The organism is Pelorhabdus sp. sgz311002 (genome assembly GCF_056134285.1).
Window position 1 is genome coordinate 115,343 of the sequence record NZ_JBWBCL010000002.1, and the last position, 230,686, is coordinate 346,028.

Consider the following 230,686-nt stretch of genomic DNA (forward strand, 5'->3'; position numbering starts at 1 on the left):
ACAAAAGTAAGATTCGGTTCTGCTAGCGACTGCAAAAAGGAAAAGGGATTGTTTTCCTCACAAGGTACAATGGCAAATTTTTTTTCGTCTAAAAATCCTGGCAACCCGCTCGGAAATGTAATCACCATTTCCTCTGGTACATCTATTTCCCCAAATCGGACTGACTGTACTTTAATCATGCAACCACCTCACCATATCTTATGCCTCTATATTAACACGATTTGTCGGATTCGAAACGCGAAAATACACTTCCGGATATTGCAACATCGTAAGACCAACCGTGCCTTTGTCAAGCTGACCAGTAGCAGTTCCTTTATTTAAATTCAAATGAAGTTTTCCTGCTTGTACCTGTGTTTTCACATCATGAGTCACCACTTTTACAGTTGGCGACGGCACATAGGCAACATTAATATCGCTTTCCTTCCCCTTGATAGCCGCTTGAGCAAGCGCTTTTAAGGGATTTCCATGATCTTCAATCTTTGCCAACATGGCTCCCTCACTAGCAATTTTACCTGCCCATGCTTGTAAAGCTTCTATCCCTTTCCGGGCATTGTCACGGTCAAAATCGACATTGTTCTTGATACCTCTGGCGTAATCGCTGGGATAATTGTCAATATAAACTTCCGCTGCCGGCGATTCCATCGTAATCTGCAAAGGTTCTGAGGAAATTTCCATAGAGGGATCTGTCGTTTTCAGCCTCATGAAGGGATCTTTAACATCAAGCTGAGCTTTCACATTTTGTGCCGTAATTTCTATTTGCACCACGAGCGATCACCTCATTTTATTAGCTCAAGAAATCGACAAGCGATTTTTGCATGATTTTAGCACCAACAGCTAAAGCACTGCGATAGACATTCTGCGCCGTGTTAAAGTCGGTAATCGCTTTGGGTACATTAAGATCTTCCGCACTAGCTACGTCACCTTGAATGACTGTATTTTGACTTTGTAATATATTTGACGCCATTTCATAAGCAGCCATTCTCGTCCCAAGTTCTGTCTGTTTTTGTAGCTGTGCACTATGAATATCATCAATTTCCTGAGTGGCGTTTGACGAAAGCCATTGTATACTAGGCCCTGAACCCTGCGGTAAAGTAAAGGTAAATGTATCACCCGCCTTATTACTGGCGATCGATCCATTGGTCGTCGTTGTAGCGGATATATGCAGTGTAATCCCATTTCCATTTGGTAAATTAAACGAGGTTTCCGACGCTGAAGTTGTTGTATCAATTTCCGGCGATGCTTTCGAGTCAATTACATAATAGTCGTTTGCTTTAATCGCACTATTGGCCGGAATTTTAACAGTCTGTCCTCCCGGGAGTGAAAATACCGAAGTATAAACCGTCTTTTGTGCATCTGTATCATAGTTTGCTTCATAAGTAACAGGAATAGCTCCTCCATTCACCTGAGTAATTCGACCTTCACTATCTACAGAATTTACTGTAATCGCATAGCCTGACAAAGTAGTCGTTCCACCACTTACTGTCGGCATAGGACCATTTGTATTACTAGTTGTCACTTTATAATTAGATAGAGTTGTCCAGGTAGAACCGCCGTCACTGGAATAAGAAGCACCGTCAACTTGACCACTGGAATTGACACTATCAACACGTAAATTGTATTTGGCCACACCAGTTCCTGTATAAGAACCAGAAATTGCTGCAGCCCCGCTAACGGTATTACTTTCTTGAATCGTAAAAGCTGCCTGCGGCTCGCGGAAGGAATAAACATTTTGTGCTGCATTGCCAGTACTTGTGCCAATATTGAAAACCGCACCATCTGGCAGCGATAGCGTAACTGCATGCACACCTGTTGATACCGACGGCGATGCCGTCCAGTTCGTACCGCCGTCTACAGAGTACTGGGCCACTGCAGTCCAAGTTTTGCCGCCATCAGAAGAATAGGATGCGCCAGTAACCTGCCCTGGATTGGTCGCTGTATCAACCGTATCAATTCTGACACTATAATTAGGGTAACCTATACCTGTATAGGTGCCGCCAACAGTACCAACACCGCCCTGACTATTCGTTTGACTGACAGCAGTTGTTTTCTTCAACTCATTTTTGATTTCCAGAAGCTGATTAAGCGCCTGCATGGTCGTCTTACCAAAAACATTTTCTGTCGGTCCAAACGCTTCTATGCCCGTAATATTAACACTATCCTGAGTTGGATTCGTCGAACCAGACTGAATAGCCATAGACAGCTTATCGAAATCACCATTGTAAAGAACTACTTCCTGTGTCAAATCAGAATTAGGATCTTTAAGTGTCGTGCGTGTAAAAGGTTGTGTTGAATCATTCTGTCCGCCAAAAAGATAACGTGTGCCAATCTTCGTATTACCAAGCTGAACGATTTGATTGATCATGCCGTCGATCTGAGCGCCAATCGTATTAAGAGCGCCCGTGTCTTTTGTATCATCGGCGCTAACAACAAGCTCCTTCGCCTTGATCATAATAGAACTTAGGTCAGACATAACACCATCGGTATTTTCCATCCACGATTGGGCAGTACTCAAATTGCTTTGAAACTGCTCGTTTTGAACTTGATTGGAAGTATAATGCAGATCGCGAACCGTATTCACAGGGTCATCTGACGGACGATGTAGAGCTTTGCCATCAGCCAACTGTTGTTGCAATGTATTTTCTTTTTCCATCGACTTATTTAAGCTACGCAAAAAATTATAACTCATCATATTACTTGCAATACGCAAATTCCTTCACCTCATTTACCGGCCAACCATACCTGTGCCGTTAATCAGTTTATCAAGCATTTCATCCATGGTGGTTAGTACGCGGGCAGCGGCACTATACCCTTTCTGGAATGTAATCATATTTGTCATTTCTTCATCCATATTCACACCTGATACGGATTGACGAGAGTTTTCCACCTGGTCGACAAGCGTCTGCTGATTTTCCATCAACCGATCAGCATTTTGCCGCTGTACACCGAGCGCTCCGATTGCTGCTGAATAGTAAGCATCTAACGATGCATTATTTAAGATATTGCTTGTATCAGTTTTGAGCCGCTTAGCTAAATTATTGGCGTTGTCACCACTACCGACATTGCCTTTCGATAAGCTGATCGAATACTGATCGGTCACTTTATTATTCAAATTTGCATCAATCGAAAACTTTAAGGCAACTCCACTAATTGACGGTAGCGTGAAAGTTCCATCTGTTGCGACAGACACAGGCGCTGAAGCCCACGTAGTCCCACCATCTATTGAATATTTAATTTTTGTAATCGCTCCTGTCGCCGCTACAATGGACGTTGAATCATAGGCTTGCACCACAACATTAGTGGCTGTATCACCGTTCGTATAAGCGCCTGCAGCAGAATAGATTTTCATATCGCCGCCAATCGAGTTGCTTTTCGTCGCTGTGAGCGTACTAGCGGCGCTATTCTTATTTAGCGTAAAAGTATAAGAATCGCCATTGGCGGCACTGGCTGCATCAAAATTCATGGTAACCGTAAGTCCTGTCGTCGTAGTGGTATTGTTGGGATCTACGTTAACAGTAAAAGTATAGGTATTCGTACCACTGGTAGGTAAGGGCGTTGAAACATTGCTCCAAGTCGTACCGCCATCTGTTGATGTACTATAAACAACATTCCCTGAAGCATCCTTGGCAATCTTAACCATGGTAGCCGTATCTCCCTGAGTATAGGAACCGCTAGCAAATACAAGCGGCATGTTTGCTGTGCCAGTATTACTGCTACTAGCAATTACACCAAGGCTGGCGCCTGCTGTCTTTGCCGCAATTTTGCTGACACCACTGGAGTAAAGTACAGGATTGACAGCTAACTTGTCAAGCCACTGTTCTTTGACATACTGACCCGATAGGGGATTTGCTTTATAGTCAAGATTAGACTGACCAAAGAAGTTATTGCCTGTCGTATTATCCGAACCATAGCCACTTCGATGCACTTCATTGAAGTCCGTAAGCAAGAATTGACTCATAGCGCTTAGATTATCAAGATACCCCTTGATTCCAGCAGGCGAGGAGTCACGTGTCGATATAAGACCATACATTTCCCCATTAGAGAAATTGACTGGCGTATAATGACCGTCATTGAGGACAACCTGATCTACTTCATAGCCGTAGTCGACGTCGGCCGTTTTTTTTGTGGAAAGCGTCTGATAGCTCGTAGTATTCACAAGCGTTGTATTACCAAACTGAACAATATAGCGGCCATTTTTATCTTCATTGACCGAAACATTGCCAAGAGAAGATAAATTATCAATCAGCAAATCGCGCTTATCACGCAAATCATTTGCATGGTCGGTGCCACTGGCCTCCACAAGACTGATCTGACGGTTTAAATCACTAATTTGGGCTGCATATTGGTTAATCGTGCCCACTCGGGCGTTAATCGTATCATTAATATCAGACACCATATTTTGCAACTGCTGAGCACTTGTCTTAATCGCAGTGACAAGCTCATTGCCGCGTTCTCTGACTGTCGTACGAGTTGCTTCATCAGAGGCATTGGTGGAAAGCGTCTGCCAGGACTGCCAAAAGTTATTTAAGACGGACTGAATACCAGTATCCGTCGGTTCACCTAAAGCATTTTCCACTTTGCCTAGCGTATTATAAGTACTATTGCTAGCGCTCAAAGTGGAATTTTCCTTCCAAAACTGCTGATCAATAAAACTATCGCGGGCTCGCGTCACCGAGGCCACATCAACACCTGTACCAAGCTGATAGCTACCACTTTGTCCATAAATCGTCTGAGGGGTTGTCGACACTAAGTTGGCTCTCTGGCGAGAGTAGCCCTCTGTGCTAGCATTCGCCACATTATGTCCTACCGTATTAATAGCCGCCTGCTGTGAGTAAAGACCGGTAGCTACTGTATTTAAACCACCGAAGGTTGATAACATCTAATCACTCCTATACTGATTGGTCGAGCAATGATTTTCCCTGTTTACCGACTGGTCCCTGCCTACTCGGTCCATAAGTAGGATCTACCGTCGTGCGGGCCATAACATTGATATTGAAATTAATCATCTGCATCGCCTGTGTCACAAGTTCCGTATTAAGTTGATTGAGCGGAACAAGTTCAGCCAAAAGCGTTTGAAATTTTGCTTCAATCATTTCCAGCTGTGCTCGTTGCTCTGGCTCAGCCAGTTCTTTTATATTACTCAATTTCGCATTGACACCAACGCGCTCGGCAATTTGTTTTACTACTTTGGCACGCTCTATTTCAAAGCGGTTAATCGCCAAAATATGTTTTTCCTCTTTTTGAATAATCACACCAAGATCTTTCACTTCATATTTGACAAGATGTTCTTTTTTTGCCTTGCCCAGAGCGAGAAGTTCTTGATATAGTGCAAGGATTTCGGTTAACAAACGAATTAGTTCATCAAATAAAAATTTCACAAAATCCCCCTCTTATCGTAAATAATCAACGACTTGACGACCTAGCATTTTTTCGGCAATTCCCCTGCCGCTCACCTGATAAGTGCCGCTATCAATTTGGGCTGAAAGCTCAGCCACTTTGTCGTCACGCACATCTGTTGCCGCTTGAATTTTTTGCAAAACACGACCAAATTCCTGGACCTGCGGCGATAAAACAACCCGGTCTGGATTCTGTGTAGTACCCGAAAAGGAAATCCACTTCGTCTTCTCTGTATTTTTTGAATTCTGATAAATCTTAAGGGCATTTTGGACCTGGCTACCAGATACAATCATTGCCAACACCTCACACTTTTCATACTCTGCTTATTTATTGTATCGAAAAAAACAGCAGGGAACTTAATCCCTGCTGTCGATTTAATTTCTTTGATTTTCGGTAAACTTTGCAGAAGCGCCTTATTTCTTTTCTTTCGAATACATGCGAATGCCTTTGGCTTTATTCTTGGCTTCCTCTTCTTTGTCTGCTGCACGTTTGACGGATTGCGTCACTTGCGATAAAATATTTTCACTACATTCTGAACACAAGCGGCCATGCGAAATCAGTTTACCGCAACCGTCGCAGTGATAGGTAATTTTATCAGCACCAACAATACGTCCTTGCTGGATCATTCGAATAATGGTCTTTGTCTTAACACCAGTAGCCTCATGAATCTCGTCCACCGAAGCATAATCTACCACATCACGCAAGTAAGCTACTACCTTGAGTTCGTCCTCTTCTTGCGCCCGAATACACTCTGGACACATATTAAAATTGTTTTCTAAATATAATTTTCCACATTGACGACAATTTGCAAGTCCCATGGTAATGCCCCCTTACATCTACTACTTGTATTATACAATATTTTTTTATAATTCGCCTAGCTATTCTAGGTGCTATTCGCAAATTAATTCTGACAATAGGCAGGAATCACAAAATTTTTGCCTAACAAGATAGGGAATCCCTTACGAAAGGCAGTTTACCGATTATGCTGACACTTATTCAATTTCCCGAAATGTATGAAGAACTCAGCGAAGAAGTCCAACAGATCGTGGGCCAGCTACTTCATCTTTTAGAAATTAAGAATCCCAAGCTTCATCTCCATAGCTATCAGGTAGCCAATTATGCTGTCAGTATTGCCGCTAAAATGCGTTTACCGAAAGAGGAAATCGAGCGAATCCGCATAGCTGCCATGCTACATGACATTGGTCACTTGACTGTTCCTAATACGATTCTGTCCAAAGCGCCTTATCTCACCCAGAGAGAGCTTGCGGCCTACAAAAACCACTGTAACGCCGGCAGTTTCATGCTGGAAAATTTGCCATCCTGCCAGGAAATCAGCCTCTATATCCGGCATCATCACGAACAGTTTGACGGCAAGGGTTATCCCAAGCGGTTAAAAGGGGTAAATATCCCGCTCGGCGCCCGAATTATCGCTGTAGCCAACCACTATGATCGTTATATCAATCCCTGCACGCAGCACTGGACTAAAACACCGGAAGACGCCGTCAAAGAATTAAATGATAAAGCCGGCACGGCCTTTGATACAGAGATTGTCAGGGCCTTCATCGAAGCGCTTGGCTAATCTTAGCTATGAGAAGTACAGCCGCCAACTTCCTATCTCGCACTGCTTGCCAACACAACAGCCGAAACAGCCTTGGCCCCAGCGGCAAGTAACGTATGGGCACAGGCATCAATCGTAGCACCTGATGTAAAAATATCATCCACTAAGAAAATAGTCTGATCCTTGACCTGACTTGGGCGCGTTACATAAAACGCGCCTTTTACATTTTCCCGCCGTTCCATTGGCTGAAAGAGATACTGCGGCGCCGTTGGCCGCAAACGCACTAACAGTTCCGTCTGCCAGTAAGCATCGCCAAACATCGCCTTTACCCATGTTGCGAAAATCACTTCAGTTTGATTATAGCCCCGCTGTCGGCGCTTTGCCTGGTGAATTGGCACAGGCATAAACAAGCAGGTAACAGCTTCTGTGAGCATTGGAAAAGCTTGCTCTAATTCGCCACGGTTTGGCAAAAAAACTTGTAAATATTGCGCCGCTCCACGTCTTTGTCCATACTTTAAGGCTTGCAGTTTTTGGCGCACCGCCCCCTGATAGTCGGCTAACAACAGAATTTGATCAACATAGAAGAGGCCTCGGTCTTCGCCTGTTAACAGTAGTTTCACCATATAGTGGTTCTGACAAGCGGCGCACCACTGTCCATAAGACGCCTGACTGCGGCCGCAGTGGGGGCAGCGCGGCGGTAAGATAATATCTAATAACGCCTGATACCAGGAATGAAACCAAGCGATCGAAAAGTTCACCAGTCTTCGCCTCGCAGCCGTTCCGCCAGTAAAGAATAACGACGCCTGGTACGATCATTGGCCACAGCTGTATTGAGAGCAGCTTTCGTCCCAAGGAGAATGACTAGTTTTTTAGCGCGCGTTACAGCCGTATACAGCAAATTCCGTTGTAGCATCCGATAATGGCCCGCCACTAATGGCAAGATCACTGCTGCATATTCACTGCCCTGACTCTTATGCACGCTCATTGCGTAGGCTAAGTGGAGTTCATCCCATTCACTTTTATGATAGACTACCGTTCCTTCAGGATAGGCGACGATAGCCGTCTCGCTGTCAAGATGGTCAATATAACCAATATCACCGTTGAAAACGCCTTTTTCATAGTTGTTGCGCATCTGCATGACCTTATCGCCCTGCCGCAGGCAGACTCCCATAGAAAGAACCTCGCTTTTTTCCGGCTGCGGCGGATTCAAAGCAGCTTGCAGTAATCTATTTAAATTTTCTACACCACATTCCAATTTGTGCATTGGTGATAAAACCTGCAGATCCTTGCCCCAATCATAGCCGATTTTCGGCAGTTGATCGCCGCAAAGACTTACAATCGCTCTAGCTGCAGCAGCTTCACTCTCCAGCTCATAGAAAATAAAATCGCCATCATCGCATTGCGGCAAAAGGCCCTGGTTAATTCGATGAGCATTGAGAACGATCGGGCTTTCGCCCGCTTGACGAAAGATTTCCGTAAGGCGTACAACAGGAACGGCTTCAGAACGAATAATATCCTTGAGCACACTTCCCGGACCCACAGCAGGCAATTGATCCACATCGCCTACGAGCACAAGACGGCAGCCTGATGGCACTGCCTGCAAAAAATCGTGCATTAACAAAATATCCATCATCGATACTTCATCTAAAATAACAGCATCCGCATCTAAGGGATGGTTCGCATTGCGGGCAAAATAAGGCGCCCCTTCCGAACCGCCTGTAGATTCAAGCAATCGATGGACCGTCATGGCTTCACGACCTGTAGCTTCACTGAGACGCTTGGCTGCTCGCCCTGTTGGCGCGCCCAGCAGAATTTTTAAACCGGCTGCGGCCAAAACCTCTAGTATCCCCTTGACGGTAGTAGTTTTGCCGGTACCAGGACCGCCGGTCAGAACGAGAATACCATGATCGAGGACGCTCACCAGCGCTTGACGCTGCGCCTCCGCCAAAGTCACTGCCGCTTTTGCCTCCCACTGCGCCACAAGCTTATATTTATCGGCACAGAGGGCCGATTTCGCTTCCGTTTGCAGCTCGCTAAGACGTGCCGCTACAGTTTTCTCAGCTTGATAGAGCGGATATAAATAAATAAGATACGTTCCTTGCCAAGATTCGGCACATAAGAAGCCGTTTTTTATAAACTGACTGATCAAGCAAGCCACTTCATACTGATCAGCCTGCAAAAGTTTGGCTGTTTCCTTGACTAGCAATTCTTCGGGCACACAGGAATGTCCCGCCTGGGTTGTCTGAAACAAAGCAAAATCAATGCCAGCTTCCAGCCGCGCTTCGTCATTTTTGCCAAAGCCTAAAGCCATAGCAATTTGATCGGCTGTACGAAACCCAATGCCTGGTACCTCTTTGGCCAAACGATAGGGATTCGCGCGCAGAACGTCTAGTGTATCGCGGCCATAAGCGCCATGAATTTTTGCCGCATAAGCGCCGGATACGCCGTGGGTCTCCAAAAACAGCATGATTTCCCGCAAATCCGATTGGGCGGCATAGGAGGCGCGAATCTGTTCCGCTTTTTTCGTACCGATCCCTTCGACCTCGGTCAAACGGTGCGGTGCGGCCGCAATCACTTCAAGCACCTGCTCGCCAAAATACGCGACAAGTCGTGACGCCATAGCCGCCCCGATCCCCTTGACAGCGCCTGACGCTAAAAACCGTTCAATACCAGCCGCTGTAGTCGGCTCGATACGCCGGCAAGAAATAGCTTGGAACTGCCTGCCGAATTTAGCATGATCCACCCACTTGCCTGTGAGAACAACCTGTTCGCCGATAAGCGGTGCAGCAATCCGGCCCGTTACGGCTGCTTGCTGCTTCTGCCCATCTGGCGTAATTTTAAAGACAGCAAATGCGCCGTCAGGGCTCTGAAAAGTAATCGCCGCAACGACGCCTGTCAATTCTTCCATACAAATCCCGCCTACTTCCATTCTCAAAACAGAACACACGTTTCACTTTGTATGATTATTTCGCAAACCCCAAGAAAAAATCCTTTTTTTCCAGTAAAAAGAGGAGGACTTTTTGTAAAAAAAGAGTATAATAAATTGTTGTATCCACTCAATAAGTGGTAGCGGCATAGAATGAATATCATGAGCCAGCACCGAATGAATCGGCTGGCTAGGAATTCATATTATGATTACAATGAATGTTATTATTATGGGAGAGGCCTGTATGCGAGAAGTTCTTATGCGAGAAGTCCCTGTGCGCGAAATTTCTATGCGCGAAGACATGTATACGTATCATTATTTTAAACGCCGTTGCCTAAACCAATCTATCCAGAAAAAAACGGTTCTCATGTCTGCTATTTTGTTATTCAGTGTTTTATATTTTGCCTCGACTTTGTTTCTACTAACCAAATAGTCCTTCATTCCAACGATGTTTTGCGTAAAAGAGGATGTTTCTCATAAAAATGCTTATGAGAAACATCCTCTTTTACTATTCCCTATTCCTGCTACTTTACCTGACCGATAAGGCCTTCGCCAAATTGTTAATGCTGTCCGATAGAGCATCAAGCCGCTTTTCGATCCGGACTAAAAGATAGACTGATACTACCATAGGAAAGCCATAGTTAGCGGCAGCTGTCAAGAGCGGCGCTACATCCACCGTACTATTCTAAGGGCGTTGTTTCATTAACCCGGATCTTAGCCCCTATGATCTGTACGAGATCGCCATTTTTCGAAGCAAAAATTCCTTTGGTCACAATATCCTGCATAACCGGCTGCGCCTGAGCTAACGTCAGTTTGTCTACAGGATCAGGCAAATTCAGCGTGACCTGTTTCCCTGATTGATCATGAAACAATAGTTGCAATGTCTTGGCCATCACATATCCTCCTTGTTAGTTTTTATAAATTATTGCTTACGAATTACTAAGTGTGCCTTCGTCAAGACGTTCCACTACGAAGGGCGTATGCTGCTGCAAAGCGCCCAGCGCGGTGCCGACAGCATAGACGTCAGCGTCAGCCGCACTTGCTTTCAGGCCGGACAGAGTCCGCTGTTTGTATACCGGTTTTCCTGCCGTATTCACGCCGGTCTGCACTTTCAAAATCAGTTTACCAAGCTGCGTTTCTTTATTGACTGCCATAATCTCTCACCTCCCCTCACTCTCTACCATTCCTTTAAGGCTCACTTTTAAACGGCGTAAGGAACGTTTTTTCAACTGCGATACAGCTTGCGGCGTTAGCGACAGACTGCGGGCAATGTCTGTAAGGCTCCAACCTAAAGCCCAAGCTTTCAGCACTAACTGTTGCCGCTCTGATAAAGATTTTAGCGCTCGCTGCACTAAGTCGAACCGCAACCGTTGTATAACTGTGTCTTCCAAATTATGCGGATCGGCGAAAAGAGCCGTATCGCTAACCTCACCGCGAATTCTGTCAGTAGACTCATCCTGATCATCCCATGCATCATAAGAAAAAACACTTTGCCACAGATGCCGCTCTTTTTTAAACAAATTCCATAAAGCGTATTTGACGCGGCTTGCCACATACGCGGCAAAAGGAATATTCTTGTCCTTATCAAAGCATTGAATGGCCTCAGCTACAGTCAGACGAGCCACTGAAAGCGCTTCCTCGCCGAGGGCTTGTAAGTGAGAAGCTCTGGTATAATGAACAACCAACGGATCAAAGTAGTGGCACAAAGCCGCAAAAGCTGCTTTGTCACCGGACTGGGCTAAACGAAGCTGTTCTGCCAAGGGTTTCTTACTTTGTCCCTGAGGTTGCACAGTACACTGCATTTTTTACTGCACCTTCTAGTGAGTAACGTTACTCTAATTTAGCGCTTGCCTTCAGCATAAACACAAATCAGCCTGCAAGCAAAATCCGGCTTAGCACTAAGTCAGACGCGACAAATATTGCTATCGTGGCTTAAACAAACAGAAAAGCCCCTCAGCAATTCGCTGAGAGACTATAAAATACAATATATAAAGTGACTGTATAAAAATTACTCTTCCTGTGCCAGCAGCCAAGTTTCATAGACTTCGTCCAGTTCGGCTTTCATGGCTTCATATTCCTCGTATAAAGCTTGACTTACGGCAAGATCCGCCTGATTTTCCGGCAAGTTAATCTCTTTTTCCTTGAATTTGAGCATAACTTCTAACTCACGAATCCGCAGCTCCAACTTCTCCATAGCGGCTGCATCGCGCCGCACAGAACGACTTGCTGTACTCTTCGTAGCGCTGCTCGTAGATTCGGCTACGTTCTCCGAAGACGCTTTATTCTGAGAAACTGGAGACGACGCCACAGCCTTCGCTAGGCCTGATGACGTCTTGCCTTGACCCGTTTTAGGAGCCGCTTCTGCTGCTAAAGCTGCTTCTTTCGCCCGCTTTTCGCAAAAATGCTTATAATCACTATAATTGCCGGGATAATCGCTAATAGCGCCATCTTTTAATTCGATCACTCGCTCAGCTACTTTGTCGAGGAAATAGCGATCATGAGACACAGTTAAAAAGGTGCCAGGGAACACGGCAAGCGCTTCTTCCACGGCTTCTTTCGCCGGAATATCTAGATGGTTCGTCGGTTCGTCAAGAATCAAAAAGTTCGCCCCGGTAAGCATGAGCTTCAGTAGAGCTAACCTTGCTTCTTCACCGCCGGACAGGCTGCCGACCTCTTTGAAAACATCATCGCCGCGAAATAAAAAAGCGCCAAGATAATGCCTTGCTCGTTCTTCACTCATGCCGAAATCGCGCACAATTTCATCAAGAACCTGCCAGTCAGGATGAAGGTTTTCATGCTGCTGAACAAAATAACCGACCTGCACGCGACTGCCCAGCTTCAACGATCCTTTACGCAGCTCTAATTCTCCCGTGATGGCCTTGAGAAGTGTCGTTTTACCAGCGCCATTCGGTCCAATTAAGGCTACGCCTTCTCCTTTACGAATGGATAAGGCGAGGTCTTGAAAAATCATAGTTTCGCCATACCCTGCCGCTGCATCTTGAATATCTAATACTCGTTGGGCTGAATCGCCAAGAGCATTAAATTCAAAGAAATCGAACTGCGCTTGGCCGCCCACCGCTTCGAGCCGTTCCAACCGACTGAGCTGCTTGGCTCGTCCTCTAGCTTGTTTTGATTTAATCCCGGCGCCGTAACGGCGAATATATTCTTCTGTTTTAGCAATCTGATCCTGCTGCTTGGCATACGCCCGTTCCGCCGCTAAGGTTAAAGCGGCCTTTTTATCTAAATAGGTACTATAATTGCCTTGATACTCTCGCAAACTGCCTGCTTCCAGCTCCCAGGTCTTGGTAGTGACTTGGTCGAGAAAGTACCTGTCATGGGAAATAATTAAGAGTCCGCCGCGAAACGCTGCCAAATAGTTCTCTAGCCACTCTACCATAACTAAATCAAGATGATTCGTCGGTTCATCGAGAAACAAGTAATCAGGATCTCGCACCAGCGCCTTTGCGAGCGCAATCCGTGTTTGCTGTCCGCCAGAAAAAGAAGTTACTGGTCGAGCTAGTTCTGCTTCAGTAAAACCAAGCCCCGTAATAATTTTTGCCAAACGCTGCTCATACTCATAGCCGCCGCCACTATCAAACGCCTGCGACAGCGTACCATAAGACTGCATCAATTTATCAAGTTCTGCACCGGATGCGTTGGCAATTAAGGCTTCCAATTCGTGAAGCTTATTTTGCAGTATTAATAGCTCAGAAAAAGCCCCAAGCAGTTCTTCCTGCAATGTTCCCGTACCAAAATCGCTTTGTTGTTCCACATAGGCCAGCGTTTCGCCCGGTGACAAAGCAACTTCACCGCCATCATATTCTTCTAGCCCCAGCAAACACCGCAACAGCGTCGTCTTGCCTGTCCCATTAGCACCGATCAACCCAATTCTATCGCCAGGACGAATTTCAGCCGAAACGCCTTCAAATACGCGCCGAATGCCAAAGAACTTGCTCAGGTCCTTAATCTGAATCAATCCCATAATACACCTCATTGCTCTCTCTTTATATCCCAGCCAGCCGAAGCTGACTTTAGCATTTACTCTAGGTCGAATGAAATTATTATACCACAAAAAGTCCTGATAAGACCGTATCATGGGCGTCACCCGATCAGCAAATAGAACTACCTGATTGAAGGTAAGGATGTTTCAGCTCTGTTTAATAAGCGGGGAATCGAATGGCCTTGCAACAAATAGACGCAAAAACCCCGGTAAGACAGGCCGAAGTCAAGTGACAACGGTGAGGCGGTCTTACCGGGGTCTTTGCATTTGTAAAACGTTTATAACGCCTTTGCAAAGCGCTTCTATATTTGTTTATTCAATGGTACAAATCGCATTTGGACGACGAATCAGTAAAGAACAGGTTTCCATCACGCGAAACATATGATTCATACTGACAGGTCCCAAGTAGGCTGTGACCATATCCTGTCCAATCGCCAAGCTCACATTTTGTGCGCCAGCAGCAACAAGCACTGCTTCATTGTCTTTCAAAACGCCTGTTGCATAAACACCGCCACCCACAAGGGTTTTGATCTGATCTAGTTCTAGAATGCCTGAAGTGCTATGTACGCGAACCATACGGCCAAAGAGTACTGGACTAACAGCCAATGCATAGGGGCCATAGTAGCCAGCGCCAGTCAGCTTACTAACGGCAGCAACAATGCTATCTAAAGCGCCGCCGTTTACATTCCAGTCAGCTGCCTTAGCAATGAGGCGACCTTTTGCATTTAAAAGACCTTCCTGTCCTAATTCTTCATTACCGCGAAATACTAGTTCATCTTCCTGTACGGACAAGACTTCTGCCGCTACAGCCGCGGCACTTACATCAAGGGGCAAGCCGAGTTTCCGGTCTGTCTCGACATCACGCCACTGAATTTTAAAATCTTTATAGATGAGCGGAAATTGCGCCATTTTACGATTTTCCGCCGCTACAACGTCGCCTTCTTTATCGCCGGTCAAATTGACCTCAGCCGCTCCGGCGTTGCCAAATACCGAATAAGGCAGTGTATAAATACCGGAACCAAGCGGTCCGAGCACATCAATCATTTTACGGCCTACTAGCTGCTGACGAGCGGCCACGATCACGGCATTGTCTAAATTCGCCCAATCTTCCTTCGTAAATGGCGCCGATTCTCTATCTAAATAATCCATAATAAATCCCTCCTTAATATCTTCGTTGGCTCCCTTAACGCATTAACGCAAATTCCCGACCGTCGGTTCACTGTCAGCAGGAGCGCTAGCTGACACGACAACTTTTTCGTCATGACCGACCGTATGATCTTCCAAAAACTTCTGTTTTTGAATCTCGTCAATCCGCGCAATAATATGCATAAGCTCAGCGACATGTTCTTTTTCATCATCGCGAATATGAGCTAAAAGATCTTTAATTTCTTCATTATCGATATTATCAATATGGAGCTGATATTGATTTATGGCCTCAAATTCACCAATCAAATCCTCTCTCAACCAAATTAGAAGCTGCTCAAACTTTGTCGCCTGGATTGATGTATCTTGTTTTCCTTGTCCATAAGCCATAATTCACTGCCTCCTTCAAAATATCTACAGTTTTTACAAAGTAACACAAATTGATACTTTTTATTAATTACTTCGTTTTATCGTTAAGAAAGTCCTGCTAATAAATTGAACACAAAAACTAATTTTAACGACAAAAAATGCAATAGTGCAACTTATGATTCCCACATTTTTGAATTTTACGTCTATTTTTGTTAAAATAGAAAGAAAATGTAGTCGGTAAGGGGGATCTCAAGGATGTCAATTGTTAAACCTGACGCTGTCATTAGCGCCTTACTGCCTTGTTACACAAACCAAGGCGATCATAGCCTGCTATGCTTCGCCACAGGAAAAACAGCAGAGTTTACTTGCAGTGTAGAAACTGTACTAAAGCAACTTGCTGTTGCCTACCAAATCAATCTAGTGAGCCTACGCCAAGAAGGACGTCGCCGCACTGGCCGCCAAGAATACATACCGTTGCCCTTTGCACCGGAGCTTTTACTCACACCGATAAAACTGCGTCAACCCCGCCTCATTGGCGATGGTTCGCTTGGCTATATAAATACTTACCTGATTCGTTCCATCCAAGATGCTCCTCCGCCTTATGAAAGTGAGATCCAGCTTTCCTGCGGTCAGCGAATTCTTGCCTACTGGAAAAAAATCAACGTAGAAAAGCAAATTCGCCGCTCCCGCATTACCACAGTCGATCCTGGTGAAAGTAATGAAGACCGGCGTCAACGCCTGCTGATCACGAATATTTTAGCTTTGCTCCGCACGTTTCCAGCTATGTAGTTAAGATCCGGTGTACCAGAGCAATGCAGACACTGGGCTTCGTGCGATGAACTAAGTCAAAAAAGTGAATGGTGTCGCCCCGACACAGCGGTAGCCAATCCTGGATGCCGCGAAAAGCGCCATGGACTAAAAGGAGCCGTTCGGCAAAACGGGTCTCACCAATTCTTAAAATAATCGGGACGGTAAGATCCTTCGAGCCGCCATCGACCACAACAAGTTCTACTTCCCGCGAAGTTTTATCAAACTCTAACAGCAGCGCGGCAAGCAGCCCTTCGATCATGCCTTCGCCGTCGCGTACAAAAAGAACGATCGTTAGACTAGGCGGCTGCAACCGCTCTGATAAAATGAGCCATTCACTTAGGTCTCGCAGCATCTGCCATAGTCCGTACAAGGCCAAGGCAAGTAAAATTACACTGACTGTATATGAAAAAAACAAACTATCCCCTCCCTGTTCTGGGATAGAATAGTTTATGAAATCTCTGATTGTGCTGCTACTTAATCAAGCAGCACAATTTTATTTTTAATAGCATATAAGACAGCCTGCGTACGATCATTCACCTTCAGTTTGCGGAAAATATTCGTTAAATGATTCTTCACAGTCTTTTCACTTAAAAATAATTTATTCGCAATTTCCTGATTGCTCATGCCTTGACAAATAAGCTGCAGCACATCAATTTCCCGATAAGTAAGACGTTCTTCCCGCCGACGCTGCTGTAACTTTGAGGCAGCATAAAGGTCTTCTTCGCGGCGGCGGTTCATTTCGCCAAAGAGCCGCTTGGCCAGAGTCGGATAAATAAAGGTATCGCCCTTACAAACCGAGCGAATGGCCTGCACAAGCATACCAGGCTCAATATCCTTTAATAAATAACCAGACGCCCCGGCTTTAATCATTTCCATCACATAAGTCTCATCATCATTAATTGTCAAAATAATAACCTTGCTTTTTGATGGCGACAACATAAGCTGTTTCGTCACTTCTAAGCCGTTCAGTTTCGGCATATTAATATCAAGCAAAAGCACATCCGGCTTATGCTCTTGTACCAGTCGAATGGCCTCTTCGCCATCCACGGCTTCGCCAACGACTCTAAGGTCCGACTCCAACTCTAATACATTTTTAATCCCCTGTCTTAGCAGCATATGATCATCTGCTATTACAATCGTATATGGCACCAAAAATCCCCCTTTATTTTGCCACAGCCTGCGAATCTTGCGCTGCTTTCCCCTCATGCATAATGCGGGCCGTCAAAAAGATGACAAGTTCTTGCCCTTCCCTGTTTTCCACTCTATGAGTAAACAAGCCGCCGATCAAAGGAATATCTCCTAAAATGGGCACCTTCGTTGTTTGTTCTGTTGCCAGCCGATTCATTAAACCGGCTATTGCAATCGTTTCACCATCAGCCATACGGACCTCCGAACTGGCAATCCGCTTCGAGAATTGATAGGTTTTAAGGTCACTCACCCAAGTGGGCGCACTGACTTCCATATCAATCTCAGCCGTAATAAAATGATCAGCTTGAATATAGGGTATATAGGTCAAAATAATGCCGGAATCGGCATAGTCATAGCTTGTTGTTGTCTCAACCTCTGTGGTTGTCGTCTTCGGAATTGGTAAGGTATCGCCAACATGGATAAAGGCGGCTTTGCCGTTTACAGCCATAATTCGCGGCTTAGCCACTAGCTTAGCACTTCCCTCAGTCAGCAGCGCCTCTAGCGTTGCTGCATAGGAAACGGCATAGCGACCGCCTTGCGGGTTGCGTCCAAATAAAAGAACGCCGCCATAATTAGAGCTATTTGTCCCAGTCCCTTGCGGAATATCAGACCAGCGCCACTCTAAGCCGAGCTTTTCAGCCGCCTGTTTATCAATACTGACGATTTGCGCCTCTACCATGACTTGCGGCGCAGCTACATCTAATTTTTCAACTAATGCCTGCAGCGCTGCCGCGGCTCTGTCGGAAGAACGAAAAACCAGGGAATTTGTTGTAGCATCAATTTTAATAGATTCATAGGCTCGATCCACCTTTAGAGCCTGTTTGGTATTCAAGCCAGTGAGCGGCGACAGTTTTTTGGTCTTAACAGCGCCTTTACGCCCACTTGGCTCGGAAACAGTAGTTTGATTGTCAAGCTCGGCTGTTGACCCAGCCGACGCTACCGTCGCCGCTTGCGAATTGCCTTTATCCCGCAACAGCAGCGCCGCCTTATCAATGATCTCTTCGGCTCGCACATGATGCAGCATGATAATATGCAGCGGCTCAATGAGCCGTTTTTCTTTCGTCTCATCAACAATGAGAACATCACTGCCGTGCTGTTCATAGCGCAATCCCTTGGCTTCTGCGATTAAGTCCAGAGCCTGCTCAAAGGGAAGATCCTGCACGGCAAGCGAGATTTTTCCCTGGACCGAATCATCAATGACCATATTGACTGAACTGAGGCGCCCTAACGCGAGCAATACATCACGAACTGATGCATCTGACGCAGTTAAAGTAACAAGGGGGCTAAGCTCGCCAAGACGGGTACTCCCAACGAGTAGCCATAGTACACAAAAAAGGAGTCGATATAATCCAAAGTGACAGTTTTGCTGTTTGCTCACTGCTCCCTACCTTCTTAGTTGCCGACAGTGAGTACTAAAGTTCCCTCCGGCCCCGTCAAAGTAACGGCTTGATCAACAATTTCAGCCAAAGTATAGCTTCCGATCGCATCTCCGAGAAAATACAACTGGCTTGCTGCGCCTGTTGCAATGACAGCAGCCTGACTGCGCCCTGTCGTTACAATCGCGGTGACTCGATACATCGCAGCGGCGGTATACTGTACGCCTTGCTCTGGCTGCTTGACTTCCGTAGTAGCTTTCTTAGCACTGCTTGCCGCTTCTGTCGGCGAAATTTCACGGCTTGTACTATTGCGATCAGACTGCAACGGTAGCGGTGGTGGTTTGGCCGACAGTTCGGCTGGTTCTGGGCGGGAAAATCCTGACGGCGGCTGAAAGGGATCACGGCCCAGCCTTTGACCGTCTGGCCCCGCAGAATTCACAAGATTGGTAGTTTTTATCGGATTTGCTAAATTTACCGAATTTCTAGCAGCGCCTTCTAACGCCGCTGTGCTTGGTTCTACCGAATCGTGCGGCAAAAAGTATGCTTCTTGCCAACCGTGATTCGCAGTAAAGATCAGACAGCTGCCGCCAACCAGAGCGGCAGCCAGTGCTTTCTTCATCCAAGCTTTCACAATGAACACCAGGATTCTTTCTAGTCTTAATTTACTATTTGTTTATCTATTATTTTATAGTATTCTGTCAAAAAGACCAATTACTTTTTCAATTTCACTATAAAAATGGGACGTCCGATTCTATTTATATTCTTTTAACTTGGGCCCTAAAATCCGCTTATAGGCCTCAACACCAGGCTGATCAAAAGCATCGACCTGAGCCAACTCGCCCTCGTAAGCAATCGATAAAGCCAGAAGATACAAGAGTTCGCCGAGATGATAGGCCGATAGTTTCGGCAACTGGAAAATACCATTTAACCGATTTTCCTTGGCAAGTGCTTCCGCGTTAGAAAGCAGCGCCGCCTGCAAGGCCTTGCTCATGGGAATCCCGGCCATAGCCGCAAGCGGGCCAATCTCAGGATATAAGTTGGGTATAACCGGATCAATCGGCCACTCCAACACTTCCACAAACTGGACGACCTTATCAAGACTGCCATCTTGATGAAGCTGTGTCTGCGAATGCATATCGGTCGTACCAACAGCTACCACAGGTGTTCTACCGTAATAAACAGTCTCACCAGCGCGATTCGTTCGTTTGCCCAAAGATTCAGCCAGAAGCTGAATATACCATTCGGCCGTAGATTTCAGATAATCGCCATAGGGCATAAATACTTCAATATGGCGACCATACTCTTTAGCAGCCACATATTTAATCGCCGCATTGAGCATCGCTGGATTTTCGGTTAATACTTCAGAGCGACAGGCTTCATCCATCGCTTTCGCTCCAGCCAGAAACGCATCAATATCAAAGCCGATGCAAGCGCCGGTTACGAGACCAACCTCAGAAAAGACGCTAAAGCGACCGCCGACGCCATCCGGTACGCTGAAGATCATCCATCCCTCAGCTTGCGCCAACTTTTTAAGCAGTGTCGCCTTATCGCCTTCTGCGGGATCGGTTACCGCCACAACCTGCAGCGAAATGGCTGGATTCTGCTTCAGTTGTTCATAAGCAACTAAAAAATTGGACATAGTGTCAAGAGTCGAGCCCGATTTAGAGATCACCACAAGGAGTAGTTCATAGACAGCACTGTCGCCCATGCCTGCCGCGAAGTGAGCCGCTTTCACTTTCGCCTCAGCTTCAATCTGACTGATAAGCTGGCTAGTCCTTAGCGGATCAATATTATTGCCGCTAAAATAGAGTTTGGGATAGCCGTCACGTTCCGCGGCGCTTTTGCTATTCCAAAACTCGCCGCAATGTACGTCAAACAGAACTTTATTACCTAAAAAGGAACCGCCAATACCGAAGGAAATAACAGCATCCGTGTGATAGCGCAGCGACGCCGAAAACTCTTTCAATCTCGCTAGCGACGAGGGACTATTCAAATGGTCTGCCATCACAAACGGCAGTTCTGTAAACAAAACTGGTTCGGGCGTACCGTCTTTTGATAAATGCCCTGTGACTTCACCAGTCTGGCGCATATGAGAAATGGCGGCATGAGCTGCTTTCAGTTTTTGGCAAAGCGCCGCAAGATCCGGTTCCGTAACCTTGCCTTCACCAACTAAATTGCCATAATCGAAGGTAAAACCAGAATCTAGAGTCAACTGCTTTGTCTGCTTTTCTATCATAAAAGTATCACTCCTTCTATTGATTTCGGGTGACTGCTTATCAGATTAGCTTTTTAAAGCCTGTAAGTCAACTTCTTCATGCCTATAAACCAAGCTTTCTTAACTTACGAATCATTCACTCGTCGCCATAGCCATCAGGATAGGCTTGATGCCATTCCCAAGCCGATGCGACGATCTCTTGAACCGAGCTGTGCTGTGGTTGCCAGCCTAGTTCGGCGCGAATTTTAGCGCTAGAAGCCACAAGCACCGCTGGATCGCCAGCGCGACGCGCCGCTTCTTTTACCGGAAAATCAACACCTGTCACTTCTTTGGCTACTGCAATAATTTCTTTAACACTAAAGCCGTGTTCACTGCCAAGATTATAAACCGCCGAAGCGCCGCCTGCCAATAAATGTCTAAGCGCCAGCACATGAGCGTCAGCTAAGTCAGTAACGTGAACATAGTCGCGAATACAAGTCCCGTCAGGCGTCGGATAGTCTGTGCCAAAAATAGAGATCGCTTCTCTTTGTCCTAAAGCCGTCTTTAAAATTAGCGGAATCAGATGCGTTTCTGTGGCATGATCTTCGCCAATAAACCCGCCTTCTAGCGCGCCGGCAGCATTAAAATAACGTAGAACAGCATACTTTAGGCCATATGCTGCTTCATAATCAGCCAGCATCCCTTCAATAACAAGCTTCGTCCGACCATACACATTCGTTGGCGCCTGTTTCGCCGTTTCCAAAATAGGTACAGCTTCCGGTTCGCCATATACAGCCGCGGTAGAAGAAAATACGATTTTCTTCACCTTAGCTGCCACAAGAGCATTGAGAAGCGACAGAGTTCCGGCCACATTATTTTGATAATAATAAGCAGGATTTTTCATGGACTCGCCCACAAGGCTCGCTGCAGCAAAATGGACGACAGCATCAATTTTTTCTTCGTGCAGAACCGACTCTAACAGCTCCGTATCGGCAATATCGCCAAGGACAAACTGGACTTTTTCCGCTTCAGCTGGTACAGCGTCTACATGACCTGTCACCAAACTATCATAAACGACGATCTTATCAGCATCGGCTAACAGCGCCTGCACTGTATGCGAGCCAATATAACCAGCTCCGCCTGTTACTAAAATATTCATCAATACCACTCCATTTTTAAACTGGCTCTGACAATTGCCAAAGTTTAATCGCAATTATTCAAGAGCGGTTTTACTGTCCGTACAAGATATTCCAAAAAGGGATCTCTGAGATCAGGCCGTTTCAAGGCGTATTCCACAGTCGCCTCTAAAAAGCCCTGTTTATCGCCAATATCATAGCGCCGCCCTTCAAACTGAAAGGCATAGACGGATCGATCAATAGCTAACTTCTGCAGTGCATCAGTCAGTTGAATCTCCCCACCGCGGCCAGGCTCCGTTGTTTCGAGCAAAGCAAAGATCTCCGGCTCAATAATATAGCGCCCCAATACAGCAAGTCGTGATGGCGCTTCGCTCACATCAGGCTTTTCTACCAAAGATTCAGCCTGCCAGAGACGGGGCTTTAAGGGCTTTGGCTTCACAATACCATAACTCGACACCTTATTTTGCGGCACTTCCTGAACACCGAGAATCGTACCGGGATTCGACTCATACACATCAATGAGCTGCTTTAAGCAGGGAACGGAAGAATCGACAATATCATCTCCTAAGAGAACGGCAAAAGGCTCGTTGCCCACAAACTGCTTGGCGCAAAGGACAGCATGGCCCAGCCCCCTGGCCTCTTTCTGACGAATATAATGAATCTCCACATTAGAGATTTCTTCAATCAAACCAAGCAAATCGTATTTACCACTGGCTTTTAATGAAAGCTCTAGTTCAATAGACCGATCAAAGTGATCTTCAATGGCCCGTTTGTTCCGTCCAGTAATAATTAAAATTTCCTCAATTCCAGAATGAATCGCCTCTTCAATAATATACTGAATCGCCGGCTTATCAATAATTGGCAGCATCTCCTTTGGCTGCGCCTTTGTCGCCGGCAAAAAACGAGTTCCCAGACCTGCTGCCGGAATGACAGCTTTACGGACTGTCTGATTTGGTTTTCTAATTACCACAGGCAACACTCCATTGTTATTAGATTAGTTTTTGTATTCGCTCATAGTAGAAGTGAATCCTGCCCTAGGCATACCTTACGCCAGTGAATAGAGGAAAAAAGTCACGGGAAAATAAAGAGGATTCTCGACAAAACCAGCGAAATTCTTTTTAATGCTGTATTTCCCTATTTTTGCTATCATTTAAGAGGAGATGAAGTTTGTGCACCGTTTTACTAAGAAAACAACTCTAGTTACACTTGCGCTCATGATCGGCTGCTTTTTGCTGACTGTAGCCACAGCTTCGGCAGCGCCGAAGCGAATTGGTATCACTAAGTTTGAAACAAATAACTACACAGTCCGTGTTCGCGGCGGTTACTACGATATTGGACTTGGCGCTTCCGATATGCTCACAACTGAACTGGCCAAAAATAGAAATTTTGAAGTCGTAGAAAGAGAACAAATTCGTTCCGTATTACAAGAGCAGGGGTTTGGCGCATCCGGCGCAGTGGATCCTAGCACGGCCCCGCAGATGGGCAAACTGCTTGGCTTAAAATACATTGTCTACGGTAAAATTCTTTCGGCTGGCGCAGAAGAAAAACATGACCAAATTATGGGCCTGCATATTGATAAATTAACAGCCAAAGTCCGCATTTCCGTACGCATGATCGATGCTACGACAGGCTCCATCGTCTGGGCGGATCAGGTCGAAGGAAAAGTCGAAAAAAGCGGCGGCGGCATTGAAGGCCTTGGCGGCACCTCAACTGAAGTATCAGCAAGCATTTATGATGATGCTCTGCATGGCGCCATTAACCAGATTGTAAGCCACATCAATCAGGGCGCTCCTACGGAAGGCGCCATCGCGAAAGTCAGTGGCCGCAAAGTATATCTCGACATCGGCGTTGATCAAGGCGTACAGCCTGGTCAAACCTATGTAGTATACCGTGAAGGCGAAGCCATTACGAATAGCGCTGGTCAAGTTATTGGCGTTGATAAAACCGATCTTTGCACGGTAAAAGTTACCCGCGTAGACGGCGGCATGGCCATCGCTGAAATTCAAGACAAAAGTATGCCAATATTGCAAGCTGGCGATAAAGTCCGTTCCAACTAAATCTACGGGATCGTTAGATTAATAAATTTTAAAACTGATCATACTCAAAAGGCGCTCTAAATTAGAGTGCCTTTTTCAGAAGGGAGTTTTTTGCATGAAAAAGAGTCTTCTGGCAAGCTTTTTTGCTCTCTTACTATTCCTAACAGCGCAGACCGTTTTTGCGCAAAGTGTGACCGTTACCGGTAGCGGCGTCTCTCGTGAGGATGCGATCCGCGATGGATTGCGTCTAGCCGTGGAACAGGCCGTCGGCACCTTGGTTGATTCACAAACCTTATCGCAAAACAACCAGATTGTAACCGACGAAGTCTATACAAAATCGTCAGGCTTTGTACAAGATTATCAGGTCATCAGCGAACAGCGAAACGGCGGTGTTTACACCGTGGATCTTTCTGTCAATGTGGATACCGATCCAAGCTCGGCCTTATACACGAAACTGCAAAAACTGCGTCTCATCGAAGTGATGCTGCGCGATCCGCGCATTGCCGTCTTTATTCCCGAACGATATCAAGCTGGCGCTTTCCCTGATCCGGCTGGTGAAACAGCCGTCATTCAAAAATTGCGTGATGCCGGCTTTAAGCATGTCCTTGACACACGTCAGACAGCCAATATTCAAGAAAATCAGATTGTCCGCGCCATCCTTGACGGTAATCTCCGTGACGCTCGTTCCATGGCTACGACCTATCAGCTAGACTTTGTCATTGTCGGTGAAGCTACGGCCCAATATGCTGGCGATCTGTATGACAGTGGCATTAAATCAAGCCGGGCTCATATTGACGCCAAGGTACTTAAAGTCGATACAGGTGAAATTATTGCCGCTCAAGGTTTTGAAGCAGGCGGCGTTGACATTACGCCGCGGATTGCCGCTAAAAAAGCCCTAGCTGCGGCGGGAGCGCAAGTCGGCGATTATATGGTCCAACAGCTTATGCAGTATGCAAGCGATCCTGATAAACCACTGACCATCTATGTCAGCCGCGCTAGTTTTAATAAGCTCAACCTTATGCAAAACGCCTTAAAGCAAGTACCTGGCGTAAAATCAGTCTTCCTCCGTTCTTATACGAATGGCGTTGCCCAAATTGACGTGACCTATACAGGTTCGCCAAAAGTACTGGCTGACGCACTGCAAAACACGGACGGCGTATCGCTTGATGTAACGTCCATCTCGAACAGCACGGTTCAGGTAACACTGCGCTAATCGCCAAACTAAAGCTCACGACCACAAACAAAGCCTCAGCCTTTCCAAAAACGGAAATGACTGAGGCTTTTACTTTTATTACTTTACACGCTACTCTGGGTTTTGTTATTTATTTCGTACCGTGATTTTCCCCTTTGCTTACAGCCGCTTGGGCTGCTGCCAGTCTAGCTACGGGAACACGGTAGGGTGAGCAGCTCACATAATCAAGACCGATCTGGTGGCAGAACTCGACGGAACTCGGTTCACCGCCATGCTCGCCGCAAATGCCAATCAGCATGCCTGGCCGCGTCTTCCGGCCCCGTTCTACGGCAATCTGCATCAATTGACCGACCCCGTCGCGATCGAGAACAATAAAGGGGCTTTCCTTAAAGATTTTCGCATCAATATAATCCGCCAGGAACTTGCCTTCGGCATCGTCACGACTAAAGCCGAGCGTCGTCTGGGTCAAGTCGTTCGTCCCAAAACTGAAGAACTCTGCTTCCTTAGCCATGCGATCTGCTAAGAGAGCCGCTCGCGGCAATTCGATCATCGAACCAATGGTATAAGCAAATTCGACGTTCATTTCCTGCATAACATCCGTAGCAATCCCTTCAATCCGTTCCTTGAAGAAGGCCATTTCTTTCGGATCAATCGGTAGCGGAATTTCCACTTCCGGCATGACCTTCACGCCTTCTTTCACAAGTCTTGCTACAGCCTGGAAAATAGCGCGGCTCTGCATATCGTAAATGGCCGGGAAGGTAATGCCAAGGCGGCAACCACGATGGCCCAGCATCGGATTAAATTCATGGAGCGCCCGAACCTTCTTTAAAATTTGCAATCGTGCTTCAAGTCGCGCTGGATCCTTGCCAGTCACCCGCAGTTCCGTCGTTTCTACAAGCAAATCTTCTAAGCTTGGCAAAAACTCATGAAGCGGCGGATCTAAGAGACGAATGGTTACGGGATAGCCAGCCATAGCCTTAAAGATGCCGTAAAAATCGCCTTCCTGCATGGGGAGCAGCTTATCAAGGGCATCTTGCCGTTCTGCTTCATCTTCCGCCAAAATCATCTTCTGGACAAAAGGCAGGCGATCTTGCGCCATAAACATATGTTCCGTCCGGGTTAAGCCAATTCCAGTTGCGCCAAATTGCCGTGCCTTCAGCGCATCTTCCGGCGTATCGGCATTGGCCCGTACTTCCAGGCGTTTGACTTCATCAGCCCACTGTAAAATCGCCAGATATTCTTCGGACAGTTTCGGCTCTAGCATCGGAACCGTACCGCCGATGACTCGTCCGGTAGCGCCATCAATGGAAATCATGGCTCCCTTGGCAAAGACCTGACCGCCGACAACAAATTCCTGCTTGTCATAATCAATCTTTACAGCATCGCAACCGCAGACACAAGGCTTGCCCATGCCACGAGCTACCACAGCGGCATGGCTCGTCATACCGCCGCGGCTTGTCAAAATCCCTTGAGCCGCTACAATTCCATGAATATCATCAGGCGTCGTTTCGTTGCGAACAAGAATCACTTTTACGCCATTTTTTCCAAGTCGCTCTGCTTCATCGGCGTCAAAAACAACTTCACCAGACGCAGCGCCAGGCGACGCTGGAAGTCCTGTTGCCAGCACATTGAGCTTCGCTGAGTCATCAATCCGCCGATGCAGTAGCTGGTCAAGTTGACCAGGATCAACTAAGAGCAAGGCGTCCCGTTTCTCCACCATACCTGATTGAACCATATCATAAGCAATCTGAATCGAAGCCGCCGCTGTCCGTTTCCCATTCCGAGTCTGGAGAATATACAGCTTACCCCGCTCAACAGTAAACTCAATATCCTGCATATTTTTATAGTGCCGCTCCAGCTGGCGAGAGATTTTATGAAATTCCTTATAAATCGTTGGCATTTCTTCCGCCAGTTTGGCAATAGGCTGTGGCGTCCGAATCCCCGCTACCACATCTTCCCCCTGCGCATTGGTCAAATACTCGCCATACAGTACATTCTCGCCCGTCGAAGGATTGCGACTAAAAGCAACACCCGTCCCAGAATCGTCACCCATATTGCCAAAAACCATCTCTTGAATATTCACAGCCGTGCCAAGGTCATGAGCAATCTTATTGATATTCCGATAGATAATGGCCCGGTTGTTATTCCAGGAACGAAATACAGCTTCCACCGCCATAAAGAGCTGCTCGACCGGATCTTCCGGGAAGGGCTTGCCGCTCCTCTGTGCCACAAGCTTCTTATAATCGGCAATGACTAGGCGCAGTGTGTCGGCAGACAGTTCCTGATCGAGTTTTACGCCCTGCTTTTCCTTATGCTCCGCTAAAATTAGCTCAAAGTCGTGCTTTGGAATTTCGAGCACCACATCACCGAACATTTGAATGAAGCGGCGATAGCAATCGCAAGCAAAGCGCGGATTTTTCGTGTTTTTGGCCACAGCCGCCATAGTCTGTTCATTCAAACCAAGATTTAAAATGGTATCCATCATGCCAGGCATGGAAAACATGGCGCCAGACCGAACCGAAACAAGCAGCGGATTATCGGCATCGCCTAGCTTTTTCCCACTCTTTTTTTCGACAGCTTTCAAACAAAAGCTCACTTCATCCTTTAAGCCGTCAGGCCATTTTTTACCGGCCTTATAGTAGTCATTGCAGGCGGCCGTCGTGATTGTCATCCCTGTCGGCACAGGCAGACCCATGCGAGTCATTTCGGCCAAATTGGCCCCCTTACCGCCTAAAAGCGCTTTCATTTCGGCCTTGCCCTCATCAAAAAAATACACATACTTTGCCACTTACTTTTCCCCCTTCCGATATATCTCCATAATCATCGCTGCCGTCTCTTCTACCGCCTTATTGGTCACATCAATAGTAGGACAGCCAATGCGGCGCATAATCGAAGCAGCGTAATCAAGCTCAGCTAAGATTCTTTCCAGGTTTGCATAGTCGCTGTTTGGCGATAATTTCATCGACCGCAACCGTTCCTTGCGAATTTCATAAAGCTGCATGGGATCAATCGTAAGCCCGAAGACTTTTCGCTTTGGCACTTCAAAGAGTTCTTCCGGTAAAGGCGTTTCCGGTACAAGCGGAACATTGGCCGCTTTTAGGCCCTTATGAGCCATATACATACATAACGGGGTCTTCGAGGTACGCGATACGCCCGTAAAAACAATATCAGCCTTTAGTAAGCCCCGCGGCTCCTTGCCGTCATCAAATTTTACGGCAAACTCAATGGCCTCTACCCGTGTAAAATAATCATGGTCAATTCGGCGTATCAGGCCAGGTTCATGCGTCGCTTCCTGCTGCACCAAACCGCCCAACATAGCGATGACAGGCCCCATAATATCGGTACAGGGAATATCAATCTCCGCTGCCTTTCGTTCTAGATACTCTTTCAGAGTAGGTGTTACGAGCGTATAGACAACAGCCGCTCCTGACGCTTCCGCCGCCTGTAAGGCTTCATTGATTTCCTCCGGTGTACTAATGTAGGGAACACGACGAAATTCAAAGCGTACCTGCCGAAATTGGCTGGCAGCAGCCTTGACCACAATCTCGCCAGTCTCGCCGATGGAATCAGACAGAACATACACTACAGTGACTTCTCTGTTACTAATACATGCCGCCTCCCTTCAGACTAGAACAAGTGTAATTTAATTTTATGAGCTGTAAATTAACTTTATTTTTGGAATATTTTCTTATTTCTATTATACCACAAAATTTGCCTATACCTTAAATTTATGAATCTCCGCCTGAAGATTATCGGCTAGTTTGGCCAAAGCCTGACTAGCCGAAGCAATTTGCGCGACTGCCGCAGCTTGTTCTTCCGTAGCAGCTGATACAGTTTGAGTCGTATCATTGACATGTTTACTTTGATTAGAAATGGAAGTAATTGATTGTACGATCTGCTGACTATTTCCCGTCATTTTGGCCACCGCTGCGGCAATCTCCGTAATTTTTTGCGAGACATTGTCAATCAAATTGCGGATCTCATGAAAAATCTCGCCAGCTGACGCCACCACTTCGTTGCCTGTGGCTACTTCTTTTCGTCCCACATTCATCGAAGCAACAGCTTGTTCCGTCTCACTTTGAATATTGCCAATTAAATCAGCAATCTGTTTCGCCGCCCCCTGCGACTGTTCTGCCAATTTACGGACTTCTTCCGCCACAACGGCAAAACCGCGCCCTTGCTCGCCAGCGCGGGCCGCTTCAATCGCTGCATTGAGGGCTAAAAGATTCGTCTGACCGGAAATATTAGCAATCGTTTCGACAATCTGACCAATTTGCTGTGACCGCTCACCCAGATTTTCGACGGTTTGCGCCGTATTGGCCACAGCCGCTTCAATTACATTCATTTGTTTTACAGCCTGCTGAATGGCCGCGCCGCCTTGACTGGCCGCATCGGTCGTTTTTGCCGCCGCCTGCGATACAGCTTGCGTCGTTACTGCCACTTGATCAATTCCTGTATTGAGCTCTTTAATCACCCTAGCGCCGCTCTCTACCGATTGAAGCTGTTGCTCGGCCCCTTGCGCCACGGTACCAATTGCAGCAGCAACTTGATCAGTAGCCTTTGAAGATCCCTCGGCACTAGCTGTCATTTCCTGAGAAGTTCCCGCCAGCTGTTCCGCCATACCAGTCATCTCTTTCATTAACGTACGCAATTTTTCCCGCGTCTTCCCTAATAATATAAACATATCGCCGATTTCATCATTCATTATGGCTTTCGCAAAATCCGATGTAAGATTCAACGCTTCCATTTGCGCAACAATATTCCGCAACCGCTCAATACGATGAATTAAAAACCGTGTATATAAGACAGCAATCGCAATACTAAAGAGTGAAACGGCAATTGCGATAATACCAATCGTCCAATTGGTGCGACCAATATCGCTATTCATCCGCTTCGTCCCTGCTGTTAACAACGTTTGCTGCGCCTCAGTCAGCTGATTAAACTCTTTTTCTATGGTATCGACAGCAGTCCGTCCCTGCATGGCCACATCCGGCGGCAAGGGCTTATTCTGTTTTTTGAAAGCAATTCCAGTGTCGCCAATCGAAAGATATCCCTGCAATTCTTTGAGCAGCTTCGCACTTTGCTCCTTTGCTGCGTTATTTTCCGATTCGTCGACAAGCTTTTGAACTTGGCTAATCGCTTGATTCATATCTTTACGATACGCCGCTTCATAGGACGCACCATCACTATAAAGAAAAAAGCCTCGCATATTGAGCAGCGCACTCGTAAAGGCAATATGCGCATCTTTAGTCTGAAGCATCAGCGGCACATTATACGAGGAAACCTGTTCAACTTCTGTCGAGACTTTACGAAAATTATAAATAGCAAAAACCGAAGAACAGCTGAACAACAACACAATAATTAAATACATGCCAATAACTTGCACCAATAAAGATAACCGTTTTTCTCTAAACATTCTCTGCTACAGCTCCTTTAGTATACAATCAGCCAAACTCATTACCTTTACATTCTTCGTCAAAAACCACCAATTACCTTCGAAACATTACATGACTTATTTCCTGTTTTATGAAAATACTACAAAAAAACAGCAAGCGCTGTCGATTTAGCACTTGCTGTTTTTATAGATTCCAAAACTATAGATTTATTATGTTAACCGTGATTATCTTTCCCGCTTACTTTGCTGACCAACTCTTGCCATCAGCCGATACTTGATACATTTTACCGCCGATATTAAAAGAATTCAGCTGATAGCCACCGCCCTTCGCCCAGTCTTGGAGCGTCAGCGTGTCACTACTGCCATCAAGCGAAATGACTAGATCATTGCCACTCAGCTGGCTGTGGATACTACTTAAAGGCGTGTTGTACAGCATAATAGAGTCTTGACTATTGTCCGCACGACTCGTAATCACATCATGATCATCGCTCGATCCCCACCAGTACTCATCCTTGCCGCTGCCGCCAGTCATGACGTCACTCCCGGCGCCACCCCACATCTTACTGCCACCGGAACCTGCTGTCAAAACGTCAGAGCCGCTACTGCCGCGAAAGGTCATTGCACCGCTATCCGCCGCTGTAACTTGATGAATCCCATTTAAAGCATAGCAGGGATCTGATAATTCTACCGTCGCTGCCTGACCGTCATTCCAAGCTACGACCTCGCTGCCAAAGACCCAGCCTTGAATTCTCTCATCCGGTTTAGCGCTATACCAGCCTTGTACTGTCAAAGTAGAGCCGTCGCCTGTTTTGATGACATAGTCATCGCCCTGCCGTTCGCCGCTGTAGCCGTTTCTTGCTACATTATAGAGATACAAGGCATCGCCGTCATTCACAGCCGCCTGACTGACCACATCCTGCCCATTGCCGCTGCCCCACCAGTAAGCCGTACTGCCGCTGCTGCCAGCCATATGGTCGTTGCCGCCAAGACCGCCCCAGAGCTGGCCCCCCATAGCGCCTTCCTCTAGTGTATCATCGCCATTTCCGCCGCGGACAATGCCTACTTGTCTGTCATCGACTACGACTTGATGAATATTTTCCTGGGCGTAAGCTGGCTGCGCCAATTCGACGGTAGCCGTTTGACCATCATTCCAGGCTACTACGGTATCGCCAAAAACCCAGCCTTGAATCCGACTCGCTGGATCTGCTGCATACCAACCTGCTACGGTCATACTTTCCCCGTCAGGTAGACTAATCACAAAATCATTGCCGCTTTGTTCGCCGCTATAGCCATTCCGATCTACATTATAAAGATACAAAGCATCGGCTCCAGCGCTGCTGGTACGTCCGCCTTCCTGCACCACATCATGACCATCGCCCTGGCCCCACCAGAAACCATTACTGCCGCTGCCGCCAATCATTTTATCATCACCAGCTGCCGCCCAGAGTTGATTATTACCGCTGCCGCCATCCAACACATTATTGCCGCTGTTGCCGCGAAACACATCATCGCCGGCGCCGCCTACTATATTGCGGTTCTCGCTGCCTGTCAGATTCTCTTCCTGCGCCGTCGTCGAACTAGAATAATTATCAGTCGGCGTAGAATCCGTCGAAGAGCCACCGGACCCGCCGCTGCCACCACTGCCGCCGGAACTTGCCGCTGCCATCGACACAATTACGTTAGCTACATTGGAAAGTTCATCCGATCCGTCTTCCATCTGTATTTTTACCGTTGCCGCACTAGTCTGCCCTGTCGCCGGCTGATAGACTAGTGAACGCAGGAGAGTCTGAGCGGCTGTAACCGTCATAGCATCCCAAGTATAGGTCGTCATCGCTGCCGCCCCAACACCGGTACTATTACTAGCACCTGCCGCTTGCGAAGCGCTTATCATGCCCTCACCCATTACAGTGACAGTAAGAGCTTCCGTCTCTTGAACGTCAGGATCAGTCAGTGTAGCCTGCGGACACAATGCTAAAGTTCCCGTATTCTGTACTGATTGCGTTGCAGTAATATTCCCTAGAACAGGCGTATCATCGACGGAAGTAATGGGTACCGTCATAATCTTGTACTGAAGTGGTGTATCACTTGAACTAAGAGTAATGGTATCAGTCGAAGTCCCAGTGACCGGCATCTGATTAGCTACAGGCGTAAATAAAATGTTTCCGATTTGCAAATCAGCTTGTATCTGGGCGCCTGTACCTTTAAGATGCAGCACACTCTGATTATCAATAGAAACCTGGGAGTGAAAAGATGCACCGCTTCTTAAGGAAAAAACGCCCTTTGAAAGATCAGGGTTAACAATAGTAAGCATGCTATTAGCCGAACCGCCGCTTAAGTGAACTCCAAAAAAGATATTGTTTTCTGGTACATTATCATATATTCTTAAAACATTTGTCATACTAGTAATCGTTAAGTCGTTCGTTGTATCGTGCGTGATAGAAAAACTTGCTACATTCGATTGCGTAACTGACTGGTTTTGTGAATCTGTAACAGTCACATCATAGGTAACAAGCCGCGAATTGGCGGAAGCTTGCGGCACAAATTCAAGATTGTTCAGAAGAGTCATTGCCTGAGCTGTCGTAAGATTACTGCAAGTATAAATTCCAGTAGTGCTGTCGTAGGTTCCAACATTTCCTGTCAACCCGCTCCCGGCAGCCAACTTCAGTTGATCGCCTGATAGAATAACGCCTTTCAACTGTACCTTAATTGTTTCACTATCGCCAGCGTCAGGGTCAGTCACAGTAGCCCCATTGGCAATCAGCCTCACCGTTTCACTATCTTTTATATCCTTTGTAATTACAAAATTCCTAAGCGTTACCTGCGGCGCGTCATCTACAGGTGTAATCTTGACTGCCTGACTGGCCGTGGCAGTTCCGGGACCACTGTTGGTTGCCGAAATGTCGAAATAATCAATTTCTCTTGTACCAATAGAAATTGTATTCTCGGGAATCGACACTTGAATTTTGCTCCCCTGCAGATATGTCGTAATATCCTGACTAGTCCCAGTTAAAGTAATCGTGTTACTACTCGTCGTCTCGGTGCAGGAATTATCCGAATCAACCGCCTGAAAGCTGAAACCATGGGGAATGGTAAGTGTAACTGTCATCGCACCAGAGCCTGTAATCACTACATTGTGAAAAGGATCAATTGTCCCTACGTTATCATTATAATCCAGTTCTGTATCCGTTCCTGAGATTCCTGGAGTGACATATGGCTCAGCAACCGAAATACTTGTTGTCACGACACTGCTTGCCAGCCCTAATGAGTCTGTAACAATTGCACTAATCGTTCGCGTGCCGAAACCAACGGCCGCTGCTGTAAAGGTTAGGTTCTCTAGTACAGTCCTAATTTGATCAGGCGTGCCTGAGTAAGTATAAGCATGCGTTGTAGAATTATAACTTCCCGCCGTACTTGCGATAACATCGCCGCTAGTAACATTACTGCCAATGGCAATAGTCAGCGTATCGTTATCCCTATCAGAGATAGTATCATCAGTAAAATTCACATTATTAAATACTGAGGTCGCAGCACCACCTAAGATAAAAGTAGACGAGCCACCTATTCCGCTAAGACTTGGCGCCTGATTATTATGAATCGTAAGCTGATTTGACGCTGATTGCCCTGCCGCATCTGTTGCCCTAAGCGTAAGGACTGTATCTTGCGTCGAATCTACACTAATCGCCAAAGCTTGTAGCTGCGCTTGCACAGCAGACGCATTAGTGCCGCTCAAAGTAAGCGGCGTCGAACTATCCTTTGTATAAGTAGTACCATGATAAGTAAAGCCGCCAGAATTCACCGCAACAGTTACAGTCATCGCATCATAATAGTTATTATCAGAAACAGCAGCCTGCCCCTGAGAAGAAAATACTTGATAAGTACTACCAGGATTTATTGCAATCTTGTTTGCCGCCAGTGTCAGAGTAGGAGCCGCCTCCGTCCACGTCGCCGTAGGCGAAATAGGTGTCTGCAGCCCTTGAGAGCCATATAAAGCACCATCGTAACTATCGCACTCGCCACCAGTTACCTGTAATGCTTGTGACAAAGATGTATTAGTATTATTCGTCCTTAGAAAGATCAATTGCTGCTGCAATAAATGATTCACAGCAGCAACCGTACCGACAAGTTGATACTCGGGAGCCCCCTGATTTGCAATGTAATATAATACAACACCAGTAGTATTTGTATCCCAAAGCGAAGTTTCATCCCCCCCATTGGCAATATCACTATATACAATTTTCCAATCCTCACTAAATCCACTATTAGCATTAGAAATAGTACAATAACTGCTAACAGGCTTCGTTGAAGTATTGAGCAGATTCCCACTAGAGTCAAGCACTGCCAAACTGCCAGCGCCATTTAACGCCCTCAGATCAATCTTAACTCCGACAAGAGCATTTGGATCGTTATCATTAATTGAAACATTTCGAAAAGGATATTGAGCTGATAAATCAATCGGACTACCATTGGTAAGGTTTGTGAAACCCTGGAACATAATTACGCCTCCCTGTGTGATTTTCTCTTCCCTAGTTAAAAACTTTAGCTATCAAGACTGATATGATAGGCCCGCTATGACCTGAATATATTACTGGAACAATCCTATTTACCATATTGTCACTACTTTTTACCATATCATATTTAAAAATCGCGCACACTATCTAAAAGTATAGGAACCGGTCCTAATTTCTCTAGGAAAAAAGTCACTTTTTTAATAAAAGAACAGCTCACCTTCAGCGGACTTGCTGATTGAGAGCTGTTCTTTTATTCTTACCCTACAAGTTTTTCGGCTGTATTTTGTCGCAATTGGAACTCGGCCAAAGGATAACCAAAAGTTTCCGTAAAAGCCGCTTCCACGCCTGCTTGAACTGACAAACGGTAAAAAGCCAAAACCTTCGCAAAACCGTAATCATCCCAAAGCTGCAATACCATAAGAGCCGCCGTCCGATAGGTCACCTGCGCGCCATAGGTCTGTAGCGCTTGCGCCCAGCCATCGCGACTAGCCATCATCGCCAGCGATGGCGAACCGGACTTAACCCCTGCTAGCATCGCCTGCCAGCGAGCTTTATATTGATCCACACTGCGCCGTCCCGTCTTTTCCGTAATATGGACAGCCACCGCATCAGCCATCCCTTCAACTAACCAGACTGCATCCTTCGGGAAACCGATTTGGTTTTGATATTGATGCACCATTTCGTGAGACACAAGAAAAATTCGGTCACTGTCACTATTGGCAGCGCCAGCATTCCGTAAAATCAAATGCCCGCCTGACACCGCGTCTGTCGTTCGCGCCCAACGCGCCGCAGCCAGCTCATCAAGATGAAACTCGCTCTGAAGCGCCTCTTTATAAGCCTCACGATCTCTCACAATTTTTACAGTAACAGGCTGAATGAGCGAAAAGCCAAAAAGCGTATTGCAGAATAGACTCGTCTCATTCAAGGCCATTTCAGTATCAGTAATCATCGTTTGCTGTACTTCTGATTGCACTTGCAAATGATAAAAAGTGCCTTCTGCAAAAGAAGTGCCTATAAACAAAAAAAGTAATAAAAGCGAACAAAAAACATACGAAAACCTATGATATCTCTTCCATCGAATCTGTCTCATTTTTTATAAATTCTAGCGGGATTCCCCACTACCGTCGTATATGGCAAAACATCTTTTGTAACTACAGCCCCCATACCAACAACAGCCCCTTCTCCAATATGCAAAGGCTTGTCTAATGATCCCTGCTTGATCACGACCCCTGTCCCTATATACGCATGATTTCCGATATGTACATTACCATTGCAACTTACACGCGGTGCAAATGTCACATAATCCCCAATTACGCAGTCATGTGCCACATAGGAATAAATATTGGAATGAAAAAATTTGCCAATTACTGTATTGGAAGTAATTGTTGAAAAATCACAAAAGATGGCACCGGCGCCAATTCTATTTTCATCATATACGATCGCATTTTGTGCCTGAAGCGCTAGAGGCTTAGCACCAGACTGCATCAGTCTCTCAGCAAGAGATTCTCGTACTTTAGAATCAGCAATTGCAATATTAAAAAATCTTTGCGTTCCATCCATCGCAGAAAATTCGTCCTCCGAAATCACCTTTAGGCCATTTACCAAAGATTTTTTCGGGTTCGTCTCTACAAAACAGACCTCATACTTCGATGGCATTGTGCAACCTGGAAGCGAGGTTATGGCTTGCCGTACAAGCGGCATAACCTCACGTGCAAACCCACCAGCACCGACCAACCCGAAGATAACCTTATCCCTTGCCATAAAGCTGCTCCCCCTACATCCTATTATAAGCGCCCATAAATATCCTCAAACCGCACAATATCATCTTCACCTAAATAATCTCCGTGCTGCACTTCTACAATTTCCAGCACTTTTTGCCCGCGATTTTCTAGTCGATGCTTGGTTAGTACGGGAATAAAAACACTTTGTGATTCCAATAGAATTTTTTCCGCTTCGCCCACCGTTACACAAGCCTGCCCTGATATAACCACCCAATGTTCACTGCGATAATGATGGAGCTGAAGACTCAGCTTTTGTCCCGGCTCGACAATAATTTTTTTCATAGTATAACCTTGACTCTCACCAATAATCTGATAACTTCCCCAAGGCCGATACATTATAGGATAACGGCTTGCATTTGGTAAAACAGCAAAAATATCTTCCCACGTACGTAAAGCGGGAAATTTATAATTCAGCGCAATCACCTTATCAGAGTTGGTCCCTGGCTCGCTTTCGCTATAACGTTGCAGCGAAAAAACAGTGATGGAATGATTTTGGCCAATTTGTGCCACCCCGCCTTCTTGGACGACGGACGATGCCTCCATTAACGCATTTTTTAGCATCTCGGGATCCAAAAACAGCAAATCTGCTGGAGAAACAACAATTATGTCTTTTGGATCCGAAGCAAACTTGTCCTTTAAGTACCGCGCAGTCCAATCCAAATTGAGATCATCGTTCTCTTCTGTTGTAAGAATAGAAATACCGGATATCAAAGCAGCCTGTAATTCTGCTTGAATTTGATCAACATACATCGCTTGCGTAACAATCAGTAAGTGATCCGACTCTACAATTTTCAAGAAGCTTTGAACTGATTGAACAAGCAAAGATACCTCTTCATTCAACCGCCAAAACTGTTTACCGCCTTTAGCAAAAATAACTACGTGCATTGCATCCTCCCTATCTAAACATCCTCTATGACCAAAAACCTTTATGCATAGACAATGAATTCTTCCATTTTGAGGGAATTATTTTTTCCAACATTCCCAAGCGATATCCTAAAAATTTTAACCCAGTTCGAATAAATGCCTCCGGAATCAAGTGAACTGCCTTTTTATCACATAAATAAGCAAACTCAGATCGAACGAAACGCATTCCTTCTCCCTCAGCCGCGCCAAAAGTTTCTCGAATCCATGCTTCATTTGCATGAAAAACACCAATATCAAAATAGCGTTGAAACTCCTGCCAAAGTGTATAATCATGAGAATGATATACCGTCGCTTCTGCCACATACGCAATTAGCTTTCCTGCTAGAAGCAATTTGGCTGCGGCATACATATCTTCACTTAAAATAGTATGTGCAGGAAAGCCGCCAAATGCAAGCAAATCACTGCGCCGATATGCAGCAAAAGAGTTGGATATAAACGGAGTTTTTAACCCATAACGCGAAGAGTCTGCCAAGCTTTTTATATTCGATTGAACTCCATAATTAAAAATTCTCGCATGCGCTCCCAGTAAACCAGCTGCTTCGTGTGGCAGCTGACGTCCATAGGCAGCACCCACCCTCTCGTTTTGAAACACTGCTAATAATTTCTGCAATGATTCTGAATCAGCTAATATAGCATCCTGTGTTACATACATAATCACATCACAAAAATCTAGCTCTTCTGCCGCTTCCTGACGCGTTTTTCCATGATTAAAATCATATCGAGCAATTTGCTTTACCCGAAAATCATATCTTTCAGCAATCTGCCTTGTCCTATCTGAAGAAGAAGAATCAATCACAAGCACACATTCAGGCTGTACTGTTTGATTCATAATTGAAGAAAAGAGTCGATCCGCACAGCCTTCGGCATTGAGCGTCGGAATTACGACTCCAAAAGATACCATTATGATTCACCGTCCCCAGTACTTATTCCTTGTTTTATAGGTTCCACTATTATACGTTTTTTAATCACGCCGACAGTTTTGATTGACGCTCACGGAATCGCCGAGCGTCATTTTGCCAGGATAACGAAACTGGCAGCCATAATCAATCAGCACATGACGTCCCATTTTACGAAATACGGCTTTATAGAAAAACCAACTCGTAAGGCAAAATATTAACAAGCAAATAAACAAGTCGAAAAACAAACGCATATGTTGTATAAGCAAAAATTTTAATTCCTGTTTATCCTTACAACCATGGTAAAAATGCCGACATAAATAACTTCTTTGTCTAATTCAAGTTACTTACAGCAATACCAATCATAATGAATAAAACGCCAAGAACTTTATAAAGTGTTAACGATTCCTGAAAAAAGAAATAACTACAGAGTAAGATCAAAATAAAGGAACAACTCACATAAGGGTAGGCTACACTGAGCGGCAACTTAGTCATCGCCGCCATCCATGATAAAGAAGCAGCAAATGCTCCGACTACGGCCGCCAAAATCCAAGGGTTTAAGAACTGCCGCAATAAAAAAACAATTTTATCAAGTGGCGGGATTGGCATAGGCCCAGCAAGACTCATCTGCCACTTGATAACAATCTGAGCAAAGACAGTACACAACACAGTAATCAAAATATATACATAACTCACGGGACACGCTCCATCGCTTCTAATTCTTTTGCCAAACGAGAAAACCGATCTTGCCAGCTTTCCTCAACATGAGTCGCCCGTAGTAGCCGCATCGTCGGATACCAAGGGGAATCCTTCCTGTCATGCAGCCACCGCCATTCGCCAAGAGCTGAAAGCACCGTAATAACGGGCTTACCTAAAGCGCCCGCCAAGTGGGCTGTCGACGTATCGATCGAAATAATTAGATCCAAATTGAGCATAATCGCCGCTGTATCCGCAAAATCAGTAATCGCCCCTGATAAGTTGATCATCGGAAGACCTGCTGGCTTCTGAGGCCACTGCTGTTCCCCCTCGCCCTTTTGCAAACTGTAAAGCTTCACATCAGGTCGATTGGCAAAAGCAGTTAAGGGTGTTAAATCCTGAATATGACAATCCTTATGGGAGTTGCCTGTCCAGATTACACCAACTTTCTTTTCCTTTATTCCACGAAACCGTGCTTGCCATTCGCCAACTAGCTCCGGCGGCGGATACATATAGGGAACCTGCGCTGGAATCGTAGCCAAAGTAGTTCCAAAGACATGGGGCAATGTCATAAGCGCTACCGACAAATCATATTCTGTCACTGTCATGGTATTCACTACGGCATCAACGCCAGGCAAGCTTTGAAAGAGTCTTACTAAGGGCTCCTGACAAGCTAGCGTCACATGACCGCCACGAACCTTCACCAGAGGCAGATAGCGAACAAACTGAAGCATATCGCCGAGACCTTCTTCACAGTAGACAAGTAGTTTTTTCCCAGAAAAAATTTCTCCCTGCCAGGCGGGAATCACGTTAAACTGCTCATAGAATTCTTTACGTTGAAACCGTTTTTTACGCCACTCCAATTCTTTGAACCCTTGCCATAGATCACCAGTATACAGTAGCGCCTCTAATAAAAAGCCATGATAATCTACATTCTCCGGTTCCAAGGCCAAGGCCTGTCGGAACAAGGAAATTGCCTCATCCATGTCCTGATAATAGCGGCGAATATTGCCGAGTTCCGCATAGGGTTCCGCCAAATCAGGTTTCAGAATGCTTAGTTGACGAAAAATGACTGTTGCTTGCTCATACTCTTTATGATCTTTGTACATTCTAGCTAAAATCAGGCCGACTTCCCAATCAGTCGAATCCTGCTGCCAAACAAATTCTAATAAAGGACGCCCTTTCGCGCCATTTTCCCGGGAAATATAATAAATTCCCAAAATCCGGCATAATCTGCTGTCCTTAGGCTGTAAATCAAGAGCCGTTTCATAAGCCTTGATAGTAGCCGCTTCATCGCCAAGCGATTGATATAGCAAGCCCAAATTGGCATAAACGGCAAAATTCTGGGGATTGCTTTGTATAATTTGTTCATAGAGCTGCAGCGCCGTCTGACTATTGCCTGCCTGTTGCTGCTGAATAGCTTTTTGATATAGCTTTTGCCAGCTCTTCATAATTCCTCCTAGTAAAGCTCTACATAACCGCGGTCGCCAGTTTCGTTTAAGGGCTGAGGTATTACTCCTTGAATAGCTTCAATCTTTTGATCGCAAATTTTCTGCTGCGCCTGCCAAATTTCCAACGTATAAGAATCCGTCTCACGCTGAAAAGGAAAATCGGCACACTTAAACAGCAGTAAAGAGTGTCGCTGTTCCGCAAGAAAAAACAGCTCAGGATTTTCTTGACCACCAATTACTTTTCCTTCATGATTACGCACTAGCAAAGTACATTGGCTTTGTTCCCTGTCACTTTCTTTCAGCCAAAAAACTACTGTAAAGTTCACTTGACAAGGAAACTGAGGCAGTCGCAATTTTTCGGTAATTCCCCAACAATCTAATTTTTCAGTAAGCGGATTATAATACGCTCTATCACAAATAACGCTATGAAAAGCCTTCACTTTTTTCTCCCCCTCTTAAGCCCGTAGCAACACACGCAAAATTTTCCCTTGCTCTTCTGGCTGCATTTCTTCGAACCCTTTATTAATCGTGTCAAAAAAATGATTGGAATGAGCAAAAGCATTGTCAAGCTCTAAAATAATGCCGAGTAACATCTCTTCATTAAGTGGTTTTCTCAGTAAAGTACTATATCCAGTTATGAAAAAATTTAGTGCGCCATAAAAGAAAGCAAGATCAAATAAAGCAAGATTCCATTTGCCAATAAAAAAAGATTTCTTCAGAACATAATTAACAAGATAATTTTCTACAATGTATTCTAGCTGTTGCCAAAACGGGTCAACATAAGCCTTCTTAGCTTCCGCATAGCTTTCTGTCGCTAACTTCAATTGATCAAACTCACGATGCGTTGTAAAAAAGGTCTGCAGCATCGTCTTATCCTTATTATTTAGTGCTATGGCTTGATATAGACTTGTCAACATTACTTTAAGCCAAGACGTTTCTCTCGCCCGCACAGCAAAACATTTTGTTAACTCCTGCAAAAAATACTCGTAATCGTGTTCAGGAATTGCACCGGACTGACACTCATTATAAACGCTATCGATCTGCCGCTGATTCTCCGCTTTCTCTGATGAAAGCTTGAGTTTTTGCAATCCTTCGAGAAAGCGACCTAAATTGAACAATCTAGCTACTAAGGGCCACTCCCTTTGTTGTAGCAAAAAAATCATCTTTTCTTCAATTTGATAATAGTAGTGATTCAAAGTTTCTGTTGATAAGCGTTCCGGCCAATAATATCCAGCCCGCTTTGGAGCCATAAACGAAAATTCAGACTTTACTGGATCTTCTACTTTAATTTCAATTTTTTGTTTCTGCCGTAAAGTATCGACTGCGGCGCGACAAGAAAAACTTAGCGCAAATTCCACTCCACGTGAAGACACAAAAATATAACGCGGATAAACTTTGCAAGTATCAGATAAAAAATCGGGTCCTAATTCTTTTTGAAAAGAGCAAAGTTTTTCCTCCGTTAACGCAGCACAATAGCCATTTTTAAAATTAGCGAAGGATTTCCCCTCTTTGTCGCGGGTAAGCTTCTGTGCAAATTCCGCTTGGCGCCCTTGGGCATTGTACACATTCTGTACTTTATCATATGTAATTGGGTCAATATCAATCTTCCACTTAGGACCACAGCAGTCCCCACATTGTTGACACTGAAATTTGGCTACATGACTTGGTACTCGCCATATACGATTTGTTAAATTCCCCTCCATGGTAAAATCCTCCCTATTCTCCTGGTCTCTAGCTCATTTTCAAACTCCATTCAAACCAAAGGCTCCAACAAAGCCCACGGCTCTGTTCCGCGTTCCTCGCGCAATGCCACAAACGTATCAATTTCACTAAAATTTTGTAAAACTTTAATATCTTCTATTGTGCGGCTTTTGGGCCAAACAAATTGGATCCGATGACTTTTCTGAAAAACTTGTAGAAAAACATTTGTCAAATTTTCCTGTTGATGCGGCGGCATTTTGCATAAAATATAAAGACCTTGCCAATCACTTTGCGGTATCGTTTGTAATAGCTGTGCCAACATCGCCGCTGTCCGAATGATTAGCACCCGCTGTCCTGTCTGGTCTGACGTAAGATGCTGTTCTGTCATCATTCCTTCTGCCACAGTAAGCCGATCAGCCACTTCATTTAGCGTCTTTAAATGATTACTTGCCCTGAGACTATTCTTATCAGATACAAAGGAAAGGACTGTCGCCTCAGGCCATAAGCGAGCCGCACCAACGGCTTCATAGCTATCGGTACTATCAGCAAAAATAAACTGATCAGCAAAGTAACACTGCTGCAGTAAATCTTGCAATTCCTGTTCATAAGTGCCGAGAATTTTCGGGCAGTAATGTTTATCCATCGGCTGTATAAAGTAAGTCATGTCTTTAAACGGACCGTGTTGTACCTTCTGCTGGCACTGCTCTAAAAGATACTGTTCAATAAACCGGCGGCGATATTCCAAGCCGATGGCAAAAAGTCCGTCAATCACCTGAGGCTGCTCAGCAGCGACCGCTAGCGGCAAATTCTTCGCTTGAGCTACTAAATCCTGCAAACTATCAATCGGTAGGGTAAAGGCAGGTTCACGCTGCTGCAGTCGTTCCCAATCGTGCTGCCATTGAGCATTATAAGGTGGTACAAGCTCTTGCAAAAGCTTTTGCAAACCTCGTACGGCTCGTTCCCACGTTAAGGTCTGAACTGCCTCATAGCCTTGCTCAGCTAGCTGTTCCTGCAGCTTCCGATCTTCTAGTAACCGGATCACCTGCTCGGCCAGTTCTTTCGGTGCATTAGGCGGCGAAACTAGGGCCGTCTGTTCATGGACCGCATATTCACGAATCCCCTTGCTATCTGTCGTAGCGAGAGCACAGCCGCAGGCCAAAGCTTCCGCGCCAGGCAGGCCAAAACCTTCATTGACACTAGAGCTGATAAAGACAGACTGCTCATTATAGAGACGAACAAGCTCCGCTTGGGGCGGATTCTGTACATATTCAACCCACTCAGGCAATCCCTGTGGTTTTTCTTCGGTACTAATCAAGGTAGCCGTTAGTTCTGGGAACCGCCGTTTGGCAATCTGCAGCGCCTGCAACCCGTCACGACCGCCTTTCCAGGGCACAGAATGAAACATCATTCCCACCGCATAGGGGTTACGATCCTGCCGCGGTTTTATGCGGCGAAAACGAGAAAAGTCAATACCATTGGGAATATAGGCTGCCACTGGGGCCGATTTTTCCTGCAACAGTTCGCCAAGCCATTTCGATACAACAATATTAGCCATCCCCATACGATACGTATCGTGAACAATTTGTGGCGGCGTACCGCCAATGGATTCCTCGCCTTGAATCAAATACGCTTTCTTTCCTTTACTGGCAGCAAGTTCGACAACTGGCTTGGCCGTAGCCCAGGCAGTTGCAATCGTCACATCAGCATCACGAACATATTTATCTTGAATTTCCGGGATGACTTCACAGCGAAAAGCTAACTTCTGGCTGAACCATTCCGGCAGAAATGGCTGCGGCCAATCCTGGCGGAGAAAAGCAAATAGAAACGAAACAAGCTGTTCATTGCTAAAATTCCAGCCTGGCAACAATACGCTGTGATATACTGTCACATCATGACCACACTTGGCCAATCTTTCGGCATATTCATAGACAATGCGATAGCCGCCTGAGGGTACAAGAAAAGGCCGCGGCAAAACAAATTGAATATTCACAACACTGTTTCCTCCTTAAGATGATATGCAAAACAAGCAGGCTCGCTGCAAAAAAGCGAAGGCCTGCTCGTCCAGTTACTTCTTGGCAGACAGTTGCGCCGCAACTGCTTCCAATAAGCCGATCTGCTCTGGCAGCAGACGGTCCAAACTATACTGCTCGACAACAAAATCCCGAGCATTTTTTCCAATCCGTTCCCGCAACGCTCGATCTGTTAAGAGTCGTTCCGCACTATCGGCAATGGCTGTCGGCGAAAACAAATCGGCTAGCAGCCCCGTTTGTTCATGAGCCATGACTTCCCGCACTGGCGCCGTATCGGAACCGACAATGGCACAGCCGCAGGCCATCGCCTCTAATATCGACCAAGACAGTACAAAGGGTTTTGTTAAATAAATATGAGCCATTGATGCCTGCAACACGTTAATATAATCGCCAAAAGGCAGCCAATCAATGAAGTGCAGGCGCGACAAATCAAGATCGAGCTGCTCCAAGCAATATTCCTTATAGGTTTTACCATCAGCTCGCTTCGGATCATACTCAATCGTATCACGTCCTACCACGATGCAGTGCAGTTTCGGCCGCCGCTTTTGCAGTAGGGCCAGCGCCTCCATAAACTGCGGAAAACCTCGCATGGGCTCCATGCCCCGCGTCGTATAAGTAAGAAGTTCAGCATCTTCCGGTAAAGCGACTGGCAGCGCTGCTCTCACCGCTGCTTTATCGTCAGTGGGGCAGCAAGTGCTTGTATCAACTCCGTCATGAATGACGCGAATTTTATAGCCATACTCGGGCGGCAACAGGTTTGCCTGCCATTTTGTCGGCGTAATGCCAAAATCACAGGAAAAAAGATCCTGCAAAAAAGCCGCATTGCCGGAACGAATTCTAAGGCGCTCTGTTTCATCGAGTTTTTCTGGTCCTTCAAAATCAAACTGCGCTCCTTCGGCGCGGTAAAACATTTCAAAATAAGACACTAACGGCACCTTAGGCAACAAATCTTTCATATATAAGGTCGCGCCAAAACCCGAATGCCCATAGATCAAATCAGGCGTGAAACCATGCTGCATAAGTTCCGCTACTTTCCGGTAAGCTGCCTGTCCTTGAAGCACTGCCGCCTCGAAGGGATATAAAAAGGGATGAGTCGCCGGATTGACCGGCCTTGCCGCCTGAAACGCAATTCGTTTCACACCAGGAATGACCAGCTCTGGTTTGACTGGCAGCGAGCCGAAGACAACTTGATGGCCCCGCGCCGTAAGAGCACGGGCGATATGAGGAAAATGGCCAGGAAAGGCATTATGAAGCAGTAAAATGTTCATGAAGAAACCCTCCCTTGATACGCTGCCACAACCGATTCTAAGAAGCGATACTGCCGATTCAACATGGTCGTGAGATCATAGCGATCTAAAATCGTCGCTCTCGCCCGAACCCCCAGAGCCTGACGTTGAAGCGGATCATTCAGCAATTCTTCTACCCGATCAGCAACTTCTTGAGGTTTGAAAAAATCGACCAAAATACCGTTCACGCCGTCATTAATCATTTCTGTAACAGGCTGAGTATTTGATGCTACTAAGGCGCAGCCAAAAGACATGGCTTCCATCATCGACCAGGACAAGACAAAGGGTCGTGTCAAATAAACATGTACAGTCGAAGCCTGCATAACTTGACGATACAGTGGATAATCAATCCGTCCCGTAAAATGCAGGCGCTTACGATCAAAATCGAAGCTTTCCAAGGCTACCTGCTTGTAGCTCTTGCCGCTCGGATGAGGTGCGCCATAGGCAATTCGCTCGGCGCCAACCACCACAATATGACAGTGCGGCCGCCGCTTTTGCAAGAGCGACGCCGTTTTCATAAATTCGAGAAACCCGCGGTAGGGGTCCATGCCCCGCCCGACATAGGTCACGATCTCCTTAGCTGCTGACAAATCCAACTTCAAATTGGGCAATACCAGTTTAGCGCCAGGCTTCGGCGTACAAACCTCCGTATCAATGCCATCATGAATCACCTGGATCTTCCGCACATAAGGATGGGGAAACTGACTTTGCTGCCAATAGGTCGGCGAAACAGCCGCATCGGCTGTATAGAGGCCCTGCGCAATCGCCATATTCTTCGTCCGCAAACGGCAAAGCTCATCAGGGTCGAGCGGCTCAGTCCGGCCAAAATCGACATCACTGCCGTGGGACTGATAGAACCATTCAAAGTAGCCCACAAAAGGTACATTAGGATATAAATCCTTCAAATACATTTCAGCGCCCCAGCCCACATGAGCATAAATAATATCAGGCGTAAAACCTTCTTGTTTCAATTGTTTCGCCGCACGGTAGGCAGCTTCGCCCTGCCGCACTGATTGGTCAAGTGATAACAGATAAGGATGCGTTGCCGGTGAAGTTTTCCCTTTGGTTTGAAACAAGACTTTCCTCACTCCAGGCAACTGCCCTTCTACCCGCTCTGTCAAATAGACAATTTCATGAGTTTCTTGCTGTGCTAACGTGTAAGCCAGCCGTCCAAACTGGGCCGGAAAGTTTTGATGAACAAATAAAATCCGCATGAAACCACTCACTTTTCTAGTAACAATCTCGCTTAAGCCTGCTGCTTATTTTGCTGCTCATAAAGCTTTGCGTATTCACCAGCTTGGGCTAAAAGCTCTGTATGACTGCCGGATTCTACAATCCGACCTTTATCCATCACAAAGATCACATCACAGCGTCTCACTGTAGATAAACGATGAGCAATCAGAATCGTGGTCCGACCGGCCGCCATCTCATCAAGATTTTCCATAATAATCCGTTCTGATTCATAGTCAAGAGCACTGGTAGCTTCATCAAAAATCAAGATCTTCGGATTGGTCAAGAGCGCTCTAGCGATAGCAATCCGCTGCCGCTGTCCGCCTGATAACAACGCACCGCGTTCACCAACTGGCGTATCATAGCCTTGCGCTAATTCCTGAATAAATTCATGAGCGCCAGCCACCGTAGCCACACGAACCACATCTTCAATCGTTGCATTGGGATCAGCTACAGCAATATTTTCCTGAATGGTGCCACCAAAGAGAAAATTCTCTTGCAACACTACACCAATCTGGCGACGCAGCCAGGCAGGCTCTACCTGCACTAGGTCAACGCCGTCAATGAGAACGCGACCCGCTTCGGGAATATAAAGCCGCTGAATGAGTTTCGTTAAAGTACTCTTACCAGAGCCGGAACGGCCGACAATCCCAACACGCATCCCTGGCTGAATCTTCATTTCTACCTGCCGCAGCGTTTCACTGCCGTCAGGTCGATACCGGAAGGTTACGCGATCCAGTACGATTTCACCAGCAATAGCTGGTAACGTCGTCCTAGCTGGGTTGAAAGCCGGTTCCGGCGTTTCATTCATTATATCGCCCAAACGATCCACCGAGACCATAGTCTGTTGAAACTGCTGCCACATATTGACGAGTCGCAACATAGGGGCGATCACTTGTCCAGCCATCATCTGAAAAGCAATCAATTCGCCAATGGATAGTTTATTTTCCATAACGGCGTGAGCGCCAACCCAGAGAATCGTAATTGTAAAGAGATTCTGCAACAACGAACCAATATTACCGGCAATATTACCGATATTGATCGCCGCAAAAGCCGTTTTTGCATAACGGGCTAAGAGACCTTCATACTTATCAATAAATTCTTTTTCTACAGCCTGGGATTTCACGGTATTAATGCCTGTGACCGCCTCAATCAAAAAAGATTGATTTTCAGCGCCCGCCAAGAATTGACGGTTTAAACGTGATCTAAGGACTGGCGTCACTAATACGCTCAATAAAATGTATAAAAAGACCGTCACAAAGGTCACAATACTTAAGATACCACTATACGAAACCATAACGCCTACATAAACCACGGCAAAAATAATATCAAGCACTAGCGTCAAGGCCGTACCGGTAATAAACTGGCGAATCGTATCAAGCTCTTTCACACGCGATACAATATCACCGACCTGCCATGAATCAAAATATTTAATCGACAAAGCGCTGATCTGGCGAAAAAGTTGACTGCCCAGCGTCACATCAATTTTATTCGTCGTATGAGTAAATAAATAGGACCGCAGTGCTGTCATCCAGGATTGAAAGAAACTGACAAAGAACATACCAAGCAGCAATACGTCGAGCGTATTAGAGCTATGATGAACTAGCACCTTGTCGATAATCACCTGCGTAAATAAGGGACTTGCCAAGCCAAAGAGTTGGAGCAAAAAAGACAGGGCAAGAACCTGAGCAAAAAAGCGCTTGTAACGCATAACGACAGGCAAGAACCAGGAAATGCCGAAGCTTCGTACCTTTTCCTTCAAGGCAAAGCGTTTGGCTAAAAGAACAATCTTGCCAGTCCAAACCGAGTAAAACTTTTCAATAGAAACAACAAATGGCTGCGGCTGACAAGGATCGGCAATAACGACCTTCTCGCCGTCAGTTTGAATCGCCACAGCATACTGCCCATTGGTCAACTCGACAATGGCGGGAAGGGGCAGTTTCGGAAAGACGGTCCGGTCTGGCTGCAATTCACGCGCTTTAAGGCTTAAATCTTTCGCCGCTCGCAGCAGCGTCACCATATCCATCCCGCTAGCTGATACGACATAAGCGCGGGCTAGCTGCTCTTTCTCTGCCGCTACACCCAGAATTTTTGCCGCAATTACCAAAGATTCGAGGGCTGTGTCAATGCGGCGCTGTGTTTGTTGCTGTTGTTGTGCCACCACGATTATCTCTCCCTCAAAGCTTCACTTTGATACTTGCGGAACGGATCCAAGAAGAACTCAATAATCCGTTTCTGGCGAATCTTAATTTCTGCTGCTACAGCCATGCCCGGTCCAAGTGGAACCTTTTCATCACTAACCAGAACTTTATCTTTGTCTAACGTCAAAAGAACACGATACTTTTGGTCTCGTTCCTTATCACGTTCGTCACTGATCGCATCAGGACTGATGTCACTGACAACGCCTTGCAGCGTGCCATATTTCTGGAAGTTAAAGGTATCTACTTTCACTTCAGCTTCTTGACCTACCTTGATGAACCCAATATCCTTATTGGCAACCCAAGCTTCTACCGCCAGTGTAGCATCATCAGGCACAATAATCATTAAAGGCTGTGCCGCTGTAACTACGCCGCCGACAGTATGTACAGCAAGCTGGCCAACGCGCCCGTCAACCGGGGCAACAATATGGGCCAGACGATTTTTTTCATCGGCTTTTTTCAGCTCCTCTGTATATTGCAGTAGCTGTTTACGATCTTCTGTTAGCTTCGTATCAGCTTCCTTATCATAAGTAGCCGACGCATTCGCCGAGCTATTACGGCTCACTTCCAAGGCTGCTTGATTTTTGGCAATTTCGCCGGTCTGCACAACAATGGACTGTTCGAGCTGCATCCGCTTCGCGCGATACTCTAAATACTGAAAATAAGAAACAGCATTTTGGCGATAGAGTGCTTCTGTTCTTACTTCCTGCTCTCTCGCAATTTGCAGTTGTTGATCATATTGATCGCGCATGGCGCGAGCTGCAGCCACGGAGGCGGCGCTTTGTTCAATATTCGACTGTGAAGCAGCTAAATGAGTCTGCCGCTCAACTAGCCAGCTCTGATACAGCGCTTGTTGCGCTGCTAAATCCTTCGGATCAAGATCAGGATTCGGCTGAACCACGAAGGGCTGACCAGTCTTTTGCGCTGTCAACCGAGCAATTTCGAGATTGAAAAAGGCAATTTGCTTACGAATATTAGCAAGATCGGCCTCGGAAATCGTACGGTCAAGATCAATGAGCACATCGCCCTTCTTAACGGTCTGTCCTTCCTTGACATGAATCTCTTTTACAACACCTTTATCTTCGGCCTGAATCGTTTTAACCTGGCCGATTGGTATAATCTTGCCATTGGCTACAGCCATTTCATCGACATGACCGAGAAACGACCATAATAACCCTACAGCTAATAACACCATAATAGAAATCATCACAACACGACCAACCGGCGACGGCGGTGTTTCCGTCACTTCCAGCACGGCCGGCAAAAACTCGGTTTCCGTGCTGCTCAATTGTTTTTCGTCGCTGGAGGTAAACCACTTTTTCATATTTTCGATCATATTATCCCTCTTGTTGTAAATATAAGTAATGGTATAATCCCTGAGCAGCCATCAACTGTTCGTGCGTTCCCGCCTCCACCATGCGACCATGATCAATCACAGCAATGGCATTGCAGCTTTGTACGGTCGATAAACGATGAGCGATCATAAAGAGTGTCCGTCCGGCACAAATCTGATCCAAGTTCTCCATAATAATCCGTTCGGACTCATAGTCAAGCGCACTTGTCGCTTCATCAAAAATCAAAATTCGAGGATTCGTAAGGAGCGCTCTGGCAATAGCTACCCGCTGGCGCTGACCGCCGGAAAGAGCTGTTCCCCGCTCACCTACTTTTGTATCATACCCTTCGGGCAATTCCAGAATAAATTCATGAGCGCCAGCGACCTTTGCGACTTGAATGACTTCAGCCATAGACGCGCTCGGGCGGCTTAAGGCAATGTTATCTCGCACACTGGAGTTAAACAGGTAATTTTCCTGCAATACTACACCGATCTGGCTACGCAGCCAATGCGGCGGCACTTGTGTAATATCATGACCGTCAATTAACACCCGGCCATTTTCTGGCGCATATAAGAACTGAATGAGCTTTGTTAAAGTACTCTTACCAGAACCAGACCGACCGACGATGCCAACCCGTGATCCCGGGGGCGCATGAAAGGAAATATCTTGCAGCACTGGCGGCAGATCAAGGCGATAGCGAAAGGACACTTTTTCAAAAGCCACATCGCCCTGCAAAGCCGGAGCATTAGGAGCAGCCGCCGCAAGAACCGGTTCGGCTCGGGTATTTAAAATATCGCCGATCCTTTCTAGCGCTAAAGCAGACTGTTGAAAATGCTGCCACATCCCAACCAGCGTCAAAATCGGTGAATTGGCCTGATTCGCCAACATTTGAAAGGCGATAAGCTGACCAAGAGTCATCGTGCCATCCATTACCATGTGACCGCCCATCCACAAAATACTAATCGAGGACAATACCTGCAGCACCGAAGCGCCGCTATTAACGCCAATACCAAGCTTGGCACTATGAAAGGTTCGTCCAACATACCGAGCGAGAAGTTGCTCCCAACGATGCACGAACTGTGGCTCTAAAGCCAAAGCTTTTACAGTTTGCATCCCAGTAACGGCTTCGACTAAAAAGGCATTGTTTTCCGCGCCAGCCTCCCAAACAGCTTCAATGCGCTTTTGAAAAATCGGCGTTGCCCATAGATTCAATAAGATATATAGGGGAATCACCGCTAGCGCCAACCATGTCAGCTTCACACTAAAGGTAAACATGACGGCAATAAAGACGACCGAGAAAAAAACATCAAGCACCACGGTAATGGCTGTACCTGTTAAAAACTCGCGGATACTAGCCAACGAGCCGACACGCATCATCGTATCGCCAACGCGGCGATGCTCAAAATACGGCAACGGTAATGCTGATAAATGACGAAATAGCCTTGACCCTAAAATTACATCAAGCTTATTCGTCGTATGGGTCAGCAGATAGGTTCGCAAGACATTTAAGATACATTGAAAACCACTAAGACCTACCAGGACAATAGCCAGTACGTCAAGCGTCGATAAACCGCCGCTGCCTAAGACCTTATCAATAATGACCTGCGTAAAGAGCGGCATCATCAAACCAAATAACTGCAGAAAAAAAGAAGCCGCTACTACTTCGATAAAGTAGCGCTTATAATGAAGAATAATCTGATAGAACCAGGCCAGATTGTATTTATGAATAATCCGTCGCCAATCAAAGGACTGCGTAAACAGAAGCAGCTTGCCTGTCCACTGAGCGCCAAACTCTTCTACCGGCATTGCATAAGGTTTTCCTACAGCCGGATCGGATAAAAATACATTTTGTTCATTATTCCAGCCGACCATGACATAACGTCCGTCCTTCATCTGGGCAATGGCCGGTACTGGCGTTTTCGGAAGATCCTCCAGTTTCACGGCAGCTACACGGCTATTAAATTTATAGCGTTTTACAAGAGGTGCCAAATTTTCCAAAGATAGTGTCCCAGAAAAACCCTGCTTAATTTCCTCTATTGTCACTGCCTGGCCCAAATGATTCAGTACCATTACCATACAGGCAAAAGCCGTTTCTTCCCGCGCTTTTGCATTCATTTCTTGTTCAGACATGCTTGTACCTCATTTTATCTTCGATTCAAACTCTTTTACTATTATGACAGAAAGCGGCAGGATGGTCAACGAATCCAACCAAAGTGTCAAAAAAAGATGGCACAGTTTTTGCTGTGCCATCTTTTAAAATAGACAGTAATTATATAGAAAAACTTATTTTTGAACCAGACTATAGGTCACGCCAGATGACGTTGCACTACTCTGCACCTTATACACATTGCCGCCAATGACAAAGCTATTCACACTTGTCGTATCATTCCAGTTCATCAGCGTCAGATTGGCGCCGCCTACATTCAAGGTTAAGTCACCAGCGGCAAAAGAAACGCCGACAGATGAAGCCGTAAGACCGCTGTCATAAAGCATAACCGAATCCGTCGCGCCTGAGAAAAAGACTTTATCATTGCCGTCATTTTTGCCGAACCAGTATACATCAGAGTTGCCTGCGGCCGTCGCCGGAGTCCCATCATTCATGCCCATTAAAGTATCATTGCCTGCTGCACCCCAAAGCTGGTCACTGGCGCCGCCTGCCTTCAGCACATTGTCGCCAGAGGTACCGCGGAGATAATCATGGCCATTGCCAATTGCATTCTGCACGCCACTAAACACCGTTGTATCATAAAGATTGATCGTCGTCGAAACAAGGACGCCAGTACCTACCGTAGAAACGGTATTGCCGCTGCCAATCAGATCGATCTTGCCAAGCTGCAAGGCATTGTCATAGCCAGTAACCGTATTATTGCCGCTAGCTTGTCCGCCAGTAACCAGAGTTCCCGCTTTTAAACCAGCAACATTTACACTGCCAGTCGCAGGATCTACAACTTTAATACTAAAGAATTGGCTGTTTTGATCTTTAAAGGTCAGGGTAGAATAATTCGTATCCTTAATATAAAGGCTGTCGGAGGCATTGCCCTTGGCAGTAATCGTCAGATAACCATTGCTATCAACGTCATACTGCAAGTCACTGGTATTCCAATTATATAGGTTGACTGTGTCTGTGGCCGCAATTCCACTAATTACATCTTGCCCATCACCAGTGCCAAACCAAAACATTTCACTAGCAAAACCGCCGCCAAGTAACGTATCATTGCCAGCAGCGCCCCATAACTGATCGCCTGCCGCTGCCGTTAGTGTATTAACAGCGCTATTGCCGCGCACATAGCCGTTCCCGCCGCCAGTAGCATTGTTTACGCCCATAAAGTGTGCCGTATCAAAGAGATTGATCGTAGCGGCGGCACTGCCAGCAACTGTGGCAGCGGCACGATCCTGAGCAATATAAATATTGCCCTCGCTGTAATTTGCACCACCGGAAGCGCCAGTAATACCATCATTGGCACTCACATGAAACTGCTTACCGTCGGCAGTGGTAAAAACAGGCCCGATACCAGAGGTACTCCAATGACTTAAAGACCCCAGATTCAAAGAATCTGTCGTATCGCCAGCGAAGGTTACCAATACATTGCCATCCTTTGTTGTGACTTGTACATCACTTCGATTGACATTATAGAGATTGATTGTATCAGCAGGATTCAAGGTAGGCGTAACCGTGCCCCAATTAGAAATCGTTGCCGTCGCCGCCGAATCCTGACCATCGCCGCGGCCAAACCAAATCCGTACAGGACCTCCCCCTGCAGTTAACGTATCATTACCGCCAATTCCGCCCCAAAGATCGGCAGGCCCCGCAGCAATAATAATATTATCCTGACTGTCGCCGCGTAGGTAATCTCTGCCTGAAACACTAGCAGTGCCAATAATATTTTGAATTCCGCTAAACTGCGTCGTATCAAAAAGATTAATCGTAACAGACTGGCCAGCGCTGTTAGCATTCACCGTATTATTGGTGCCGGAAGCGCTGATAAGACCTGTGGCGACTTTCGGATCATAAGCAATCACATTATTGCCGCCGCTACTTGGCAAAAGCGGCGACACGATAGTCCCACTAGCTAATTTAATTTGAGGTGCGCCAGTTTTACCAGTAGCGTCTGTAGCACGATTAAAATAGTTGGTAATCGTCACACTGGCTCCCGTCGCACCGAAAGTAATCATCAAGTCAGTTCCGGAAGTACCTGATCTGGTGTAGGTCACATTATCCGCCGTCGCATCATAAAGATAGACCATATCGCCGCCATTTACTTTATAGTTGATAACATCATGGCCATCGCCAGAACCGAACCAATAGGTCGTGGAACCAACAACAGCCGCTCCGCTCGCATCTAGGGTATCATTGCCAGCACCGCCCCAGAGTTGATCGCCGGAAGTAGCGCCAGTAACTTGTATCAAATTATTGCCGTTGTCGCCCCGTAAATAGTTGCCATGATGATTACTGCTATCGGTAATATTTTCAAAGCCGCTAAAGATCGATCCTGACAAATTGATGGACTGTCCATCAGCAGGCGCTTTATTAATCAACGTATTATTGTCAGAGTTAATATCACCAGCGATGACCTTCGTTGCACTGCTCGGATTGGCCAAGTCTAATAACGTATTTTGCCTGAGACCTACATTAATATAGCCATCTATTATATTCTGCAACATTCTAGCGCCATCATCATTGACGGCTACGTAACCGCTTAAAGCTGTTCCCGTCGCGTCATTAAGGGTTGACAAATTAAACGATTTAGCAGCGAGATATTCGTATCTCGCGATACCGGCAAGCGCTACGGTCTGACCCGTAGCCCCGACATGAATAATGAGGTCCTCGCCATTTGACGAATAAGTAAGATCCTCAGCCTTTACATTGATTTGAATGACATTACTTGGAATACCCCCATCTGGGGCAACAGCTATTGTACCACCTATCGTATCATTGCCATCACCGGCATTTATGATAATCTTGTCTCTGCCGGCTCGGTCAGCAACGTTCCCAGCCGCCAGTACATATAAATCATTGCCAAGACCGCCCACCAAGGTATCGCCAATCGTCTGTCCGGCAGGTGAAGGCGCCGAAACCAAGGTATCAGCGCCAGCGCCGCCATAAATAATCAACGTCGAGTAATTATCGCTGTAAAATTCTCTAAAGTAGTCATTGCCAGCACCACCGTAGACAGTGAGCGTTTGTCCCGAAAGGCCACCTGAATTGGTAACATAAAAGGTATCGCCGCCGTTGGTTAGATAAATAGACTCTTGCATGGCAACCGTAGCTCCTGCTGGTGCATTCCTAAAATTATAAGTATAAGTTCCCCCTGGCAGAGTTGCCGTATATACACTCTTCGTTACATCAATATTAGCCATTTACCAAAACACACTCCCTTATTTTCTCTTCTATTATAACTGGTTATTTATTTCTGAACCAGATTATAGGTCATACTGGAGCCTGCCCCGGAGCTTTGCACTTTGTAAGCGCTGCCGCCAATCAGGAAAGTATTGACGCTTGTCGCCGTACTGGTTCCCGCATTGGCAATATCATAGGTATAAGTTTGTCGAGGCTGCGTAGTTATATAAGTGCTTGCCGTTACATCTATAGTTGCCATGTATCAGATTCCTCCCTAGATGCTCTTCAATCCCTAAAAATACCAAAATTCGTTCTGACGTTTTTACTTTACTATATATGTCAACAATATACTAGGGGTTATCCTGCTGACTTTTTTAGGTCAAAGGGCTTTAAGCTAAAAAACAAATAGCATTGAAACTAAAAAAGCTCACTGCTACAATGCTATGATGTTTGCTTTATTTTCTTATTCCAACTATTGACATTGAGCCTTTTGTATACAAAAGAGTACCGTCTTTCGGCTGTACCTCTCGATTTGTTTGCAGTTTTGTTTTAATTATTTCTGAGCCAAGCTGTAAGAAGTGCTATCCATTTTTAATTTGTAAGTGCTACCGCTAATCTAAAAAGTATCCACGCTTGTCACATTCATAAGAATCAACTTCTTATACACAAAAAAGGTGCAATCTCGAAAGATTGCACCTTTTTATAAGTTGTCTTCACTTTAAAGCAAGGCTTATTTCTGAACCAAGCTGTAAGTCGAACCAGAAGCAGTTGTAGTCTGTTTAACAGTGTACAGGTTGCCACCGAGATTGAAGGTATTTACGCTAGTGGAAGCATTCCAACCTTGGATGCTCAACGTACCGCCACCGATTGTCAAGTTCAGAGCGCCGTTTGTATCAACAGCTACGCCAACATTGGAAGCGCTGAGACCGGAATCATAAAGCATAACCGTATCGGTAGTCTGCGAATTGAAAATCTTATCGCTGCCGTCATTAGCGCCGAACCAGTAAGTATCATTGCCTGCAGCATTACCCATCAGAGTATCATTGCCGCCTGCGCCCCACAACTGATCGCCAGCACCGCCAGCAGTCAACACGTTACTATCGGAAGTACCACGGAGGTAAGAAGTGCCAGCACCAGTTGCATTCTGTACTCCAGTGAACTTCGTTGTATCATAAAGGTTAATTGTCGTACCTGCAACACCAACTACAGTGTTACCTGTGCCGCCAAGAGCAATTGTGCCTAATTGCAAGCTGTTAGCATAACCAGTTACGGTATGGTTGCCAGTACCGCCAACAACGATAGCATTCTGTTTTGCACCAGCTACGCTAATAGCAGCTGTTGAGCTGTCGTCAGCTACATAAGCCTGGAATGCTTTACCCGTCTGATCAAGGAAGGTCAGGTTGTTGTAAGTGCCACCAGTAACAGTCAAGCTGTCAGCTGTGTTGCCAGCAATGGAAACTTTCAAATTGCCACTAGCATCAAGCGCATAGCTCAATTGGCTAGCATTTACATTGTAAAGGTTAATTGTATCAGATGTTACAGCAGTAGCTCCGGTAATTTTATCATTGCCATCGCCTGCACCGAACCAGAACGTATCGCCACCAGCAACGGAAGCAACCAAGGTATCGTTGCCGCCAACGCCACCCCAAAGCTGATCAGCCGTACCAGCAGTCAAGGTATTATTTGCACTGTTACCGCGAACATAGCCAGCACCACCGCCAGTAGCTGTGTTTACATTGACAAATTGCGTCGTATCATACAAGTTGATCGTAGCTTTAGCTGCGCCTGTTACATTTGCAGCAGCAGCAGTACCAACGACTAAGTCGCCTGCAGTATATGCGATAGCGCCTGCGCCTGTATCAATGCTGAATACTTTTCCGTCAGCTGATTTAAATTTGCCAGTGCTGGTTGCCACTGTGAGCGAATCAGTTGTATCACCTTGAGCTCCTACAACAAGACCTGCAGCAGTTGCGGTAGCCGTTACAGCACTGCGATTAATATTGTAGAGATTGATTGTATCAGTAGCACCGCTGCCTTGCAGCACATCGTTGCTATCGCCTTTACCAAACCAGAAAACATTGTTAGTGCCAGCACTTACGAGCGTATCGTTACCAGCCGCGCCGCCCCAGATATTTGCACCGCCTGTAGCACCTGCAGTGATCGTGTTGTTAGCGCTGTCGCCGCGCAGATAATCACCTGCAACGTTACTGCCGACAATTTTCTGAATACCAGTAAATTGCGTTGTATCATAAAGGTTAATCGTTACAGACTGCGTAACGCCTGCAGCGCTAATCGTATTGCCAGTACCTTGGCCAGCGATTACGCCATAATTTTTCGTAGGATCATAAGCAAAAGTATTATTTCCTGCAGCATTAGCAATCGTTGGAGTTACAACAGTACCATTAGCCAATTTAATCTGCGGTGCAGATGCTTGGCCAGTAGTAGCAGTGGAAGAGGCAAAATAGCCTTTGATTGTCAGAGTTGCACCAGTAGAACCAACTGTTACAAGAAGATCAGTTCCACTTGTACCTGTTCTCTGATAAGAAACGTTGCTTGCAGTGCCGTCATAGAGGAAAACACTATCGCCTGCGGCTGTGTTTTGTACAACGTCAGCGCCATCGTTTGCGCCGAACCAATAAGTTTCGCCGCCTTTGGTTGCACCATCTAATGTATCGTTACCAGCGCCGCCCCACAACTGATCATTAATAGCGCCTGTAATCGTATTATTCGTGCTGTCGCCACGGAGATAGTTTGCACCGCCAGTGCTGCTATCTGTAATATTATTGAAACCGCTATAAATTGAACCAGTAAGGTTGACTGATTTGCCTGTAGCAGCGCCAGTAAGGTTTAAAGTTTCTCCTACACCAGTACCAACGATTTTCGTTGTAGTCGTTGCATCAGCAGCAAGATCATAAGAAACTGTTGCATTATCAGCGTTTACCAAGTTAGTACTACCTGCTGTAGCAGTACCAGCAGCAGCAAGTCCAACAAGCGAGCCAGTCAAAGATGCACCATTCACGTCTTTGAGATTAGCTAGATCGAAAGCAGAACCAAGAACGCCAGCAAGTTTTACAACTTGTCCAGTGCTACCAACTTTGATAAGCAAATCAGTGCCGCTAGCAGTATAGGAAAGATTGCTGGAAGCTACATTAAATTGGATGGTTGCATTGTTTTTAACTGCTGCGCTATTATCAAAGCCAGTGATGGTATCATTGCCATCGCCAGAATTGATGATGATTAATTCTTTACCATTAGCTGCAAGAGTCGCAGCAATATTATAAGTATCATTACCAGCGCCGCCAACTAAAGTATCGCCGCCATTTGCACCGCTAGTGAAAGTATCAGCGCCAGCGCCGCCATAAGCAAGCATTGTAGCAGCTGCAGTTGCGGAGTTTGTGAAGGTATCATTACCAGCACCGCCATAAACAGTAACAACGTTGCCTGCTGTAGAAGCAGCATTATCAGTAAAGGTGTTGCCGCCGTCTGTCAGGTAAACTGTCTGAGCAGTTTTAGAAGTCGCTTTGTAGTCATAAGTATCGCCAGGTACTTTGGCAACATATACGCCAGTTGAATTGTCAATGTTTTGTGTAGCCATTATAAATTTCCCCCTTGATTTTGGTTTCTTTTTTTCTGCTAAAGCTTGTCCCAGTTATGAATTATAAATAAATAGCATGGTATCATACTATTATTTTTGTTTTTTCTGTAAACATTCCCCCTTGTTGGAAACAGAGGTAGATTCACTGCAAAAAAAGGCTGGAAAAATCCACTACAGATACAAGTATACTATACCTCTAATAGAAAATAAAGTAATAAATCTGCAATTTTCCCCACTTTTTGCAAAGAAATCTAAATCTGGCTCGCTACGATTCCGCATATTTGCACACTGTCAGATCCCCGGCTGAGAGTGGGCAAATCCTAGTGGCGTCGGCGTTAAGGGTAATATTTCTACGCCAAGCAGGTTTTTCCTGCCTCCTTGGTAAAATCTTCACACTTTTTTATACAAAAAATTTTTATTATACAAAAACTGTTGCATTTTCATCTCAATTTTTTTCTTCCCGCCAACCCCAAATAAAATAAGGCGCGTCAGGCCCTGTCTGAAACAACAGGTCAATAATGCTTACGTAATGATCGAAAGGCGGATAAAACTGATCATATTCGGGATAGCCTGAATAATCCTTATAAATGAGTTCTACGCCGCGTTTGTCGAATTCAGCAGGATCAATGTAATCCTGCGCCGCTGGACCGGATACATATACAGAGGCTTTTGACTTATCCATAAGATCAAGGAGTTTTTCCAGCTTCTTGCCTTGTAGGTCATAGTCGCGCACATGTTTATATTCTACGGAAATACCGAGAAACTCTTTGGCAATATGGCGGATCAGGTATTGGTCAAGCTCTGACAGATACGTCCACTTTGCTTCGCAGTAAACATATTCAAAAAAATCTTTGTAACGAGAAAAGTAGGGCGCTTTCCGATAGGCTTGACAGATTTTCGCCCAGTGATTGGCCTGCCAGCTATCGTCTTTTAGCTTGACTTCATCAATGGCTCGCGTCAAATCATAACCTACGGGCAGCGTAATCCAGGATGCTCCCCGTTCCATCTTAATTTTGTTACGGTTGCGCCAGTCATTTTTCGTATATTGCACATCGTCATAGACGACAAGAAGATCCACATCGTGGATCATATCAAAATAGCCTTTCCAAGGCAGATAATCCGATTGGAGAGCAACAAGTTTCATGAGTACGAAATGGCTCCTTTCTCTTTTGCTATGGTCCAGGCCTTCATAAGCCGCTCCAGACCGTCCTCTAAAGTAACAGTCGGCTGCCAGCCTAGCTTGGCTTTGGCCAGAGAAATATCTAAGATATTGATAGGTACATCTTGTCGCCGCCCTGGCGTAAAACGCACCTGAGCCTTCACGCCAGCGACGGTTTCTAACAGTTGCAGCAACTCACATAGGGAATAGCCAATACCACTACCAATATTAAAAATTTTCTCAGGTCCCTCATACTGCATCATCGCCAGGGCCGCTTTGGCCACATCGTCGGCATAGACAAAGTCTCTGACGACAGAGCCGTCGCCCCAAATTTCAATGGGCTGACCTGCTAACAGCCTCGCCGCAAAAGCGGCGACAGCTCCCTGGGGTTTCGCTGGATTTTGCCCTTCGCCATAGGGATTAGCCAAACGCATACACGCATAGTCAACGCCATAGAGATGATGATAGAGTTGGAGATATTTTTCAATTGCCAGCTTATGAACACCATAGGCGCAGATAGGGTTTGTCGGCGCTGTCTCGGGGATCGGCTCGTCACCGGCAAGACCATAGACCGATCCGCCTGACGATACAAAGAAGACTTTCTTTACGCCCTGTTGGCGACAAGCCTCCAGCAGTTGCATTGTCGGCAGTACATTATCTTTGATCTGCTTGACGCCATCCTCATCAGCAGGTAAAGCGGTACAGATCAAATGAAAGACCCAATCAAATCCCGCCACAAGGGAAGAAAAATCAGCTTCTACCGTAAAATCGCCCTGCAAATACTGAATCGGGCTGTTTTTCCGATAGCCGCGGCGCAGCTTGGGCAAGGTGCGCTCATATGTGACGACTTCATGACCTCTTTGCAAAAGTTCCGCTACAATGGCCGAGCCGACAAAGCCGCTACCACCTAGTACAAGACATTTCAAGCAGAGCTACCCCCTTTCCTGATAGGAAAGCACAGCAGCTGTCAATTGGGCAACACTAGCAAGAGCCGTCACTTCTTCATCACTGAATTCCATGGCAAAGGCTTCCTCGAGTCCGGCAATAATGCGTAGCTGCGCCAAAGAATCCCAAGCCGCTTCTGTATCATGACTGGCTTGCGCCGTAAGCTCTGTTACCGATTTTTGCAGCGCGGCCGCCACAATCTGACACACGGCCCCTTGTACTGCTTCCTGATTCATGGCCTTCATGGTCTTCCTCCTTCTTCTTCCCACTGCAACATAATATGGGGAATGACTTGTTCTGTCCGCTCGTGACTCGTCAGGCTGAAAATACCGTCTTTCTTGGCGCTAAAGCCTTGCTTTGGCCAAAAATCAGCAACCTGACTATTTTTCGCGGTAGGCACGTAAGCAGCCTCCCAATCGGTCACTAACCAATCGGTTTCGATCCGCTGCGCAGCGGCCTGCCACAAGGCCGTTTCCACTTGGCGTCCCAAGATACGGCAGCTTAGCAAAAAGTTTAGAATTTTCGCCTTGTTTCCGTCTCGCTCAACTAACAAAACGCCAGTCAGACCTAGATCACCAAAGCAGTCAGCCACGCGGCCATACAAAACAAAATAACGGTCAGGCTCGTTGATAAAGCCTAGAATCTCGCTTTCAGCATACCGTTTTGTCGTCAGATTAAATTGATTTGTCTTTTGCGTAAGCTGAGCAATGCGTGCCGCCTGTTCGGCTGTAGCTCGTCCCAGAGTCAGCGTCGTTTGCAGTGATAAGAGGTATTCGCTAAGATCCTGATAGCGCTGTTTTTTCGCCTGCCGCGCTTGTTCGGCTTGATAGAGCTTGGCCCGATTTTGATCTTCCTGACTTACGGCAAAGTTCGTAAACAAATGATCTTTCTGTAATAGCGCTGGGTAGGCAGCCAATTTTTTCGGCACTTGCAATGTCAGCACCTCTGGGCAAAGCTCGGCCACCAGGGAACATTCGACAGGATTATCGTCGACAAAGACACAACTAGCCAGACCAATATTGAGCTGCTCGGCTAGGCGCTTCACATTAGTCGCCTTATCCTCCCAGTTGATCTGCCATGCCGCTAGATGCTCTCGCTTAATCAGGCAGTACGGGTGATTATCCATGACCTCCCATACATCAGCCGCGTTATTTTTACTGCAAAGAGCCAGCATAACGCCCCGTTTCGCCAAAGCAAGTATTGTCTTTTGAAATTCATAATAGGCCTTACCAGGATAGGTATTACGGTCAAGTTGTATGCCACTGAGGCCCTCTTCCCCTACAACGCCGCCCCAGAGCGTATTATCGCAGTCAAGGATGAGGCATTTTTTTGCCCGTCCTGTCAGAGCCTTGATAAAGGGAGCAATCTCGCTAGCATATTCAGCTAAAAAAGCGGGACGGAGTGGCGAAGCAAACATAAGCCAGTTCCGTTCATCAATGGCCGCCTGCCAGCCCGTTCGCCGCATCAAGCGATTCCAATCAATCAAATAAAACTGGGCGCTGTGCTGGGCTACATAGTCTTTAAGAAAAGCATTAAGCCCTTCAATTTTTTCGGTTAAGGAGAGTTCTCCCTTCAGCGGAACAGACTCTTCATCAGGCGGCAGTAAAAACGTATGAATAAGGACAGGCGCGGTGGTCTGCTCACTAATCGCCGCAAGAACATTTTTCAGATAATCTTGAACGCCGCGGCTATCCCAGCCGGGAAGATTCCAGTCACTGTCAATCTGATCAAGCAGGAGCGTTAATACGACAATTTCTTTTTCGCCCGCGGGAACAGGCTCCCAGCCTGCTAAAATATCCTGGGGCAATGAATTATAGCCGCTTAGTGTAACAACAGGACGTAGTTCCGCAGAATAAAGCTGATAGGCTAAAAAATCCTCCAGACTTTCGATCGTATAATTGCGCAGTAGCCGAATATGAACAGGCGGGAAAGCCGCCGCTGCCTCCTTTTGACTGCGAAGGGTTTCTAACATTTCTTGATAAGTGGGCTGCACGCGTCTCCCTCCTTTATAAAAAGTTTTTTGCCAAGCGACTGCTAAAGGGCGCCGCCGTATTGCCAACGGCCGTATAGACGCTCCCTTTAGCGGGAGCTTCCAGCACGAGAGCGCCAGCGCCGATGAGCGCGTCATCGCCCACAGTCAGTCGATGCTTAATGGTAGAATTCATGCCTAAAAACACACGATTTCCCACAACTACATGGCCGCCGATCACAGCGTGAGACGCTATAAATATGTAGTCGCCAAGCGTAGAGTGATGACTCACATTAGCGCCAGAGCAAATAATCACGCCATTGCCAATAGTGGCAAAGGGTTGAATCACAGCCTGCTCCATAATCAGGCAGTTGTCGCCAGGGACAAACCCCTGCCAAACAACAGCGCTTGGCGCCATATAAGAGGCCAGACGATAGCCTTTTGCTCTCGCTACGGTGCATTTGGCCTCACGGCCTTTATTCAAATTTTGAAAGCCAATAGCAATAAAGAGAGCAACGGAATCTGGTGGATAGACTGTTTCAAGGTCTTCGAAAGCAATGACAGGCTTTCCCTGAAAGGAGTCTGTCGTTACATAAGCGCGGTCCACCGTAAAGGCCACGACTTCATACTCTTCACTTTGCGTGAAAAAATAGGCTGCCAATTCCGCAAAATCGTGAATGCCGAAAATAACGAGAGGTCGTTTGCCATTCATAGCTGCCGCCTCCTAAAGCTGTGCTTCCAGATACAAGCTATTTGAAAGCTCAGGATAGGCGATCCCCATCGTAAAGAACGCCTTGATAATCTCTTCCGAAAAAGCGAGTTCTTTCATTTGGCCTGTTGTAATCGGTTTTAATAAGATGCCCTCGGTCGTTTTGACCGTAAGACCGGCCGCTTCGACGAGCGAACGGATCGCTGCTAAATCGAAATAACGTCGGTGACCGAAGCCGCGGTCATAGTCACTAAGCTGATATAAGTCAGGCAACATTCCCGCTTCATGGCCAATCTGCCGATGCAGCGAAGTGGCATTTGGCACGGCAATAAACAGCGTGCCCCCTGGCGCTAAAAAGTTCACATAACGTTTCACCAAGGCCAAAGGATCTTCCACATGCTCTAAGATAAAGCCCATTTCGATGGCGTCGACCTTCTGACCGGGATCAAATTCTTCAAACCAAGCGTGTACTGTTGTCATGGTATCAGCCAACGTCACTTCCTGACGCACCTTTTCCAGCATTTGCTCCGAGCCGTCAACAATCCAATATTTCTCTAATTTCTTACCTAGCTTGGCAACAACCGATTGATTGACTGCCGTATAGCCTACGCCAAGACTCACTAGCGTCTTATAGTCTTTTGCTAAAAACCGCGCCATCATGCGCTCCGAAAACCATTGGCAAGTGCGCATGCATTCATCATAATAAGGACCAGCCGCGCCATAAGCGCCGCAGAGTGCATCAAGTTCATTCATGAGAATCACCTCGCTGATAGATTTTGCGAATCAAATACTGGGGTCTGCCTTTTGTCTCGGCAAAAACCTTGGCAAGATAGAGTCCCACAATTCCCACAAAGAGAATAATCAATCCGCCTAAAAACCATAAAGAAACCATAATCGACGCATAGCCGATCAAAATATAGTCAGGATAAAGCAGCTTGCGAACAAGCATTGCTGTCCCCATCACACCCGCAAGCGCTGATATGAGGATACCTAGTGTAAAAATAAGTTGCAGCGGATAGGCCGTAAAGGAAGTAATAGCATTAATCAGCAAACTTACTTTCTTGGTCAGTGTATAGCTTGATACCGTCCGCATCCGTTCTTTCGTAACAAAAAAAGCTTCTTGACGAAAGCCCGTCCAGGCATAATTGCCTGCCAGAAACAAATTGTTATCAGTCAGAGTGCCAAGTGCCGTCACGTAATCAGCCGTCATCAACCGAACTGTGCAAATATTGGCGGGAATTTTCACTTCTGACATTTTATTAAACAGTCGGTAAAATAGACCGCCGGAGACGCGCCGTCCTACCGTACCGGCCCGTTCTTCCTGAACGCCGTAGACCACATCGACTTGATTTTCCTGCAGGCGCTCATGAAAAGGCAGCAGCCATTCCGGCGAGTCTTCTAAGTCAACATCAATCAAGAAAATAAGACGGCCTTTCGCGGTGCGTAGCCCCGCTAAAGCAGCTGGATGATGACCGAAATTTCGCGACAATTCTACTAGCTTAACCTTGGGGTCGCGAGCTACTAGTTCTTTCGCTAAAGCGCCAGATTCATCAGGCGAGCCGTCATCGACAAAAATAAGCTCATAATTGTCCGTGAGCTGCTGTACAGCAGCAGTCATTCGTTGATAAAACTCGGGCAAGAAAGCAGTTGAGCAATATAAGGTGCTCACAATGCTAATTTCAATCTCGAAATATCTCTCGTCCAATGTATCTGCTCCTTTCTGTCCGTATGATCAAACTTATTAGGGCGTAAATGGCTTCCACACTTCAAGTGGTGTATTGATATAAGGAATCATTACGGTTCCTAAATACTCGTATTGAGTCGGAAAAGCTAGCCCTGCTCCCTGAAGTAACTCCGTTGCTTTTGCCTTATTTCCTCGCAGCAAAACAAAGGCATGTCTTGTTCTATCGACGCCGGCTCCTTGTAAAGAATGTAGATTGCGATAGGCCATTGATGGTACATCAAAATACCAGGCAATGCCTGGGGAACGTCCTCCCATGGCATACACAATCCCAGGCATGTCAAATAACCCGAGTAAATCATCACCTTGTTGATAACCGCCCTCTTGCAAGATCTGCCGCAAGTTAACCAGAAATTTCTGACGTTCTGGATCAAGCAGGAGTAAACTATCGCCCACTTTTACTGGTTCACTTTGTTTTAGCAAGGAAGGTGCTAGTCCGTTTGCAAAGTACTGATTGCCATAAGGATGTAGCACATAACCATAGAAAAATTGACTAGTTAAGACCAGACTGAGTCCAAGCATACTAAAGCGTAAAAAAGAAAGAGTCTTTTGTTTCCCGCTTACTTGCGCTGCAAGTAGTAGCAGAAAAGCAACCCAGCCGCTGCTACCAAAAACCAGGTTTAACACGAGCGGATTCGTCGTCCCAATCGCCCCTAAAAAAGGAAAACAAAATAGTAATGCAAGAATCCCTTTCTGTTTGACCCCGCTTCGGGCAAGCTGACAAATAGCTATACAAGCAAAAGCAAGAAAAAAATCGAGCGAGTGCCCAGAAAAAGCCAGCCAGATTGTATTTTTATAAGCCTGATCATACCATGCCTCACCGAGGAACACAACCCATACAAGTCGGCTAAGCCAGGTACTCGGAGCTGTCTTAGCAGGCCACTGTCTGTGGCAAAACAGCACGAGTCCCTGAAGTACAATAGCAATCCCATACTTTGTAGCAGTCGCTGCCGCTAAGCCTGCCAGATCACGCGCATAGTGATATAGGATCTGAGTCATGCCAACTGGCGAGGAGACTATACTCATATTGATTGTCATCATATGCCGCCACTCGCCAAAAGGCTGTACAAATACAAAATAAGCAACGGCAGAACCAAAAATCCAGCCACCTAAACACAGTGCCGCGATCATTTTCTGCCGCCATGAGATTCCTGGCATCACGGGCAAAAGCATTGACAGTAGCAGCAGCATCACAAAGGAAGAACCAAATTTAACAAAGAAAAGGCCTTCTACTAAACAGGCAATACATAGCCAGCCTGCCAGCCAGCTTTTTAAAGCGATCTTTTCTCCACGCCGAAAAAAATAGAATAAAATCCCATAAACAGCAAGAGATAAGAGAAAAGTCAAAAAGTTATATGACCAAGCAACCGGTGATATGGCGTAAGTTTGAAGAATACTCAAAAACAAGAGCGCTAGAACCGCCAAACGGTCTGTTCTTGACAACGAAAGATCTTTTAGTAATGGCAGTAAAGAAGCAGCCCATAGACTGGCGGCGACACCCGTAGCCAGGAGCACAGACAAGCGCATCAACGTGATTTGATGCTGCAAGATCATCAATAAAAAACTTCCCGGAAGATGATACAGTGAAATGGCATTGCGCAAATCTTCGGGATAGGCATAATGCAAGTAGTAAAAGCCTTCATCAGTAAAATCAAAGCCTCTATTTAGAAAAAAGAGTGCGGCCCCGCCTGCTACCACAGCCAAAAGAACTGTAAAGTATGTGGATGTTTTTGTAAGATCCAGTCTCATGAAGCGCCTCCTGATTGCTTGTTCTGCCAACTTTCCCATCCTAATACGACGACAGTTTTTACGAACAGATACAAAAGAAAAAGCATCTGATTCCAGAAAGAAAGATAGCTTCTCTTCCAAAGACGCCAATCATTGTAAAGGGAACAGCGTTTGGCCCAAAAGGGAACATTCTGGCGCTTAACTTGCCAGCCCCGGCAATGATACGCCTGAACTGATGGTACATAAAAAATCTGATACCCAGCTCTACGCAACCGTAAAGAGAGATCAATATCTTCTTTATACATAAAGAAGGTCTCATCAAAAACTTCCCTGCCTCGTAATAAAACAGACTGAAGAGCTGCCCGTCGACAAAACATAAAAGCGCCGCAACAAGCAGGGATTTCCTCGAGCTTTACTGGCATTTCCGTGACAGGTCGCCCTTGCAAACGATCATAAAATCTGCCATAAGCTGTGACAAAAATACCTGTTGAATCAAGCTGCTCTGACGGACGCCGGTTCCGAAAATCATAGCCGAGTAAAGCGCCGCTAACAGCGCCGCATTCAGCAGATTGCGGCGCCTCCATAAACCGGATGGCTGCTTCGAGTGTATCTTCACGACAAAATGCATCAGGATTTAAAAAAAGTACATATTCAATGTCATCCTGAAGCATAGCAAATGCTTGATTATTAGCTGCTGCATAACCGATATTTCCTTCACAAAGAAAAAGTTCTGCCAGGCAGACGCCGGCAGCAGCCAGTGACGGAACTTCTTTTGAGCCGCTGTCAGCAATAAGAATCTGCTCTGGTAAAACCGTTCCCACGGCAATTGATTGCAAACATTGATCTAAGTGGGCTTGGCTGTTATGGGTAACAATAATAACAGCCACTTTTTTATGAGTGTGAACAGAGTTGCAGGAATTGGAGTAGTTTATTTTCATCATAATGATATCCTCGGCAGTCCTCTGTCTTATATTTGCAAATCAAAGAATGGCAAGGAGCACATTCCGCCTTTGTCGCAAATATAAGAGACCGACTTTTTTTACATGCAAAGAAATGGCGTGAACTAACATCACAATCTCGCGTTGAACCATAAAAAGCAATCTGGTTGCAGTCAACAATAGCGGCGAAGTGTGATGACCAGGAATCTATGCCACATAAAGCTAGAGATTTTTCAAAAATTGGCCGCCATTGTTTGGGTGAATAGTTTTCTAAAATATGTCCATCACAAGCAGAAATAACTAGGTCACTTTTCCCACCAATTTGTACAACTGCATACCCTGCCTGATGAAGTGATTTGATCAAAGCTTCGATCAGTTCAGCTGGCAAAGATTTCAGCTTCCAGCCGCCATGGGGGTGAAGCAACACGACTGGTTTTTTGTACTTTTGTAGGTGCACTTCGGCTTGTTGATAGGCCGCTTCTTCATATACAGGCAATAGCGGCGTAATCACGGTATCAATCGGCACTTCTAAAGAACAAAACATATTTTCTACTATATTCAGGCCAATTTCATTGAAATTATTGCTAGGATGACTCCCCACGATATAGCGTGAGGCATCCTCGCGCTGTGTCACAAGATTACAGGCCTCACGATATTTAGGATAGGTCTCTGCTGCTGGTGGAACAGGTACAGCAACAGGCTCTACATCATAGTCAGTTACAAAATCTTGCACCCATGAAATTAAAGTTTCCGCCACATGAAACCGCAATTTTCGCCCCATTCTTGTTGCTTGCTGCGCAATTTGAATGCCTAAAATCACATCTCCGCGGTGGAACGGACAAACAAACTCGAACCAATTTCGCCATGGTTTTGTTGTACGCGGCGGAAATGCCAAGGTCATATTTTCGTTTTCTAGTGATAAATTGGGACTATAGAAAGGATCATGCTGTAACAATTCTCCATAACGCCGTACCATAACATTTCTTTCCCGACAGTAACGCTCTTTTTGCTCTTTTGTTACATCTTGACCACGGCTGACTGACTCTAGATGATACAGTTGGGCGAAAGGCGTATATACCACTTCATAACCGCTTTGCCTTACTTTCAGACAGAAATCTACATCATTATAACTGACTGCCAGTTCCTGTTCGTCGAGGCCGCCAACTTTTTCATAAATATCACGAGTGGTCAGTAAGCAGGCCCCGGTCACAGCGGAAACGGAACGAGCTAGTTGCAATTGGCCAAAATAGCCGACAGATTGCCGCGGCTGATGGCGGCAATTATGACTTGCTACGCCATAAATTCCTAAAACAACGCCGCCATGCTGCAGCGTATTGTTGCCATAATAAAGCTTTGCTCCGACCGCACCAACATTGTCTTTTTCAGCCTGATATACAAGCTCTTGCAGCCACGTATCATGAATGACCTCAATATCATTATTTAAGAGGCATATATATTTTCCCTTTGCCGCCTTGACCGCTTCATTATTCAGTCGAGAATAATTAAACGGGCCAGGCACAGCAAGAATCGTCACGTTGACTTCTTGTTGCAATGCTTCAAAATAGCGCTTTGTTTCTGCTTTTTGACTGTCATTATCAACAATGATAATTTCTATCGCTTCATACTGCGTGCGTTTTAATAGCCCCTCGACACAGTTCTTCAATATTTCAACCCGATCCCGCGTAGGAATAATGATCGAAACAAGTGGTAGCGGCTTAGTTATTTCGCCGCTAATATGCCAACAGCCAGGAAAGGATTCTACAGGGTCAATGGTTACTTGTTTATGTCGCCGCTCAAAAGCCTCTGTTAAGGCTTTATAAGCAGAATCATCGGAAATATGATGATTGTCCGTAGAAAAAGTATGATTTCCCTGGAAAATCCGCCAATGATACAAAACGTGAGGAATATGACTGATTCGCTCAGCATGGGTATGCTCTAAAAATCGCAAAGCAAGATCATAGTCCTGACTTCCTTCAAAACCGGCACGAAAACCACCAATTTTTTTAATAATTTCCATGCGGTAAACCCCAAGATGAGCTACAAAGTTTTGCGATTCAAACAATACTTCATTCCAGTCTGATTTGAAATAAGGATCATAGCGTTCATCATTTGCGTTAATTTTGTCTTCATCGGAATAAATCAGATCAACCTCATTGCTACGTTGATTAATTTCATGTGCAACCATAAATAAGGCATGCGATGGCAATAAATCATCATGATCCATCAATACAGCAAATTCACCTTGTGCTATAGCTAATGCCGAATTGCTGGCACGTGAAATATGACCATTCTCCTGGCGATAGACAGGGCAAATTCTCTGATCTTTCTGGGCATATTCTGCAATAATTTCTCTAATTTGCGGATTTGGTGACTGATCCTCAGCCATACAAAGCTCCCAGTACGGATAGGTCTGAGCCAAGACAGATTCGATGGCCTTACGAAAATACTTTGGCTCTGGATTATAGACAGGCATAATAATCGATAAAAGCGGCTTATATTCAAAGGTTTGAAGACACGTTTCCATCTGGGCACGATCAATTGGCGAAATTGTATCATACCAGGCGATCCAATGCAGATATCCCGAATCTGAGTTACATCCTTTAGCCAAGGCTTTTTGTATTGCACTACGGATACCAAAATGTCTAGCCGTATGAATAAATTTATAAATGAGCTGTGGGTTTTGGCGTGTTATTGCCCAAATTCGTGCTGAGCGATTTTTCAATTGAAACAATGACTCTTCCCATGAACAGACACGAATGATCTCTAAATGTCTAATCTGAAAAGAAACTTCCGAATGCTCAATGTCCAAAGACATATAGTTCACTGGTGATGAAAAACTAAGATATTGTCCGCTATACGTTCCATCGACAAAAACGGTGATTTGACCAATTCTTTCCTGGCAAGCAGCGTCCTGATAAAAACTAAGCTTTGCTCGAAGGCCCTGCTCCTTTGCCTGAATTGAAAAAATCACTTTTATATGATGCAATGCTTGGGGAAATTGCAGAATTAAGCGTGCCTGATCTGTTTTCGTATAAAAACTGCCGCTACTTTCAGCAAAAGTAATATCCCGCACATCTAACAGTTCAGGTATTATACTTTTACGTAGCACCGGGCCTTTTTGCCGATTCTTTAAAAATATTGCTTTAACGCTCTCCTTCATGTCCTCAATGTCCCTCTCAAGTAAAAAATTGTCGGCAAAGCTGCTTTACCTTGCGAATCTTCAAAATTATTTTCCAGCCCCGGGACTGGTGGATTTCCTTCAGGCGCGCTTCACATTCTTTAAGCAATCGTTCTTTTTCTTCCAGCTGATTATCTTGCTCTATTAAGAAGTGGTCAAGCGTAGTTGTCGTAGTAATTCCCCATTGCCCGCGTAGACGAATTTTCTTGACTGTATTTTTTATCGGAATCAAGACCATCGGGTCTACTGTGTAAAAGAAAATATCGCCTGACTCTCGCTTTTTCCCATTTGTCTCAAGCTGTTCCGGTAAAACACTCTTCCAGTCTCCCCCCATATCTTCATAGGCGATTGACTCCAGCTTAATATAGCAAAAATCCCCTTCCAGAGGATCCCATCTAAAATTATCTATCCATTGTTCTGTAAGACTAAATTCTAAGGCAAATGAACCTGCGATAAACTGTTCTGTCAGTACAATGCTGTTGGCTTCCGTAAACCCATCCCCAGAGTCCAGGTACAGCCTAGTATCATATTTCTTAAACAGCTTAAAAATATCAAGTTCTCCTGTCAAACAAAAAAAATCATTGTATGTAAATCCTATTGTATCTTGCAATTTTTTTGCTTTTTGCGCATCACCAAGAAGTTCATATAACACTTTTAAGGCAAAAAGCCGACTGCCTCCCTCGTTTTTTTTCAGGGCCTGGCAGGCAAGCTGATAAGGCAAAAGATCAGAGGAGATTGCTGATGCATCAACCTCAGGAAAAACAACTGAAAATTCTTCTGGTTCTAGTTTTAGATAGTTGTCTAAAACAGCAATTTGCTCAAAAGCGTCGCGAACCTGATTAGTCGGAGTCCATGCACTGGCATTGGCATTCTGACTACGAATACGAAATTGGATTAACCGCTCCGGTAAAATAAAAATTTCATACTTCAGGCAAAGGCGCACCCAAAAATCAAGATCTGGTAACTGTCGATACCTTGCATCATAAATACCAATTTCTTTATAACAATTACGCCGAATCAACATACTGGGATGACAAAGACAATTGCCCTGAAAGAAAAAATAACGAAGCCATTCATGACGATTTCTATTTGGCTGCTCAAATATATGACAATAAAAATGCTCTTTGTTGGAAAAGATTTGCCCCTCTTCATCGATGATCTCTGCATAAGAGAAGACTGCGCCAATCCCCTGATTTTTTTCTAAAAAAGCAACCTGCTTCTCCAGCTTTTCCGGTAAAAATATATCATCAGAGCTAAGCATGGCTATATACTGTCCAGTCGCTTCAGCAATACATTTTTCTGTGGCAACACAGGCTCCTTGATTCTGTTCAAAGGCAAAAAGACGAATCCGTGAATCTTTTATCTTTTTCACTGCGGCGACAGTCCCATCACTGGACCCGTCATCTACAACAATAATTTCAAAATCCTGATATGTTTGTGTTAACACACTTTGAATCGTTTCGGCAATATATTTTTCATGATTATACGCTGGAATAATCACACTGACAGTCGGCATAAAAAAACTTCTCCTTGCTAATCCAGATCGAATTATTTTCGAAACGAAAGAATTAATTGGCAAATTTTTTCTACTGTTGCTTCTGTTAACTCACCATAAAGAGGCATTGACAACACTTCTTTTACAACTTGATTGGCTACAGGTAGATTTTCTTTGGACGCAGATGGCAGCGGTTTATAACAAATATAATCACTACATAACGGATGAAAATATTTACGTGTAAAGACATTATATTGTTTTAAATTTTCATAAACAAAATCACGGGAACACCCAAATACCGCTTCATCAATTCGAATAACAAAGTATTGATAGTTACTTGTCACACCCGGCTGTTCTTGGACAAAGGAAATACCTTCGATACTTCCTAATATCTGTTGATAGATCTGAATGAGATTTTTCCGCTTCTGTCGTTCCTCTTCCACATACTTCAAAACGATTAAGCCAATTGCAGCCTGCACTTCATTCATTTTTCCGTTAATCCCCGGCATAACCACTTCTTCTTCGTTTTTTATGCCAAAGTTTTTCAGTAAATCAATGCGCTGCTTTAAATGCGGATCTCGATAACAAAGAGCCCCGCCTTCAACTGTATGAAACAGTTTCGTCGCATGAAAACTCATCATCGAAATATCGCCAAAATTTCCGATTCCTTGTCCATTGATCTCGACACCAAAGGCATGGGCCGCATCATAAATTACCCTCAAACCGTAACGGTCGGCAACATCCTGGATTTTCTGAACATCACAAGGCGTTCCAAACACATGAACGGGCATAATTCCTGTTGTCTGTGGCGTAATCATAGATTCAATTTTATTGGCATCTATATTCATTGTGTTTGGATCAATATCACAAAAAATCGGTTTTATATTATTCCAAATCAAAACATGGGGCGTAGCCGCAAAAGTAAAAGGGGTTGTAATAACCTCTCCTGAGAGACGAAGACTTTGACATGCTGTAATCAGACCAATCGTTCCATTGCTGAATAAAGACAAATAAGGAACTTTTAGCTCTTTTGTCAAAGCCATTTCCAGATCTTTATGCTGTTGCCCCATATTAGTCAACCACTTTACTTCCCATATTTCTTTGAGTTTTTCAATGACTTGCTCTAAATCGGGTAAAAGCGGACGTGTTACATAGATTGGATCTGGAAAAGGTGTATGCAAGTTCTGAATCATGTTATTCGCTTCCTTGCTCTGCGTATTTTTCAATCGTAACGGTATTAGGCCAGTGAACGCTGCCATAAAGAGGCGCCTTATAATTGCGAGTAACCTCAAATTGGACAGCGAAGGGAATATAGTCGCAAAAATCTACTTTTCCGATTGCAATATCAAGCGGTTTTGACATAACGCATACAATATTATACGCGCCCTGCATTAAAGAAAGGGTAAATTTCCAATCGACAATATAAACTTCATCTTTTTTCAAGTTCTCGAATTTTTTCGCCTCAATCACCGTATCTGAATATATAATATCCACGCCGTTACGATCACGAATGTGATAGCCCATAGCAACTTCATCCATGTCTTCCTGCAATTTAAAAACCATCCGTAAGGTAACAGACTGATCATACTCCCCAACCATAACAGGTTGCAAAGCTTCATTTAAAAGCTGTATATTAACAAACTCGGCTTTACCGTTTTGTACTCTTTCATGATTAGCTCGCTTTAAAAACTCTTCATTTTGAAACAATTTATTAGTCTTCTTGCGAACCGCTTGGCTAACTGGAGCTAACACTGTCTCTGCCTTTTTGGTAAGAGATTCTTGTTCAGACTGCATCTTAATTAAAAAATATTTTTCAACAACACGGTCTGCCTCACCTTGCTCTAATAAAACACCCTTATTAAGCAGTATCGCTTCCTGACAAAGGCTTTTGATTGTGGCAATATCATGACTTACAAATAAAAGAGTAACACCGCGTTCTGTCATTTCTTGCATTTTGGCAATACATTTTGCTTGAAAAAACATGTCTCCTACTGCCAAGGCTTCATCGACAATAAGAATTTCTGGATTTACATTTACATTTACAGCAAAGGCGAGTCTGGCAAACATGCCGCTCGAATACATTTTGACTGGCTGATAAACGAACTCACCAATATCGGCAAAAGCAAGAATATCGTCAATTCGCTCTTCCATCTCCTGACGACTGAATCCCATAATGGTTCCGTTCATAAATACATTTTCAATGCCTGTAAATTCTGGATTAAACCCAGCCCCTAATTCTAAAAGAGCCGAGACTTTTCCGTGAACTTCGACCTGGCCTGCCGTTGGAGTTAACACACCTGTAAGGATTTTAAGCAGTGTCGATTTTCCTGATCCATTTTTCCCTAAAACTCCGATCGTTGCCCCTTTTTTTATGTCAAAACTGACATCCTTCAGGGCAAAAAAATCACGATGATATGACTTTCGAAATGGATGAAGTGTTTCTTTCAGGCGATCCACTGGTTTATTATAGAGTTTGTAGCTTTTGCTTAAATTTCTTACACGAATTGCAATCTCATTTGATTCCATAAAGGCTTCTCTCCAAATCTATAAAACATCGGCAAAATGAGCCCGTAATTTCCGAAATACGAAAGCTCCGATTACAAACAAGCTTCCTGCAACAAGCCAAAAGTACAACGTAAGTAAAGGTTCTTCCCAAAACCAGTGTCCGTAAATTAAACTGGAGCGATAACCTTCTACGATATAATACGCTGGATTTAGCTTCAAAAACCAATGATATTGTTCTGGAACCATGCGAACAGACCAAAAGACAGGTGTCAGCCAAAATCCAAATTGTACGATCATGCTCAAGAGCTGACCAATATCCTTTAAAAAAACAACTAAAGCAGATGTCAACCAGGAAATCCCCATAACTAATACAATCGAAGCAAATAAATAATAAAGAATTTGGATGTTATACAAATGCGGCTGGTAGCCATACAGACTGAACAAGATGATTAAAAGCACAATAAAAAAAAGATGAATCGTCAGTGCCGATAAAACTTTTATAAGAGGCAATATACTTACTCGAAAGACTACTTTTTTCACTAGGTAGCTGTTTTCAATAATAGAGTTTGCTGCACTTAAAATACTATCAGAAATAAAGAACCACGGAAACATTCCTGCAATCAACCATAAAATAAACGGAAAATTGTCAACAGGCATGGATTTAAAGCCTACCTGAAATACAAACCAAAAGATTAGAACAGTAATAACTGGCTGAATAAACGCCCACAAAATGCCCAGGTAAGATCCGAGATAGCGCACCTGAAAATCTTTTTTCGTCAATTCAAACAAAAGATAAAAAAAATCTTTATAACTAAGGCATTTCAATTCCAGTCTCTCCTATCAAAGGCATCCTTCATGACATAAATAATCCGCCAGAGCCTCTTCCCAAGTACGCATTTTTTTTCCTGTAGCTAGGGCAAGCATTCGTCCCCCTAGCGGCGAGTACTTCGGTCTGGGAGCTGGCCGATTGAGTTCTTCCGTTGTTTGCGGTAAAACAGTGACCCTATCATTTTTGCTCAGTGCAAAAATTTTCTTGGCAAAATCATGCCAAGTAGTAATTCCCTGATTTACAGCATGATACGTTCCATAGGACTCAGTCTGAATCAGACGCAAGATAGCTTCAGCCAGATCTTCAGTATAAGTTGGGCAACCATACTGATCATTGACAATTTTCAGCTCAGAACGTTCTTTTCCCAGCTTCAGCATTGTACGAACAAAGTTATTGCCGTCGCCATAAAGCCAAGAGGTTCTGACAATATAGGACCGGTTCAAAATTTGACGAACAACCATTTCGCCAGCAAGTTTCGACTGCCCGTAAACGCCTTGCGGATTCGTTGCAGTAAATTCCAAATAAGGCTTATCTGCATCTCCATCAAATACATAATCAGTGCTGACATAAACCATTTTTGCCCCAATTTTCAGGCAGGCGGAAGCTACATTCTGACTTCCTAAAGCATTTACAGAATATGCACCTACTTCATCCTTTTCAGCCCCATCAACATTGGTATAAGCAGCGGCGTGAATCACAACATCAGGCTGATGTTGCGCAAGAAAAGCAAAGGTTGCTTCCTGATTCGTAATATCAAGCATGTCACGCGTTGCCGCAACGAAGTCTTTTCCTGCTAGTTGGCCCGTTAACGCTTTGCCAAGCTGACCACCTGCACCTGTAATTACTATTTTCATACTGTCACCTACCGGTTTTCGTACATTTTTTTATAATAATCGGCATAATCGCCTGATTTTATGTTTTCCCACCAGGAGCGATGCGAAAGATACCATTCAACAGTCTGCCTGATGCCGCTTTCAAAGGTATACTCCGGCTTCCAGCCAAGGTGGGTACGCAATTTATCGGCGTCAATTGCATAACGCCGATCATGACCTAGGCGATCTGTTACATGCTTAATTAAATCATGATTCATGCCTAGCAATTCTAGAATTGTATGAACAATATAGAGGTTTGTCCGTTCATTATTACCGCCAATATTATATACTTGCCCAATTTCACCACTATGAAGAACCAAATCGATCGCCCGGCAATGATCTGTTACATGGAGCCAGTCACGAATCTGCTGACCATCGCCATATACTGGAATTTCTTTGCCTTCCAGTGCGTTCGTAATGACAAGAGGAATCAGTTTTTCTGGAAAATGATAAGGACCATAATTATTGGAGCAGCGCGTAATATTCACAGGCAAATCAAAGGTTTCATGATACGCTCTCACTAATAAATCAGCTCCGGCTTTACTTGCCGAATAAGGACTGTTAGGAGCAAGCGGAGTTGATTCTGAAAACAAACCTTCTGCCCCAAGAGATCCATATACTTCGTCAGTCGAAACCTGCAAATATTTTTTCACTTTGTATTTTCTTGCTGCATTAAGCAGATTCTGTGTCCCCATTATATTGGTTTTCACAAACAAATTGGGATCTTCAATACTGCGGTCTACGTGAGATTCTGCGGCAAAATTGACGATTGCATCAATCCCCTGTTCCATTGTTGCTTCAATATCACCAACAGAAGTAATATCCCCTTTTATGAAGTGATACTTGGGATTATCACATATATCAGATAAGTTTTCAAGATTTCCAGCATAAGTAAGTACATCAAAATTATAAATATCATATTCAGGATATTTCTCCATCATATGTCTGACAAAGTTACTGCCAATAAAGCCTGCGCCACCTGTAACAAGAATTTTTTGCATGAGCTTCACCTATCACTTTCTCTACAAACTTATGTTCAGCGATGCGCCGTTGTCCAATCAAAACCAATCGTCGGGTCATCCCAAGCCAAACGCTTCTCATCAGGATTTTTCGGATCGTAAGATTCTGTTGTATAGTAAACTATGCAGGCTGGCTCGTTGCCAAGCACCCGATAGCCATGAGCAACGCCAATAGGAATCACTACGACAATTGGATTATCTTCGCCCATATAAAAAACATTTGTTTCGCCTTTGGTTGGCGAATCTTCCCGTAAGTCATGAAGTACAACTTGTGCGTTTCCTACGGGGAAAAACCAGATATCATCCTGCCGCTCATGATAATGGAAGGCTTTAATAACACCAGGATAGCTTTTCGACATAGACGATTGGCCAAAACGTTTCATTAAATTTTCATCGTCACGCAAAATTTCCATAAAAAAGCCTCGGTCATCGCTATGACGCACTAATTTTTTTACTTTTACATCTTTAATCATCTGAAAAAACCTCCTATAATCCTTTAGCTATTTGTAGTAAGTATTGTCCATAGTTATTCTTTTTTAAAGGTGCAGCTAATTCTTCCAGGTGCTCTGCACCAATATATCCCATTCGATAGGCAATTTCTTCTGGACAGGCTACTTTCAGCCCTTGTCTCTGCTCAATGGTTTGCACAAAATTAGAGGCCTGTAATAGGGAATCATGAGTCCCCGTATCAAGCCAAGCATATCCTCTTCCTAGTTTTTCCACTTTAAGCTGATTCTGCCTTAAATATACTTTATTGACATCCGTAATCTCTAATTCGCCTCGCGCTGACGGCTTCAGCGATGCTGCAATATCTACAACCTGATTGTCATAAAAATAAAGTCCGGTAACAGCATAATTCGATTTAGGCGTCTTGGGCTTTTCCTCCAAACTATAGGCAGCTCCTTCTTCATCAAAAGCGACCACACCATAACTCTCGGGATTTTTCACCCAATACGCAAAAACAGTTGCACCAGCTTCCTGTTGCACTGCATGCTGAACATACTGTGCGAGGCGATTGCCATAAAACACATTATCGCCGAGAATCAGTGAACAGCCGTCATTGCCGATAAAATCCTTGCCAATAATAAAAGCCTGAGCTAAACCGTCTGGACTTGGTTGCACGGCATACTTTATTTGTAAGCCCCATTGGTTCCCATCCTGTAAAAGTTGACTAAAACTTTGACTGTCCTGCGGTGTCGTAATAATTAAAATATCACGAATTCCTGACAGCATTAAGGTACTTAACGGATAGTAAATCATTGGTTTATCGTAAACGGGCATCAGCTGTTTACTGATCACCCTAGTCAAAGGGTGCAGCCTTGTTCCCGAACCGCCTGCTAAAATAATTCCCTTTTTTATCATTTAATACGCTCCTTTTCGTCCAAGTACCACGCCAATCGTTCTAACTAAAAAAACCATGTCAAGCCAGAGCGACCAGTTGCGCACGTACCATGCGTCTAAGCGGACTCTTTGTTCAAAACTAAGCTCATTGCGGCCACTGACCTGCCACAAGCCTGTAATTCCAGGCCGGGCATAATGAATGACTTGACGAAAATCTTTCATCTGATGGCGTTCTCGCGGCAGATAAGGCCGTGGCCCCACTAGACTCATATCGCCAAGAAAGACATTTAAAATCTGCGGTAGTTCATCGAGACTATAGCGACGCAGCCAAGCGCCGGCTCGTGTTACCCGAGGATCATCGCCTTTAATTTTCGCGTAAGTCTCCCATTCTTCTTTTGCTTCAGGATTTTCTTCTAAAAACTCCTGAAAGACCTTCTGATGCTCTTCATACATGGTACGGAATTTATAGCAGCAAAAAACCTTGCTGCCTCGCCCCATACGACTGGCCTTATGCAAAATCGGCCCCGGCGAATCAAAAACAATCCACAGGGAAATACACGCCATAATCGGCAGTAGCAGCGGCAACAAACAAATACTGGCCGCCAAATCAAAAAGTCGTTTTACGAATAAATTATAGCGATTTGATAAATTATTACAAACCTTTAATAAAACCATTTTTTCATGAAAAAGCGTCTCGACTTCCATACCTTGTACAGGTATGCCAAAGAGATCAGGCACAAAAGTTACGTTATCCACAAAAGGCTGCACACGATTAACCAGCGAAATGAGTTCTTCTCGACTCAGCCCTGGCGCCGTAATTAGAGCGTCCTTAGCTTTACAATGCTGCAAGATCGCCTCCGCTTCACAAAAGCCTCCTAATACGGGATATCCCTTATAGCAGGAACCGACAGGTAGACTGTCCTCAATAATACCAACAATACGGTAACCCATATTCTGTTGCTTTTCAAAAGCGGCAAGCATAAGATCTAAAGTTTTTCCGGCACCAAAGACAACAACCGGAGCTTGTAAGAAATTGCACTTAATTAACAAATTCTGCACAATACCGCGGCTGACGCTCAGATATAGAAAGGTAACGAGCCACGATAAAAACATGAACAGCCGAGAAATTTCGGCAATAGAGCCTGTAGCATAGAGTACCACAAGAATTAGCAACATCGAATAGGTGCAGGCGCGAAATAGTTTCTCGGTCTGCTGCCAAAAGGGTAACCACTTTTGATAGAGTTTATCGTAATGTAAAAACAGCAGAAAAGCGAGGGGAATTACAACATACATATACGTTGACGGAATAAAAACAAAGGGCTTCCCGTCTACCCCTACTAAGACCTCCCGCATAAAATAGACACTAAATAAAGCTGCAATAATGGCAATATAATCATTGAACAGCAAGAGCAGCGGAAAAAGCCAAGTGCGGCTCATTCGCTCCACTTGACTGCACGTTAACAAAGCTTGGTCTAGTTTCGGTAAGTTCTTTGTTTTTTCCATAAGTTAAACTCCTGTGCGCAAAATCGAGCGGAATTATACACTCGGCCTATATTTCGCCGTTTTGCCGCAGAAGTCCTCTGTCTTTTACTAGGAAAGTCTACGTTCCACTTTTTTCCGTATCGTTTCCACATCAATTTCTTTCATACATTCATGACCGCCGCAGCTATGCTGACCGCAAGCCAAACAATCACGCGCACTAACAATTACAGCGTCATGCTGGTGATAGGGCGCGTAGCGTACTGGATCGGACGGACCAAAGAGTGCAACGACAGGAACGTCTTGTGATACAGCGATATGCATCGGTCCTGAATCACCGGTGACCAAAACGCGGCACTTTTTAACTAACGCCGCCATTTCAAGGAGTGTCGTTTTTCCCGTAAAAATCGCCAGTCGCTTCGAATCAGCATGCTTCATTAAAGCTAAGACCGCCATTACATCGTCAAAATCCATGGGGCCGCCGAAGAAGGCGATGCCGTGACCCGTTTCAAGCAGCCGATCCGCCAGAGCAGCAAACCCCTCTTTCGTCCAGCGCTTCGTTGGCCAACTGCCGCCTGTATTAAGTCCCACCACGGAAAAACGCGGCAGTTCCTGCGGAAAGACCCTATGCCACATATTTTCCGCTCGTGCTATCGATGCCTCATCAAGCTGCATTTCCAAACCTTCGTTCTCTATGGGAATCCCCACAGCTTGCAGCACTTCTAAATAGGCATCGACTTGGTGAATATCGGTTCTCTCAACGATAACCTGATCAAAGAAAAAGTGAAATCCTGGCTTACTAAAGCCGATAATCTTTTTCCCGCCACTAAAAGCCGCCAATGCAGAAGATCGTTCATTGCGATGAAGATTAATCACTAGGTCGAATTTTCTCTGCCTTAGTTCCTGGATCAGTTCTATAAAGTGTGATAGCTTGGCATGGTAGCCTTTTTTATCAATCTCAATCAACTCTGATATATGAGAGTTATAGCGAACCACTGCGGCATTTTTCTTATCAGCTAAAAGAGTAATATTTGCCTCTGGAAAAGCAGCCCGTAAACTCCGCAACGTAGGCGTCGCGAAAAGCAAATCGCCGATATACATAAGGTTAATGACCAAAATATTTTGCATCACGGCAACATTCCTCTTTCTGTATTATAAAGTCCTACACCAACAATAAACCAAAAGTAACTCATTATACTTAATTGATCAAAGCCATAATCAAGCATAGCTTGGATTAGTAGCGCAATTGTCGCCAAAAAAGCAGCTAAAGCATAAAAGTTGGAATTCGTCCGATAGCGCCTATAAGTAGTTTTTAATATATAAACAAATAAACTTACTAAAGGGATCAAACCGATAATTCCTGTTTCGCATAAAGTTTTTAAAATTAAATTATGAGGATGCCGATGAATCCCGACTTCCTGCGCTAAGGGCGAAATATAATAGCTATGATAATACTCAAAGTAATTATCAACGCCGACTCCCAGTAAAGGATGATCCAAAATCATTGCTAACGCACTTTTCCACATTAAGATTCGTTCCGAATTAGAAACAAAATTAGGATCGAGCAAAGTCAAAAATCGTTGCTGCAGTTGGGAACTCATAAATACAACGAAAACAAAACCAGCAAAACTAAGACCTACTAAAGACAATAAGTAACCCTTTCGGTTACTGTGTATCATAATAAATAGAAGAATACCTGCTAATGCAGCAATCCAGGCCGCCCGAGTTCCATTAAACAACAAGGCCATAGCTGACAAAAAAATAGTAAGGCTGACCATATAACGGTGTATCTTACTCAACTGATGATTAAATAAACAACATAAGGCAAATAAAATATAAAAAACTAAATGATAAGCAAGCATAAAAGGTGCATCCGCACCGATACCATTCGCTCTGCTTAATCCCTCATGCACCCCTTGCCAAATCGCATAGCTTGCCAAAACCCCGGTAGTAACTGTCATCGCTAAAACAATTATTTTTAAAGTACGTTCCTTATAAATATAAGGAATAACCAAAAGAGGGAAAAACTGCGGGATTAGTTGCAACGTTTTATTGATGCTAAAAAGGGGATGAACCGATGCTACAGAACTAACAACAACCCAAGTGATGATCAGTAAAGCAATTTTTTTTAATAAAGGCATCTCAAAATTCGCCCTAATGCGAGAGGTGCAATACTGATAGATGGTAAGCACTAAGCTTAAAGCCACTGCAATTAACATCATATCGCGCGGACCTTTTAGCGAAAAACTCCAAAGCAAAACATAAATCACTACGAAAAATGCAATGGCCACTGCCAAACGAGTCGACCATTTTCCCGTACAACACATAAACCTCTTCTCCTTACCGCTGCTTCCCTGCCTGCTTTATCGGCACTTCCCGGCCTACTTCTTGCTTATTTTTAACTGCCTATTAACTGTTTCTTAGTTGCTGCTTAGTATTTCAGCTGCAGCAACTAAGCAGCAAAGCTTCTATTTCCTCGATTACCATCGCTGGCGTAATGCGGCGCAGACAAAGCTTATCATAGGGACAGTTGCCATCAGGTGTCGCGCAAAAATCCATGCGCGGCAAGCTTTCATCGCGACAGTCCACTGCAGCTCTTACCACGCGGCACTGTTTGTAAGCGGCCCACCGCGTTGGCGAGGTTTTTCCATAAAGCGCCAAAATTGGCGTCTGTGTTGTTGCTGCCAAATGCAGCGCAAAAGTACAGCCGCAAAGCATCAGCCGCGCTCGCGAGATTACATAGGCAGACTGCTGCGGCGATAGCCCGTGTAGATAAAGAGCCCCTGGAAAGTTAGCTGCTTTGGTTGATAGTTCATTACCGCCAATCAGGATCGTTCGATAACCAGCTCTGGCCATAGCCGCAATCACGGCATTATAAGACTCTTCCGGCCAATCTTTATAGTAATCGAGCGAATAAGGCGCCATGGTAATCAACGGTGTTTGTGCCGCTATTCCAGCTTTTGCTAAGGAGGCTTCTACAGCCTTCTGCTCACTACTAGTGCAAGAGCCTAAAAACAGTTCTGTCTTATCAACGCGATTGATTCCCATGAGTCGTGTCAAATCAAAATAACACTCTGACTGATAGCGCTGGCCATCTTCTCGTTTGGGTATATGCTGAGTCAAAAAACGTTTTCGCTTTTCGCCAAACCCCAGTCGTTCTTTCACTTGCGCCAACCACATAAGCTGTCTAGTCCGACTCGTATTGTCAAAGAGAAAGGCGGCGTCAGCGCGCCAGACGCTACGCAGTATAGGCAAAACAGAATCTCCCTTGCGATAGCCGATCACTTGGTCAGCATCAGGATTCCCCTTGAAGAGGAAAGCTGCCGCTGGCGCGACTAAAACGACAGTGCGGCTATTCGGATAAGTTTCCTTGATCGCTCTAAGTACTGGCGTCATAAGCAGCGTGTCGCCCAGACCGCCCAAATAACTGACAACAAACTTGTTCACTGTTTTATCCTTTCTCACTTGCCTGCCACTGTTTCTGACAGGCAGCAAAAACTTCTGCCACAGTAATATTGTTCATGCATTGCTGATACACTGCATGGGAACATTCAAAGCCAATCGCATCACAAGGCGTACAGGCAAGCGGATGCTCTACCAAAATCGTCCGGTTCTTTGGCGCCCAATGTTTGGAGGAGGTGGCGCCATAGAGAGCGACAATGGGCACTTTTGTTGCTGCGGCAATATGAATCGGGCCGCTACAATGGCCGATCAAGAACCGCGAGCGGCGAAAAATCTCCGCCATTTCCGTTAACTTTGTACGACCAAGCCAATTTTCGACGCCCGTTAGGCCTGCCGCCCGCTCGGCATCGCCCTTGGAGCCAAGCAGCAGAATGCGACAGTCATAAGCCGCTTTAAGTCGATCAATCAACTCTTGCAGTTTGACCAAAGGCCAGTTTTTCGCATTAGCGGAACTAAAGGGGACGATGGAAATTACGGGCATCTCTGGCGTAATTTGGCTAGCGGCAAACAATTCGTCTACTTTGGCCAAATCAGCTGGAGTCGCTGGCGAAACATCCAATTCCGTGTAATCCCCTTGCAGCGTTAAGCCGAGACTGCGTTCAATAATTCCGGCATAATTGTAAGGTTCGTACATGTCTTCCTGTTCTATGGCTCTATCTACAGGCCGATTGAGAAAGAGGCCACGCTTATGGCGCAGTCCCGCTCGAACTGGAATCATCGCTAAAAAGGCCATGAGAGCGCTTCGATAGGTAAAATCAATGCAAATAGCCAAGTCATAGCGCCAAATTTGTTTTACAATGCTCCAAGTGCTATCCTGATCTCGTTCATACGTAATAATTTCGTCAATATAGTCAAGACCTGTTAATAGATCATATACATTCGTTCCCACAAGCAGCGCAATATGGCTCTTAGGATAACGCTCTTTCAACGCTTTCAAGATGGGGGTTGATAAAACAACATCGCCGATCCCGGCTCGGTTTGTAACTAGGATTTTTTGCGGTCCAGCCATTGGCATGCTCCTTCGTAGATTTCATCCACGGAAATCCCTGTTAAACAACGTTTTTCATAAAGACAGCCATCTTCCGGCACTTGACAGGGACAGCATGGAACGTCGTTATGGTAAGTTATCACTTGATCCGATAAAGGCTTCCAGCGCGGCGGCGGATAGCAGCCGAACATGACCTGCATCGGCACCGAAGTCGTTGCCGCCACATGAGCGGCGCCAGTATCGACAGTAACAAATAAATCAGACGCATCAAGCAGCGCTGCTAAATCGATTAGACTGGTCTTGCCGCAAAAATTATGAATTGGCACAGCCGAAAGGGCAATGACCGAATCAGCATAGGCTTTGTCACCAGGAGCGCCAATAATATAAAAATTAGCATCATAACGTTCGTTTAATTTTTCTACGAGACGAGCAAAGTATTCTTTCGGCCAATTCTTCAGTTCAAAGGTTCCTTTTACACATAACGCAATCGCATGCTTTTTGGGCGGCAAAGCAGCTAATAGTTCCTTAGCCTTTTGGCGATTTGCTTCGGTAAGAGAAGCCATGACAGGTTTTTCCCAACCTTCCTGACCGGTAAAACCTTTGACAATAGCTTGAAAGGTATAAGCCTGCGGCGTTACAGCCAGATCATGGGTAATGGGAATGGTATGAGTAAAAGTCACAGTAGACCAACTGAATTTATCATCAAAGATCTTTTGACCGCCCACCCGTACCGGAATACCAGCTAGCCAAGTTAACAGACAGGAACGGGTTTTGCCGTCAAAGGCAAAACAAAGATCAAATTTTTTGCTTTTTAATTTTTTTACCTGGTCCCACAAAGATCGCAAGGATCGCTCTTTGGAACGATAGGTATATATATAGACTTCATCAATAAGGGGATTATTTTCCATAATCGGCGCTGATTCAGGCCGTACCATAGCTGTGATCCGCGCCTTGGGATAGGCTTTACGAACTAAGGCAATGGCGCTTGTCGTAAGCAATACATCACCAATATTGACCAAAGAGTAGACGAGAATATTTTGGGGAGTTTTCAATCTGCTTCGCTCCTGTCTTTCAACTTTACTTAAGTATTTCGATTGTCTTCGCCAGTACCATATCCGCCGTAATCTCGCGCATACAAGCTACTGTCGGACACTGCCGAGCCACTGCATCACTGCAGGGAGAACAAGGCATGTTTAGCGTAATGACTGAACAATGATACCGTGGCGCCCAGCGTGACGGCAAATCCTTTGAAAACATTGCAATCAGCGGCGTATGAACAGCACCGGCGATATGCATAGGCCCGCTGTCCGGTCCAATAAACAACGCTGCTCGCCGAATAAGCGCAACCATTTCTAATATAGAAGTTTTACCGACAAGGCTTTTTACATCAAGTCCGGCAGCGACCTGCGCCTTGCCTGGCGGTCCAATCAGTACCACTGGCAGCGAAGCGCCGTAACGGTCTTTTACCTTTTTAATAAAATCGCTCACATGTTCCAGCGGCCAGTTTCGCTCCTCCATCCCGGTGAAAGGGGCTAGGCAAATAAATGGAGTCATAGGCGAAAGTCCTACTTCTACGAGCAGCTTATCCACAGCAGCTTCGTCACGTTCCGTCGGCTGCGATATATCGTAGTGCGTCATATCGCCATCCAGCGTAATATCAAGCGCTTCCGAAAAAATCAGGGCATTCGTAACCGCAGCATAATCAGACGTTCCCAGGACATGGCGGCGAAGCTCCTTAGTAAAATAGCGATTCAAGGAATGGCCTGGCTTAGGAATGCCGATCCGCCGTTTGACGCCGAACAGATAGGAAGCAACAAGTAGTTGCGGCTGCCAATCCGTAAAGATCACATAGTCCTGCTGTAATAGAACAGGTAACAAACGCAAACGGCCAAAAAGCTTTTTGCGCTGAATTGTGACAACCTTATCAATATAAGACAGACCGCTCAGAACGTCTTTATGCGGCTGATTCGTCATAAAGGTAATCTGGCAGCTCGGATACATTTCCTTGATACGGCGCAGAGCTGGCGTAAACATGAGCAGATCGCCCAAACCAGCGCAACTGCTAATTAAGATTTTCTTGCCATTTAACAATCGCTTCGCCTCCTTTCGTCATTTTAGGTCAAAAAGCAGGATTCATCGTGATATATGCCTTCACAAAGTCATAGAGATTGCCGTTATGTTCGGCGGCTTTAAAGAAATATCCCGTAACTCCAGCATTCGCGGCGGCTTCCATATCGCTTTGTTTATCACCAATCATAAAAGAGTTCGCCCTATCTAGCCCCAAATCTGCGGCAGCTTGTAACAGCATACCAGGTTGAGGTTTGCGACAATTACAGTCCTCTCGATAACGAGCTACTTCTCCTTGAACGTGATGGGGGCAATAATAGAAAGCATCAATATGAGCCTTCTGCTTGGCCAGTTCTTCATTCATCCAGATGTGAAGCTTCTTAACGTCTGCTTCTTCATAATAAGCGCGGGCAATACCGCTTTGATTTGTCACAACAATTACGACATAGCCTAGTTCATTACAGCGCCGGATCGTTTCGATCGCGCCAGGCATCCACACAAATTCTTCTTGCTTATAGACATAGCCTTTATCAATATTCAATACGCCGTCGCGGTCAAAAAAAGCGGCCTTTCTTAGCATAATTCGTAGTATCCCTCATTCTGATCAAGTTGCTTCACATAGTCAGCTACAGCCGCTTCCAGTGAAGTAAAATCTTCCGTATAACCAGCAGCTCGCAAATTTGCCAAATCCGCTTGGGTATAACACTGGTATTTTCCTTTTAAGGAATCGGGGAAAGGAATATATTCGATGCGACCACGCTGTTGCGTTGCTATAACAGCTTTAGCCATGTCATTAAAGGAACGGGCGCAGCCCGTACCGCAGTTGTAAATTCCACTCGTTAATTTTTGCTCATAGAACGAAAGATTGACTTTCACAACATCTTTCACATAGACAAAATCGCGGCGCTGCTCACCATTTTCATAACCGCCGTAAGCAGAAAAGAGACGTACTGTGTCACCTTGCTTTAGTTGATTGTAGAAATGGAAAGCCGTCGAGGCCATCTTGCCTTTGTGATTTTCTTGCGGTCCAAAAACATTAAAATATTTTAAGCCAACGATCTGACTCGTCGCTGACGGCATAACCTGACGGACATAGCGATCAAAGAGCAGTTTCGAAAAAGCGTAGGTGTTAAGAGCGCCTTCGCAAACATCGCCTTCCGTAAAGCCTTTCGCACCACTACCATACGTAGAAGCTGACGACGCATAAAAGAAAGGAATATTGCGATGCATCGCATATTGCAACAGCGTCTTACTATACTCGTAATTATTGGCCATCATATAGTTGGCATTATACTCCATAGTATCAGAACAAGCGCCTTGATGAAAAATCGCCTCTACTGGTTCATCACCCCAGCGTCCCTGTTTAATTGATGCCAGAAAATCCTCTTTATGCATATAATCATGGAACCGAATTCCAATTAAATTTTTATATTTTTCACTCTGTCCGAGGTTGTCAACAATAATAATATCGTGGCAGCCTTTTTCATTCAAGCCTTTGACTAAATTGCTGCCGATAAATCCGGCACCGCCTGTTACAATAATCATTTTACTTCCTCCTTTACTTCATCTGCCTGCTGCAATGCTGCAACGAACTCTCGTTGGGAAATCGCATAAGTTCCCACTTTGCCAACAACAACGCCTGCTGCTAGATTGGCTGCATAAGCCGCTTCATAGAGAGGCAAATCGCCTGCCAAAGCAGCGCCAAATACGGCGATTACCGTATCACCTGCCCCGGAAACATCAAAGACTTCTTGCGCTAGTGTAGGAATGTGAAAGACCGTAGCTTCGCCCGCATAGCTTAAACCATGCTCAGAACGTGTCGCAATGACTGCGCCAAGGGAAAACCTTTTGCGCAAAGTCTGCGCGGCTTTCAGCACCTCGCCATCTTCATTGGCCACTTTTTTCTTCAGTGCTTCGCCCACTTCTTTCAAATTCGGCGTAATATAAGACGCCCCTTGATACTTTTGCCACTTGTCGCCTTTTGGGTCAACAATGACGGGTACGTTCCCCTCACTCGCTATGCGTATAACCTGACGGCAGAGCCGCGGCGTACACAAGCCTTTACCATAATCAGAAAGAATGATTACAGCTGCGCCTTGGTCCAGGCTTTGTTGTACTTTTTCCAATATTTTATCTTCCAAGCGCCGAGAGATCGGCGCTGTTTCTTCAAAGTCAATTCGCATCATTTGCTGATGTCCGCCAATCACACGAAGCTTTGTCGTGGTAGGACGGCTGCTTTCGACTAAGCTGTCTGTATGCATCCCGCTGGCCGCCATAAGTTCTGTCAAGGCGCCACGAGCCTCATCGGCCCCAACGAGTCCGACTAGATCGACCTGACAGCCCAAGCGACGTAGATTATGCGCTACATTGCCAGCGCCGCCTAATACGCCAGTCTGTTTTAAAACACGCGTCACTGGCACTGGCGCTTCTGGCGAAATCCTTTTTACTTCGCCAAAGTAATACCGATCCAGCATAATATCGCCGAGAACAAGAATCCGGCTCTTACGAATCGTCTGACCAAAATAGTCTAAAAGCATTTCTTTATGGGCAATCATGACACACCTCATCAATATGCTGGCAAAGAATATGGCCGATTAAAATATGAGCTTCCTGCACGCGTGCTGTTACTGGCGCTGGTACAGCCAGACATAAATCAGCACAGCCAGCCAGCTTGCCGCCACCTTGACCAGTAAGCGCCAGTGTCCGGGCGCCACGCCGCTTTGCTTCTTCCATGGCGTGCACAATACTCGGGCTGTTGCCTGAAGTAGAGATGCCTATTACAAGGTCATTCTTCTGCACAAAAGCCTGTACCTGTCGCAGAAAAATAGCGTCATAGCCGTAGTCATTACCAACGGCTGTTAAGATAGAGGTATCCGTCGTAAAAGCGACGGCAGGCAATGGGTTTCTTTCTACCTGAAATCGGCCGACAAATTCAGCGGCAATATGCTGACTGTCAGCGGCACTACCGCCATTTCCCATTAAATAAATCCGCTGACCGCTCTTAATCGTTTCGCTGCACATCCGAGCAGCTGTCGCAATATCTGACTCTAACGCTTTCAATTTTTCAATCGTCGCCAGATGTTCTTCTATCACTTCACGAATCATGTCTCATACGCTCCTTTGTCGTCTCTGTTAAAATTTGAACTAATCCTTGCACAAAATGATTCGGTGCAAAGTCAACAGCAGCCCGCTCTAATTCCTCAGTATAGGTAGGTTCTTGTTCGTCAAAGGTATTTACAAATTCCGTCAAGGCTTGTTTTAGCGCTGCGGGATCAGTCGCATCAAAGGCTAAACCAATCTCATAGCTATCAAGCACCTCTGGATTAATATCATCCGATAACAACACCGGCTTTTGAAAACCAATCGCCGTAAATAGCATGCCGCCCCAATGATAACGGTAACGCGGCGCAGCATAGGGCATAACAAGAGCGTCAATGGCCAAAATGGCTTCTTGCCACTCACGGCCGAATAAGCCTTTATGAATAAACTGAAATTCTTTATAGCTGCCATATTTAGCAATCAGTCGATCAAAATCGTCTCGGTCCGCCGGATCTACTGTAGCACCTTGAATCACGCACTTGACGGACCTGGTAAAGCGGCAGTCCAAAAAGAGCTGCAAAAAAGCTTCCAGATTCTTCTCGCGACGATACTGGCCAAAAAAGCCCAGAATCAATTCGTCTTGCCCCGTAGCGACTTTCGCCTCTTGCCGCGCCGCTGCTGCCTCAATGGCCAGATCGCGCGGCTTATAAGTCGGCGGCTTAATTGTTTGAATCTGTTTATTAGCAGCCGGAAACAGACGTCCGCCGCAGTGAATCACAGCCACTTGAATCTGGGGCTGCGCCATGAAAGCGCTGAGCGCGGCCTTGACCTTGGGCTTTTCCGTCGGATTGATGCCATGCATGACAAAGAGCACTGGCACAGGCGAATTCTTTAAGGGACTGCGCTTTAATCCTTTGAGATAGCGATATGTCGAGGTAGGAATAATGATCGCATCAAATTTGCCTGCCGCCGCTTCCCGATACAGCTGCGTAAACCACTGATAGCGACGATATTCTCTCACAAGACTGAGCCAATTCTTTTTAAGACCAGTCACACCGGCATAAGAAACGCCGCACCCCTGTAAGTAATGAATCGGAATTGTATAGTCATGCTGAAAGGGGAATTTTTCCGGTACATATAAGATTGGCTCATGACCGCAAGCAACGAGTTCTTCTATTAAAAGACGGTCAAAATCCACTTCGTGGCCGCCTGTCGTAATAATCGATTCAAACACAGCGATTCTCATAACTATTTCTCCTGCTCTTCGGCCAGACTGTCTAGCTTCACATATTTCGCCATCGTATAAGTCAGATGAAACGAAGCTAAAATAAAGCCGATCTTCCCATCACGCCAGCCGCCTTGTAAGAGATACATCTTCACAAAAGCAAATAAGGGCCGAGCCACGATATCGCGCCAAAACGAACAGCGCTTGCCCTTACCATAATTTTTTTCGGCAGCAAGCCGCGTGTAATTGTTCAGTTTGTTAAAGTACTGTTCCCAACTGCTATAGGTATAATGAATAATATGGTTCTTGAGTTTGCGTGACTGATAAGGATGGACGAATTGGGGATGAACAAAGCCTTCCACATGAAAATCTTCGCGCGGCATTAAATGAAAACCATAGTCAGGATACCAGCCGCCATGATAAAGGGGCTTGCCCATGGCATGGTTGAGCCTTGGTACGAGATAGGCATATTTTTCATTTCTGTCGACAGCGGCTCTCACTTCCTCAGCTAACGCCGCAGGAATCCGTTCATCGGCATCAAGGAAAAAAATCCAATCGGTCTTTGCTTGTTCAATCGCGTAAGTTTGCTGGGCTCCCCAGTTACCGTTCATACTATGCTGATAGATTGTCGCCCCTAGCTGTTTCGCTAGTTCTACAGTTCGATCCGCGCTGAAATCGTCGATGACAATCACCGCATCGGCAAACAAGGCGCTTTGAATACAAGCTTCAATATTTTTCTCTTCATTCTTTGCTAATATAATAACAGATACACTCATAGAGTCGCTCCATTTCGCAACTGTTCTCGGGCTGCAGCAATAACAGCCGCCGCATCATGTTTCATACACTGCTGCTCGCGGCATTCGCCCTTTCCCCAACAGGGAGAACAGTCCTCGTGTCGATAAAAAACTCGGTCTCTTGACCCGCGCGGTCCCCAGATAGCAGGGTCGGTCGGACCAAATAAAGCTAGTACGGGCGTCCCTACAGCCTGCGCTAAGTGAAGCGGTCCCGTATCGACTGTGACAAGCAGTTGGCACTGTTCTAAGAGAGCAGCCAGTTCTCCGAGCGAAAGGCTTCCCGCCAAAGCTAACGCTTTATGACCGCTTGCCGCTACTAATGCTGCCAAGGCTGGCGCTTCTTTATGGCCGCCAAGCAGTAAAACCTCATGATCTTTTGCTAAATCAGCAATGACAGACAAATAGCCTGCCTCATCCCAACTCTTTCGAGCATAACTTCCAACCGGGCATAAAGCAATGATGGGTTTTACCCGCTTAGAGGTCGCCGGAAACAGGTCAGGATATTTTTCTGCCAGACTGATCCGATCTTCAGGTCGTACGGCAAGTTTTAAGGCGGTGTCAAGTGGTGCTTTCGTCGCGCTAATTCCTAATGGTTGCAGCAAATCGAGGTAATTTTCCGTTTCATGACGCACAAACGGCCGCTGAGCGCTCACCGTCTGCGTTAAAAATAACCCAGCATGCTGCGCATCATAGCCAATACGCTGCGGAATGCGCGCCGCCCAAGCTAACATCGCGCCGCGGGCGGCAAAATTCGTCGAAATTGCCAAGTCATAGCGGCGGCTTTTTACAGTTTGAATCAGCTTCATTAGCTCACGCCACGCTTTATGTTTGCCCCGCTTATCATAGACAAGCGTTTCCGTTACATGCGGGTGGCGCGATGCAATTGGTTCGGTCAAAGGAATGACCATACAGTCAATCTGCGCGGCAGGATAGGCCTCATGCAAGGCCGTAATCAAAGGCGATGACAACAATACATCACCAATAAAAGCGAGATTTATGACCAGAATGCGCTGAGCTTGGTTCGGCATAGAAATCATGCTTTTCCCTCCCTGCCTTGCGCTAGGAGAATACGAAAGGATTCCATCACAGCCTCTGGCGATATTTGCGCCAGACAATCTAAGCGCTTGGGGCAGCTACGCTGCCAACAGCCAGCGCAATCTAAAGCGATGACATGGGTCCGATGGCCTGCGCCATAGGGACCGTTTCGGTTGGTATCAGTCGGTCCGAACAAACCGATGACTGGCGTACCAAGACCAGCGGCTAAATGCATCGGCCCGGTGTCGCCCCCTAAAAAAACACGCGCTTTTAAAATCAGCGCTGCCAATTCAATTAAAGAAGTTTTCCCTGTTATATCAAAAAACGGTCGGTTGGCGAAGCTCTTTACAGCTTCTAACAGTGGCTGATCGCCAGGCCCGCCGATATAGACAGGCGCAACGCCTTGCAGCGATAGCCAGTCACTGACTGCCGCTAAATATTTTGCTGGCCAACGTTTATTCGGCCAATTGGCTCCCAGCGTTAATAAAACATAAGGTTCATCTAGCGAAAAACCTGCTGCTATAGCAATTTGTTCGGCCCTTTCCTTCTCTTCTGTTTGAATTTCTAAGGGAAAGCGAACATTTTGCACTTTGCAGCCAATCGCTCTAGCCACATCCAGATAGCGCTCCATCACATGGCCTTGTTGATGGGCGCCGCAAACAGGACGGCTGATCAAAGAACTACCTTCGCGCATATTGCAAAACCCGAAGGCCGCTTTCGCTTTACTTAAATAAACAATCACAGCGCTTTTAAAGAGCCCCTGTAGATCTAGCGCCACATCATAGGGTCTTGCCGTCAGCTTCGCCTTTAAGGGCGGAATATTACGAATAAGGCCCGGGAGACTGCGAAAATCCTTCTTAGGAAAAGAAATAATTTCATCGACATAAGGATTATGCTCAATGAGTTCACGACAGCCTGTTTCTACAACCCAAGTTAAATGACTATTAGGAAACGTCTCTTTGATCGCATAAGCTACAGGCATCGCATGAATGACATCCCCGATAGCGCTCATTTTTACAACTAAAATGTTTTGCGGACGGCCTGATTCTGTCATACTACTTCCCCTGCTCTGCAATTTTAGCAATGACTCGCGTTGTAGATCGACCTTGAACTTCCGGCACAAGGACAGTTTTTCCACCGTAGGCAGCTACAATTGCCGCTTCCGGCAGTTTATCTAAGGAGTAATCTCCGCCTTTTACATAAATGGCTGGTTTCAGTTCCGCCACAAGCGGTTCCGCCGTTTGTTCCGAGAAAATGACGACATAATCGACGGCATAAAGACCGGCCAATACTTCTGCCCGGTCCGCTTCCTGATTAATCGGCCGCGATGGGCCTTTAAGACGTTGTACCGAAGCATCGCTATTTAATCCGACGATCAAACAATCGCCCAAAGTTCTCGCTTCATTGAGATAGCGAACATGTCCGGCATGCAAAATATCAAAACAGCCGTTAGTAAACACCACTTGTTTGCCTTGTTGTCGCAGCATTTCTCCCAGCTTCGTTAAATGATCTCGTTCAATGACTTTCATGATTTTTCGTTTCCTCCATCAGTGCTGACAATCGCCGCTTTTAATTCATCAGGTGTTGTCGTTGCAGTTCCTGATTTTCTTACTACAATTCCAGCCGCATAGTTAGCAATCCGAGCCGCAGTCGAATAGTCCGCGCCCGCAGCAATCGCCAGCATCATCGTCACAACAACGGTATCACCGGCGCCACTTACATCATAAACTTCACTTACATTCGATACAGGAATATGTGTCGAATGGCCATTAGACTCAACCAGAGTCATTCCCTGGGCCCCCTGCGTAATTAAGACACCTTTTGCCTGTAGACGGCGACACAATTCTTTAGCTGCGGCGCTAAACCCGTCAGCAGCAATCTCGGCTAGACCTAAAGCCGCCGCAGCCTCTGCTTCATTTTGTTTCACTAGCGTTACCTGCGGATAGGCGAGAATATCATAACGGGAATCGACCATACAAGGAATACTATGTCTATTACACAAATCAATGACCGCCGAACGGAGCTTTGGCGTCACAGTCTGACTGCCATAGTCACTGAGCACAACGGCTTCCATATTAGAAAGCTCTGTTTCTATATACTGTAACAAAGCAGCCTCTGTTTCTGACAGCAGCGGCTCCTTGCTTTCTCTGTCAATACGTACAACCTGCTGCCGCACTGTTGCCAAACCGCCAGCCATAATCCGCTGTTTGCTAATGGTAGGTCGGTCGCCTTCCTTTATCAGCCCCGTTGTTTCAACGCCCACGCTCTGCAGCTTAGCGGTCAGCAGATCACCAACCGTATCTTCACCAATTACACCGACAGCATAGACGTGGCCGCCAAGCGTAGCGGCATTATGCACCACATTAGCAGCGCCGCCTGGCACAACTTTCTCGCCCTTGTGTTCCAAGATGAGTACAGGCGCTTCCCGTGAAATACGCGAAATGACGCCTTCTAAATAGGAGTCGGCCACCATATCACCAATGACCATAATTTTCTTATCTTTCATCAAGTCAATCCAGCGTAATAAAGTGGATTGCTTTTCTATAGAATTCATTTGCATAACGATTCCTCTTCTTTACCAGTCACTTTTCTTACCAACGAGCTAAGGAGACATCCCATTTCCATTCATGACGTTTCGCTCGATACGTCAACGTAAGCTGCCAGCAATGCAGGTCGCGATACCAGGTATAATCCTGATCATATACGTGCTTATTTTTTAAGTCATAGCTTTGACTAAAACCAATGGCATTTTTCTTATCAAACCGATAGGTAAAGCCTGTATCAAGCTCGCGTCCCATATCAGCCCGATTGAATGCAAACAAACTGTTTTGGCTCTTCGTAAAGTGATACCCCACCCAGCTATACCATTTATCATCAAAAGTATGGCCGACAGTCGCGTCATATTTAAAGTTATGAATGATTGAATTATCAACACTTTCTTTAATAAAACCTACACCAGTTCCCATATCTAAGGTGGTTTTCGGATCCAAATGGATTTGATCCCGCGTAAAATACAAGTTATATTCTTCGTGCCAGCTTGTTCGCTTAGAATCAGTCCATTTCCCATACGTGGCGTCAAAAGTATAGGTAATCGGCAGATCGCCAATGCGATGCGATTTATAGTGGAAATCATATTCTGGCCACTTTTTCACCCAGTTGGCGTCGCTGTCGCGATAGTAACCGGCCTTGGCTTCAACCCAATAATCTTTTTGGTCCCAATTAATACCACTATTATTTTTAAAGGAAAGTTTGCCATAATAGTTTAGTTCTGTATAAGCTGTCAGATTGTCAGTAATACTGTGCGTAAACTTTTGCTTTATATGAATTCCATCACGATTACTATAACTAATGGATGGATAAGCTGTTTGTTCCGCATTCGGATCCAGGGATTGCGTATAGGTCGGCATTGTATACAGCAGGATTGACCCAATCCACACCTTGGCATTATAGGCGATCATTTTATCGCCCGGCCATATTTCAATTTTATCAGCACTCATATGGTAATCAGGTACTTTCGCAGGGCAACGCGTCATGGTACCATCATGTATAATAATTTCACCATTTAAGGTCAACGCTTCATGGCCTGTTACAATATCACGGCCCACATGACCTTTAATCTGATCGAGTGTACCTTCCTTGGTCTGATAGTTATAACGAAGGCCTTCTGTATTCAGTTTCGTATTCGTTAAGGAATCACTAAATACAGCTTGACCATTTACCCAAACTTCCTGCTGTTTCGTATTCCCATTCACAAGATCCGTGGTCATCAGCTGTGTTGCCTGCAGAATATTTACATTCCCTTTAGCATAAACATCGCCATTGGCATCGTTCACATAAAGCTCATCCGCTGTAATGGTAATGGGCTCTTTCGGTTTAGCCACAGCCGCAGTCTTCTTATGCTGGCCTTTATCAGCCTTGTCAGCTTTATCAACTTTATTGGCTTTACTGATTGTATCGCCTTTATTAGCCTTGTCAATCTTATCAGCCTTGCTAACCGTACTCGCTTCTTCCGGTTTAGCAGCAACCTTGCTATCCGCCTGTGCGCCTTCCGCCGTATCCGCAACCTGCGAATCGTCTACTGCGTTGTTTGACTGATTGGCTGTCGTTTCGTTCTGCACGCTTTCCTGATTGACCGTCAAAGGCGCTGCCTGCAACGAATCCATAGAATGAACGCCGTAACCGCCATAAACAAGACTATAAGCTACCAAAAAACGCAACAGACGCTGCGATGATTTCTTCATAATATACTCCTCTATTCTACTCTAACAATGATCTAACCAACCGGAATCTGTAGTCTAAACCAAAGGCTATTAAGAATTTTTTCATAAACATAACTATTGTATCATGTTTCTACAGGAAAAGCTCTTTTCCTGCCGTTTTTCCTGTGGCAATCTCCGGCAGACAAGAGAAAAACCGGTCTTGGTAAAGGACCGGTTTCAAGCTGTTTCTGTCGCTTCATTGTCTTAACGAATTTTCACACCATATATGCGTGTATCCGATTTTGTTTGGATGTAAATTTCTGAACCAGCAGGCATATCATTATCTTTTCCATGAACAAAAGCACCACCAAGAATACCAATCGGTCCAAGTAAGATCATCCCAGCCATAGAAGCTCCGGCAACCTTTGCAACACTGTTTGTTTTCTCCTTTGCCTTGTCACCAAGAACCGTAGCAAGCTCCGAGCCGTCTACCGCTTCAATGGAGTTGAACTCAACCTGCAATTTTCCGTCACGTCCTAAATTTCCCGCGCGATCTACGGCTTTCACCGTGCCATGACCAACGGCCCCTTTCGTCACAATCAGTACACCATTATCAAAAATATCTTCCGCTGCGATGAAACTTACCGTATCGCCAGGACGACTATCTTTACTGGTCAGTGGCGTCAACAGCTTAATTTTAACGAGCGTATCCTGTTTCACTGCCGCCTCAGCCAAATCAATTTGCCCATCCGTAAAGGCAAGTCTCATTAATTTCGTCAGCCGCGTATCAAACGCGCCAGTAGTCGGACTGCCGGAAAGAGTCGTTTCTAGGCTTTCTAACCGCGCCTTCGCCGCATTATTGGTCACGTTATGCAACAAATTCCACTCGGCTGCATTTAACCTTAAAATAAAGGAAGGACTGCCAATCGAAGATAATTTCGTGTAGGCATAAAGACGGTCAATACGCGTCATGATCGGATCTTTTTCACTAGCGCCAAAAATGTCTTTTTCTAACTTTTTCGTACGATCAATCAAGGAACCCGTCTGTTCGCTACCATAATATATATTCTCAGTAACACTAAGTTTTTCGAGCGCCGTCATATCAGAGCTTACTCCTTGAGCAAAGCCCAGAGAAGCAAAGGAAAAGCTGAGACAAATAACTAGAACCAAAGCAATAATTTTACGATTCATAAGGATATACCCTCCTAATTCCAAATGCTTACTATTTCGGGAAGCAAAAGAAAAAATCCTGCCAATGAAGGCAGGATTTTCGTCTCTATTCTAATGGTAAGATTAGAAGTTGTAGTTAACAGTTGCACGGAAGGATTTGTCTTTAATGTTGTCATTTTTAACATTTTTAGAATCTTTATAGAATACGTTTACGTTCACAGCTTTGGTGAAAGTATGAGTATAGCTGTAGTACATGCCTTTTTCACCAGTGTCAAACGTCGTGTTACCGTTCAAATCACCATTAGCTTCGACTTTGTAGTAAGTAGCGGAAGCTTTGTTTTTGTCATCAAACTGATAGCCTACGCCATATTGATAAGCTTTGTTATCATTGGAGTTGTTCGTTTTGCCATATTCAGCATAAACGTTAGCAGCACCGAAGCTATAACCAAGATTCATAGCATAAGCATTTACAGTTTGTTTATCGCCCAATTTAAAGCTGGAATCTTTATACTTGTAGTTTGCATAAGTAGCGCCAACAGTGAAGTCAGGAGTTGCAGCATAATCAACATGAGCAGCATACATTTTGTTTTTCGATGCTTGACCGTCGCCACGGCTTCTATCTTCCTGAGCAGCAACTACCTGATAGGAAAGCGCATCGGCTTTGCCAGTCCAGGTTACACCGTCAAGTAAGCTGTGACGGCCAAGTTTACCAGTGATATCATAGAACAGACCGCTACCAAGAATCAAATCTTGACGGCCAATTTTTACTGTGCTGGTATCGCCAGTATATTGGAAACCAAATTGATTTAAACCTGCAGCAAATTCTTTATCGTTCGTATAAACATCGCTCTGGAAATCCTTACCGCCATTAGCGCCTTGTGCTGCAAACTGGCTGTAAACGCTCCAGTTTCCGCCCAAGTCACCTTTTACATTTAAGAAAACTGCTGTTTTGTTAATGTGTTTGTCTGCGTTGCCGGACGTACCACTGTTGTTACGGTATTGGTAGTAAGCGTTACCGTCAACAGTAATGTCGCCAGGTGCTGCCATAGCTACCGAAGTGGAAAGTACTACGGCTGCTGCCATAGCTGATGCAAGAAGAGATTTTTTCATGTTTAAATTCCTCCCTAAATGGATTTAATTTTTGGCATTTAGTGAAGAATCTTTGTAAATTCCAAGTTAAGTGTCCACGTTTCCTTAGCTTTTTCTTTACGCCAATTCTTACTGTCTGCCAACTTTGAAATGTCTACTAATTTTATACAATTTCAAAGTTTGATTTTAGTATAATGTTAATTTTAGATTAACGCAATAGAAAAAACAAAAAAAGAAGCAAAAAGCAGTCATGTTTATGACTTTTTTTGCTTCCCTAGTGAAATTACCATTTTTGACTTAGCAGTCATAATAATTTCATTCTACTTTTCTAATACAACGGCTGATTTTTGAATAAAACCGCTTGCTGCGTTCGCTGCTAAAATGCGATCACCATCTTCATTGCTGATTACGATATTGCGATTATTATCGCGAAGTCCAACCGCTCTGATAACGAAAGGATTGGCGCCAGCACGAGACTGACCGTTCGCTGCTGCCTGCAAATCCTCTTCCGTAAAGGCATAGTCCGCTAAGCCACGGGAAACCTGCGTATTCGCATCAACATACTGATTCCCGTAAATTACGCGGCCTGATTGGTCAAATACTTTTGGCGCCATAACCGGATCTAAATCAAGACCTCTAGCGTCGACAATCAACCCCGTGTAGTTTGCTGGCACGTCATAGCGAACGCTAGGCTGCGGAATTGCTATAGGCTGCACATTCGCCGCATCAGTGACAATACTGCTCAAGCTGTTATCGCCATACAAATTGATTGCCATAATCACTTGATAACCGCCATTTTCCATGGGCTGTTCTTTCAAAATTCTAGCACCTTGAATTAAGGCAGAAACGCGAACCCGAACTGTATCATTGGCTGTTTGATAGTTCAACACAGTCGACTCTGCATCCACTTGAACACCACGAATTGTTTCTGCTAAATTACGATACGCATCAACAATCGCTGCCCTCCGCGCCATAATTTTTGCCTGCGCCATAGTAGCATATTGTGATGGCGCAACGCCAAAGCCCTTCACTTGAATTAGTCCCTGTCGCCAATCAATGGCGCCATTGCCTTCGGCCATCGATTCCACGCCAGGAGCAATATGGTCAAAGTCAGTAACCGTAATATTCACCGTTGTTGCCGCAAAAGCCAGCGATGAAACAGAAAGTACCATCATGCAAGCCAGGACAAGACTTACTATTTTTTTCTGCAAATAAAACGCCTCCTTGTAGTTATAAAATTGCACAGTCATTCTAACTTATTTGAAATTCGCCTAACAAATAGAAAAATCCTGCCGTTTCAGGCAGGATTTGGCGATAAAAAAAGAACTCGGGAAAACCCCGAGTTCTTTTGAACGTTTCTTAGAAGAATACTTCCAATTGGCCGATGTAGGCTTTTTTAGGAGTATTGAAGCTGCTGTAGTTAGCAGCAGTGGTAGTCTTGTAGTTTTCATATTTGAAGGACAAGACACCATTTTTGAATGGTACGTATTCAATGCCATATTCCTGACCTTTGAGACCAGTAGTCTGCAAAGCAGCAATTTGTTTAATGCTCATATCAGTCGTAGTGAAGTCAGAAGGATCGAAGCCAGCATCAAATTTATTGAATGCTACCCAAGTGCCCCAAGTGTTAACAGCTTTTTTGTCAGCGCCTTTGTATTTCAGCTGAACTTGGTAAGCTTTAGCAGCGGAACCGTTCTGGAGGCTTTTAGCATTTTTGGATTTATTCTGTGCATATTCGCCGCTCAGCGTGAAGTTTTCGAAGCCAGTATATTTTAAGCCAGAGCCCCAAGTTTTGTAGTATTGTTCGTTATTATCTTTCAGGTAAGATGCATCAAAAGCAAGAGTGCTAGTGATAGGTGCAGTCAAACCAGCATAATTGATGTTCAAGGTGTTAGAAGTAGTTTGCTGATAAGTACGGCCAATACCATAGAAAGCATTAACGGAACCAAAGTTTTTACCGATTACCAAAGAATCAGGTGAAGTTACACCATTGGAGCCTTTGATATCAGCGATGAAGCCCTGACCCAACCATACAGGTACACGGCCAACGGAGATCTGGTCTAAGCCAAGACCTTTACCAGTTGCATACAAAGATGCAAACTGCATGCTACCATTATCATTAGTGCCAGTACCGTTGTTTAAGAGGTTTTCTTTCGAATCCCACTGTAAACGGCCTTTAACAGTCCAGTCGTCGTTCAAAGGAGCAGTGATGTTCAAACGCAGACGAGTTCTGCCAGTGTTATCTTTTACGTTATTATTGGAGCCAGCAGGAGTCTGCTCCATGCGGAACCGTGCATAGCCGTCCCATTTAATGTTGCCCACTTTGTTTTCGAGGTTCGTTACACGAACGCCGAGGTTCTGCAGTTCAGTGGAGTATTCAGCAGCTAATTTGTCGATCATAGCTTTCTGCTGAGCGTCAGCTTTGTCAACTTTAGCCATAGCGCGAGCAACAATAGTAGCCATTTCATAACGAGTCATGGTTTTGTCGCCTTTGAAAGTGCCATCGTTGAAACCATCAACGATACCAGCTTTTGCAAGCTGTTGTACTGCATTGTAGGACCAGTGTTTGGAAGGTACATCAGAGAAAGGATTTGCAGGAGCAGCCATTGCGGTTGCGCCTACGCTAGTAGCCATAGCTACTGCAAGAGCAAGAGAAACTTTCTTTTTCATGAAGTTGTTTCCTCCTTAAGGAAATTGTTTTTTTGAGCCGCAAGGAGGATGCAAATGAGAGTTGCCACGTTTCCTCACATAATTCTCCCCATATTGACTCTAAACAATATATTCTACATGAGGAAAGTTATTCCTTCTTTCGCTAAAAAAAATTTATCTTTTTAAAAATTTTTCTGCTAAGAGCACTGCAACATAGTCGTCAACAGGCACCGGCGGTACTTGAAAGGATGTAGGCAGCAAGCGCCGCCAACCGCGAGGCGGTTTTTCCTGCCAATAGCGAACCCGAGCTGCTTCTGTCGTTTTATATTCGTCGACTATATGAAGCGTCAGATTTTTTTCTCTGCTTTGATATTTTTTGAGTTCCTCCACTCTCTCCTTGGAACTCGTTCCATTGCCAATAATTAAATCAGTAACCGAAAACTTCTCCCGCCAAGCTGCGATCACCGACAAAAAAGCAGCTGTATCAATCACTTTTTGACAAAGAACCTCACCATTTTCTCTTAGTACTGCCAGACCGCACTTTTCCCGTCCCGGATCAATCGCCAACACAACCATAATACTCCCCCGCCCCATCGTTTCTATAGCCCCATTATACCATAGAAGCTACAGCCAAATATGACCGATGACATGTCGCCATTTCTCATGCAAAGCCAGCGTTTTTCGAGGGTATTACACAAGCGCAAGCCAAGTGCTAACGTTAGAGCGTCGCACCTTTGCGCCTCAGATAAGAATTGAACCCATCATATTATATGAGCGGAAGTCAAGTGACAACGTTGACGCGTTATAATATGATGGGTTTAATTCGGTTTTCATAGGCATAGCAAAAGGCGAGGACATGTGTCCCCGCCCTTCACAAAGCGTTATTAGAATTTCACGTTCACAGCCGCACTTGTGCGATTGTTCAACTTGTTGCCGTTTTGATCTTTGAAATCTTGATATTTCACAGTCAGTGTAGCATTTTTATCAAGGTTCGTATCATATTGGTATTCCATACCTTTGAAACCGTTGAAGCCTGATGCCGGGAATTGAATGTTCGCCGGAGTTGCTTCGAGGCCCGAGAAGGAAGTAAAGGCGTTCTGGCCTACGTTACGGTAAGTGGCGCTTAAACCAATATTATTAAATTTCACGCCGAAAGCTTTTGAAGTATTGCTTTCAGAAGCTGCCGTGTTGCGATAGTATTCAGCATTAGCAGTTACGCCATCCATGATTCCAAAGGAAGTATTCACACCGTAAATGCTATTTTTTTGTGTTTGATCTTTCAAGTAATCTGCAGTGACTTTCGCACCGGCAACGTTCGTATTGTATTCAGCACCATAAACGCGATCCCAGTTAGCAATTGCCAAATTGGAGAAAGCGGTACCGCCAAAGAGTTTCAAGTCGCCGAATTTAGCCGAAGCACCATTCATTTGCGTATCAGCCAAGAAGCCGGAACCAAGTTTTAAATCTTGACGGCCAACTGTTGTATTAAGGCCTAAGAAGTTACCTGTTACGTTTGCTGTGTCGAGACGCATGTTGTTTGTGCCGCCGTCAGCATTCACGTTACCGCTGGATAAACGAGCATTGAATTTCAAATTATCGCTGATTTTGCCGTCAAAAGAAACACGGGCTCTGAAATCTGTAGCATCATGGGAACCTGACATTTCGCCGTAACGAACACGAGCATCGCCAGAGATTTTCACTTGATTATCAAGTTGTTTTTGCATACCATCAATTTTCACACCAAGCGTACCAAGTTCTACGCCAAATTCCAACGCCAGCTTGTCCACAATAGCTTTTTGGCTTGCTGTCATCGTTTTGTTCATCGCTTTGGCTACCATTTGAGCCATTTCATAACGAGTCACTGTTTTGTCGCCTTTGAAAGTACCGTCATTATAACCAGTAACAATTCCTTCTTTGGCTAATTGATTAACAGCGCCATAAGCCCAGCTGTTTGTCGGTACATCGGCAAAAGGATTCGCAAAAACCGGTACTGCGAAAGCAACAGCCAATGCGGTAGTTACAGCTACTTTTAAGAGTCTTTTGTTCACGATTTACGTCCCCCTAAGAAATTTTGTTTTGCGAGAGACTGATCAGTCACCTTTAGACATGACGCCATAGATTTTTTGAGTTGCCATGTTTCCTCAAAAACAAACTTCGTCACTTGCCCATCAGTTCTAATCGCCTTCTCTAGTTTACATAATTCTATAAACCATTCTTATCTCCTGCTTTTATCGCCACTGTAAATTTTGGCAATATCCGCACATTACATGGGTTTTGTCTGTAAAAACCCTCATGGAGATCATAACATTTTAATTTACATAATACAATTTGTATATTTAGGAAAAAGAAAAGAAAGGAAGGCGTCTGAATTCTCCGTGTCACCGCGTCAACGTTAGCACTTGACTTCCGCTTATGACACGGAGAATTCAGACGCAAAGATGGGAGGGACGGGAAAAACAGACAAAGAAAACAACCACCAAATAAAAAAAGACTGTTGTATTAAGTATCTACTTAATACAACAGCCAACAAAACTTACGCTTTAAAATAAAAAGGTTTTCAGTAAGATGAAACCGCCGAGAAGCCAACAGTAAAAGGCAAACGGCTTCATGGCGCTAATTTCGTTCGTATGGAACCATTTCATGAGCGCCCATACGCTGATAAACGCTGCTACGCCGGATAAGGCGCCGCCGATCAGTGAAATTTGAAAGAGACCTTCCGTTTGAGTATGTAACAGTTTCGGTACTTCCAACAAGGCTGCGCCGACAATGACCGGTGTTGCAAGCAACAAGGAAAAGCGCGCTGACGCTTCATGCTTTAAGCCCATCCAAAACCCAGCGGTCATACTAGCGCCACTGCGGGAAAAGCCGGGAATTAAGGCTAGTGACTGGAAAAAGCCGATAATTGCCGCTTCCCCTAGCGATAAATCTTCGATTTCCTTACGGCCCCGATTTCTTAGGCGTTCGCCCCAATAGAGCAGAAAGCCGTTGACGATCAAAAATGCCGCGGCATTGGTCACATCGCTGAACATGTGACGAATCAATTTTTCAAAGCTCAGACCAATGACTGCCGCTGGCAAGGTGCCAACAATAATTAACAACAACAGGCGACGATATTTTCGATTCCCTGTAAAGAGCGATTTAATAATGCTAAGCCACTCACTGCCGAAGAAGAGTAAGAGAGCTACGGCTGTACCTAAATGGAGCATAACGACAAAAGGCATAAAATGTTCTTTTAAAAATTCCGGGTCCATATTCCAACCGAAAATATAAGGAGTTAATACGCCATGGGCTACGCTGCTCACAGGGAAAAGTTCTGTAATCCCCTGGATCAGAGCAAAAACTATGGTTTGAAAAACAGTCACTTCTGGTCTCCACCTTTTTCATTGAATTAGGAAGGGGAATCAGGCTTAGCCTAATTCCCCCCTGGGTCTATTGTGAACCGAAACTGGGCTGTACTTTAATTTCAATCTTGAGCGGTCCAGCAGAATAAATGGGTTCCACTGTCACTGCCTTGAGCTCAACTGGACCGGTATAGCGTTTTACTTTATTCACAGCCTCAAATAGCTGTGAGCCGCTAATCGTCCCGACCGTGCCTTGCAGTGGGTCAGGTAAGATGCCTTGCTTGCGAGCTTGTTCGTTCACACGCCGCAAAAAGGCCAGCACCGTTTCTTCGGCCTGTTGGGCATTCGCAATTGGTGAAATCACCTCGCTATGAACCACCGTACCAGTACTGTAAATCAGCTTGTTCGGATAAAGTTCAAAATGACCGATGACGGGTTCCCCGTACACGGTATTATCAGCCGCTACAATCCGTACAATCGCATCCTGCTCAGATTGTAGTATGGCATCAATAATCTGATTAAATTCGCCTTGAGGAATCCACAGGACTTGAACGGATGTATCAGCAATCTGCAGCTTATCAAGCATGCTTTGATTTAAATCATAAATGTCCCCCTGCAAGCTAGCTATTGTTTCTTCGCGATTTTTGCCGCCAGCAACTACAAAATTACCAATGACCTCGCCAGACCGATAAATAACCGTTCCTTCACGCACAGTCTGCAGGCCCGCACGTAATTTAGCCGTAACGTCCTTAAGCTGCGTCACATCTTTTTCCAGATTGGTTTTATCTGCTTCGAGGGTTTTCATTGTTTTACCTAAAGAAACAAGCTTTGCTTCAAGTCCCTGTTTTGTCTGTTGCAAAGCTGCTATTTCACTGTGAGCAATTTGCAAATTGCCTTCGGCAGCAGTAAGTTCTTCATTGACTGCGGCAAGAGCCGCTAAAGTCTTATCGCGTTCTGCCGTCACTGCAGTAAGCTGTTCTGTCGCTGCGCTCAGTTTAGCAGCTACGTCAGCCACCTTATCGCTCATCGCACTATATTCGGCGGTCTTATCGGCTAAGGCCTGACGACTGCTTTCCAGCTCCTGTTTTTGCCTGGACACAGACGTTGATAAATCAGTTAACTGGGCTTTCAGTGCTTCCATGCCAAATAAGGCCGTTCGGACATTTTGCGATGTCAGAGCTAAAATCCCGAGAGTAGAGGCAGAAATCAAGATTCCCGTAATAATTGTTACAACAATCGAAGTATGCTTCGGCCTAAGGCCAAAAATCGAAAGTTTCTTTTTACCGACTTTTGTTCCTAGTTTATCCCCAATATAGGCAATTAAACCGCCCATAATGGCGATAATTAGTACAAGGGTAATCCCGAACATGGTATTCCCTCCCTAGCGCGACGCTTTGCGTACCAGGTAAATCCCGGCAAGAAGGCCAATGAAATTCGGTATCCAGGCCGCTGCAACGGGTAGAATTGCGCCACCCTGGCCAAGCGCTGTCGCTACAGTCATAATCGCATAATAGATAAAAATAATGATAATACTGATGCCAAGGCCAATAGAGGAGCTCGAACGGTGAGGCTGAAGCCCTAGCGGCGTACCAATCATGGCAAAAATAAAGCTAGCCATGGGGATTGCCAGACGCTGATGGAGTTCTACTTCATAGTTATTTGTATTAACATACTGACCTTTTAACAGCTTAATTTCCTGCTTTAACTCTTTAATCGTCATTTCTTCCATTTTCTTTTGATCGCGAGAAATGGCTTTTGGATCTTTATTTAACGGCAAAACTTGTTCCTGAAACTGCATCACCCGAATCGCTGTGGATTTCTCCTGGGGCGTTAAATCATGAATTGTACCATGATACATAATCCATTTGTCGCTAAACCATTTAGCTTTTTCAGCATTTTCCACTCGGACAAGTTCGCCATTATCAAAATCTTGTACAGTGACGCCGATCATTTCATTCGTAGCGGCTTCAAAACGTTTGGCGTAAGTTAAACGTTGCAACGCGCCGTCCTTAATATCTTTGATAATGACATGTTCCTGCGACTTGGGCGCCGTATTTTGTTCAATATCATAACGTACAATATTATTATAGGCTTCATTAGCCCGCGGTACAACTAGTTCATTAAAAGCCACCGCAAAGACACTCACACCAAAAGCCACGATAAACACCGGCAAAGTGAGCCGATAAAAGCTAAGGCCGCCAGAACGCATGGCTGTAATTTCACTTGACCCTGACAATCGTCCAAATGACAAAAGTGATGCTAGCAGCATACTCATCGGAAAAGTCAAGACGACAATGCTGGGAAGACTAAAAACAAAGAGCTTCGTCACAACCCAAAGAGACGCCCCGTATTTCGTAATATACTGAGCAATTTTAAAGAGAGTGCCTGTGCCGATAAAGACACTGGAAAAAGCGGCAATCCCAAAGATAAATGGTCCTAATAGTTCACGAACAATATATTTATCGAGAATACGCATACAAATCTCCTACAAGCTGAAATTCTCGCCAAGATAAAATTTCCTGGCCACTTCGCTTTCCGCGATTGTCGTTGAGTCGCCGGAAATGAGAATCTGCCCTTCATTTAAGATATAAGCTTTATCGACAATGCTTAAGGTTTCCCGCACATTATGATCCGTAATGAGTACGCCAATGCCGCGTTCTTTTAAATAGCTGATAATACCTTGAATATCGGCCACAGCAATGGGATCAACACCGGCAAAAGGCTCATCAAGCAGAATAAAGTAAGGATCTGTGGCCAAGCTGCGGGCGATTTCTACACGCCGCCGTTCGCCGCCTGATAATTCCGAACCAAGCCGTTTTCGCACATGAGTAACATGAAATTCTTCTAACAGCGATTCCTGCTTATCACGCCGTTCCCCTTTCGACAGCTTTGTCGTTTCTAAAATGGCCATCAAATTATCTTCTACTGTTAACTTACGAAAAATGGATGCTTCCTGAGGTAAATAGCCAATGCCAAAACGCGATCTTTGATACATGGGCATAGAAGTGACGTTTTCGCCATTCACCGAAATGGATCCCTGATTGGGTCGTTCTAAGCCGACAATCATATAAAAAGTGGTTGTTTTCCCAGCGCCATTGGGTCCCAAAAGCCCCACAATCGATCCTTGGTCAACACGCAGACTGACGCCGTTGACCACATTGCGCTGTTTATAGGTTTTTACTAACCCGCTTGTCTCAATATACATAGCTTTTTATCCTTTTCATTCCTTCGGAGTAATCACAAGCTTCGTCCGGCCCTTCGCATCAGCAGTTTGGCTATCCATATGGATGGTCAGCGTATCGCCTGTGATCAGATTGCCTTCCTGCAAAGCTCTGGCATTGCCTGTAAGCACAGCCCGCCCCTTGCCTGCTGTCTGCAAGCCATAATAGTCTAGATGATCGCCTGTCGCATCGACTTGACGACTTTCACTGACTAAATGAACAGCACCTTCGCCAACAGCCCGATCTTCTTGATAGAACGCTTCAATTTTATTCGCTGTCATCACCCCATCAGCGCTCTCTAATCTTGCCTCTGAGGGAATTAAAGCATACTGCTTTTCTGAATCATATTCAATGGTCGAACCTGTCGCTTTCGACTGTCCTTTTACGAGGATGGGCGAACCGGTGGCAACCATGCGTGTATTGTTATAAGTCTTTACTTCGCTAGCTGTCAAGGTTGCGTCATCTTTTACGGCATGAACGCCGCCCGTAATGAGCCCTTCCATGCTCTTCATATTATAATGAACTTCACTGCCAGTAATGGTCGCATTTGTCTGTTTCATTACTACATTGCCGCTAGCATGAACCTGGCCCTGCGCCGCATCATAGTCAATGACATCAGCCGATACTTCTACTGGCTGCCCTGGCGCTGCGCCAACGGGGCTTGTCCAAGCCCAAACTGCCATTGAGACAGCAAAAAATCCAATCATCCATTGTTTCTTCAAGGCTCCTGGCCTCCTTTACTTACCATATGGGCATGGCCTGTAACTTTCACTGTTTTTAAGAGTGTTTCACTTTCCATTTCGTCGCCTGTCAGAACGGTATCATCTTTGACGACACGAATACCGCCACTGGCATAAAACTTCTTCGCCTGATCCTGCCATTCACTACGTGGTGCCGTAAATTCACCGCCATCACTGGAAGTTCCTTTCACATCACCAGACAAAACAATATTTTTGGTTTTGGAATCATAGGTTCCATCTTGACTAACGATTTTCAATATCTTGCCATCCGCACTGTAAAAGGCTCCCTGCACTTTTTTCAGTGTTATATTTTGTGTATTCGGATCTACAGCAATCGCTTCTGCCGTGAGCTCCCAAATGCGTCGACCATTTTCCTCTTCGACAATCTGATTGCCGGCAAAGGTTAGCGACTCTTTGGGTGTAGCCGTTGTTGCCTGACGCGGCGGAGCTGCTGGCATCTCATCTTTCAAAAAATAATAAAGACCGCCGCCAAGTACGAGACAGATACTAGCGCCGATTACCCAAGCTTTCGGGTTCAAAGGGATTCCCCTTTCTTATTGGCAGAGTCCATTGCAACCTGGCTGTTTGTACCGATTGATCAGGCTGTCCCACTTGCTCTGCGCTTTTAAAATCATTTCAATCACTTCACGTACAGCTCCCTCGCCGCCTTGACGCTGCGTAATAAAATGAGCTGCTTCTTTGGCTTCGACCGCACCATTTGGCACAGTACAAGCCAAGCCTACACTTAATAGCAGGGGCAGATCATTAATATCATCGCCAACGTAGCAAATTTCTTCGATTGAGAGCTTAGCTTCTTCCAGTAAGTTTGTCAACGCTGTCACTTTATCGCTAACGCCCTGATATAAATGCCCAATCTTCAATTCATCGCTACGCCGCTCTACAATTTGACTGGAACGGCCCGTAATGATCGCCGTTTCGAGTCCTGCTTCCCGACTTAACGCTAAACCCATGCCGTCAAGAACATGGAACGCCTTTAAAACTTCACCGTCGGCGCTAAAGAAAAGACGACCATCAGTCAATACACCATCTACATCAAGTACAATTGCTTTAATGCGACGCGCGCGTTCTTTTAAGCTGAGAGTTTCTCCTTGTGCCATTATACCACTCCTTGCCGCAATAAGTCAGTAAGGTGAATCATACCAATCGCTTTATTTTCGCTATCGACAACAGGAAGCACTGTAATCGGACGCGGTTTATGCTTTTCCATCCGATGCAAGGCTTGCGCCGCGAGTTTCTCAGCCGTAATGACCGCAGGTTGCTTGGTCATAAATTCAGCTACAGGTGCGCTTAAAAATTCATAGCCTTTTTCCAGGCAACGGCGAATATCGCCGTCAGTAAGGAGTCCTAGTAAAACACCGTCATGATCAACAATGGATACAGCGCCAAGACCTTTATCCGTAATTAAGAAGAGAGCTTCTTTGACCGACTTATCGCCAGTAATCAGCGGATTTTCGCTGCCGCCATGCATCACGTCCGCTACCGTTAAGAGCAGACGACGTCCCAGGGACCCGCCGGGATGAAAGAGAGCAAAATCTTCAGCGGTAAATTTACGTTCGGACAACAAGGCAATTGCTAAGGCATCGCCCATAGCTAAAGCTGCTGTAGTACTAGCCGTAGGCGCCAACCCTAACGGGCAGGCTTCTCTAGCAACAGAGGCATCTAGAAAAAAATCAGCATTTCTCACTAGCGTCGAATCAGCAGCGCCGCATAAAGCAATCACTGGCGTACCAATTCGTTTAAAAACAGGTAAAATGGCTAAGATTTCGCCTGTCTCGCCACTATTAGAGAGAGCTAATACCATATCGTTTTCAGTTACCATACCAAGATCGCCGTGAATGCCTTCCGCTGGATGTAAAAAAAGCGACGGTGTTCCCGTCGAAGCCAGCGTCGCCGCAATCTTCCGGCCAATATGGCCGGATTTCCCCATACCTGTTACAATGACGCGGCCAGGGCAGGCAAGAATGGCCCGTACGGCCTGGGTAAACTCAACATTCAGGCGAGGAACTAAAGCAAGAATCGCTTCGGCTTCAATGGCTAAGGCCGCTTTGGCCTGTTCTAACATTTCCATGGACTCACCGCCTTATTTATGTCTGCGCACAATGGCGTCAATTGCCACCGCATCAGCTAAAAGGGATTCAAGTCCAGCAAAATCAAGCATATTCGGACCGTCTGACAAAGCTTCTTTCGGGTTATCATGAACTTCTAAAAACAAAGCATCCACGCCTGCCGCTACAGCCGCACGAGTCAAATAAGGAACAAATTCGCTCTTCCCGCCAGAGGAGGTACCAGCACCGCCGGGAAGCTGTACGCTATGAGTACCGTCAAATACGACAGGGTAACCGAAAGCGCGCATAATCGGTAGTGACCGCATATCAGCAACCAAGTTATGATAACCAAAGCTGGCGCCGCGTTCCGTGAGCAGCAAATTCTGATTCCCCGCTTCTTCCACCTTAGTAACTACATTTTGCATATCTTCTGGTGCTAAGAACTGGCCTTTTTTTACACTGATGGGCTTACCAGTCTTGGCTGCCGCATAGATCAGATCGGTCTGACGGCATAAAAAGGCCGGAATTTGTAGCAAATCAAGCACTTCAGCTGCTGGTTCTACCTGTTCAATGGAATGAATATCACTGACAATAGGCACCTGAAGTTCGGTTTTGATGGCACGAAGAATCGCCAAGCCTTCCGTTAATCCAGGCCCCCGAAAAGAATGAATGGACGAACGGTTCGCCTTATCAAACGAGGCTTTAAAGATATAAGGAATAGCAAATTTCTCGGCAATCGCCTTGATGGCTTTCCCAATCTTGAGACTCCGTTCATAGCCTTCAAGCACACAAGGACCGGCAATCAATACAAGGGGCTGCTCACCGCCTATTTTCACATTACTTACTTGGATGGTTCTCATCAAAAACACCTCCGGCAAATAGTTTGTTTACATAGAGGAGATCTTCCGGCGTATCGACGCCGATCAACTGCTGATCTGTCGTAAGAACTCGGATTTTATAGCCATGTTCCAAAGCGCGAAGCTGTTCTAACGATTCGCTGACTTCCAGCGGTGTTTGGGGTAGTTTCGCATATTCTAACAAAAAATCACGACGATAGGCATACATACCAATATGCTTATACACAGTTGCTTTCGGCTCGCTGCGATGAAAGGGAATCTGTGAACGAGAAAAATACAGCGCATAGCCTTTTAAATCGGTTACGACTTTTACGACGCTATCAACCTGATACTCAGTCACATCAAGCGGCGTTTTCAGTGTCGCCATGGCCAGATCAGAATCTTCGCAAAATACAGCAGCGAGATCATCAATAAGCTGCGGATCAATAAGCGGCTCATCGCCCTGCACATTGACAATCACATCGATATCGGGATACTTGGCCGCAACCTCTGCTAAGCGATCAGTCCCAGTCTTATGATCTGGTGATGTCATGATCACTTTACCGCCAAAAGCTTCTACAGCGGCAAAAACCGCTTCATGATCGGTAGCGACAAGCACTTCTTGCGGTAACTTCGCACTTGCCGCCCGCTCATAGACACGCTGAATCATCGGTTTGCCCGCAATTTGCGCCAGTGGTTTGCCCGGAAGACGCGTCGAAGCGTAGCGGGCTGGAATAATACATAATATGTTCATAAGACAAATTTCCTCTTTTCATTGGTCATCTTGGCAACAAGCTCCATAAATTCTTGTTCGCCGCTTGTCATCTGCACTTCAATGCCTAAAACGTAGAGAGGTACTGGTCTATCAGAATAAATGAACTCAGTAGGAATCTTGACCGCGTCTTTTTCTGTCGTAATAACAGCCTCGACTTCTTTCTCGACAGCCAAGTCCATGACTGACTGCATTTCAATCATTGTATAATTATAGTGGTCAGGATATCGTACGCCTTCCACAACAGCAGCACCGAGATCTTTAATGGTCTGCTCAAAAGAAGAAGGATTACCAAGGGCGCAAAATGCCAGCAGTTTCTTATTCGCAACCTCGCTCAAGGGCAGGCTTTTGCCGCGCGGCCGACGATACCATTCTTGAATTTCCATAAAGCAATGCGGCGCGTGAACACTTTCCATAATAAGCGCGTCCGTATTGTAATGACGCAATACCTCGCTAATATTATCTTTCGCGCCCTGAGCTGACTGGTCCACACGAGTTAAGAGAAATACGTCAGCGCGACGCAGATTGGCTAAAGGTTCACGTAGCGTGCCCCGCGGCAACAAAAAATGATTGCCAAACATATTGATTGCATCAATGAGCACAATATCAAGATCGCGATGCAGCGGCCAATGCTGATAACCGTCATCTAAAATAAGCACATCCGCCTTTAATTTATCAAAGGCAAACTCGCTTGTCAAACTACGATTTTTGCCGATCACCACAGCGGCTCCTGGCACATTTTTCGCCAACAGATAAGCTTCGTCGCCAGCTTCGCTGACGGTCATATAAATATTGCGGCCATCAGAAACTGTTCCGACAGGTTCCTTCCAGCCAGCGCGATAGCCGCGATTTAAAATCGCAACCTTATAACCCATATCGCGAATAATCGCCGCTAGTTTTTGCGCCGTAGGCGTTTTACCGGTACCGCCTACCGTAATATTGCCAAGACTTATAACGAGGCAAGGCAGACGAAATTTATGGAGAATGCCGATTTTATACAGAAAGAGCTTGAAAAAAACGCCAAAGCCATAAACCCAGGACAAAATCTCTAGTATATGTAAAATAATTTGATCACGCCAGCTATGGCGGTCATTATGAACCAAGGCATACAAATATTGCTGCAGCCGATCAAAAAAATGCATAATTTTCTCCTCGTCCCCTAGCCAGTTACTCCACATAGCGTTTCATATACTCCACACTTTTTTGGGCCGCCCCACGATTTTCTGTCATAATCTGCGACGCTGCTAAGCCCATCGCCTGAGCCTGTAGCGGATTTACACAAAGAGCCAGGATTTTCTCACCGAGATCTTTACCATCTTTGACCGTAGCGCAGGCATTGCGGCTAGAAAGCAGTGCATAAGAGTCCTTGAAATTAAACATATGCGGTCCGACAAAAATCGGCTTGCCATGGGCTGCAGGCTCTAGTACATTATGACCGCCGCGCGCAATAAGACTGCCGCCAACAAAAATAATATCGCCAAGACTATAAAGGCGACCCAGTTCGCCAATCGTATCGAGTAAAATCACGGCTGCACTGCATGATTTGCCCTGCATTTTACTGCGGCGACAAACAGTGAGCTGCCGCTCACGCACCAAGTCTTCGACAACTTCGGCGCGGCGGATATCACGGGGCGCCAAAATAAGCCGGGCCTTGCTATACACAGCCACAAGCGCCTGGAAGGCTGTTAAAATCATTTCTTCTTCGCCTTCATGGGTACTGCCGGCAATAATCACCGGAGCACTCAGGGAAGGTTCCCCTAGCTGAAAAAGCTCACACCATTTTTGCTTTTCGTCTTCACTGACTTCACTATAAACTTGATCAAATTTAGTATTTCCGGTAACAACGATCTTCTTAGGATCAGCACCAAGGCGTTCCACATAAATACGATCAAGGTCGGACTGCATACAAAAAAGACTGACTGTAGCCAGCATTTCCCGCAGAAGTGAACGAAGATGTTTATAGCGATTGACACTTTTATCACTGATACGTCCGTTGACCATCACTACAGGCACACTGCGGCGGGCGATAGCCTGCAAAAAGTTCGGCCATAACTCGGTTTCTACTAAGACGAATAAATCCGGTGCGACTCGATTCACCACACTAGCACTGAGCCAGGGCAGATCTAGGGGGAAATAGAGGATCGCCGCTGCATTAGGCATAATTTTTTGCGCCATTTCGTGGCCTGTTGCTGTTACTGTCGTAACAAGAATAGGCCGAGCTGGAAAGGCTTTATGCATCTCTTTCACAATCGGACTTGCCGCTACAATTTCCCCCACCGACGCGGCATGAATCCATAAACACTGCTTATGGGCGACAGCGTCTAGCTCTGCTTGCGGCAAAAAGCCAAACATTTGCTTCATTCGTTTGCCAAAACCAGCTTCGCGGCTCCATCGCCATAAAAACACCGGCATGGCCAGTACAGCAATGAGCAAAGCTGCGATGTTATATAACAAGCGCACCAAATTTACCCCTTTCGCGCTCTGACCGCTGGCAGTTTACTTTTGGGAAGAAAACTGAACTTGGTAGAGTTTATAATAAAGTCCCTGACGCTCCAACAGCTCCTGATGGGCGCCACGCTCTACAATACGGCCTCGTTCCATAACAAGAATCATATCAGCCCGTTGCACCGTAGACAAACGATGGGCAATGACAAAAGAGGTCCGACCAACCATCAATTGATCCAGAGCTTCCTGTACAAGCTGTTCGCTTTCTGTATCAAGTGCGGAAGTGGCCTCATCAAGAATTAACACTTGCGGGTTTTTCAAAATAGCTCTAGCAATGGCAATACGCTGACGTTGACCGCCAGAAAGCTTAGAGCCCCGTTCCCCAATCATCGTGTCATAACCAAGGGCCATACTTGTAATAAACTGATGTGCATTGGCTGCTTGCGCCGCCGCAATCACCTGCTCTTTGGTTGCCGTTAAATCGCCATAAAGAATATTATCATAGACAGTCCCATTAAAGAGAACCGTTTCTTGCGGTACAATGCCGATCTGCTCCCTTACACTGTTTAGCGTCACTGCACTGACATCATAATCATCAATGGTAATTTTGCCGCTAGTCGGATCATAAAAACGAGGAATTAAATTCGCAATCGTTGTTTTGCCGGCGCCGCTCGGTCCGACGATAGCAATCATCTGACCTGGTTCGGCCACGAGCGTAATATGATCTAAAGCGACTTCGCCCTCATTGTACTCAAAGGTTACGTCATGAAAAGCTACTTTGCCTGTAATCGGCGGCAAGGGCTTCGCCCCTGGCTGATCGGCAATCTCTGGCTTCGTATCAAGCACTTCAAATACGCGGTCAGCCGCTGCTAAAGCTCTTTGAATATTGCCATAAACACGACTTAATCGTTTTACCGGATTTGATAAATTGACAACATAAATCAAAAAGGCGATCAGTGAACCGGATGTCAGATCACCGTTAATAACTTCGCGCCCGCCATACCAAATAATAACCGTGACGCCGATGGCCGCAAGAAATTCAATAATTGGCGTAAGAGTAGCCATGAGCTGCGACGTTTTCATTTGCGCTCGAAAGTTAAAATAGTTTTCCCGATTAAACCGGGAAATCTCGTAGTCTTCCCGTACAAAGGATTTTACAACTCGGACAGCCGAAAGTGTTTCCTGTAGCACCGCCGTAATATCGGCCGCTCTTTCCTGCATATTCGTACTAGCTGACCGCAGTTTGCGGCCAAAAACCTCAATCGTTTTCGCTACAAGCGGCATCGTAATTAAGGTGAGCAACGATAACTGCCAGTGGATATAAAACATGGCGACAAGAGAACCAATAAGAGTGACTCCCTCCGTAACCATTTCGATTACATTTTCCACCATGGCGCTTTGCAACGCTGACACGTCATTGGTAATATAGCTCATAATCGTCCCAGTCTGGCGCTTTTCAAAATAAGACAGAGACAATCGCTGCAAATGACGATAAACAGCCTCACGAATATCAATAATTACTTTTTGACCAATATAGCTCATTAAGTAGGTCTGGCCATAAAAGAAAATGCCGCGAAAAAAATAAACAATCACAATGCCCACGGCAATATAATTGAGCATCATCATATTGCGGCTTGTAAGTACATCGTCAATGACATCTTTAATAATCCATGGCACATATAAATTAGCGCTCGAAGCAAAAACAATGCAAAGAATTGCCACGACAACGCGCTTTAAATAAGGCTTGACATAATTTAAAAGGCGAAGATAGGTGTTCATTACTTTCCTCCACTCTGTGCGGCCACTTCCAAGATGACGGCAGCCGCCCGTTTGACGGCGCCAGGCTCGCCCAGCTTATGACGTACGTCCGCTAAATCGGCTGCAATATTATCCCAAGGACTTTCCTTACGTAGTATGGCCAGACTTTCAGCCACAATAGCCGTAACCGTCACTTCATCCTGCAATAATTCTGGCACAACTTTACGACCAGCCACAATATTAGGCAGTCCAATATGAGGTATCTTAACCAAAGGCTTGCCTAAAAAGTAGGTTAACTTATTGACCCGATACATAATGACTACAGGCAGACCCATTAAGGCCGCTTCCAAGGTAGCCGTACCAGAGGTAGCAATAGCAAGATCCGTAATATTCATAATATCATAAGTATGATCCCGCGTGATCGTCACAGCTAGACCAGCTGATTGAATCATGCCTTCCAGTTCGTCTGCTGCTATGGTCGAGGCTAGCGGCAAGAAAAATTGCGTGTCTGGTATTTGCCGCTCAAGTTCCTTAGCGGCTGCTAACATGACGGGAAACAATTTATGAATTTCCTGCTGTCTGCTGCCAGGCATAAGCAATATGCGTTTTTTCTTTGGATCCGCCTGAAAGTAACGAAAAGCTTCTTCTTTGGACAAAGCAGGCTTAACGATATCTAAGAGCGGATGGCCCACAAAAGAAACATTGGCGCCCGCTTCTTCGTATACCTTGGCTTCAAAAGGGAAAATCGCCGCAACGCGATCCACTATTTTCGCCGTACTTTTCGCTCGACCTTTGCCCCAGGCCCAAGCTGACGGGCTAATATAAGAAACCACGGGAATATTCAGTTCCTTCGCTTTTTTCGCCAGCCTCATGTTAAAACCAGGGTAGTCAATCACGACTAACACATCCGGTCTTTCGCGGCGCATGGTTTCCACTAAAAAATCGCGTAGGGCAAAGAGTCGCCGCAAATTTTTCAAGATTTCAATGATGCCGATGACGCCAAGTCCCGCAATATCATAGACAATATTGACGCCCGCTTTACGCATAGCGTCGCCGCCCATACCAAGTAGGGAAACGCCCGGGCAAAGCTCTTGTAAGGCCTGCGCTACCCTAGCGCCATGCAAATCGCCTGACGCTTCACCGACTGAAATCATTATTTTCATAAAGCACCTCTTTTATCCGCAAAAAGCCACAGAAGCATAGAAGCACAGAGAAGACAAACCACCTCAGTGAATCGATGAATCTGCGGCCTCTTAATTACATGGCAACAATCACAATATGATGTTCTTCGGCCAAGGCTAGTACGGCCGCTTTATCGACTAAGAGCGTCTTTCCTGCTTCAATAACAAGTCCTGCCGCCTTCGCTTCAATCATTGACTGAAGCGTCTTTACACCAATACCAGGCATATCAAACCGAATGTCTTGCTGTGGCTTGGCCGCTTTGGCAACAATCACGCCTTGACGTCCCAACGCACCGCCGCGTAAAATCGCGGCGTCAGTACCTTCAATGGCTTCTACAGCCAGAACGGCTTGATCTTTCACAACAACAGTTTGCCCAATATCGAGCCCGCCTATTGCTTTTGCCATAGAAAAACCAAATTTCATATCGGCAAGTTGCGCTTCGGTCGGTTGCAGCTTCGTCAAAACACCAGGCTGCGGCAGAAGTTGCTGGATCAGTTTCGTCTGATCTAGTACGCCAATACCCGCGCCAGCCAATTCCTTAACAAAAGCCAGCATGAGCGTATCATCATTTTTATCAGGCAAACTCTGTAACAGCTTGATCATGCGCATATCCGGCGGAATTTGACCAGAAAAAAGAAATTCCTTCGTGACCTTGCCGAGAAAAGTAACTTGCTTGACTTGCTCCGCTTCTAATGTAGTAATGATCTTATCAAGCTGTCCTACAGGAATATCAACTACTTTATCGCAATGGGCCGAAAGTTCGCTGTCCGTGCCAGGCACTAAGGTGATAGCAAGCACGGCAAAGCCCATGCCGCGAGCGGCACGGGCAAATTCAACAGGCAATCTTCCGACACCGGCCAATAGACCGATTGTGTTCATCTGATTACTCCTCACTTTCATCTCGCCGACCGCGGCAAATACCGCGCTCTGCATTCCGTAAAAATCGTAAAAAATGTTCTACTTCTTCACAAGAATCAAGTTCCTGCTCCATAACAGCAATCGCCTGCGGCAAACTGAGATTGGAGCGGTACAAATATTTATAAGCTTTCTTCAAATTGCGTCGCGACATCGGATTCACTCCGGCGCGAGACATTCCCACATTATTAAGTCCCCTTACGCGAGCAGGATGACCGTCAACAATGACATATGGCGGAATATCCTGAACCACTTTCGTAGCACCGCCGATCATAGCATTGCGACCAATTTTCACAAATTGATGCACGCCAGCAAGGCCGCCGATGACAGCTCTGTCTTCCACTACAACGTGGCCTGCCAGAGTCGCTGCGTTCGACATAATTACATTATTGCCAACGATGCAGTTATGAGCTACATGGGTATAGGCCATCATTAGGCAGTTCGAACCAATCCGTGTTTCTTCGCCTTCCCCTGTCGCCCGATTTACTGTAGCAAATTCTCGAATCTTGGTCTGGTCGCCAATAAATACATAGCTTTTTTCACCACGAAACTTTAAGTCCTGCGGTTCCGCGCCTATAGAAGCGCTAGGATAAATCACACATTCCCGTCCGATACTCGTCCAGCCATCAATCACGACATGAGCCATAATTTTTGTTCCGTCGCCGATTACAACATTTTCACCAATTACAGCGTAGGGACCGATCTCTACATCTTTGCCGATACGAGCTGCCGGATGAATGACTGCCGTTTCATGTATCTTACGGATGGGTATGACTGCTGATTCTACTTTCATCCGCATTTCAACTCCTTTTTATTTTCAACTATTTGAACGATGTCAGAATCGTTTATTACTTTATTTTAAAATCCGACTAATGAGTCTAGTCTTCACTCGTCAAATTAGACCGTATTCGGCAAAAATAGATGAAAACAAAGATTTAAAATAATTTTTCAAGCTTGTTTCACTACTTTTCTCTTTATTTTGCATCTTTAGAGGACAAAGCAAACATAAATTCGCCTTCGGCCACAAGTTGACCGTCCACAAAAGCCTGTGTCCAAATCTTACCGATGGAACCGCGAACCTTTAAAATATCCGCTTCCATGCGCACCTGATCGCCAGGAATAACAGGTTTACGGAATTTCACTTTTTCCATACCAGCGAAAACAGCCAGCTTACCGCGGTTTTCTTCTGGATACAAAAGAGCTACGCCACCTACCTGAGCCATCGCTTCTAGGAGCAACACACCAGGCATAATCGGTTTCCCCGGAAAGTGGCCTAAAAAAAAGTTTTCATTCATGGTAACATTTTTTATACCGACAGCATGTTTCATCGGTTCTATTTCAATAATACGATCCACTAACAACATGGGATAACGGTGAGGAATAATTTTTTGAATTTCACTTGCATCTAATATCATCAAGTACGCCTCCTTATAACTTTTGTGCAGCTTTATGCCTGTTCCTCTAAGATTTTCTTTGCGAGAACAGCATTTAACGCATGGCCTGACTTTACGGCAATAATATGCCCTTTAACCCGACCGGCCAAGGCAATATCACCAAGTACGTCAAGAATTTTATGCCGCACAAGTTCATCATGAAAACGAAGCGGTGTCAAAACTTCTTTATCATCATAGACAACGACATTTTCCAAGGTACCGCCCCGCGCCAAGCCCTTGGCCTTAAGCGCCTCTACTTCATGCATAAATCCAATCGTACGGGCTGGAGCAATTTCTTTTACAAACAATTCTGGGGTTATTTCATAGTCGCCGAATTGCGTACCCAATAGAGGGTGCGGATTGAGCGAAGTAAAAGTAATGCGAAAACCATCATAGGGTATAATAGCAATAAATTTGTCTTCTACATGGACTGATTGTGCCGTCTTAACTATGGTAATATTACAAGGCGCGTCTAGTTCCTGTAATCCCGCCTGCTCGATCAAGCGGACGAAGGTCAGCGCACTGCCGTCGGCGACAGGCGGTTCCGGCGAGTCCATTTCAACAATACAATTATCAACGCCAAGTCCGGCAAAAGCCGCCATTAAATGTTCAATAGTGAACACCTTGGCTAAGCCAGCTTCCAGCGTCGTGGCGCGCAGTGTATTGGTTACTTGTCGAGCTGACGCTTGCACTGACGGAGCGCCTGGTAAATCGGTCCGAACAAAAAGAATCCCCGTATCTTGGGGAGCCGGCTTTAAAGCGAGATTTACCTCAAGACCGGAATGCAGTCCAATCCCAGTATAAGTAACTTCCTGGGCTACGGTTGTTTGGTATTGCATGATTGCCTCCTGCGAATTAACTCTTTTCATTCTACCGGAAAAATGGCCATCCTGCAAGATAAATCACGCTAAAGCTCTGGCGCTGATGCTCATTTGATACTCAATTAAGGCTTTATATTCACTCCCAATGACTGACTGGGGCTCCTGGAAAACAGTCTGAGGACTACCTGTTTCTACAATTTTCCCCTGATCCATAAGCACAATCCGATCGGCTACATGGAGCGCAAAGGGCAACTCGTGCGTAACAACTACCATCGTGCTTGCTTGGTACTTCGCTAAATCCTCCATGACCAGTAAAACTTCTCTGACAAGGATCGGATCTAGCGAAGCTGTCGGCTCATCCCAAAGCATAAGTTCCGGTTCAGCCGCCAAAGCGCGGGCAATTCCCACCCGCTGCTGCTGTCCGCCCGAAAGCTCTGTCGGCTTTTGGCTGCTATAGGCGATAAGCCCCACTTTGTCTAGCGCAAGCTTGGCCTTATCTGCCGCCAATTCTCGTTCCATGCCATCCATAACTAAGCCCAGCATAACATTTTCAATCGCTGACAATCGTCCAATTAAATTAAAATGCTGAAAAACAAAACCAACTTTTTTCCGCACCTGCCGCAGTTCTTCTAAAGGCAGACTCACAAGATTTTGACCACGAAACCAGACTTCACCCTGATCAGGCTCTACGAGGCGATTCACCATGCGAATCGTCGTCGATTTACCGCAGCCTGACGGCCCCATGAGGACAACTGTTTCGCCGCGGTTTACGGCAAGATCAATACCAGCTACTGCTTTGACTGCGCCAAAGGTTTTATAAAGATCCTTGAGCTCCAATATCACTTTCTGATTTTGCGGCAAACCACTCTCAGCCATAGCCATCCTCCTTTATTTAAATTTCAGCAACCGCCGATTGAGTTGTTGCAGTAACCCAGGCCTACCGGAAGGAATCACAATTTCCCGCATAACCTGAGCAAAAGAAAGACCTAGCGCCTCGCCTGCCAGCAACTCTTCCTGGGCAATCGGACTGATTTTCTCCGCATAAGCTGCTGATACCAAACCAAAGACCGCCCCTAATACAGGGACTCCCAGCCAAGGCAAGTATGGGATACCGCCCTGCGCCAACAAAAACATACTTGTCAGCAATACAGCACCAATCATCATGCCATATAAGCGATGATAGCCTACCTTTCCCAACAAGCCCCATTTTCCGGTAATCGTGCGCCGCTTCAAGGCACTCATCAGCGCAGTATGGTCAAGAACAAGAAAGACGACAGTAAATACACAAGCAGCAAGTCCCGCTAAAATAGCTTTGACTTCCGCTAAAATACTTAAGATCTGACCGCGCGGATCTGGTTCAATTACGCCAAGCGCCGTAGAGTAAACGGACAGATTATTGTGTCCTACCACTTTCGCCGCAATTGGCACGATCGCATCAGTACTCACTGTATTCGTCGTCAAAATTTGAATTCGTGCGCCGGGAATCACTTGTCCCGCAATGAATTTATCAAGCAAAGTAACCGTATGGGTAATTTCATCATCCTTCATATTGGGTACCGCCGCCGCCAAATACGCAAGCTGGCTTGTAATAAGAGGCGTATCAAGCTGTTGCAGTCGATTCAAGCTATTTGACGCTTGATCAAGACTACGCCGCGCTCCTGCCGTATCGTAGCGACGCAAATCGTCAAGCATGGCCTGTCCGCTTGTCGTCACCGAGTCAACCGCACTTTGAGCGGCTCTGGCCTGGCCTGCTAAATTGCCCATGGCTTGCACTGTGTTTTTGATACTTGTTAAGCCAGCCTGCGCGGTAGCCGCACTTGTGGCCGCATTACCGGCGTCAGCGCTGACAAGCTTTAATACTTGAAGTACGCTGGCAATATTCCCCATGGCCTGAGCTGAGGAATCAAGCTGCACGACTAAGGCATCTGTATTTAAATGAATCAAACCGCTTGTAGCCTGCTCGACACTGCGACCAGCACTGCGCACTGATTTCAGTGTCTGATCGAGTTTATCCAAACTGGCGTTATACTGATCAAGCGCGCCGTAGGCCGTTTGACTTAAAGCTTTCGCATCGCGAGTATAGTCGGGTATCTGTCCGACAAGCTTGCCTGTCTCAGTTAGGGCGCTGGCAAGTTGCAGCCGCGGCGACTGATATTGAGCCCCTCCCGCCGCTTCGCCAATCACATTTTGGTCAACACGATAGGCCTGCAACGATTTTAAATTGGCGCCGTCTCCTTGAGTAATTGCCGCCTCGGCACTACCGTCGCCACGAACAGCAGTTACAACAGCTAGTATATTCTCTTTACCAGCTGCCTCACCGCGGTTCGGCACTGTCGGAGCATTGCCTTGAAACAGCAGGGTATCACCTAGTTTATAGGGAAGGCCAGCCGGAGAAATTACCAGTTTTGCAGCATAAGACTGTAAAAACCGTTTCATTTCCATCATCGTACTAACCATATAGGTCATATCGTCATTTTTACCGTCAATTGATACATTTTGCGCCAAAGGCAGCTTGAGTGTCTGCTCCATAGCAGAGCCAATCTGCTCACCAGTCCGAATGGGATTGGCTGGCTCACTGCCGACAGGAAAGCTAATCTCCATGATCTGATAACGATCAAGGAGACTTTTTATTTGATTCGTCACATCAGCAGTCTTACTGGCATTGCGTAACAAAACTCCAATGGCCGCACCATCATAAAACGAGAACTGAACGCCTTCTAAGGCATCCACTTGCTCCATCACTTGATTTTTGGCGCCCTCCGGCACACCACGAATCGTAATACGCGGCTCAGTTAAGACGCCTACCCCAGCGCCACCGGGAATACTACCGAATAATTTGCCTAAACTGTTATAAGTTTGTTTGTTCTTCAAGGCTTCTGGTAAAGCTACAAAAAAGCTCGTTTTACCGGAAAGAGTCGGCCCTTCCTTAAATTTCGCACCAGGAATGCTTTCCTGTATCATTTTCGCTAAATGCTCGCTCGTATCTTCTTTCATTTCTTCCCGAGCCGTAATAATCACATCATATTCGCCGGATTCACCAACAAGATTGGCTATGGTCTTAGCAAAGTAGGCATTCGATGCCAATGAAAGAGATGCAGCTAAAGCCGATCCCACAAGAATACTAAGAACCAGTAGCAAGGCAATCTCCTTTTTCATTTGCAATTCACCTCATTTTCGACCTCTAGTATATCATGTATATCATTTTTCAGTCTATATTTATATACTATTTATCAATAATGTATATATTGGAGCATTTGCTAAAAAATCCCCTCCTCAGTATTTGCTAAAAGAGCTAATTATAACCACAGCTCCCTTTTAGCAACAGGGAGGGGAGTTGTTACAACGCTTCAACGTTAGCACTTGACTTCAGCTTTTATAACAACTCTCCTCCCTTACCAAACTTTGTGCCAAATATCTTTTAATCACACATCATAAATAAAGTTTTCAAAGCAGCTCCCTATACTATTGGCACTTCATTCTGCTGTATACCATTGCCCCATCGCAGCCAGCAAAACAATAGATATGCTATTGCATACATTGGATCAAGCGTAATAGTGACGACGTTCCTTACGCTCCTCTCACCGCCACCTAGCAAGAAGAGCATAGGGCTGCTTACATAAGCAGAGGTCAATTACCAACGGTGAGGCGTTTCATCCACCACCCAGCAGGAGGAGCATATGGCTGCTTACATAAGCAAAAGTCAAGTACCACCAGGGGAACTGTCCCATCACCGCCACCCAGCAGGAGGAGCATATGGCTGCTTACATAAGCTGAAGTCAAGTGCCAACGGTGAAGCGTTGTAACAGCCATATGCTCCTCTGTCTACAAAAAAACTGCCTCGATTTCTCAAGGCAGTTTCCTTTTATAACTTATTTATCTTCTGTTGGCGGTTTTGTTTTCCAGCGATTATGCAACCAAAACCATTCGCTTGGATACTTACGAATATGACCTTCTACAACTTTGGTGACAGCCTGGGTCGTCTTCTGAATCGCCTCTTCCCGCTCGCCCTCGGCCACGCGAATCGCCGGATAGATATCAATGCGATGCTTTCCTGGCGCTTCTTCCGTAATAAAGGCTGGGATAATAGGCGCGCCTTTCAAGCGGGCTAAAGCCGCGGCCCCTTGCGGCGTCGACGCCGCTTTCCCGAAAAAATCAACAAATACGCCAGGCGGCCCGGCATCTTGATCTGCTAACAGGCCCACGATCATGCCTTGTCCCAAAAGACGCACCATCTCACGGACACTACTTTTATACGTTACATGCATGCCCGCCAAAGTCCGGTACTCGTTAATGAACTGGTCCATCGCCGAATTTGTCTGCTTTTGCACAACAGCGACTAAGGGGAAACCGTGCATCGCTAAGGCAGCGCCCATGATTTCCCAGTTGCCACTATGAGCCGTAGCTAAAACTACGCCGTGACCTTCTGCCAAGGCTGCGTTCATGTGCTCTTCACCAGCAATCGTCACATGGGCGGCAATTGTCTCTTTCGTTACTTTCGGCAGATATAAGACTTCCATCAGCATCGGGCCAAAGCGAACAGCGCTTGCCTTCGTTAATTTTTGGGCGCTAGGCGCATCAATCCCCAAAGCCTGCTGCATATTTTCACAGGAAAGCAACCGCCTTTTTTTCGGCACAAGCAGCCAAAAGAACTGCCCAAGACCTCGTCCAAAACCATAGCGAAGCTTTGGCGGCAAAAGGCAAATCAATTTACTTAAAGCCTTTATCAGAATATACAAGTGTATCCCCTCCTATCTGGTAAAATTAATACCGTAATAAGTGTGATGCCCCCGTAGGCCCCCTTCCAACTTCAGACTGGGGGCAATCGCTAGACGCAAGCCGTAATTCATCGTTTTGCCATCATATTCGCCAATGACCGTGGTCCAAGGGTTTAACGAAGCTTCTAGGGCACCAAAAGAACCATTATAGCGGCCATCGCCAGTTCCGACATGAAGGCGAAAACCAAAAGGTAAGGTTTTACTCATTACAATATATTTAGTGCGATGATTTTGCTGAAAGGCTCCTTCAAGACCAATCGAAATTCCTGGAGTAAAAATTTCTTCGGGGATTAGGTTATATTTAGCCTGAACAAAGGTTTGCTGCGAATGACCATGATATTTGATATTCGTTAAACCGAGTTCTAAATTTCCGCCAACACCAAGAACAAAGTTTTCCATGAGTCCCTCATGTACCGAATCAACGCCGAAACTCAGTTGGCCACTCCGAAGCACATCGGCCGTTTCTGTATTAATTAAACCAGTTCCGCCTACTAAACTGGGCGCAGCGCTAGCTAGCGGCAAATAAGCCAGCCAAGCCGCCACAATCAAAAGATATTTCACAAACTTCGATCCTTTCTGTGTGTACTTATGCGCCCACGGCAAAACAAGCCTGACCCATCGGCCAGGCTTGTTCACTGTATCAGAGCTTTCAAGGCCGCTCTTCTAATTGACGGATTTTACGCTCTAATTCCTTTACTTGTTTCATCAAATCCGGCAGCTTTTGAATCGCTGCTTCGGCGCGAAGCCATTCACGATGAGGCCGCGCCGGAAAACCGGCAAAAAAGGACCCTGCCGGTACATCTTTAATAGGTGCTGAACGAGCTGCAAAGGTGCAGTTATCGCCGATATTAATGTGACCGTTACAGCCGCTTTGACCGGCAAAAGTAACATGGTTGCCAATTTTAGCGCTGCCTGCAATACCAGTAAAGGCAACAAATAAGCCGTCTTCACCAACTACTACATTATGAGCAATATGAACAAAATTATCAATTTTCGTACCGGAAGAAATAATGGTGCTACCGGTAGTAGCCCGGTCGACGGCTACATTAGAACCAATTTCCACACGGTCGCCAATTTTTACATTGCCAACCTGTGGTACTTTTTCATGCTTACCTTTTACCGTAACAAAACCAAAACCATCACTACCGATCACTGTATTGGCATGAATAATACAATCGCTGCCAATTTGACAATACTCGCGAATTGTTACACTAGGATATAAAATCGTATTCGCACCGATTACGGTCCCATGGCCGACATAGGTGTGAGGATAAATCACAGCATGATCGCCGATTTTTACATTGTCGGCAATGACCGCATAGGGCATAATCGCAACATTTTCGCCTAAAATCACATTTTTGCCCACCACAGCAGTCGGATGAACGCCAGCCTCAATTTTCACAGGTGGGAAAAAAAGTTCCAGCAATTTTGTAAAAGCTACACGGGGATTATCTACCACAATAGCCGCTTTAGGAAATGTATCTGCCGCCTCAGGCGGAATCATCACAGCTCCCGCCTGTGATAAAGCCGCTTTTTCTAAATGAGGCGCAACAGCAAAAGTAATATCCGTTTCCTTCGCATCTTCCAGGTTAGTAACACCCTGAATCTCAATCGTTCCGTCGCCTTGTAAAGTTCCCCCAACCACTTCAGCTAATTCTTGTAATGTTTTCATTAATGGAAGCCTCCAGCATCGCTCTGCGCTGTGTATTTACTGAATCCGTTTCAAAACATCGTCGGTAATATCAATCCCGCCTTGAGCAATACTGTTTTTATAAATCACAACACCAAGATCCTTTTCTTTGGCAATCTGCTCTAAGGATTGTTTAATATCCGCATCAATTTGACTTTCTAAATCTTGCTTAGTTTTCTGAAAGTCGCCATAAGCGGCCTCTTGCTTTTTATTAAATTCTTCGGGACTCAGCGAAGCTTTATCTTTATCAAGCTGATCACTCAATTCCTTGCCTTTGGTATTAAGCTGTTCTTGCATGGTCTTGATTTTCGGACTATCTGACATGATTTTGTTGACATCAATCACACCGATGGCAGACTGCTTACCACAACCGCCTAAGAATACAGCGGTGAGCAACAGTAACAATAAGGCCCCTACTGCTTTTTTCGTCATTTCGTTTCCTCCTGTCTCCTGGATAATTCAACTTTCATTCCGTTAATATCCAAGCTCTGACTGAATGAAGTTTCATTTATTATGCACAGGAAAATTATTTCTTAAACTGACGAATCACTTCATCAGTAATATCGTCGGCTTTTAAGTTAACTGCTACACTGGTAATCACAATGGAATACCCTTTCAGTTGAGCAGTTTTCCCACATAAATTTTCAATATCCTGAAAAATCAGCGCATCAAGCGCATCAATTCGCCCTTTTAATTGATCGAGCTGCGCAGCATCCTCAGCCGTAAATAGAGTTTCCGCCGAACTTTCTGTTGACTGTGGCGGCACCGCAGCTGCCAAAGCCTGTGAGGCTGACAGCGCTTCCTTAGCGACTTGCTCGTGAAGCGATAAACCATATTGATCTAACTCGGCGCTAGCCGCTTGCTTTGCTTTAGTCATCTTCTGATCAATCAGCTCGGTTAACTCTGTTTCTTTTGTTTGTAGTTTTGCTGCTTTTTCTTGATTGATTTTTTCTTCTTTGGCCTGCAAAGCCGTAAGTTCCTCTTTACTCAATTGCAGGGTTTTGCGCTTCAGTTCAATATCAAAGAGTTGACTTTGATATTCTTCATTCAGCTTCGCCACGTAATCATTATACTGCGTAGCCGCCTGCGCCCTAGCCTCACTTTGCTGCGTCGTTAAAGCGGCGTTAAGTTCCGCCTGTTTTGCGAGCATTTTTTCCTGAAACTGCGCCTGAAGCTCGGCAGTTGGCGTCACTGTCGCCCCATTTTCTAGCGCTGCTGGGTTTCCATCGGTTCCGTCAGTAGCAGCGGTCGCTTGGCTTTGTCGCCCAGCGGCAAACTGCTGCTTCGCCAACAAAACTTGAAGTTCTTTCGCCAAAGCAGTGCGCTCTGCTTGTTTCGGATGAGAAGCACTCGCTTTGTCCATATCAATGATAGCAATTTTGTCTTTTTCCGGTTCAACTGATGCTTCTTTGGGCTTTGCACCACAGCCGCCTATAAGCATCACCGCAAGCAATAGCCCGATACAGGCAGTGAATACCACCAGAAATCGATTGGATCGGTTTCGCATCGAATCACCACTTTCAACAGGCAAATTTTAGGGCAAGGAAGAACCGAGCACAGCTTACACCGGCTCGGCTGATCTTTTGCTTCTTCTTTATTTACCGGTCAGTTTTTTAACAACATCATCGGTAATATCTTGTCCGCCATATACTACAGAACCTTTTTCGAGAACAACCGTCAAGCCTTTAGCATCAGCTACGCTTTTGATTGCGCCATCAATCTGGTCGCGAACAGGAGCTACTAATTCCTGCTGTTTCAGTTGTAAACGCTGCTGCACTTGGCCGTAATAATCTTGTTTTTCTTTATCATTCATATTTGCTGTTTTACTGTCAAAATCTTTTTTTGCTTGATCTACTTCTGCTTGCATTTGCTGATCGATTTTAGCAAGATCAGGATGCTGCTGGAAAATAGAATTGCTGTTTACTACGCCAATTGTTGATGAAGAAGATGCAGCTGAAGCTACTTTTCCGCCGCTCTGCGTCACCGCAATGGCGCCGACTCCCAGTAAAAATACAACGGCTACAGCCAAAGATACAAAGCGAACTACTTTTTTGTTTTTTAACGCATTTAACATTAAATACCCCTTCTTTCCCATACAAAATCGAATACCATAGACTCTAGTTCATTATAACAAGGCCGCTCGTTACATTCAATGATTATCTTGCTACATGCCTAGAGATTTCCTACTAATCTAAGATAATGCTCATCGCTTGTAACAACATATTCAGCACTCAAAAAATCATGAATTTTATAACGCAAGGCAAATTCATTGTAATTTCTGAGCGGTACTCGTTCCAAACGAAGCATGTAGCCTTTACCTAGCTCCTGCTCTATAAACAGGCGCGTTTCATGATCATTCAGACTGTACTTAAAGCCGCCAAGTGTTTGTTTTGAAAACCGATAGGCATAGCCTGGTGAAAAATCCCAGCTCATAGAACCTGTTACAACATTGCTTTCCACAAAAAGTTCATTGCGGGGATTCACCCATTTGCCCACATGAATTCGAGCTGACGTATTATCTTGCTTCCGTCCTGTATCGAGATACCCTTCGGCAAAAAAACGATATTTTGTCGTTTCTGGCAACAGTACAAACGTTGTTACATTCGCCGCTGATAAGACAAGACGGTAAGTAAGACCATAACGCTGTGTCATTGGCAAAGCCTGCACCCTAGCCAGCATTTTCTGCTTAAAATAGTCACGCTGGCGCTGTACAAATGATATAGGGAGACCGCGAATTTCCTTCGCCATCTCTTCTAGCGGCTCTTTCGCATCATAAAGCAACAAGCTCGGCAAAGTGTGCGAACGAATAGCGACTTCTGTAAACTGTACAATTTCTCCTACAGGGCTCAGCGTCATTTTCACAGTGGTTACAGGCCCTGGTATCACCTCAAAGATAGGGCGAAACTCAGGCAGTCGGTCAGCAACGAGATCTCTAAGACTTTCTTTTACCAGGCTTGCAGCCCAATCCACGGCATCAATAGGCAGCCCCACTAAATTCTCCTGCAACCGCTCTGGCACAGAAACAAGTTCTTGACCAGCTAGCGCTGCCATTTCTGGCGATAAGCCCGTAAATTCGACATCAAGCCGAACTTCCTTCACTGTAGCGCCCCAAGGCTCTAAGTTGACTCTAATTTCGGTCTCCTGGTCGGCAAAGACGCTTACAGACTGTACGGAGTAGCCGACAAGAACCCGCTCAAAGACTTCTTTAATTACTTTCTCATAAGCGCTGTGATTTGCCGCGACTTCGGCTATCGTTCTGCCTAGTAAAATATGCTGCCCCACTGTCGAAATACTTGCTTCCATCCGCTTTAACGCTTTGGGCGGCGGTGGCGCTGTTGAATTCACATTGACGCTGAGCGTTTCAACAACAGGCTGAGCTGCGACTACGGGCGTCAAAACCAGTAAGAACAGCAGAGTCAGTAAGCTATAGCGCCAAACTGCACGAATAACAGCCACCTCCCCTCTGCAGGTTATAAGGAAAAGTCAGGCGATTTACCTGACTTTTCCTGTTGCTTAGCTTGTCTTAAAATTCATTCGTTTTAGAATTGGCCGCCAAAGCTGAAATGGGTTTTATTCCCCTGATCCCCTTTAGCAAAGTCAAAACGAATCGGACCAATCGGCGTGGTGAGACGAATGCCTACACCAACGCTCTTTTTGAGATCGCTGACTTTAAGCCCTGTATCATTCCAGGCATTACCAACATCGCCAAATACTACGCCTTGCACTTTCTTGATAATAGGAAACCGGTATTCCGCTGAAGCCAATACCATACGGTTGCCTTTAAACTGATCGTCATCATAACCGCGCAATGTGTCAGCGCCACCGACAGAAAACTGATTTGCTTCGGAAATTTTACCTGTGGCATAACCAGCAGTGAGACGAACGGCAATGACATGATCATCATTAATCTTAAAGTAACGACGACCTTCTGCCGTGTATTTGTTAAAATTGAAGTCGCCTTTCATGAAGCGTCCGGCAAATTCACCACTTAAAGAATAGCGACTGCCTTCCGTTGGATTAAAGACATTATCACGATCATCATAAACGCGCGTCAAAATAATACTGCGTGTCAACCCAAAATTATCTTTCAAGTAATTGGTAAAATGAGGATCGGTCGTATTGGAGTAATCAATATCTCCCGATACATGGCTAACCCATGTGTCTCTCCGGTTCTTAAAAGTAACATAGTTCTGCAAATATTCATTGGCAGGACGACCTAGCGTAACTTCAAAGCCCTTACGGTTTTTGTCATAGGTAGAACGAGTGGCTTTGTCGTCATAGCTGCCATCAGAACGATACATGCCATAATCAGTATACTGATTCGTCATGTTATAGATACTAAAACCGATAGAAGTTTGTTGGTCATCAAGCCATGGGTGCGTATAAGAAAATTCATAATTTCGGCTGCTGGCATTGCCGCCGAACTCCCAGTGAATCTTCGCCTTGTCACCTGTTCCGGCTAAATTATTATCACCTAGCTCAATAATACCAACAAGCCCGTCATCATGACTATAGCCGCCGCCAATAGAGAAAGTCCCTGTTTTTTGCTCAACTACATCGGCTTCCATCGATACGGCATTGGGTTCACGACCGGGGTTGAGTTTCATATTGACATCTTCAAAATAACCAAGATTATAGATCTTTTGCATGCTACGTCTTGCCAACTTAGCATTAAAAGGTTCGCCTGGCTTAATCGTCATTTCGCGGGTAATTACATAATCTTTGGTCTTTTGATTGCCCTTAACAACAATATTCTCCAGCATTCCTTCATTGATCGTAATCGTCAACGTCCCATCAGGGCTGGCGCTTACATCACTGACTTTTGCTAAAATATAGCCCTGATCATGGTAGTACTGCTCAATGGCCCGCATATTTTCGTTGAGGCTCTTCATATTGATAATACTGTTTTTAGGAGCTTGTACCATACCAAGAATGGCTTCCGTCGTAACTTTCGTATTGCCTTTTACAACCACATTCGTTAGTAAAGGATTCTCTAAAACAGTGTAGGTAACTTTAACTCCTTCTGGCACCTCGGAGAAATTCACCACAATATCATAGAAGTACCCAAGATCATAGACGGACTGCATGTCCTTACGGACTGCATCGCCTGTGAGTACATCGCCGGGCTTTAGCTGAATCGCTGCAAGAATCTTCCCTGTCTCTACGGTCTTATTACCACTTACGGCAACAGCCGCGACTGTTTTCCCCGTCATATCAGCGGCAAAAACAGAAGAAGTTGACCCTAGAAACAAAACGGTACAGAGAAAGACGGCAACTATAAACAGCCCGTAGCGTCTTGTATTCATGTATTCCCTCCTTATAGAACTTTCAACTCAACTTACTGCCCGCGCAAAGATTTTCCGGCAGCCCGAATTAGCTGCTGCATTTCTTCCGGCGCTACGACTTTTTCTGTGTCCCGCGTCGGAACTGTTTCAGGGACAGGCGCTTTGCGAACAGGTTCTGAAACTGTCTGCGGCGCTGTCGTCACCAAACTTTGCTTAGGCGGCATTACATCAGCCTGCTTTTCTGTCACAGTCGATTTTGTTTCAACTGGATCCGTTACGGCAGGCACAGTGGGATGGACAGGTAATAAGGGTTTTGTTTCAGCTATCTGTGGCAAAACTTCACTTGTCTTTTGCTGCGCCAAATAAACATAGGCGCCCCCTATCCCTACAGAAACAAGTAAAGCAGCCAAAGAGAAGGCAGCTAGCTGCTTTTTCCAAGAAAAGGTCTTCTGTTGAATCGTTTTTTCCTGGATATGCTGAAGTTCAGCCTGAGCGAGCATAAGATTCAGTTTTCCCTGCGTATCTTTCTCGCTCTCAAAAGCTTGTTCAGCCCGATGCAGCCATTTTTGCGCTGACCGGAGATGTGCACTGATTTTCCCTTTAAATTCACCCATATTGACCACCTCTATTATAACCACATTTTATAATCAAGGGAAGGGTCCAGATTCTGGTCACTTAAATTCGTCTTTTTTTCAGCTTTTTTCCAAGAAAATCGCACATTCTTTCCGTTTTTTAAGTCATAATCACTTATTTTCATAATTTATCATTGATTTTATACGAAAAGCTTACCAGTTTTGCATTAACTTAGCCATCATACCGCGAATTCGCCGGATTCCCTGTTTCTGTAGACGATACAAATGCGATACGCTCACATCAAGCGACTGAGCTAAATTCTTAGGTTCTTGCTCTTCTAAATACATGCCGCTGACAGCAATTTGTTCTTTCTGCGGTAAGCGGTCAATGGCATGCTTTAATTGACTGACTAAAAAGCTTTGTTCGGTTTGAGACGCTAGACTAGGACCTTGATCGGCTAAATAATCGCCTAATGTGGCAGTATCTGCTTCATTTACAGGTCCGTCCATATAGGCCCAATTTTGCTTGCCTTCCTTCGCCAGATAGTTCAGCATCCGCCCGCGAATCCGATGAAGAGCATACACAGCAAAGGCAACATTTCGCTGCGGCTCATAGCTTTCCGCCGCTTCAATCAGACCTACAGTTCCTTCTTGAATCAAATCAAGCATCAGCGTTTCGCCAGCGCGAAACCGGCCTGCTGTTTTAAAAACCAGGGGCTGGTAGCGTTCAATGAGTTCGCTGCGTGCTGCTAAATCATCGCCGTCTTTATAGCGAGACCAAAGTTCAGCCTCGGCCTCGGGAGTTAAAAGCTCAACTTTATTTAGTTCTATTAAATAATCCTGCAAACTCATTGCGTCCATCCTATTCTTACAAAGTGTTTCTCGCTTCAAAAAGCATAGCGAGTTAGAATATTAAATTGCGTCTTCTTCACCGAATCATAATAAAGACCACTGCTTACATGTTCATTGAATTGGTAGAGGACGCCAATCTTTTGTGATGAATTGTCGACGCCACGAGAAAGGTTTATGGAAAAACGGTCTGTTAAATATTTGCTAATTTCTACATTGTAAACATCACGAGATCCTCGTCCGACTGTCCCATCAGTTGTCAGATAATCGGTACTTTTTACAATATGAAAGTCATCCACACCAAAAAAGTCCTTTAAGGTATTTTCCACCGGACTGAAGAGCTGCGCCTCAAGACCGGAGCTTACGACACTGCCGACTTGATCGACGCCAAACGAAGTATCGGAACTCTGCCGCTCAAAATAGCGACTTCTAAGCGTCAGCAGTGAAAGAATGGCTTCCTGGGTCATCGGCGGGTTGGCTGATAATTTAAAATTCATCGCATTGGCTGGACCATTGACACCTAACGTGACGGTGGTCTGTTGCGCTAGATTAATCTGCTGAATCTGGAAATAAGAAGTTAGCTTAATGACAGGCATGAGCCCATTATAGGGTGTAAACTCAGCAGAACCGGAAACAATCTTAAAGGGCGCCGTAAAATAGGTAAGCTGACCACGACTTACAGTAAATCGGCCTGTTGGCTCAAGCTTTTGCCAAGTACCGCCAAAAGTCGTTTTTCCCTCAACATAAAAATCATACATATAAGGGTTATAAAATCGGACATTTTTACCTGCCTCTACCGTAACATCAAGCCCCATATCAAAGTTAGTAGGTTCCATGTCAGGGATCATTGGAATATCAATCTGATCGCGTTCAAATAACACCTTACCAGAAAGCAGCGGTTTTCCCGCTTTCGGCATTAACTGCAGCGAAGCACTGACAGGGCCTTTAAAGTTGCGATGATCAATTTCTAACGCGTTAAGATATAGATTAAAAGCATAGTCTGCTAAAGATCGCCCGCGAATCGCTGCTGAACCGTTGAGGGTAAACCCGCCTTTTCCCATTGTGCCTTGAAACGTGTTTACAACTATTTTATCACCTTGTAGGCTAATGGCAATAGACAAGTTTTGCAAAGGCTCTTTTAAATCAGAAAATTTGATCACGCCATCAAGAACTGTAAAATCGCCTGATACCTTAGGATTATCAAGTGTACCGTTTACATAAACGATCCCTTGAGTCTGTCCTGTCGCCCAGGCCACTCGCTTAGTAAGAAGTGGCAAAATCCCCAAATCCGCTTGGTCGAGCATGATTTTTAAATCCATTTCCCCGTCAGACACAATCTTTTTGCTTACCTGACTATAATGGGAGTTGGTAATCGGCGAAAGATTAGGCCAAATTTCACTGTCACTCAGCGATTTTAGCGGTATTTTCCCAGTAGCACTGGCGACATAACTGTTTTTCGTCAAGGTGATCTGATTAATATCGATTTGCTGCGGCGTAACAATAAAACTGCCGCTAAGCGTATCAAAACTCTGATCTTGAATACTGCCATTCGTGATACCAATAGAAACAGCAGCTTGCGGCGCTTTTGTATCGCCAGTAAGTGTCATGGCAATTAAGGCTTCACCATGGACAGGAACTTTCGCATCATACCAAGCCGAAAATAAACCGCTATCAATTTGATTTCCAAAGACATTCAAATTGATTTGCCCCTTTAAATCGGCTGATCCGGTTACGACAAGCCGACCATTGCCTTGCTGCGCCTGAAAATTATTCACTGTAACAACGTGATTTGCCAGTGACAAGTCAATATCAATATTTTCTAAGGGATAGTGTTTGATCGTCCCATGATCCAACTTAGCCCGTAAGGAGGCTGTAGGATTATCCCAAGCGCCGTAAGCCTGCATTTCACCATTGAACAGGCCAGTGACCTGATCTGGCGGCAAATCAAAGAAAGGCATCAGCGTACTGACGGAAGCATTCGAAACCTCCATCACGCCGCCCATAGTCTTGTCAATCAGATCCAAACCGCCGCGTAAGCGGAAGGTTCCGCCGCCCTGACTAAAGGTCAGATCCGGCACGGTAAGAGTTCGTTTATCAAGAATTACATGGCCTAAAACTCCGGTAATCGGCTGACCTTTCACTTTGACATTTTGCGCTGTCAATTCACCAGTAAAAACAGGATCATCTGGCGTCCCGGTCAATTGTCCGGCAAAATCGCCGCGTCCGGTGACTGGATAAGGCAGTTCGACGAATAAGCGGTTTAAACGAATATTTTTAATATCTACGGCAAAATTCATTTGTTTATTGGCATCAATGGTACCGCTCAATTCAAAATTCGCTGGTACTGCCCGTACTTTTAGATGATCGACGGTAGTAACGCCTTGATGGTGCTGGACCAGCGCTTCAGCCTGTCGAATAATATAACCACGATAGCTGCCATCGGTAAAGTTTGCAGCCATGAACGCCTCGGGCTGCTTGATTGTCCCTGTCAACCGCAAATCGGCATCAATATTGCCAGTCAGTCGTTCCCCAGGAGCTAGAACGGCCACAAGATCTTCCGCTCGCCCCTTGGTTAAGGCGGCAGTTAAGTCGATGCGCTGTTCACCGGTAAATTCTATGGAACCCGTCAAATGGTACCGTGTCACAATTTCCGGACTTAAAAGCTTCGGATCACTTTTTTCCACCTGACGATGATACTCTGTATTAACTTCATCAAGATACAGCCTATTCTGTGATACGTGAACACGCCCGCTCAGTTGGTCAAAGGGCTGACTTGCCAAACTCCCCTGTTCTCCTAGAACCTGTCCGGTAAAAGTCGGCTCATTCAAAGATCCGCCTAACTGCCCTCCCAGAGAAAAAGTCCCTTTGACGGGAATCTCGCTATAGGCCGCCGCTAAAGGAGCGGCATTAATGTCTTGGGCCCAAATAGAGCCGGTCAATTGACCTTGCCGCACCGCAGCAGAGAGAGAAATGGAGCCGCCGCTTATTTTCGCGCTAGCCGCCTGCAGTAGCAGAGAGCCGTCGCCATTTTTTTGTCCAGTGGCTGATAACGACTGAAAGTCAATTCCTTGCACCGTTCCCGCCTGCATAGAAACCTGGCCAAAAACAGTAAGCTGATCGACTGCTAAGGGTCCTGATGCCGCTAGGGAAAAATCGGCATAACCACTAAGTGGCATTTGTAGCGCTGCCTCAAGTAAACTCGTATCAATATGCCAGCCAGAAAGCTGAAAGGCCGTCTGCCCCTTGGCAAAATCCACCGTCCCGGCCCCACTGGCATTACCCCCGAAGCCTAGCAAAGAAAATTTATGTATAGCCAGCTTTTGATCGCTGTAATGAAACTGTCCATAGACATGGTCTACGGCATAATTTCCTAACTGCATTTTATTTACATTCACAGAGCCCGCCACATCAGGAGCTTTCGCTGTACCTTGTACCAGAATATTTAAATCAGCCAAACCAGAAAGCGGCTGATTTAAACCGATTTTCGCTAGAGGTAATCTAGCAAGCTCGGTTTGATGCGTAGTAAGCGCAGCAGAAAAAACTGGCTCGGCGCCGCTATAGTAGACTTCACCGCTTAAAGCAAAAGGCTGCCCATCAAATTCGGCTTTACCGCCATAGAGGTTGATTTTATCAGAAGTAAACGTAAGAAAAGCGCTTCCCTGCGAAAATTCCTCGCCTTGCCAAGAAAAAGCCGCCTGTTTTACAGCGCTCTCACCAGAAAAGAGCAGCGATCCCTTATTTTTCTTGACAACAACTGTCACATCTTCTAGCTGGCCGCCATGAATATCCAGCCCATTTTGCCCCAAAACTTCCGCAACGAGCGGTAAAAAGGGCGAAACCTCTACTTTTGGCGCAGTAAGCTCAGCTTGAAGATTTTCCTTATCTTTGATAAATCCCTCTAGTGAGAAAGTTTGGCCAGCAGCAGTCCCCTTTAGCGTCATAGCTACAGCGGGAAATTGGGCCAAGTCAGCTGTTCCATTCAAATCTGACAGGACCCATTTCCCCTGGGACAAGGTAACCGTCAATTCTCCCTGCTCTATCGTAACCGTGCTTTTTAGCGGAGATTGTCCGCTCGTCTTCGTTTGAAAAAGTTTTTCTATATTCCAAGCTCCAGCAGCGTCTTGCCATAAAAAGATTTGAGGCGATACCAAATCAATGGCCTCAATCATTGACGCAGCCGACTGACCGCCAAAGAGAAACTGACGCAATGAAAAAACCAGATTTACTTCCCTACTCTGGCCAAGCAATTCTCCATCTTGATCCTCTATCGACACATCGCTTAAAGATAATTCACGAAAAGAACGAATCCGAATCGAACCGATTTTTACGTTCTGGCCAAGAGCCTTAGTCAATTCCCCACTGATTTCCTGCGAAATCCCAACCATGACCTGCTGACTGTGGCTCAAAAAAACTGCGCTTCCCACAATTAATAGCAGAAAGGCAAGTAAAATAACTATTCCTTTTTTCGGCATAACGAGCCTCCTGCAATTCACTTACAGAGAAGTTCGACATCACTTCTAGGCCTTCCTCCATGACAAGAAATAGAAAATCGCGCCAACCGCTTAGAGGCTGGCGCGATACATAGCTTATAGAACTTCTATTTTGCTACAGCAATTCCCATGGCTTTATCTAGCTGTGCTTTGCTTGTATTGTAATCATAAAGGGCTTGTACAGCATTTGTTTTGGCTGTTGTGAGGTTTGTTTCAGCATCCATTACATCGGTATTGGTACCAACGCCAGAAGAGTAACGAACTTGAGCAATCCGGTAGTTTTCTTCCGCTTGATCAACGGCAACCTGCGTTGTAGCAATCCGTTTTTCCGCTTCCCGCAAGTTAAGGTAAGCCTGTTGCACATCAAGAATTACCGTATCACTCGTCTGACGCGCTGTATGCGTTGCTTTCTCCACACTGGCAGTCGCTTGTTTTACCTGCGCTTTGGTAATGCCGCCATCAAAAATATTCCAAGTAGCCGATACGCCTACTACCCAGTTATAATTAGACGTTCCAGCAAACTTCGTATCGTTCCAGTCGGTCATGCCGCTCGCCGTAACAGTAGGTTTGTAGCCGCTATTGGCGACAGTAACGCCTTCCTTGGCCGAAGCAATGGCAAGATCAGATTGCGCTTTATCAGGGCGGTGCGCTAAAGCGTATTTTGTCGCATCCGCTAAAGCGATCTGGTATTTCGTATATTTCAAAGTATCTTTAATTTTAAGTTCCGTATCAAGCGAAATCCCCATCACATTATTCATGTTTGATAAGGATAGCTGATAGGCATTTTCGGCTTTAATTAAATTTTGCTCAGCATTGGCTAAGTTAACTTGTGATTGCAAAACATCAGATTTAGCAACAGTACCCACGGCATATTGAGCTTCTACATTTTTAAGATGCTGCTTCAGATCGCGAACGGCTTCCTGATTCACTTTCAGCATATTCTGAGCTTCCAAAATTGCATAATAGTAGACAGTGGCGCTATAACGAATCTGCTGCCGTGTATTTTCTAAGGCCAACTGGCTAGATTGGTAGTTCAAATCCATTTGATTGACGGTACCTTCTAGTTTGCCGCCTGTATAAAGCGGTACAGACAAGCTCAATTTGTTATCATATTTATCGGTGCTGGAGCGAGGCGTAAAAGTTGTACGGGATACGGTAGAACCAATGACGTTGCCATTGGAATCAACAACCTGACTCGCTCTGCTCGTACTTTCCGACGAAGGCGAACCAACGCGCTGCGCCGAGAAGGAATAGCTAAGCTGCGGCTGATAGCCATTTTTCGCTTGATCTAATTCGGAAGCAGCTACATCGAGACTAGATTCAGAGATACGGATAGCCGGATTATTCTTTAAGGCAATAGCAATACTATCGTCCAAAGAAATTTCCAGTGCCGCCGCCGACGCCTGTGGCGTCACCAATGCAAGGGAGCCGCCGATCAGCAGCAAGGCTAAGCTTTTTCGCAAAAAAGTATATTTTTTATCTCTCATTATGTATTAAATCCTCCTTATGAATTACAAAGTGCCGCCAGAGTGACTAGCGAGTCAATTATGAATTTATTATAGGGTCCTTTCCCTCTAGTGTCAACATTAGAAGGCATGGCGCAAACCAAAATACGTATTTTGGCTAGCCTCGCGATTGATGCTATCGGTTTGACCAATCAGAGAGATACTATCGGACAGTTTGTACTCACTGCGCAGTCTTACCTTCACTGCATTAGGATCATAAACATCGACAGAAAAACGCATTTGTTCGCCCACTTGAGCATCAAGACCGACGCCGGCCTTGCCGCTAATGACTCCCATGCGTTTGCCAAAACCATTTGTTTCACTCCCTACTTGAAAATTAAGTCGACTGCCATCACCGATAGAATCCACCCCCATTAAAGCATAATTTTGTGGTGTAAACTGCACCCTTAGATCTGCATCGGTGCGATATTTGCCCCGTTTGGGATTATAAAAAGCATCAACAGAGCCGCTAGCTGAAATATTGCTGACCTTACTTAGCAGCTTGTTTGCCTTTTCACTGGCATCATGGACGTTTTGCAGTGTTTCTTTCAGATTCGCCGCTGTTTTCGGATCAGTTACAACGCCTTCGAGCGATTTCGCCATCGCCTCAATCCGATCACTTGTCAGCTTAATATTATGTACGGCTGCCGCCAGATCAGAGGCCGTCTGGCCATTATTATCGACGCGACTCAGCATGGAATCCACGCGATCGGCTACGAGCCGCAGGCTCTCTGACATAGCCCGCATATTCTGAACCATGGCATTTACATCTTGTTCATTATTTACGGCCATTCTTGCCAAACTTGCTGATAAGGCATTTAAATTATCCGTAATAACTTTGGCATTGAGCGCTGAATCTTTTAAAGCAGCCTTGACTTTTTCATCACCAAGAATATCATTTAATGATTGTACGAGTGCATGAACATCACCAAGAACTTTTTCAGCTGAGGCTATGAGAGTGGCGAGCCCCTGCGGCTCATCTCCCTGCACAATAGCGCCTGGTTCTAGCATCGAACTGTCTGTTGCCGCTGGCGGAACAATGGAAATGAACTTTTCGCCAAGCAGTCCGTCAGACCCGATCGTAAAATGCGACTGAGCCGGTATCGCTGTATCTTTTTTGATTTGCATAACGACACGAATTGCACCAGGCTCGATGGACACGGTTTCCACCCGGCCAACTTGAACGCCAGCATAACGCACAATATTGCCTGGCACGAGGCCAGCCACATCGCGAAATAAAACGGAAACAGGATAGCCTTTTTCACCAAAACTAAAGTGACTCAGACTTATAATCATTCCCGCCAAAAGCGTCAGCGCCGCTATTGTCATCGCTCCGACTTTGGCTTCTGTACTTATCACAAATCGTTCCTCCTTTTCATTAAGTCGCGCTGTTTAGCGCCATAAATAAACCGTTCAATCAGAGGGTTTTGCGAGTTTTTAAACTCTTCCGGTTTGCCAACTTGAAGAATGCGGCCTTCATGAATCATGGCCATGCGATCAGCAATAGCAAAAGCGCTATCCATATGATGCGTCACTACTAGACTGGTCACGCGCATGCGCCGCTGCGTACTAACAATCAGTCGGTCAATCGTGGAAGACATTATCGGATCCAACCCGGCGGAAGGTTCATCATAAAGCAGAATTTGCGGCTCTGTCGCAATGGCCCGGGCCAAGCTCACCCGTTTTTTCATTCCGCCGGAAAGTTCATTAGGCCAGTCGTTTTCACGGCCCCATAGTCCAACCATTCTGAGACAACGGCGCACGACTTTGGCTATGTCTGCTTCGCTTTTCTGACCATGCTCACGCAACCCAAAGGCGACATTTTCGCCTACCGTCAAAAAATCAAAGAGCGCTGAATACTGAAACACCATTCCCATTCGTAATCGTACTTGATTCAACTGCGTTTCGTTCAAAGTAGAAATTTCACAGTTATCTATATATATTTTTCCTTGTGTTGGTTTCAGAAGACCAATCATCAGGCGAAGCAATGTACTTTTACCAGACCCGCTTGGTCCGATAATGACCATTGTCTCCCCTGTCTCTACCGTTAAATTAATATCTTGTAAAATAAGGCGATTGCCTAAGGACAAGCTCACCTCTTCCAAGCGAATCATCGGCATTCCTCCTTGTTGCCGGCGCTAATAAAGTAACAAAGATAAAAAATAATTGCTAATAAAAATTAAAATAATCGAAGTAACAACAGAGCCTGTCGTGGCTTTACCGACTCCCTCCGCGCCGTTTTCTGTGGTTAAGCCTTTATGACACCCCACGAGAGCAACAATCATACCAAAAAACATGGCTTTGATGAGCCCGCCTGTCACATCATTCGGCACAGAAAAGACCTGAATGGAGTGAATAAAAGTCGACTCGGCAATACCGGCATAGCTTGTAGCCATAAAGTAGCCGCCTAAAGTACCAATTACATCACCTAATACCACAAGCGCCGGCACCATGATCAAACAGGCAAGCAGTCGCGGCGCTACTAAATAAGCAATTGGATTGACCGCCATCACTCGAAGAGCATCAATCTGCTCTGTTACTTTCATCGAACCAATTTCAGCGGTAATGGCCGCCCCAACACGGCCTGCCACAACAACACCAGTGAGCACCGGCGCCAATTCACGCCCCATAGCAATAGCAATAACGCCGCCGACTGATGATTGCGCGCCATATTTAATAAATTCATGGGCAATCTGCACTGTCATAACCATACCGGTAAATAACATGGTAAGCAAAACAATAGGCAAAGAATCTGCTCCTAAATGACCCATCTGCTGCAACACATGGCGACTATTCGCCGCAGGTAAGAGCATAAAGGCATCGCGCAGCATATAAAAACTACGGCCAGCACTTTCAAATAAACGAATGGTTGCTTTACCGATTTCACTCAATACTTTACTTAGCATAGCTTCTTTTTCCTCAGCCCCTTCAAAATCGTAGTATCTTTATTCCCTGTCAACAGAGAAATTCCCTGCTTGCGAGCGCTTTTTCGACAAAGAGATGCGAGAAAGCAGGCAATATCTTTATAAGATATTGCCTGCCTGAAAAAGCAAAATTATTTTACCATAATAGTAATTTGTGTATCGCCGTCAATGACAAAGTCAGTTGCTGCATTCACTTTTGCTTTTGCTGCATCATTAGGCGCTTTTGCGTTGGAAGCAGTTGTCGCTGCAGGAGTTTTATTTGGGGATTTATTCCCCTTAGCAAGTGCGGGCCCATCGTTTTCTTCGCCTTGATTTTCAAGAATTTCCACGACAATATCATTATTACGGTCACGCGTAGCTAATTTATTCACTACCGAAGCAAAGGTACGCTTTTTCGCATCACCGCGCAACGCATCAACATCAATTCCTTGCCGCTTTAACAGCAAGTCAGCCAAAGGCACCATACCGCCGCCGCGCACTTCCAGTAACATATTGCCGGAAGATTGGTTTTTGGGCACTTGATATTGAACTGTTTTGACGACAGGTGCGCCGCGATAGGGCTTTAAGGTCACGTCAATAGCAACGGTATCACCGGCTTTCGCTTCCCCTTTCGCCGCTTTTGCGCTAAGAATGGTCGCGGTCTTCCGCGCCGCTTCTACCTCTACGTTTACCTTCACATCAAATAAATCTACATGGGAAAAAATATTGCTTGTCAATAAATCTAATGCTTCATGAACTTCGCCTACAGCCATTTCGCTGATTTTACCAGGTGCATAAAACATATTTTCCCGCTTTAACGTTTCGCCTGGCAGATTGCGTCCCGTTATTTCGAAGGTGACCTTTGCTGTCCCGCCGCCTTGGCGGTCCATCGCTTTGTCTATGGCGTTAAAAACACCAGTAGCTCCGAGAATTGGCGCAAGTTCTTCATCTTGCACCACCTGGTAGTCTGACTCTTGTGTTCGGCCTAAATCCTTATCTTGAATTGTTACCGCGAAGGGAATTACATAAGGAAACTGATTGAGCTGCCCAGAAATTCCGGCGCCGCGGTCTTGAGTAATCGTCCCCACTAAGTCGCCAGTTGTTCCAACTTTAAAAGAACTTTCCTGACCAATTACCGTCGTGAAAATGTAGGCATTTGTAGCAAAATAATTCACTGTGCCTCGTTTAAGAAAGGGATGCCCGAAAGCTAATACTTTATTACCATCCACATAAGTTACGGTTCCCAAGGCACCGATCGACACGTCGCCACGGACCAGTTGAACGCCAATGGCGCTGCCTGGTTCAATTGGACCATAATTTGTGCCACTTGGCGCATCGCCCACGGAAAAAGGGACGAGATGAAGGGGAGCAAGATCACTTGTTAAACGATCTAACGCCGCCGCACTATAGCCAGATACCATTAATGGTGTATTTAACGGCGCAAAAAAACGAGTCTTCTTGTCAGCCGCTTTCTTAAGTACTACGCCTGGCTCAGCTTCTTCTTGGCCGTCATCGGAACCTTTTCCGGTTTGATCAGGCGCTTCAGCTGCATTTTCCGCTTCTGGCTCTTTTATCAGCTCCGGTTCCGTCGGAGTCGTCGGATTAAAATCAAACGTTTTGATCATGTCGCCAATGGGTGTAACCATTCCCACGCGATGATCCGCATTGGGCCAACCATAAGCAATGGCTCCCACTAATTTCCCTTGGATATAGACAGGACTGCCGCTCATTCCTTCAGCAATACCGCCAGTCCGATCAATTACCGAGCCCGATGTCTTAACAAGAATTAAATCGCCACTCGGGCCTTTTCCTTTCATGACACCGAGAACTTCAACATTAAATTCCTCAATTTTCGTACCAGAGACAACTGTCTTGGCAATGCCTGTCATGCCTGGCTGAATCTGATCCACAGGCAAAAAATCAGGCGCTGCCATAGCTATCGGCAGACAACCCATCAGGACTGTCAGCAAAGTTATGAACAGCACCCGCAAAAATTTCCCCAAAAAGCTCATCCTCTCTATCGTCTCTGCACTGCTTCCAAGCGGACCAGCACATCTCCTGTATTTACTGTGTCGCCTGGTTGCACAAGGACCTGACGAACAACACCGTTCACATTCGCTCTAGTAGCCGGAACGAGACCGACTGGCGTTGCTACCATAACCAGAGGCGTCCCCACCGAAACATGCATTCCCTCAGTAACGAGACTCTGCGCCGCAACTTTTCCCGGCACAACGCCTTTTTGATCAACTAGCCCAGCAGCTGATGAATAGGCTGCAACGAGCGCCACCAATAGAATGGTTATACAAACAATTTTCATTTTGGTGCCCATAATAAACACCCCTTTTACCTCTTTACTCAAAGTAACTTCCTACCTTCATTATAGCTGATTATCAAACGAAAGCAACATAAATCATTTCTTCGGTACAAGAATCAAGGCATCGCCCACTAGCCGCTCTTGACCATCGGAAGGTTTATTTTTTACTTCGTCCTTTACTACGATATCGCTGGAGCCGCCGCCGTCAAAATTCATAGCATCAACCGCACCCAGTTCTTTCATAAAATTCGCTAATTCTCCTAGCGTATAGCCTTTGCTAGCATGACGACCATCAACAACGACAAGCAGCACATGATTGTCGTTCGTCACACCTAATGCCGTGCGCGGCGCTCGACCGATTGCAATATCATCAGGAAATTCTTCCGCTGTTGTCGTTAAAAAAACTTTACCGTCCCGTACGAGTGTTGGCCCAGCACCAATGGCAAAAGGAGCTTTATTAAATACGTCGCCAAGAGACTGTTCGATCGTAACTACATCGCCCACCTTCAAGCTTTCCATAGCCTTTGCGGCAGTACCATGAGCCGATAAAACGACGCTTCCGCTAGCAAGGTTGGTATCTTGTGGTGAAATAGCCGTGATCTTGCCATTTGTAACAACATATTCGCGGCCAAACTCATTCGTCTTTGTAGATGAACCATAATAAGAATTATAAAGGGTCACAGCATCTTCACCGCGTTCACAGTTAATGCCGTTTATAGCTAACGTGCGCTTATCAGGCAAGCGAATACTCCCTTGATAGTCTACTTGATCAAAAACGAGTTTATTATCTGTTGTAATTGCCAAAGCCGTCCGCGTAATATAGGGGATACTCACAATCGTGTCATTCAGTTTCAATAGCCCGATAATTTCGCCGTTAGGGGCAAAGTAAGAACCGTTTATAGCAGCAATCGCCTGATTCCGTTCCGCCATATCACTTACGGCTTCCAACCCAGGTACGATCGTGTTTGATAACACAGGGCGCAGATTATATTTCGCCAAATCGGCTTCGACAACATAGGTTTCTACCGGTCCGAAGGCTTCATTACGCAGCCAGTGGGTATAAGTGAGCCCAGGCGCTACCGTTGTAACGGTTTTATCGCCACTTTTCAGTAAATCGATGACCAGACGATTGGGATTTGCTAACGAAAAAACTTTCGCCGTCACCTTATCTGTAAAAGAAATCGTAAGCTTAAGATGATTTCCCGCTGCTTTATCCCAACGAATTGCCGTAATATCCTTATCTTTTATCGCGGGAAGAGCAGCCCCTGCCGTGAGTATCGTACTAGGCAAATCAATCGTAATTTCGCCCGCCGTACTCGCATCGACAGTATAATCAGGCAAAGCCCCTATTTCCAAAACAAGACGTACTTTATCAGATGCTTGGCTAAACCGGATTTTCTGAACTTGACTCGCCGCAGCCGCAAACGCAAAGCTTTGCAGCACCAAAACTAAAAATAAGGCAAACACTATAGACTGACGTACGATTTTTTTCATAATTCTCCTTCTTTATCTTGGTTTTGCAGAAGGCAAAACCTGACACTTTCGTGTCAGGTCCTGTATCCTAGGGGGATTATTCCTTTGCTTTATAAGCAGCCTTCGCATTAAGCGGCGCTAGCTGCTTGTAGATCACATCAGACAAACCAATGCCACCCGCCTGAGAAAGATTTTTCGCCATTTCGCTGTCAAGCATGGATTTTAAAATATCATCTTCGTTACTGTCGCCCAAAAGCGAATCTTTGGGCACAGTAGAACGCATAGTACTTAGCATCATGTTAATAAACACCGATTCCATGTCCTGACAAACCTTTTTCAGTTTTTTATCTTCCTGCCCTACCGTTGCGCCCTTTTGCATAGCTTGGTCAAATTGACTGCGAAACTCGCTGCCGTCCGACTTTGGCAAAGTCGCAGCCGTGGCAGGACCAGAAGCAGGCAAGTTCGTTATTGTCGTATCTACATTCATAAGCGAATGCCTCCTGCTCAAAGTTTAAATAATTTGCAGCTCAGCATGAAGCGCACCAGAAGCTTTAATTGCCTGAATAATTGATATGATATCAAGCGGCGTCGCCCCTACAGCATTGAGTGCATTTACCACATCGCCCACACTGGAGGAAGGCGGTAATACGACCAAATGTCCCGGTTTTTCTTGTACATCTACTGTCGTATTGTTCGTTACAACAGTAGAACCGTTCGAAAAAGGTGCTGGTTGTGAAACATCTGTTGTCTTACCAATTTTCACCGTCAAACCACCTTGCGCCACAGCCACTTCATCAATCGTTACATTCGTCCCTAAAACAATCGTTCCAGTCCGCTCATTAATAACAATTTTAGCAATGGCATCAGGATAAACTGGCAGTTCTTCCAAAGCTGAAACAAAACCAACGACATTTTCGCTAAATTCACTAGGAATGTTCACAGCAATGGTTCCAGGATCTTTCGCCGAAGAAATAGAACCAAACCGGCTGTCAATCGCTTCGGCAATACGCGAAGCTGTTGTGAAATCGGGCTGTCCTAAGGATAAACGAATTTCACCGTCTTTGGCAAATTGTACGGGTACATCTTTTTCCACAATCCCGCCAGCAGGCACCCGGCCTGTAGTTGGAAAGTTCTTCGTAGCACTGGCGCCGCCACCACCGGCAGTATAGCCGCCAACGGACAGAGGTCCTTGCGCCACTGCATAAACAGAGCCGTTAGCTGCTTTCAAGGGCGCCTGCAAGAGAACTCCGCCCTGTAAGCTTTTGGCATCTCCCAGAGACGATACATTCACATCAAGCGTGTCGCCTGGTTTCGCAAAGGCCGGCAATTCTGCTGTAACCATAACAGCAGCCACATTCTTGGCCTGCAGTTGCGAGGGACTCATAACTACGCCAAAGCCCTTTAGCATATTCGATATGGATTGCAGCGTTTCCACGATTTTCGTACTATCGCCGGTTCCATTTAAACCAGTTACGAGACCATATCCAACTAGTTGATTGCTGCGTACCCCTTGCACTTTCGCCACATCTTTAATCCGTGTCGACTGATAGGCAAGGGCCGGAGTGATTCCGAGACAAAAGAGCAGCAGAACTAGAATTGCAATTCGTTTTTGCATAAAACCCTCCACAGCTTTCTACGAAACAATTAGAATAGGAGATTAAAAACTTGTGTCAAAATACCTTGGCGCTGTTTCCCCGCCAAAGGACCATTGCCTTCAATCTTCAATTTCGCTTCCGCTACATTCGAAGATAAAATGGTATTGTCATAAGCAATATCGTCAGGCCTTACCGTGCCTGTGACCGTAATTTTCTGCACTTCATCATTTTGATTGATTGTCTGCGTGCCGGAAATCATTAGATAACCATTTGGTTTCACGCCGACAACCTGGACGGTAACACGGCCAGTCACCGTATTTGTATTCGTTAAAGCGCCTTTTGCCGAAAAAGAATCCGAGCCGCTCGCTGTCGCACTAGCTAAAAAGTGGAAAATACCTGTCCCCGCATTGAGCGTATTACTGCCGGACTTTGAGTTAGAAGCATTGCCACTTCTGACGGCGCTAGAGTTTTCACTAATTACAATCGTAAGGGTGTCACCAATCGAATGAGCCCGACGATCGCTAAACATACTTTGCGCCGAATCATTCCACAACGAATCAGCAAAGACTAGCGGCGAAGCGGTAAAGAGCCATAAAATTGTCAAAAGGAGCACACGATGTTTATAACGCCAAAACTGCATGGCAGATTCTCCTTTCCGATGTTGGCCTAAGGTCTTGTAAAGACCTCCGCCGTGTTGGCATCAATTACTTTTGCCGAAACAACTTTTTTGGATTTTAAATTTTGCACTTTAATGATTTGATTTATACTGCCGTTCTCCATGGCTTGACCTGTCGTCGCCACTTCAATCGAACCGATTCTAGCAACAAGTGACAAGAGACTGCCGCGTTTTATAACCTGCGGCATCGCCATAAAAGAACTTTGTAACATCGTCCCTGCCGCTACCGGCCGCTTCAGCACCATCCCTTCAGCCTGACTAAGCTCTGAAAAAAAGCCGCTAGAATGGCCGATTTCGCGACGTTCTAACTGAATATCGCTAGCAGAAATCATATCACCATTTTGCAATGCCCGCACCGTCGTAACAACATTTTTAAAAAGATTTACATCTAGTTTCACTGTGACTTGACGATAGGGCTTATGATCTACAGAAACAGCTACAAGCGCTGTAACAGGTCCGATAAAATGAATGCCCGAAGGAAACCGAACGTCATAGGAAACTTGCCCGACTGGCGCTAAAAGATCGGCGCCGCCCAAAGGCTTTATTTCGCAATCGAGACCTACCGTTTTGCTTTTAACCGCTTGCTGCGCCTGTTCCAGCAAAACAGCTTCGGGAATAGTTTGCGCCGACGTAGTAATTCTTACACTATCAGGCACTTGCCAATCAATATCGCTTAAATCTGCCCAGGCTCCCGCTAAACGCATCCTAAGTAATTCCGGCGTTAAAATCGTCGCAAATCCAGGCTGCGCCGCCGTACCAATTTTACAGCGGCTTAAAGTCGCAGCACGTTCGCCATCACCAGTAATTGTGGCAATATCGCCTAAGTACAACACACCGCCTGACACCGAGATCTCCGGCGCCATCACAATCGTAACTGGTGCAGCCCAAAGCACAGCTGAAAAACACAGCGAGTACAAAACAAGGACAATCCAGACAAGAAGGGCTTTATAGATTTTCATCTTAACGTTTTAAATTAGCCGCTTGTTCCAACATGGAATCTGACGTCTGAATCGCTTTGGAATTAATTTCATAAGCCCGCTGTGCTGTAATCATACTGACCATTTCTTCGACAACCTGCACATTGGAAGTTTCCAAAAACTTCTGTTGAATCGTACCTGCCCCATCAACACCAGGGTTAGAACCGACAGCTTGACCAGAAGCAGATGTTTCAACAAGTAAATTACGGCCAATCGCACTTAAACCGGCTGGATTGATAAATCGCGCCAGTTGCAGTTGTCCCAAATCCTGCGCCGCCGTTTGGCCAGGAACCGTAGCCGATACTCTTCCGTCTGAGGAAACGCTAACGCTCGTCGCCGTCGAAGGCACGGCGCTGACATTTTGCAAGGGATAGCCGTCAGACGTAACAATTCGTCCCTGTGAATCCAATTTAAAACTACCGTCACGTGTATAGGCAGTAGTCCCATCAGGCATATCAATCTGGAAAAAGCCATCGCCTTCGATCATCATATCATACTGGTTACCAGTCTGGAGCGCCGAACCTTCTAAATAAATTTTCTGCGTCGCCACTTGCTTTACGCCACTGCCCATCTGAATCCCCGATGGTACAGTCGTATCAGGTCCTGTAGCAACCCCAGGCTCTCTTAACGTCTGGTACATAAGATCTTGAAAATCAGTCCGGCTTTTTTTAAAACCGGTCGTATTTACGTTGGCAAGGTTATTTGAAATCACATCAATATTGGCTTGCTGCGCCGTCATGCCTGTTCCGGCTGTCCATAAGGCTCTCATCATAATGAATTATCCCCCTCGTCGTTTTATCTATACCTGCCTCATTCATTCAGCAGGCAGCGGCTTCCGCAAAGCGGTCCGGCCGCTTATGATCTTTCCCTTTATACACGGCCTACTTCATTCACTGCTTTATCAAGCAAACTGTCCTGGGCTTGTACCATTTTGCCGCTCATCTCATAAGAACGATACCCAGAAATCATATTTACCATTTCTGAAATAACATTGACGTTAGACCGTTCTAAAGATCCTTGCTGCACCGTCCCAGTAGCTCGTCTTGGTTGGGCTTCATTGGTCGTAGAAAATAAATTGCTGCCTTCTTTCCGCAATACACTTCTATCATTACCGAATTCTACAAGTTGCAATTGACCGGTCGGCTGACCTGCCACGGTGACGCGACCATCAGAACTAATTGATGCTGTCCCATCAGGCAGAGTAATCGGACGATTGTTGGTACCAAGCACCTGATAGCCATCAGCAGTTACCAGTTGACCTCGACCACTGCGAAAGAAAGCGCCATCCCGAGTATAACGTACGCCGTTTGGTGTTTGTACCGCAAAGTAACCACTGCCTTGAACTGCTAGGTCTAGAGGATTTCCAGTTGGCTGTAATTGGCCATTCGTATAAATCGTAGCGATTTCATTGACTACATCACCATAACCCATACCACCGATTGGCGCAGCGCCTGAACCGTCTTTGCCAGTTCGTTCTATTAGGAATGTAGCAAAATCTTTCGTTACAGTTACATCCCGCTTATACCCTGTCGTATTTACATTCGCGAGATTATTGGCTATCGCATCATTGCGTAAACCTTCGGAAACCATGCCAGCCGCCGCTGTATAAATGCCTCGTAGCAAAAATCCCAACTCCTTTTTTCTCTGCCTGACTGCGCCGCAAAATGCACGCAGTCAGGGATTTTTTTCTGATAGTTTTAAGCGATACCGCCTTTTTTCAGCGTTGTTAAACTATCTTGAATGGTTTCCAATGAATCTAAGGCTTTACCGGTACCTAGCGCAACACAAGAGAGGGGGTCTTCTGCTAAATAAGTAGGAATTCCTGTTTCCTGGTTAATCAGCTTGTCCAACCCAAAGAGTAAAGAACCGCCGCCTGTCATAACAATGCCGCGGTCCATAATATCAGCCGCGAGTTCTGGCGGAGTCACTTCTAACACTGATTTGACACAATGAACAATGAGTGATACCGATTCGGAAAGAGCTTCGCGCGTTTCCGCCGAAGAAATCCGCATCGTTTTCGGCAGACCAGAGACCAGATCGCGTCCACGAATTTCCATCGTTTCATCGCGTCCGGTCGGAAAGGCCGTGCCAATATTGACTTTGATCTCTTCAGCAGTCCGTTCGCCAATCATAATATTATATTCTTTTTTCACATATCGCACTAAAGCTTCATCAAATTTATCGCCGCCAATGCGAAGCGATTCACTAACAACAATGCCGCCCAAGCTTAATACTGCAACATCAGTCGTACCGCCGCCAATATCAACAACCATGGAACCGCAAGGCTCAGCAATATCAAGACCAGCTCCCATGGCAGCAGCTAGTGGCTCTTCAATTAAAAAAGTTTTACGAGCGCCAGCCTGCATCGAAGCTTCGAGTACAGCCCGTTTTTCTACCGTCGTTACGCCAGAAGGAATACAAATCATAATACGAGGTTTAAAAAAACTACTTTTGCCTGCTACCTTTTGGATAAAATGGCGAAGCATGCTTTCCGTCGTATCATAATCAGCGATGACGCCTTCTCTAAGCGGACGAATCGCAATAATATTGCCTGGCGTTCTGCCTAACATTCGGCGAGCTTCCTCGCCAATTGCCAAAACCTTATTCGTATCCCGATCAATTGCCACAACGGAAGGCTCTCGTAATACGATTCCCTTTCCCTTTATGTAAACCAAAACATTGGCAGTCCCTAAATCAACGCCAACATCCATTGACATTCCAAACATGCTTTTACCCCTCTCGTCTTCTTCACTGCTTGTACCGTACGGCGATTCGCGCTATAGATACATAAGTGTTACTTTATTTCTACAACTTTTGCGAAATACCTTTATTTTAAGGCCCCTTTTCCTAGGACTTTTCGCAGATTTCTTTCGTAGATTGATATTTTTTTCGCGTCGCTTCGCCGCCACGAATATGTCTTTCCGCTTTATTCAGTTCTAGTACCGTCCGCACTTTAACTGCTAGGGGTTTATTCAACAGCGGCAACCGTTCAATCATATCCTTGTGGAAAGAATTACTAAAACAAAAAAAGAATACGGACTGCCTTTTCATCTCGGCAATCCGCAGTAGTTTACGATCTTGTAGCTCATTGGCTGATTTGCAACTCAGAAAACAATTTTAAGAAAACTTGTATTTCTCCTTCTACTGTTACAACTATTTTATCAATAAGGTTCTTTAACATAGCATTATCAAACAAATCAGCTGCCAAGAGACTTTGTATACTGCTGCAATAATTTTTTATCTTAATCTCCACCCAACTCACTCCAGATGTATTATCTCCCATTGATGTCAGTTTCTCTTCATAGACAGCAATCGCAGTATTTAATTCGTCAGTTCGTCCCTTTAGCTCTTCCAGACTTATGGCGTCTACTTCAAACATTTGACGTTGTTTCGCTTTTGCTTTTTTTAGTCTTGCCAGTTCACTCATAATAAAATCGTGAGAAACTTCCTGTGTGCTTGGCTTATATTTCTTATTAAATTCAGCTAGCGTCTGTTTAAGCATTTTATCTGGCGATGAGATAAGCCTACACAAATAGTTCTTGATTGCCGCTAACATTTCCCGCTCATCAATCGTCGTATGATTATGACAAAACTCCTTGCCGTTCACATTGCGACCACCACAACCCCAGCGAATATACTCCTTAAGCCATTTTCGATAAATTCGTCTGAAACTGTAGCCACAATGGCTGCAATGAATTAAGGTACTGAAGCAGTATTTATTGGACTGACGAGTTTTCGTCAGTCCAAACATCGCTGTGCGTTCAGCCAGCAAAGCTTGCGCCTTATCGAACATATCTTGCTCAATAATAGCCAAGGCTGGCTTGTCAACGATATATTGTTTGTCCACTTCATTTTTAATCCTTTTTCCTGTCAAGAAATCTTTAATAGATTCTTTGCCATTAATGACCTTGCCAATATACAGCGGGTTCGTCAAAATAGTGGATATGGCCTGTTGTGACCAGCGGCACTGCCGCTTTGTCAGGACCCCTTCTTGATTTAACCTTTGCGCAATTTTATAGGTTCCTTGCCGCTCATAGACATAATAATGATAAATTCGTTTTACCACTTGGGCTTCATAGTCATTGATGGTCAAATCAAAATACTGGCCACAGGTCTTGTCATAACCATAAACTAGATTTGGTACGCGACCTCGTGCAGCATTACGTTTTTTCCCAAATTTAACGCGCTTAGACAGGTTGGCCGATTCCTCCTGCGCTACGGCTGCCAAAATGGTTAGAGTGAGCTCGCCGTCATTACTGGACATATTGGCAGTTACAAAGCGGCAGTCAATATTTAACGCTTTTAATTTTCGTATACTCTGAAGGAAATCTACCACGTTGCGTGCCATTCTTGATACATCTTTGACGTAAACACAGTCAAATTTCTGCTGCTGCGCATCATACATCAGCCGACTGAAGTCTTTTCTATTTTTCAACTTCGTACCGCTTATGCCTTCATCAGCATAGACTTCTACGAGCTTCATTCCCTCTTTTTGGGCATATTCCGTAAAAAAATCCCGCTGCATCTGTAGACTCATTAATTGATCTTCTTTCTCCGTAGAAACTCGACAATAAGCAGCCATCCTTCTTACAATCCTCCTCGCCTCTTCCATGCGATGCTTTCCCCTCTCTGTAGAGTATCTTTCAGGTAATAAAAACCTGCCGCGGCTAAGGATGATAGACTTGTTTACCGTCCTCAGAGTTTGATGCTGTCTCCACTTCTTTGGTAATTTTGTTGATTAGCGCCTCGGCTAGTATTTTAGGCAAATGCTTGTCCACATTCTCGACTGTGTTAGGGTTAATAAATCGTATATTTAGACTCATCGTGTCCCCTCCTTGATCGCTACGTCTGATTCCTTACATTGTACTTTTCAAGGTCAATAATTATTACCGCTAAAGACAAAATAAAAAGTGTTCCATTAAGCCAGTGTGTTCAGGGACAATCGCCCCAAACACAGCTGACTTTTACGAAACACTTAACCTATCATCATTTTTCTTTATTATAATTACGTAACAGTTGCTTTATCCTAGGAGCCACTTATACCGATCTTTCTTTGCTATTATCTGGGCAATAATACATGGTGAAAAAGTGTTTCCAGATCACGCTCAACCGCTTCAACCGACTTTTCTACTTTCATGCGTAGCAAGCTGCCCTGCCAGCAATCCCACACTAAATCGGCTAACGCTTGGGATGATATATCGCGGCGAACCTTGTTGAGCTGCTGTCCATCAGCCAAGTGATCCGCCAAAACAGTCTTAAACTTAGCTATGGACTCGTGAAGAGCCACACGACATTCTTCACTAACCTCGCTAATTTCAGCAGCCATAGTCCCTAAGAGACAGCCTTTTTTTACGGCCTCACAGCGATATTTTTCCGTCACTGATAAAAAAGCCGTACTTAGCGCCTGATAAGAGTCTGCCTTTGCGGTTGCAGCTTGTAATAAGAGCAGCCAATTTTCCAAGTTCATTGCCGTATAATACCGTATCACCGCAGCGCCAAACGCTTCTTTGTTCGCAAAGTAATTATAAAATGACCCTTTAGGGATCTTCGCGGCATTGGCAATATCCTGAATTCCTGTGGCGTTATAGCCTTTTTCCTGCAATAATTGCAATCCCGCTTCTAATATTTGTTGCTTTGTCTTTTCTAAATCAGAACTTTTTCTTCTCACGGTCCAGGAAAACCTCACTTTTTTAGGATAATGTGGTTTCAGCGCCTTTACTAAACAAGACGAGATCTTGCTCTCTCCCTTGATGAATTTTAGCTGCCCAAGCGGGGTCGGCTAAGAGGGCTCGGCCTACGGCAACCAAATCAAATTCATTTTGTTCTAGTCTAGCCATGAGGGGCGCTAAACTACTATGATTGGCCCCTTTTCCTTCGGTAAAAAATTCAATAAAATTCGTATCAAGCCCCACAGAGCCTACGGTAATAGTAGGTTTTCCTGTTAACTTTTTCGTCCAACCGGCTAAATTCAGGGGTGAATCTACAAACTCCGGTTCCCAATATCGCCTGGTAGAAGCATGAAAGATGTCAACGCCTGCCGCACTTAGCGGTGCTAAAAAAGCAGTCAGTTCAGTTGGTTCACTCGCCATTTTAGCCTGATAATGACCCAGTTTCCACTGAGAAAACCGAAAGACAATCGGAAAATCATCACCAACCGCGCTACGACAAGCTTTAATAATTTCCGTAGCAAACCGAGTCCTCGCAACAAGATCCCCGCCATATTCATCGTCACGCTGATTCGTATTCGCCCAGAAAAACTGGTCGATCAGATAACCGTGGGCTCCATGTATTTCAATGCCGTCAAAGCCTAGGCGCTTCGCTTGCCGAGCTGCTTCCCCAAAAGCTGCGACAATTTCCTGAATCTCACCATGGGTGAGCGGCTTTGTCATCTGTTCACCAGAGATCACGTCAATTCCCGATGGACCTACAGGCGCTACGTCTGGGTTTGGATTCTGCCCTTGCAGTTGGCGCGCCATGCCAACATGCCATAACTGCGGGATAATTTTACCACCTGCTTGATGAACTTCTTCTACCACCTTAGCCCAACCGTCCAATGATTCCTGTCCAAAAAAATTGGGTCGCCCTAAGCCTTCGGCAGCAGCGGGATGATTAATGAGTGTTCCTTCGGTAATAATAAGTCCGGTTTCATTCTCCGCCCGGCGCCGGTAATAGGCAGCGACATCAGCCCCCGGTATGCCGTTAGGTGAAAAGCCCCGCGTCATTGGCGCCATAACAATTCGATTAGACAAGCTCAAGTTTCCTAGGGTAACTGGCTGAAACAGTAAATCTAAACTTTCTCTATTCATAATTAACACTTCCTATTAATTAATATTTTATATTCTATATTTATATTATATGACCAGTCGTTTTGAAGTGTCAAGTAATCATTTCCATAAAAAAATGTACCTGCCATTCATCGACAGGTACATCACAGCTGGAACGTATTATTTTAAAAGCACTATTTGATCAAACTTTAAATTTTGACACAGTGGCTTGCAGAGTTTCCGCCATCGTCGCCAAGGATTGACTTGATGCCGCAATTTCTTCAATCGATGCAGCATGCTCTTCGGATGCAGCCGAAACATGCTGTGTCTTACTTGCCGATCTTTTGCCGATTTCATCAATATTTTTCACAGAAGCTACAATCTGCTGACTGCTTGACGCCATTTCCTCAAGCGCCGCCGAAATATCAGTCACTTGCGCCGATACAACATCAACAAGAGAACCAATCTGTTCAAAATTCTTGCCAGCACTTGCTACAACATCGGCTCCTACCTTCACTTCGTTGCTGCCTGCCTCCATAGCGGCAACAGCTTTTGCTGTTTCACTTTGTACATCGCGAATCATAGCAGCAATCCGCCCCGCTGCTTCTTGCGACTGCTCTGCCAGTTTCCTGACTTCTTCCGCTACAACTGCAAAGCCACGGCCTTGCTCGCCAGCGCGTGCTGCTTCAATCGCCGCATTCAGCGCCAAAAGATTAGTCTGCCCAGCAATGCCGGCAATTGTATCAACAATCTGTCCGATTTCCTGCGATCGTTCACCGAGTTTTGTCACAGCCGAAGCGGAAGAGGAAACGGTTGTTTCAATGGCATCCATTTGATGTGCTACCGAATCGGCCGATTTAGCACCGGCCTCAGCGGCCGCCACAGTTTCGCCTACGGCTTCGCTGACTTTTCCCGCATGGGAAGCAATTTCTTCAATCGCTCCTGACATTTTCAAAACAACGCGAGTTGTTTCATCAATGGCCATAGACTGCTCCTGCGCTCCCTGGGCAACTTGTGTAATCGCGCCAGTTACTTCGCCTGTCGCTTTCGCCGCTTGATCAGCGCCTGCCGTAAGTTCTTCCGATGAAGCTGTCAATTCTTCGGCACTTTGATGAATACGTGACACGAGATTGCGAAGATTATCAGCCATGCGACTTACTTCGCTAGTAAGCTGGCCGATTTCATCATGATATAAAGGCCCGCTCTGACGAATCTTAAGATCACCTGCGGCCAATTGCTTTACTTCTGTGACAAGATTTGCCAATGGTAAGGCAATTAAACGAGAAATCACCCATCCCAAGGCAAGCGAGAAGAGCACCGCCAGCAAGGTTACCGTCATGATCAGCCGATCATTATACAAAGCGACCTTATCACTGGTCTCATTCTCCGCCTCGGCTTGTTTCGAATTATATTCAACAAGCTGGTCAAGCAGTTTATTAAACTCATTTAAATGACCTGCTGCATTCTGAACAAAAAAAGCATGTCCGGCTTCCTGTTGACCTTGCAGCGCTAGGTCAAGCGATTTTTGCCAGCCATCACGATAGGCGCGCATTTCCGTCAACGCTTTCGCTATGGTTTCAGCCTCATAGGAATCAAGCTGCGTGTTGCTGTAATCTGCTAAAAGTTTTTCTACTTTTGTTTTATGTTCTTGGATTTGCCCAAGCAGGTCTTGCTGCTGTTTTGGGTCTTTCGCAAGAAACACAGCCAGAGTTAATGTTTCATTCAGCCGACTTTCGGCGCGGACGCCATTGAGCCATTGGATTGGCAATAGCCTATCCTTATACATATTACTCATCATAGCCGACAGATTATTGGCAGCGTAATGGCCGGCATAGCCCACAACACCTAAAAAGAAGGCCATAAGAACAATCAAGGTAAGAATTTTAACCGATGTCTTCAAATTACGAAACAATCCCATGACAAACACTCCTCCGACTCATATTTAATGAGAACGATTCTCATTATGTTGTAAAAAGGGGACCAACAAAAGAGAGTTCTTACCATAAGGCAAGAACCCAGTAAGGTAAAACCCGCCATCCTGTTCATTATACTGCGACTTTCGACCTAATACAATGGTACAGGTGTTATTTTTTACCGTTCTCTTTTAGGTTCTCTTTTAGGTTATCTTTCTGTATAGTGCTTTTGCTCACGCCAAAACGCGCCGCGGTCTGCCTCACTGTTTCACCACTTGCTAATATATGCTCACAAACATCGAGAACCCGTCTGCGAATATAGTCTTTCATCCCGTCCGACTCCCTTCCTAACTTGCTTGCTACCATGTATATGCGAAGTGAAAAAAAACATGACCGCCCCTAAAGCCAATTGTCTGGATCTTCAAGCCGCCCGGCAACTTTTATCGTAATATGAAGGTGTATATAAGGCTCATCCTGACAAGATCCACTGAGACCAATGGTGTCGCCGCCTGCCACAACTTTACCTTGTGTTACAAAAACTTGACTCAAGCTCTCATAACGAACCTGCCGCTCACCTGACTCAATGACTAGCGTGAGTCCCCGTCGTTTGTCTTCACGCACTTCGGTGACAGTTCCCGCCCACATCGCTTGAACCGGCGCTGCTTGCTCAGTCAATAAGTCACAGCCATTATGATAGCGCCAATCATGAAATGCCGGATGAATCTGCCAACCAAAGTGCCAATACACACTGCCTTGGCTCGGTCGATACACACGCTGACTGCTCGCGGCAGGTTCACCGGACTGATCCGCTGAAATCTGCGGCGTTGTTTCTACCGCGACCGACTGCTTTCCAAACAAGTTCCAACTGCAGGTAACGGCAATTACTAAGATTAGAAATACTCCAAATAAAAATAAAGTAATAAACAGAATACGCCCCTTTGCCACAGCAATCACCTCTGGCTGTAGGCTATCCAAAATCTCCCTTGTTTATACATAAGAGGCGGAATTAACCGCCCTGCAATGAGCTAAGCAGGGTCTTGGGATAATAAAATAACAGAATTTGTTTATAATCATAACCAGCCTTAGCCATCCCATCGGCGCCGTACTGAGAAAGGCCTACGCCGTGACCGTAGCCTGTTGTATGAAAAATATACGAATCTTTCGTTATGGTAACGGTAAAATTAGTGGAATGAAGTCCCAGCTTTTCCCGAACTTCCTGGCCGGTCAAAACCTTATCGCCAAAACGGACTTTGTCTACTCTGCCTGATTCAGTCAAGCTAAGAATATGCACATCTGTCGGTTTAGCAGTACTCTGACCAAAAGCGGCTATGCTGCCTTTATTAACGCCAAGGCAGTCTTGCAGTTGCCGCAAAGTATATTCTTTATCTTCTTGATAGCGCGGCGACTGCCTGTCCCAATTATTCGTTACACTGACAAGATAAGGATAGTCACTTCCCCATACTTCTCTAGAACTTGCCGTTTTCGGACCCGCGGTAGAGTGAAAGACTGCATGAATCGGTTCGCCTTCATAGGTTAAAATCATTCCCGCTGTTTTCGCTACAGCCGCTTTTATTTTACTATTCTTAGCCTCATATTGTCCTTGCCAGCGTTTTTTTCGTTCTGTTTCGCTGATCCAAGCCTGTCCCTCTCGGTAATCGCTGCTAATATCGGCGCCAGGATGAGCTGGCGCTCCCTTGCCGCCAAAAATCTTCAAAGTTCTGACCGCATAAGTTCGAGCCGCAACAGCCTGCGCCGCTAGGGCCTCGCTCTCAAATTCAGCTGGCATCTCAGCAGCCACAACACCAGCTACATAATCTTCCAGATCTAAATCAATAATTTTCTGTACTTCGGCCTGATACAATCGCACGGTAATATGTTCATTATAGCTGCCAAAGGGCATAGAAAAAGGCATTTTAACACGAGGGCCATAAACAATCAGCGCCGGAAGAATTAAGAGCACAATCAGTCCGCCAATTAATATTTTCAGGGCTGTTTTCACCCCTCCTCCTCCTCCTTTCAAGACCCCCAATTATCCGGTTCCTTTCATTCTATGAAGCCAAAATTAAAAAAATACTTCCTGCTATTAGCAGGAAGTATCTTCATACATATTCTCTCGTTATCGATCAACCCGGGAAATATCGGCACCCAGTCCGCGCAGCTTGTTGACAATATCATCATAACCGCGATCAATATGGTGAATATAAGAGATTTCCGTCGCCCCATCAGCAACAAGTGCCGCTAGGACAAGCGCCGCGCCAGCTCGAAGATCTGTCGCTTTCACTTCACAGCCAGTTAGACGTTCTACGCCTTCCACCAAAGCACTGCGGCCTTCTATCTTGATATTTGCACCCATTCGTTTTAGTTCGTCCACATGCATAAAGCGATTTTCAAAGACAGTTTCTGTGACAACACTCGTACCACCAGCGACTGTCATCAGAGCCATAAACTGAGCTTGCATGTCTGTCGGAAAACCGGGATATGGCAAAGTCTTAATATCAACAGAACGAATCGAGCGACGGTTATTGCCGCGAACCCATACACCATTCGTGTCTTCTTCAAGCTGAATTCCAGCTTCTTTTAGTTTGGCAATGACTGGTTTTAAATGCTCGGTCAAAACATTGTCAATCCGAACTTCGCCGCCTGTCATCGCCGCAGCTACCATATAAGTCCCGGCTTCAATGCGGTCCGGAATTACGGCATGAACAGCGCCACGCAATTCTTTTACACCATTAATTTTAATGACATTCGTGCCAGCACCGCGGACCTTCGCGCCCATGGCATTTAAGTAATTTGCTAAATCAACAATTTCCGGTTCTTCCGCCGGATTTTCAATAATAGTCTGTCCAGAAGCAAGGCTTGCCGCCATCATTAGGTTTTCTGTCGCGCCAACACTAGGAAAATCCAAATAAATGCGCGCGCCAACCAGTCCACTGGGAGGTGCTGCCGCCTCAATAAAGCCATGACCTAACTCGATCTTCGCTCCTAGAGCTTCAAACCCTTTTAAGTGAAGATCAATTGGACGAGTTCCAATCGCACAGCCGCCTGGCAACGAAATTTTCGCTTTGCCAAAACGAGCTAAAAGCGGCCCCATAATCAAAAAGGATGCTCGCATTTTTCGCACCAGTTCATAAGGTGCTTCTACTGTCGATATATGAGTGCTGTCAATATGAAGCGTCGCCGCTTCACTTGCATCTACCTTGACACCCAAGGTTTTTAAAACGGCGCTGATCGTCCGTACATCTTCCAAATCAGGAATCTCTTCCAGTGTACTCGGAGTGGTTCCCAGAAGGGAAGCTGCAATAACAGGTAGTACGGCATTTTTCGCTCCGCTGATTTTCACTCGTCCTGCTAATTTATTACCGCCCCTGATAACTAGTTTTTCCACAAAAGTTCCTCCTACGCCAACTCACTGCGCGTTCGTTGAGTCATTCTTATCTAGTTTACCATTAAGCAAGCCCGACAGGCAAGTATTTATATTGTTGTCATTTTATGAAATGAATATGCGAAAAGCCAAAAAGAGGCTATAGGTCACTTTTTCGCAAAAATGACGCCATAGCCTCTTAAACAGGACATGAAAAAATTATATACGCTGCGCGAAATTAATGATGTTTCGCTCCAAAGCTAGCTACTTTCAACCGGACTATCGCACGAGATAAAGCAGCATGAGCTCTTGCCTCATCCACTTCGCTGCTAGCAGCACTCAAACGTTCTTCCGCACGTTGCTTTGCCGCCTCAGCTCTTTCTACATCAATTTCTTCGGGCAATTCGGCACAGCTCGCCAAAATAGTAACCTTTTCCGGCTGCACTTCGATAAAACCGCCACAAAGAGAAATTTGATGTTCGCCATCCGCTGTCAACAGACGCAGTGGCCACGTATTTAGAGCGGCAATCAGCGGCACATGGCCTGGCAGAACGCCAAGATCGCCGTCAGTAGCCCGCGCAATTACCATATTGACATCACCGGAATAAGCCAGTTTGTCAGGAGTTACAATGTCCACACGAACAGTTCTGGCCATTGCTTATTCCCCCTTCAAAGTACGAGCCTTTTCGATAACCTCGTCAATTGTACCAACCATGTTGAATGCTGCTTCTGGCAGATCATCATGTTTGCCGCTTAAAATTTCGCTAAAGCCGCGAATCGTTTCTTTCAGTGATACATATTTTCCTGGCGAGTTCGTGAAGACTTCCGCTACAAAGAACGGCTGACTTAAGAAACGCTGAATTTTTCTAGCTCTTGCTACAGTGATCTTATCGTCTTCCGACAACTCTTCCATACCAAGGATGGCAATGATATCCTGCAACTCTTTATAACGTTGCAGAATTTTTTGTACGCCGCGAGCTACACGGTAATGTTCTTCCCCTAAAATATTAGGGTCCATAATACGGGACGTGGAATCAAGCGGATCCACAGCCGGATAAATACCAAGCTCAGCAATCTGACGCGACAATACTGTCGTTGCGTCAAGATGGGCGAATGTCGCAGCTGGCGCCGGGTCAGTCAAGTCATCGGCAGGCACATAAACAGCCTGAACGGAAGTGATAGACCCTTTTTTCGTAGAAGTAATACGTTCTTGCAGCGCACCTACGTCAGTACCCAGCGTTGGCTGGTAACCAACAGCGGAAGGCATACGGCCGAGTAGAGCCGATACTTCCGAACCAGCCTGAATGAAACGGAAAATATTATCAACGAACAGCAGTACGTCTTGACCGCCTACATCACGAAAATATTCCGCCATAGTCAAGCCCGTAAGGCCTACGCGCATTCTGGCTCCCGGTGGTTCATTCATCTGACCATATACGAGAGCTGTTTTATCAATAACGCCAGATTCTTTCATTTCTGACCAGAGATCATTTCCTTCACGGGTACGTTCGCCTACGCCAGCAAACACGGAATAACCGCCGTGCTCAGTAGCAATGTTTCTGATCAATTCCATGATCAAAACAGTTTTACCTACGCCAGCACCGCCAAAGAGGCCGATTTTACCACCGCGGGAATAGGGAGCAATAAGGTCAACAACCTTAATGCCTGTTTCCAAAATCTGCGTTGAAGTTTCCTGATCTTCAAAGCTCGGAGCTGACCGATGGATCGGCCAATGATCGTCCGCTACGACTTCCGCCGGATTATTATCAACGGCTTCTCCTAACACATTAAATACCCGACCGAGCGTGCCCTTGCCTACGGGAATCTGAATCGGCGCACCGGTATCAACTGCATCCATGCCGCGTGTCAGGCCGTCCGTAGACGACATGGCAACAGCACGAACCGTGTTGTCTCCCAAATGCTGCATGACTTCAGCTGTAACATCCAACTTAGCGCCATCCGACTGTCCCTGAATTTTAATGGCATTATAAATGGCAGGGAGCTGCTCGGGGGAAAACTCAATATCTACAACAGGACCAATTACTTGTTTCACTTTTCCGATATTCACAGGGTTCCCCCCTCCTTAAATTCACTATTTAATGGCTTCAGCGCCACCCACGATTTCACTGATCTCGCGAGTAATATTCGCCTGACGAATTTGATTGTATTTCAGGACAAGCTTAGCTATAAGCTCCTGGGCATTATCAGTAGCCGATCCCATCGCCGTCATTCGTGCGCCTAATTCGCTTGCCGCCGACTGCAGCAAAGCGCCATAAATGGTAGACTCAAGATATTTTGGCAATAATTCCGCTAAAACGGCGGCAGCATCCGGTTCAAAAATATATTCCCCAGCACGCTTTTCGTCCGCTTCTACTTTTGCCTCTGGTTGCGTCATGGGCAACAGTTTTATAACCGTCGGCTTTTGGGTCAGCGGCGATAAAAACTGCGTATAAGCCATATAAATTTCATCATACTCGCCTTTTACAAAACCATCTGCTACCGCGCGAGAAAGTTCCACAGCATTTTGATAGGAAGGTTTTTCAGAGAATCCAATAAATTCCTGATCAATGCTATAGTGGCGGCGCCGGAAATAATCACGCATTTTTCGGCCCACCGTAATGAGCTGTACCTGATCATGACTCTTAAGGCGCGGCACAACTTCCCTGACTAAGTTTGACGTATAAGCGCCAGCCAGTCCTTTGTCCGCATTAATGAGTAAATAGCAGACTTTTTTTACGTCTCTCGATTCCAGCAGCGGATGAGAGATATCGTGAGCATTCGCAGTTACACTCTCTAGCACTTCCCGGATTTTATCGGTATAAGGCCGGGAAGCTGCTGCTTTCTCCTGCGCTTTGCGCAATCTGGCGGCAGCAACCATCTTCATAGCCTTCGTAATCTGCTGAATGTTTTTTACGCTTTTGATGCGACGACGTATGTCCTGTGTACTAGGCATCCGTTATCACCTCGCTGCACTGTCTTCAATGCTTACAAAAGTATCTTTAAATTCTTTAATGGCTTTTTTCAGCGCTGCTGCCGTTTCGCTGTCAATTACCTTCTTCTCGCGAATCGATTTGCCGATTTCTGCATAGCTCGTACGCATGAATTTCAGGTAATCCTGTTCGAGCTTCGTAATATTTTCTACAGCCACATCATCAAGATAGCCGTTAACAGCCATATAAATTACAAGTACCTGTTCTTCCACAGGCATCGGCACATACTGTGGCTGTTTCAAAACTTCCGTCATGCGATCGCCGCGATCAATTAACGCTTTAGTCGCTTTGTCCAGATCACTGCCGAACTGAGCAAAAGCTGCCATTTCACGATACTGCGCCAAGTCAAGGCGAAGCGTACCAGCTACACTCTTCATGGCTTTTACCTGGGCACTACCGCCTACACGCGATACGGACAGACCCACGTTAATAGCTGGACGGATACCAGAATAGAAAAGTTCGCTTTCAAGGAAAATCTGACCATCTGTAATGGAAATTACGTTAGTCGGAATATAGGCCGATACGTCACCAGCCAAAGTTTCAATAATCGGCAAAGCCGTAATGGAACCAGCGCCAAGTTCATCGGATAATTTAGCAGCCCGTTCTAACAAACGGCTGTGTAAATAGAAAACGTCACCTGGATAGGCTTCACGTCCTGGCGGACGGCGAAGTAGAAGCGACATGGCGCGATAAGCCGCTGCCTGTTTGGAAAGATCGTCATAAACGCAGAGGCAATGGCCGCCTTTATACATAAAATATTCTGCCATAGCAACACCGGCATAAGGAGCGATATATTGCAACGGTGCACTGTCAGAAGCAGTGGCAACAACAACAATCGTATATTCCATCGCGCCGTGATCTTCCAGCGTCTTCACAACGCGAGCTACGGTCGAAGCTTTTTGGCCAATCGCAACATATACGCAGATTACGCCTTGGCCTTTTTGATTAATAATTGTATCAAGTGCAACAGCTGTTTTACCAGTACCACGGTCACCGATAATCAATTCACGTTGTCCCCGGCCGATTGGCACAAGGGCGTCAATTGCTTTTAAGCCTGTCTGAAGTGGTTCGTGAACGCTCTTACGATCAGCAATACCAGGCGCTTTAAATTCTACAGGACGGAATTCCGTTGTTGCAATCGGGCCTTTACCATCAATCGGCTGCCCTAAAGGATTGACAACACGACCTACCATAGCTTCGCCAGCAGGAACCTGCATGATGCGGCCGGTACGGCGCACTGTGTCGCCTTCTTTAATCGTCATTTCACCGCTCATAAGAACAGCGCCGACATTATCTTCTTCCAGATTCAAAACCATACCGAAAACGCTACCGGGGAATTCTAACAGTTCACCGGCCATAGCCTTTTCTAAGCCATGGATACGAGCAATTCCGTCGCCTACCTCGATGACTGTACCAATATCATCAACATTGAGGTCGACTTCATAGTTTTCAATCTGCTGTTTGATGATAGCCGTAATTTCTTCTGGCCTCATTTTCATACTTACTTTGTCACCCCAATCTTCGTCGCTTGCGATTGCAGCAGTGCGTACTTCATAAGGTCAAGCTGACGTTTTACGCTGCCGTCAATCAGTTTATCGCCTAATTTAATGATCATGCCGCCAATAATGGAAGCGTCAATGTGTTCTTTCAGTACAATGGTTTTGCCCATAACGGCTTCAAGCTTTTGCTTCAAAGCAGTCTGCTCTGCTTCGCTTAACGGCAGAACTGTTTTTACTTCAGCAATAGCAATATTACGTTCTTCATTTGCTAAGCTAATAAATTCCTGAATCATTTGTGGTAAAAAGGTCTCCCGACGCTTGTCAACGACAAGCAAGAGAAAGCGAAGAACTTCCGGGGTTACTTCCTTACCGAAAACTTCCTTTAACAAGGATTTTTTTGATTCAGCTGGTACGCGTGGATGATACAGAAAAGTTGCCAGCTCTTTATTGTCAGCTACAGCGCTTTGCACCATCTGGAGCTGCGCTTCTACTGCAGCAAGCTCGTTCTTTTCTTTGGCCAACTCGTAAATCGCTTGAGCATATTTTTGGGCAAGTTGCTGCACTAACATGGCAGACCACCCGTCTTCGTTTCATCTAATTTATCAATGAAATTCGCTACAAGTTTAGCATTTGCTTCATTTGTCATGTTTTCACTGATAATTTTGGAAGCTGCTGCTAATGATAAAGCAACGACTTCTTGCCGCATTTCATTAATCGCTTTATCGCGTTCGCGGCTAATTTCTTCCTGAGCATTTTTCAGCAGTTTCGCGCATTCCTGACGCGTCACTTCTAGTTCTTCGTCGCGTTTTGCTGCCGCAAATTTTTCAGCTTTGTCAATAATAGTCTGTGCCTGGCTGCGAGCTGCCGCCAACTGACGTTCTAAGTCTTGTTTCAACGCTTCGGCTGCAGCGCGTTCTTTCTCTGCCGTCTCAAGACCTGAGGCGATTTTCTGCTGCCGTTCATTGAGCATTCCCACAAGGGGCTTATAGGCGACTTTGGTCAGAATGGCCACAAGAATTAAGAAATTTATAATTTGCGCTATAAGCGTCGCATCAATATCAACCAATGAGGCCCCTCCTCCTTAGGCGTGTAGGGAGGCGACAGACCCTTTAGCCTGTCGCCCTATACCGCTTTTCTTGATTACTTCGTAAACGGGTTGGCAAACATCAAAACGAAAGCAATAACAACAGCGATGATTGGCAATGCTTCGATCAAACCAACAGAGATCAGCATATTAACAAGAATCGTGCTTTTTGCTTCCGGCTGTCTAGCCATACCTTCTACGGCTTTAGCCGTAACGAGACCGTCACCAATACCTGCGCCAATGGCGGAAAGACCGATAGCTAAACCTGCTCCGATAACCGAAGCTGCGATAATAATTGCATGTTCCACAATAAGTTCCTCCTTTTTTTCATTCCATTTTGTTTAGAAAAGTCTATTTTCAATCATTAGTGGTTGTCATTTAAGCTGTTTGACAAGTAAGACATTGTCAGCATGGTGAAAATAAAAGCCTGAATCACACCGACAAAGACACTGAAAGCCAGCCAAATTGTCGGAACAAAGTACGGCACCAACATGCCAAGCACAATGAGGAGAACTTCCCCTGCAATAATATTTCCGAATAGACGAAAAGACAGTGTAATCGGCTTGGCTAATTCTTCAATAATATTAATGGGCAAAAATAAAGCGTACGGTTTGAAAAAGTGTCCGATATACGATCCGAGCCCTTTATGCATAATGCCCAAAACCTGTATGAGAACAAAAACCATAATCGCCAGCCCTGCTGTCGTGTTCAAGTCGCTTGTCGGCGAACTAAACTTCGGAATAAGTCCAAGCCAGTTGCTGATCAAGAGAAAGAGAAACAGCGTAATGATCATCGGTGCAAACTTGAGGCCTTTCGGGCCCATAGTGGATTCAATTTGATTCAAAAGCGCTTCTACAGCCATTTCCAATAAATTTTGCCAGCCAGATGGCACTAGTGTCAGCCGTCTTGTTGCTAAGATTGCGATAATAATAACAACCGCCATAGTCAGCCACGTCATAATGAGCGTGTCTAGATGAAAACTCAGGCCGGCAAAATGAGCAATCTGATGTGAGCCAATTGCATGTCCTTCACCATGTTCCATCAGAAATCCCCCCCTTTCTTATTTCATTTAGAAGAATTTGTGTTTGATAACAAACACACAAGCAGCCCCCAGGAAAACTATATGAAGTGAGAAAAGCCCCACGACTGCTGCCAAAAAATCGAGTTCGGGAACTCGCAAAGAAAAATAAAGAATAAAACAGACAAATACAAGACGAATTACCCAGCCCACGCGCATGGACCAAACCGCCTTGTTCGGCGGCAGGTTGGCGCTTTTTTTTACGCGGATCATCACCAGGATAAAATAAATATAAGCCGCCACGATACCAAGCAAGAGTCCGGGCAGCTTATCACCATGACCTGATAACCACGTACTGCCAAGCAGGAAGAACGACCATAAGGGTAGTCCCCAAAAATAGGATTTTTTCATCTCCCCAAAATCGGTTCTCATACAAAAAGCGCTTCTTTCATTTACTATCACCATAATATTCAATTTTTTTGACTGGCAACAATGAGCTTAAACACTCCCACGCAACCAGCTAAAGCTCCTAGCGCAATTCCAATGATCGTTCCCCAAGGGTAAGTGGCAAAATAGTGATCCCAAAGCCGCCCTATCCCTATTCCTACAGCAAGTGTCGAAACAAGCGTAAGCCCTAGAGCCGATACAAGATTCAGCGCCTGCAGCAAAGCGTTTTTGCTATTCTTGCCCATCTTTGCATCCCCTTCATCTTCAAAAAATAGCATACCCTGGAATACGCTTTTCTATGATTTCGGAAATGGCATGAATAGTATTTGTATATATTCTTCACACAATTAAAAATTCCTCCTCGATTGTGTAAAAAAGAAGATTTTTGTCTAGTTATTCTATAAAATTGCTGAAAAAGCGCTAAATTTATTTCAAATACAAAAAGTCCGCATCACAATAGTATGCGGACTAAATTCTTATTCGTTTTTGCAAACAAAAGGAGCTGGCATTGTTTGTTTCAAGCCATAGCGACATAGAATCGTTTCGACAATCCGTCGCGAAGAAAGTCCATCACCATAAGGATTGCAAGCCCCGGCCAACTTCTCATAGTCGCTGCGACTACTTAAGAGCAATGAGGTTTCCTGATAGACTCGTTCTTTTTCTGTACCAATCAACTTTACTGTACCAGCAGCAATTGCTTCTGGCCGTTCCGTCGTATCGCGTAAAACGAGAACTGGCTTACCTAAGGACGGCGCCTCTTCTTGGATTCCGCCCGAATCGGTTAGAACCAGATAAGACCGCGCCAAGAGGTTAGCAAACGGTTCATAGTCCAGTGGATCAATAAGATGAACTCGTCCTACACTGCCAAGTTCGGCCTCAACAACTTCACGTACTTTCGGATTTTTATGAACCGGGAAAACGATTTCTACATCAGAAAAATCATGAACAATCTGCCGTAGCGCTTGATAAACATGGCGCATCGGTTCGCCAAGATTCTCGCGGCGATGAGTCGTCACCAGCACAACGCGGCGCTCGCCATAAGGAATCGAAGCTAACAGCGGATCAGAGAATTGATAGGTTTCACTTACCGTTGCTTTCAAAGCATCAATGACCGTATTGCCTGTAACAAAAACATTGTCAGTAGAAATATTCTCTTTCAAAAGATTTTCTTTTGCTGTCGGCGTCGGTGCAAAATGCATTTCTGCTAAAGAACCAGTCAGCTTACGGTTCATCTCCTCGGGAAAAGGCGAATATTTATTGCCTGTTCTCAGCCCCGCTTCCACATGGCCTACGGGAATATGATGGTAGTAAGCGGCTAGCGCTCCCGCAAAAGTGGTTGTCGTATCGCCATGAACAAGAACAATATCGGGTTTTTCAGTGGCAAGGACACGATCAAGACCATGCATGGCTTTGGCGGTAATATCAAATAGAGTCTGCCCTTGCGCCATAATATCAAGATCATAGTCAGGTTGAATCGCAAACAGGCCGAGAACCTGATCCAGCATTTCTCGATGCTGGGCTGTTACCGTAACAATCGGCTGGATGAGATCGCTATATTTAGCAAGCTCTAGCACCACTGGAGCCATCTTGATAGCTTCCGGTCTTGTGCCAAATACAGTCATAACTTTCAGACGAGCCAAACAAATCACTCTCCTAATTAGCTAAAAGAGGCAGGCCTTGCGCCCGCCTTTGTGGTTTCTTGCTATTTTTACTTTAAAATCATACTCAAGAATGACTTTGCGCCGAATCGTTCTGTTTCAGAACGCCCACCTTCCGCGCCCCAACAAAAGCAAGCGCCAGGAGGCAGAAAAGAATGACGGCAGCAAACCCCATATTTACTTCTGTCAAAGCAATTGCGCTAAGACCGAGGCAGCCACTGATCACATACATGAGCAAAACAGCTTGTTTCTGTGATAAGCCCATAGCTAACAAACGATGATGCAAATGTCCTTTATCAGGCTTAAATATGGGCTGTCCGCTATTATATCGGCGAATAATTGCAAAGGTTGTATCCATAATCGGCAGCCCCAAAGCGACGATCGGCACAATCAAGGCAATCGTTGCAGCGGATTTTACAGTTCCCAAAATGGAAATCGCCGCAAGCATATAACCTAAAAACATACTGCCTGTATCACCCATAAAAACTTTAGCCGGATTAAAATTATGCTGTAAAAACCCAAGTGCGCTACCAGCAAGAGCCGAAGTCAGCACAGCAACAATCCAAAAATTCTGTTGCAAAGCCACGAGCAAAATCGTAAGCGCTGCAATTGTTGAAACACCAGCGGCCAAACCATCTAAACCGTCAATTAAGTTGACTGTATTGGTCAGCCCAACAACCCAAAGAATCGTAATCGGTACAGAAAAATATTCTACATAGATCATATCCCCGAAAGGATTTGTCAACCATTCAATCTGAATATCAAATAAAACTAAAACAATCGCCGCAGCAATTTGCCCGAGAAGTTTCACTTTTGCTGGCAGCTGCAACATATCATCAGCAATACCTACAAGCAAAATTACGGTACCGCCAGCGAGTAGGCCAAGAATATCTTTATCCATATGCATACTTGCCAAAACAGCGACGACAAAACCAATGTAGATTGCCAGTCCGCCCATCCGCGGAATCGGATGCTTATGCACTTTGCGTGCGTCAGGCGCGTCCATAGCCCCAAGTTTGATTGCCAGCTTTATTACGGATGGAGTAATGAGATAAGCCAAAACTAAAGCCGTGATAAAAGCAACAACATAAGATTGCACAATTCATGCACCTCGTTTTCTAATGTACCTAAGGTAAGTTCCAAAAAACTGACCAGGCACCAACAGCCCTATTGTACCAAACCACGTAAAAACTTGTCAATGAAAGCCTGTACATTCCTGTCTGATTTACCGCGTAAAATAGCCCCGTTTTTCCAGTTTTTCTACATGCTCAGCTACAAGCGCGGCAATATCAACTTGATAGCGGTCAGCGAGAATATACATCATCGTAAAACAACACTGCGCTACATCTAATAGTTCTTCGGCGCAACCATCTAGAGCAGCCGCAAAGTCAAGCTGAACGGTTTCACCGGAAGCGCCTGTCATCTTGCCTAAATACTGCGTCATCTCGCCAAGCTCTTCTTGAATCTTACAAACCGTCGTAAGCAAAGTTACTTCATCAAGATAAAGCCGCGGCAGCCGTAATGTCTTAAAGGAACCGCAAGTTGCAATCTCATAGGTTTGCCCCTGATCAAAGCAGTAGCCTTTTGCCATAAGTTTTGCCAAATGTCTGTCAATCATTTGATCAATCGTCAGATGATACTCATCTTCCATCACAAACAGCATAGTCACGCAAACCTGAGCCACATCTAACAGTTCTTCCGCCACCGAACGCAAAGTGCGCTGGGCTGCCGTCAGATCAACTGCCTTGCTTGGTATCGCACTGATCTGTCCGACCTCTTCCGATCGTCCATACGGCAAAAAGTGCAAAACAGCCCGCGCCAACTCCCCAGCTTCTTCTACTGCTTTTAAAAGAGTCGAAGAAAATGTCGGTGTCAAATGATTCAATTTTGGTAAGCTAATTGTATCCATTTTGTTTTCCTTTCATTCCTTGTTCAATCCAACGACAAATGTCCCATCCTAAATTATATCTTCGCAGGGCAGATTTTGTATATTTTATACTTAAAATTAAGTTATATCTCTATTGTAGCATAAAAATAGGTTAACTGCTTATTGACAGAAGATGTTTCATCATGCTACAATCTAATAGTGTCCTTGGAGTGATACTCAAGTGGCTGAAGAGGACGGTTTGCTAAATCGTTAGAGGTCGCAAGGCCTGCCAGGGTTCAAATCCCTGTCACTCCGCCATAATAGGAAGAACCGGTTATTTACGAAGGTAGATAGCCGGTTTTTCGCATTTCCCAGCCTTTTTCGGGTAGACGAAAGGGAGATATTACTCATAACGCGTCACCGTTAGCACTCGACTTCCGCTTTTATGAGTAATATCTCCCTTTCTGCCTTATCACAAAACAGTTGTCATAAGCTCAAAACCACGATTAATGCTTAATTCTACCTATATGAGTATACACCCCTTTTGCCTTATCACGAAATCATTGCGATAGGCTCCAAACCATACCATTAATATATAGTTTCCGCTTGTATGGCTGCCATTCCTTGCTCACCGGGGCAAATGAACGATTTCAATCCACGTCGCCAGCGAAAACCACTCGGTATGAGGCTCGTAGTCTCGAGCAAAAACAACGCGCTGAATTCCTGATGTAATAATCAGCTTCTGACATTCCGGACAAGGCCTATCCGTACAGTATAAGGTAGCCTCATGACGTTCATCAGGCGAGCATTCCAGCAAAGCATTCGGTTCCGCATGAATGCAACGGATACAATGACCGTCAAGCATGAGACAGCCTTCTTCAAGGCAATGAGGCAGTCCTGCCGGGCTGCCGTTGTAGCCAGTTCCTTTAATCCGCTTGTTTTTCACAATGACAGCGCCGACTTTTCGCCGCTGACAAGTACTGCGCTCAGCTACCTGAAAAGCAATATCTAAAAAATATTCATCCCAGTTTTTCCGCATAAAAACCCTCGCTTTACAATACGCTTTTGCAAAAAAACGGCAGTGGACAGTTCCCTAGAACCAAGTCCAACTGCCGTTTTTCTTATTTTGTACCGAAAATCCGGTCGCCTGCATCACCAAGACCAGGAACAATATAGCCATGGTCATTCAATTTAATATCAACAGCTGCTGTATAAATTTCTACATCAGGATGCTGTTCATTGACAAGATTAATGCCTTCCGGCGCTGCAACAAGACACATAAGTTTAATGTTCTTAGCACCGTGGCGTTTTAACAGATCGATCGCCGCAGCGGAAGAACCGCCAGTAGCGAGCATTGGGTCAATAATGATGAAATCACGTTCTGTTACATCAGTCGGCAGTTTGCAGTAATATTCAACTGGCTGCAAGCTCTCGGGATCGCGGTATAAACCGACATGACCGACTTTTGCTGCGGGAATCAGGCGAAGTACGCCGCTAACCATGCCGAGACCGGCACGCAAAATTGGCACAACACCGATTTTTTTACCTGCCAGCATTTTGCAATGGCATTTTTCTACAGGTGTTTCAATAACAACGTCTTCTAAAGGAAGATTGCGAGTAATTTCATAAGCCATTAGTGTAGCAATTTCTTCAAGAAGTTCACGAAACTCCTTTGTTCCTGTATTTACATCACGAATCAAAGATAGTTTATGTTGGATTAAGGGATGATTAATTACATGAATCTGCATTCTGTTATCTCCTTCGTCTCTTTACGCTTTTTCAGGATAAAGAGGGAATTTTTTGCAAAGAGCCGCTACTTTTTCTTTCGCAGCTACTTTTATGGTTTCGTCATTTGGTGCGGTGAGCACTGACGCAATTACTTCGCCAATCACTTCCATGGCGGCTTCGTCCATGCCGCGCGATGTTACTGCCGGAGTACCAATCCGAACACCGCTAGTCACAAAGGGGCTGGCAGGATCAAAAGGTATGGTGTTTTTATTCACAGTCAAACCAACTTCATCCAAAAGATGCTCCGCTTCTTTGCCTGTTAAGTTTTGCGGCCGCACATCTAGCAGCAATAAGTGATTATCCGTACCACCCGACACAAGTGTGCAACCGGATTTCGTCAGTTTCGCCGCCAAAGCTGCCGCATTTTTTACGATCTGCTGCTGATAAGCTTTAAAAGCTTCCGTGCTAGCTTCCTGCAAGGCAACAGCTTTCGCTGCAATCACATGCATAAGCGGGCCACCTTGAATTCCGGGGAAAATCGCTTTATTCACTGCTTTCGCGTACTGCTCTTCCCGGCAGAGAATCATACCGCCACGCGGTCCGCGTAACGTTTTGTGAGTCGTCGTCGTAACAATATCAGCATGCGGTACAGGACTGGGATGAAGGCCTGCTGCCACAAGTCCAGCAATATGAGCCATATCGACCATAAGCAACGCGCCTGCCTCATGAGCAATCGCTGCAAGACGGGCAAAATCAATGACGCGCGGATACGCACTGGCGCCTGCAACCAGGAGCTTCGGCTTATTTTCTAACGCCAATTTGCGCACTGCGTCATAATCAATGCACTGGGTCTGTTCATCAACGCCGTAAGCAACAACTTTAAACCATTTACCGGAAAAATTAACGGGGCTGCCATGAGTCAAATGACCGCCATGGGATAAATTCATACCGAGAATGGTATCACCAGGTGAGAGCAGGGCGAAAAAAACAGCCATATTCGCCTGAGCGCCAGAATGAGGCTGCACATTGACGTAAGGAGCGCCGAACAGAGCTTTCGCCCGATCAATAGCCAATTGTTCTACTACATCGACATGTTCACAGCCGCCGTAATAACGATGCTTGGGATAGCCCTCAGCGTATTTATTCGTCAAAACAGAACCTTGCGCTTCCATAACCGCTTCACTGACAAAGTTTTCTGATGCAATCAGTTCCAGCTTATTTTGCTGACGTTGTTTTTCTAAAGCAATAAGTTTAGCAATTTCCGGATCTACCTGTTCCAAGAACGACATGATGTGCCCCCTAACAAAGTGTTGTATTATTTGACGAGTACTTCTTCATGATAAACAGCCCGTTGACCGCCGATCAGCTTAGGTCGCGTTCTTGCCGCCACCAACAGAGCTTGTCCAATTGTTTTTTGCGTAAGACGCAGTGGTACAGCTACAGCCTTTAAATGCATGCCAATGAGCGTACAGCCAATATCAAGACCCACATGAGCCTGAATCGTTTCTACCACGACAGGATCGCTGAAATCGGTCATGGCCTGAGCCGCTAACGCACCGCCGGCATGAGGCCGCGGCAATACGGAGACTTCTGTCCAGCCGTATCTTTCCTGAGCTTCCCGTTCTACAACGAGAGCCCTGTTTAAATGCTCACAGCATTGTATGGCTAAAAAAACCTGACGACGAACGGCGGCCTGACGAAGCTCTGCTAGCAGAATTTCTGCTACAGTCTCCGAACCGGCTGAGCCGATTTTTTCCCCTTTTACTTCACTGGTACTACAGCCCACAACCAGAACCATCCCAGCTTTTACCTGAGCTTTCATCAGCAGTTCTGTAGCGGCCTCACGGGTCGCCTGACGAATTTCTTCCAACCATTCTTTCTGTGACACCTATGCTCACCTCTATTGTTCGAGTTCACTAATTTTGCCAACACGACGCTCATGACGACCGCCAGCAAAAGGAGTATCCAGCCATGTATCTAAAATCATACAAGCAAGCCCCGGTCCTGTTACCCGCTCGCCCAGAGCCAAGATATTGGCGTCATTATGCTCGCGCGACATTTTCGCTGAAAAGACATCGCAGCAAAGAGCGGCGCGAATTCCTTTTACCTTATTAGCTGCAATAGAAATACCGATTCCTGTGCCGCAAATAAGGATTCCGCGCTCATAGTCACCGGCGACGACAGCTTCAGCCACTGCTTTGGCATAGTCAGGATAGTCCACCGATTCCTCTGTATAAGCGCCAAAATCATGAAATTCGATCTGTCTTTCTTCCAGGCGCGCTTTTAGTTCTTCTTTCAGACGTAAGCCGCCGTGATCACTGCCTATTGCAATTTTCACTTTTGTACCCCCTTTGACTATTCTCCTCATGATTCTCCGTTTACTGATTTTTTCCTGCCGAAGTCTGCAACTTTTCCCAGGCAAGATCAACAAGTTCTGATAGCATGCGGGCGCAACGCTCATATTCCGCTAAATCACCGCCAAAAGGATCTGACACATCGGCAAGGCTGCCCGTATATTCAGCCAAAGTAAACACTTTGCTCTTGGCCTTAGGAAAGAGCTGCAATACTTGATTCTTATGGCCTTGCGTCATAGTCAGTATAAGGTCGGCTGAAACAAGATCATCTTCCGTCAGCAACCGCGAACGATGCATCTTGGCATCAATTCCGCGCGATTTCATCGCTTGCGTGGCTCCCGCCGAAGCGGCCTGACCAGGAAATGCCGCCAGACCGGCTGATTTTACGGTAAAGGCATGCGTCATTTCCGCTTCTTTAATGCGCTCTTGCAGCAAGAGCTGCGCCATAGGACTGCGGCAAGTATTTCCTGTACATAAAATGAGAATTTGCAACAAAGGACTCTCCTCCTTCTATTTTAGCCAAAAAACTCGTAACAATGTCTGCATGCCGAAAGCGGCTAAAAGCACTCCGCCTAGAACAGGGGCATAGCGACCTACGAAAGCTCCCAGCTTATCGCCTAAAGTAAACCCGCAAAAACTAATAACAAAAATCGTCAAGCCGAGAATTAAGCTGAAAAAGAGCAGATTGACTTCAAGTATGCCTAAGCCAATTCCCGCAACAAAAGCATCAAGACTGACACTGACAGCCAGGCTCACCAAAGCGCCGCCGCGCAAGCGGCAAGATCGCATTTCCTTGCCTTGTTTTTGCTCCCATAGCATGTTGCAGCCAAGCAAAATTAAAATCGTTGCTCCAAAAGCGCTCGCCTGAGCCGTAAGAACATCGCCAAGTAAGTGACCAAAAAAATAACCAGCCCAAATCATAAAAATATGAAAACAGGCAAAAACCACAGAAGAAAAGAAAATACGTTCTTTCTCAAGCCCTTGCATCCCAATCGGCACAGCCACAGAAAACAGGTCAGCCCCTAAGGCAATGCTGAGTAGTAAAACCTCCCAAAGCGACATAGGCCTCTCCTCCTTTTAGTAACTATATGAAGGAAAAAAGCCGCGCAAACCTCTAGGATTATACTTTTACAATTTGCTGACCGGCCGCTTTACGCAACCGATTCATCACCGCTCGACCAATTCCCGATTCAGGAATTCCCTGCGCTAAAATGAGATCAACCGATTCATGGTCAAAAGACCGTAGTGCGCCAAAAATCTGTCCAGCCACAGCATCAAGGTCTAAGAGGGAACCAAAGGTTTCGACAGATTCTACCATTTGAAATAAAGACCGCCACTCTTCACAAATGAGCAGCCCCAGCCGCCGTCCCTGCTTTGTCTCTTGCGCCACTCGCTCTTGCATAGCCGTTTGGACGGCCTGCTCCGGCCCTTCAAACAGTATCAGCGGCGCAGTTGGCGCATAATGGCGATATTTCATACCAGGCGCCTTCGGCGCTGCCTGAGCGCCTAAAGATAAACCAGGATCGACCTCGACTTGTCCTAGCTCTTGTACAAGCATTTCATAGGTAATACCGCCTGGTCGTAAAATTACCGGAATATCACCAGTACAATCAAGCACCGTAGATTCCAAGCCAATATCACAAGGCCCGCCATCAATAATCATATCAATTCGTCCGTCTAAATCCTCCAACACGGCCTGCGCCGTCGTCGGGCTAGGCTTGCCGGAGCGATTGGCGCTCGGTGCTGCGATCGGTACGTTAGCCGCAGCAATCAACTCCCGAGCAATTACTGAGGACGGATAGCGCACAGCAACGGTATCAAGTCCGCCAGTTACCGCCAGGGGAACGCGCGAACTCTTCGGCGCGATAATCGTCAAAGGACCGGGCCAAAAGGCTTGTAAGGCTTTTTCCGCTGCTACCGGCACTGTCGCAACCAGTTCATCGAGCATAGCTAAAGAGGCAATATGTAAAATCAGCGGATTGTCGGAAGGGCGTCCCTTGGCGGCATAAATCGCCGCCACCGCTTCAGCACAGTAGCCATTCGCCCCTAAACCATACACAGTCTCAGTAGGAAAAGCCACAAGACCGCCCTGGCGTAGCAAGGCCCCTGCTGCTTCAATCACTTTATGGCTCGGATTTTCCGCCGACAATTTATAATAATGAGTTTCCATTGTTATTCCTTCTTTGATTCTTTTTTTACAAAGACCATAACGCGCTCAATCCCGCCATAGTCCTTCACAATCTCCTGTACCTGAAAGGGCGATGCTGCAGCGAGTGCCTGCAGTGGTTCAGCTTGATCAATTCCAATTTCTATCGCTAGAAACCCATCATCCGTAAGCAGTGGCGCGCAATCACATAACAAACGTCGGTAAAAATCAAGGCCGTCGTTGCCGCCTTTTAAGGCAAGACTTGGCTCTTTTAATACTTCCGGCGCTAAAGTCCTCACCTCGTCATCAGGAATGTAGGGAGGGTTGGAAACAATCGCTTGAAAGCGTCCTGATAAAGCCTGCGTAAAATCGCCGCAACATAAGTCTAAGCGGTCCTGTACCTGGTGATTCTTGGCATTTTGCTCAGCTATAATAAGCGCCGCTTCAGAAATATCAACAGCTACCGCCTTGGCTTTAGGCAACAATGTCAACAGACTTACGACAATTGCGCCGCTGCCTGTACCAAGATCAGCAAACGAAATATCCTCATATTGAGCAAGACGCTTTTGGACTGCTTCTACAAGAATCTCCGTATCAGGGCGCGGAATCAGAACGGACGGGGAAACGACAAAGTTAAGGCCCATAAATTCTTTATAGCCTGTAATATAAGCAACAGGCAAACGCTGCGCTCGTTCTTTCACCGCTTCCCGATAAGCAGTAAGTTCTTCTGGCGTAAGCGGCTGATCAAAGTGCACATATAAATAAATTCTATCTTGCTTTAAAATATGGGAAAGCAGTACTTCGGCGTCAAGGCGCGGAGATTCCACGCCTTTGGCTGCAAAGTACTGCTTCGTCCAAGCTAAAATACGGCCAATCGTCCACATTTCAGCCATAGCTACTGCCCCTGCCGCAGCCGTTCGCTTTGATCCGCCGTAACCAAAGCATGAACAATTTCATCAAGATCGCCGTTAAGAACAAAATCTAATTTATGAAGAGTCAGACCAATCCGATGATCGGTCACACGGCCCTGCGGGAAGTTATAGGTCCGAATCCGCTCGCTGCGGTCGCCTGTCCCAACTTGACTTTTTCGCTCCTGCGCCACTTCAGCATGCTGTTGCTGCTGGGCTAATTCTAACAGTTTTGCTCGTAATACACGCATGGCTTTATCACGATTTTTTAGTTGGGATTTTTCATCCTGACAAGTAACGACGACGCCTGTTGGCAAATGAGTAATTCGCACAGCCGACTCTGTCTTATTGACATGCTGTCCGCCAGCGCCGCTGGCACAATAGGTGTCAATTTTTAAATCATTTTGATTGACTTCAATATCGACTTCCTCGGCTTCTGGCAATACAGCAACAGTCACTGTTGATGTATGAATCCGCCCGCCAGATTCTGTCGTCGGAATCCGCTGTACACGGTGCACGCCGCTTTCAAATTTTAAGCGACTGTAAACACTATCGCCCTCAATCAGAAAAATAACTTCCTTGAAGCCGCCAAGTTCCGTCGGATTCGACTCAAGTATTTCCGTACGCCAACCTTTTGTTTCGGCATAACGCGTATACATGCGGAAGAGATCGCCCGCAAATAGAGCCGCTTCGTCGCCGCCGGCACCGCCACGAATTTCAACGATAACATTTTTACCGTCATTGGGATCTTTCGGCAACAGCAGAATACGCAATTCCTCGCTCAGCACTGCAAACCGATCTTTTAGCTCATTTAATTCCGACTGGGCTAAAGAACGCATTTCATCATCAAGTTTTTCTCGCAAAAGCTCTTCTGTATCAGCAAGTTCTTGATGCACTTCTTTATATTCGCGATATTTTGCCACAATTGGCATAAGCTGGGCATGAGCGCGCGTATGCTTTTGCCACTGAGCTTGGTCAGCCAGTACAACAGGATCGCTAATTAAATTTTCCAGTTCTAAAAATTTATCTTCTATGGCCTGTACTTGTTCAAGCATGGTCATCCACCTTTATTTCTTCACTTAATACTTGTTCTGACTCACTAGCCGGATTGACTGCTTCCAGCGCAGCAACGGCAACTTCAATCTGATCGTCGCTTGGTTCGCGAGTCGTTAAATTCTGCAACCATAAGCCTGGCTGTATGGCAAATGCCACGAAAGGACTTTCACTACGTCCGGCAAAGCGGATTACTTCATAGGCAAGCCCCGCTACAACTGGCATGAGAATGATCCGTGAAACAATTCGTTCAATTAAATCAGGCCACCCGAGAAAAGCAAACAACACGATGCTTACGACCATGACAATTAAGAGAAAGTTCGTACCACACCGTGGATGCAACCGACTCTGCGGCCGAATATTTTCTACCGTTAGGGGAAGTCCTTGTTCGTAAGCGTGAATCGTTTTATGCTCAGCGCCGTGATACTGAAAAACCCGTTGAATCTCTCCCATACGCGAAATTCCATAAATATAGGCAAAAAAGATCACAAGCCGCAACAATCCCTCTAGAAGGTTGAGCAAAATCGGATTATCTAGGGAAGAATGAAGGGCTTTGGCCGCATAGGTAGGCAAAATCACAAACAAACCAATACCAATTGCCAACGAAACAATCATCGTCATAGCAATTTCCTTATCAGATAAGGCTTCTTCTTCCTCACCGGCCGCTTGAGCCGAATAGGAAAGCGATTTTAAACCATATACCAGCGACTCCACTAGCGCAACAACGCCCCTAAGCATCGGCTTCTTTAAAATAGGATAGCGGTCCATAATTGAAGTCAGGGGCGATTTATCAATCACAATCGTCCCGCCTGGTTCGCGAACAGCTGTAGCGATATGCTTCGGCCCGCGCATCATAACGCCTTCAATCACAGCCTGGCCACCAATATATACTTTTGGTTTCACTCCAGTTCTCCTTTGATCCATTGTTCTTCTTGTCTATATTATCTGATAAACTAATAGATATAAATACAGCAGAGCATGTATGTGCTCTGCTGAACCTATCATTCTTAGTTACCGTAACGTTTATTGAATTTTTCAATACGACCGCCAGCCTGAATGTTTCTCTGCTGACCCGTATAGAAAGGATGGCATTTAGAGCAAACATCAACGCGCAGTTCTTTTTTCACAGAACCAGTTGTGAATGTGTTGCCACAGCCGCAAACTACTTTGGCTTCGCCAAAATTAGGATGAATGTTTTCCTTCATAATTTCTGCACCTCACTTTTACTAGCATCACCATGTTCTTTGACATAGTGCATAGAACCCCTACAGTTTACCTATGAATTATAGCACAATCGACTTTTCTGTGCAACACGAAAAGCGAAAGAAAAACCAAAGAATTATTCTTCCTTAGTATAATGGCTGAAGCTGCCAATCACGAGGGATGGCGCCGCCTGCTGCAATCTTTTTATCATGGGCTTTACGCCTATAGCGGCTGAAGTCATTTGCGGCATAATGGCCATGAGTTCATCAGGGTCTACATTCAAATTACGCAACTGAATCATATCAATCGCGAGTTCCTTGATAAAACTTTCCCAGGCAGCGACTTCCGACTCACAGTCATTGATTCCTGGGAAAAAGAGCATGTTGAGCGATACGAAAACTCCTTTGCTCTTGGCATAGCGAATTGATTCCTTTACCGCCGCCAAATCGTAACCAGCCCGATAATAAGCCTGATAGACAGCCTCGGTAGGACTATTAATGCTGACACGCATACTATTGAGTCCAGCATCCACAATCGCTTTGATTCCTGTCGTAAAGCCCGCGTTCGTATTGATATTGAGAATCCCCTGATCGGTTACGGCCCGAATCTGTTGTATCGCAGCAGCAATCGTTTCATAGGCGAGAGACGGTTCCCCTTCGCAGCCTTGGCCGAAACTGATGATCCCATCTTCCGCTGTCGCCAGATGATAGGCGCCAATTTCCGCCACCTCTTCCGGTGTCGGCGTAAAGGCAATGCGCGTCTGCGGCGATGGGCAGCACTCTGATGGTTGCAGCGAAATACAGCCAAAGCAATTGGCGTTACAAACAGGCGATGTGGGAATTCCCGCTTCCCAGCGGTGATAAAAGAGATTTTGCGCCGTACAGCAATGCCAGGAAAGCGAACAATTCCCTAAATGTTCTACTAAGCGATTTTTCGGAAACTGCTCTGTAAGCCGCCGGACCTTCCCCTTTAGTTTCGGCGTATTATAGGCATAAGGATGCCACTTGGCATTATCATCACTTTTCACAGCAGCTACATAAATTTCATCATCAATAAGCGCCGCCGCCGTATAGCCGTAGAGCGGCAAAACTGGTGCATCGTCCGCTTTAATAAAAGCAGGCAGCAGCGTCCGCGTATAGCCTACAGGCAGCATAGCCGCAACAGCAAGCCCCTGATTCGTAAGTGCCTTTGCTTCCCCCTGCTCCCAAGCAACGGCGCGCCGTCCTGGCAGAAACATTAGTTCAGCCCCTTCGGGCAACAAAATCATATTTTCTCGCGAAAGCGGCACAAGGCAATCGCCGCTGCGCCCGACTGCCGCTTTGCCTGGCTGATCAAAGATTTCGCCATGTTGATCGGCAAATAAAGTGGTAATCATCATTTCACCTCACTCATTCTTGTTATATCCATTCATGGCTACCGTAATTCCCTCTTGTAGCCATGCTTCTACCGCTTGTTCGGATCGCGCTAAGGCCGCTTCAATGGCTTCGCTTTCTTCTGGCGTAAAGGGGGTCAGCACATGATCAACGACTTTGCGTCGGCCGCCAGGATGACTGATTCCCACTTTCAACCGAGAAAAATGATTGTCCCCTAGTTCAGCAATCATTGACTCAATGCCGCGGTGGCCGCCAGAAGAGCCTTTCGCCCGAAACCGAAGTTTGCCAACAGCAAGATCCATATCATCATAGATCACCAGCATGTCAGCTAAGTCGATTTTGTAGAAGTTCGCTAGTTGGCGTACAGCTACACCGCTTAAATTCATATAGGTTTGCGGCTTTACTAGAATCACTTTTCCCCTTTGAAAGCGCTGCTCAGTAATGAGCGCCTCTTCCCAGCGCCGCCAATCAGGCGTCTCCCAGCGTTTTGCTAAGCGATCCACAGCCATAAACCCGATATTATGACGCGTCGCCTCATATTCTCTGCCGGGATTGCCCAGACCGATTACTAATTTCATTTATCTCACCTAAAATCCTCAAGTAATAAACTATTACCATTCAACCCAATGGGTATAATATAGCAAAAGCGCTAACCTGTTGCAACAGCGCCCGCTTTCTCCTTGGCAATATTTCATCTATTATAACATATTTCGGTATAGCCCACAGCCGACCCTTAAATCAGGATCGGTCTTTTCGACTCTTTACACAATCGCAATGCCCAAAGGGCTTCCTTGCCAACTAGAGAACACAGTAGGAGAAAGGAGACTTTCTATGATTTTCTTTGCTGGCCTGAGCGCTTTCTTATTTTATTTTTCTACAGGCTTTTATGAGCACTGGCTCTTAACTTGGTTAGCGCCATTGCCGTTATGCCTATATTCGCTGGAAGCTAAAGCGACCAAAACTGCCTTGGCCTCATTTGTCGCATTTATTCTAGGTGCCTTAAATCAGTTTGGCTATCTGCCTTTGCTCTTATTTTTCAGTACAACGCTCCTTAGTGCAACTGCTTTTACTTTAGCAATCTTGCTGTTTCGATCAACATTCCGCTCCTTGAATCAACCGCTAGCGCCACTGGCCTTTGCTGCAGCCTGGACTGCCTACGAATTTATCCAGTCCCAGCTTTCTTCCTTAGGCACCTTGGAAAGTTTGGCATACACGCAAGTGCTCAATCTCCCGATTATCCAACTCGCCTCGGTAACTGGCATCTGGGGAATTACTTTTCTACTGATGCTTCTCCCTGCCAGTTTGGCTGCGATTTGGCATATTCATAACAACGGCGCCGCTTGGCGAATTCCAGCACTAGTCGTGGGCGGACTTTTGACAATCGTGGTTCTGTTTGGATTCTATCGCCTTTATGGACCGACTGTAAGTCCAGTTATGACCATCGGCTTAGCCGCTGTCCCCACAACATTTGAAGAATTACGCAACCAAGACCCAACAACTGTGAACAACTCCTTGCAGCATTATATTGACAAAATGCCCCTCTTAGCCAATGCTGGCGCCCAGCTTGTACTATTTCCCGAAAAAATCGATTTTTTAGCTCCGTCAGCCCAAGAAACAGGTCTATCGCTACTTAGTCAAGCCGCTCAGAAAAACCACGTTGCACTCGTCGTCGGCCTAAGCTTACAAAAAGAAAAGCTCCGTAATGCAGCCCTCGCCTTTGGTCCAGACGGCTCTTTAGTCGATTCGTATGACAAGCAACATTTACTTTCTCCCTATGAAAATAGCTATAGCCCCGGTCTAGCTCTTACGATCTTGCCATGCATTGATACTGCCGCTGCGGGCCTTGCGATCTGCAAAGATATGGACTTTGCTTTTCCAGCTATGAAGTACAGCCAGAAGGGCGTCGGTCTTGTGCTAGTACCAGCCTTGGATTTCCACGTCGACGGCTGGCTCCATGGCCGCGTCGCCATTTTGCGCGGTGTCGAGGGAAATTTTGCCGTAGCCCGCGCCGCCCAATGGGGACTACTTACGGTCAGCGATAGCCGTGGCCGCTTGTTGGGAACCGCTTCTACCAGTAACCAAGGCGCCGCCCTAGTTGTTCAAACTCCCCTAAGTAGCGGCGATTCCCTATATAGTCGGTTGGGAGACTGGTTTGCCTGGCTTTGTTTGTTAGGAACAGCCTTTACTATGTATCGCTTATCTTATCGCTTAAAACCTTGTATGCTTGATCACTAAAAGCCTAATTCCGCCGCCCTTTCGCGTCATAAAAAAAGACCGTCCCCTAAGGGACGGCCATCTATTCTATGAAAAGCAAGTTTTGCTATGTTTAACTATCTGCTTGCTTCGAGTCGCCAAATTAATCGTCAAATAATTTGCTTACGGAAAGTTCGCCGAAAATGCGAATAATGGCTTCGGCCATAAGCGGTGCAACTGACAAAACTTTAATTTTATCTATTTTCTTACTGTCAGGCAAAGGAATTGTGTTCGTAATGATCAATTCCGTAATATTGGAATCTTGAATACGCTGTACAGCCGGATCGCTTAAAACGCCATGAGTACAGCAAGCATATACGCTTTTTGCGCCAAGCCGCTGCAGGGCTTTAGCACCTTCGGTCAAAGAACCAGCCGTATCAACAATATCATCAACAATAATTGCATTTTTCCCTTCGACGCTGCCGATCAAGTTCATTACTTCAGCCACGCCTGGTTCGGGGCGGCGTTTTTCAATAATAGCAATCGGCGCTTCCAAACGGTCAGCTAATTGCCGCGCTCTTGTTACACCGCCAAGATCTGGTGAAACAACAACTAAATCACCCAAGTTTTTAGAGGTAATGTAATCAGCCAAGATTGGACCGCCAGGCAGATGGTCCACAGGAATATCAAAAAATCCCTGAATCTGACCAGCATGCAAATCCATCGTAACAACACGAGTCACACCAGCGGTGGTTAACAGATTCGCCATAAGTTTGGCCGAAATAGGTTCCCGTCCCCGTGTTTTACGGTCTTGCCGCGCATAGCCATAGTAGGGAATGACGGCAGTAATATGGTTGGCTGAAGCCCGTTTCAAAGCATCTACCATGATCAAAAGTTCCATGTAGTGATCATTCACCGGCGTGCAGGTAGGCTGAATAATAAATACATCGGTACCACGAACGCTCTCGCCAATCATAACCTGTGTTTCCCCATTATTAAAATGCCCTACGGAAGCTTCCCCTACGGCGATTCCTAAACAAGCTGCAATTTCTTCAGCCAGCTTTTTGTTGGCATTGCCGCTGAATATGCGCAGCCGTTTACTGTCATCTAACATCACTTGTACACCCTCCAAAATTACTTTCTTTTGTTTTGCATTTTTTCGGTCCATCCCGGCAAAATCGTCTGCCGACTTCTTGCCACTCCTAATGCTCCCTTGGGAACGTCTTTCGTAATCGTCGATCCTGCCGCGATAAAAGTATCGTCCTCAATCGTAACAGGTGCCACCAAATTGCTGTTGCAGCCAATAAAAGCATGGTCGCCAATGGTTGTCCGATGCTTTTCATAGCCGTCATAATTGACTGTAATCGTACCACAGCCAATATTTACATGCTCACCCATATCGGTGTCGCCAATATAGCTTAGATGGGGCAGTTTGGAACCTTTACCTATTGTAGAATTTTTCACTTCCACAAAGTTTCCCACTTTAACGCCAAATGCAAGATGCGTATCAGGCCGTAAGTGAGCATAAGGACCTACAATAGCCTGACTTTCCACCGTGCAGTCATGGGCATAGGAAAAGTGGATCGTGACGTCGTCACGAATGCAGCAGTTCTGCAACCGACTGTTCGGCCCAATTTCACAGCCACTGCCAATCACCGTATCCCCCTCAATCCAGGTAAAGGGATAGATAATCGTATCCGGACCAATCGTCACCGTTTCGTCAATAAAGGTAGAGTTCACATCCATAATCGTAACGCCTTGATCCATAAGTTCATCAAGTTTACGCTTACGCAATACTAATTCGGCTGCCGCCAATTGGCGCCGCGAATTAATCCCGCTTGTCGCCTCATAGTCAGCAGCGGCTACTGCCCAAACCTTTTCTCCAGCCTTTGCCAAGATAGCGATTACGTCAGTGAGGTAATACTCGCCTTGCGCATTATTGCAATTCGTTGCGGCAAGCGCCTTAGCCAACGCATTTTGTTCAAAGCAGTAGATCCCTGTATTGATTTCACGAACAGCTAGTTCTTCCGGCGAAGCGTCCTTTTGCTCTACAATCTTTACTACTTGACCAGCTTCATCGCGAATCACCCGCCCATAGCCAGTCGCATCCGGCATATGAGCCGTAAGGACTGTCGCTTTGGCCCCGGCTGCCTCATGCTCTGTGAGCAAATTTTGCAGCATCTCTACTGTAAGCAATGGCGTATCGCCGCAAAGCACCATAACGGTTCCTTCCCCAGCGGGAATCTGCGGCAGCGCCTGCAATACAGCATGCCCCGTTCCAAGCTGCTCTTTTTGCTCAGCAAACATAGCCTGTCCCGCTAAAGCCTGTCTCACATGATCGCCGCCAAAACCGACTACAACAATCTGCTGGGAAACACCAGCTCCCTTTGCCGCATCGATTACATGCTGTACAAGCGACTTACCGCCGATCTTATGAAGGACTTTCGGCAAGGATGATTTCATCCTTGTTCCTTTGCCCGCAGCTAAAATAACCGCCGTACAGGGGATATTCGTCATCTAAATTCCTCCTGACAGAAAAATTCGCAAAAGTGCACAACGAGTTCTCTTCGACAAAAGTCTAACTATTCCTTCACAGAATAGTTAGACTTTACAAGATTTCTTGTAAAAAAATAGTATCTTAAATCACCGTAACTTGATACCCTTCGTGTTGCAGCAACGCAACAATTTCGGCTGTATGGCCGCTATCGCGCGTTTCCAAACTGATTTCAAGCACAGCCTGGCCAATCGGAACTTGGCGTTCAATCCGATCATGCAGCACATGCACTACATTTGCTTTGGCTTGCGCAATCAGCGCCAATACGTGCTGCAACGCCCCTGGTCGATCAGGTACAAGTGTGGCAAGTTTCACGCGCCGTCCTGATTGGACCAGACCGCGTTCAATCATTCGGGCAATAAAGTTCACATCAATGTTACCGCCAGAAATGAGGCAAACGGAATTCCCTTTAAATCTTCCCTTGCTCTTTAGCGCCGCCGCCAAAGACACTGCGCCAGCGCCTTCGACCATAAGCTTCGACCGTTCCAACATTAACAAAATGGCAGCGGCAATTTCTTCTTCCTCCACAAGCACAATTTCATCAATGGTTTCATCAATAATGGGAAAGGTTAAATCTCCGGGAACTTTAACGGCAATCCCGTCGGCAATCGTCGTCGCATCACATATAGGCGTAAGCACATGACGCGCTTTGGAAAGATACATACTCGCCGCACCGCTGGCTTCCACACCAATCACTTTTACGTGAGGCGCCTTGGCTTTGATATAGGCGCCGATTCCCGCCGCCAGACCGCCGCCGCCAATGGGCACAAAGATCTGATCTACGTTGGGAAGTTGTTGCAAAATTTCTAAACCAATCGTTCCTTGACCGGCAATGACCTGTGGATCATTAAAAGCATGGATAAAGGTCAAACCTTCTGTTTCCTTAAGCTCTGCCGCCTTTTGATACGCCTCGTCATAACACGAGCCATAAAGTACTACTTTTGCGCCATAACCGCGCGATGCCATAACCTTGGCCAGCGGCGCTGCTTCCGGCATAACAATCGTAGCAGGAATATTTTGCAGCCCTGCCGCATAAGCGACTCCCTGCGCATGGTTTCCCGCTGAAGCGGCAATAACGCCATGACTTTTTTCCGCGTCTGATAAAGAAGCAATTTTATGATAGGCACCGCGAATTTTAAAAGAGCCTGTCTTTTGGAGATTTTCGAGTTTCAAATAAATCGGCTGACCTGCCATTTCACTAAAAGTTCGACTGCGGTCAAGCGTCGTAAAGTGAATGGCATCCTTTAAGGTTTCATAAGCAAGCTCGATATCCTGCGCCGTTACCGTTTTCATAAAAAATCCTCCCTTTGCCTATTTTACAATACGGGCCGAATCTGCACAGTTTTATTATGCTCATTGACGCTTTCCAAGATAAGCAACGCCGTATAATTTTCAATCATCTTCACTTCTGGTTCCTGTGTCGCCACAAGAACGCCAACGCCCACAGCCTCAGCGCCAACCTCTTTGGCTAAATCAACCATGCCAGCAGCCGTACCGCCAGCTTTCATAAAGTCATCAATAATCAAGACTCTAGCGCCATCGCGAATCGCCCGTTTCGGTAAAGACATGGTCTGAATCCGCCGGGATGAGCCTGTCACATAATTAATGCTTACAGCCGATCCTTCGGTTACGCGGCTGCCGCGGCGTACAATGACCAAGGGAACGCGAAACGCTCTGGCCGTCATAAGCGCTAGAGGAATTCCTTTGGTTTCTACTGTCATAATATAGTCGGGATTGGCATCACGAAACCGCGTCAAAAAGAACTCACCGACAAGTTCCATAAGCCCAGGATCAAAGAGCAGGTCTGACATATATAAAAAACCGCCGGGAATCATCCGTTCTGCTGTACTCAAGCGCTCAGCAATCGCCGTTAACTCCCTAGCGATAACAGCTTCAGAATGATACGGCAGATAACGAACGCCGCCAGCTGCACCAGATACGGTTTCTAACGTTCCCATTTCAAAATGCTGTAACGCTTGTTTAATTGTCAGCATATCTTCACTCAGGGTTGATTTTGCCGCTGTAAAGAGCCGATTAAAATAATTTAACGGAAAGAGTTGATGGGGATGGTCGACAAGAACTTTCGTCATTGCCACCAAACGGTCCATTCTCCGTACTTTATCCATGAAAAGTCCTCCAGTTTACCTAAAATTCCGAACATTAACTGCTAAATTTCTATTTTTATTCACTTTCTCTCTTTTCGCGGTAAATCCTGCTTATTTTTTCGGCAAAAAAATAACTATCAAGAGGATTCCCCTGATAGCTTCTCTTTTATGTTTTATAAATTGCTTTTGTCTTGCTAACTCTATAATTAAAATCGCCTTCGCTAACAATCAGAAGTTTAATTTGTTAACCGCCGTAAAAAAGCAGTAGCCGTCTCCAAATCCGCCGCCTTATCAATATCCATAGCCACCAAAGGAAACGGACCATTGATCACCGCGCCCTGAAAACCCAACAATGCCGATGCCCGTTCTTCAATGTGCGACAAGGAAAGCTGCCCCGCTAAAAAACGTAACAGAAAAGAAAAACCTAAAAAGCGGCAAAGCGCTACAGGCTGTTTACGATGCTGAAGTAAATAGTCGGCTTGTTTAATGCATTGCGGTAAAACGGCTGGATTGGCCAAAAAAAGATTGCCGCCCGTAAACAACCCATCCTTAAGCTTCACATAGGTTCTTTTAGTCGTGCGAAAGGTTTGATCCATAATCGCTTTCGTGACAATAGGATAATACAAGTCGGCTGTACCAGGCAAAGTAGCTGCAAAAAAATCACGGACAGTCTGACCCGTCAAAAGCGGAATATCGGCGGAAGCAATGAATACTTTTTGAGCCGCTTGCACCTCGGCCAACCCTCGCTGCAGACTTTCTAATAACGTAGCACCGCCTGACACAATCGAAACAGCGGCAGGGAAAGCGCAGGAAGCAAGCGTAGCGATGTCGATGTCGCCCACTACGATAATTCGCTTGACAAGATCGCTCGCTAGCAGTGCCTCTATGACCCAAAGCACCATAGGTCTTCCGGCAATAGGCAGCAACGCGCGCTCTTTCGTTTGAGTAATTTCATATAAGTCATGACCACTTTGTCCGCCAGCCAAAACAATAGCGTCTAGTTTCAAAGCCCTGCGCCTCCTGCGACGTCAGGTTAAACCTGACGCCGATGGTTCATATCTAGGAGTAACGTTTGTTCGGCATTTTCCATATGTTCACGCGCTAATTTCTGAGCTAGTTCCGGATCGCGGGAAGCAATGGCCTCGACAAGGCGGCTATGCTCTTCCAACGTATTTTTAATTCGGCCCGGAAAAGCCATAGAAATAGAGCGAAACCGTGTAAACTGTTCGCGAAGATTATTAATGATCCCAACAAGTCTATCATTGCGACAAGCCCGATACTGAATATCATGAAACTGGCTATCAAGCTCAACAATTGGTTCCATATCGTTTTTCTCGATACATTCGCCGATTTGCACTAAAATTCGCTCAAGCTCTTCTAACTCTTCATCAGTAATTCGCTCTGCTGCCAAACCGGCTGCCAAAACATCCAGGGCTGTACGAATTTCAAATACCTCATTGACATCTTTAATTGATAAATCAGCTACATAAGTGCCGCGCCGAGGAATCATAACAACAAAGCCTTCCAGCTCCAGTTTACGAATCGCCTCTCTTACAGGCGTACGGCTTACGCCAAGTTCCTCAGCAAGCTGAATTTCCATAAGCCGTTCTCCCGGCTGCAGTACCCCGCTCGTAATCGCCTCACGAAGTGTTTCACTGACCACTTCCCGTAAGGGCTTGTAACTATCTAATTTGATCGGCAATAGACGCCTCTCCATCTTACACGTTCCTCCCCACAACATTTTTCACCACAGTAATAAATAAATCTTCTTTGTCTTGCAACTGTTCAGCGGCAGCCAAAGCCTTGTCTCTAGTGGTAAACAGGGCAAACACCGTCGGGCCACTGCCTGACATCAACGTCACAAGCGGCGCCGCTTGAGCAAGCTGCGCTTTAATAGCGGCAACTTCAGGATAATGCGCCAGAGTAACTGATTCCAATACATTGGCACTGCTTTGCACTAAAGCCTGCATATCGCCACTAGCCAAAGCTTTGGTCATGACCGCTACATCAGGGCGGCATGAAACTTTTTCAGCCGAGTAATTTTGATAGACCCAGCTTGTCGCCACAGCAAGCGACGGTTTCACCAACAGAAACCAGAGGGGTGGCAAATCGGGCAAACGCTGCAGCTGTTCGCCGCGTCCTGTAGCCAGCTGCGTCCCGCCAGTTAGGCAAAAGGGCACATCAGAACCGACTTTTGCACCAATTGCTTCGAGCTCTGCCTGCGACAAGCCAGTTTGAAATAATTCGTTCATCCCGATTAATACGGCGGCCGCATCAGAACTGCCGCCAGCCAATCCCGCAGCCATAGGGATTTTTTTATGCAGTGTAATGTATACGCCAGCCGATAGCGAACAAGTCTCCTGAAAAAGAGCGGCCGCCCGATAGGCTAAGTTGGACGGTCCGCCTGGCAAATCGCTACGATCTGTACACACCGTAATTCCCGATGGCGCCGTTTCCAGCGTCACCTCGTCATACAAATCAACAGACTGCATAATCATATTGACGGCATGATAGCCGTCGGAACGTTTATGGAGCACATCAAGAGCTAAGTTAATTTTGGCATAGGCCTTTACTTCTACCACGGCATCTCCTTATTCATTCACTTGGCGCAAAGCCGATTTCGGCTTTTACGCATCCTTGTCCTTCTATTTTACAAAGTCCTATTCGACAAAGTCAAGTAAATGCCTGCTCAACAGGCTCGCTTTCGCCGGAAAAAGAGTGAGGATCCGCTGCGGCTTCTGCTTCATAAGCTGTTACGATTTCATCAACCAAGCGATACTTCTCATAAAAGATAACAATTAAATCTCCTGCCTTAGCCTGCGTTAAAGCCGCTCGAACCGCTTCTGTTTCTGAATAAATCACTTCAATCTGCTTGGCCGTAAGCCCGCCTTCCATCATTCCCTGCCGCAAAAGTGCAGCTACTTCACCGGGACGGCGACCGCGCAAATCCTCATCTTCCTTAATAATTACCTTGTCAAAACCGCAGCCAGCTTTACGTCCGATATTTAAAATGCAGCTATCCTGCCGATCGCCTGGCGCCGCAATGACGCCGACAAGTCGTTTCGCGCCAAGCTGCTTCACTGTCTGAATTAAAGCACTGTAGCCTGCTGGATTATGACCATAGTCAATACAAATTCGCACAGCGCCTACTTGCCGAATCGTCAAACGCCCTGGATTTTTTTCAAAGGAAACGAGTCCTTCCTGGATTTTTGGCAGTGGCACCCCTAAAGCAAAGGCGGCAGCAGCGGCAATTAGCGCATTCTGTACATTGTGCAAAGCGGCTCCACCTAACGTAATCGGAATTGTATGAATCGGTGCAACTGGGCGCGCTTCATTGCCTTTTGCCTGATAAATCATATCATTTTTAACAAAAAAGGCTTCACCGCCGACACCCAAATGGCGCCGTACAATCACATTTTCAGCGGAAAGACTGAAATAAAGGCATTTCGCTTTTACCCGCTTAGCCATAGCAACTACTTGCGGATCATCGGCATTAATCAAAGCGGTACCGTCAGGTTTCACTCGCTCCAGCACCAGCGATTTAATATAAGCCATATCATCAAGACTTTCGATGCCGTATTGCCCCAAGTGGTCTTCCGTTATATTTGTCACAACACCGACATCGCAAAAATCAAAGGCAAGGCCCGACCGTAAAATTCCGCCACGGGCTGTCTCAAGAACCGCAATCTGCGTAAGCGGATCCCGTAGTACAACCGAAGCGCTAGCCGGACCGCTGCGATCGCCTTCTTGAATACAGGTATTGCCAATAAAGATTCCATCTGTACTCGTCATTCCCACAGTAAAACCTTGGCGACTTAATATATGGCTTACGAGACGTGTAACTGTAGTTTTGCCATTCGTACCCGTGATCGCCGCAATGGGAATCCGCCCTTGGCTACCGTCGGCAAAAAGCATATCTACTATGGCCCCAGCCACATCGCGCGGTTTCCCTGCCGACGGATATAAGTGCATACGAAGTCCCGGGGCCGCATTAATTTCAATAATCGCTCCCTGACCTTCCAGTGGCTGACAGATTGTTTTGGCTACCACGTCGACACCCGCTACATCAAGTCCAATTAAGCGGACGGCCCGTTCTACGGTAGCGCGAAAGGCCGGATGCAGCGCATCCGTCACATCCACTGCCGTACCACCTGAACTAATATTGGCATTCTCTCTGATAAATACAAGGCGTCCCGCTGCCGGAATACTGTCAGGACTTAGCTGTTGCTTAGCCAAAGTGCTTAAAGCAACGGCATCAAGTCGAAGTTTGGTCAGCGGTTTTTCATGTTCTTCGCCCCGCAGCTCATTTTCGTTCTCCTTGGCGACAAGTTCACGTACCGTGTGCAGTCCATCGCCAAGAACCCGCGCGGCCAAACGTTCCGCTGCCGCCACGACCTTCCCGCCCACCACACAGAAGCGATACTGATAGCCTGGCACATATTCCTCAACCAGCACCGTATCACTATAGACTGCGGCCGCCTCATAGGCGCGTCTTAGCTGCGCTTCACTTCGTATGTCTAAGCTCACGCCGCGCCCTTGATTTCCATTGACAGGTTTTACCGCTACAGAGCTGGTAAACAGCGCCGCTTTCGTCGTCGCTTCTTCCCAGGAAGATACGGCAAAGCCGCGCGGCACAGGAATAAGATTCTGGGCTAACAGATGATTTGTCAGTTCTTTATGACAAGCCACATCGACTGCAACAGCACTGCTTTGATCCGTTAAAGCCGCCCATATTTTCTGTTGCTTACAACCATAACCTAACAAATACAAACTGTCGCCGTCTAGCTGTGTAACTGGAATATGGCGCTTCTTCGCTGCGTCAATAATTGCTTTTGTACTTGGCCCTAAAGCATATTTTGCTGCTGTTTGCTTAAGCTCTTGTACAAAGCTTTCACCAAAAAATTTCTTTTCCGCCAACACTAACCGCAGCAGCGCCTCCGCTAATTGAGCCGCTTGCAGCCCCACCATTTTTTCCTCATAACTATAAACTACATCGTAGTGTCCTGCGCCTTCGGTTCGACGCGTTTTGCCAAAAGCAACGGAAAAGCCAGCTAAATTCTGCAGTTCAATCGCGACATGTTCAAATACGTGAGCTAGATAGGTTCCCTCCCGCAATCGTTCCACAAAACCGCCGGGATAGCCCCGCGAGCAGCTATGCTTCGCCAGGGAAGGCAGACATTGCAATAGGCGCTCTGTAAAGCCGCCTATTTCCCGAGTCGATACAGATTCGTACTTCCCAATATCTACAATCGCCTTGATCACTGGTGAATAGCTGTAAATATTGGGGCCGTCAATCGACCGCAATGCTAGGATATGCATGAATATATGCCACCTCTTTTAGGAATTAACAAGATAAGGAACACGATTTTTCAGATCAAAACCAAAGCCAGAAGGCAAAATATGAACACGCAGGTTGGTAATTGCTAAGGGATCAAGGGGATTTGATTCGGAAATATTAGTGTGAAGAATCTGCTTGCCATCAACAATCGTTACTGTCTTTGAGCCAATCACCCGACATTTCGCATTATCAGCTACCACCAGCGCCGTATCCTCATCAATACCGACTCCCAAAACAAAGGGATTTTGCGCCACAGCTGACAACAGACGATTCATCCGGCCGCGTTGAGCAAAATGCTGATCAATAACGACTTCTGCCAAAAGTCCCATGCCGTGTGCCATCGTCATAGCCTCTTTCTGCGCCGACTCATTGGCTTCGCCCTCTACAATCATCGTATCGCTCATAACCGAAGCGCCCGCACTTGTTCCAGCAATCACGACACCGCGTCGATAGGCCCGGCGAATGGCGCTTTCGACTTCTGACCCGCCAAGGATACTGGTAAGCCGCAGCTGATCCCCGCCGGTAAAAAAAATGCCAGTAGCCTCTAAAATCATTTCCGCCAAAGGACTGCCATTGGCTGTCTCACGATTATTAATGTATAAAATGGACGATTCCTTAGCCCCTAACGACAAAAACAAAGTACGATACTCTTCGCCCAACTCCCGAGGATATTCACTGGCGGTAGTAACAATCACAATACGTGACTCCCGGCCTTTGGCCATACGCAAAAATTCCTTTAAGATCACACAGGAGTCTTCTTTGTCTTCATTGCCGCCAATAATCATCAGGTTACCTGCTACTTTTTCCCCCATGACGGACCTCCATTTGCCTAGTATAGCCATATTTTTGCCAAAGAGCGGCTCTATTTATGCAAAAAGAACAAAACACAAAAAAACCATTGTTGTCATATAAGTAAAAAAAACAAACTGTTCGCATAAGAAGGAGGAAGTCGCATGCTAATTCGCATCTCGTTTACTCCCCCACAATCCCGGTGGAAGGAGAACCCAACTACAGAAATCCCCTTGGACACCCGAGCCTATAGTCAAGCGAAAGCAAATCATATTCTCATCGAAAAATCGCGCCGCCAGCTTTCCCTGTTGCAGGGAAATCGGGTCTTCCGCCAATATCCTATCGCCATTGGCAAACCAGGTACGCCAACGCCAGTAGGAAATTTCGCCATTGCTGTAAAAGTTGTAAATCCCGGCGGAATCCTCGGCACGCGCTGGCTCGGCCTGAACTATGACACGTATGGCATCCATGGCACTAATAAACCCTGGTTGATCGGCCAACAAGTGTCTAATGGCTGCATTCGCATGCATAATTCCCATGTAGAGGAACTATTTGGCCTGACCTTTGTCGGTACGCCTGTGGCGATCCGGGATTAGTCGGCATAAAGCAGCCACAATATCCTTTGCTAAGGCGCGTCGCTTAATGAGAAATAAAGCGAGCGCCTGTCGTTCAAGCGAACTAATCGCCCATGTAGCGGGAATTTTTTGGATCATCTCGCAAAAATCACGATCTGTCAGTGAACAAAACCGTTCTTCATACGGTAAAAAATCAGTGGAATACAAGATTTCCCGCAATAAAAAGCCATACAAGCCAAACGAATTGAGCACAATTTTTTCGGCTTGACGCAATAGTGACTCTACTTGCCAGCGCCCGCGATAGAATAAATGAGAATGATCAATTGCATAGATTCTTGCACCCGTCTTTTCCCGGCAAAGCAGCAAATTACGCCGATTGCGCGTTCGGTCAAAATTGTGAAACAAATGATCGAAAAATAAAATTCCGGCCATTTCGCGGCGATTCACGGCGCCAGAAGCACTTCTCGCCGTTACGTAATAGGCTTTAGGTAAAAACTGAGATGCAAAGTGTTCTGTTAGCGCTACTGGCTGCCGTAGTTGCCGACTTAAACCCGCTGCTATAGCAGGGTCAAAAGCAATCAAATCACCAGGAGGAAAACAGAGCTGAAGTTTTTGGCCAAGTTCTTTCGCTAAAAACTCATTCACAAGTACTTTGCAGCCCAGAGGATTGGATTGCAATTTAACCACATAAGAATTGCCATCATCAGCCAAAACCAATAAAGGACGCGTCACGCCTCGATTCATTGGCCGCAAAAGCTTGATCCCCTGTAACATCACCATCACCTGCTTTTTTTATGCATTGATAAGTAAAAACAGCACCTACCGGTGCTGTTTTATTATCCCTTTGGCGCCGTGGGCATTGCATTCAGCAGCCAACTGGCAATCCAGCCTGTTGTCGTGCCATCAGGCAGAACGACACGATTCCAGCCGAAAGCACTGTCTTTTAATGTAACCACGTCGCCAGTATTTACCTTTGTAACAACAGGGAAAGTGGTCCCTGGTCCTGTACGCACATTCACATTCGTTCCTTTTACTGTAGCTGTACCTGCTACGGTCCCCTGCGTCGTACCGGCCACAGGCTCCATACCAGAGATCATCATATTTTCCGGTATATAGCCGCCATAGTCGCCGCCACCAGTCTGTGAGGCTGAAACAGTGTTGCCGAACTGCCCCAACGCCGAGGCTGAATCATTTAGAGAACCTGATGCCGTAGTCGTTTCTAGTGTCCCAATTTCATCAATGGGCGATAAAGCATATACATCAAGCGCTGTTGTTGTCGTGACTCTGGTCCAGAATTTAAGTACAATGGTAATATGGACTTTCCGGGGATCACACCAACAGTCAAAATCATAATCAATAAATTCTACTACTACATCGGCTGTAGCATTCATGCCTGGCGCTGCACCCGGTAGGGCAATATCTCGGGTAAACCGGATGTGTTTCTTCTCATAAGCAAAGACAGGCTCATCAGGCAAGTCAGCTACATACATAACTTTGACTTCTAGATTACCGCGAATAATTACCTTATCAAAAATCAAATCGATATCAGTGATGCAGACATCTTTCACGTAAACATCAATGACTTGTTTGATATTAGGTCTATCACTTGGTAAAACAATATCAAATTCGACGACCCGCTGGTTCGTACCAGCGCCAAGTACCTGCTCGACATCAATGGTTTCCGGTCCTGGCTGCGGGCAGCCGCAAAGAACATCGGCGGAATCGACTGTTCCGGTACCGCTCACCGACGTCACCGTTGTCGTTGTTGCGCCCGTCGATCCTGACGCCTGTCGGTTAAGCTCCTCTTTCATCACTATCCCCCCTTTACGCTCACTTTTCCCGCTCAGCCTTTGGGATTTGTCGGAACAACACCATAATTGAGCTGCACTTCCCTGTCAGCCATTACTTTTGCCACGATTTTAAGTACAACGGATACGTCAAATTCGCGCAAATGGCAATGATGGTGATGATGGTGTCCGTCACAATCGTCGTCGCAGTCATGGTGATGATGATTGTGGTGGTGATCGTCGCAGTCGTGATCGCAGTTGTCCGTATCGTCATCATCAGGATCATCGCAATCGTCATCGTATTTTTTGAAGTTATAAGCGCGGTTATAGTAATCATCATCCACATCATAATCGACAAATTCAATGATTACACTGGCATCGGCATCCATGCCGCGGCGCGCTCCCGGTAAATCAATATCCTGCGTCCATTTAAAATGCTTAATTTCAATGGCATGCACCGGCAGGTTCGGCAGATCGGCCACATAAATCGTCTTAATTTCAAATTCGCCGCGTACGATGACCTTATCAGTAATAACATCAACGCTATTGACCTCGACATCTTTTACGAGAACATCAATGATCTGTTCAATGGCTGGTTTTGCCGCTGGAACGGTCACATGAATATCAAGAACCTTTTGTTTTTCCTGTTCTCCAATTACCTGCCTGACAACAATCGTTTGCGGACCGGTCTGTACGCCAAGCGTACAAGGGTCGCCATAAGCACGAAGGTCTTTTTCGTCCACGCAGATCCCTCCTTTGAATACTCTTACCTTACCTATATGAGCAATCGCCTCATGATGTGAATCCTTGCCGCAAGGCTTAGCAGGGATTTCGGCGGTTTCTTCAGGCTTTGTTCATTTATATGCAGGAAAATCGCCCTCGGTGCCTTAATAATTCTAATAGCCGCCAAAATTTTCGTTTTGATACTACTTTTAAGGAGAGGATCATTCATGTCACGCCATTCCACAGGATTCTTGCTTCGTATCGGCCGCATTCTCTTGCGCAAAATGGCCAAAAAACTTTCCCCCTCTATGTATGAATACATATCTCTCAATCTGCCGCATATTATCAGACAATATATCTGGGTCGCTGTCGGCAGCATGATCGGCGGTATCAGCATTAACACTTTCTTCGTACCTCATCACCTTTTGAGCGGCGGAATCAGCGGTATTGCCATGATCATCTATTTTCTCTTGCAAACACCGATTGGCCTGATGACCACGCTGTTAAACATACCAATCTTTTACTTAGCCTACCGTATGCTCGACAAAGAGTATGTCATCGGCGCCCTCTACGGTCTGCTGATTTTTTCCGCAGCACTTGATACTACAAAGTTCTTGGCTGATTATAATTTTATTGATGATATTTTATTAGCCTCCGTATACGGCGGCATCTTAAGCGGCATTAGCGCCGGCCTCATCTTTCGCGTCAATGGCAGCAGCGGCGGCCTCGATATTATCGCCGCCATCATGAAACGCTACTACGGCTACAGCATGGGGTCCGTCAGTTTCGCCATTAACTGTGTAATCATGGTCATTGCGGGGATTCTCTTTGGCCCTAAATCAGCTATGTATACCTTATTCGCGATGTATACAACGTCGGTATTAACTGACAAGGTTGTTGAAGGCTTTAACCGCCGTAAAACCATTATGATTATCTCTGATAAACACGAAGAAATCGCTACAGCCGTCCTAAGCCTGCTTGGCCGCGGCGTAACGATCTTAAAAGGGGAAGGCGCTTTTACGCGCCAAGAAAAAAAGGTTCTGTATATTGTTGTATCTTTTACTCAAATTGCTAAAATTAAGCTACTTGTTGAAGATATTGATCCATCATCCTTTATGATCGTCCAAGATGCTGCCGAAGTTTCGGGGAAAGGCTTTACTCACTAGCAAGCGGCACCAACGCGACGCCTGCCTCATATTATGTAAAAGACTCCCCACTGAGTAACAAGGAGGCCTTTGCATGAATGAGGAAAAAATGTATTACCAGTCCAAAATGGAAGAATGGGACGACATGAAAGACTGCTGTCACATGAAAAAGGAGCCTAAATTCATTTCCTGCGCTCCGAAGAAAAAATGTGTAAAAACCTTTGACTGTACCTTTAAACTCTACCGTATGTGCTATTACCGCCTGTATAAAGTCTGCCATGCCTGCGGCCATGAATATGATTTTTATCAGCACCGCGGGACGTGTCCGCGCTGCCAGAAAAAATTCTTTCATATGCACACAGCGGATCTATCCTATAACGAATATGATATGGACTAAGTAAAATAAAAAGGCCGTCTCGCAAAAACAAATCGTTTTTGCTGAGACAGCCTTTTTGATTATTACTTACCAATAAATTCCTGTACTACATAAACATCGCCTTTACCATCATAGGCTACGCCAATACCAATATTCGTATAGTTTGGATTTAAAATATTTGCTCGATGTCCGGAACTGTTCATAAACGCCGTTTCTGCTGCAGCAATCGTTTGATTGATCGCTAAATTTTCCCCAGCGGCCTTATAGGTAATCCCGGCTGCTTTCATTCGGTCAAAGGGCGACTGTCCTTCGGGATTCACGTGAGCAAAGAAATTTCTAGCAATCATGTCTTTGGCATAATTTTCACCCAAAACAGTTAAACGAGAGTCAACAGCTAGCGGCGCCAATCCGTTCGCTTTGCGGTCAGCGTTCATTAGTGATACTGCCTGTGCTTCCGCCGCCTGTACCGAACCAGTTGAGGCTGTGCTCGTCTTGGTGTTGCTGCTTGGTTTTGTCGTTGTTGTTGTACTTGTCGTTGCCGCCGTATCTTCCGCGGCACTCGTCGCTTGAGTGGAACCTTTGCCAGCGCTTGGCTGATGATCACTATGCCCGGCAGTCAGAGCCAAAAGACCGAGTAGCGCTAGAGCGCCCGCCCCACCAAACTTATTGCCTGATGGCTTGTCAGTCGCTTCTTTGCCGACTGCCGCTGCTGTATCAGCGGCAAAAGCAATACCGCCCCAGCCGAGCGGCAGTGAAGTAACTGTCAATGAAACTGCGAGAACCAACGCGCCTGCCTTTTTCGTTACCGATTCTGTCAGAAATTTTTTCATATCATCTACCCTTCTAGCGAGATAAAGATCTCACAAAGCTAGTAATTCGCGCTAGAAGGGAAAAACCCTGTTAACATAACGTTGGTAATATTAGTAAGGCGTCTTCGGCAGCCCCAAGCGAAATTTTCCCCTTGTTTCAATACCGCCGACGCCCTCAACGCCAGTCACAGAGGAAGTAATCGTATCACTTAAATTAATGGCCTGATTAATGGAAGTAAAAGCGACTTTTTCAGCAATAAACACGGGGTCATAGGCGTGAATAAAAATGCGCGTCGGGGAACTGGCAAAATTAGCGCCAGCAGCAATAATCGCTTCAAAGTAAGACTGACAGGCCCCGGCAAATATCACCAGTTCATCACGAGACGGACATAGACTGCGCACATTGAGAACCGACTGCACAAAGTGCTTGGAGTTACGATAATTCTCTATATTGCGGCAATCCTTTTTCCCATTGCCGCTTAAAGCGTCATGACCCGTAATGACCAAAATATCAGGCCGATATTTCTTCACTACGGCGACAATCTGTTCGGGTTGATTGGCCTCACTAATCCATTCGCCATCAGCTTCTAGGTTTAATTGACGATATGTTTTCAAGCACATTTTTAAATATTCCTCGTCACCATCAATATGCAAAACCCTACCGGGAATATCAAAATAACTATATTTTTTCCGATCACCGCGCCAGAGATTTGGCATCCGATCAGCGGATCTTCGCTCCATGACGCGACTTAGACAATCACTGCGCTTTTCTTCCAGTCTTTTAATTTCCACCCGTAAATGCTCGGCGTCGACTCTCTCTACATCATCAAGCGGCGCATCGGCTAATAACCGCATATGAAGTCCTTTTAGCACACAGCTAGGTTCATATTGGTCCTGCTCACAGATATCCATAACCTTAAATACAATATCGCCGCCATGGGATTTACGAATCACTAAATCGCCCACTGCAATCGCCACAGGCATCCTCCTCCCCTGCATTATAGTATGCGACAGGATTTTGCTTAGCTACAAATCTCCCGGCCGACACTGTGACCAACAGTACGATCTTTCAATATACTGTAATAATCCTGCCAGGGTAAAAGCCTTTGAGGTGATGTCCTTGATCACAGTTGTCATTCCTGCTAAAAACGAAGCAGGCCGCATTGCTACGGTCATCCAGAATGTATCACTGCTTCCTGTCGATCATATCATTGTAGTCATCAACGGCGCCACAGATAAAACGCTCCGAGACGTACTGGAACTCCCGGCAAAAAAAGTCCAGCTCCTCTATTTCCATGAAGAACTGGGCATTGACGTTCCTCGCGCAGTCGGCGCCAAGCTGGCCTGTTCGCTAGGCAGCGATACGGTCCTCTTTGTCGATGGCGATATGGTAGGAACCTTTAATGAAAACCTATTAGAACTTATCGAAGGAATTACTATAAAACACTTAGATATGGCCCTGACCAACTGCTATCCATCGCCGCCCCGCCATATTGAACGCTACAATCCAACCTTCCAGTGGCGCTATAATTTAGCCAAAGAACTCGGCTTCGAAAAAAAGCTGGGGCTGGCAACACCAGCCCACGGTCCTCATGCTCTATCTCGCCGTTTCTTAGAAACAGTCCCCTTGGCGGAACTGGCTATTCCGCCTGTCAGTCTGGCCTTAGGACGTCTGGCAAAACTGAAAATTGATATTGCCGCAACAATTCCCCACTATCGCCTTGGCTCTTGTGTCAAAAATTGCATTCATAGTCAGTTGATTATTGACACCATTGTCGGCGACTGCCTGGAAGCTATTGCCGCCTTCCACGGCAAAGAAAGAAACCGTTTATGGCAAAATAAAACCTACCTGGGTTATCACCCAGGCAGGCGCTTTGATGTATTAAAGAAATTTTTAGACTAAGCTGCCCTCGAAGCTAACCCAAGTTTTGCATAGCCGTATAGGCGTTCGCGAGATCGCCAAATTCCTGAAGTGATAAAGTTTCGCCGCGCCGACTGCCGTCAATAGCAGCGCGATGCAGCATTTCTTTCACTTCGTCAGCGGAAAAACTGCCACTCTTTAAACTATTTCCTAGTGTTTTCCGGCGTTGGGCAAAAGCGGCCTTTACAACACGGAAGAACAGTTTTTCGTCGGCAACAGCGACTGGCGGCGCCGTTCGAACGCGACAGCGAATCACCGAAGAAGTAACAGCAGGCGCCGGAATAAAGGATTTCGGCGAAACATCAAAAACAATCTCTGGCTCTGTATAGTACTGAACAGCCACAGACAAAGCGCCATAGTCTTTGCCGCCAGGCTTTGCCACCATCCGTAGAGCCACCTCGCGCTGAATCATCGTCACTACGAGCGAGATTGGCAGTCGTTCTTCTAACAGCTTCATAATAATTGGTGTCGTTATATAGTAAGGCAGATTTGCCACAACTTTGTAAGGTGCTGTCGCCATTTCCCGGGGAATGTCAATTTTCAAAATATCGCCGGGAACAATTTTTACATTGTCATAGGCATCGAGCGTCTTTGCCAACACAGGCAACAGTTTTTTGTCGAGTTCGACAGCAACCACTTGCGCCTCTGTTTCGGCAAGGCCTTGTGTTAAAGTTCCAATGCCAGGACCGACTTCTAAAACATGGTCGGTTGCCTCTATTTCAGCGGCAGCTACAATCGACTGAACAACAGATGGATCAATTAGGAAATTTTGTCCTAGCTTTTTACTCATAGACAAATGAAACGTCTTTAAAATATGCAGCGTTACGTCGCGCTGGGCAATACAGGGAGATTTCATTGTTCATCCTCCATTTGTCGCAGTGCCGCCTCATAGTCCTCGCGAGTCACGCCGTAATGATTCAAGCGCTGCAAAAAAGTTTTTCCATTGGCAAAGCCAATTCCTAAAATTTCACCTAACTGGCGGCGGCGCTCCGAAGCGGCGGCGCACCCTGTCAGACCATCACGATTTAAATCTTCTAAAGCAAACTCCGCTTTCGGCTCAAACAAAGTATAGCGAACCTTCTGCAAGGCTGCCTGAATGGACGCAGCGGAAGCCTGTTCGACGCCAATATCATTATGAGCGATTGCTTCTCGTCGGGGAATATAAGCATGCTGAGCTAAAGGAAAGCGCTTCATGAGATAACGGCGAATCCGTTCACCGGGGCTATCAGGATCTGTTAAAATAATAATTCCTCGTTTCTCATAAGCTTGTCTGATTTGTTCAATCGTATGTTTTAAGAGCGAGTAGCCGCCTGTAGCAATACAGTCAGCATCAACAGCCTTTTTTACAGCCACAATATCTTGTTTTCCTTCCACGACAATGACTTCTTTCAGCATGCCTTATTCTCCTTTATTCACAGAAAAAGCGCAGGGTTGCCCCTGCGTACCGCTTTTTCTGCAAGACTATTCGCCTAATACATAGACTTTTACAGTACGCCGGCCAAAGCCTTCCGCGCTACCGTAATCTTCCATGCATAAATCAATGCGGTCACCCACAATTGCACCGCCTGTATCAGCGGCTAAAGCCAGACCGTAGCCTGGTATGTAAAGTCGAGTACCTAAGGGAATTACCGAGGGATCGACAGCTACGATGCCACGTCTGGCAGCAATGCCACTGGCTGTAATGCCAGAACCACCGCCATCATAAGGCGTGTAGGCTGTCGCTTCCATATAAGCGATGCGACGAAATCTTAAATCGCCGCGCGAAGTCGGTACAGTATCACGCATACCGACCCGAATTACCTGAGGTTGGGGAGGTACAAGGATTTTCTCTGATACAACTTCGCTTTTTGTCATAACACCATCAGTAAAATGTTGTCTGACAGTCATTTCTTTTATTCCTTGACTTCCGTCACTTTCAACTTTCTCGATGCCTTTTTCCAAGGTAGCATCGCCTTGACGCACGACAGGAATTGGAGCAGCTACCTGTTCGGTAACCACTTTCTCTGACAACACCGTGACAGTAATCGTCATGCCAGCTGTTGGCAAAGAATCGGGCTGAGGGGAAATTTGAACCTGTTCCAAGGGAATCCCTAGGGAACTGACCACTTCCCGAACAGTAGGCTTACCGGAAACAACCTGGGTGGTTTCGCCGCGATAAATTACTTGTAATGGTATGGCGCGGTATACATGAATGTTTGTGCCGCTAACCAGTTTTTCCGTAGACAGTCGAACCTCATCACTTGGTTCGACCACTACTTTGGCTTGGCGCAATACATCCTGTACATTCGAATGGTAAGTAGTAACGGCTAGTTGTTTATTATCGACTGTAATAGTTACATTTTTATAGGACCATACAAACCCAGTTGCCAGTAGTGATGTGATGATCAGCATGAGAAAAACCGCTAATCTTTTCCGCCCCATTGCAGAAAAAATGGGCTTTGCATCACTCATTTAATACCCCCTTTCGTATTTGAGTTCAAATTTTAGCATAGGAATCAGGACTTTGTCAAGTTAGCCTGTCCTAATTTCTCTAGACATAGGTCTTTGGAGCCTGTCACAAAATGTCCTTATTTCAACTGTTACAGACCGAGTAAAGAGCTTGGCTATACTTTACTATATGCTAAAGGTACGGAAAATATGTGAAAAAGCAAAACGACAAAAAGAGGCGCAAAGAAAACGCGCCTCTAAACAGATTACTCATTCGATTGATTTTTAAGCAATGCCAAATAAATTTTGCAAATTATTCGTAGTTACGGCCATCACTTCTGACCGATCTATGGCACGTATCGCGGCAATTTCATCAACAACGTAATTTACATAAGATGGCTCATTACGTTGCCCGCGATAGGGATGTGGCGTAAGGTAGGGACAATCAGTTTCTACAACCAGCGCTTCAAGGGGTACTGCCGCTACAATCTCTTTCAGTTTACGACCGTTTTTAAAAGTAAGAGCACCGCCGATGCCTAGGTAGTAGCCTTTTTTAATCAGTTCCTTCGCCATTTCGAGGCTACCGCTGTAACAGTGAATAATCCCAGTCAATCCCTGGCCTTCCGCCTTTAACGCCGCCATCATATCACCATGGGCGTCACGAGTGTGAACGATAATGGGAAGCTTTGCTGCTTTGGCCAAAAGCAACTGGCGCCGAAAAACCTGCTGCTGAATTTCTCGCGGCGAATTATCGTAGTAGTAGTCAAGTCCAATTTCGCCAATCGCAAGGACCTTGTCTTGTTTTGCCCACTCCAAAAGAGTGTCATAATCACTTTCCATAACACTTTTTGCTTCATGGGGATGAACCCCGATTGCCGCGTAAATCATGGGATATTTTTGGGCAAGTTCCAACGATTTTTGTGATGACGCCATATCGGAGCCGATATTAATCATGCCAGTGACGCCAGCAGCGAGAGCCCGTTCAATGACCAGGTTTTGATCCTCAGCGAAACGGCTGTCATCTAAATGGGTGTGCGAGTCATAAAGTGCCACTTTATTTCACCTTGCTGCCAGCAGGCATGCCTGGTACTGATACGACCTTGAGCTGATCGTCGCAGGAAGCAGCTAATACCATGCCCCGTGATTCGATACCGCGGATTTTAGCCGGCTTTAGATTAATAATCATGACGACATGCTGACCAATAAGTTCCTCTGGCGCATAATGTTTTGCAATCCCTGAGACGATCGTCCGCACTTCACCGCCAAGATCCACTTCCAGCTTCAATAATTTATCGGCTTTCTGAACTTTCTCCGCTGCCAGGACTTTAACAACACGTAAATCCATTTTGGCAAATTCATCGATTGACACTTCCGGTAACGATTCCACCGTTTTTTGCGGTGCTGCCTCTGAAGCGACCGGAACCGCCGGCACTTCTTCTGCTTCTTTTTCTTCAATACGCGGGAAAATCGGTTCTGGCTTAGAAACAGTTACGCCGCTGGCTAAACCGCCAAAAGCAGCATCGCGCAGACGCACGTCGGCTAAGTTATCACCCAAGCCAAGCTGTGACCAGATTTTCCCTGACGTAACTGGCATAAAGGGAGAAATAAGAATAGCTACAATACGTAGCGTTTCTGCTAGATTGTACAGCACTGTGGCCAGACGACTTTTCGCCTCGCTTTGCTTCGCTAAAGCCCAAGGCGCTGTTTCATCAATATATTTATTGGTGCGGCTAATGAGCATCCAAACATCCTTTAGCGTAACCGTAATATCAAATTTATCCATAGATGTTTCATATTTTTTTACGGTCGCGGCGCATAAGGCTTCTAAGTCCTCATCAATAGCGGCTTTTTCGCCAGCAGATTCAATGACGCCTTGTTGAAAGCGGCCAATCATGCTTAAAGTACGATGAAGCAGATTGCCAAGGTCGTTGGCAAGATCGGCGTTAATTCGATTGATCAAAGCCTGTCGTGAAAAATTGCCGTCGGTACCGAGCGTAATTTCGCGCAACAGAAAATAACGAATGGCATCAGGACCAAACTCGTCAATTAATGCTAGAGGATCAATCACATTTCCCTTCGATTTTGACATTTTATCGCCTTCGACAATGAGCCAGCCATGTCCATAGACTTGTTTTGGCAGCGGTTCGCCAAGCGCCATAAGAATAATTGGCCAAATGATCGAATGGAAACGAACAATTTCTTTACCGACAAGATGCAAATCAGCTGGCCAATATTTTTCATATTTTTCTTTGTTGTCAAGATAGCCTGCTGCCGTAATATAATTGACAAGTGCGTCAAACCAAACATAAACTACATGCTTTGAATCAAAAGGTACAGGAATACCCCAATCAAAGGTCGTTCGCGTTACGCAGAGATCTTCAAGTCCCCCTTTAATGAAATTAATCATTTCATTGCGGCGCGATACTGGTTGAATAAAATCAGGATTTGCTTCAATATATTCAAGCAGTCTGTCCTGATATTTGCTCATGCGGAAAAAATAACTTTCTTCCTTTACTACTTCTACTGGACGACCGCAATCAGGGCATTTGCCGTCGACAAGCTGCCGTTCCAGCCAAAAGGTTTCGCAAGGTGTACAATACCAGCCTTCGTAAGCTGATTTATAAATATCGCCTTGATCGTAAATTTTTTGGAAAATATGCTGTACCACTTTATGATGGCGTTCTTGCGTAGTGCGGATAAAATCATCGTTAGAAATATTCAGTTTCTGCCATAGATTCTGAAAACCTGCTACGATTTTATCAACATACGCCTGGGGCGTTACATTACTTTCTGTAGCTTTCCGTTCAATTTTCTGGCCGTGTTCATCAGAACCTGTCAAAAAAAAGACATCGTGGTCTGTTAGGCGCTTATAGCGAGCAATCGCGTCAGCCACGCTGGTGCAGTAGGCATGGCCGATATGCAATTTATCGCTCGGATAATAAATTGGCGTTGTGATATAAAAAGGTTTCTTGCTCATTGTATCCTCCTTTAGTAAAAACAGCTTGCTAAATTCGCTATTGCTTTTTATTATAAGCCTTCCAAGGCCTTCCATGCAATTTTTGTTCACAACTTCTTGATTTTTGGTGAAATGCCATAAAAACTGAGCTGCTTGCTCTAATAAAAAGTTCGTTTTGTCGAAAAAAAGACTGAATTTTCCCTTGCTTTTTTAGGTTGACAAGCCTTGTAATTTTTGGTATTATTTAGTCAGACATATTTTGTCGAATAATGTTGTGTGGGAGGAAATTAAAAATGAAATCTACCGGTATTGTACGTAAAGTCGACGAATTAGGCAGAGTCGTTATTCCTATCGAACTACGTCGTACTCTCGATATTGAAGAAAAAGACGCCTTGGAGATCTATGTGGACAGTGATCGCATTATTCTTCGCAAGTATGAACCTGCTTGCGTATTTTGCGGCAACGCTGACGAAGTAACGAACTTCAAAGGCAAAAACGTCTGTAAAACCTGTTTGCAGTCCATGAGCCAGTCTGCTACGTAAATAAAAACAGCTACTGCTCGATGCAATCAACTACAAAAGAGGGAGTCGTAAACCAGGTTGTTATAGCCTGCTTTACGACTCCCTCTTATTCATGTCTGTTCCGCTTATTCACTTTTTTATTGCGATTCGCTAATCCTTGCAAGCTAGTACAGCCTGATAGACTTCGCGTTTCGTAATGTCATACTTAGCCGCAACTTGACGCATGGCCTCTTTCGGCGCGAGGCCTTCAGCAACAAGCGACGCCACTGCCGCGGCAAGTCCAGCCTCATCCGGCACAACTAACTCTGTTACAATTTCTTGTTCACAGCCGCTCACCACCAGCGAAAATTCTCCTCGCGGCGGCTGCTGCGTAAAATACTCAATCAACTCACTCAGCGTACCGCGCACAAACTCCTCAAACTTTTTGGTAAGTTCACGGCCTGCTACTGCCGTTCTATCGCCCAAAACCTCGCGCAGCACAGCCAAAGTAGTCAACAAATGATGGGGCGATTCATAGAACAGCAGCGAATAGGGATGCGCTTGGAGCGAATTCAAAAGTTCGATCTGCTTTTTTTTCGTTTTCGGCAAAAAACCTAAAAAGGTAAAGGCCCGAGTATCCAGACCTGAAGCAATTAACGCGCATAATGCGGCATTAGCGCCTGGCAACGGTACTACAGCGATACCAGCAGCAATAGCCAGTCGGACAAGATCACTGCCAGGATCACTAATACCAGGCATACCCGCATCGCTGACCAGAGCAATGGACTGACCTTGTTGCAATTTTTCAATCAGCCAAGGGCCTGCCGTCTCTTTATTATGTTCATCATAACGAACAAGCTCTTTATGAATCTCAAAATGGGCCAAAAGCTTACGGGTATGGCGTGTATCTTCAGCAGCAATCAAATCAGCCTCTTTCAAACATTCCACCGCCCGAAAAGTCATATCGCTCAAATTGCCAATGGGCGTTGGGCATAAGTAGAGTACATTGCTCACAGTCTGTCCTCCTTCGCAGCGTAGTAAGACTGCACTTCCTTAGTATAAGTACCGTCTGCCTCATGGACAATCAACGGCGGCAAAACCGTGAGGCCGCTCTTCCCGCCGCGCACCCCTTCGACTAGCATCATATTAGCCGGTTTATGAACAAGTGGATGAACAAGGCGCAACCGTTTTGGTTCAAGCCCTGCCTGATGCATCAGTACGAGAATTTCCGTCATCCGTTCCGGCAAGTGGACCATGACAAAGCGCCCGCGAAACTTCGTCCAATAGGCAGCGGCCTTGAGGACATCGGCTAGAGAGGCGTTTACCTCATGACGCGCTGTCGCCACGCCAGCCTTAGCGTTCTTTTGACCTGTCCCTAACAGGCGATAAGGTGGATTTGCAATGACTAAGTCCAACGATCCCGGCGGCAGATCGGCGGCAAAATTTCCCGGACAGCTATAGTCGCCGGAAAGGATCTTAATAGTTTCATCTAAATCGTTCAAGGCCACGCTACGCCGAGCCAAATCAGCCATACGATTATTACATTCAATGCCCGTAATTTCGCCAGCGCCTCTAGCAGCCAAAAGTAAGGCAATCACGCCAGTTCCCGTACCTAAATCAAGCGCTTTTGCTTGGGGCCGCAAAAAAGCAAAATGAGCCACAAGAACAGCATCGAGCGAAAAGGCAAATTCCTCTTCATGCTGCAAAATGCGATAGCCGCCATAAAATAATTCATCAATGCGTTCGCCAGGAAAAAGCTTCATATAATTGGCTGGTCACCCTTTTCTACGACTTCGTCCCAGGGAATATCCAGCGATTTTCCATCATTTAATTGAATATGGGCCGTTTTTTTCGTTGTATTCAGCGAAACTACCTTACCTTCGCCCTGAAGTGTCAAAACTTCAAGGCCCACCTTCGGCGCCATAACCTTTTTGGCATGGCCGCAATAGCAATGGCTTTCATATTTTAAGCAGCACATAAGACGGCCGCAAATTCCCGAAATTTTGGTTGGATTGAGCGATAAGTTCTGATCTTTGGCCATACGAATCGACACAGGCTCAAAATCACCTAAAAATGTGGAGCAGCACAACGGTCTCCCGCAGCAACCGATCCCCCCCATCATCTTTGCTTCATCACGCACGCCAATTTGCCGCAGCTCAATCCGAGTACGGAATACACTGGCAAGATCCTTAACGAGTTCACGAAAATCAATGCGGCCTTCGGCCGTAAAATAAAAGATAATTTTATTTACATCAAAAGTATACTCTACATCAACTAAGTTCATGGGAAGCTCATGGGCGGCAATTTTCTGCTCGCAAATCGTAAAAGCGCTTTTTTCCTTCTGACGATTTACCGTAACCTTTTGCTCATCCTCGGCTGTGGCCAAGCGCAAAACAGGTTTTAATGGCTGAATAATATCTTTTTCGGCCACATCGCGCGGTGCGATAACAACATCGCCAAATTCTAGACCTCGCGCCGTCTCTACAATTACGTGATCATTCGCCGAAATGGCGAGTTCTCCCGGATCAAAATAATATATTTTTCCCGCTTTTTTAAAGCGAATCCCGACTACTGTGGGCATATAAGTTCCTCCCTAAATACTGCTATTACCGCTTCGCCAAAGACGGTGAAGCGAAAGCGCTAAAGATTCAAAAACAATGCGGGGGTTTCCATTTTTCTGCAGGGCCGTCTCCGCTTCCTGCAACGAAAAAACCATTCGCTCCCAAACGAAAACAGACTGCTGGCGGTCAAGTAGCGGCAAAGCGTTGTCCTCGGTGCTAACAGCAAGTTTTGCATAAGCCCCTGAGTCGCATAACTCGCGTAATATGCCGTCACGCAGTAACAGCTTACAAAAATAAAAAAAGTCACTGCGCGTCAAAGGTGTAAGGGCCTCAGCTAGGGCTTCGCCATGGGCGAGCAGCTTACTCTGCGGCAAAGTAAAGAGTTGCTTCAACCAGTCTGCTGCAACCCGACGCAGCTCTCGTCCTTCTTGTGACAAAAGCTCACGAGCTCTTCTTACACTGCCTTGACTGAGCCTTGCGGCCAACTGCGCTTCCGCCTGCGACCACCCTTCTTGGCAAAGTGCAGCTTCCAGTAAACTCTTCGAAATCACTGAAAAATGAAAGCGTTGACACCGGGAAAAAATAGTTTCTAAGAGCAACGATAGATCTTGCGCTACAAGAATAAACGTAATGCTTCCCGGCGGCTCTTCTAATATTTTCAGCAGGCTATTTTGCGCCTGCTGCGTCATTTTTTCTGCCTCATCAATCAGAAAAACCCGTCTCTGGCCAAAACGCGGCGAAAGCGCGGCTTCCTGCTGTAATTGGCGTATCTGATCAATTTTTATGGATGATCCGGCAGGAATTACTTGGATAAAATCGGGATGGTTTTCTGCGGCAAAAGCGCGGCAGGACAGACAGTGTCCGCACGGTTCGTCTTGGTCAGACTCACACAACAATGTTTTAGCTAAAACAGCAGCAATCCGAGCTTTGCCAATTCCTACTGGTCCGTCAAATAACAGTGCATGAGCCACAGCCTGCTGTCGCAACACTTTTCTAAGCACAGCAATTTCCCGTTCATGGCCAATAATCGAATTCCAGTCCATAAGCTCAGTCCCTTACATATACAAATCGACAAGCATGCCGCGAATTGCATCATGCTTGGCCATGATATCTAACTGCCGTTCCTGGCCCACTCGCACATCTTCCGCCATGTCCGATAGTGTATTATCAATCTTCTTAATAATTGTAAACATTTTCTGGCGACCTTGGCGATCCCAACCGCGATCGGAACTGACAGCATACATGCGCCCTACGGCTTCGCCGATAAACTGGCGCACAAGTTCACGGTAGCTTTTCAATTCACCATAAGTCGGAGCCTGACTCAGGTTAGTCCCCTGCTCCTGGATCTGCTCCATTAACTTATTCAGCTTTTCCTGATACTGTGTTTCCTGTGAATTGAGCAGCTCTGAGGCAAAATGCCCTGGAGATTTTTCCACTTTTCCTTGATTATCGCGATCACTTATTAGAGGAACTTGGCTTTTGCCTAAATTATTAATCTTCACAGGGTTTCCTCCTGTCTTTCAATCCCTCGATTTTCTCAAAAGGCTGTCACTATATAGTATCGATAGAAACAAGAAGCTTATAAGTAGAATTTATCAATTTATTTTATCATACCAGTCTGGCTTGGTATAGCAAAAGATTATTTCAAACCTTGTCTTTTCAAATAAGGTTTTACCAAATCATAAAGTTCTGCATGAATCGAATCAATCGATTTTACCTGATCCCCCTCAACACAAGAAACCTTTTTCCATCCGTACTTTTGCGCTAAAGCCTGCGAATGCTCATAGCAATGGGTCAGATACATCTGATCCTGCTCATGAATATCCTTGCTTTCGCCTGACTTGAGCGAGCGTCCTGCCATAAGCTGCGCGGAAAAAGTCGGCGGCATATCTAAGAAGAGCACGCAGTCTGGCACAGGCAAAGCGAGTTTATGAAACTCTAGATCCCACAGCCAATCAAGATAGATGTCCTTTTCTATGGCGTCATCAATTTTAGCTGCTTGATGAATCATATTTGAGGTAACGTAGCGATCGGCTAAAATAAGACCGCCAGCCTCATAAAAAGCGCCCCAATTCATTTTCCAGGAAGCAAACCGATCCACGGCATAAAAAGCGGAAGCAGCATAGGGGCTTACATCATCGGCTTTTTTGCCAAAATCTCCTTTTAAGTACATCTTTATTAAAGCCGATGACGGACTATTATAATCGGGAAACTCCACTTTCCTTATTGTTTCCCCTTCGGCCTGCAATCGCTCAAATAGCAGTTTCGCCTGCGTAGCCTTTCCACTAGCATCAGTGCCGTCAATAATAATTAAAGTTCCTTTCATACCCCTTGCTTCCTCTCTGCTCTAATCACTTTAATCGTCTGCAGCGAATGATCCTCTGGCCCGGCTACATTGAGCCCGGCCTGCTGCATGCGGCGACAGTAGTCAATAAATTCAGCCGTAATTTCCTCACCAGGACTGACAAGTGGGATTCCCGGCGGATAAAAGGAAAGAACTTCCGCGCTGATCCGTCCAGCTGCCTCGCTAAAGGGAATCACTTCTGTTGCTGCAAAAAGCGCCTCTCTTGGCGATAAAATCAGTCGTGGCAGCCACTGTGGACAAACAGCTTTAGCCAAGATCTCGCTGCGCTGTTGTTTTCTGGCGTCAAAAGCCATTGCCGCCAAGGCATCAATCAGTTTTTGAATCGTGGCTTTCCGATCACCAAAGGTAAGCAAAAAAAGTACGTTGCGCTCATCATAAAGCTCTACTTGAATCTTTTTACGCCGCAGAAAAGCTTCCGCTTCTGCGCCAGTCATCCCTAGGCCCGAAACCGTCACTGTTACTTTCGTACGATCCAGTTCATAGATCCCCGGCAAACCGATCTTTTCGGCGCCAAAGGAGTAGAGCCCCGGTATCTGATTCACTTGTGAACGAAAAAAATCAGCTAAAGCCAAGGCTTGCGTCATAAGTTTTCTGCCTGAGCAAGCCATCTGCAACCGTGCCGCCTCCAAGGAAGCCAGTAAAACATAGTTAGGGCTAGTAGAATGCAAAACCTTAAGCATGGAATGCAAGCGGGATGAATCAATCCGCTCGCCCTGTCGATGCAACATGGAACATTGCGTCATAGCGCCTAAAATCTTATGAGTGCTTTGCGCTACAAGATCTGCGCCAGCCGCTAGTGCAGCAAGAGGCAGATCCTGATGAAACTGTAAATGCGGACCATGAGCTTCATCAATGAGTAGCGCCATATTATAACGATGAACCAGCTTGGCGATAGCTGCTAAATCAGCAGCAGCGCCATAATAGGTAGGACTTGTTAGTAAAACGCCTTTTGCATCAGGATGGGCCATTAAAACAGCTTCTAACGCCTCAGGACTTACGGCCATGGCTAAGCCGAGCTCGACGTCAACTTCAGGTTGCACATAAATCGGCCTAGCACCACTTAAGGCAAGACCACTCAGGCAGGAACGATGGGAGTTCCGCTGCAAAATCAGTTTATCACCAGGTCCAACAGTTGCCAGAATCATTGCTTGAATGGCTTCGGTAGTTCCATTTACTAAAAAAAAGCTCTGATCCGCTCCGTAAAGCTCCGCTGCTAACGTTTCGGCCGCCAATAAACAACTTTTCGGTTCAGCCAGATCATCCCATTCGCTCATGAGCGACAGGTCATAACGCAGCAACTTTTTGCCCATCAAATTTGTAAAGGCTTTGTCCATGCCGCGCCCCTGCTTATGGCCTGGCGTATGAAAGGGCATAACATCTTCCTCTATATAGCGCCGCATCGTGGAAAGGAGCGGCGTTTCTCCCTGTCGGTCAAACTTCTTCATAACCACACCTCTTGTCAGACCACTTACAATAATGGCAACTTCACAATAATCTTTAAACCTTGTTCTGGATTGGAACGAAATTCGATATCCCCGTTAAGCAAATGAACCCGCTCTTTCATTCCCATAATCCCAAAGCTTTCTTTTCCCACATGATCTAGATTGCAGCCCTTGCCGTCATCTTCGACAATGACCTGTACTGCCCTGGGGCGAAATTCTAAAATAACTCTCACATGGGTCGCTTCCGCATGCTTTTCAATATTATTCAACGCTTCTTGCACAATTCGAAACAGACCAACTTCTACATAGGAGTCTACGCGTTTTTCTTCCCCAATTACCTGAACCTCGGCGGAAACACGGCATCGTTCCTTCACCCCATCAAGAACACGACGGATCGTCGGCACAAGACCGAGATCATCGAGCGTCATGGGTCTGAGATCAAAGATAATTTTACGCGTCTCCTTTAAACACAAGCGAACTTGTTCCCGCAACGAACCTAGCTCATATTTACACCGTCCGATATCTGTATCAGCAAGCCGCTCACATACTTCGGCCCGAAATACCAGATTGGCCATCGCCTGGGCTGGACCGTCATGAATTTCGCGAGCAACACGCCGCCGTTCCTCTTCCTGAGCCTGAATAATCTTCGCACCAAATTGCTGACGCTGTTGCATCGTTTCCAAACTGCCTAGCACGGCGCCCATCTGGTTGCCCAGAAACCCCAGTGCAGCAGCAACTTGGGACGATAGACTTTCCGCCTTGTCTACAGTTTCTTTTAACCGTTTTAAACGAATATCTAAATCATCGCGTTTTTGCCGCAGATTCTGTTCCTGCGCTCTGGCTACAGCTAGTTCAATTTGAAGACTATTCGCTTCTTCATAGGCACTTTTTATATCGGCTTCTTTATATACACTAAAATTGCGACTCACTTCCATAAGACGAATTCGTCCCCGCCGCTCCTTGCGCTCCAGCTCATCAACTTTAAAAATAACTTGGATCATTTCTTCTTTGACAATTTCAGCATCACGTCTAACATGATCCATTTCGGTCCGGGCAGCTTCATAAATCTCATAAATTTGTTTTTTCCCTTTTTCTACCGCATCCACCGTGTCTTTTACAATTTTATCCAAATCAGTAATAGTAAGTTCAGCCATCTCAGTTCACCCTGTGCTCAAATTCAAAATCTGCAGTCTTTCGGTGATTCGCCGCGACTTACTTTAATCCCTGCCCCAACCCCCCTTGTATTCGCCTCTTTCTCAGGTATATAATAAACTTGAAAATAATTTTCACAAATGCCCCACTATTATGATTTTTATTTCGCAATACCCACTTCATTTCCTTGCAAATTAAAGGAGGATTTCTCATGAATTTTGTAAATGCACTGACTGATGACAAAAGCTATCAAGTGTTAGCCGATCTTTTGGCGCCGATTCCACTACCGAAGATGGTTAAAGTACGTCAAACCTTTGACCGTCCGCAGGAAACAGCTATTCCCCAAAGTCTAAAGAATCAGTTTACCGCTGGAAACTTTGCCGCTAAAATCCAGCCTGGCATGAAAATCGCCGTAGCCGTAGGCAGTCGCGGTGTTGCTCAAATTCCGCTTCTAGTCAAAGAAACGGTAGCCTTTCTAAAAGAGCAGGGAGCGCTTCCTTTTATTGTCCCTTCTATGGGAAGTCACGGTGGCGCTACGGCCGCCGGGCAACTAGAAGTACTGCATAACCTCGGCGTTACCGAAGAAAGCGCTGGCTGCCCCATTCGTTCTTCCATGGAAGTTGTTGAACTCGGTCGCCTGGAAAATGGCCTACCTGTGTATCTTGATCGCTATGCCAACGAAGCGGACGGCCTCGTCGTCATCAATCGGGTGAAACCGCACACGGCCTTCCGCGGCGATTCGGAAAGCGGCATGGTTAAAATGATTACCATTGGTCTTGGCAAACAAAAAGGGGCTGAATCCTGCCATGCTTATAGTTTTAAATATATGGCTGAACATATTGTATCCATGGCCAAAATTGTTTTAGAGAAAAAAAATGTTCTATTTGCTGTTGGAACCGTGGAAAACGCCTATGATGAGGTGGCTAAAGTCGTTGTTGTTCCGCCAGAAAAGCTACTCGAAACAGACAAGGCTCTGCTTATTGAAGCGAAAGCCAACATGCCCAGCCTGCCGTTCAAACAAATTGACGCCCTCATTATCGACCGTATCGGCAAGGACATCTCCGGCGACGGCATGGACCCCAATATTACCGGCCGCTATCCCAGCCCTTACGCCACAGGCGGACCAGAGATTGCCAAAATGGCGGTCCTTGATCTAACGAACCGCTCGGAAGGCAATGCCAACGGCATGGGCACAGCTGATTTTACGACAAAACGACTCATTGATAAAACAAATCTTTTTGCTACCTATGCCAATGGCCTTACCTCGACTGTCGTCGGTCCAACTCATATGCCTACGGTTCTTGCCAATGATCTAGATGTCTTAAAAGCCGCTGTCAAAACCTCCAATGCTCGTGACTTGACGCAGGTACGCCTTGTAAGAATTGAAGATACACTGCACCTAGGCGAATTTTATATTTCAGAAGCGCTTATCGCCGATGCGAAGGCTGCTGGTCTGGAAATACTCTCTGAACCGGCATTCTTTGAATTTAACGAAGCGGGAAATTTATTCTAGGAGGTCTTCCTATGGCTCAGACAAATTCGGCAAACATAGTAATTGCGGGAAACGTACTGCCAATTCTGCAGGATACCCTAGCCCAAAACGGCCAGGTTCAACAGTTTCTCGATCCGGCAGGAAAAGACCGCGTTGCTTTTGAGGCATCGCTGACAACAGCCGATGCGCTCCTTGCCACATCAGCAATTACAGTTAATGAAGCGTTGTTAGCTAAAGCGCCAAATCTAAAAGTAATATCCCAACCCAGCGTGGGTGTCGATAATATTGATCTAGAAGCCTGCACGGCCCATAAGATTCCTGTCGGTCATACGCCTGGCGTCTTAGTCGAAGCAACAGCCGATCTGGCCTTTGGTCTCCTGCTTAGCGCCGCTCGCCGTATTCCGGCTGGCTGGAACTTTGTCAAATCCGGTGCGTGGGGCGAAAAACAATCCTTTGCTCTCGGGGTTGATCTCTATGGCAAAACGCTAGGCATCGTCGGTATGGGACGAATCGGCTCAGCCGTTGTCCGCCGCGCCCAAGCCTCAGGAATGAAAGTGATTTATCACAATCGCCATCGTCATCCTGACGAAGCGGCGCTTAAGGCTGATTATGTTTCCTTTGATCAGCTCTTAGCATCAGCAGACTTTGTTCTGCTACTTCTACCGCTTACCAAAGAAAGTGAAGGTCTCTTTAACCGAGAAACCTTTGCTAAAATGAAACCCTCCGCTTATTTAATCAATATCGCCAGAGGTAAGATTGTCGATTCAGAAGCTTTATATGACGCGCTAACAACCGGGAAAATCGCTTTTGCGGCGCTTGATGTAACAGACCCTGAGCCACTGCCTAGCGACCACAAGCTATTAAGGCTTGATAACATTCTTGTTTCACCGCATATCGGTAGCTCTACTAAGGAAACGCGCCACGCCATGGCGCTCTTAGCAGCAGAAAATCTCTTATCAGGACTTGCTGGTAAAGCCCTTCCCGCTTGCGCTAACAGCGATGCCAACTACAAATAAAAAATGCAAAAAGACTCTTGCCTGATTGATGGGCTAGAGTCTTTTTATTTATTTCATCAAATCGCTTACTTATTTTGTCCAATCGCTGTGGAAAATTCCTGCTTCATCAGTCCGTTCATACGTATGAGCGCCAAAGTAGTCACGCTGCGCCTGGATCATGTTGGCAGGCAGCACAGCCTGACGGTAGCTGTCAAAATAGTCAAGCGAGGCGCTGATGGCTGGCGTCGGCACTCCCAGTTCCTTGCAAGTTTTGACAACAAGACGCCAATTGTCCGAAATCCCGCCGATGGCGTCAAGGAAGAACGGATCAAGTAACAAATTAGGAAGGGCCCCATTACGATCAAAGGCTTCTTTAATTCGTTCCAAAAATACCGCCCGGATAATGCAGCCGCCGCGCCATAAGAGCGCTAAATCACCAAAATTCAGATTCCAGTTATATTCCTCGCTAGCCGCTTTCAACAGGGCAAAGCCTTGAGCGTAAGAACAAATCTTCGATGCATAGAGCGCATCGTGAACTGCTTTGATAAAGGTTTCTTTATTGCCAGTAAAAGCAATTTTCGGACCCGTAAGAATCTGACTAGCTGCGACGCGTTCTGTCTTATAAGCCGACATGCAACGAGCAAAAACAGCTTCGGTAATCGTCGGGGTCGGCACGCCAAGATCAAGGGCGCTTTGCGACGTCCATTTGCCTGTTCCTTTTTGCCCAGCCTTGTCGAGAACCATCTCAACTAATGGACGATTCGTTTTTTCATCAACGCGTTCTAAAATATCGCGAGTTATTTCAATCAAATAGGAATCAAGGACGCCTTCATTCCAAGTCGCAAAAACCTCATGCATCTCTGCTTCGGTTAGGCCAAGAACGTGTTTTAAAATATAATAAGCTTCGCTAATGAGCTGCATATCACCATATTCGATGCCATTATGGACCATTTTTACATAATGCCCGGCTCCGTCAGGTCCTACAAAGGAACAGCAAGGATTGTCGCCGGCTTTAGCGGCGATTTTCGTAAATATTGACGCTACCTGTTCATAGTCTACCACTTTCCCGCCAGGCATCAAGCTGGGACCATTCAGCGCCCCTTCTTCGCCGCCTGACACTCCCATACCGATATAACCAATACCACGCTTCTCTAATTCAGCAAAGCGGCGCTGCGTATCTTGAAAGAAAGAATTACCGCCATCAATGATGATATCGCCTTTTTCTAAGTGCGGCACAAGTTCTTCAATCATGGCATCAACCGGTGCTCCAGCTTTCACCATAAGCATAATTTTTCGCGGCCGCTCCAGCATATTGACAAGTTCAGTAATGGAGTAGGCGCCGCCAATGGGCAGTGCAGCTGGTTTCTTGCCGAGAAATTCTGTGACCTTCTTAGTAGTACGATTATAAACGGCTACAGAAAACCCCTTTCCCGCCATATTCAGCACAAGATTTTCTCCCATGACAGCCAAGCCAATCAAGCCAATTTGATACATACTTGTTACCACCTTTCTACTTTTGGAAATTTTTTTCCTAAATTAAATCCGATATTGAAATTTATTTACTTTTATCTTAGCATTATTTTCTCACTGAAACAAGAAAAAAAGACGGTACTCTCAGCTAGAGAAGTACCATCTTTTACTTTATAATCAGTCAACAGTCTGCTTGACATCTTCCCAAACGATATAATTTGCCTTGGCAAAACCATTAAAGATTGTTGCCGATGCGCTGGTATAGGCACCGCAGTTCGGCACAAGCAGCAAATCATCTACATTCAATACAACAGTTGGCTTGTCTCTAAATAGAACATCAAGCGAGTCGCAGCTTGGCCCGGCAAAAGTCGCCGCAATCTGTTTTCCTTCATTGAAGCTTTTGAGTTCATAATCCCAATGATCAAAAATGATTCCTGAAAAAGTTCCGTAAAGACCTTCATCAAGGAAATACCACTGCTGCTCATTACGTTCCTGCGTCCCGATCACGCGGGTAATCAAGTTAACAGCAGTGCCGCAAATAAAGCGGCCCGGTTCAGCCCAGATTTCTGTATTGGGAAAATATTTGTCAATAGCCTCCTGAATTTGGTCTAACATCGTTTCAATATCTATTGTTTCATTGGAGGTCGGAATGGGAAAGCCGCCGCCAATATCAAGAATTGTTAAATCAAAACCGCGCGCCTGCGCTTCAGCATAAATGTTATGGAAAATCTCCATCGCTGCAATGTAAGCCTTAGCATTGGGCGACTGACTTCCCACATGGAAGCAAAGACCAGCCACATTCAGTCCCTGCGCTTTAGCAATGGACAAGAGCTTAAGGGCATCTTCCGGGGCAGCACCAAACTTTTTATTCAAATCAACTAAAGCCTCAGGATTATCGATCCGTACACGAAGCAATACAGTCCCACCAGGAATAGCTTTCGCCATTTTGTAGATTTCGCTTTCGCTGTCAAAGGTCATCTTATGAACGCCTTGTTTGCCAGCCATAGCCAGGCCGCCGCTCGTTTTTACCGGATTGGCGTAAATCATTCGTTCCGCCGCAATTCCCATTTGGGTTAATGCAGCCATTTCACCATCGGAAGCAACATCAAAATAAGATCCGAGCTCAGCTAAAGTGCTAATAATCCGTTCGTCAGGATTGGCTTTCACGGCATAGTGAATCTTGACCTGCGGCAGATGCGCCTGCAGCATCCGGTAATTATAAGCAATTTGCTCCGTAGACAGAACGAGTAGCGGTGTTCCGTACTTTTCAGCAAGTACCTCCACTGCTGCTTGGGGTAATGAAAAAACTTTTTGCATGGCCATTCTCCTGTCTTTCTAAATTCTGGCTTCCGGTCCGAGGTCTCGCCAAAAAGCACGATATGATTTTAACACAACTGACCAAAAGTGCAATAAAAAATTGAGAAAAACAAAATTTTTTTAAAGACAGTTTACACTTAGCCTGTACAAAAACAATTTTTTCTATGCCTGTTACGAAAAATAAGCCACACCGGACTCAAAAATCTTCTGATCTTTGCTGCCAGGTACATTTTTACCAATTTGCGATCCTCGCCGTTCCGAGTGTCCCATCTTACCAAGAATGCGTCCGTCAGGACTTGTAATCCCTTCGATCGCCCACAGCGAACCATTGGGATTATAAGGCATCTCGACCGCGGGCTGACCAGTAGCATCAACATACTGGGTAGCAATCTGACCATGCTTAGCTAAAGTATGCAAAACTTCCGACGAAGCAATGAATCGACCTTCGCCATGAGAAATGGCGATAGTGTGCTCTTCTCCCAGCTCAGTGAGCGCGAACCAGGGCGACAATTTCGACGTAATTTTCGTCTGTACATAAGAGGACATATGACGTCCGATGCGATTATACGTAAGCGTCGGCGCCTGCGCCGTGCTAGCTTGAATCTTGCCATAAGGCAAAAGTCCCAGTTTAATCAAGGCTTGGAAACCATTGCAAATTCCCAGAATCAATCCGTCTTTTGCCAGAAAAGCTTCAACTGCTTCGGCAACTTTCGGACTTCTAAACAGAGTTGCAATGAATTTGCCTGATCCGTCAGGCTCATCACCAGCACTAAAGCCGCCTGGGAACATAATAATTTGACTTTGCGCCATTTTTTTCACCAGCTCGCCAAGCGATTCCTGTAAGTCCTGGGGCTGTAAATTGCGAATTACAGCAATTTCTGTATTGGCACCAGCTCGCTCAAAGGCTTGCGCTGAATCGACTTCGCAATTCGTGCCAGGAAATAAAGGAATAAGAACTTGTGGCTTTGCCAGTTTGAGCTTAGAATGTCTAGACTTTGCTTCGAGTGCCGCAAAAGAAATCGCCGGAATTTCAGGAGAAAGACCAGAAGGAACTACCGCGGGAAATACTTTAGCTAAGGGCTGCTCCCAGGCTGTTAATGCTTCATGCAAAGCAATTTTTGTTTCGCCAATACAAATGGTAGCATCGTCTGTTGTCTGTCCCAAAACTTCATAAGAGCCAGCAGCAAAAATCGCAGCAGGATCGACTGTATCAATAACTTCTAATACGAATGCGCCATAGTCAGGTTGAAACCATGCTTGCGGTTCTTTCGCCGCAGTAAGCGCTAAGCCGATCTGATTGCCAAAAGCCATTTTGCTAAGCGCCGCTGCCAGACCGCCTTCACGAACAGTCATTGCTGCTAGAACTTGGCCTTGTTTAGCCATCGTATGAATCGTACCATACAATTCTTTTAACGCTGTAAAATCTGGCATGAACGCAGCATCCTTCGGTACAGGCAAATAGATGATCTGGTGTCTAGCACCCTTGAGTTCAGCGGACACAGCCTGCGAGGCTTTCACGGCAGCCACGGCAAAAGAAACGAGCGTCGGCGGTACCGTCAAGTCCTCAAAAGTCCCTGACATACTATCTTTCCCGCCAATGGCAGCAACACCCAGCTCCTGTTGTGCCGTATAGGCGCCAAGGAGTGCACTAAAGGGCTTGCCCCATTTTTCCGCATCAACGCCCAGTTTTTCAAAATACTCCTGCAGTGTCAAATAGACTTTTTTTGCATCACCGCCCAAAGCGACAATCTTAGCAACAGAGGCAACTACAGCATACAAAGCGCCATGGAACGGGCTCCAAGTAGCCAGCTTCGGATAATACGCAAAAGTCATCGCTGTAGCATCATCGGTTTCACCATGACGTACCGGCAATTTTGCTACCATCCCCTCCGTGGGCGTAAGTTGATTCTTACCGCCAAAAGGCATCAGCACAGTACCGCGGCCAATCGTCGAGTCAAACCGTTCGGCAAGCCCCTTTTGGCTGCATACATTCAGATCTGAAAGTGCCGTAAGCCAAGCAACTTTCAGGTCAGGCAGAGCCGCCAAAACAGGATCTGCTATTTCACTAAAGGGATTTTTTTCTAAGGGCGCTGCCACCTTTACAGTTGTCTTCTGTCTCACGCCATTTGTATCTAAAAAGCTCCGCTGCAAGTTCACGATAGTTTGACCGCGCCATTTCATTACGAGTCGTCCTGTCGTCGTAACCACGGCTACAGGCGTTACTTCCAGATTCTCTTCTTTGCCATAGGCAATAAAAGCTTCCACCGCTTCAGGCGCTACCACAACAGCCATGCGCTCCTGCGATTCAGAAATAGCCAGCTCTGTGCCATCAAGGCCATCATATTTTTTCAAAACCCGATCAAGATCAATATCAAGACTATCCGTCAATTCACCGACGGCAACAGAGACGCCGCCAGCGCCAAAATCATTGCAACGCTTAATAAGACGACTCACTTCACTGCGGCGGAAGAGCCGCTGAATGGCCCGTTCGGTCGGAGCATTTCCTTTTTGCACCTCAGCACCGCAATTTGCCAAGGAATCATCGGTATGAGCTTTTGAGGAACCAGTCGCACCGCCGCAGCCATCACGACCAGTCCGGCCACCGATTAACAGAACGCAATCGCCCGTAGCAGGCTGCTCTCTTACGACATTCTCCCGCGGAGCCGCCGCAATAACTGCCCCTACTTCCATCCGTTTCGCCACATAGCCAGCATCATACACTTCCGTAACCTGTCCGGTAGCAAGACCGATTTGATTGCCATAGGAGCTATAACCAGAAGCAGCGCCTAGGGTAATTTTGCGTTGCGGCAGTTTCCCTTTCAGCGTTTTTTCTACGGGCGTACGAGGATCACCGCTGCCAGTTACTCGCATCGCCTGGTACACATAGGAACGACCAGACAGTGGATCGCGAATGGCGCCGCCAAGACAAGTCGCCGCACCGCCGAAAGGTTCAATTTCGGTCGGGTGGTTATGCGTTTCATTTTTAAACATAACCAGCCATTCTTCATCTTTACCATCAATCGTGACAGGCACAACAATACTGCAAGCATTAATCTCCTCCGACTCGTCAAGTCCCTTTAGATCTCCCGCTTGCTTTAATTCTTTCATCGCCATCAAGGCAATATCCATGAGGCAGACAGGGCGCAGCTTCTCGCCGTATACTTCGCGTCGACCAGCTTGATAGCGTTCATAAGCCTGCTGAATCGGCGCAGTAAGGGAATGATTCGCAAATTCAGCTGCTTCAATTTCCGTCTGAAAGGTCGTATGACGGCAATGATCAGACCAATAGGTATCAAGCACCTTAATCTCGGTCAAAGTAGGATCACGGTGCTCTTCTTCTTTAAAATAAGTCTGACAGAAAGCGAGATCGGCAGCGCTCATAGCCAAACCAAGGCTTGCGAGACAGTTCTGCAGTTCTTCCGAGGAAAAATTACGAAATCCCGTCAGTACGGCTACATCGGCAGGAACCTCGCTGCTTTGTTCCAAGGACTCTGGTTTTTCCAGCGATGCCAAGCGACTTTCCACCGGATTAATACAATAAGTTTGTATGCGGCTTACTTCTTCTGCCGACAACGCGCCATATAAAAGAATCACTTTGGCTGTAACCACTTTAGGACGATCTTTTTGCGTAATAAGCTGTACGCACTGCTCCGCAGAATCGGCCCTTTGATCATACTGTCCCGGCAGATACTCCATTGCGAAAGCCGTGGCATCAGAGGGATAAAGCCAAGCTTCATCATAAACTACATCAACTGGCGGTTCCGAAAAGACTAGCTCTGCCGCCTGAGAGAATTCCGCCTCTGTTAAACCAGCTACATCATAACGATGGAGAATCCGCAGATCTTCTAAAGAGCGGATCCCAAGATTTTCAACGAGATCCTGCTTAAGAGCCTGTGCTTCTACAGCAAATTCAGGACGCTTCTCTACATATAACCGTCTAACCATACCTGTCATTCTCATCATTCCTTTTATATTTTATCGGTAAAAATCCAATAAAGATCTTCTTCTATTCTTCCTTTACAAGGCTATTGTAGCATAGTAGTATTAATAAATAAAATGAATCGTTTTTATATATTTGATTAGTTCTGCTAATGAATAACTTTGCAATAAACAACGAGGAGACTGCCCTATGAACAATAAATCGATTAACTTTGAACAATACAAGGTTTTTTTTCATGTAGCAAAAACACTAAGCTTCTCGAAAGCAGCTGAGGCTTTATTCATTTCCCAATCCGCTGTAAGTCAATCAATTCGCCAGTTGGAAAAAGAATTACGAACACCATTATTTTCTCGTACAACAAAACAAGTGCGCCTCACTCAGGCTGGCGGGGTTCTATTTCACCACGTCAAAGAAGCTTGCCAACTTCTCGAACTAGGCGAACGGGCCTTGGATAATCTGCAAGATCTATCGCTGGGCGAAATCCGGCTTGGCGCCAGCGATACGATCTGTCGTTACTATCTATTACCTTTTTTGGCCCATTTCAAAAAAAAATATCCCCCAATAAAAATAACTTTGATTAATCGTCCCTCTCCGATTTGCCTGGACCTGCTTAAAGCAGGCGATGTCGATCTTAGTATTGTAAATATGGCCAGCCAGCCGTCTGACCCCCTCCTGCAAATTTCCCCGCTTGTAACAATCCACGATGTCATCGTAGCCTCGCCGCAGTATCCAGCGCTGCCCTCAGCAGCTGTACTACTAAAGGATTTAGTAGAATTCCCCTTTATTTTGCTAGAAAAAAATTCTACTACAAGACGTTACGTGTCAGACTTTTTAGCAGCACAAAACATCAACCTTGCACCCGAAATTGAATTAGGCAGTCTTGACCTCTGCCTCGATTTTGCCCGAGCTGGCTTAGGGCTTACCTTTGCAGTACGAGAGTTTATTACAAAAGATCTAGCCGAAAACAAGCTGAGGGAAATTGCCCTCACCCAAGCATTGCCCCCGCGACAGATTGGCCTGCTTACGCACAGTCGAATTCCACTGTCCGCCGCAGCTCACACCTTTTGCGAACTGCTCTTGCAACCTTCTAGTATGGCTACCGCCATTACCAACTGAAAAAATTACCACAGGAATTTTTGACAAGAATAACAAAAAAGCCGCCCAGCAAAATGCAAGGTGCGGCTTTTTTATTAACGATACCGTTTCATAATCAGAACTTCTACACGACGGTTTTTCGCCCGTCCGTCTTCTGTATCATTGCCCAATATCGGACGATATTCACCATAACCAATCGCACTAAAGCGCGCCGGATCAAGTTTTACATCCTGAGCAAGAAGAAATTTCATAAAATTAAGCGCCCGCTTCGAACTGAGATCCCAGTTCGAGGGAAATTCAGCCGTATTAATCGGCAAATTATCAGTATGACCAGAAATTATAACATGCTGCGGCAATGTCGCCAAGAGCTTCGCAATTTCCCCGCCCCAGCGCTGCGAATCCGGACGAAGCTCAGCCCGGCCGGAAGCAAATAGAGCCGTATCCTGAATGCGAATCATAAGCCCCTCTTCCGTCAATACCGTCTGGAGCTGTCCGCCTAAATTGTTCTGTGCAATATAAGCGTCCACTTTTTTCTTGACTTCATTAAGCTGTACAGCTTCTTTCACTTGTTCTTTCAACTTTTCCTGCCCAGGATCCTCGGTCGGCGTATTGGGATTGACATCGCCCGCAATAGACATCTGATTCATCACCGAAGGTCCGCCATTGAAGGCGGCATTAAAAGACTGTGCCAGAACTTCAAACTTTTTAGAATCTACTTGCGCTGTTGCAAATAGTACAATAAACAAGGCCAAGAGCAACGTGAGCAAATCAGAATAAGGAATCAGCCATGTTTCATCAGCATGTTCTTCATGATGCTCGGCCGGCTTTTTCTTTGCCATAATGAATTACCCTTCCGATTTTTTCTCAAGCAAAGCGGCCCGCTCCGCCTGGGGAATAAAGACCATAAGTTTTGCCTGCAGGGCGATCGGTGAATCACCAGCCTGCAAGGACAGTACACCTTCCATAACCATGCGGCGCATCTCCGCTTCTTCACCGGAGATCATTTTCAGCTTATTCGCAAAGGGATGCCACATAACATAACCGGTAAAAATACCAAGCAAAGTTGCTACGAAAGCAGCGGCAATAGAGTGACCGAGTTTTTCAATATCGCTTAAGTTACCTAACGCGGCAATCAGACCAATAACGGCGCCAAGTACGCCTAGTGTCGGCGCATACATACCTGCCTGCGAAAAAATCAGAGCGCCTGACCGATGACGTTCCTGCATCGTATGAATTTCAGCTTCTAAAACATCCTGAATCAGCTCCGAATCCATACCATCAACAACCATGCGGATTGCATTGCTCATAAAGGGGTCTTTAATTTCATCAATTCGACTTTCCAGAGCCAGA

Annotated in this window: 216 protein-coding genes and 1 tRNA gene (2 of these 217 cut by a window edge); 16 read left to right on the forward strand and 201 right to left on the reverse strand. The window is 45.8% G+C overall.

The genetic code is table 11. The features are described 5' to 3' along the window. The 7 genes from fliW to AC0NJP_RS04500 form a co-directional block, all read right to left on the reverse strand. Window positions 1-179, reverse strand: the 5' portion of a protein-coding gene (fliW, locus tag AC0NJP_RS04470) for a flagellar assembly protein FliW (protein ID WP_474698923.1). 283 nt of this gene lie to the left of the window's left edge; the window shows 179 of its 462 coding nt (coding positions 1-179); its start codon is at window positions 177-179; its stop codon lies off the left edge, out of view. A gap of 19 nt (window positions 180-198) precedes the next feature. Further along, window positions 199-765 (reverse strand): DUF6470 family protein, encoded by a 567-nt coding sequence (locus AC0NJP_RS04475; protein WP_474698924.1) that lies wholly within the window; start codon window positions 763-765, stop codon window positions 199-201. Window positions 766-784: 19 nt separating this feature from the next. After that, window positions 785-2,707 (reverse strand): flagellar hook-associated protein FlgL, encoded by a 1,923-nt coding sequence (gene flgL / locus AC0NJP_RS04480; RefSeq protein ID WP_474698925.1) that lies wholly within the window; start codon window positions 2,705-2,707, stop codon window positions 785-787. 15 nt (window positions 2,708-2,722) lie between these two features. Further along, on the reverse strand, window positions 2,723-4,876 hold the full coding sequence (flgK, locus tag AC0NJP_RS04485) for a flagellar hook-associated protein FlgK (RefSeq protein ID WP_474698926.1): 2,154 nt from the start codon (window positions 4,874-4,876) through the stop codon (window positions 2,723-2,725). Between the two features lie 10 nt (window positions 4,877-4,886). Further along, the gene (locus AC0NJP_RS04490) at window positions 4,887-5,375 is read right to left on the reverse strand and encodes a flagellar protein FlgN (protein ID WP_474039022.1); all 489 of its coding nucleotides are present in this window, start codon (window positions 5,373-5,375) and stop codon (window positions 4,887-4,889) included. Between the two features lie 12 nt (window positions 5,376-5,387). After that, complete coding sequence (flgM, locus tag AC0NJP_RS04495; RefSeq protein ID WP_474698927.1) at window positions 5,388-5,687, reverse strand: flagellar biosynthesis anti-sigma factor FlgM; 300 nt, start codon at window positions 5,685-5,687, stop codon at window positions 5,388-5,390. A gap of 120 nt (window positions 5,688-5,807) precedes the next feature. After that, window positions 5,808-6,212 (reverse strand): flagellar protein, encoded by a 405-nt coding sequence (locus tag AC0NJP_RS04500; protein WP_474698928.1) that lies wholly within the window; start codon window positions 6,210-6,212, stop codon window positions 5,808-5,810. Between the two features lie 164 nt (window positions 6,213-6,376). Between AC0NJP_RS04500 and AC0NJP_RS04505 the strand changes: the two genes are divergently transcribed. Next, complete coding sequence (locus AC0NJP_RS04505; protein WP_474698929.1) at window positions 6,377-6,973, forward strand: HD-GYP domain-containing protein; 597 nt, start codon at window positions 6,377-6,379, stop codon at window positions 6,971-6,973. Window positions 6,974-7,005: 32 nt separating this feature from the next. On the opposite strand, the gene AC0NJP_RS04510 is transcribed toward AC0NJP_RS04505, so the two are convergent. Together AC0NJP_RS04510 and recD2 are read right to left on the reverse strand one after the other, a co-directional pair. Beyond that, entirely contained in the window at window positions 7,006-7,710 is a 705-nt protein-coding gene (locus tag AC0NJP_RS04510) for a ComF family protein (RefSeq protein WP_474698930.1), read from the reverse strand. Then, on the reverse strand, window positions 7,707-9,860 hold the full coding sequence (gene recD2, locus AC0NJP_RS04515; protein ID WP_474698931.1) for an SF1B family DNA helicase RecD2: 2,154 nt from the start codon (window positions 9,858-9,860) through the stop codon (window positions 7,707-7,709). Before recD2 ends, AC0NJP_RS04510 begins: the two co-directional genes overlap by 4 nt. Window positions 9,861-10,083: 223 nt before the next feature. Between recD2 and AC0NJP_RS04520 the strand changes: the two genes are divergently transcribed. Beyond that, window positions 10,084-10,311, forward strand: a complete 228-nt coding sequence (locus AC0NJP_RS04520) for a hypothetical protein (RefSeq protein ID WP_474698932.1) — start codon at window positions 10,084-10,086, stop codon at window positions 10,309-10,311. 96 nt (window positions 10,312-10,407) lie between these two features. On the opposite strand, the gene AC0NJP_RS04525 is transcribed toward AC0NJP_RS04520, so the two are convergent. The 7 genes from AC0NJP_RS04525 to AC0NJP_RS04555 all read right to left on the reverse strand — a co-directional run bounded on the left by AC0NJP_RS04525 (window position 10,408) and on the right by AC0NJP_RS04555 (window position 15,411). After that, the gene (locus AC0NJP_RS04525) at window positions 10,408-10,554 is read right to left on the reverse strand and encodes a YvrJ family protein (protein ID WP_474698933.1); all 147 of its coding nucleotides are present in this window, start codon (window positions 10,552-10,554) and stop codon (window positions 10,408-10,410) included. A 4-nt stretch (window positions 10,555-10,558) separates the two neighbouring features. Continuing rightward, complete coding sequence (locus AC0NJP_RS04530) at window positions 10,559-10,771, reverse strand: DUF2922 domain-containing protein (RefSeq protein WP_474698934.1); 213 nt, start codon at window positions 10,769-10,771, stop codon at window positions 10,559-10,561. Between the two features lie 36 nt (window positions 10,772-10,807). After that, the gene (locus AC0NJP_RS04535) at window positions 10,808-11,032 is read right to left on the reverse strand and encodes a DUF1659 domain-containing protein (RefSeq protein ID WP_474039032.1); all 225 of its coding nucleotides are present in this window, start codon (window positions 11,030-11,032) and stop codon (window positions 10,808-10,810) included. Between the two features lie 6 nt (window positions 11,033-11,038). After that, a complete protein-coding gene (locus tag AC0NJP_RS04540; protein WP_474698935.1) occupies window positions 11,039-11,680 on the reverse strand; it encodes a sigma-70 family RNA polymerase sigma factor in 642 nt (213 codons plus the stop codon). Between the two features lie 206 nt (window positions 11,681-11,886). Continuing rightward, the gene (locus tag AC0NJP_RS04545; RefSeq protein ID WP_474698936.1) at window positions 11,887-13,860 is read right to left on the reverse strand and encodes an ABC-F family ATP-binding cassette domain-containing protein; all 1,974 of its coding nucleotides are present in this window, start codon (window positions 13,858-13,860) and stop codon (window positions 11,887-11,889) included. Between the two features lie 330 nt (window positions 13,861-14,190). Further along, a complete protein-coding gene (locus AC0NJP_RS04550; RefSeq protein ID WP_474698937.1) occupies window positions 14,191-15,027 on the reverse strand; it encodes a family 1 encapsulin nanocompartment shell protein in 837 nt (278 codons plus the stop codon). 42 nt (window positions 15,028-15,069) lie between these two features. Next, window positions 15,070-15,411: a ferritin family protein gene (locus AC0NJP_RS04555; protein ID WP_474698938.1), complete on the reverse strand. Its 342-nt coding sequence runs from the start codon at window positions 15,409-15,411 to the stop codon at window positions 15,070-15,072. A 234-nt stretch (window positions 15,412-15,645) separates the two neighbouring features. Between AC0NJP_RS04555 and AC0NJP_RS04560 the strand changes: the two genes are divergently transcribed. After that, window positions 15,646-16,179 carry a hypothetical protein gene (locus tag AC0NJP_RS04560; protein WP_474698939.1) on the forward strand — a complete coding sequence of 178 codons (534 nt, stop codon included), beginning with the start codon at window positions 15,646-15,648 and terminating at the stop codon, window positions 16,177-16,179. Here AC0NJP_RS04560 and AC0NJP_RS04565 read toward each other — a convergent pair. From AC0NJP_RS04565 to galU, 7 genes are all read right to left on the reverse strand, one after another. Further along, entirely contained in the window at window positions 16,172-16,615 is a 444-nt protein-coding gene (locus AC0NJP_RS04565) for a hypothetical protein (RefSeq protein WP_474698940.1), read from the reverse strand. The genes AC0NJP_RS04560 and AC0NJP_RS04565 overlap by 8 nt on opposite strands. A gap of 59 nt (window positions 16,616-16,674) precedes the next feature. Further along, window positions 16,675-17,349 (reverse strand): response regulator, encoded by a 675-nt coding sequence (locus AC0NJP_RS04570; RefSeq protein ID WP_474698941.1) that lies wholly within the window; start codon window positions 17,347-17,349, stop codon window positions 16,675-16,677. 13 nt (window positions 17,350-17,362) lie between these two features. Beyond that, complete coding sequence (locus tag AC0NJP_RS04575; protein WP_474698942.1) at window positions 17,363-18,766, reverse strand: secretin and TonB N-terminal domain-containing protein; 1,404 nt, start codon at window positions 18,764-18,766, stop codon at window positions 17,363-17,365. A gap of 14 nt (window positions 18,767-18,780) precedes the next feature. After that, window positions 18,781-19,395, reverse strand: coding sequence for a hypothetical protein (locus AC0NJP_RS04580; RefSeq protein WP_474698943.1), 615 nt, complete (start codon window positions 19,393-19,395; stop codon window positions 18,781-18,783). 120 nt (window positions 19,396-19,515) lie between these two features. Beyond that, entirely contained in the window at window positions 19,516-21,000 is a 1,485-nt protein-coding gene (locus AC0NJP_RS04585) for a glucose-6-phosphate isomerase (protein WP_474698944.1), read from the reverse strand. Between the two features lie 115 nt (window positions 21,001-21,115). Then, window positions 21,116-22,117: a UDP-glucose 4-epimerase GalE gene (gene galE / locus AC0NJP_RS04590; RefSeq protein ID WP_474698945.1), complete on the reverse strand. Its 1,002-nt coding sequence runs from the start codon at window positions 22,115-22,117 to the stop codon at window positions 21,116-21,118. 44 nt (window positions 22,118-22,161) lie between these two features. Further along, the gene (galU, locus tag AC0NJP_RS04595) at window positions 22,162-23,064 is read right to left on the reverse strand and encodes a UTP--glucose-1-phosphate uridylyltransferase GalU (RefSeq protein WP_474698946.1); all 903 of its coding nucleotides are present in this window, start codon (window positions 23,062-23,064) and stop codon (window positions 22,162-22,164) included. A 199-nt stretch (window positions 23,065-23,263) separates the two neighbouring features. On the opposite strand from galU, the gene AC0NJP_RS04600 reads away from it, so the two are divergent. Together AC0NJP_RS04600 and AC0NJP_RS04605 are read left to right on the forward strand one after the other, a co-directional pair. Then, entirely contained in the window at window positions 23,264-24,151 is an 888-nt protein-coding gene (locus tag AC0NJP_RS04600) for a CsgG/HfaB family protein (protein ID WP_474698947.1), read from the forward strand. Window positions 24,152-24,245: 94 nt separating this feature from the next. Continuing rightward, window positions 24,246-25,343 (forward strand): hypothetical protein, encoded by a 1,098-nt coding sequence (locus tag AC0NJP_RS04605; protein ID WP_474698948.1) that lies wholly within the window; start codon window positions 24,246-24,248, stop codon window positions 25,341-25,343. Between the two features lie 109 nt (window positions 25,344-25,452). Here the strand turns inward: AC0NJP_RS04605 and ppdK are convergent, their stop codons facing one another. The 84 genes from ppdK to AC0NJP_RS05025 form a co-directional block, all read right to left on the reverse strand. Continuing rightward, entirely contained in the window at window positions 25,453-28,110 is a 2,658-nt protein-coding gene (gene ppdK / locus AC0NJP_RS04610; protein ID WP_474698949.1) for a pyruvate, phosphate dikinase, read from the reverse strand. Next, window positions 28,111-28,905, reverse strand: coding sequence for a pyruvate, water dikinase regulatory protein (locus AC0NJP_RS04615; protein WP_474698950.1), 795 nt, complete (start codon window positions 28,903-28,905; stop codon window positions 28,111-28,113). It abuts the gene before it with no gap. Between the two features lie 132 nt (window positions 28,906-29,037). Next, the gene (locus AC0NJP_RS04620) at window positions 29,038-30,738 is read right to left on the reverse strand and encodes a methyl-accepting chemotaxis protein (RefSeq protein WP_474698951.1); all 1,701 of its coding nucleotides are present in this window, start codon (window positions 30,736-30,738) and stop codon (window positions 29,038-29,040) included. Window positions 30,739-30,955: 217 nt separating this feature from the next. Further along, window positions 30,956-35,209, reverse strand: a complete 4,254-nt coding sequence (locus AC0NJP_RS04625) for a hypothetical protein (protein ID WP_474698952.1) — start codon at window positions 35,207-35,209, stop codon at window positions 30,956-30,958. Window positions 35,210-35,481: 272 nt separating this feature from the next. After that, window positions 35,482-36,204, reverse strand: a complete 723-nt coding sequence (locus AC0NJP_RS04630) for a hypothetical protein (protein ID WP_474698953.1) — start codon at window positions 36,202-36,204, stop codon at window positions 35,482-35,484. A gap of 107 nt (window positions 36,205-36,311) precedes the next feature. After that, on the reverse strand, window positions 36,312-36,986 hold the full coding sequence (locus AC0NJP_RS04635) for an acetyltransferase (RefSeq protein WP_474698954.1): 675 nt from the start codon (window positions 36,984-36,986) through the stop codon (window positions 36,312-36,314). A gap of 23 nt (window positions 36,987-37,009) precedes the next feature. Continuing rightward, window positions 37,010-37,891, reverse strand: a complete 882-nt coding sequence (locus tag AC0NJP_RS04640; RefSeq protein ID WP_474698955.1) for a cupin domain-containing protein — start codon at window positions 37,889-37,891, stop codon at window positions 37,010-37,012. Window positions 37,892-37,916: 25 nt separating this feature from the next. Further along, on the reverse strand, window positions 37,917-38,831 hold the full coding sequence (locus tag AC0NJP_RS04645; RefSeq protein ID WP_474698956.1) for a glycosyltransferase family 2 protein: 915 nt from the start codon (window positions 38,829-38,831) through the stop codon (window positions 37,917-37,919). Between the two features lie 60 nt (window positions 38,832-38,891). After that, a complete protein-coding gene (locus AC0NJP_RS04650; protein ID WP_474698957.1) occupies window positions 38,892-39,095 on the reverse strand; it encodes a hypothetical protein in 204 nt (67 codons plus the stop codon). Window positions 39,096-39,159: 64 nt separating this feature from the next. Further along, window positions 39,160-39,522 (reverse strand): EamA family transporter, encoded by a 363-nt coding sequence (locus tag AC0NJP_RS04655; protein ID WP_474698958.1) that lies wholly within the window; start codon window positions 39,520-39,522, stop codon window positions 39,160-39,162. Next, a complete protein-coding gene (locus tag AC0NJP_RS04660) occupies window positions 39,519-40,973 on the reverse strand; it encodes a tetratricopeptide repeat protein (RefSeq protein WP_474698959.1) in 1,455 nt (484 codons plus the stop codon). Before AC0NJP_RS04660 ends, AC0NJP_RS04655 begins: the two co-directional genes overlap by 4 nt. Before the next feature lie 8 nt (window positions 40,974-40,981). Further along, window positions 40,982-41,413, reverse strand: a complete 432-nt coding sequence (locus AC0NJP_RS04665; protein WP_474698960.1) for a hypothetical protein — start codon at window positions 41,411-41,413, stop codon at window positions 40,982-40,984. A 15-nt stretch (window positions 41,414-41,428) separates the two neighbouring features. Continuing rightward, complete coding sequence (gene fliB, locus AC0NJP_RS04670) at window positions 41,429-42,676, reverse strand: flagellin lysine-N-methylase (protein WP_474698961.1); 1,248 nt, start codon at window positions 42,674-42,676, stop codon at window positions 41,429-41,431. 50 nt (window positions 42,677-42,726) lie between these two features. After that, window positions 42,727-44,664, reverse strand: a complete 1,938-nt coding sequence (locus tag AC0NJP_RS04675; protein ID WP_474698962.1) for a glycosyltransferase family 4 protein — start codon at window positions 44,662-44,664, stop codon at window positions 42,727-42,729. Between the two features lie 75 nt (window positions 44,665-44,739). Then, window positions 44,740-45,972 carry a glycosyltransferase gene (locus AC0NJP_RS04680; protein WP_474698963.1) on the reverse strand — a complete coding sequence of 411 codons (1,233 nt, stop codon included), beginning with the start codon at window positions 45,970-45,972 and terminating at the stop codon, window positions 44,740-44,742. Next, window positions 45,969-47,204 (reverse strand): glycosyltransferase, encoded by a 1,236-nt coding sequence (locus AC0NJP_RS04685; protein WP_474698964.1) that lies wholly within the window; start codon window positions 47,202-47,204, stop codon window positions 45,969-45,971. Before AC0NJP_RS04685 ends, AC0NJP_RS04680 begins: the two co-directional genes overlap by 4 nt. Window positions 47,205-47,236: 32 nt before the next feature. Further along, a complete protein-coding gene (locus AC0NJP_RS04690) occupies window positions 47,237-49,384 on the reverse strand; it encodes a peptidase domain-containing ABC transporter (RefSeq protein ID WP_474698965.1) in 2,148 nt (715 codons plus the stop codon). A 2-nt stretch (window positions 49,385-49,386) separates the two neighbouring features. Further along, a complete protein-coding gene (locus AC0NJP_RS04695; protein ID WP_474039078.1) occupies window positions 49,387-50,754 on the reverse strand; it encodes an HlyD family type I secretion periplasmic adaptor subunit in 1,368 nt (455 codons plus the stop codon). Between the two features lies 1 nt (window position 50,755). Beyond that, window positions 50,756-52,882, reverse strand: a complete 2,127-nt coding sequence (locus tag AC0NJP_RS04700; protein ID WP_474698966.1) for a peptidase domain-containing ABC transporter — start codon at window positions 52,880-52,882, stop codon at window positions 50,756-50,758. 153 nt (window positions 52,883-53,035) lie between these two features. Beyond that, window positions 53,036-56,110, reverse strand: coding sequence for a beta strand repeat-containing protein (locus AC0NJP_RS04705; RefSeq protein WP_474698967.1), 3,075 nt, complete (start codon window positions 56,108-56,110; stop codon window positions 53,036-53,038). A gap of 47 nt (window positions 56,111-56,157) precedes the next feature. Continuing rightward, the gene (locus AC0NJP_RS04710; RefSeq protein ID WP_474698968.1) at window positions 56,158-56,349 is read right to left on the reverse strand and encodes a hypothetical protein; all 192 of its coding nucleotides are present in this window, start codon (window positions 56,347-56,349) and stop codon (window positions 56,158-56,160) included. A gap of 471 nt (window positions 56,350-56,820) precedes the next feature. Continuing rightward, on the reverse strand, window positions 56,821-59,685 hold the full coding sequence (locus AC0NJP_RS04715) for a beta strand repeat-containing protein (protein WP_474698969.1): 2,865 nt from the start codon (window positions 59,683-59,685) through the stop codon (window positions 56,821-56,823). Window positions 59,686-60,130: 445 nt separating this feature from the next. After that, window positions 60,131-60,829 (reverse strand): WbqC family protein, encoded by a 699-nt coding sequence (locus tag AC0NJP_RS04720; protein ID WP_474698970.1) that lies wholly within the window; start codon window positions 60,827-60,829, stop codon window positions 60,131-60,133. After that, the gene (locus AC0NJP_RS04725; RefSeq protein WP_474698971.1) at window positions 60,826-61,770 is read right to left on the reverse strand and encodes an NAD-dependent epimerase/dehydratase family protein; all 945 of its coding nucleotides are present in this window, start codon (window positions 61,768-61,770) and stop codon (window positions 60,826-60,828) included. Before AC0NJP_RS04725 ends, AC0NJP_RS04720 begins: the two co-directional genes overlap by 4 nt. A 6-nt stretch (window positions 61,771-61,776) precedes the next feature. Next, window positions 61,777-62,034: an acyl carrier protein gene (locus AC0NJP_RS04730; protein ID WP_474698972.1), complete on the reverse strand. Its 258-nt coding sequence runs from the start codon at window positions 62,032-62,034 to the stop codon at window positions 61,777-61,779. After that, on the reverse strand, window positions 62,031-63,782 hold the full coding sequence (locus AC0NJP_RS04735; RefSeq protein ID WP_474698973.1) for an HAD-IIIC family phosphatase: 1,752 nt from the start codon (window positions 63,780-63,782) through the stop codon (window positions 62,031-62,033). Before AC0NJP_RS04735 ends, AC0NJP_RS04730 begins: the two co-directional genes overlap by 4 nt. A gap of 13 nt (window positions 63,783-63,795) precedes the next feature. Then, complete coding sequence (locus AC0NJP_RS04740) at window positions 63,796-64,470, reverse strand: acetyltransferase (RefSeq protein WP_474698974.1); 675 nt, start codon at window positions 64,468-64,470, stop codon at window positions 63,796-63,798. 12 nt (window positions 64,471-64,482) lie between these two features. Continuing rightward, complete coding sequence (locus AC0NJP_RS04745) at window positions 64,483-65,220, reverse strand: class I SAM-dependent methyltransferase (RefSeq protein WP_474698975.1); 738 nt, start codon at window positions 65,218-65,220, stop codon at window positions 64,483-64,485. Next, on the reverse strand, window positions 65,213-66,172 hold the full coding sequence (locus tag AC0NJP_RS04750) for a glycosyltransferase family 2 protein (RefSeq protein WP_474698976.1): 960 nt from the start codon (window positions 66,170-66,172) through the stop codon (window positions 65,213-65,215). The genes AC0NJP_RS04745 and AC0NJP_RS04750 overlap by 8 nt, the downstream gene beginning before the upstream one ends. Window positions 66,173-66,208: 36 nt before the next feature. Continuing rightward, window positions 66,209-67,957: a hypothetical protein gene (locus tag AC0NJP_RS04755; protein WP_474698977.1), complete on the reverse strand. Its 1,749-nt coding sequence runs from the start codon at window positions 67,955-67,957 to the stop codon at window positions 66,209-66,211. Beyond that, on the reverse strand, window positions 67,954-68,877 hold the full coding sequence (locus tag AC0NJP_RS04760; RefSeq protein ID WP_474698978.1) for a glycosyltransferase family 2 protein: 924 nt from the start codon (window positions 68,875-68,877) through the stop codon (window positions 67,954-67,956). Before AC0NJP_RS04760 ends, AC0NJP_RS04755 begins: the two co-directional genes overlap by 4 nt. After that, entirely contained in the window at window positions 68,828-72,034 is a 3,207-nt protein-coding gene (locus AC0NJP_RS04765; RefSeq protein WP_474698979.1) for a glycosyltransferase, read from the reverse strand. The genes AC0NJP_RS04760 and AC0NJP_RS04765 overlap by 50 nt, the downstream gene beginning before the upstream one ends. A gap of 16 nt (window positions 72,035-72,050) precedes the next feature. Then, window positions 72,051-73,568, reverse strand: coding sequence for a glycosyltransferase (locus AC0NJP_RS04770; protein WP_474698980.1), 1,518 nt, complete (start codon window positions 73,566-73,568; stop codon window positions 72,051-72,053). Between the two features lie 32 nt (window positions 73,569-73,600). Continuing rightward, a complete protein-coding gene (locus AC0NJP_RS04775; RefSeq protein WP_474698981.1) occupies window positions 73,601-74,740 on the reverse strand; it encodes a DegT/DnrJ/EryC1/StrS family aminotransferase in 1,140 nt (379 codons plus the stop codon). Between the two features lies 1 nt (window position 74,741). Further along, window positions 74,742-76,073, reverse strand: coding sequence for an ABC transporter ATP-binding protein (locus AC0NJP_RS04780; RefSeq protein WP_474698982.1), 1,332 nt, complete (start codon window positions 76,071-76,073; stop codon window positions 74,742-74,744). 18 nt (window positions 76,074-76,091) lie between these two features. Beyond that, window positions 76,092-76,877, reverse strand: a complete 786-nt coding sequence (locus AC0NJP_RS04785) for an ABC transporter permease (protein ID WP_474698983.1) — start codon at window positions 76,875-76,877, stop codon at window positions 76,092-76,094. Between the two features lie 15 nt (window positions 76,878-76,892). Beyond that, on the reverse strand, window positions 76,893-77,735 hold the full coding sequence (gene rfbD / locus AC0NJP_RS04790) for a dTDP-4-dehydrorhamnose reductase (RefSeq protein ID WP_474698984.1): 843 nt from the start codon (window positions 77,733-77,735) through the stop codon (window positions 76,893-76,895). 8 nt (window positions 77,736-77,743) lie between these two features. Beyond that, window positions 77,744-78,754: a dTDP-glucose 4,6-dehydratase gene (rfbB, locus tag AC0NJP_RS04795; protein ID WP_474698985.1), complete on the reverse strand. Its 1,011-nt coding sequence runs from the start codon at window positions 78,752-78,754 to the stop codon at window positions 77,744-77,746. Window positions 78,755-78,789: 35 nt separating this feature from the next. Further along, the gene (locus tag AC0NJP_RS04800; RefSeq protein ID WP_474698986.1) at window positions 78,790-79,245 is read right to left on the reverse strand and encodes a dTDP-4-dehydrorhamnose 3,5-epimerase family protein; all 456 of its coding nucleotides are present in this window, start codon (window positions 79,243-79,245) and stop codon (window positions 78,790-78,792) included. A gap of 13 nt (window positions 79,246-79,258) precedes the next feature. After that, the gene (rfbA, locus tag AC0NJP_RS04805; RefSeq protein ID WP_474698987.1) at window positions 79,259-80,134 is read right to left on the reverse strand and encodes a glucose-1-phosphate thymidylyltransferase RfbA; all 876 of its coding nucleotides are present in this window, start codon (window positions 80,132-80,134) and stop codon (window positions 79,259-79,261) included. Next, window positions 80,135-81,616, reverse strand: coding sequence for an undecaprenyl-phosphate galactose phosphotransferase WbaP (gene wbaP, locus AC0NJP_RS04810; protein ID WP_474698988.1), 1,482 nt, complete (start codon window positions 81,614-81,616; stop codon window positions 80,135-80,137). Window positions 81,617-81,703: 87 nt separating this feature from the next. Beyond that, complete coding sequence (locus AC0NJP_RS04815; RefSeq protein WP_474699128.1) at window positions 81,704-82,720, reverse strand: glycosyltransferase family 9 protein; 1,017 nt, start codon at window positions 82,718-82,720, stop codon at window positions 81,704-81,706. Then, window positions 82,720-83,919 (reverse strand): O-antigen ligase family protein, encoded by a 1,200-nt coding sequence (locus AC0NJP_RS04820; RefSeq protein ID WP_474698989.1) that lies wholly within the window; start codon window positions 83,917-83,919, stop codon window positions 82,720-82,722. The genes AC0NJP_RS04815 and AC0NJP_RS04820 overlap by 1 nt, the downstream gene beginning before the upstream one ends. 112 nt (window positions 83,920-84,031) lie before the next feature. After that, window positions 84,032-85,039, reverse strand: coding sequence for a glycosyltransferase family 9 protein (locus tag AC0NJP_RS04825; RefSeq protein WP_474698990.1), 1,008 nt, complete (start codon window positions 85,037-85,039; stop codon window positions 84,032-84,034). A 4-nt stretch (window positions 85,040-85,043) separates the two neighbouring features. Further along, on the reverse strand, window positions 85,044-86,063 hold the full coding sequence (locus tag AC0NJP_RS04830; RefSeq protein ID WP_474698991.1) for a glycosyltransferase family 9 protein: 1,020 nt from the start codon (window positions 86,061-86,063) through the stop codon (window positions 85,044-85,046). Then, window positions 86,039-87,094 (reverse strand): glycosyltransferase family 9 protein, encoded by a 1,056-nt coding sequence (locus AC0NJP_RS04835; protein ID WP_474698992.1) that lies wholly within the window; start codon window positions 87,092-87,094, stop codon window positions 86,039-86,041. Before AC0NJP_RS04835 ends, AC0NJP_RS04830 begins: the two co-directional genes overlap by 25 nt. A gap of 25 nt (window positions 87,095-87,119) precedes the next feature. Further along, a complete protein-coding gene (locus AC0NJP_RS04840) occupies window positions 87,120-88,133 on the reverse strand; it encodes a glycosyltransferase family 9 protein (RefSeq protein WP_474698993.1) in 1,014 nt (337 codons plus the stop codon). A 28-nt stretch (window positions 88,134-88,161) separates the two neighbouring features. After that, window positions 88,162-88,689, reverse strand: coding sequence for a D-glycero-beta-D-manno-heptose 1,7-bisphosphate 7-phosphatase (gene gmhB, locus AC0NJP_RS04845; protein ID WP_474698994.1), 528 nt, complete (start codon window positions 88,687-88,689; stop codon window positions 88,162-88,164). Further along, a complete protein-coding gene (rfaD, locus tag AC0NJP_RS04850; RefSeq protein ID WP_474698995.1) occupies window positions 88,683-89,654 on the reverse strand; it encodes an ADP-glyceromanno-heptose 6-epimerase in 972 nt (323 codons plus the stop codon). Before rfaD ends, gmhB begins: the two co-directional genes overlap by 7 nt. After that, on the reverse strand, window positions 89,651-90,664 hold the full coding sequence (rfaE1, locus tag AC0NJP_RS04855) for a D-glycero-beta-D-manno-heptose-7-phosphate kinase (protein ID WP_474698996.1): 1,014 nt from the start codon (window positions 90,662-90,664) through the stop codon (window positions 89,651-89,653). Before rfaE1 ends, rfaD begins: the two co-directional genes overlap by 4 nt. Beyond that, complete coding sequence (locus AC0NJP_RS04860) at window positions 90,651-91,214, reverse strand: D-sedoheptulose-7-phosphate isomerase (protein WP_474698997.1); 564 nt, start codon at window positions 91,212-91,214, stop codon at window positions 90,651-90,653. Before AC0NJP_RS04860 ends, rfaE1 begins: the two co-directional genes overlap by 14 nt. Then, window positions 91,204-92,394: a glycosyltransferase gene (locus AC0NJP_RS04865; protein ID WP_474698998.1), complete on the reverse strand. Its 1,191-nt coding sequence runs from the start codon at window positions 92,392-92,394 to the stop codon at window positions 91,204-91,206. The genes AC0NJP_RS04860 and AC0NJP_RS04865 overlap by 11 nt, the downstream gene beginning before the upstream one ends. A gap of 2 nt (window positions 92,395-92,396) precedes the next feature. Next, window positions 92,397-93,149 (reverse strand): glycosyltransferase family 2 protein, encoded by a 753-nt coding sequence (locus AC0NJP_RS04870; RefSeq protein ID WP_474698999.1) that lies wholly within the window; start codon window positions 93,147-93,149, stop codon window positions 92,397-92,399. Then, window positions 93,146-94,204 carry a lipopolysaccharide heptosyltransferase II gene (gene waaF / locus AC0NJP_RS04875; protein ID WP_474699000.1) on the reverse strand — a complete coding sequence of 353 codons (1,059 nt, stop codon included), beginning with the start codon at window positions 94,202-94,204 and terminating at the stop codon, window positions 93,146-93,148. Before waaF ends, AC0NJP_RS04870 begins: the two co-directional genes overlap by 4 nt. Continuing rightward, window positions 94,201-95,256 (reverse strand): glycosyltransferase family 9 protein, encoded by a 1,056-nt coding sequence (locus AC0NJP_RS04880; RefSeq protein ID WP_474699001.1) that lies wholly within the window; start codon window positions 95,254-95,256, stop codon window positions 94,201-94,203. Before AC0NJP_RS04880 ends, waaF begins: the two co-directional genes overlap by 4 nt. Window position 95,257: 1 nt before the next feature. Beyond that, entirely contained in the window at window positions 95,258-95,731 is a 474-nt protein-coding gene (gene rfaE2, locus AC0NJP_RS04885; RefSeq protein WP_474699002.1) for a D-glycero-beta-D-manno-heptose 1-phosphate adenylyltransferase, read from the reverse strand. Beyond that, entirely contained in the window at window positions 95,728-96,762 is a 1,035-nt protein-coding gene (locus AC0NJP_RS04890) for a bifunctional heptose 7-phosphate kinase/heptose 1-phosphate adenyltransferase (RefSeq protein ID WP_474699003.1), read from the reverse strand. Before AC0NJP_RS04890 ends, rfaE2 begins: the two co-directional genes overlap by 4 nt. A 31-nt stretch (window positions 96,763-96,793) precedes the next feature. After that, the gene (locus tag AC0NJP_RS04895; RefSeq protein ID WP_474699004.1) at window positions 96,794-98,443 is read right to left on the reverse strand and encodes an LptA/OstA family protein; all 1,650 of its coding nucleotides are present in this window, start codon (window positions 98,441-98,443) and stop codon (window positions 96,794-96,796) included. A 222-nt stretch (window positions 98,444-98,665) separates the two neighbouring features. Further along, window positions 98,666-99,592: a hypothetical protein gene (locus AC0NJP_RS04900; RefSeq protein WP_474039117.1), complete on the reverse strand. Its 927-nt coding sequence runs from the start codon at window positions 99,590-99,592 to the stop codon at window positions 98,666-98,668. Between the two features lie 102 nt (window positions 99,593-99,694). Continuing rightward, entirely contained in the window at window positions 99,695-100,681 is a 987-nt protein-coding gene (locus AC0NJP_RS04905; protein ID WP_474699005.1) for a porin, read from the reverse strand. Between the two features lie 299 nt (window positions 100,682-100,980). After that, window positions 100,981-101,871: an LPP20 family lipoprotein gene (locus AC0NJP_RS04910; RefSeq protein ID WP_474699006.1), complete on the reverse strand. Its 891-nt coding sequence runs from the start codon at window positions 101,869-101,871 to the stop codon at window positions 100,981-100,983. Window positions 101,872-102,019: 148 nt separating this feature from the next. Then, window positions 102,020-103,330: an S-layer homology domain-containing protein gene (locus AC0NJP_RS04915; RefSeq protein WP_474699007.1), complete on the reverse strand. Its 1,311-nt coding sequence runs from the start codon at window positions 103,328-103,330 to the stop codon at window positions 102,020-102,022. A 153-nt stretch (window positions 103,331-103,483) separates the two neighbouring features. Beyond that, complete coding sequence (locus AC0NJP_RS04920) at window positions 103,484-103,903, reverse strand: RuvC family protein (RefSeq protein ID WP_474699008.1); 420 nt, start codon at window positions 103,901-103,903, stop codon at window positions 103,484-103,486. Between the two features lie 290 nt (window positions 103,904-104,193). After that, window positions 104,194-105,357, reverse strand: coding sequence for an S-layer homology domain-containing protein (locus tag AC0NJP_RS04925; protein WP_474039122.1), 1,164 nt, complete (start codon window positions 105,355-105,357; stop codon window positions 104,194-104,196). A gap of 492 nt (window positions 105,358-105,849) precedes the next feature. Further along, complete coding sequence (locus AC0NJP_RS04930; protein WP_474039123.1) at window positions 105,850-106,671, reverse strand: undecaprenyl-diphosphate phosphatase; 822 nt, start codon at window positions 106,669-106,671, stop codon at window positions 105,850-105,852. Between the two features lie 67 nt (window positions 106,672-106,738). Beyond that, window positions 106,739-108,019, reverse strand: a complete 1,281-nt coding sequence (locus tag AC0NJP_RS04935) for a DUF3084 domain-containing protein (RefSeq protein WP_474699009.1) — start codon at window positions 108,017-108,019, stop codon at window positions 106,739-106,741. A 12-nt stretch (window positions 108,020-108,031) separates the two neighbouring features. Then, window positions 108,032-109,126, reverse strand: a complete 1,095-nt coding sequence (locus AC0NJP_RS04940) for an LptF/LptG family permease (RefSeq protein ID WP_474699010.1) — start codon at window positions 109,124-109,126, stop codon at window positions 108,032-108,034. 9 nt (window positions 109,127-109,135) lie between these two features. Beyond that, complete coding sequence (gene lptB, locus AC0NJP_RS04945) at window positions 109,136-109,855, reverse strand: LPS export ABC transporter ATP-binding protein (protein ID WP_474039126.1); 720 nt, start codon at window positions 109,853-109,855, stop codon at window positions 109,136-109,138. Window positions 109,856-109,870: 15 nt separating this feature from the next. Next, a complete protein-coding gene (locus AC0NJP_RS04950; RefSeq protein ID WP_474039127.1) occupies window positions 109,871-110,593 on the reverse strand; it encodes an LptA/OstA family protein in 723 nt (240 codons plus the stop codon). After that, entirely contained in the window at window positions 110,590-111,150 is a 561-nt protein-coding gene (gene lptC, locus AC0NJP_RS04955; RefSeq protein ID WP_474699011.1) for an LPS export ABC transporter periplasmic protein LptC, read from the reverse strand. Before lptC ends, AC0NJP_RS04950 begins: the two co-directional genes overlap by 4 nt. A gap of 15 nt (window positions 111,151-111,165) precedes the next feature. Continuing rightward, on the reverse strand, window positions 111,166-111,729 hold the full coding sequence (locus AC0NJP_RS04960) for a KdsC family phosphatase (protein ID WP_474039129.1): 564 nt from the start codon (window positions 111,727-111,729) through the stop codon (window positions 111,166-111,168). Further along, window positions 111,729-112,694, reverse strand: a complete 966-nt coding sequence (locus AC0NJP_RS04965) for a KpsF/GutQ family sugar-phosphate isomerase (RefSeq protein ID WP_474699129.1) — start codon at window positions 112,692-112,694, stop codon at window positions 111,729-111,731. The genes AC0NJP_RS04960 and AC0NJP_RS04965 overlap by 1 nt, the downstream gene beginning before the upstream one ends. 18 nt (window positions 112,695-112,712) lie before the next feature. Beyond that, the gene (gene kdsA / locus AC0NJP_RS04970; protein ID WP_474699012.1) at window positions 112,713-113,537 is read right to left on the reverse strand and encodes a 3-deoxy-8-phosphooctulonate synthase; all 825 of its coding nucleotides are present in this window, start codon (window positions 113,535-113,537) and stop codon (window positions 112,713-112,715) included. Then, on the reverse strand, window positions 113,515-114,267 hold the full coding sequence (kdsB, locus tag AC0NJP_RS04975; protein ID WP_474699013.1) for a 3-deoxy-manno-octulosonate cytidylyltransferase: 753 nt from the start codon (window positions 114,265-114,267) through the stop codon (window positions 113,515-113,517). The genes kdsA and kdsB overlap by 23 nt, the downstream gene beginning before the upstream one ends. Beyond that, on the reverse strand, window positions 114,264-115,427 hold the full coding sequence (gene lpxK, locus AC0NJP_RS04980; protein WP_474699014.1) for a tetraacyldisaccharide 4'-kinase: 1,164 nt from the start codon (window positions 115,425-115,427) through the stop codon (window positions 114,264-114,266). Before lpxK ends, kdsB begins: the two co-directional genes overlap by 4 nt. Before the next feature lie 25 nt (window positions 115,428-115,452). Further along, the gene (locus tag AC0NJP_RS04985; protein ID WP_474699015.1) at window positions 115,453-116,745 is read right to left on the reverse strand and encodes a 3-deoxy-D-manno-octulosonic acid transferase; all 1,293 of its coding nucleotides are present in this window, start codon (window positions 116,743-116,745) and stop codon (window positions 115,453-115,455) included. Between the two features lie 36 nt (window positions 116,746-116,781). Then, the gene (gene msbA, locus AC0NJP_RS04990; RefSeq protein ID WP_474039134.1) at window positions 116,782-118,509 is read right to left on the reverse strand and encodes a lipid A export permease/ATP-binding protein MsbA; all 1,728 of its coding nucleotides are present in this window, start codon (window positions 118,507-118,509) and stop codon (window positions 116,782-116,784) included. Continuing rightward, window positions 118,509-119,651 (reverse strand): lipid-A-disaccharide synthase, encoded by a 1,143-nt coding sequence (gene lpxB / locus AC0NJP_RS04995; protein ID WP_474699016.1) that lies wholly within the window; start codon window positions 119,649-119,651, stop codon window positions 118,509-118,511. The genes msbA and lpxB overlap by 1 nt, the downstream gene beginning before the upstream one ends. Window positions 119,652-119,745: 94 nt before the next feature. Further along, a complete protein-coding gene (locus tag AC0NJP_RS05000) occupies window positions 119,746-120,549 on the reverse strand; it encodes an LpxI family protein (protein ID WP_474039136.1) in 804 nt (267 codons plus the stop codon). A gap of 4 nt (window positions 120,550-120,553) precedes the next feature. Beyond that, the gene (gene lpxA / locus AC0NJP_RS05005) at window positions 120,554-121,378 is read right to left on the reverse strand and encodes an acyl-ACP--UDP-N-acetylglucosamine O-acyltransferase (protein ID WP_474039304.1); all 825 of its coding nucleotides are present in this window, start codon (window positions 121,376-121,378) and stop codon (window positions 120,554-120,556) included. 181 nt (window positions 121,379-121,559) lie between these two features. After that, the gene (fabZ, locus tag AC0NJP_RS05010; RefSeq protein WP_474039137.1) at window positions 121,560-122,000 is read right to left on the reverse strand and encodes a 3-hydroxyacyl-ACP dehydratase FabZ; all 441 of its coding nucleotides are present in this window, start codon (window positions 121,998-122,000) and stop codon (window positions 121,560-121,562) included. 32 nt (window positions 122,001-122,032) lie between these two features. Continuing rightward, the gene (gene lpxC, locus AC0NJP_RS05015) at window positions 122,033-122,857 is read right to left on the reverse strand and encodes a UDP-3-O-acyl-N-acetylglucosamine deacetylase (protein WP_474039138.1); all 825 of its coding nucleotides are present in this window, start codon (window positions 122,855-122,857) and stop codon (window positions 122,033-122,035) included. Window positions 122,858-122,920: 63 nt separating this feature from the next. Beyond that, the gene (locus AC0NJP_RS05020; protein ID WP_474699130.1) at window positions 122,921-123,679 is read right to left on the reverse strand and encodes an amino acid ABC transporter ATP-binding protein; all 759 of its coding nucleotides are present in this window, start codon (window positions 123,677-123,679) and stop codon (window positions 122,921-122,923) included. Window positions 123,680-123,727: 48 nt separating this feature from the next. Beyond that, window positions 123,728-125,995 (reverse strand): hypothetical protein, encoded by a 2,268-nt coding sequence (locus AC0NJP_RS05025; protein ID WP_474699017.1) that lies wholly within the window; start codon window positions 125,993-125,995, stop codon window positions 123,728-123,730. Window positions 125,996-126,516: 521 nt separating this feature from the next. Between AC0NJP_RS05025 and AC0NJP_RS05030 the strand changes: the two genes are divergently transcribed. After that, window positions 126,517-126,642: a hypothetical protein gene (locus AC0NJP_RS05030; RefSeq protein ID WP_474699018.1), complete on the forward strand. Its 126-nt coding sequence runs from the start codon at window positions 126,517-126,519 to the stop codon at window positions 126,640-126,642. A gap of 66 nt (window positions 126,643-126,708) precedes the next feature. Here the strand turns inward: AC0NJP_RS05030 and AC0NJP_RS05035 are convergent, their stop codons facing one another. The 48 genes from AC0NJP_RS05035 to AC0NJP_RS05270 all read right to left on the reverse strand — a co-directional run bounded on the left by AC0NJP_RS05035 (window position 126,709) and on the right by AC0NJP_RS05270 (window position 174,586). After that, window positions 126,709-127,575, reverse strand: a complete 867-nt coding sequence (locus tag AC0NJP_RS05035; protein WP_474699019.1) for a lysophospholipid acyltransferase family protein — start codon at window positions 127,573-127,575, stop codon at window positions 126,709-126,711. 12 nt (window positions 127,576-127,587) lie between these two features. Beyond that, on the reverse strand, window positions 127,588-128,175 hold the full coding sequence (locus tag AC0NJP_RS05040) for a YjbH domain-containing protein (RefSeq protein WP_474699020.1): 588 nt from the start codon (window positions 128,173-128,175) through the stop codon (window positions 127,588-127,590). 88 nt (window positions 128,176-128,263) lie between these two features. Next, window positions 128,264-129,286: a UDP-3-O-(3-hydroxymyristoyl)glucosamine N-acyltransferase gene (lpxD, locus tag AC0NJP_RS05045; RefSeq protein WP_474699021.1), complete on the reverse strand. Its 1,023-nt coding sequence runs from the start codon at window positions 129,284-129,286 to the stop codon at window positions 128,264-128,266. A 36-nt stretch (window positions 129,287-129,322) separates the two neighbouring features. Continuing rightward, window positions 129,323-129,736 (reverse strand): OmpH/Skp family outer membrane protein, encoded by a 414-nt coding sequence (locus AC0NJP_RS05050; protein ID WP_474699022.1) that lies wholly within the window; start codon window positions 129,734-129,736, stop codon window positions 129,323-129,325. A gap of 94 nt (window positions 129,737-129,830) precedes the next feature. Next, entirely contained in the window at window positions 129,831-130,811 is a 981-nt protein-coding gene (locus AC0NJP_RS05055; protein ID WP_474699023.1) for a hypothetical protein, read from the reverse strand. Between the two features lie 87 nt (window positions 130,812-130,898). Next, window positions 130,899-131,378, reverse strand: a complete 480-nt coding sequence (locus AC0NJP_RS05060) for an OmpH/Skp family outer membrane protein (protein WP_474039145.1) — start codon at window positions 131,376-131,378, stop codon at window positions 130,899-130,901. A 98-nt stretch (window positions 131,379-131,476) separates the two neighbouring features. Further along, window positions 131,477-132,760, reverse strand: coding sequence for a hypothetical protein (locus AC0NJP_RS05065; RefSeq protein ID WP_474699024.1), 1,284 nt, complete (start codon window positions 132,758-132,760; stop codon window positions 131,477-131,479). An 83-nt stretch (window positions 132,761-132,843) separates the two neighbouring features. Beyond that, window positions 132,844-134,610: a BamA/OMP85 family outer membrane protein gene (locus AC0NJP_RS05070; protein ID WP_474699025.1), complete on the reverse strand. Its 1,767-nt coding sequence runs from the start codon at window positions 134,608-134,610 to the stop codon at window positions 132,844-132,846. 32 nt (window positions 134,611-134,642) lie between these two features. Then, window positions 134,643-135,203 carry a hypothetical protein gene (locus AC0NJP_RS05075; protein WP_474699026.1) on the reverse strand — a complete coding sequence of 187 codons (561 nt, stop codon included), beginning with the start codon at window positions 135,201-135,203 and terminating at the stop codon, window positions 134,643-134,645. Window positions 135,204-135,374: 171 nt separating this feature from the next. Continuing rightward, window positions 135,375-136,013 carry a sigma-70 family RNA polymerase sigma factor gene (locus AC0NJP_RS05080; protein WP_474699027.1) on the reverse strand — a complete coding sequence of 213 codons (639 nt, stop codon included), beginning with the start codon at window positions 136,011-136,013 and terminating at the stop codon, window positions 135,375-135,377. Between the two features lie 35 nt (window positions 136,014-136,048). Continuing rightward, window positions 136,049-140,482, reverse strand: a complete 4,434-nt coding sequence (locus AC0NJP_RS05085) for a translocation/assembly module TamB domain-containing protein (protein WP_474699028.1) — start codon at window positions 140,480-140,482, stop codon at window positions 136,049-136,051. A 125-nt stretch (window positions 140,483-140,607) separates the two neighbouring features. Continuing rightward, the gene (locus tag AC0NJP_RS05090) at window positions 140,608-141,987 is read right to left on the reverse strand and encodes a TolC family protein (RefSeq protein WP_474699029.1); all 1,380 of its coding nucleotides are present in this window, start codon (window positions 141,985-141,987) and stop codon (window positions 140,608-140,610) included. 99 nt (window positions 141,988-142,086) lie between these two features. Beyond that, entirely contained in the window at window positions 142,087-143,364 is a 1,278-nt protein-coding gene (locus AC0NJP_RS05095) for an MlaD family protein (protein WP_474039152.1), read from the reverse strand. After that, entirely contained in the window at window positions 143,361-144,119 is a 759-nt protein-coding gene (locus AC0NJP_RS05100; protein WP_474039153.1) for an ABC transporter ATP-binding protein, read from the reverse strand. The genes AC0NJP_RS05095 and AC0NJP_RS05100 overlap by 4 nt, the downstream gene beginning before the upstream one ends. A gap of 24 nt (window positions 144,120-144,143) precedes the next feature. Next, window positions 144,144-144,911, reverse strand: coding sequence for an MlaE family ABC transporter permease (locus AC0NJP_RS05105; RefSeq protein ID WP_474039154.1), 768 nt, complete (start codon window positions 144,909-144,911; stop codon window positions 144,144-144,146). A gap of 149 nt (window positions 144,912-145,060) precedes the next feature. After that, window positions 145,061-146,911, reverse strand: coding sequence for a SpoIVB peptidase S55 domain-containing protein (locus tag AC0NJP_RS05110; protein WP_474699030.1), 1,851 nt, complete (start codon window positions 146,909-146,911; stop codon window positions 145,061-145,063). A gap of 14 nt (window positions 146,912-146,925) precedes the next feature. After that, window positions 146,926-147,237 (reverse strand): biotin/lipoyl-containing protein, encoded by a 312-nt coding sequence (locus tag AC0NJP_RS05115; RefSeq protein WP_474039156.1) that lies wholly within the window; start codon window positions 147,235-147,237, stop codon window positions 146,926-146,928. Between the two features lie 81 nt (window positions 147,238-147,318). Beyond that, the gene (locus AC0NJP_RS05120; RefSeq protein ID WP_474699031.1) at window positions 147,319-148,716 is read right to left on the reverse strand and encodes a phosphodiester glycosidase family protein; all 1,398 of its coding nucleotides are present in this window, start codon (window positions 148,714-148,716) and stop codon (window positions 147,319-147,321) included. A 76-nt stretch (window positions 148,717-148,792) separates the two neighbouring features. Next, window positions 148,793-149,182, reverse strand: coding sequence for a rod-binding protein (locus AC0NJP_RS05125; RefSeq protein WP_474699032.1), 390 nt, complete (start codon window positions 149,180-149,182; stop codon window positions 148,793-148,795). Between the two features lie 24 nt (window positions 149,183-149,206). After that, a complete protein-coding gene (locus AC0NJP_RS05130) occupies window positions 149,207-150,310 on the reverse strand; it encodes a flagellar basal body P-ring protein FlgI (RefSeq protein ID WP_474039159.1) in 1,104 nt (367 codons plus the stop codon). A 29-nt stretch (window positions 150,311-150,339) separates the two neighbouring features. Next, complete coding sequence (locus AC0NJP_RS05135) at window positions 150,340-150,930, reverse strand: flagellar basal body L-ring protein FlgH (RefSeq protein WP_474039160.1); 591 nt, start codon at window positions 150,928-150,930, stop codon at window positions 150,340-150,342. Between the two features lie 26 nt (window positions 150,931-150,956). Then, window positions 150,957-151,925 carry a flagellar basal body P-ring formation chaperone FlgA gene (flgA, locus tag AC0NJP_RS05140; RefSeq protein ID WP_474699033.1) on the reverse strand — a complete coding sequence of 323 codons (969 nt, stop codon included), beginning with the start codon at window positions 151,923-151,925 and terminating at the stop codon, window positions 150,957-150,959. Between the two features lies 1 nt (window position 151,926). Continuing rightward, the gene (gene flgG / locus AC0NJP_RS05145; protein ID WP_474699034.1) at window positions 151,927-152,715 is read right to left on the reverse strand and encodes a flagellar basal-body rod protein FlgG; all 789 of its coding nucleotides are present in this window, start codon (window positions 152,713-152,715) and stop codon (window positions 151,927-151,929) included. Window positions 152,716-152,813: 98 nt separating this feature from the next. After that, a complete protein-coding gene (gene flgF, locus AC0NJP_RS05150; RefSeq protein WP_474039163.1) occupies window positions 152,814-153,566 on the reverse strand; it encodes a flagellar basal-body rod protein FlgF in 753 nt (250 codons plus the stop codon). Window positions 153,567-153,640: 74 nt separating this feature from the next. Then, entirely contained in the window at window positions 153,641-154,669 is a 1,029-nt protein-coding gene (gene mreB / locus AC0NJP_RS05155; protein ID WP_474039164.1) for a rod shape-determining protein MreB, read from the reverse strand. Between the two features lie 121 nt (window positions 154,670-154,790). Next, a complete protein-coding gene (locus AC0NJP_RS05160; protein WP_474699035.1) occupies window positions 154,791-154,994 on the reverse strand; it encodes a sporulation transcriptional regulator SpoIIID in 204 nt (67 codons plus the stop codon). Window positions 154,995-155,028: 34 nt separating this feature from the next. Further along, the gene (locus AC0NJP_RS05165) at window positions 155,029-156,525 is read right to left on the reverse strand and encodes a recombinase family protein (RefSeq protein ID WP_474699036.1); all 1,497 of its coding nucleotides are present in this window, start codon (window positions 156,523-156,525) and stop codon (window positions 155,029-155,031) included. 85 nt (window positions 156,526-156,610) lie between these two features. Continuing rightward, window positions 156,611-156,766, reverse strand: a complete 156-nt coding sequence (locus AC0NJP_RS05170; protein WP_474699037.1) for a hypothetical protein — start codon at window positions 156,764-156,766, stop codon at window positions 156,611-156,613. A gap of 236 nt (window positions 156,767-157,002) precedes the next feature. After that, the gene (locus AC0NJP_RS05175) at window positions 157,003-157,611 is read right to left on the reverse strand and encodes a TetR/AcrR family transcriptional regulator (protein ID WP_474699038.1); all 609 of its coding nucleotides are present in this window, start codon (window positions 157,609-157,611) and stop codon (window positions 157,003-157,005) included. A gap of 22 nt (window positions 157,612-157,633) precedes the next feature. Then, window positions 157,634-158,749 carry an NADH:flavin oxidoreductase gene (locus AC0NJP_RS05180; protein WP_474699039.1) on the reverse strand — a complete coding sequence of 372 codons (1,116 nt, stop codon included), beginning with the start codon at window positions 158,747-158,749 and terminating at the stop codon, window positions 157,634-157,636. Window positions 158,750-158,909: 160 nt separating this feature from the next. Further along, window positions 158,910-160,625 carry a methyl-accepting chemotaxis protein gene (locus AC0NJP_RS05185; protein ID WP_474699040.1) on the reverse strand — a complete coding sequence of 572 codons (1,716 nt, stop codon included), beginning with the start codon at window positions 160,623-160,625 and terminating at the stop codon, window positions 158,910-158,912. Between the two features lie 166 nt (window positions 160,626-160,791). Continuing rightward, a complete protein-coding gene (locus AC0NJP_RS05190) occupies window positions 160,792-160,950 on the reverse strand; it encodes a sporulation transcriptional regulator SpoIIID (RefSeq protein ID WP_474699041.1) in 159 nt (52 codons plus the stop codon). Between the two features lie 69 nt (window positions 160,951-161,019). Then, on the reverse strand, window positions 161,020-161,595 hold the full coding sequence (locus tag AC0NJP_RS05195; protein ID WP_474699042.1) for a peptidoglycan DD-metalloendopeptidase family protein: 576 nt from the start codon (window positions 161,593-161,595) through the stop codon (window positions 161,020-161,022). Window positions 161,596-161,626: 31 nt separating this feature from the next. Continuing rightward, the gene (gene spoIID, locus AC0NJP_RS05200; RefSeq protein ID WP_474699043.1) at window positions 161,627-162,619 is read right to left on the reverse strand and encodes a stage II sporulation protein D; all 993 of its coding nucleotides are present in this window, start codon (window positions 162,617-162,619) and stop codon (window positions 161,627-161,629) included. Window positions 162,620-162,736: 117 nt separating this feature from the next. Further along, window positions 162,737-164,005: a UDP-N-acetylglucosamine 1-carboxyvinyltransferase gene (gene murA / locus AC0NJP_RS05205; protein WP_474039173.1), complete on the reverse strand. Its 1,269-nt coding sequence runs from the start codon at window positions 164,003-164,005 to the stop codon at window positions 162,737-162,739. Between the two features lie 214 nt (window positions 164,006-164,219). Continuing rightward, a complete protein-coding gene (locus tag AC0NJP_RS05210) occupies window positions 164,220-164,636 on the reverse strand; it encodes a F0F1 ATP synthase subunit epsilon (RefSeq protein WP_474039174.1) in 417 nt (138 codons plus the stop codon). Window positions 164,637-164,639: 3 nt separating this feature from the next. Next, complete coding sequence (gene atpD, locus AC0NJP_RS05215; protein WP_474039175.1) at window positions 164,640-166,049, reverse strand: F0F1 ATP synthase subunit beta; 1,410 nt, start codon at window positions 166,047-166,049, stop codon at window positions 164,640-164,642. Window positions 166,050-166,073: 24 nt separating this feature from the next. Then, window positions 166,074-166,934 (reverse strand): ATP synthase F1 subunit gamma, encoded by an 861-nt coding sequence (gene atpG, locus AC0NJP_RS05220; protein WP_474699044.1) that lies wholly within the window; start codon window positions 166,932-166,934, stop codon window positions 166,074-166,076. A 6-nt stretch (window positions 166,935-166,940) separates the two neighbouring features. Continuing rightward, a complete protein-coding gene (gene atpA, locus AC0NJP_RS05225; protein ID WP_474039177.1) occupies window positions 166,941-168,470 on the reverse strand; it encodes a F0F1 ATP synthase subunit alpha in 1,530 nt (509 codons plus the stop codon). Window positions 168,471-168,472: 2 nt separating this feature from the next. Further along, window positions 168,473-169,039, reverse strand: coding sequence for a F0F1 ATP synthase subunit delta (locus tag AC0NJP_RS05230; protein WP_474699045.1), 567 nt, complete (start codon window positions 169,037-169,039; stop codon window positions 168,473-168,475). Then, entirely contained in the window at window positions 169,033-169,536 is a 504-nt protein-coding gene (gene atpF, locus AC0NJP_RS05235; protein WP_474039179.1) for a F0F1 ATP synthase subunit B, read from the reverse strand. Before atpF ends, AC0NJP_RS05230 begins: the two co-directional genes overlap by 7 nt. Window positions 169,537-169,610: 74 nt before the next feature. Then, complete coding sequence (gene atpE / locus AC0NJP_RS05240) at window positions 169,611-169,862, reverse strand: F0F1 ATP synthase subunit C (protein WP_474039180.1); 252 nt, start codon at window positions 169,860-169,862, stop codon at window positions 169,611-169,613. Window positions 169,863-169,918: 56 nt separating this feature from the next. Beyond that, the gene (gene atpB, locus AC0NJP_RS05245) at window positions 169,919-170,596 is read right to left on the reverse strand and encodes a F0F1 ATP synthase subunit A (RefSeq protein ID WP_474039181.1); all 678 of its coding nucleotides are present in this window, start codon (window positions 170,594-170,596) and stop codon (window positions 169,919-169,921) included. Window positions 170,597-170,623: 27 nt separating this feature from the next. Beyond that, window positions 170,624-171,004 (reverse strand): ATP synthase subunit I, encoded by a 381-nt coding sequence (locus AC0NJP_RS05250; RefSeq protein WP_474699046.1) that lies wholly within the window; start codon window positions 171,002-171,004, stop codon window positions 170,624-170,626. A 38-nt stretch (window positions 171,005-171,042) separates the two neighbouring features. Continuing rightward, window positions 171,043-171,264 carry an AtpZ/AtpI family protein gene (locus tag AC0NJP_RS05255; RefSeq protein WP_474039183.1) on the reverse strand — a complete coding sequence of 74 codons (222 nt, stop codon included), beginning with the start codon at window positions 171,262-171,264 and terminating at the stop codon, window positions 171,043-171,045. A 231-nt stretch (window positions 171,265-171,495) separates the two neighbouring features. Next, window positions 171,496-172,659, reverse strand: coding sequence for a non-hydrolyzing UDP-N-acetylglucosamine 2-epimerase (gene wecB / locus AC0NJP_RS05260; protein ID WP_474699047.1), 1,164 nt, complete (start codon window positions 172,657-172,659; stop codon window positions 171,496-171,498). Between the two features lie 85 nt (window positions 172,660-172,744). Next, window positions 172,745-173,776 (reverse strand): glycosyltransferase family 4 protein, encoded by a 1,032-nt coding sequence (locus AC0NJP_RS05265; protein WP_474039185.1) that lies wholly within the window; start codon window positions 173,774-173,776, stop codon window positions 172,745-172,747. Window positions 173,777-173,902: 126 nt separating this feature from the next. Continuing rightward, window positions 173,903-174,586 carry a MazG nucleotide pyrophosphohydrolase domain-containing protein gene (locus tag AC0NJP_RS05270; RefSeq protein ID WP_474039186.1) on the reverse strand — a complete coding sequence of 228 codons (684 nt, stop codon included), beginning with the start codon at window positions 174,584-174,586 and terminating at the stop codon, window positions 173,903-173,905. 185 nt (window positions 174,587-174,771) lie between these two features. On the opposite strand from AC0NJP_RS05270, the gene AC0NJP_RS05275 reads away from it, so the two are divergent. Then, window positions 174,772-174,862, forward strand: a tRNA-Ser gene (locus tag AC0NJP_RS05275). A gap of 310 nt (window positions 174,863-175,172) precedes the next feature. Here the strand turns inward: AC0NJP_RS05275 and AC0NJP_RS05280 are convergent. The 14 genes from AC0NJP_RS05280 to pth form a co-directional block, all read right to left on the reverse strand. Beyond that, window positions 175,173-175,583 carry a deoxycytidylate deaminase gene (locus AC0NJP_RS05280; protein ID WP_474699048.1) on the reverse strand — a complete coding sequence of 137 codons (411 nt, stop codon included), beginning with the start codon at window positions 175,581-175,583 and terminating at the stop codon, window positions 175,173-175,175. 82 nt (window positions 175,584-175,665) lie between these two features. Further along, the gene (gene upp / locus AC0NJP_RS05285; protein ID WP_474039188.1) at window positions 175,666-176,292 is read right to left on the reverse strand and encodes a uracil phosphoribosyltransferase; all 627 of its coding nucleotides are present in this window, start codon (window positions 176,290-176,292) and stop codon (window positions 175,666-175,668) included. 21 nt (window positions 176,293-176,313) lie between these two features. After that, window positions 176,314-177,561 carry a serine hydroxymethyltransferase gene (gene glyA / locus AC0NJP_RS05290; RefSeq protein ID WP_474699049.1) on the reverse strand — a complete coding sequence of 416 codons (1,248 nt, stop codon included), beginning with the start codon at window positions 177,559-177,561 and terminating at the stop codon, window positions 176,314-176,316. Between the two features lie 26 nt (window positions 177,562-177,587). Further along, window positions 177,588-178,160, reverse strand: coding sequence for a TIGR01440 family protein (locus AC0NJP_RS05295; RefSeq protein ID WP_474699050.1), 573 nt, complete (start codon window positions 178,158-178,160; stop codon window positions 177,588-177,590). Window positions 178,161-178,172: 12 nt separating this feature from the next. Beyond that, the gene (rpiB, locus tag AC0NJP_RS05300; RefSeq protein WP_474039191.1) at window positions 178,173-178,610 is read right to left on the reverse strand and encodes a ribose 5-phosphate isomerase B; all 438 of its coding nucleotides are present in this window, start codon (window positions 178,608-178,610) and stop codon (window positions 178,173-178,175) included. Between the two features lie 40 nt (window positions 178,611-178,650). Then, window positions 178,651-179,121: a low molecular weight protein arginine phosphatase gene (locus AC0NJP_RS05305; RefSeq protein ID WP_474699051.1), complete on the reverse strand. Its 471-nt coding sequence runs from the start codon at window positions 179,119-179,121 to the stop codon at window positions 178,651-178,653. Between the two features lie 15 nt (window positions 179,122-179,136). Beyond that, complete coding sequence (locus AC0NJP_RS05310; protein WP_474699052.1) at window positions 179,137-179,688, reverse strand: manganese efflux pump MntP; 552 nt, start codon at window positions 179,686-179,688, stop codon at window positions 179,137-179,139. A 58-nt stretch (window positions 179,689-179,746) separates the two neighbouring features. Then, a complete protein-coding gene (locus AC0NJP_RS05315) occupies window positions 179,747-180,796 on the reverse strand; it encodes an L-threonylcarbamoyladenylate synthase (protein ID WP_474699053.1) in 1,050 nt (349 codons plus the stop codon). A 2-nt stretch (window positions 180,797-180,798) separates the two neighbouring features. Continuing rightward, window positions 180,799-181,665, reverse strand: coding sequence for a peptide chain release factor N(5)-glutamine methyltransferase (prmC, locus tag AC0NJP_RS05320; protein ID WP_474699054.1), 867 nt, complete (start codon window positions 181,663-181,665; stop codon window positions 180,799-180,801). Window positions 181,666-181,667: 2 nt separating this feature from the next. Further along, window positions 181,668-182,735 (reverse strand): peptide chain release factor 1, encoded by a 1,068-nt coding sequence (gene prfA / locus AC0NJP_RS05325; protein ID WP_474699055.1) that lies wholly within the window; start codon window positions 182,733-182,735, stop codon window positions 181,668-181,670. After that, window positions 182,728-183,636 carry a DUF1385 domain-containing protein gene (locus AC0NJP_RS05330; protein ID WP_474699056.1) on the reverse strand — a complete coding sequence of 303 codons (909 nt, stop codon included), beginning with the start codon at window positions 183,634-183,636 and terminating at the stop codon, window positions 182,728-182,730. The genes prfA and AC0NJP_RS05330 overlap by 8 nt, the downstream gene beginning before the upstream one ends. A gap of 104 nt (window positions 183,637-183,740) precedes the next feature. Next, window positions 183,741-183,938 carry a 50S ribosomal protein L31 gene (gene rpmE, locus AC0NJP_RS05335; RefSeq protein WP_474039198.1) on the reverse strand — a complete coding sequence of 66 codons (198 nt, stop codon included), beginning with the start codon at window positions 183,936-183,938 and terminating at the stop codon, window positions 183,741-183,743. 134 nt (window positions 183,939-184,072) lie between these two features. Further along, window positions 184,073-185,311: a radical SAM family protein gene (locus AC0NJP_RS05340; RefSeq protein WP_474699131.1), complete on the reverse strand. Its 1,239-nt coding sequence runs from the start codon at window positions 185,309-185,311 to the stop codon at window positions 184,073-184,075. A gap of 9 nt (window positions 185,312-185,320) precedes the next feature. After that, window positions 185,321-185,887, reverse strand: coding sequence for an aminoacyl-tRNA hydrolase (gene pth, locus AC0NJP_RS05345; RefSeq protein ID WP_474699057.1), 567 nt, complete (start codon window positions 185,885-185,887; stop codon window positions 185,321-185,323). A gap of 253 nt (window positions 185,888-186,140) precedes the next feature. Here pth and AC0NJP_RS05350 point away from each other — a divergent pair, with 253 nt between their 5' ends. Continuing rightward, window positions 186,141-187,544, forward strand: coding sequence for a nitrilase-related carbon-nitrogen hydrolase (locus AC0NJP_RS05350; RefSeq protein ID WP_474699058.1), 1,404 nt, complete (start codon window positions 186,141-186,143; stop codon window positions 187,542-187,544). A gap of 121 nt (window positions 187,545-187,665) precedes the next feature. Here the strand turns inward: AC0NJP_RS05350 and AC0NJP_RS05355 are convergent, their stop codons facing one another. The 9 genes from AC0NJP_RS05355 to AC0NJP_RS05395 all read right to left on the reverse strand — a co-directional run bounded on the left by AC0NJP_RS05355 (window position 187,666) and on the right by AC0NJP_RS05395 (window position 198,311). After that, window positions 187,666-188,616: a ribose-phosphate diphosphokinase gene (locus AC0NJP_RS05355; protein ID WP_474039307.1), complete on the reverse strand. Its 951-nt coding sequence runs from the start codon at window positions 188,614-188,616 to the stop codon at window positions 187,666-187,668. A gap of 20 nt (window positions 188,617-188,636) precedes the next feature. After that, window positions 188,637-190,019 carry a bifunctional UDP-N-acetylglucosamine diphosphorylase/glucosamine-1-phosphate N-acetyltransferase GlmU gene (gene glmU / locus AC0NJP_RS05360; protein ID WP_474699059.1) on the reverse strand — a complete coding sequence of 461 codons (1,383 nt, stop codon included), beginning with the start codon at window positions 190,017-190,019 and terminating at the stop codon, window positions 188,637-188,639. Between the two features lie 121 nt (window positions 190,020-190,140). Beyond that, window positions 190,141-191,349 carry a threonine ammonia-lyase gene (gene ilvA, locus AC0NJP_RS05365; RefSeq protein ID WP_474699060.1) on the reverse strand — a complete coding sequence of 403 codons (1,209 nt, stop codon included), beginning with the start codon at window positions 191,347-191,349 and terminating at the stop codon, window positions 190,141-190,143. 23 nt (window positions 191,350-191,372) lie between these two features. Continuing rightward, window positions 191,373-192,182, reverse strand: a complete 810-nt coding sequence (gene purR, locus AC0NJP_RS05370; protein ID WP_474039202.1) for a pur operon repressor — start codon at window positions 192,180-192,182, stop codon at window positions 191,373-191,375. Between the two features lie 215 nt (window positions 192,183-192,397). Beyond that, complete coding sequence (locus AC0NJP_RS05375; protein WP_474699061.1) at window positions 192,398-193,168, reverse strand: NTP transferase domain-containing protein; 771 nt, start codon at window positions 193,166-193,168, stop codon at window positions 192,398-192,400. Window positions 193,169-193,194: 26 nt separating this feature from the next. After that, a complete protein-coding gene (locus AC0NJP_RS05380; protein ID WP_474039204.1) occupies window positions 193,195-193,878 on the reverse strand; it encodes a GntR family transcriptional regulator in 684 nt (227 codons plus the stop codon). A 1-nt stretch (window position 193,879) separates the two neighbouring features. After that, complete coding sequence (gene ispE, locus AC0NJP_RS05385) at window positions 193,880-194,743, reverse strand: 4-(cytidine 5'-diphospho)-2-C-methyl-D-erythritol kinase (RefSeq protein ID WP_474699062.1); 864 nt, start codon at window positions 194,741-194,743, stop codon at window positions 193,880-193,882. Between the two features lie 91 nt (window positions 194,744-194,834). Continuing rightward, entirely contained in the window at window positions 194,835-197,480 is a 2,646-nt protein-coding gene (gene cphA, locus AC0NJP_RS05390; RefSeq protein ID WP_474699063.1) for a cyanophycin synthetase, read from the reverse strand. 18 nt (window positions 197,481-197,498) lie between these two features. Then, window positions 197,499-198,311: a cyanophycinase gene (locus tag AC0NJP_RS05395; protein WP_474699064.1), complete on the reverse strand. Its 813-nt coding sequence runs from the start codon at window positions 198,309-198,311 to the stop codon at window positions 197,499-197,501. Window positions 198,312-198,452: 141 nt separating this feature from the next. On the opposite strand from AC0NJP_RS05395, the gene AC0NJP_RS05400 reads away from it, so the two are divergent. After that, window positions 198,453-198,884, forward strand: a complete 432-nt coding sequence (locus tag AC0NJP_RS05400; protein ID WP_474699065.1) for a L,D-transpeptidase — start codon at window positions 198,453-198,455, stop codon at window positions 198,882-198,884. Here the strand turns inward: AC0NJP_RS05400 and AC0NJP_RS05405 are convergent. From AC0NJP_RS05405 to AC0NJP_RS05415, 3 genes are all read right to left on the reverse strand, one after another. After that, window positions 198,837-199,637, reverse strand: coding sequence for a HipA family kinase (locus AC0NJP_RS05405; protein WP_474699066.1), 801 nt, complete (start codon window positions 199,635-199,637; stop codon window positions 198,837-198,839). The two genes, AC0NJP_RS05400 and AC0NJP_RS05405, sit on opposite strands and share 48 nt — an antisense overlap. 62 nt (window positions 199,638-199,699) lie before the next feature. Further along, window positions 199,700-200,674: an SPOCS domain-containing protein gene (locus tag AC0NJP_RS05410; RefSeq protein ID WP_474699067.1), complete on the reverse strand. Its 975-nt coding sequence runs from the start codon at window positions 200,672-200,674 to the stop codon at window positions 199,700-199,702. Between the two features lie 32 nt (window positions 200,675-200,706). Further along, window positions 200,707-201,393, reverse strand: coding sequence for a DUF3794 domain-containing protein (locus tag AC0NJP_RS05415; RefSeq protein WP_474699068.1), 687 nt, complete (start codon window positions 201,391-201,393; stop codon window positions 200,707-200,709). Window positions 201,394-201,600: 207 nt separating this feature from the next. Between AC0NJP_RS05415 and AC0NJP_RS05420 the strand changes: the two genes are divergently transcribed. Continuing rightward, entirely contained in the window at window positions 201,601-202,539 is a 939-nt protein-coding gene (locus tag AC0NJP_RS05420) for a YitT family protein (protein WP_474699069.1), read from the forward strand. Between the two features lie 73 nt (window positions 202,540-202,612). Continuing rightward, window positions 202,613-202,915, forward strand: a complete 303-nt coding sequence (locus AC0NJP_RS05425; protein ID WP_474039213.1) for a hypothetical protein — start codon at window positions 202,613-202,615, stop codon at window positions 202,913-202,915. Between the two features lie 62 nt (window positions 202,916-202,977). On the opposite strand, the gene AC0NJP_RS05430 is transcribed toward AC0NJP_RS05425, so the two are convergent. Next, window positions 202,978-203,724, reverse strand: a complete 747-nt coding sequence (locus AC0NJP_RS05430; RefSeq protein ID WP_474699070.1) for a CAP domain-containing protein — start codon at window positions 203,722-203,724, stop codon at window positions 202,978-202,980. 90 nt (window positions 203,725-203,814) lie between these two features. Continuing rightward, window positions 203,815-204,687: a sporulation peptidase YabG gene (gene yabG, locus AC0NJP_RS05435; RefSeq protein WP_474039215.1), complete on the reverse strand. Its 873-nt coding sequence runs from the start codon at window positions 204,685-204,687 to the stop codon at window positions 203,815-203,817. 136 nt (window positions 204,688-204,823) lie between these two features. Here yabG and AC0NJP_RS05440 point away from each other — a divergent pair, with 136 nt between their 5' ends. Then, a complete protein-coding gene (locus tag AC0NJP_RS05440) occupies window positions 204,824-205,606 on the forward strand; it encodes a glycosyltransferase family 2 protein (protein ID WP_474039216.1) in 783 nt (260 codons plus the stop codon). Window positions 205,607-205,619: 13 nt separating this feature from the next. Here AC0NJP_RS05440 and rsmA read toward each other — a convergent pair whose 3' ends face one another. From rsmA to metG, 5 genes are all read right to left on the reverse strand, one after another. After that, on the reverse strand, window positions 205,620-206,480 hold the full coding sequence (rsmA, locus tag AC0NJP_RS05445) for a 16S rRNA (adenine(1518)-N(6)/adenine(1519)-N(6))-dimethyltransferase RsmA (RefSeq protein ID WP_474039217.1): 861 nt from the start codon (window positions 206,478-206,480) through the stop codon (window positions 205,620-205,622). Then, window positions 206,477-207,019, reverse strand: a complete 543-nt coding sequence (rnmV, locus tag AC0NJP_RS05450; protein WP_474699071.1) for a ribonuclease M5 — start codon at window positions 207,017-207,019, stop codon at window positions 206,477-206,479. Before rnmV ends, rsmA begins: the two co-directional genes overlap by 4 nt. Before the next feature lie 66 nt (window positions 207,020-207,085). Beyond that, window positions 207,086-208,075, reverse strand: a complete 990-nt coding sequence (locus AC0NJP_RS05455; RefSeq protein ID WP_474699072.1) for a 3D domain-containing protein — start codon at window positions 208,073-208,075, stop codon at window positions 207,086-207,088. Window positions 208,076-208,336: 261 nt separating this feature from the next. Continuing rightward, complete coding sequence (locus AC0NJP_RS05460; protein WP_474699073.1) at window positions 208,337-209,104, reverse strand: TatD family hydrolase; 768 nt, start codon at window positions 209,102-209,104, stop codon at window positions 208,337-208,339. Window position 209,105: 1 nt separating this feature from the next. Then, entirely contained in the window at window positions 209,106-211,028 is a 1,923-nt protein-coding gene (gene metG / locus AC0NJP_RS05465) for a methionine--tRNA ligase (protein WP_474699074.1), read from the reverse strand. Window positions 211,029-211,300: 272 nt separating this feature from the next. On the opposite strand from metG, the gene AC0NJP_RS05470 reads away from it, so the two are divergent. Beyond that, complete coding sequence (locus tag AC0NJP_RS05470) at window positions 211,301-211,549, forward strand: AbrB/MazE/SpoVT family DNA-binding domain-containing protein (RefSeq protein ID WP_474039222.1); 249 nt, start codon at window positions 211,301-211,303, stop codon at window positions 211,547-211,549. A 129-nt stretch (window positions 211,550-211,678) separates the two neighbouring features. On the opposite strand, the gene rsmI is transcribed toward AC0NJP_RS05470, so the two are convergent. The 8 genes from rsmI to AC0NJP_RS05510 all read right to left on the reverse strand — a co-directional run bounded on the left by rsmI (window position 211,679) and on the right by AC0NJP_RS05510 (window position 219,029). Then, a complete protein-coding gene (gene rsmI, locus AC0NJP_RS05475) occupies window positions 211,679-212,521 on the reverse strand; it encodes a 16S rRNA (cytidine(1402)-2'-O)-methyltransferase (protein WP_474699075.1) in 843 nt (280 codons plus the stop codon). Next, window positions 212,518-213,270 (reverse strand): tRNA1(Val) (adenine(37)-N6)-methyltransferase, encoded by a 753-nt coding sequence (locus AC0NJP_RS05480; protein ID WP_474699076.1) that lies wholly within the window; start codon window positions 213,268-213,270, stop codon window positions 212,518-212,520. Before AC0NJP_RS05480 ends, rsmI begins: the two co-directional genes overlap by 4 nt. Further along, a complete protein-coding gene (locus AC0NJP_RS05485) occupies window positions 213,267-214,088 on the reverse strand; it encodes a PSP1 domain-containing protein (protein ID WP_474039225.1) in 822 nt (273 codons plus the stop codon). The genes AC0NJP_RS05480 and AC0NJP_RS05485 overlap by 4 nt, the downstream gene beginning before the upstream one ends. A 12-nt stretch (window positions 214,089-214,100) precedes the next feature. Beyond that, window positions 214,101-215,111: a DNA polymerase III subunit delta' gene (gene holB / locus AC0NJP_RS05490; protein WP_474699077.1), complete on the reverse strand. Its 1,011-nt coding sequence runs from the start codon at window positions 215,109-215,111 to the stop codon at window positions 214,101-214,103. A gap of 12 nt (window positions 215,112-215,123) precedes the next feature. Further along, entirely contained in the window at window positions 215,124-215,570 is a 447-nt protein-coding gene (locus AC0NJP_RS05495; protein WP_474039227.1) for a YaaR family protein, read from the reverse strand. A 137-nt stretch (window positions 215,571-215,707) separates the two neighbouring features. Then, a complete protein-coding gene (locus tag AC0NJP_RS05500; RefSeq protein WP_474699078.1) occupies window positions 215,708-216,394 on the reverse strand; it encodes a dTMP kinase in 687 nt (228 codons plus the stop codon). Further along, a complete protein-coding gene (locus tag AC0NJP_RS05505; RefSeq protein WP_474699079.1) occupies window positions 216,391-217,878 on the reverse strand; it encodes an aminotransferase class I/II-fold pyridoxal phosphate-dependent enzyme in 1,488 nt (495 codons plus the stop codon). The genes AC0NJP_RS05500 and AC0NJP_RS05505 overlap by 4 nt, the downstream gene beginning before the upstream one ends. A gap of 23 nt (window positions 217,879-217,901) precedes the next feature. Continuing rightward, on the reverse strand, window positions 217,902-219,029 hold the full coding sequence (locus AC0NJP_RS05510; protein WP_474039230.1) for a sensor histidine kinase: 1,128 nt from the start codon (window positions 219,027-219,029) through the stop codon (window positions 217,902-217,904). Window positions 219,030-219,238: 209 nt separating this feature from the next. On the opposite strand from AC0NJP_RS05510, the gene AC0NJP_RS05515 reads away from it, so the two are divergent. After that, entirely contained in the window at window positions 219,239-220,540 is a 1,302-nt protein-coding gene (locus tag AC0NJP_RS05515; protein WP_474699080.1) for a nickel pincer cofactor-dependent isomerase, group 22, read from the forward strand. An 11-nt stretch (window positions 220,541-220,551) separates the two neighbouring features. Next, on the forward strand, window positions 220,552-221,535 hold the full coding sequence (locus tag AC0NJP_RS05520) for a 2-hydroxyacid dehydrogenase (protein ID WP_474699081.1): 984 nt from the start codon (window positions 220,552-220,554) through the stop codon (window positions 221,533-221,535). Between the two features lie 69 nt (window positions 221,536-221,604). Here the strand turns inward: AC0NJP_RS05520 and gnd are convergent, their stop codons facing one another. From gnd to AC0NJP_RS05535, 3 genes are all read right to left on the reverse strand, one after another. Further along, on the reverse strand, window positions 221,605-223,008 hold the full coding sequence (gnd, locus tag AC0NJP_RS05525) for a decarboxylating NADP(+)-dependent phosphogluconate dehydrogenase (RefSeq protein ID WP_474699082.1): 1,404 nt from the start codon (window positions 223,006-223,008) through the stop codon (window positions 221,605-221,607). Window positions 223,009-223,161: 153 nt separating this feature from the next. Then, window positions 223,162-224,301, reverse strand: a complete 1,140-nt coding sequence (locus tag AC0NJP_RS05530; RefSeq protein WP_474699083.1) for a type III PLP-dependent enzyme — start codon at window positions 224,299-224,301, stop codon at window positions 223,162-223,164. A gap of 171 nt (window positions 224,302-224,472) precedes the next feature. Continuing rightward, the gene (locus AC0NJP_RS05535; RefSeq protein ID WP_474699084.1) at window positions 224,473-228,255 is read right to left on the reverse strand and encodes a phosphoribosylformylglycinamidine synthase; all 3,783 of its coding nucleotides are present in this window, start codon (window positions 228,253-228,255) and stop codon (window positions 224,473-224,475) included. Between the two features lie 175 nt (window positions 228,256-228,430). On the opposite strand from AC0NJP_RS05535, the gene AC0NJP_RS05540 reads away from it, so the two are divergent. Continuing rightward, window positions 228,431-229,357: a LysR family transcriptional regulator gene (locus AC0NJP_RS05540; RefSeq protein ID WP_474699085.1), complete on the forward strand. Its 927-nt coding sequence runs from the start codon at window positions 228,431-228,433 to the stop codon at window positions 229,355-229,357. Window positions 229,358-229,431: 74 nt separating this feature from the next. On the opposite strand, the gene motB is transcribed toward AC0NJP_RS05540, so the two are convergent. Next, window positions 229,432-230,175, reverse strand: a complete 744-nt coding sequence (motB, locus tag AC0NJP_RS05545; RefSeq protein WP_474039237.1) for a flagellar motor protein MotB — start codon at window positions 230,173-230,175, stop codon at window positions 229,432-229,434. 6 nt (window positions 230,176-230,181) lie between these two features. After that, window positions 230,182-230,686: the 3' portion of a flagellar motor stator protein MotA gene (gene motA, locus AC0NJP_RS05550; protein ID WP_474039238.1), read on the reverse strand. The gene runs 281 nt beyond the window's last position; 505 of the gene's 786 nt are visible here — the last part of the coding sequence; its start codon lies beyond the right edge, outside the window; the stop codon is at window positions 230,182-230,184.

What these genes read in the sequence shown, in the direction of transcription:
- flgK (WP_474698926.1), bottom strand. Translation starts at nt 4,876, where the DNA reads ATGTTATCAACCTTCGGTGGTTTAAATACAGTAGCTACCGGTCTTTAC.
- flgM (WP_474698927.1), bottom strand. Translation starts at nt 5,687, where the DNA reads ATGATTGTATCTGGTAGCCAGGTCCAAAATGCCCTTAAGATTTATCAG.
- AC0NJP_RS04500 (WP_474698928.1), bottom strand. Translation starts at nt 6,212, where the DNA reads ATGGGACTTGCAAATTGTCGTCAATGTGGAAAATTATATTTAGAAAAC.
- AC0NJP_RS04505 (WP_474698929.1), top strand. Translation starts at nt 6,377, where the DNA reads ATGCTGACACTTATTCAATTTCCCGAAATGTATGAAGAACTCAGCGAA.
- recD2 (WP_474698931.1), bottom strand. Translation starts at nt 9,860, where the DNA reads ATGGAAGAATTGACAGGCGTCGTTGCGGCGATTACTTTTCAGAGCCCT.
- AC0NJP_RS04520 (WP_474698932.1), top strand. Translation starts at nt 10,084, where the DNA reads ATGATTACAATGAATGTTATTATTATGGGAGAGGCCTGTATGCGAGAA.
- AC0NJP_RS04530 (WP_474698934.1), bottom strand. Translation starts at nt 10,771, where the DNA reads ATGGCCAAGACATTGCAACTATTGTTTCATGATCAATCAGGGAAACAG.
- AC0NJP_RS04535 (WP_474039032.1), bottom strand. Translation starts at nt 11,032, where the DNA reads ATGGCAGTCAATAAAGAAACGCAGCTTGGTAAACTGATTTTGAAAGTG.
- AC0NJP_RS04540 (WP_474698935.1), bottom strand. Translation starts at nt 11,680, where the DNA reads ATGCAGTGTACTGTGCAACCTCAGGGACAAAGTAAGAAACCCTTGGCA.
- AC0NJP_RS04545 (WP_474698936.1), bottom strand. Translation starts at nt 13,860, where the DNA reads ATGGGATTGATTCAGATTAAGGACCTGAGCAAGTTCTTTGGCATTCGG.
- AC0NJP_RS04550 (WP_474698937.1), bottom strand. Translation starts at nt 15,027, where the DNA reads ATGGATTATTTAGATAGAGAATCGGCGCCATTTACGAAGGAAGATTGG.
- AC0NJP_RS04555 (WP_474698938.1), bottom strand. Translation starts at nt 15,411, where the DNA reads ATGGCTTATGGACAAGGAAAACAAGATACATCAATCCAGGCGACAAAG.
- AC0NJP_RS04560 (WP_474698939.1), top strand. Translation starts at nt 15,646, where the DNA reads ATGTCAATTGTTAAACCTGACGCTGTCATTAGCGCCTTACTGCCTTGT.
- AC0NJP_RS04585 (WP_474698944.1), bottom strand. Translation starts at nt 21,000, where the DNA reads ATGATAGAAAAGCAGACAAAGCAGTTGACTCTAGATTCTGGTTTTACC.
- galE (WP_474698945.1), bottom strand. Translation starts at nt 22,117, where the DNA reads ATGAATATTTTAGTAACAGGCGGAGCTGGTTATATTGGCTCGCATACA.
- AC0NJP_RS04605 (WP_474698948.1), top strand. Translation starts at nt 24,246, where the DNA reads ATGAAAAAGAGTCTTCTGGCAAGCTTTTTTGCTCTCTTACTATTCCTA.
- AC0NJP_RS04620 (WP_474698951.1), bottom strand. Translation starts at nt 30,738, where the DNA reads ATGTTTAGAGAAAAACGGTTATCTTTATTGGTGCAAGTTATTGGCATG.
- AC0NJP_RS04625 (WP_474698952.1), bottom strand. Translation starts at nt 35,209, where the DNA reads ATGTTCCAGGGTTTCACAAACCTTACCAATGGTAGTCCGATTGATTTA.
- AC0NJP_RS04635 (WP_474698954.1), bottom strand. Translation starts at nt 36,986, where the DNA reads ATGGCAAGGGATAAGGTTATCTTCGGGTTGGTCGGTGCTGGTGGGTTT.
- AC0NJP_RS04640 (WP_474698955.1), bottom strand. Translation starts at nt 37,891, where the DNA reads ATGCACGTAGTTATTTTTGCTAAAGGCGGTAAACAGTTTTGGCGGTTG.
- AC0NJP_RS04645 (WP_474698956.1), bottom strand. Translation starts at nt 38,831, where the DNA reads ATGGTATCTTTTGGAGTCGTAATTCCGACGCTCAATGCCGAAGGCTGT.
- AC0NJP_RS04660 (WP_474698959.1), bottom strand. Translation starts at nt 40,973, where the DNA reads ATGAAGAGCTGGCAAAAGCTATATCAAAAAGCTATTCAGCAGCAACAG.
- fliB (WP_474698961.1), bottom strand. Translation starts at nt 42,676, where the DNA reads ATGGAGGGGAATTTAACAAATCGTATATGGCGAGTACCAAGTCATGTA.
- AC0NJP_RS04680 (WP_474698963.1), bottom strand. Translation starts at nt 45,972, where the DNA reads ATGAACATTTTACTGCTTCATAATGCCTTTCCTGGCCATTTTCCTCAT.
- AC0NJP_RS04685 (WP_474698964.1), bottom strand. Translation starts at nt 47,204, where the DNA reads ATGCGGATTTTATTTGTTCATCAAAACTTTCCGGCCCAGTTTGGACGG.
- AC0NJP_RS04695 (WP_474039078.1), bottom strand. Translation starts at nt 50,754, where the DNA reads ATGATCGAAAATATGAAAAAGTGGTTTACCTCCAGCGACGAAAAACAA.
- AC0NJP_RS04700 (WP_474698966.1), bottom strand. Translation starts at nt 52,882, where the DNA reads ATGTCTGAACAAGAAATGAATGCAAAAGCGCGGGAAGAAACGGCTTTT.
- AC0NJP_RS04705 (WP_474698967.1), bottom strand. Translation starts at nt 56,110, where the DNA reads ATGGCTAATATTGATGTAACGAAGAGTGTATATACGGCAACTCTGCCA.
- AC0NJP_RS04710 (WP_474698968.1), bottom strand. Translation starts at nt 56,349, where the DNA reads ATGGCAACTATAGATGTAACGGCAAGCACTTATATAACTACGCAGCCT.
- AC0NJP_RS04715 (WP_474698969.1), bottom strand. Translation starts at nt 59,685, where the DNA reads ATGGCTACACAAAACATTGACAATTCAACTGGCGTATATGTTGCCAAA.
- AC0NJP_RS04720 (WP_474698970.1), bottom strand. Translation starts at nt 60,829, where the DNA reads ATGAAACTTGTTGCTCTCCAATCGGATTATCTGCCTTGGAAAGGCTAT.
- AC0NJP_RS04730 (WP_474698972.1), bottom strand. Translation starts at nt 62,034, where the DNA reads ATGAAGGCCATGAATCAGGAAGCAGTACAAGGGGCCGTGTGTCAGATT.
- AC0NJP_RS04740 (WP_474698974.1), bottom strand. Translation starts at nt 64,470, where the DNA reads ATGAATGGCAAACGACCTCTCGTTATTTTCGGCATTCACGATTTTGCG.
- AC0NJP_RS04745 (WP_474698975.1), bottom strand. Translation starts at nt 65,220, where the DNA reads ATGAATGAACTTGATGCACTCTGCGGCGCTTATGGCGCGGCTGGTCCT.
- AC0NJP_RS04755 (WP_474698977.1), bottom strand. Translation starts at nt 67,957, where the DNA reads ATGAGACTGGATCTTACAAAAACATCCACATACTTTACAGTTCTTTTG.
- AC0NJP_RS04760 (WP_474698978.1), bottom strand. Translation starts at nt 68,877, where the DNA reads ATGATGAAAATAAACTACTCCAATTCCTGCAACTCTGTTCACACTCAT.
- AC0NJP_RS04765 (WP_474698979.1), bottom strand. Translation starts at nt 72,034, where the DNA reads ATGAAGGAGAGCGTTAAAGCAATATTTTTAAAGAATCGGCAAAAAGGC.
- AC0NJP_RS04770 (WP_474698980.1), bottom strand. Translation starts at nt 73,568, where the DNA reads ATGCCGACTGTCAGTGTGATTATTCCAGCGTATAATCATGAAAAATAT.
- AC0NJP_RS04775 (WP_474698981.1), bottom strand. Translation starts at nt 74,740, where the DNA reads ATGATTCAGAACTTGCATACACCTTTTCCAGATCCAATCTATGTAACA.
- AC0NJP_RS04780 (WP_474698982.1), bottom strand. Translation starts at nt 76,073, where the DNA reads ATGGAATCAAATGAGATTGCAATTCGTGTAAGAAATTTAAGCAAAAGC.
- rfbD (WP_474698984.1), bottom strand. Translation starts at nt 77,735, where the DNA reads ATGAAAATAGTAATTACAGGTGCAGGTGGTCAGCTTGGCAAAGCGTTA.
- rfbB (WP_474698985.1), bottom strand. Translation starts at nt 78,754, where the DNA reads ATGCAAAAAATTCTTGTTACAGGTGGCGCAGGCTTTATTGGCAGTAAC.
- AC0NJP_RS04800 (WP_474698986.1), bottom strand. Translation starts at nt 79,245, where the DNA reads ATGATTAAAGATGTAAAAGTAAAAAAATTAGTGCGTCATAGCGATGAC.
- rfbA (WP_474698987.1), bottom strand. Translation starts at nt 80,134, where the DNA reads ATGATAAAAAAGGGAATTATTTTAGCAGGCGGTTCGGGAACAAGGCTG.
- wbaP (WP_474698988.1), bottom strand. Translation starts at nt 81,616, where the DNA reads ATGGAAAAAACAAAGAACTTACCGAAACTAGACCAAGCTTTGTTAACG.
- AC0NJP_RS04815 (WP_474699128.1), bottom strand. Translation starts at nt 82,720, where the DNA reads ATGCAAAATATTTTGGTCATTAACCTTATGTATATCGGCGATTTGCTT.
- AC0NJP_RS04820 (WP_474698989.1), bottom strand. Translation starts at nt 83,919, where the DNA reads ATGTGTTGTACGGGAAAATGGTCGACTCGTTTGGCAGTGGCCATTGCA.
- AC0NJP_RS04830 (WP_474698991.1), bottom strand. Translation starts at nt 86,063, where the DNA reads ATGGCTGGACCGCAAAAAATCCTAGTTACAAACCGAGCCGGGATCGGC.
- gmhB (WP_474698994.1), bottom strand. Translation starts at nt 88,689, where the DNA reads ATGCTAAGAAAGGCCGCTTTTTTTGACCGCGACGGCGTATTGAATATT.
- rfaD (WP_474698995.1), bottom strand. Translation starts at nt 89,654, where the DNA reads ATGATTATTGTAACAGGCGGTGCCGGATTTATCGGCAGCAATTTAGTC.
- rfaE1 (WP_474698996.1), bottom strand. Translation starts at nt 90,664, where the DNA reads ATGATTGCCCATAAAGAAATGCTTTTAGACTATTTTGGTCAGACGATT.
- AC0NJP_RS04860 (WP_474698997.1), bottom strand. Translation starts at nt 91,214, where the DNA reads ATGATTCGTGAAGTGATAGAAGAACATCTGGCGACGATTGAAAAATTG.
- AC0NJP_RS04865 (WP_474698998.1), bottom strand. Translation starts at nt 92,394, where the DNA reads ATGAGAATCGCTGTGTTTGAATCGATTATTACGACAGGCGGCCACGAA.
- AC0NJP_RS04870 (WP_474698999.1), bottom strand. Translation starts at nt 93,149, where the DNA reads ATGAGTGTATCTGTTATTATATTAGCAAAGAATGAAGAGAAAAATATT.
- waaF (WP_474699000.1), bottom strand. Translation starts at nt 94,204, where the DNA reads ATGATTTCTATGCCGAACCAAGCTCAGCGCATTCTGGTCATAAATCTC.
- AC0NJP_RS04880 (WP_474699001.1), bottom strand. Translation starts at nt 95,256, where the DNA reads ATGACAGAATCAGGCCGTCCGCAAAACATTTTAGTTGTAAAAATGAGC.
- rfaE2 (WP_474699002.1), bottom strand. Translation starts at nt 95,731, where the DNA reads ATGAAAGTCATTGAACGAGATCATTTAACGAAGCTGGGAGAAATGCTG.
- AC0NJP_RS04890 (WP_474699003.1), bottom strand. Translation starts at nt 96,762, where the DNA reads ATGCAAATGAATTCTATAGAAAAGCAATCCACTTTATTACGCTGGATT.
- AC0NJP_RS04895 (WP_474699004.1), bottom strand. Translation starts at nt 98,443, where the DNA reads ATGAAGAAATCATCGCAGCGTCTGTTGCGTTTTTTGGTAGCTTATAGT.
- AC0NJP_RS04900 (WP_474039117.1), bottom strand. Translation starts at nt 99,592, where the DNA reads ATGAATCGTAAAATTATTGCTTTGGTTCTAGTTATTTGTCTCAGCTTT.
- AC0NJP_RS04905 (WP_474699005.1), bottom strand. Translation starts at nt 100,681, where the DNA reads ATGAAAAAATCTCTTCTTGCATCAGCTATGGCAGCAGCCGTAGTACTT.
- AC0NJP_RS04915 (WP_474699007.1), bottom strand. Translation starts at nt 103,330, where the DNA reads ATGAAAAAGAAAGTTTCTCTTGCTCTTGCAGTAGCTATGGCTACTAGC.
- AC0NJP_RS04920 (WP_474699008.1), bottom strand. Translation starts at nt 103,903, where the DNA reads ATGGGGCGGGGGAGTATTATGGTTGTGTTGGCGATTGATCCGGGACGG.
- AC0NJP_RS04935 (WP_474699009.1), bottom strand. Translation starts at nt 108,019, where the DNA reads ATGTTCGGGATTACCCTTGTACTAATTATCGCCATTATGGGCGGTTTA.
- AC0NJP_RS04940 (WP_474699010.1), bottom strand. Translation starts at nt 109,126, where the DNA reads ATGCGTATTCTCGATAAATATATTGTTCGTGAACTATTAGGACCATTT.
- lptB (WP_474039126.1), bottom strand. Translation starts at nt 109,855, where the DNA reads ATGTATATTGAGACAAGCGGGTTAGTAAAAACCTATAAACAGCGCAAT.
- AC0NJP_RS04960 (WP_474039129.1), bottom strand. Translation starts at nt 111,729, where the DNA reads ATGGCACAAGGAGAAACTCTCAGCTTAAAAGAACGCGCGCGTCGCATT.
- AC0NJP_RS04965 (WP_474699129.1), bottom strand. Translation starts at nt 112,694, where the DNA reads ATGTTAGAACAGGCCAAAGCGGCCTTAGCCATTGAAGCCGAAGCGATT.
- kdsA (WP_474699012.1), bottom strand. Translation starts at nt 113,537, where the DNA reads ATGAGAACCATCCAAGTAAGTAATGTGAAAATAGGCGGTGAGCAGCCC.
- kdsB (WP_474699013.1), bottom strand. Translation starts at nt 114,267, where the DNA reads ATGAACATATTATGTATTATTCCAGCCCGCTACGCTTCGACGCGTCTT.
- lpxK (WP_474699014.1), bottom strand. Translation starts at nt 115,427, where the DNA reads ATGCATTTTTTTGATCGGCTGCAGCAATATTTGTATGCCTTGGTTCAT.
- msbA (WP_474039134.1), bottom strand. Translation starts at nt 118,509, where the DNA reads ATGAACACCTATCTTCGCCTTTTAAATTATGTCAAGCCTTATTTAAAG.
- lpxB (WP_474699016.1), bottom strand. Translation starts at nt 119,651, where the DNA reads ATGAAAATAATGATTTCAGTCGGTGAAGCGTCAGGCGATTTGCATGGC.
- AC0NJP_RS05000 (WP_474039136.1), bottom strand. Translation starts at nt 120,549, where the DNA reads ATGAACACAATCGGTCTATTGGCCGGTGTCGGAAGATTGCCTGTTGAA.
- lpxA (WP_474039304.1), bottom strand. Translation starts at nt 121,378, where the DNA reads ATGAAAGTAGAATCAGCAGTCATACCCATCCGTAAGATACATGAAACG.
- fabZ (WP_474039137.1), bottom strand. Translation starts at nt 122,000, where the DNA reads ATGATATTAGATGCAAGTGAAATTCAAAAAATTATTCCTCACCGTTAT.
- lpxC (WP_474039138.1), bottom strand. Translation starts at nt 122,857, where the DNA reads ATGCAATACCAAACAACCGTAGCCCAGGAAGTTACTTATACTGGGATT.
- AC0NJP_RS05025 (WP_474699017.1), bottom strand. Translation starts at nt 125,995, where the DNA reads ATGAAAAAGGAGATTGCCTTGCTACTGGTTCTTAGTATTCTTGTGGGA.
- AC0NJP_RS05030 (WP_474699018.1), top strand. Translation starts at nt 126,517, where the DNA reads ATGGCTGCTTACATAAGCAAAAGTCAAGTACCACCAGGGGAACTGTCC.
- lpxD (WP_474699021.1), bottom strand. Translation starts at nt 129,286, where the DNA reads ATGAAAACATTACAAGAATTAGCTGAAGTGGTTGGGGGAACTTTACAA.
- AC0NJP_RS05050 (WP_474699022.1), bottom strand. Translation starts at nt 129,736, where the DNA reads ATGACGAAAAAAGCAGTAGGGGCCTTATTGTTACTGTTGCTCACCGCT.
- AC0NJP_RS05055 (WP_474699023.1), bottom strand. Translation starts at nt 130,811, where the DNA reads ATGCGAAACCGATCCAATCGATTTCTGGTGGTATTCACTGCCTGTATC.
- AC0NJP_RS05060 (WP_474039145.1), bottom strand. Translation starts at nt 131,378, where the DNA reads ATGTTAAATGCGTTAAAAAACAAAAAAGTAGTTCGCTTTGTATCTTTG.
- AC0NJP_RS05070 (WP_474699025.1), bottom strand. Translation starts at nt 134,610, where the DNA reads ATGAATACAAGACGCTACGGGCTGTTTATAGTTGCCGTCTTTCTCTGT.
- AC0NJP_RS05075 (WP_474699026.1), bottom strand. Translation starts at nt 135,203, where the DNA reads ATGGGTGAATTTAAAGGGAAAATCAGTGCACATCTCCGGTCAGCGCAA.
- AC0NJP_RS05080 (WP_474699027.1), bottom strand. Translation starts at nt 136,013, where the DNA reads ATGAGTTTGCAGGATTATTTAATAGAACTAAATAAAGTTGAGCTTTTA.
- AC0NJP_RS05085 (WP_474699028.1), bottom strand. Translation starts at nt 140,482, where the DNA reads ATGCCGAAAAAAGGAATAGTTATTTTACTTGCCTTTCTGCTATTAATT.
- AC0NJP_RS05090 (WP_474699029.1), bottom strand. Translation starts at nt 141,987, where the DNA reads ATGAGAGATAAAAAATATACTTTTTTGCGAAAAAGCTTAGCCTTGCTG.
- AC0NJP_RS05100 (WP_474039153.1), bottom strand. Translation starts at nt 144,119, where the DNA reads ATGATTCGCTTGGAAGAGGTGAGCTTGTCCTTAGGCAATCGCCTTATT.
- AC0NJP_RS05105 (WP_474039154.1), bottom strand. Translation starts at nt 144,911, where the DNA reads ATGCTAAGTAAAGTATTGAGTGAAATCGGTAAAGCAACCATTCGTTTA.
- AC0NJP_RS05115 (WP_474039156.1), bottom strand. Translation starts at nt 147,237, where the DNA reads ATGGGCACCAAAATGAAAATTGTTTGTATAACCATTCTATTGGTGGCG.
- AC0NJP_RS05120 (WP_474699031.1), bottom strand. Translation starts at nt 148,716, where the DNA reads ATGAAAAAAATCGTACGTCAGTCTATAGTGTTTGCCTTATTTTTAGTT.
- AC0NJP_RS05125 (WP_474699032.1), bottom strand. Translation starts at nt 149,182, where the DNA reads ATGAATGTAGATACGACAATAACGAACTTGCCTGCTTCTGGTCCTGCC.
- AC0NJP_RS05130 (WP_474039159.1), bottom strand. Translation starts at nt 150,310, where the DNA reads ATGCAAAAACGAATTGCAATTCTAGTTCTGCTGCTCTTTTGTCTCGGA.
- AC0NJP_RS05135 (WP_474039160.1), bottom strand. Translation starts at nt 150,930, where the DNA reads ATGCAGTTTTGGCGTTATAAACATCGTGTGCTCCTTTTGACAATTTTA.
- flgA (WP_474699033.1), bottom strand. Translation starts at nt 151,925, where the DNA reads ATGAAAATCTATAAAGCCCTTCTTGTCTGGATTGTCCTTGTTTTGTAC.
- flgG (WP_474699034.1), bottom strand. Translation starts at nt 152,715, where the DNA reads ATGATGAGAGCCTTATGGACAGCCGGAACAGGCATGACGGCGCAGCAA.
- mreB (WP_474039164.1), bottom strand. Translation starts at nt 154,669, where the DNA reads ATGTTTGGAATGTCAATGGATGTTGGCGTTGATTTAGGGACTGCCAAT.
- AC0NJP_RS05160 (WP_474699035.1), bottom strand. Translation starts at nt 154,994, where the DNA reads ATGAAAAGGCAGTCCGTATTCTTTTTTTGTTTTAGTAATTCTTTCCAC.
- AC0NJP_RS05165 (WP_474699036.1), bottom strand. Translation starts at nt 156,525, where the DNA reads ATGGCTGCTTATTGTCGAGTTTCTACGGAGAAAGAAGATCAATTAATG.
- AC0NJP_RS05170 (WP_474699037.1), bottom strand. Translation starts at nt 156,766, where the DNA reads ATGAGTCTAAATATACGATTTATTAACCCTAACACAGTCGAGAATGTG.
- AC0NJP_RS05180 (WP_474699039.1), bottom strand. Translation starts at nt 158,749, where the DNA reads ATGAATAGAGAAAGTTTAGATTTACTGTTTCAGCCAGTTACCCTAGGA.
- AC0NJP_RS05185 (WP_474699040.1), bottom strand. Translation starts at nt 160,625, where the DNA reads ATGGGATTGTTTCGTAATTTGAAGACATCGGTTAAAATTCTTACCTTG.
- AC0NJP_RS05190 (WP_474699041.1), bottom strand. Translation starts at nt 160,950, where the DNA reads ATGAAAGACTATATTCGCAGACGGGTTCTCGATGTTTGTGAGCATATA.
- AC0NJP_RS05210 (WP_474039174.1), bottom strand. Translation starts at nt 164,636, where the DNA reads ATGGCCAGAACTGTTCGTGTGGACATTGTAACTCCTGACAAACTGGCT.
- atpG (WP_474699044.1), bottom strand. Translation starts at nt 166,934, where the DNA reads ATGCCTAGTACACAGGACATACGTCGTCGCATCAAAAGCGTAAAAAAC.
- atpA (WP_474039177.1), bottom strand. Translation starts at nt 168,470, where the DNA reads ATGAAAATGAGGCCAGAAGAAATTACGGCTATCATCAAACAGCAGATT.
- AC0NJP_RS05230 (WP_474699045.1), bottom strand. Translation starts at nt 169,039, where the DNA reads ATGTTAGTGCAGCAACTTGCCCAAAAATATGCTCAAGCGATTTACGAG.
- atpB (WP_474039181.1), bottom strand. Translation starts at nt 170,596, where the DNA reads ATGGAACATGGTGAAGGACATGCAATTGGCTCACATCAGATTGCTCAT.
- AC0NJP_RS05250 (WP_474699046.1), bottom strand. Translation starts at nt 171,004, where the DNA reads ATGAGAACCGATTTTGGGGAGATGAAAAAATCCTATTTTTGGGGACTA.
- AC0NJP_RS05255 (WP_474039183.1), bottom strand. Translation starts at nt 171,264, where the DNA reads ATGGGCAAGAATAGCAAAAACGCTTTGCTGCAGGCGCTGAATCTTGTA.
- AC0NJP_RS05270 (WP_474039186.1), bottom strand. Translation starts at nt 174,586, where the DNA reads ATGGATACAATTAGCTTACCAAAATTGAATCATTTGACACCGACATTT.
- AC0NJP_RS05280 (WP_474699048.1), bottom strand. Translation starts at nt 175,583, where the DNA reads ATGCGGAAAAACTGGGATGAATATTTTTTAGATATTGCTTTTCAGGTA.
- upp (WP_474039188.1), bottom strand. Translation starts at nt 176,292, where the DNA reads ATGCAGATTCATGTAATTAATCATCCCTTAATCCAACATAAACTATCT.
- glyA (WP_474699049.1), bottom strand. Translation starts at nt 177,561, where the DNA reads ATGTCGTTCTTGGAACAGGTAGATCCGGAAATTGCTAAACTTATTGCT.
- AC0NJP_RS05310 (WP_474699052.1), bottom strand. Translation starts at nt 179,688, where the DNA reads ATGTCGCTTTGGGAGGTTTTACTACTCAGCATTGCCTTAGGGGCTGAC.
- AC0NJP_RS05315 (WP_474699053.1), bottom strand. Translation starts at nt 180,796, where the DNA reads ATGGAAACTCATTATTATAAATTGTCGGCGGAAAATCCGAGCCATAAA.
- prmC (WP_474699054.1), bottom strand. Translation starts at nt 181,665, where the DNA reads ATGGCTGAAATGTGGACGATTGGCCGTATTTTAGCTTGGACGAAGCAG.
- prfA (WP_474699055.1), bottom strand. Translation starts at nt 182,735, where the DNA reads ATGCTTGAACAAGTACAGGCCATAGAAGATAAATTTTTAGAACTGGAA.
- rpmE (WP_474039198.1), bottom strand. Translation starts at nt 183,938, where the DNA reads ATGAAGGAAAACATTCATCCTAATTTTGGCGAAGCCAAAGTAGTTTGC.
- AC0NJP_RS05340 (WP_474699131.1), bottom strand. Translation starts at nt 185,311, where the DNA reads ATGATTACCACTTTATTTGCCGATCAACATGGCGAAATCTTTGATCAG.
- pth (WP_474699057.1), bottom strand. Translation starts at nt 185,887, where the DNA reads ATGAAATTAGTAATCGGTCTGGGCAATCCCGGCAGAGAATATGAGGCG.
- AC0NJP_RS05350 (WP_474699058.1), top strand. Translation starts at nt 186,141, where the DNA reads ATGATTTTCTTTGCTGGCCTGAGCGCTTTCTTATTTTATTTTTCTACA.
- AC0NJP_RS05355 (WP_474039307.1), bottom strand. Translation starts at nt 188,616, where the DNA reads ATGTTAGATGACAGTAAACGGCTGCGCATATTCAGCGGCAATGCCAAC.
- glmU (WP_474699059.1), bottom strand. Translation starts at nt 190,019, where the DNA reads ATGACGAATATCCCCTGTACGGCGGTTATTTTAGCTGCGGGCAAAGGA.
- ilvA (WP_474699060.1), bottom strand. Translation starts at nt 191,349, where the DNA reads ATGAAAACGGTAACGGCGCAGGATATCGAGCTTGCTTATGAAACCTTA.
- purR (WP_474039202.1), bottom strand. Translation starts at nt 192,182, where the DNA reads ATGGATAAAGTACGGAGAATGGACCGTTTGGTGGCAATGACGAAAGTT.
- AC0NJP_RS05380 (WP_474039204.1), bottom strand. Translation starts at nt 193,878, where the DNA reads ATGGAGAGGCGTCTATTGCCGATCAAATTAGATAGTTACAAGCCCTTA.
- cphA (WP_474699063.1), bottom strand. Translation starts at nt 197,480, where the DNA reads ATGCATATCCTAGCATTGCGGTCGATTGACGGCCCCAATATTTACAGC.
- AC0NJP_RS05395 (WP_474699064.1), bottom strand. Translation starts at nt 198,311, where the DNA reads ATGGGGGAAAAAGTAGCAGGTAACCTGATGATTATTGGCGGCAATGAA.
- AC0NJP_RS05400 (WP_474699065.1), top strand. Translation starts at nt 198,453, where the DNA reads ATGCTAATTCGCATCTCGTTTACTCCCCCACAATCCCGGTGGAAGGAG.
- AC0NJP_RS05405 (WP_474699066.1), bottom strand. Translation starts at nt 199,637, where the DNA reads ATGTTACAGGGGATCAAGCTTTTGCGGCCAATGAATCGAGGCGTGACG.
- AC0NJP_RS05410 (WP_474699067.1), bottom strand. Translation starts at nt 200,674, where the DNA reads ATGAAAGAGGAGCTTAACCGACAGGCGTCAGGATCGACGGGCGCAACA.
- AC0NJP_RS05420 (WP_474699069.1), top strand. Translation starts at nt 201,601, where the DNA reads ATGTCACGCCATTCCACAGGATTCTTGCTTCGTATCGGCCGCATTCTC.
- AC0NJP_RS05425 (WP_474039213.1), top strand. Translation starts at nt 202,613, where the DNA reads ATGAATGAGGAAAAAATGTATTACCAGTCCAAAATGGAAGAATGGGAC.
- AC0NJP_RS05430 (WP_474699070.1), bottom strand. Translation starts at nt 203,724, where the DNA reads ATGAAAAAATTTCTGACAGAATCGGTAACGAAAAAGGCAGGCGCGTTG.
- yabG (WP_474039215.1), bottom strand. Translation starts at nt 204,687, where the DNA reads ATGCCTGTGGCGATTGCAGTGGGCGATTTAGTGATTCGTAAATCCCAT.
- rsmA (WP_474039217.1), bottom strand. Translation starts at nt 206,480, where the DNA reads ATGAAATCTCCCTGTATTGCCCAGCGCGACGTAACGCTGCATATTTTA.
- rnmV (WP_474699071.1), bottom strand. Translation starts at nt 207,019, where the DNA reads ATGCTGAAAGAAGTCATTGTCGTGGAAGGAAAACAAGATATTGTGGCT.
- AC0NJP_RS05455 (WP_474699072.1), bottom strand. Translation starts at nt 208,075, where the DNA reads ATGAGTGATGCAAAGCCCATTTTTTCTGCAATGGGGCGGAAAAGATTA.
- metG (WP_474699074.1), bottom strand. Translation starts at nt 211,028, where the DNA reads ATGAGCAAGAAACCTTTTTATATCACAACGCCAATTTATTATCCGAGC.
- AC0NJP_RS05470 (WP_474039222.1), top strand. Translation starts at nt 211,301, where the DNA reads ATGAAATCTACCGGTATTGTACGTAAAGTCGACGAATTAGGCAGAGTC.
- AC0NJP_RS05480 (WP_474699076.1), bottom strand. Translation starts at nt 213,270, where the DNA reads ATGAAGCTTTTTCCTGGCGAACGCATTGATGAATTATTTTATGGCGGC.
- AC0NJP_RS05485 (WP_474039225.1), bottom strand. Translation starts at nt 214,088, where the DNA reads ATGCCCACAGTAGTCGGGATTCGCTTTAAAAAAGCGGGAAAAATATAT.
- holB (WP_474699077.1), bottom strand. Translation starts at nt 215,111, where the DNA reads ATGGACTGGAATTCGATTATTGGCCATGAACGGGAAATTGCTGTGCTT.
- AC0NJP_RS05500 (WP_474699078.1), bottom strand. Translation starts at nt 216,394, where the DNA reads ATGAAAGGAACTTTAATTATTATTGACGGCACTGATGCTAGTGGAAAG.
- AC0NJP_RS05505 (WP_474699079.1), bottom strand. Translation starts at nt 217,878, where the DNA reads ATGAAGAAGTTTGACCGACAGGGAGAAACGCCGCTCCTTTCCACGATG.
- AC0NJP_RS05510 (WP_474039230.1), bottom strand. Translation starts at nt 219,029, where the DNA reads ATGGCTGAACTTACTATTACTGATTTGGATAAAATTGTAAAAGACACG.
- AC0NJP_RS05515 (WP_474699080.1), top strand. Translation starts at nt 219,239, where the DNA reads ATGAATTTTGTAAATGCACTGACTGATGACAAAAGCTATCAAGTGTTA.
- AC0NJP_RS05520 (WP_474699081.1), top strand. Translation starts at nt 220,552, where the DNA reads ATGGCTCAGACAAATTCGGCAAACATAGTAATTGCGGGAAACGTACTG.
- gnd (WP_474699082.1), bottom strand. Translation starts at nt 223,008, where the DNA reads ATGTATCAAATTGGCTTGATTGGCTTGGCTGTCATGGGAGAAAATCTT.
- AC0NJP_RS05530 (WP_474699083.1), bottom strand. Translation starts at nt 224,301, where the DNA reads ATGCAAAAAGTTTTTTCATTACCCCAAGCAGCAGTGGAGGTACTTGCT.
- AC0NJP_RS05535 (WP_474699084.1), bottom strand. Translation starts at nt 228,255, where the DNA reads ATGACAGGTATGGTTAGACGGTTATATGTAGAGAAGCGTCCTGAATTT.
- AC0NJP_RS05540 (WP_474699085.1), top strand. Translation starts at nt 228,431, where the DNA reads ATGAACAATAAATCGATTAACTTTGAACAATACAAGGTTTTTTTTCAT.
- motB (WP_474039237.1), bottom strand. Translation starts at nt 230,175, where the DNA reads ATGGCAAAGAAAAAGCCGGCCGAGCATCATGAAGAACATGCTGATGAA.